Raw genomic sequence first — 224,831 nt, 5'->3', positions numbered from 1 at the left:
TGTCGATCCGCCGTGCCGCGCGGGCCTCGCCGAGCTCCGCCCGCAGCTGTTCGCCGTACGGCATCCTCACAAGGCGCACCGAACGGCCTCCGCGATGAGGTGAAAGGGGGCGGGGCGGCCGGATTCGAACCGGCGTCCTCGTCCATGCTGTGTACGCGCACTACCTCTGTGCTACGACCCCGCCTTGATCGCGATGCTATGCGAACGGCCCTGCAACACCAAACGATTTGCCGACCGGCCGGCGGGCGGTTGTCGGACCCCCTCGCTACGTTGGCGGCATGAGAGCCTCCGGAACGTTCAAGGTCGTCAGCTTCGTCCCGACGGACACCACGCCGGAACCGGCGGTCGAAACCGCCCTGTCCGTCGGGGTGTCGAGGATGGAGAAGCACTTCGAGGGCGAGGTCGAGGGGCGGTCGGCCACGCTGTTCACCGCCGCGTACGACCACGCGTCCGGCACCGGCACGTACGTCGCGCTGGAGTCCTTTGAGGGCGAACTCCGGGGCCGCGCGGGCACGTTCAACTTCGCCCACTCGGCCACCACCCGCGGCGGCGGCCGCGAGGCGGAGTTCTTCACGATCGTCCCCGGCAGCGGCACGGCCGCCCTGACGGGCATCACCGGAGGCGGCGGCATGACGGTCGAGGCAGACGGCACCCACCGCGTGTGGTTCGACTACGAGCTGTCCTGACCCGCCGGCCCCCGTCTCATCCGGCCGGACGCCCCGGCCAGACCGCGAAAGCCACCCAAGCCGTCTTGCCGACAGGTTCGTCGAGCACCCCGAACTCTTCGGCCACCTCCCTCACCAGCCACAAACCGCGCCCCGCCGGGGCGTCGGGCGACGCGCACTGGATGACCGGCAGCCCGGGTCCACTGTCGCGCACTTCGATGAGCAGGCGTGCCCGCTCACGTACGAGGCGCACGTTGAAGTCCCGACCCGGCGGAGCGCCGTGCAGGACGGCGTTCGCAGCGAGTTCGGACGCGCAGAGCCGCATCTCGTCCCAGCGCTCGCGCACCCCCCCATCCGGCAAGCGTGTCTCCGACGAACTGACGAGCCGCGCAGACGGATACGCGGGCTCGCGGGAAGGGTGGCCGGAGATGTGGCCGCAGCGCTCGCCATCTCGGCCGGCAGCAGCGCCATGCTCCGGCGACAACTGATCAGCGTCGACGGCGAACCCGCGGAACTGGTGAATTCCTACTACCCCATGGAAGTCGCCGACGGCACGCCGCTCGCCGAGGCCCGGAGGATTCGCGGCGGCACCCCCACCCTGCTCACCGAGCTCGGTCACCCGCCGCGGCTCAGCGTGGACCGCGTCTCGGCACGGATCGCCACCCAGGAGCAGTACACGGCGCTCCGCCTGTCCGGCGACCTGCCGGTCCTGCGCACGCTCCGGACCGTCTACGACGCCGACGACCGCCCCGTCGAGGTCACGGTGATGGTCAAGGCCGGCCACCTGTACGAGCTCCAGTACGCGTTCGTGCCCGAGTGAGGCCGGGAACGCCACGGCGCCCGCGAGTCCGGTCGGGGACGGGCGGGCGCCGTGTCGGTGTGCCGTACCTCGTCGTACGGACCGTATGAGGGGTCGCCCCGGGGGGGCGGGTACTGCGGGTCCTGCGGGCCACGCCGGGCGCTGCGCGCCCGGCGTGCAGGATCAGACCGCCAGCGAGCGGTCCGTGGGCTTGACCGGGTACGGCAGGGTGCTGGAGCCCGTCAGGTAGCGGTCCACCCCGCGGGCCGCAGAGCGGCCCTCGGCGATGGCCCACACGATCAGGGACTGGCCGCGCCCGGCGTCGCCGGCGACGAAGACGCCGTCGACGTTGGTGGCGTACGCGGCGTCGCGGGCCACGTTGCCCCGCTCGTCCAGCTCCAGGCCGAACTGCTGCACCAGGCCGTTGGCCTGGTCGGTGCCGGTGAAGCCCATGGCCAGGGTGACGAGCTGGGCCGGGATCCGGCGCTCGGTGCCCGCGCGCTGGACCAGCTTGCCGTCCACGAAGTCGACCTCGACCAGGTGCAGGGCCTGGACGTTGCCGTCCTCGTCGCCCTCGAAGTGGGTGGTGGAAACGGAGTAGATCCGCTCGCCGCCCTCCTCGTGGGCCGAGGTGACCTTGTACAGCATCGGGAAGGTCGGCCAGGGCTGGGAGACCGCGTTCCGCTCCTCGTTGGGGCGCGGCATGATCTCCAGCTGGGTGACGGACAGGGCGCCCTGGCGGTGGGCGGTGCCCACGCAGTCGGCACCCGTGTCGCCGCCGCCGATCACGACCACGTGCTTGCCCTCGGCGGTGATGGGGGGCGCCATGAAGTCGCCCTCCTGCACCTTGTTCGCCAGCGGCAGGTACTCCATCGCGAAGTGGACGCCGTTCAGCTCGCGGCCCGGGACCGGGAGGTCGCGGGAGACGGTGGCGCCCGCCGCGACGACCACCGCGTCGAACCGCTTGCGCAGGTCGGTGGCCGTGATGTCGCGGCCGACCTCGATGCCGGTGCGGAACTTGGTGCCCTCCGCGCGCATCTGCTCGATGCGGCGGTTGATGTGCACCTTCTCCATCTTGAACTCGGGGATGCCGTAGCGGAGCAGGCCGCCGATGCGGTCCGCGCGCTCGTACACGACCACGGTGTGGCCGGCCCGGGTCAGCTGCTGGGCGGCGGCCAGACCGGCCGGGCCCGAGCCGATGACGGCGACGGTCTTGCCCGACAGGCGCTCGGGGGCCTGCGGGGTGACGTCCCCGTTGTCCCACGCCTTGTCGATGATCGAGACCTCGACGTTCTTGATGGTCACGGCCGGCTGGTTGATGCCGAGCACGCACGCCGACTCACACGGGGCCGGGCACAGGCGGCCCGTGAACTCCGGGAAGTTGTTCGTCGCGTGCAGCCGCTCCGACGCCGCCGACCAGTCCTCGCGGTAGGCGAAGTCGTTCCACTCGGGGATCAGGTTCCCCAGCGGACAGCCGTTGTGGCAGAACGGGATGCCGCAGTCCATGCAGCGGCCGGCCTGCTTGCTGATGATCGGCAGCAGGGAACCGGGGACGTAGACCTCGTTCCAGTCCTTGAGCCGCTCCTCGACCGGGCGGGAGCAGGCGGTCTGGCGCGTGGTGGTGAGGAAGCCCTTCGGGTCAGCCATGGGTCGCCGCCTCCATCATCTTCTCGGTGGTCTCGGACTCGGAGAGTCCGGCCCGCTCAGCGGCGTCCTTGGCGGCGAGCACTGCCTTGTACGTGGTCGGGATGATCTTGCTGAAGCGGTCCACCGCGACGGACCACTCGTCGAGGAGCCTGGCGGCCACGGTCGAGCCGGTCTCCTCGTGGTGGCGGCGCACCACGTCGTGCAGCCACTGCTTGTCGTCGTCGCCGAGGGCCTCGACGGCCTCCAGGTTGCCGACGTTGACGTTGTCGCGGTCCAGGTCGATGACGTACGCGACGCCGCCGGACATGCCGGCCGCGAAGTTGCGGCCCGTCTCGCCGAGGACCACCGCGCGGCCGCCGGTCATGTACTCGCAGCCGTGGTCGCCCACGCCCTCGGAGACCACCAGCGCGCCGGAGTTGCGGACGCAGAAGCGCTCGCCGGTGCGGCCGCGCAGGAACATCTCGCCGCCGGTCGCGCCGTAGCCGATGGTGTTGCCGGCGATGACGCTGTACTCGGCCAGGTGGTCGGCACCGCGGTCCGGGCGGACCACCACGCGGCCGCCGGAGAGGCCCTTGCCGACGTAGTCGTTGGCGTCGCCCTCCAGGCGGAGGGTGATGCCGCTCGGCAGGAAGGCGCCGAAGGACTGGCCGGCCGAACCCGTGAAGGTGAGGTCGATGGTGTCCTCGGGCAGGCCCGCGCCGCCGAACTTCTTGGTGACCTCGTGGCCGAGCATCGTGCCGACGGTGCGGTTGATGTTGCGGATCGCGACCTGGGCGCGGACCGGCTGGGCCTCCTCGGCGCTCGCCGCGTTCAGCGCGTCGGCCGCGAGCCTGATCAGCTCGTTGTCGAGGGCCTTCTCCAGGCCGTGGTCCTGCTCGACCAGGGCGTGGCGCACCGCGCCCTCGGGCAGCTCGGGCACGTGGAAGAGGGGTTCGAGGTCGAGGCCCTGCGCCTTCCAGTGGTGTACGGCGCGCGAGGTGTCCAGCAGCTCGGCGTGGCCGACGGCCTCCTCCAGCGTGCGGAAGCCCAGCTCGGCGAGCAGCTCCCGGACCTCCTCCGCGATGAACTCGAAGAAGTTCACGACGAACTCGGCCTTGCCGGAGAAGCGGTCGCGCAGCACCGGGTTCTGCGTGGCGATGCCGACCGGGCAGGTGTCCAGGTGGCAGACGCGCATCATGACGCAGCCGGAGACGACGAGCGGCGCGGTCGCGAAACCGAACTCCTCGGCGCCGAGCAGCGCGGCGATGACGACGTCGCGGCCGGTCTTGAGCTGGCCGTCGGTCTGGACGACGATCCGGTCGCGCAGACCGTTGAGCAGCAGGGTCTGCTGGGTCTCGGCGAGGCCGAGCTCCCAGGGGCCGCCCGCGTGCTTCAGCGAGGTCAGCGGGGAGGCGCCCGTACCGCCGTCGTGGCCGGAGATCAGGACCACGTCCGCGTGCGCCTTGGAGACGCCCGCGGCGACCGTGCCGACGCCGACCTCGGAGACGAGCTTCACGTGGATGCGCGCGGCCGGGTTGGCGTTCTTGAGGTCGTGGATCAGCTGCGCCAGGTCCTCGATGGAGTAGATGTCGTGGTGCGGCGGCGGGGAGATCAGGCCGACTCCCGGGGTCGAGTGCCGGGTCTTGGCCACCCACGGGTAGACCTTGTGGCCGGGCAGCTGGCCGCCCTCGCCGGGCTTGGCGCCCTGCGCCATCTTGATCTGGATGTCGTCCGCGTTGACCAGGTACTCGCTGGTGACGCCGAAGCGGCCGGAGGCGACCTGCTTGATCGACGAGCGGCGCGCCGGGTCGTACAGGCGCTCCGGGTCCTCGCCGCCCTCACCGGTGTTGGACTTGCCGCCCAGCTGGTTCATGGCGATGGCGAGGGTCTCGTGCGCCTCCTTGGAGATGGAGCCGTACGACATGGCTCCGGTGGAGAAGCGCTTGACGATCTCGGAGACCGGCTCGACCTCGTCGACGGAGATCGACGGGCGGTCGGACTTGAAGCCGAACAGGCCGCGGAGCGTCATCAGGCGCTCGGACTGCTCGTTCACCCGGTCCGTGTACTTCTTGAAGATGTCGTACCGGCGGTTGCGGGTGGCGTGCTGGAGGCGGAAGACCGTCTCCGGGTCGAACAGGTGCGGCTCGCCCTCGCGGCGCCACTGGTACTCGCCGCCGATCTCCAGCGCGCGGTGCGCCGGGGCGATGCCGGAGGCGGGGTACGCCTTGGCGTGGCGCGCGGCCACCTCCTTGGCGACGACCTCCAGGCCCGCGCCGCCGATCTTGGTGGCGGTGCCGTTGAAGTACTGCTCGACGAAGGCCTCGTCCAGGCCGACGGCCTCGAAGACCTGGGCGCCGCGGTAGGAGGCGACGGTCGAGATGCCCATCTTGGACATGACCTTCAGGACGCCCTTGCCGAGGGCGTAGATCAGGTTCTTGATGGCCTGCTCGGGCTCGATGCCCTCGATGAACGTGCCGGCGCGCAGCAGGTCCTCGACCGACTCCATGGCCAGGTACGGGTTGACCGCGGCGGCGCCGTAGCCGATGAGCAGCGCGACGTGGTGCACCTCGCGGACGTCGCCGGCCTCGATCAGCAGGCCCACCTGCGTGCGCTGCTTGGTGCGGATGAGGTGGTGGTGCACGGCCGAGGTGAGCAGCAGCGACGGGATCGGCGCGTGCTCGGCGTCCGAGTGGCGGTCGGAGAGGACGATCAGGCGGGCGCCGCCCTCGATGGCCGCGTCGGCCTCGGCGCAGATGGCCTCCAGGCGGGCGGCCAGCGCGTCGCCGCCGCCGCCGACCCGGTACAGGCCGGAGAGCGTGACGGCCTTCAGGCCCGGCAGGTCGCCGTCGGCGTTGATGTGGATGAGCTTGGCCAGCTCGTCGTTGTCGATCACCGGGAACGGCAGGAGCACGTTCCGGCAGGTCGCCGCGGTCGGCTCCAGCAGGTTGGACTGCGGGCCGATGTGGGAGCGCAGCGAGGTGACGAGCTCCTCGCGGATCGCGTCCAGCGGCGGGTTGGTGACCTGCGCGAAGAGCTGGGTGAAGTAGTCGAAGAGCAGGCGCGGGCGCTCGGAGAGGGCCGCGATCGGGGAGTCCGTGCCCATGGAGCCGATCGGCTCGGCGCCGGTGCGGGCCATCGGCGCGAGCAGGACGCGGAGCTCCTCCTCGGTGTAGCCGAAGGTCTGCTGGCGGCGGGTGACCGAGGCGTGGGTGTGGACGATGTGCTCGCGCTCGGGGAGGTCCTCAAGCTCGATCTCGCCGGCCTCCAGCCACTCGGCGTACGGGGCCTCGGCCGCGAGGGCGGACTTGATCTCGTCGTCCTCGATGATCCGCTTGGCGGCGGTGTCGACGAGGAACATCTTGCCGGGCTGCAGGCGGCCCTTGCGGACGACCTTGGCCGGGTCGATGTCGAGGACGCCGACCTCGGAGGAGAGGACGACGAAGTCGTCGTCGGTGACCCAGTAGCGGCCGGGGCGCAGACCATTGCGGTCCAGGACCGCGCCGACCTGGGTGCCGTCGGTGAAGGTGACGCAGGCGGGGCCGTCCCAGGGCTCCATCATCGTGGAGTGGTACTGGTAGAAGGCCTTGCGGGCCGGGTCCATCGAGGTGTGGTTCTCCCACGCCTCGGGGATCATCATCAGCACCGCGTGGGGCAGCGAGCGGCCGCCGAGGTGGAGCAGCTCCAGCACCTCGTCGAAGGAGGCCGAGTCGGAGGCGTCCGGGGTGCAGACCGGGAAGATCCGCTCCAGGTTCGCGGAGCCGAAGAGGTCCGAGGCCAGCTGGGACTCGCGGGCGCGCATCCAGTTGCGGTTGCCCTTGACCGTGTTGATCTCGCCGTTGTGGGCGACGAAGCGGTACGGGTGGGCAAGCGGCCAGCTCGGGAAGGTGTTCGTCGAGAACCGCGAGTGCACCAGGGCGATCGCGGAGGCGAAGCGGCGGTCCGAGAGGTCCGGGAAGAAGGGCTCCAGCTGGCCGGTGGTCAGCATGCCCTTGTAGACGATGGTGCGGGCGGAGAGCGACGGGAAGTACGTGGCCGCCTCGCGCTCGGCGCGCTTGCGCAGCACGAACGCCTTGCGGTCCAGCTCCAGGCCGGCGGAAACACCGTCGGTGACGAAGAGCTGCGAGAACGCCGGCATGGTGGCGCGCGCCCCGTTGCCCAGCAGGTCGGGGGTGACCGGAACCTCGCGCCAGCCGAGGACCGTCAGGCCCTCCTCGGCGGCGATGGCCTCGATCTGCTCCACGGCGACGGCCTGTGCGGTGCCGTCGGCGGGGAGGAAGGCGATGCCGACGGCGTACCCGCCGGCCTCGGGGAGCTCGAATCCGGCGACCTCACGCAGGAAGGCGTCCGGCACCTGGGACAGGATGCCCGCGCCGTCACCGGAGTCCGGCTCGGAGCCGGTGGCGCCACGGTGCTCGAGGTTCCGCAGGACGGTCAGGGCCTGCTCGACGAGGGTGTGGCTGGCCTCTCCGGTGAGGTTCGCCACGAAACCGACGCCACAGGCGTCCTTCTCGTTGCGCGGGTCGTACATGCCCTGGGGGGCGGGGCGACCGTCCATCGGCGACCAGGCGGTGCTGCTGGGGCCGGTCGCGGAGTGCGTGGATGCGGAACGCATCGGCTCTCCCGTCGTCGTCGTGGCATTGGAACGTGCCGAGGGACGACGTTGGCCCTCTGCGAAATTTCGTGCAGGTTACATGATGACTGCAATCCCGCGAACCGGATATCGCATTCCAGCATGCGGACACTGCGCGAGGCAGAAAGGAGGGACCTCCGCGGACGGATTGAGGGTTCAAAGGCCCGGCGACGAGGTCCTGGGGACGCGAGGCGGGCACCCTTGCCCGCGCGCCTTCGTCTCATGCCCGGCGGTCACACCGATGAAACCGCCGCTACACAAACACGAGAGACTACTTATGTTGCGTACCGCATAGTGTCTCACTTCCGTACCGGGGAACCTAGAGCGGCCGGGGCCGCCCGGGCGGGGCGTGCGTCACACTGTGCCTCCGTTTCCCGCCGTCGGCCACAGCGGTACGGAGTCTTTTGCCCCGATTTTCCCAGTAGCGGGGGCACGCGGCGCGGGGAGCGGCGGGAGGCGGTCGGGGCGAGTCCTAGCCGACCGCGCCGCCGATCCAGGAGCCGAGCAGGAAGGTGAGGCCGGCGGCCGCGCCGCCCAGCAGCAGCTGCCGCAGACCGCTGTACCACCACGAGCGGGCGGTGACCCGGGAGACGACGGCGCCGCAGACGAACAGGCCGAGCAGCGCCAGCAGCACCGCGGGCCACAGAGCCGTCGCGCCGAGCAGGTAGGGAAGTACGGGGATCAGCGCGCCCAGCGCGAACGAGCCGAAGGACGACACCGCGGCGACCAGCGGCGAGGGCAGCTCGCCCGGGTCGATGCCCAGTTCCTCGCGGGCGTGGATCTCCAGCGCCTGCTCCGGGTCCCTGGAGAGCTGCATCGCGACCTCGCGGGCGAGGGCGGGCTCCACGCCGCGCGAGACGTACAGCGCGGCCAGCTCCTCCATCTCGTCGACGGGGTTCTTGCGCAACTCGCGCCGCTCGACGTCCAGTTCCGCCTGGACGAGCTCACGCTGCGAGGCGACCGAGGTGTACTCTCCGGCGGCCATCGAGAACGCGCCCGCTGCGAGGCCGGCCAGGCCGGTGATGACGATGGTGCCCGGGGCGACCGCGCCGCCGGCCACACCGGTCATCAGGGCGAGGTTGGAGACCAGGCCGTCCATCGCGCCGAAGACCGCGGGCCGCAGCCAGCCGCCGTTCACATCGCGGTGCGTGTGGTTGTCGCGGTGGGCCGTGTGAAGCGGTGCCTCGATGTCGATGATGGACATGTCCCCAGAAATCCCCTCGTGCGCGGCACGCGTGCCGGGCATGCGTGCATGACGTACAAGCGAAGGCCCGTAGGCGCTCCGCTTCCCCTGAACACCCTCGAAACTACGCACGATTCTTGGCGCCCGCCAGCAAGGAAGGCCGTACTTACCAGGGGTTTTGGGCCTCTGCCCGCCTTCGGGCAGGGGGTCGGCGACCGGGTGACGGTGGTGTTTCGCGACGCTCGGCGAACCCCCCGGCATGGCACAAATCCCCCAAGGGCACATCACAGTGCCCCACCAAGTGGAGAGGCGCGCCATGACGCAGATTGCATGCAATCCGCAGGTCCTCCTGGAACGGGCCAGGGGCGCTCTGATGGGCCTGGCGGTCGGCGACGCGCTCGGCGCCCCCGCGGAGAACATGAAGCCGTCGGAGATCCGGGCGCGTTGGGGCCGGATCGAGGGCTTCGTCTCGGACGACCCGGCGGGCACGGACGACACCGAGTACGCCATCTTCTCGGGGCTGTTGCTCGCCCGGCACGGGTCCGCGCTGACCGTCTCGCACGTCGAACGCGCCTGGCACCACTGGATCGCGGACCTGGACGAGGGGCCGTTCCGGGGGGCGGGCTTCTCGGAGCGCGGCACGCTGGAGAACCTCCGCAGGGGGCTGGCCGCGCCGATCTCGGCGCAGCACCGGCACGCCTGGTCGGACGGGCTGGCGATGCGGGCGGCGCCCTTCGGGGTGTTCGCGGCCGGCCGGCCCGCCGAGGCGGCCCGGCTGGTGGCCATCGACGGCACCGTCAGCCACGACGGGGAGGGCATCTACGGCGGCCAGGCGGTGGCCGCGGGGGTCGCGGCGGCGATGGCCGGCGGCAGCCCCGGCTCGATCGTGTCGGCGGCGCTGTCGGTGATCCCGTCCGACTCCTGGACGGCCCGCTCGCTGCGCCGGGCCGTGACCGCCGCGCCGCGCGGGGAGCGGGCGGTGCGGTCGGCCGTGGTGATCGGCGGCTACCCCTGGACGGACCTGGCGCCGGAGGCGGTGGGGCTGGCGTTCGGGGCCTTCGCCTCGGCCTCGGGGGACTTCACGGGGTCGGTGCTGACCGCCGTGAACATGGGCCGGGACGCCGACACCACGGCCGCGGTGGCGGGCGCGCTCGCGGGTGCCCTGTCGGGCGTCGGAGCCATCCCCGAGGCCTGGTCGTCGGCCATCGGCCCCGTACGCGGCAGCTGCCTCCCCTCGATGCGGGGCTACCACGTCCTGGACATCGCGGACCTCCTCACCCCCGAATGCGAGCCCCCCCGATGACCCCGCCGTACTCCCCCGACCCCCAGGGCCCCCACGACCCCGCCCCCGCGCTGCCGGGCGCGCCGGAGCGGGAGGACGCCGTGCCGGAGCGGCCCGTACCGGACGGCGCACCACCGGACGGCGCACGGCCTCACGGCGCGCCCTCGCCCGGCCACGACCTACCGTCTGCAGACTCCCCGGGTCCTCAGGGCCGCCGCGACCCGGCCCCCACCCCGGCGGACGACACCCCGCCCGCCGGTGGCGCAGGTGCCGGCACGGACACGGCGGCCGAGGCCGGTACCTGTCCGGACGCTCCGCCCGAGGGCGGCCGAGGCGCCCGGGCGAACACGGGCACGGCCCGGGGCCACACAGATGCCGGCACGGACACGACCACGTCCCCCGGCACCACCGGCGGGGAAACCCTCACCGCGGCCGGCACCGGTACCGGCACCCGCACGGTCGCGCGTCCCGGGAGCCCTCCCGGTACCGGTCCGGCAGCCGCGTCCGGCGCGGGGACGCGTGGGCTCGGCGGGTGGTCGGGGGGCCCCGGCCACCCGGGTGGGGCGGCGCCTTCGGGCGAGGCGGCGGGACGGCTCCGCTCCGCCGTGCGGATCCGCGCGCTCGGGTCGGCGGTCGATGCCCGGCCGGGTACGCCGGTCACAGCGGCCGCCCTTCACCCCGGCGCGGGAGCCCACGCCGGCAGCGAGGCGCCCGACCGGGCGGAAGGCGCGGAGGACGGCACGGTTCCGGCGGGCGCCCCCGGTGTGCGGACCGGCACGGCCCGGGCCCACCCGGCCGCCCCGGCCCCCCACCGTCCGGACGGGGAACGCGGTACGACCGGCACCCCCGCCCAAGTCCCCGCCCGGACGGAGCCCGGCATGCCCCGGGCCGGCACCCCCACCGGAACCCCCGCCCGCCCGGCGCCCGGTGCGGCCCGGACCGGCGCCCCCGTCCAAGCTCACCCCCGGTCGGGGGCCGCCACGGCCCGTACCGGCCATTCCGCCGAAGCACCCGCCCGGACGGCGGCCGGTACGGCCCCTGGCGGCACCGGCACCGGCACCGGCATCGACACCGGCACCCGCGCACCCGGCGGAGCCGGGTGGCGGATCGAGGGGTTGCTGCTCGGGCTCGCCGCCGGAGATGCCGCCGGGTGGCCCGCGGCCCGGCACCGGGCCAGCCGGATGCCCGAGTGGACCCGCCGCCTCACCCGCGAGCTCGACACGTTCGCCGAGCAGAACGCCACGACCACCCTCCCCGTCCCCATCGCCCTCAACCAGCCCCCCGAGCCGCTCCGCCTCGGCCCCTCCGACGACGCCGAATGGGCCGCGTTCGCCGCCGAGTCGGTGCTCACCGCGGCCGGCGTGCTGCTCAGCGACCTCAGCCGGTCGCGCCGGATGCGCGCCGCCATCGACCTCGCCTGGAACGCCCTCGCCTCCGAGGTCGCCGCCGCGGCGGAACGCGCCCCCGAGGTGGAGTCCGCCGTGCTCCCGCTGCGCGCGCGGATCTCCGTACGGGCCGGCCTCGGCAACCTCGCCACCGGCCTGCGGCCCCCCGCCACCGGCCACGACAACCCGCACTACTTCGACGACGCGGCCTGCGTACGGGCCGCCGTGCTGGCCGTCGTCCACCCCGGCGACCCCGAAGCGGCCGCGGACCTCGCCGAGTTCGACGCCCGCTACACCCAGGACGGCGACGGCGTGCACGGCGCCCGCGCGATGGCCGCCGCCATCGCCACCGCCCTCGCGGGCGAGGACGTCGACGCGGCCGTCGACGCCGCGCTCGCCCAGCTCCCCGCGGCCACCGAGATCGGCCGCAACGCCCGTCACGCCGTCAGGCTGGCCCGTACCTCCGAGGCCGGCAGCGGTGCGTTCGGGCTGGTCCCGACCCTGGAACACGAGATCGTCGACCACGTCTACAGCTACGGAATCGCCGCGGCCGAGACCGTGCCCGTGGCCCTCGCCCTCGCGACCGCCGCCCGCGGCCGGGTGACGGAGGCGGTGCCGGCCGCCGCCTGCCTCTCCCGCGTGGCCGACTCCGCGCCCGCCCTCGCGGGCGCCCTGACCGGCGCGCTCGGCGGTGGCGCGAGCCTGCCCGGCCCCTGGCGGGAGGCCTGCCGGACACTGTCCGGCTGCGCCCTGCCCCGGCTCGCCGGCACCGACCTGGTGGAACTCGCCGGGCTGCTCAGTCGCACGGAACTGACCTCACCCAAGGGATGATTCGGGACATGACGCTCACTTTGGAAGACCGAGCAGCGGGGTGTCTCGTCGGGGCCGCCGTCGGCGACGCGCTCGGCGGCCCGGTGGAGGGCTGGACCCCCGAGCAGATCAGCGAACGGCACGGCGGCCGGATCCACGGCATCGTCGGCCCCTGGTACGAGGACTGGCGCACCGCCCGCCCCATCGCGCCCTACCACAAGGGCGACGGGCACGTCACCGACGACACCCTGATGACCCACGCGCTGGTACGGGTCTACGGGACGGTACGCGACCACCTGGACGCGTACGCGGTGGCCGACCACCTCGTCCCGGACCTCGTCTCGACGCCCCGCTGGATCCCGGAGCTTGAGGCGGAGGCGCTGCCGCTCCAGCGGATCTTCCTGGCGGAGAAGTGGCTGGTCGCGCGGCTGCACTACGGGCACGTGGACCCGCGGGAGGCCGGCAGCGGCAACATCGTCAACTGCGGTGCGGCGATGTACATGGCGCCGGTCGGCGTGGTCAACGCCGGGAACCCGGCCGGGGCGTACGCCGAGGCGCTGGACATCGCGGGTGCGCACCAGTCCTCGTACGGGCGGGAGGCGGCCGGGGTGTTCGCGGCGGCCGTGGCCGCCGCGTTCGTGCCGGGTGCGACGGTGGACTCGGTGGTCGGCGCGGCCCTCGGCCTCGCGAAGGACGGGACGCGGGCGGCGATCGAGGCGGTGACCGAAGTCGCGGGCCGGTACCGGGACTTCGAGTCGGCGCTCGCTCCGTTGCGGGCGGCGGTGGCGCCGTACGACTCGGTGGGCCCCGACTACCGCTCCCCCTCCCTCGCGGCGCGTCGGCCCTCGCGGCTGCACGCGATCGAGGAACTGCCGGTGGCGCTGGGGATGCTGGTCGTGGCGGACGGCGCGTACGAGCCGGCGGTGCTGGGGGCGGTCAACTACGGCCGGGACTGCGACTCGATCGCCACGATGGCGGGAGCCCTGGCGGGGGCGCTGCACGGGGAGGCGGGGGTACCGGAGGTGTGGGCGAAGCGGGTGGCGGAGGCCAGCCGGCTCGACCTGCACGGGCCGGCGGCGGTCATGGCGGCCGTGACGCGGGAGGTCTTCGCCCGCGACCGCGCCCGCCGCCGCGCCCACGAGTCCGCCTTCGCGACGCTGACGGCCCCCGCATGACGGGCCCCACCCCGCCCCCGGCCTCCCGGCACGCCCCGCCCCACCGGGAACCCCCGGCACGGCCGCCCACCGTGGACGCCGGAGCCGCACCGGACTCGGGGCGCGTCGCCGCCGCACCGTCCCGTCCGGTACGACCGGAGCCACCGGCACGCCCCACCGCCCCCGACCGGGCCGCTCCGGCGCCTCACGGGGCGGCTCGCGCTGCGGCGCCGGATGCGCCCGTACGATCCACCGGTCCCGGGGCCGGTGCGGACTCCGGGGCGTTGCTGCGGCTGACGTGGGCGCAGCCCGAGGATCTGGTCGGGCACGAGCTGCGGCTGGCGGAGGAGGACGGGCGGGACGCGGCCGCGGTGCGGGCGACGTGGCTCGCGGCGGGCGGGCACCTGGCACCGGAGCGGGCCGGGGCCTCGTCCGTACCGGCCCCCGCGCACCTGCGGGACCTCGCCGTCCGGCTGCTGGACGAGCTGGCCGCCCTCCCCTCCCCGCTCGCCGCGCACGAACCGGCGGTGTGGGACTGGCCCGCCCCCGAACCCGGCCCCGCGGCCCCCGGCACTCCGGCCCTCCCCTCCGCCCCTCCCTGGGCCGCGGCCGCCCGCCACCGGCACCACGCCGCACCGCCCGGGCCCTCCCCCTGCCAGGCCCCCGCCCCCGCGTCCCCGGCTCCCACGCCGCCCGGCCCGGCGTCCGGCACCCGGGCCCCCGCCCCACCGGCCGACGCCGCCCCCGGCGCCCTCGCCACCGCACCCCACGAGCCGACGTCGGGCACCCGGGCCCCGGTCCCGCCGGGGGCGCCCCTCAGCGCCGGAACCCAGACACGGCCGGCCCCGACCCCATACCGGCACGGCCACGGCCACGACCACCACGGCGTGGGCAGAGCCACCATGCGACCGGCACCGGACGCCGCGCCGGACGCGAGCTCCCGCGCCGGTACCGTCCGCGGCCACCCGCATACGGCCGGCCACCCCGCAGCACCGGCCCCGCCCGGCAGCCCCCGGCCCCCCGACGACGCCGGACCCACGTCCCCGAACGCGCCCCAGCGCCACGACCGCCCCGCCGCCCTTTCGCCGCAGCAGCACCCCACCCCGGGCGCCGGAACCCCGTACGACGGTCGCAGGGGCGAGCACGAGCGGCCCGGGAGGGCCGCGCCCCCAGCGGCCGCACCATCCCCGCCCGGGCAGCACGAGCCCCGGACGCCGGCGACCCCGCACGACCACCCCCGCGACCCGCACGAGCAGCCCCGGACGGCGGCCGAGCCGACGGCAGCCGGACCATCCCCGGCCGGAGCAGATCCGGCCGGAGCAACCCCCACCTCGGCAACTCCCCCCGGTGCACCCGGAGCACCCGGAGCACCCCCCGCCGGGCTGACCCTGCCCCCGCTCCAAGCCCGTCTGGAAGCGGCCTGGTTGGGGCGGGCCGTCGGGTGTCTGCTCGGGAAGCCCGTCGAGAAGCTGCCGCTCGACGGGATCCGCGCCCTGGCCCGCGCCGCAGGCAACTGGCCGCTGCGCGGCTGGTTCACCGCCGTCGGCGTGCCCCGGGAGCTGCTCGCGGCGCACCCGTGGAACCGCCGGTCCGCCGGCACTTCCCTCGCCGAGAACATCGACGGCATGCCCGAGGACGACGACCTCAACTACCCGCTCCTCAACCTCCTGCTCCTCCAGCGCCACGGCAAGGACTTCCGCACCGCCGACGTGGCCCGCGTCTGGCTCGACGAGCTGCCCGCCGGCCGGGCCTTCACCGCCGAGCGCGTCGCGTACCGCAACCTCCTCCTCGGCCTGGAACCACCGCTCACCGCCACCCGCCACAACCCGTTCCGCGAGTGGATCGGCGCCCTCATCCGTGCCGACGTGCACGGCTGGACCAACCCCGGCGACCCGGCCCGCGCCGCCTCGCAGGCGTACCGGGACGCGTGCCTCACGCACACCGCGAACGGCGTCTACGCTGCGGTGTTCGCCGCCGCCGCGCTGGCCGAGGCGGCCTCCGGCACCGCGACCGCGCACACCGCGCTCCGCACCGGGCTCGCCCACGTGCCGCCCCGCTCGCGGCTCGCCGCAGCCGTCCGCCTCGGGATCGACACCGCGGAACGGCACGACGCGTTCGACGACGTGGTGGACGTGCTGCACCGCCGGTTCGGGCACTACCACTGGGTGCACGCCATCCCGAACACCGCGCTGCTCGCCGCCGCCCTCACCCACTCCGACGGCGAGTTCTCCGGCGCCGTCTGCCGCGCGGTGTCCGGTGGCTGGGACACGGACTCGACCGGCGCCACCGCCGGTTCGCTGGCCGGACTGCTGGCCGGCGCCCCCGACCGCATCCCCGGCCACTGGACCGCACCCTTGAAGAACCGGCTCGCGACCAGCGTCACCGGTTTCGACGGCATCGGCTTCGACGCCCTCGCCGCCCTCACCGCCCAGGAGGCGACCCGCCCGTGAACCCCACCTCCCCGCCGCGCCCCCGCATCGCCGTGCTCGGCAGTACGAACATGGACCTGGTCGCCTACGTCGCCAAGGCCCCCCGCCTCGGGGAGACGGTGACCGGCCGTGAGTTCCGCACCGTGCCCGGCGGCAAGGGCGCCAACCAGGCCGTGGCCGCGGCGCGGGCCGGCGGCGCCGTGACGATGGTCGGGGCGGTCGGCGCCGACGGGTTCGGCGTACGGCTGCGGGCCACCCTGGCCGAGGCCGGCATCGACACGGCGGGGCTGCGCACGGTGGAGGGCCCCAGCGGCACGGCGCACATCACGGTGGACGACGAGGGCGGCAACGCCATCGTCGTGGTCCCCGGCGCCAACGGCACGGTCACCGGCCTGGAACCGGGCGACGAGGCCCGGATCGCGGGCGCGGGCGCCCTGCTGCTCCAGCTGGAACTGCCGCTGTCCGGGGTGCTGGCGGGGGCCCTCGCCGCCCGGGCGCACGGCGTCCGTACGGTGCTCACGCCCGCACCCGCCCAGCCGTTGCCGCCCGAACTCCTCGCCGCCACGGACCTGCTGGTGCCGAACGAGCACGAGGCGGCGGCACTCACCGGGCTCACCGACCCCCGGCAGGCGGCGGAGGCGCTGCTGCACGACGTGCCGGAGGTGGTGGTCACCCTGGGGGCGGCCGGATGCCTGTACGCGGCGCGGGGCGCGGAACCGTACGCGGTGCCGGCGCCGCGGGTGCGGGCCGTGGACACCACGGCGGCCGGCGACACGTTCGTCGGCGCGCTGGCGGTGGCGCTGGGCGAGGGGCGGACGGTACGCGAGGCCCTCGGCTGGGCCTCGGCGGCGGCGGCCCTCTCGGTGCAGCGGCCCGGCGCCTCCGCCTCGATGCCCCACCGCTCCGAGATCACCGCTCTCGCCGAAGAGCACCAGCCGCACACCTGATCACCGCGCACCACCGCAACCACCGCTCACGCCCCGGAGCACCACCCATGACGCAGAGCACCGCTCACTCCTCCGTCCCGGCCGACGAATCCGCCGCGGCCGACTCCCCCGCCGACGCCACGCTCACCGACTCCCCCTCCCCCGGCCCTCTCGCCGGCCTCCGCGTCCTCGACCTCGCGACCCTCTTCGCCGGCCCCCTCGCGGCCACCCTCCTCGGCGACTTCGGCGCCGAGGTCGTCAAGGTCGAGCACCCCACCCGCCCCGACCCCTCCCGCGGCCACGGCCCGGCCAAGGACGGCATCGGCCTCTGGTGGAAGCTGCTGGGCCGCAACAAGCGCACCATGACCCTCGACCTCTCCACCCACGGCGGCCGGGAGGTGCTGCTCCGCCTCGCCGCCACCTCCGACGTCCTGATCGAGAACTTCCGCCCCGGCACCCTGGAGAAGTGGGGCCTGGGCTGGCCGGAGCTGAGCGCCGTCAACCCCCGCCTGGTGCTGGCCCGGGTCACCGGCTTCGGCCAGTCCGGCCCGTACGCCCACCGCCCCGGCTTCGGCACCCTCGCCGAGGCGATGAGCGGCTTCGCCGCCATCACCGGCGAGCCCGACGGCCCGCCCACCCTGCCGCCCTTCGGTCTCGCCGACTCCATCGCCGCGCTGACCACCGCGTACGCCGTCATGACCGCGCTCGCCGCCCGCTCCTCCACCGGGCGCGGCCAAGTGGTCGACCTCGCGATCATCGAGCCGATCCTGACCGTCCTCGGCCCGCACCCGCTCTGGTACGACCAGCTCGGCTACGTCCAGCCCCGCACCGGCAACCGCTCCACCAACAACGCGCCGCGCAACACCTACCGCACCGCCGACGGCCGCTGGCTCGCGGTCTCCACCTCGGCCCAGTCCGTCGCCGAGCGCGTGATGCGCCTGGTGGGCCGCCCCGACCTGATCGCCATGCCCTGGTTCGCCACCGGTACCGGCCGGGCCCGGCACGCCGACGAACTCGACGAGGCGGTGGGCGGCTGGATCTCACGCCACAAGGCGGACGAGGTGGTGGCCGCCTTCGAGGAGGCCCAGGCGGCGGTGGCGCCCGTGTACGACGTACGGGACGTGATGGCCGACCCCCAGTACGCCGCCCTCGACACCGTCACCGAGGTCGAGGACCCGGAACTGGGCCCGATCCGGATGCAGAACGTGCTGTTCCGGCTCTCCGAGACCCCCGGCGGCATCCGCTGGGCCGGCCGCCCGCACGGCGCCGACACCGACGAGGTGCTGGCGGGCCTCGGCCTCCCGGCGGCCGAGATCGCCCGGCTGCGCGCGGCGGGGGCATTGTGACCCTGCCGCTGACCTGGCTCTACGTACCCGGCGACCGGCCCGAGGTGGTCGGCAAGGCGCTCGTCTCCGGAGCGGACGTGGTGATCGTGGACCTGGAGGACGCGGTGGCCCCCGACCGCAAGCAGTACGCCCGCGACGCGACCGCGGATCTGCTCGCCGGCCGCCCGCCCGTCCCCGTACACGTCCGCGTGAACGTCCTCGGGTCCCCCTGGCTCGACGCGGACCTGCGCGCGCTGGCGCAGGTCCGGGGCCTGTCCGCGCTCCGCCTGCCCAAGATCACCGACCCGGCCCAGGTCACCGCGGTGGCGGAGCGCACCGGCGGCACGGCGCTGTACGCGCTGCTGGAGTCGGCACTCGGGGTCGAGCAGGCGTACGCGATCGCCCGAGCGCACCCGGCCCTGCGCGGGCTGGCGCTGGGCGAGGCGGACCTGCGGGCCGACCTGAACGTCACGGCGGAGGAGGGCCTGGACTGGCCGCGCTCCCGGGTGGTCGTGGCCTCCCGGGCGGCCGGCCTGCCCCCGCCGCCGCAGTCGGTGTACCCGGACGTGCGGGACCTCGACGGTCTGGCCGCGTCCTGCGCCCGGGGCCGCGCCCTGGGCTTCCTGGGGCGTACGGCGATCCACCCGCGCCAGCTGCCGGTGATCGTGCGGGCCTACCTGCCGACCCCGGAGGAGGTCGACGCCGCCCGCGCCGTGATCGGCGCGGCGGACACCGCCCCGGGGGCGACCGCCCTCCCGGACGGCCGCTTCGTGGACCCGGCGGTGGTGGCGGGCGCCCGCCGCGTCCTGGCCCTGGCGGACCGCGCCCCGGGCTGACCCCGCCCCAGGCCGACCCCGCCCCGCCCTGGCCCTCCCCCGCCCTGACCGGACGGCGTCCGACCCGACACCGGGCAGCGAACCCGCGGCACCTCGGCTCCGCACCGGGCGGCCGGGCGGCGGACCCGGCCACGGGACCCGGCCGCCCGCCGCCCGCCGCCCGCCGCCCGCCGCCCGCCGCCCGCCGCCGCAAAATCGGATGCCCGGCACCCGGCCCCGGTGGCACGCTGGGCGGATGCCTGGACAGCGCAAGCGAAAACGGTCCCGTGAGCGGGAGTTCCGGCGGGCGGAGGCGGCCCGTGCCACCGGCCGCTGGGAGCGGGTGTTCCACGCCGCCAGCGCCGCCGAGTGCAGGCAGTACGCGATCCGGCTGGTCGAGGAGCGCCCCGAGCTGGCCGACCCCGCCCTGCTGCGCTACGACATGTTCTGCGGCCGTCTGGAACACCCCACGACCTACGCCCTGAGCGTCTTCGTCCCCGACTCGCCGGCCGTCCCGGACAGCCCGGCCAGCCCGGAGAGCCCGGCCGGGCTGGCCGGCCCGGCCTCCTGATCCGGCCCGGAACGCCGCAGGCCCGCCACGGGGGCGGGCCTGCGGGGTGAGCCGGGAGGGCTCAGAGCTTCTTGGTGTCCGGAACGGTCGCCCCGGCCGGAGTCTTGCCGTCGTCCGCCGCGTCGGACGCGTCGTCCGCACCGGCACCGGCACCGGCCGCCGCGTCCTCCGGCGTGGTGTCCGCCGGGCCGTCGCCGTCGGCGTCCGCCGCCGGGGACGAGTCCCCGGCGTCGCCGTCCGGGGCAGCCTCCGCGGCCGCACCGTCCCCGGCCGCTCCGGCAGCGTCCTTGCCGTCGCCGTCCTCGCCGGCACGGTCACCGTCACCGTCCGCACCGGCCCCTGCGGCAGCCGCCGCCTTGCGGGCCCTGCCCGGGCGGATCTCCGGCTCCACGACCTCTTCGCGCCCCGGACGCAGCCGCGCCGAGACCACGAAGTAGACGACGGCCAGCAGGCCCACGACGATCGCGGTCCACACGTTCAGGCGCAGGCCCAGCACGTGGTGCGCCTCGTCGACGCGCATGTACTCGATCCAGCCCCGGCCCGCGCAGTAGGCGGCGACGTACAGGGCGAAGGCCCGGCCGTGGCCCAGCGTGAAGCGCCGGTCGGCCCAGATCACCAGCAGCGCGACGCCGACGCACCACAGCGACTCGTACAGGAAGGTCGGGTGGTAGGTGCCCGCGACGCGGTTGGGGCCCTCGCTGATCTCCAGCGCCCAGGGCAGGTCGGTGGCCCGGCCGTACAGCTCCTGGTTGAACCAGTTGCCCCACCGGCCGATGGCCTGCGCCAGCGCGATGCCGGGCGCGAGGGCGTCCGCCCAGGCCGGCAGCGGGATGCCGCGGCGGCGGCAGCCGATCCAGGCACCGACCGCGCCGAGCGCGATGGCGCCCCAGATGCCGAGACCGCCTTCCCAGATCTTGAAGGCGTCGACCCAGTTCTCACCCTCGCCGAAGTACAGCTGGTAGTCGGTGATCACGTGGTACAGACGTCCGCCGACCAGGCCGAACGGCACGGCCCAGACGGCGATGTCCGCGACCGTGCCCGGCTTGCCGCCGCGCGCGATCCAGCGCCTGTTGCCGAGCCAGACGGCGACGAAGACGCCGAGGATGATGCAGAACGCGTAGCCGCGCAGCGGGACCGGTCCGAGATGGATCACGCCGGTCGACGGGCTGGGGATGAAGGCAAGAGTCATGGCAGGTCCGACGCTACCTTGCCGGGCGGTACCCAAGGCAACCGCCCGGCAGGGTCAGACGCAAAACCGTCACACACTCGCCGCCCAAACCGGGCGGGATCATCCCTGGGGGTTCGCCTCGACCGCCTTCTGGAGCTTCTGCGGGGTCAGCGGGTTGGACTGGTCGGCGAAGATGTCCTTGCCGTTCAGCTGGATGGTGGGGGTGCCGCGGAAGTTCCCCGCCTTGAAGGCGGCGTACGACTTGTCGACCCAGCTGTTGTGGGTGCCGTCCGCCACGCACTTCCGGAACTCCGGCGTGTCCAGTCCCGGCACCTTGGCCGCCAGCTCCAGCAGCTTCTCGTCCTTGCCGTACGCGTCGTCCGGCTCCGGCGGCTGGTTGACGAAGAGCACGTCGTGGTACGCGGAGAACTTGCCCGCGTCCTGCGCGCAGGCCGCCGCGTTGGCCGCCTTGAGCGAGCCGCTGCCCCCCATGTTGGAGTCGATCAGCGTCACCAGGCGGTACTCGACCTTGAGCTTGCCCTTGGCCTCCAGCTCGTGGATGGTCGCGCGGTAGTTGTCCTCGAAGGACTTGCACGCGGGGCAGCGGAAGTCCTCCCACACGACGAGGGTGGACTTGGCGCCGTCCTTGCCGGTCTGGATGGCCAGGGCGTCCTTGCCGACCGCGCCCGAGGGGGCGACCACCGGGCCCGCGGTGTCCTTGCCGCCCTTGCCGGCGTTGGCGGCGATCACGCCGATCACCGCCGCCAGGCCGAGCACGCCGAGGACGGCTCCGGCCACCACGAGGGTGCGCCTGCGCTTGTCCTTCGCCTTCTGCCGCTCGCGCTCCTGCGCCAGTCGCTCCCTGGCAGATCGTTTCGCTTCCGAGTTCTCGCTCACGCCCAGCGAAACGAACCGGGGAGGCACACGCGTGCCTCCCCGGTCCGGATTCCACCCGTACGGACTACAGCACCCCGCGGGGTGCCGCCTCGGTTCCGAGGACTAGCCCCGGCGGACGCCCTCGGCCAGCTCGCCGGCCAGCGCGCGCACCGACGCCAGGCCCGCGGCCAGGTCGGGGGCGTCGAGCAGCCGCTGCACGAAGGCCGATCCGACGATCACGCCGTCCGCGAAGGCCGCGACCTCCTTGGCCTGCGCGGCGTTGGAGACGCCCAGGCCCACGCAGACCGGGGTGTCCGTGGTCGCGCGGGTACGGCGCACCAGGTCCTGGGCCTCGGCGCCGACGGACTCGCGGGTGCCGGTGACGCCCATCAGCGAGGCGGCGTACACGAAGCCGGTGCCGGCGGCCGTGATGGTGGCCAGGCGCTCGTCCTTGCTGCTCGGCGCGACGACGAAGACGGTCGCGAGACCGTGCTTCTCCGCGTGCTCGCGCCACAGGGCGGACTCCTGGACCGGCAGGTCGGGCAGGATGCAGCCGGCGCCGCCCGCGGCGGCCAGCTCGGCGGTGAAGCGCTCCACGCCGTAGCGGTCGATGGGGTTCCAGTACGTCATGACCAGGACGGGCGCCCCGGTGGCCTCGTGGGCCTCCTTGACCGTCCGGAACACGTCGGCGATCTTGACGCCGCCGCGCAGCGCGATGTCGTCTGCGGTCTGGATCACCGGGCCGTCGAGGACCGGGTCGGAGTGGGGCAGGCCGACCTCGACGACGTCCGCGCCGCCCGCGATCGCGGCCTTGACGGCCTCGATGCCGCCGTCCACGGTCGGGAAGCCGGCCGGGAGGTAGGCGATGAGGGCGGCCCGGTTCTCGGACTTGGCCTTGGCGAGCGTGTCGCTCAGCAGCTCGATACGCCCGGTCTTCTCGGTGGCGCTCACTTGGTCTCCCCCTCGGCGTTCGCGTCGTCGTACAGGCCGAAGTAGCGGGCGGCCGTGTCCATGTCCTTGTCACCGCGGCCGGACAGGTTGACCACGATCAGGCCGTCCTTGCCCAGCTCCCTGCCCAGCTCCAGGGCTCCGGCGAGGGCGTGCGCGCTCTCGATGGCCGGGATGATGCCCTCGGTGCGCGACAGCAGGCGCAGGGCCTGCATGGCGGCGTCGTCGGTGACGGCGCGGTACTCGCCGCGGCCGATGTCCTTGAGGTAGGCGTGCTCGGGGCCGATGCCGGGGTAGTCCAGGCCGGCGGAGATCGAGTAGGGCTCGGTGATCTGGCCCTCCTCGTCCTGGAGCACGTACGAGCGGGAGCCGTGCAGGATGCCGGGCTCGCCGGCGGTGAGGGTGGCCGCGTGCTCGCCGGTCTCGACGCCGTGGCCGGCGGGCTCGAAGCCGACCAGCCGGACGTCCGCGTCCGGGACGAAGGCGTGGAAGAGGCCGATGGCGTTGGAGCCGCCGCCGACGCAGGCCGCGACGGCGTCGGGCAGGCGTCCGGCGCGCTCCAGGATCTGGCGGCGGGCCTCGACGCCGATGACCCGGTGGAAGTCGCGGACCATGGCGGGGAAGGGGTGCGGGCCGGCGACCGTGCCGAAGAGGTAGTGGGTGCGGTCGACGTTGGCGACCCAGTCGCGGAACGCCTCGTTGATCGCGTCCTTGAGGGTGCGCGAGCCGGACTTCACGGCGATGACCTCGGCGCCGAGCATGCGCATGCGGGCGACGTTCAGCGCCTGGCGCCGGGTGTCGACCTCGCCCATGTAGATGACGCATTCGAGGCCGAAGAGGGCGCAGGCGGTGGCGGTGGCGACGCCGTGCTGGCCGGCGCCGGTCTCCGCGATGACGCGGGTCTTGCCCATGCGCTTGGTGAGGAGGGCCTGGCCCAGCACGTTGTTGATCTTGTGTGAGCCGGTGTGGTTGAGGTCCTCGCGCTTGAGGAAGATGCGGGCGCCGCCCGCGTGCTCGGCGAACCGGGGCACCTCGGTGAGGGCGCTCGGACGACCGGTGTAGTTGACCATCAGGTCGTTGAGTTCGGCGGCGAAGGCGGGGTCGTTCTTGGCCTTCTCGTACTCGACCGCGACCTCGTCGACGGCGGCGACCAGGGCCTCGGGGATGAACTTGCCGCCGAAGTCTCCGAAGTAGCCCTCGGAGTTGGGGACTTGACCCTGGTGGTCGGGGATGAAGAACTCGCTGGACATGCCAGTACCTCTCGGGAGCGACGGGTGTCTGTCACCGTATGCGCCGTACGCCGCGGGGCGGCGGTGCCGCGAGGAGGCGGGCGGTGGCCCGGCGGCCGTCCGGGTGGCGGGGCTCCGCCGGTTCCGGGCCGTGGGGCACGTACGCCGGTTTTCCGGAACGCCGGTACGGGCCGCTTCGGGCGGACCGCCGGTTCCGGGACGCAGGTGTACGGGCCCGCGGGAGCCGACCGGGTGGCGGACGCCTCCCGGCGCACCGGAACGCCGCCGGCCCGGGACGCCCACGGCGGTGGCCGGTCCCGGCGGCGGTGCGCGGCGTCAGCGGCCCCGGCAGGGGCCGCGGGACGCTGCCCGGTGCCTTCCTCTGTGGCTACAGCGCGGCGCCGGCACGCCATCGCATGCCGTTGACCTGCCCGGGCTCCGAACCGAGGATGTAGCGGACCCGGCGGCCGAGCACGCGGCGGGCCGGCGCCCGGCAGCCGCGCGGCTTGCAGCCGCGGGCCAGCGGCGCGTGCGGGTCACGCGCCACGCCCTCCGCGCGCAGCCCCGCCAGCCCCGAGCCGAGACGGCTGGGGCGCGGGCGCGGGGCGCGGCGGGCGGTGGTCATGGCGGGGCCGTCAGCTCCGGCCGTGCCGCAGGGCGGGGTGCGCGCCGGCGGCGACGAGGTCGGCGACGGCGGCGCGGGGGTCGCGGCCGGTGACGAGGGACTCGCCCACGAGCACGGCGTCGGCGCCCTCGTTGGCGTACGCGATGAGGTCGTGGGGGCCGCGGATGCCCGACTCGGCCACCTTCACGATGCCGGCGGGGATCTCGGGCACGACGCGCTCGAAGGTGGAGCGGTCGACCTCCAGGGTCTTCAGGTTGCGCGCGTTGACGCCGATGATCTTGGCGCCGGCGGCCACCGCCCGCTCGACCTCCTCCTCGTCGTGGACCTCGACGAGCGGGGTGAGCCCGATGGACTCGGCACGCTCGATGAGGGAGACGAGGGCCTCCTGCTCCAGGGCCGCGACGATCAGCAGGGCCAGGTCGGCGCCGTAGGCGCGGGCCTCCCACAGCTGGTACGCGGTGACGATGAAGTCCTTGCGGAGGATCGGGATGTCCACGCGGGCGCGGACGGCCTCAAGGTCGGCCAGGGAGCCGCCGAAGCGCCGCTGCTCGGTGAGCACGGAGATGACGGCCGCACCGCCCGCCTCGTAGTCGGCCGCCAGACCCGCCGGGTCGGCGATCGCGGCCAGGGCGCCCTTGGACGGGCTGGACCGCTTGACCTCGCAGATCACCTTGACGCCTTCGCCCCGCAGGGCCGCGACGCCGTCCTTGGCCTGGGGCGCCTTGGCGGCACGCTCCTTGAGCTCGTCGAGGCTCACGCGGGCCTGCCGTTCGGCAAGGTCTTCGCGGACCCCTTCGATGATCTCGTCGAGCACACTCACGCGAGCGGCCCCCTTCCGGGTCGGTGACGATCGATGGTCGGTCTGTTCAAGGTCAGCAATGCCATGCTAGCCCGCCGGGGGCCACACCTCCGCACGCCGTCCGGCCAGTCCCACCACCTGGACATCCGGAGGCAAGGGTTCATGGGGCGAGCGCGGATCCGACGGGCAGGTTCCGGACAACCGAGAAGGCCAGCGCCGCGGCCCCCAGCAGCCACCACCAGGCCGGTTTCAGGGCGATGCGCGGGGCCGGCCGGCCCTGACCGGCGCGAACCAGCCACACGGCCGTGAAGGCCGCGAAGGCCAGGTAGCCGAGAACGGCCATGGCGTTCGCCCCGAATGCGGTCACCAGATCGCCGTGAGCGAACGCGTGGGCGCTGCGCAGTCCGCCGCATCCGGGGCACAGCACGCCGGTCAGCCGCAGCAGCGGGCAGAGCGGGTAGTGGCCGGGTTCGTTCGGGTCGACGGAGCCGACGTACGCGAAGGCGCCGACGACCCCCGCGAGGGTGACGAGGGGTACCGCCAGCCGGCGGGCGCGGGAGTCCCGTACGGCGGTCCGGGCATCCCCCCGCAGGTCCTGCCGGTCGGCGGGCGGGGCCGGGGCCGCGGCGTCGGCGGCGGGCAGGGGCGGGGTGCGAGAGGCGTCCACCCGGTGATTCTCGCCTCTCACGCCGGAAGGCGCAGCCCGAGGGGGCCGCGCCTTCAGGAAGTGCCGGAGTGTCCCGGGGAGGGCCGCCCGGACGGGCGGGGCCCCGGACCCGCTCAGACCTCGGAGCGGGCCTGCGCGAGGGACGCGGCGGGCTTCTTCATGCCCATGCCCGCGGCCTTCATCGCCATGCCGACGACACCGCCCAGCACGACGACGGCCATGCCGGCCCAGAACCCGACCGGGTTGGCCAGCACCATGAAGGCTCCCGCGATGCAGAAACCGATGAAGGCGATGGTGACACCGGTCCAGGCGGCCGGGGTGTGTCCGTGGCTGCTGCCCGCCATGAGTTTGCTCCTCGTTGCTCTGTCGAACGTGCTGAGTCGAACGCTCGGATGCCATTGTCCCGCACGGCCCGGGCGGCGTTGCGCCGGGGTGGCCGGGGGGATCGCGGGGTTGACCCGGCGGGTCAGTTGCCGCCGGTGGGGTCCTCGCCGCGGTCCAGGGCCTTCCACAGGTCCTCCGGCCGGTCCGGGTCCACCGCGGCCGGGGCCTTGCGCGGCCGGGGCGATCCGTCGCGCTCGTAGCGGCCGGACATGGCGGGCCAGCTCTTCCCGTACCGCAGGGCCAGCAGCCCGGCGACGAGGATGAGGGCGGCGCCCGCGGCCGTGACGTAGGGCCAGGCGGTGTGGGTCAGCCCGGCGACGGTGGCCGCGGTGTCGGCGGTGGTACGGGCGGCCTGGTCGTCCAGCGCCGCCCGGTCGGAGGCGCCGAGCACGGCCGCGACGGCGGCACCGGCGCCGGACAGCGCGAGGAGGCCCGCCACCAGGACCCGGCCGGCGCCCCGTACCGCGAACACGGCGACGAGGGCGGCGAGGCCGACGATGGCGAGGGCCGCGGGGACGCCGGTGACCGCGCGGCCGTCCGCCGTCAGAGGAAGCGTTCCTCCTCCGATGGCGGCGGTGCCACGCGCCCAGGTCCTGCCGGAGGCGAGGAGGACGACGGTCGCGCCGAGCGCGCCGAGCAGCAGGGCCGCGGCGACGCTGCGGCGGCCGGCCGGGGCGGCACTGCGGGGGGCGGTTCGGGGGTGGGGTACGGCACTCACGTACTCCACTATCCCCTACCGCCCCCGGAGCATCCCTACCGGCTCTTGAGACGTACGGCACGCTTTGCCACCGGCGCGGCTCCGGTACGGGCCGCGGGCGCGCCCTACTCCAGGTAGAGGCGGTTGGCGGCGCCGACCGCGCGCAGCACGGCGGCGGCCTTGTTGCGGCACTCGGTGTCCTCGGCGACCGGGTTCGAGTCGGCCACCACGCCCGCGCCCGCCTGGACGTACGCGGTGCCGTCGCGCAGCAGGGCGGTGCGGATGGCGATGGCGGTGTCGGAGTCGCCGGCGAAGTCGAGGTAGCCGACGCAGCCGCCGTACAGCCCGCGGCGGCTGGGCTCCAGCTCCTCGATGATCTGCATGGCGCGGGGCTTGGGCGCCCCCGAGAGGGTGCCGGCCGGGAAGCAGGCGGTGAGCACGTCGAAGGCCGTCCTGCCGGCGGCGACCCGGCCGGTGACGGTCGAGACGATGTGCATCACGTGCGAGTAGCGCTCGATCGACATGAAGTCGACCACCTCGACGGAGCCCGGCTCGCAGACCCGGCCCAGGTCGTTGCGGCCGAGGTCGACGAGCATCAGGTGCTCGGCGCGCTCCTTGGGGTCGGCGAGCAGCTCCTCGGCGAGGGCCTGGTCCTCCTGCGGGGTGGCGCCGCGGTGCCGGGTGCCGGCGATGGGGTGCACCATCGCCTGCCCGTCCTCGACCTTCACCAGCGCCTCGGGGCTGGAGCCGACGACGTCGAAGCCGTCGAACCGGAAGAGGTACATGTACGGGGACGGGTTCGTGGCCCGGAGCACGCGGTAGACGTCGAGCGCGGAGGCGTGGCAGGGGGTCTCGAACCGCTGGGAGGGCACCACCTGGAAGGCCTCGCCGGCCCGGATGCGCTCCTTGATGTCCTCGACGGCGTCCTGGTAGGCCTCGCCGCCCCAGAGGGCGTCGAAGGGCGGCAGCTGGGACTCCGGGAGGGCGGCCGGGGTGTACGGGGCGGGGCGGGCGAGGTCCGCCTCCATGGCATCGAGGCGGGCGACGGCGTCGGCGTAGGCCTCGTCGACGCCGGTGTCGAGGTCGTTGTGGTTGATCGCGTTGGCGATCAGCAGGACCGTGCCGTCCCAGTGGTCGAGGACCGCGAGGTCGGAGGTGAGCAGCATGGTGAGCTCGGGCAGCCGGAGGTCGTCCTGCCCGTGGTCGCCGATGCGCTCCAGGCGCCGGACGATGTCGTAGCCGAGGTACCCGACCATGCCGCCGGTGAAGGGCGGCAGCCCCTGCGCGAGGTCGCGGGGGGTGTGCAGGGTCTCGATGGTCTTGCGCAGGGCTTCCAGCGGGTCGCCCGAGGTGGGGACGCCGACGGGGGCGGTGCCGGTCCAGTGGGCCTGGCCGTCGCGGGCGCTGAGGGTCGCGGAGCTGCGGACGCCGATGAAGGAGTACCGGGACCAGGAGCGGCCGTTCTCGGCGGACTCCAGGAGGAAGGTGCCGGTGCGTTCGGCGGCGAGCTTTCGGTACAGCGCGACGGGGGTGTCGCCGTCGACGAGCAGCTTGCGGGTGACGGGCAGGACACGGCGGTCGCCCGCCAGCTTGCGGAACGTCTCAAGATCCATGGCGGCTGACCCTATCTACTCGGCGGGGGTGCCGGACTCGGCCAGCGGCAGCACGTCGGCGTCGAAGCACGTGCGGGCCCCGGTGTGGCAGGCGGCGCCGACCTGGTCGACCTTCACCAGGACGGTGTCGGCGTCGCAGTCCAGGGCGACGGACTTCACGTGCTGGAAGTGGCCGGAGGTGTCTCCCTTGACCCAGTACTCGCTGCGGCTGCGGGACCAGTACGTGCACCGGCCGGTGGTGAGGGTGCGGTGCAGGGCCTCGTCGTCCATCCAGCCGAGCATGAGCACCTCTCCGGTGTCGTACTGCTGGGCGATGGCGGGGACCAGGCCGTCGGGGGACCGCTTCAGGCGGGCGGCGATGGCCGGGTCGAGGCTGCTGGACCGGGGGGTTGCGCTCATGGGGCCATTGTGCCGCCTGCGACCTCGCCGACTTCCATACTGTCCGCCTGCTGGGCAGCCGGGAGTGCCGCGCCGCAGGCCCCTTGTGAGGCTTTGGCCGTAGGCTGGCGGCATGTCTACCCATGCGAAGCGTGAACGACTGCTGCTGGCCGATCTGTTGGAGCAGGCGGGGCCGGACGCGCCGACCCTGTGCGAGGGCTGGCGGACGCGGGAGCTGGCCGCGCACGTGGTCGTGCGGGAGCGGCGGCCCGACGCGGCGGGCGGTCTGCTGCTGAACGTGCTCAAGACGCGGCTGGACCAGGCGATGGCGGAGTACACGGCCAAGCCGTACGAGGAGCTCATCCGGCTGATCAGGACGGGTCCGCCGAAGATGTCGGTCTACGCGCTGAAGCAGATCGACGAGGCGGCGAACGCGGTCGAGTTCTACGTGCACGCGGAGGACGTGCGGCGGGCGCAGCCGGACTGGAGCCCGCGGGAGCTGGACCCGGTGTTCGCGGACTCGCTGTGGGCCCGGCTGGAGAAGCTGGCCCGGCTGACCGGCCGGAAGTCGCCGGTGGGCCTGGTGCTGCGGCGGCCGGACGGCCGGACGGCGGTGGCGCACAAGGGCACGCCGGTGGTGACGGTGACCGGCGAGCCGGGCGAGCTGACGCTGTTCTGCTTCGGCCGCCAGGACGCGGCCCGCATCGAGCTGGACGGCGAGAAGACCGCGGTGGCCGAGCTGACCACGGCGAAGCTCGGCATCTGATCCGGGGCAGGTACGCGGCCCCGCCGCGAGCAGCCGGTACGCCGCCACCGCCGCCACCGCTGGTCCGCCGGCCCGTGGTACGCGGCCCCGCCGCGGCACCCTCCCCGAACCGGGGCGGGCTCCCTCTCCTCGAAGCTGCCGGGAGCCGGCCCGTGGTGTGTGGGGGAGGTGCTTGACGCGTCGTGGCAGGCTGGACCGGAGGCAGGCCCGGGCCTGGGGTGGCCGAAGGCCAGGGCGAAGCCCCTTGCCCCAGGGGTGGGCCTGCCGCTGGGCCTGCAGGCCACGACGGGTCAAGCACCGAGGGGACCCACACACCACGGGCCGGCGGACCGACAACGGGCCGGCTTCCGGCACCGCGTGGGCGGTAGGCGGGCCCGACGGACCGAAACCGGCCCGACCACGGCCCGACCACGGCCCGACCACGGCCCGACCGCGGCCCGACGGACCGAAACCGGCCCGACCACGGCCCGGCTCCCGGCACCGCGTGGGCAGTACGCCGCCCCTCCGCGCGCAGACCCTCAGGCGAAGGCCAGCTCCGCGCGGCGGACGGCGGGTGCCGAGGTGCCGACGATCGCACCGGCCATGCTGAGCAGCCCGCCCGCGAGGAAGACCGGCACGGTGCCGAAGAGTCCGGCGGCGAACCCGAAGACCGGGTAGGTCATCGGGGCCATGCCGACAGCGGTGAAGGCCATCACGGAACTGACCCGGCCCAGGTAGCGGGGGTCGGTCGCGCTCTGGATCAGGGCGACGGCCAGGCCGCCGCAGACCCCGCAGACCTGGCCGGTGACCAGGGCCAGCACCACGGCGGCGGGCAAGCTGGGGGTCAGCGCGAGCGCGCCTATGCCGGCCGAGCCGACGATGAGGGTGGCGTTCTGCACGGCCCCGGCCTTCGGCACCCGGGGGACGAGCGTGAGGATCAGGGCGCTGGAGGCCGCGCCCACGCCGAAGGCGCCGACGATCCAGCCGACTCCGGAGGGGCCCCAGTGGCGTTCCCCGGCGAGGAGGATCAGGCCGAGGGTGAGGGGCGCGGAGGTGCCGAGCTGGCTGAGCGCCCCGGAGACGACGAGCGGGCCTATCACCGGGTGCCGCCTGATGTAGGCCAGGCCCCGGCGCAGCTGCTGCCAGGGGGACTCAGCGGTCCCCCCGGCGCCGCCGCCACCCGCCCCCGCGTCCGGCAGCGGGCTGATGCGTACGGCCAGCAGCAGGACCAGTGAGACGGCGAACAGCGCGCCCGCCACCGCGAAGGCCGCGCCCGGTCCGGCCACGCCCAGGGCGAGGCCCGCCAGGGGCGGCCCCGCGGTGTGGCCGACGCGTTCCACGAGGTTGCGCATCCCCTGGACGCGGACCAGCTGGCCGGGGCCGGCGATGCGGGGCGGGAGGGCACCGACCGCCGGCATGAAGAGCGCGTCGACGGCGCCGAAGAGCAGGGCGACCAGGATGAGGGCCCCCGGGCCCGGGGTGCTCGTCCAGACGGCCGCGGCCACCGCCAGCACGACCGCGCAGCGCACGGCGTCGGAGGAGACCACGACCAGGCGGGGCCCGAAGCGGTCGGCGACCACTCCCCCGCCCAGCATCAGCAGGGCCCTCGGCACGGCTCCGGCGGCCATCACCACACCGGCCTCGGCGGGGCCGGCCGCGCGGGCCGCCGCCCAGCCCAGCGCGAGGAAGTACACCCCGTCGCCGATCAGCGAGGCGGCGTAAGCGAACAGCCAGCGCAGTACGTTCCCGTCGCGGTACGCGGCCTTCGGGCCCACCCGACCTCACCCCCCATTCGGTCTGGACCATATGAGGGGTGGTGGGGTGGTGCGGGCGGGCCCGGAAGCGAATTGCCGCGGCGCGGGGCGGCCGGTCAGCGGACCGGGTGGCCCGCCTCGCGGAGGCTGTCCTTGACCTGCGAGATCCGCAGGTCGCCGAAGTGGAACACCGAGGCGGCCAGCACCGCGTCGGCACCCGCCTCGATGGCCGGCGGGAAGTCCGCCAGCCGGCCGGCGCCGCCGGAGGCGATCACCGGGACGGTCACGTGCTTGCGCACGGCCGCGATCATCTCGATGTCGTAGCCGTCCTTGGTGCCGTCGGCGTCCATCGAGTTGAGCAGGATCTCGCCCGCGCCCAGCTCGGCGGCCCGGTGGGCCCACTCGACCGCGTCGATACCGGTGCCCTGGCGGCCGCCGTGGGTGGTGACCTCGAAGGACCCGGAAGGGGTACGGCGGGCGTCGACCGACAGGACGAGCACCTGCCGTCCGAAGCGCTCGGCGATCTCCTGGATCAGCTCCGGCCGGGCGATGGCCGCCGTGTTGACGCCCACCTTGTCCGCGCCGGCCCGCAGCAGCTTGTCCACGTCCTCCGCGGTGCGCACGCCGCCGCCCACGGTGAGCGGGATGAAGACCTGCTCGGCGGTGCGGCGCACCACGTCGTAGGTGGTCTCGCGGTTGCCGGAGGAGGCGGTGATGTCGAGGAAGGTCAGCTCGTCGGCGCCTTCGGCGTCGTAGAGCTTGGCCATCTCGACGGGGTCGCCCGCGTCGCGCAGGTTCTGGAAGTTGACGCCCTTCACGACCCGGCCGTTGTCGACGTCCAGGCAGGGGATGACGCGCACGGCCAGGGTCATGCCGCACCTCCTCGGTAGGCCTCGACCTCGACCTCGACGACCAGGTTGGGGTCGACGAGACCGGCGACGATCACCATCGTGCTGGCGGGGCGGGCGGCGTCGAAGAGCTCCTTGTGGGCGCGGCCCACCTCGTCGACGTCCCTCGCGTGGGTCAGGTACATGCGGGTCCTGACCACGTGCTCGGCGCCCAGCCCGACCTGGGCCAGGGCCTTCAGGGCCACGTTGAAGGAGTTGACCGTCTGCTCGTACGGGTTGCCGTAGCTGGCCGCACCGTCGACCACCGAGGTGCAGCCGGACACCAGCACCATGCCGTTGGGCAGCTCGACCGCACGGGAGTACGCGATCACGTCCTCCCAGGGGCCGCCGGAGGAGATGCGCTTGACCTCGGTCACCGGGACACCGCCTCCAGGGCCTCTTCCAGGGTGAACGCCTTGGCGTACAGGGCCTTGCCCACGATGGAGCCCTCGACGCCCAGCGGCACCAGCTCGGCGATGGCGCGCAGGTCGGCCAGCGAGGAGACGCCGCCGGAGGCGACGACGGGCCGGTCGGTGGCGGCGCAGACGTTCTTCAGCAGCTCCAGGTTGGGGCCGGTGAGCGTGCCGTCCTTGGCGATGTCGGTGACGACGTAGCGGGCGCAGCCCTCGGAGTCGAGGCGGGCGAGCGTCTCGTACAGGTCGCCGCCGTCGCTGGTCCAGCCGCGGCCCTTGAGGGTGGTGCCGCGCACGTCGAGGCCGATGGCGATCCGGTCGCCGTGCTCGGCGATGGCCTTGGCTGCCCACTCGGGGGTCTCCAGCGCGGCGGTGCCGAGGTTGACGCGGGTGCAGCCGGTGGCCAGGGCCTTGGCGAGCGAGGCGTCGTCGCGGATGCCGCCGGACAGCTCGACCTTGATGTCCATGGCGCGGGTGATCTCCGCGACCAGGTCGCGGTTGTCGCCGGTGCCGAAGGCGGCGTCGAGGTCGACCAGGTGGAGCCACTCGGCGCCCGCGGCCTGCCAGGCGAGGGCCGCCTGGAGCGGGGAGCCGTAGGAGGTCTCCGTGCCGGACTCGCCGTGGACGAGGCGGACGGCCTGGCCGTCGCGCACGTCGACGGCGGGGAGGAGTTCGAGCTTCTTCTCGGCCATCAGAGGGTGCCAATCCAGTTGGTGAGGAGCTGTGCTCCGGCGTCGCCCGACTTCTCGGGGTGGAACTGCGTGGCCCACAGGGCGCCGTTCTCCACGGCGGCGACGAAGGGCTCGCCGTGGGTGGCCCAGGTGACCTTGGGGGCGGTGATCCGCGGGTTGGTGACCTCCAGCGTCCACTCGCGCACCGCGTAGGAGTGCACGAAGTAGAAGCGGGCGTCGGCGTCGAGGCCGGCGAACAGCTCGCTGTCCGCGGGCGCGTCGACGGTGTTCCAGCCCATGTGCGGGACGACGGGGGCCTTGAGGGGCTCGACCGTGCCGGGCCACTCGTCGAGGCCCTCGGTCTCCACGCCGTGCTCGATGCCCCGCTCGAAGAGGATCTGCATGCCGACGCAGATGCCCATCACGGGGCGGCCGCCGGACAGCCGGCGGCCGACGATCCAGTCGCCGCGGGCGTCCTTGAGGCCCTGCATGCAGGCGGAGAAGGCGCCGACGCCGGGGACCAGGAGTCCGTCGGCGTCCATCGCCTTGTCGTAGTCGCGGGTGATCTCCACGTCGGCGCCGACGTGGGCCAGGGCCCGCTCGGCGGACCGGACGTTGCCGAAGCCGTAGTCGAAGACCACGACCTTCTTGCCGCTCTTCGCGCTCATTCCCAGATTCCTTGGATCCGCAGGACTCCGGCGAGCAGACACATCGCGGAGCCGATGGCCAGCAGCACGACGATGCCCCTGGGCATCTGCTGCTTCTGGAAGGAGTAGACGCCGCCGGCCAGGAAGAGGCCGACGACGATCAGGATGGTGGACAGGCCGGTCACGGTCAGAGGGCGCCCTTCGTGGAGGGCAGGATGCCGGCGGCGCGCGGGTCGCGCTCGGACGCGTAGCGCAGGGCCCGGGCCAGCGCCTTGAACTGGCACTCCACGATGTGGTGGGCGTTGCGGCCGTACGGGACGTGCACGTGCAGGGCGATCTGCGCCTGGGCCACGAAGGACTCCAGGATGTGCCGGGTCATCGTGGTGTCGTACTCGCCGATCATCGGCGCCATGTTCTCGGGCTCGGTGTGCACGAGGTACGGGCGGCCGGAGAGGTCGACGGTGACCTGGGCGAGGGACTCGTCCAGCGGCACGGTGCAGTTGCCGAAGCGGTAGATGCCGACCTTGTCGCCCAGTGCCTGCTTGAAGGCGGCGCCGAGGGCGAGGGCGGTGTCCTCGATGGTGTGGTGCGAGTCGATGTGCAGGTCGCCGTCGGTCTTGACCGTGAGGTCGAAGAGTCCGTGGCGGCCGAGCTGGTCGAGCATGTGGTCGTAGAAGCCCACGCCGGTGGAGACGTCGACCCTGCCGGTGCCGTCGAGGTCTATCTCGACGAGGACCGAGGTTTCCTTTGTGGTCCGTTCGACCCGTCCGATGCGGCTCATGCCTGCTGCTCCTTCTTCAGTGCGCGAACCGCTTCCAGGAACGCGTCGTTCTCCGCCGGGGTGCCCGCGGTCACCCGCAGCCACCCGGGTACTCCGTTGTCCCGGACCAGGACGCCCCGGTCGAGGATCCGCTGCCAGGCGGTGTGGGAGTCCTCGAACCTGCCGAACTGCACGAAGTTCGCGTCGGACTCGGTGACCTCGTAGCCGATCGCGCGCAGTTCGGCGACCAGCCGGTCCCGCTCGGCCTTGAGCTGCTCGACGTATCCGAGCAGGGTGTCGGTGTGCTCCAGGGCGGCCAGGGCCGTGGCCTGGGTGACGGCCGACAGGTGGTACGGCAGTCTCACCAGCTGGACGGCGTCGACCACGGCCGGGTGCGCGGCGAGGTAGCCCAGGCGCAGTCCGGCCGCGCCGAAGGCCTTGGACATGGTCCGGGAGACCACCAGGTTCGGCCGGCCCTCGATGAGGGGCAGCAGCGAGTCCCGGTGGCTGAACTCCACGTACGCCTCGTCCACGACCACCAGGGAGGGCTTGGCCGCCTGGGCCGCCTCGTAGAGGGCGAGGACCGTCTCGGCCTCGACCGCCGTGCCGGTGGGGTTGTTGGGCGAGGTGATGAAGACGACGTCCGGGGCGTGCTCGGCGATGGCCGCCACGGCCGCGTCGACGTCGATGGTGAAGTCGTCGCGGCGGGGGCCGGAGATCCAGCCGGTGCCGGTGCCGCGGGCGATCAGGCCGTGCATCGAGTACGAGGGCTCGAAGCCGATCGCGGTGCGGCCGGGGCCGCCGAAGGTCTGCAGCAGCTGCTGGATCACCTCGTTGGAGCCGTTGGCGGCCCAGACGTTCTCCTTGGCGACCGAGTGCTTCCCCGTGCGGGTGAGGTACTTCGCCAGCTCGGTGCGCAGCTCGACCGCGTCCCGGTCGGGGTAGCGGTTGAGGGTGCGGGCCGCCTCGGCGACGCGCTCGGCGATCCGGCGTACGAGCGGCTCGGGCAGCTCGTAGGGGTTCTCGTTGGTGTTCAGCTGGACGGGCACGTCGAGCTGCGGGGCGCCGTACGGGGACTTGCCGCGCAGTTCGTCCCTGATGGGGAGGTCGTCGATGCCGACGCCGTCGTACGAGGTCACTGGCCGGGCACCTTCCAGCCGCTGTGCTCGTTCGGTTCGGCTCCGCCGAAACGCGCCTTGAGGGCGGCGCCGTGCGCGGGGAGGTCCTCGGCCTCGGCCAGCGTCACCACGTGGTGGGTGACCTCGGCGAGGGCGTCGCGCGTGTAGTCGACGATGTGGATGCCGCGCAGGAAGGACTGCACGGACAGGCCGGAGGAGTGGCAGGCGCAGCCGCCGGTGGGCAGCACGTGGTTGGAGCCCGCGCAGTAGTCGCCCAGGGAGACCGGGGCCCACGGGCCGACGAAGATCGCGCCGGCGTTGCGGACCCGGGCGGCCCGGGCGGCGGCGTCGGCGGTCTGGATCTCCAGGTGCTCGGCGCCGTACGCGTCGACGACCTTCAGGCCGTCCTCCAGGTCGCGGACCAGCACGATGGCGGACTGCCTGCCGGCCAGCGCGGGCCTGATCCGGTCCTCGACGTGCCGGGTGGCTGCGACCTGCGGCTCCAGCTCCTTCTCGACGGCGGCCGCGAGCTCCTCGGAGTCCGTGACGAGCACGGCGGCGGCCAGCGGGTCGTGCTCGGCCTGGCTGATCAGGTCGGCGGCGACGTGCACCGGGTCGGCCGTCGCGTCGGCGAGGATCGCGATCTCGGTCGGGCCGGCCTCGGTGTCGATGCCGATGCGGCCGGTGAAGTAGCGCTTGGCGGCCGCGACCCAGATGTTGCCGGGGCCGGTGACCATGTTCGCGGGGGCGCACTCGTCCGTGCCGTACGCGAACATGGCGACGGCCTGGGCGCCGCCGGCGGCGTACACCTCGTCGACGCCGAGCAGCGCGCAGGCGGCCAGGATCGTCGGGTGCGGCAGGCCGTCGAACTCGGCCTGCGGCGGGGACGCGAGCGCGATGGACTCGACGCCCGCCTCCTGGGCCGGGACGACGTTCATCACGACGGACGACGGGTACACCGAGCGGCCGCCGGGCGCGTAGAGGCCCACGCGCTCGACGGGCACCCACTTCTCGGTGACGGTGCCGCCGGGGACGACCTGGGTGGTGTGCTCGGTGCGGCGCTGGTTGGCGTGGACGATGCGGGCGCGCCGGATGGACTCCTCCAGGGCGGCGCGTACGGCGGGGTCGAGCTCGGCCAGGGCCTTGGCGAGGGCCTCCGCGGGCACCCGGATGCGCTCCAGGGTGACTCCGTCGAACTTCTGCGCGTACTCGATCAGCGCCGCGGTGCCGCGATGATGCACGTCCTCGCAGATGGGCCGCACCTTGTCCAGGGCGGCTTCCACGTCGAACTCGGCACGGGGCAGCAGATCGCGCAGGGCTCCACCCTCGGGGAGGGCGTCGCCGCGCAGGTCGATACGAGAGATCACCCTCCGATTCTCTCAGACCGTCCACCTGCACCGGTCGTCCGTATCACTGGCTGATACACGCCCCGGACGTCACACCCTGCGGCTACCTTGCGGGAAAGGGGCCGACGGGGAACGGGGGGGCCGTGGTGGAGGAGACCCGCGCCGAGGGGGCGCCGGAGGATCTGACCGAGCCGGAGCTGCGGATGTGGCGGGCGTTCCGGACGGGCAGCGTGTGCGACCTCTCCGCGCACGCCGAGGACCTGGACGACCCGTTCGCCGACCGTGTGTGGGGACCGGAGCGGAGCGTGCGCGCCGAGGTCGTGGCGCTGCTGCTGCTCAGCGGGCCGCCGCCGGTGCCGGGCCGGGTGCACTCGTTCAAGCTGCGCGGCGCGCGGATCATGGGGCGGCTGGACCTGTCGGGCGGCTCGGTGGAGCCGTACGTGGAGCTCCAGTCCTGCCGGTTCGACAACGAGCTGCTGCTGCCGGAGGCGAAGTTCACCACGCTGCGGCTGGTGCGCTGCGCGGTGCCCCGGATCGAGGCGGCCCGGCTGCACACCGAGGGCGACCTGCACCTGCCGCGCTGCCGGGTGGCGCGCGGGATCCGGCTCACGGACGCGCAGATCGGCACGGACCTGCTGATCAGCCAGCTCGTGGTGCAGCGGGACCGGCGCGGCCGGGCGATCGCCGCGGACGGCATGTCGGTGGCGCAGGACTTCCAGGCCGAGATGCTGGAGGCGTACGGGGAGATCAGCCTGCGCGGTGCGAAGGTCGGCGTGTCGATGAGCCTGCGCGGGGCGAAGCTGCGCAACCCGTACGGCAGGCGCGCGCTGAACGCCCCGCAGCTGACCGTGGAGCGGACCCTGTACCTCACGTCGGTGGCGGTGGACTCGGAGTCCGGCTCCACTCCCCCGTACGGCATCAGCAACACGCCGGTGCGCGGGGCGCGGGTGCAGCGCTTCGACTGCCGGGGCGGGCTGCGGCTGGACGACGGCCGGTTCGGCGACGCGGTGGACTTCTACGGGGCGCGCTTCCTGCTGGCCTCCGACCAGGAGCTGTCGCTGCGCCGGATCCAGACGCCGGAGCTGCGGTTCGTCGGGGAGCGCCCGGAGCACGGGCGGGTGGTGCTGTCGGGGGCCAAGGTGGTGAAGCTGGTGGACACCTCGCTGAGCTGGCCCGGCCCCGGCGGCTTCGCGATGGACGGCTTCTCGTACGAGCACCTGGCGCCCCGCGGGCACTTCCCGCTGGTGCGGCGGCTGGAGTGGGTGGAGGCGGCGACGCCGGAGTACTCGCCGGAGCCGTACGAGCGGCTGGCGGCGGTGCTGCGCAACAGCGGGGAGGACGCGGACGCCCGGGAGGTGCTGCTGGCCAAGCAGCGCAGGCGGCGCGAGACGCTGCCGCTGGCGGCCAAGCTGTGGGGCTTCGTGCAGGACTGGACGGTGGCCTACGGCTACCGTCCGGGCCGGGCGGCGCTGTGGATGGCGGTGTTGTGGGCGGCGGGCGCGGTGGCGTTTTCGCGCCATGATCCGCCGGCCATCAAGCCCGACGAGCACCCGGAGTGGAACCCGGTGCTCTACGCCCTGGACCTCCTGCTGCCGGTGATCAACCTCGGGCAGGACGGGTACTGGCGGCTGGCGGGGACCTGGCAGTGGGTGGCGGCCGCGCTGGTGCTGTTGGGGTGGATCCTGGCGACCACCGTGGCGGCCGGGGCCTCGCGGCTGCTCAGGCGGGGGTGACGCGTGGGCCGTCCGGGCCATTACCCTGACGCTCGTGACCACCGTTCGCCTGCCGCTCTTCCCGCTGAACTCGGTGCTGTTCCCGGGGCTCGTCCTGCCCCTGAACGTGTTCGAGGAGCGCTATCGCGCCATGATGCGGGACCTGCTGAAGTCCGGTGACGACGAGCCGCGCCGGTTCGCCGTCGTCGCGATCCGCGACGGCCGCGAGGTGGCGCCGACGGCCCCCGGCCTGCCGGACCAGACCACGCTTCCGGAGAAGGGCCCGGCGGCCGGCTTCGGCGCCGACCCGCTCCAGGCCTTCCACCGGGTCGGCTGCATCGCTGACGCGGCCACCATCCGCGAGCGCGAGGACGGCAGCTTCGAGGTGCTGGCCACCGGCACCACCAGGGTGCGGCTGGTGTCCGTCGACGCGAGCGGCGCGTACCTGGTCGCCGAGCTGGAGGAGCTGCCGGAGGACCCGGGTGACGGGGCGGGCGCGCTCGCGGAGGGTGTGCTCCGCGCCTTCCGTACGTACCAGAAGCGGCTGGCGGGGGCCCGGGAGCGGTCCCTGGCGACGGCGGCGGAGCTGCCGGACGAGCCCTCGGTGGTGTCGTACCTGGTCGCGGCGGCCGCCGTGCTCGACATCCCGTCGAAGCAGCGGCTGCTCCAGGCGCCGGACACGGCGACCCGGCTGGCGGAGGAGCTGAAGCTGCTCCGGTCGGAGACGGCCGTGATCCGCCACCTGCCGTCGCTGCCGGCGGTGGACCTGACGCGGGCGCCGACGAGCCCGAACTGAGCGGGGACGGTCATACGGTCATGGCGAAGAAGACGAAGCAGGCGGCCGGTACCCCGGCCACGGTGGCGCTGGCGGCCGCCGGGACGGAGTTCACCGTGCACGCGTACGAGCACGACCCCGCGGTGGCCTCGTACGGCGACGAGGCCGCGGCCGCGATGGGCGTCTCCCCCGACCGGGTGTTCAAGACCCTGATCGCCGAGGTCGACGGCGCGCTCGCGGTGGCGGTCGTGCCGGTGGCGGGCTCCCTGGACCTGAAGGCCCTGGCCTCGGCGCTGGGCGCGAAGAAGGCCGTGATGGCGGACCCGGCCGCGGCCGAGCGGTCCTCGGGCTACGTGCGCGGGGGCATCTCGCCGCTGGGCCAGCGCCGGAAGCTGCCCACGGTGCTGGACTCGTCCGCCTCGGGGCACAGCACGATCTGCGTGTCGGCGGGGCGGCGCGGCCTGGAGGTCGAACTCGCGCCGGCCGACCTGGCGGCGCTCACGGGCGCGGTGCTGGCGCCGATCGGGCGCGGGTAGTCCCGGCCCCCTGCCCTGACGTACGGGTGAGCCCCCGACCGGCACTCCGGTCGGGGGCTCACCCGTACGGCGGTACGGCCGGCCTCGTCAGGACGAGGCCGGGGTGTCGCGCGGCGTGTCCCGCGGGCCGTGCACGTGGGGCGGCGGGTACTCGCCCGGCCAGGTGAGCTCGGGGGCGGGGTCGCGCGGGCCCCACATCGCCACGCACGCCAGGTGTACGGCCACCGCCGTCATCGGCCAGACCAGCAGCACCCCGTGGGCCAGCAGCTGGAGCGGTGCGTCGAACGGCACGCCCTTCCCGGCGGCCTTCGCGGCGGCGACCAGGTCCCGCGACGGGCCGAGCTGGATGCCCAGGCGCCAGCCCAGCAGCGCGGCCAGCACGGACCCGACGGCCAGGCCCACCACGACGGCCACCCCGCCGCGCCTGAGCAGCAGAAAGGCGAGCAGGCCGCTGAGCAGCCCGAAGCCGAGGGAGAGCAGGAAGAAGGTGCCGTCGGCGCCGATCCGGCCCTCGTTCTCGGTGTCGGCGAGGAAGACCGCCTCGCCGTTGGAGACGTACTGCACCCGGGGGGCCAGCCACGCCCACAGCAGCGCCAGCAGCGCTCCGGCGACGAAGACGGCCAGCGTGACCGCCGCGCCGTCCTTGAGGGACTGGGCCAGGGAGGGCGAGGTGGGCTGGTCCGGCTCCGGTTCGGCCGGATGGGCGGGCACGGTGTTCGCTTCGGTCACTCCGACATCGTGCCAGGTGACCGCCGTCCCCGCGTCAGCGGACCGCTGCCCGCCGGTACGCCCAGGTGGCGAGGGCCAGGGACACGACGCCCACGGCCCCGCACACGGCCAGGTCCAGCAGCACCACGGGCCAGTCGGGGTGCGGCGCGAAGGTACGGGCGAAGGCCTCCACCCCGTACGTGGAGGGCAGCAGGTCCCGCGCCCACACGATCACGGCGGGCATCCGCTCCGGCGGCAGCACGCCCAGCAGCAGCGCGGCCGACATGCCGAGCTGACCGGCCAGCGTGGCCAGCTCCTGGCGCGGTGCCAGCAGTCCGAGGGCGGCGCCGAGCCCGGCGAGGGCGGCGCCGGCCAGCGGCACGACGGCCGCCAGCACCCACAGCCCGCCCATCGGCAGCCCGAACAGCAGACAGCCGAACACGGCCGTCACCAGCGTCCCCGGCACGGTGAAGGAGGCGTACGCGGCGGCGGCGCCCAGCACCACGGAGGCCGGCGGCACCGGCAGCGTGGCGTAGTGGTCGAGCCCGCCGCCGGCCCGCAGCTGGCCGAAGTACTGGGCCAGCAGGTTCAGCGCGACGAAGGCCACGACCAGCACCGAGGAGCCGGCCACCACGGCGCGGGCCTCCGAGCCGCCGTCCACCACGCCCCGCATGAGGATCATGATCCCGACGGACTGGAAGGTCGCCACGAACAGCAGCGGGATCCGCGCCACCCGGGCCCGGGAGAGCTGCGCCCGGTACACGGCGGCGAGGGCGGGCAGCAGCCGGGCCCGCGGGGCGAGCAGTGCGGGTTCGGTCATGCCGGCGGGCGACGGTCCGGCCGCGTCGGTGGGCGCCGGCCCGGCGGCACCGCCGGGCACGGGCCCGGCAGCGCCGGTGGGTGCCGGTTCGGCGACACCGGTGGGTGCCGGTTCGGCAGCGCCCGTGCTCCTCGCGTCGAGAGCGGCCTCGGTCATGCCTTCACCAGCCCCTTCGTCCGCCCGCCAAGCGCGAGGTACACGTCCTCCAGGCTCGGCGTGGCGAGGGTGAAATCGTCCAGGGCCGCGAAGGCCGGTCCGCCGGTCACGGCGGCGACGGCCGCCCGTGCCTCGTCCGGACCCATCCGAAGCACCCACTTGCGCCCCGCCTCGGAGGCCAGCGGGCGCAGGGCGGCCACCTCCGGCACGTCCAGCGGCGGCACGGAGCGCCACACCAGTTCCAGCCGCACCTCGTCCGCGACGCGCGCCTTGAGGCCGGCCGGGGTGTCGCAGGCGATGACCCGGCCCCGGTCGACGACGGCGACCCGGTCCAGGACGGTCTCGGCCTCGATCACGTTGTGGGTGACCAGCAGCACCGTCGTGCCGCGCTCGGCACGCCGCCGGTCGACGGCGGACCACACGGCCCGCCGGGCCACCGGGTCCATGCCGGTCGTGGGCTCGTCCAGCACCAGCACCGGCCGCTCCCCGACGAGGGCGGTCGCGAAGCAGGCCAGCCGCCGCTGCCCGCCGGACAGCTTCTTCAGGGGCCGGCCGGCGATCTCGGTCAGGGCCAGTTCGGTGAGGACGGCGTCCCGCTCGGCCCGCGCCTCGCGGGCGCCGAGCCCGCGCAGCCGGGCGGTGGTCTCCACCGCCAGCGACACGGTCAGCTCGTCCAGGGCCGTGGACTCCTGGCCCAGGTAGGCCAGCAGCCGGGAGGCCCGCTCGGGGTGGCGCACGAGGTCGTGGCCCAGCAGTTCGACACTGCCGGAATCGGGGCGCAGCAGGCCGGTCAGCTGGCGTACGAGCGTGGACTTGCCGGCGCCGTTGGGGCCGAGCAGCCCGAAGACCTCGCCGCCGCGCACCTCCAGCGAGATGCCGTCGGTGGCCCGTACCTCGGGCATGGCGGGCGTGCCCCGCCCGCCGCGCAGTGCGGGGTACGTCTTGACCAGGTCGCGCACCACGCAGACGGTCCCCGAGCCCCCCGGTGTCCCCGTGGAGGGGGTCCGATCGCCCTGTTCCGCCTGTGCCGTGCCCGTGCTCACGAGGGAGCAGCCTACGGGGTTGCCCCGCTCCCCACGCCGTCGGGGCGCGCCTTGGGGTGCTCCGGTGGCACGCACGCGGTCGTCCGGACGTCGCCGATGTTGTCGAGGAACGTGTACCAGGCGCCCGGCGGCTGGGCCGCTTCCCCGCCGGGGCGGGTGCCGGACGGACCGGCCGGGGGTAACGCCGCCGGGGTGCGGTCGCCGGAGGCAGTGCCGCCGGCGTGTCCGCCGCGCTCGCCGCTGGGTCGGCTTCGGATCCCTCAGTCATGTGGAAGCCCCGCGAGGCCGTAGCGCGTGCCGGACTGGCTCCGCATGCTGGCAGCCGCGCGGGCGGCGGGCCAGGGGCCGGCGGGAGCTGCCGGCGGAGCCTCCCGGTTACTCCGCGACCGGGGCCGGCGGGGCCGTGGCCGTGGCCGTCATGTGCTCCGCGGCAGCGCGCACGTCGATCTCGCGCCAGAAGCCGGCCCTGATCGCGTAGCGGTCGTGCTCGTCGATCTGGTCGTCCTTGTGGGCGAGGAGGCCGAAACGGGCGGCGTAGCGCAGCAGTTCGCCGTCGATCCGGTGCGGGATGCGCGGGTAGAGGGTCGCGAGCTTCTGGAGGTGGACGCTCTCGGGGAGGCGTTCCATCCAGCGCCGGGCGAAGACCTGGCCCACCTCGAACGGGTCGCCGCCGACCGTGGTGATGTCCTCCTCCCGGTCGGCCCACCGCTGCTCGGCGGAGGTGAGCTGGGCGAGGGTGGGCAGGGAGGCGGTCTCGGCGGGCTCGCCGAGGGGGCCGCCGCGCTCGATCCACCCCTTGTCGGAGGACCAGCGCAGGGTGGCCGTGCCGCCGGCGGGCGCGGGCTGCTGCCCTCCGGGCCCCGGGGCCGGCGCCCGCAGGCCGGCGAGGTCCTTGGGGGTGGGTACGGGCCGCCCGCCGGCCGGGGCGGGTACGGGCGCCCCTGCGCCGTCGTGGCCGCCGTCGGCGGGGGCTCCGGCGCCCGGCCCGGCGGGGCCGGGGACGCCCGTACCGGACAGGCCGGGGACGCCGGGGCCGGGGACTCCCGTACCGGACAGGCCGGCCCCCGGGACGCCCGCACCCGGGACGCCCGCACCCGGCAGGCCGGAGCCGAGGCCCGGGCCGGGGAGGCCGGTTGCGCCCGTGAGGACCGGCGGGCCGCCCAGACCGGTCTCCGGGCGGCCGACGGCCACCGCGTTCCTGGCGGCCTCGGCGAGGGCCGCCTCCGGGAGCGGGGCGGAGAGGATGGCGGCGATCTCGGGACCCGGCGCCGGTGCGGGAGCGCAGATGCCGGTGGTCTCCTTGGCCCGGACGGCCCGGGTGATCCACGCCCGGTCCAGGACGCGCCGCTCGTCGGCCTCGGCGACCAGGTCCTCCGACTGGTTGTAGTCGCCGTCGGCCGCCTGCACCGCCCAGAGGTGGACGGCCACGCCGTGTTCCTTGGCGGACATCAGCCCCGGCAGCAGGTCGCCGTCGCCGGTCACCAGCACCACGTCCGAGCAGGCGCGGTTTCTGGCCAGCTCGGTGAGCTCGGCGTGCATGGCGGCGTCGACGCCCTTCTGGGCCCAGCGGCCGTCGCTCCGGGTCAGGGCGCCCAGCCGGACGGTGACCCGGGGCATCACGCGCAGTCGCCGGTGCTCGGGCTGCGGCACCCGGTCGGGCGCGCCGTCGAACCAGTAGATGCGGAGCAGGGGGCGTTCGGTGTCGGCCTCGGCCCGCTCCCGCAGGCCCTGGATCAGGGCGGCGTGGTCGACGGTGATCCGGGAGCGCGAGGGCTCCCCTGCGAGGAGACTCGCGGCGGCGCCCAGCAGGTAGCCGGCGTCCACCAGGACGACGCAGCGGTCCACGCGTTCCACCCTCTTCCATGAGAGCACTGCTTCCCGGAGTTTTCCCCGAGTCTGCCCGAGAGCAAGGGGGTTGACGGCCGGAACTCGATCATCGGCGTGGCGGATCCCACGGTTCCACCGACTACGCACAGTAAAGATCCAAAATGCGTGGGTTATGGGGGTGTGTGAGTGTGAAGGCGGCCCTGGCCCCTAGACCCCCACAGGAGGCTTCACCATGGCCAAGAACAAGAACCGCCAGCAGCCCTCCAAGCAGCAGGCCCGGTCGTCCCAGCAGGAGCAGAGCAGGGGCGCCCAGGAGTCCGTCTCCGAGCCCGCGTCCTCGGCCCCGAGCCCGATGGACATGGCCCGGAAGGGCAGGCAGAAGCGGTTCGGCCACAACTGACGCCCCCGCTGAAGTGACGCGAAGGGCGCGCCCGGAGGCCCCGGGCGCGCCCTTCGGCGTGTGCGCCCGGGCGTACGCGAATTCGGCGTGTACACAACCGCCGAATGGTCGTACCGGATGACTAACGGACCGCCGGTGCGTGGAACGGATGGCCGCGGCCGCATCTCCCGGCCCCCTCCCCCTCCCGACACCGAGGTGAACGATGAGCCCCACCCCCACCGGTCCCGCCCGCCGTACCAGGAAGGTCGCCGCGGCCAAGAGCGCCGACGCCGCCGCGAAGACCACCCCGAAGACCCCCGCGAAGACCTCCGCCAGGGCGGGGACGAAGTCCGCCCCGCGCCGCGGGGCCGCCGCCGCGGCCAACGCCGTCGTCGGGGCCGGCGAGTACCGGTCGGGACCGGTCGCCGGCATCGCGCTGGTCTCCGGCCGGACCTTCGAGGACAAGGGCGTCCCGTACGCCGATGTCGACGGGATGGCGGTGTTCGAGGGCGACATCGTCCTCGGCACCGTGCAGGAGCTGGAGAACCCGGCCTCCTCGGACACCGGGATGGTGCTCCACTCGTTGGGGATCACCGGTGAACGGTTCCGATGGCCCGACGCCACCGTCCCGTACGAGATCGACCGCACCCTCCCGAACCCCCAGCGCGTCACCGACGCCATCGCGCACTGGGAGAACCACACCCGGATCCGGTTCGTCCCGCGTACGCCGGCCCACCAGGACTACGTACGCTTCGTCCCGGGCGACGGCTGCACCTCGAACGTGGGACGCCAGGGCGGCAGGCAGCACATCACCCTGGGCAGCGGCTGCAGCACGGGCAACGCCATCCACGAGATCGGCCACGCGGTGGGCCTCTGGCACGAGCAGAGCCGCGAGGACCGCGACCAGTTCGTCAAGATCGTGTTCGCGAACATCGACCCGGCGATGCAGTTCAACTTCCTGAAGCAGATCTCCGACGGGGACGACCTCGGGCCCTACGACTACGGCTCGATCATGCACTACCGGCCCACGGCCTTCGCGATCGACGAGTCCCAGCCGACCATCATCGCCAAGCAGCCGCTGCCCCCGGGCGTGGTCATGGGCCAGCGCAACGGCCTGTCCCAGGGCGACATCGACGGCGTGCACGCGATGTACCCGGAGCCGGCCAACGCCGTCAAGACCCCCCTGGCGGACCCCGCGGGCCCGACGCTCCCGACCGGCAAGTCCCTCTACAAGGACCCCATCGTGGACCTGAAGGGCTCCGGCAAGGACCCGATCAAGGACCCCGTCCACGACGTCAAGATCCCCGTGCTGGAGGGCATGGCCCCGCTCGGCGTCCCCTTCGTCCTCGCCACCCCGCACCAGGCGCCCACCGTGAACGGCGGGCAGGGCGACGGGCTGGCGGAGCAGGTGCGCCAGCTCACCCAGGTCGTGGCGCTGCTGCAGCAGAACCTGGCGACCGCCGTGAACAGCCAGCAGGCCCTCGCGGCGCAGCTGGGCTCGCTGCTGGTCGGCGCCGGACCGGCCCGATGATCCTGGTCGTCGCCTACGACGAGGACCACGCCCTCGGGGTCATCCGCCGGCTGGAGGCGGCCGGCCGCGAGGTGGTCCGCATCGACCTGGCCGACTTCCCCGCCCGCGGCGCGATCACCATCGACTACGCCGCGGGCGGGGAGCCCGCCCACCTGCTGACGCCGCCCACGGGACACGTCCGGCTCGACCGGTGCCGGGTCGCGTGGTGGCGGCGGGTGCGGCCGTTCACCGTCGACCGGGCCGTGGGGGCGCCGCGGGACCAGTTGTTCGCGGCCGGTGAGACGGGCCAGGCGCTGCACGGCCTGCTGCACTCGCTCGACTGCACCTGGGTCAACCCGCCCGCGCTGGACTCCATGGCGCACCACAAGCCGTACCAGTGGGCGGTGGCCCGCCGGGTCGGGCTGACGCTGCCCCGCACCCTGGTCACCAACGAGCCGGAGCGGGCGCGCCGGTTCATCGGGGAGGTGGGAGTCGGACGGACCGTCTTCAAGGCCTTCGTCGCCGCGACGGAGGACGCGTGGCGGGAGACCCGGCTGGTGAAGGCGGAGTACCTGGACCGGCTGGACGCCGTGCGCCTCGCTCCGGTGATCTTCCAGGAGTTCGTGCCCGGGGCCGACCTGCGGGTGACCGTGGTCGGCGACCGCGTCTTCGCCGCGGAGATCGACGCCTCGGCCACCAGCTACCCCGTCGACATGCGGATGGTGGTCGGCGAGGCCACGGTGAAGCCGGTGGCACTGCCCGCCTCCGTCACCCGAGCGCTGCTGCGTCTGATGCGGGCCCTCGGCCTGGTGTACGGGGCCGTGGACCTGCGCCGGCGCCCCGACGGGCAGTACGTGTTCTTCGAGGTGAACCCGGCGGGACAGTGGCTGTTCGTGGAGGAGCGGACGGGCCTGCCCATCACGGCAGAGGTGGCGTCCCTGCTGTCCCGGCTCGACGACCGGGGTGAGCCGGCGGAGGCCGCACGGCCGGCGGCGGGGCGTGCGGCATGAGCGAGACCGTACGGGGCTTCGTGGCCCTCCCGCCGGACGCGCCGTCGGTGGTGGCGGCCCGGGTGCTGGTGGAGGTGCGGGACGTCTCCCTGGCCGACGCGCCCTCCACGGTGGTCGGCGCCCAGGTCCAGACGGACGTCCCGCTGTCGCCGGACGGCCGCATCGCCTTCGGCGTGGACGTCGCCGCGCTGGACCCCGCGGCCTCCTACGGGCTGCGGGTCCACGTCGACCTCTCGGGCACCGGCCTCCTGGAGGCCGGTGATCTGATCAACACCGAGGCGGTCCCGGTCGTCGCCGGGTCCGGGCAGGAGCTGGTCGCTCCGGTGGACGGGATCTGAGCCTCCCGGCCCCCGTGGGCGGGGGCCGGGACGGCCGGCCGGCCGCCGCTAGCCGGCCAGGCAGGACGGGCCGAGCAGGACCTTCAGGTCGCCGAAGAGGGCGGGGTCGGGCTGGACCCGGTGCCGGTCGAGCCGGAGCACCGTGGTCGTGCGGGGGCCCTGGAGCTTGATCCGCACCTCGGTGTTGCCCTTGTGGTGGCGGAGGATCTCGCCCAGGCGGGTCACCATCGGCGGGGTGACCTTGAGCGCCGGGATGGTCAGCACCACGGGTGCGTTGGTGCCGGCGGACGAGAGGTCCGGGACCATCAGCTCCATGGCGACCAGCCGGGGCACGTCCTCGCGCTTGTCGAGGCGGCCCTTGACGAAGACCACGGCGTCCTCGACCAGCTGGGTGGACACCAGCTGGTAGGTGGCCGGGAAGAACATGCACTCGATGGAGCCGGCCAGGTCCTCGACGGTGGCGATGGCCCAGGCGTTGCCCTGCTTGGTCATCTTGCGCTGGAGGCCGGAGATGATGCCGCCGATGGTGACGACCGCGCCGTCCGCGTGCTCGCCGCCGGTGAGCTGGGAGATGCCGGCGTCCGTCTTGTCGGAGAGGACGTGCTCCAGGCCGAACAGCGGGTGGTCGGAGACGTACAGGCCGAGCATCTCGCGCTCCTGGGCGAGCAGGTAGGACTTCTCCCACTCCACGTCCGAGAACTCGACGTCCAGGCCGAAGCCCGGCTCGCTGCTGTCCTCGTCGCCCATGCCGCCGAAGAGGTCGAACTGCCCCTCGGCCTCCTTGCGCTTGACCGCCACCACGTTGTCGATCATCGGCTCGTGGTGGGCGACCAGGCCCTTGCGGGTGTGGCCCATCTCGTCGAAGGCACCGGCCTTGATCAGCGACTCGACGGTGCGCTTGTTGCAGACCACGGCCTCGACCTTGTCGAGGAAGTCCGGGAAGGAGACGTACTTCCCCTTGGACTTGCGGGTCTTGATGATCGAGTCCACGACGTTCTGGCCGACGTTCCGGACGGCGGTGAGGCCGAAGAGGATCACGTCGTCGCCCTGGGCGGCGAAATTCGACTCCGACTCGTTCACGTTCGGCGGGAGCACCTTGATGCCCATGCGGCGGCACTCGTTCAGGTAGATCGCGGACTTGTCCTTGTCGTCCTTGACCGAGGTGAGCAGGCCGGCCATGTACTCGGCCGGGTGGTTGGCCTTGAGGTACGCGGTCCAGTAGGAGACCAGTCCGTACGCGGCCGAGTGGGCCTTGTTGAACGCGTAGCCGGCGAAGGGGACCAGCACGTCCCAGAGGGCCTGGATGGCCTCGTCGCTGTAGCCGTTCTTCCGGGCGCCGGCCTGGAAGATCGTGAAGTTCTTCGCCAGCTCCTCGGGCTTCTTCTTGCCCATGACGCGGCGGAGGATGTCGGCCTCGCCGAGCGAGTACCCGGCGATGATCTGGGCGGCCTTCTGCACCTGCTCCTGGTAGACGATCAGGCCGTAGGTGACCGCGAGCACCTCTTCGAGCGGCTTCTCCAGCTCGGGGTGGATCGGGGTGATCTCCTGCTGCTTGTTCTTGCGCAGCGCGTAGTTCGTGTGCGAGTTCATGCCCATCGGGCCCGGCCGGTACAGGGCGGACACGGCGGAGATGTCTTCGAAGTTGTCGGGCTTCATCAGCCGCAGCAGGGACCGCATGGGCCCGCCGTCGAACTGGAAGACGCCGAGGGTGTCACCGCGCTGGAGCAGCTCGAAGGTCTTGGGGTCGTCGAGCGGGAGGGCCAGGAGGTCGATGTCGATCCCCTTGTTGGCCTTCACCATCTTGACGGCGTCGTCCATGATCGTGAGGTTGCGCAGGCCGAGGAAGTCCATCTTCAGCAGGCCGAGCGACTCGCAGCTCGGGTAGTCCCACTGGGTGATGGTGACGCCGTCGGTGTGCCGCACCCAGACGGGTACGTGGTCTGTGATCGTCTCGCTGGACATGATCACGCCGGCCGCGTGCACACCCATCTGGCGGACCAGGCCCTCGACGCCCATGGCGGTGTCGATGACCTTCTTCACGTCCGGCTCGTTCTCGTACATCCCGCGGATCTCGCCGGCCTCGCCGTAGCGGGGGTGCTTGGGGTCGAGGATGCCGGAGAGCGGGATGCCCTTGCCGAGGACGTCGGCGGGCATGGCCTTGGTGAGGCGGTCGCCCATGGCGTACGGGTAGCCGAGGACGCGGGCGGAGTCCTTGATCGCGTTCTTGGCCTTGATGGTGCCGTACGTGCCGATCATGGCGACCTTGTCGGCGCCGTACTTCTCCGTCACGTACCTGATCACCTCGACGCGCCTGCGCTCGTCGAAGTCGATGTCGACATCGGGCATCGAGATGCGCTCGGGGTTGAGGAAGCGCTCGAAGATCAGGCCGTGCGGGATGGGGTCGAGGTCGGTGATGCCCATGGCGTACGCGACGATCGAGCCGGCGGCGGAGCCTCGGCCGGGGCCCACCGCGATGCCCTGGTTCTTGGCCCACATGATGAAGTCGGCGACCACGAGGAAGTAGCCCGGGAAGCCCATCGAGATGATCGTGTCCATCTCGTACTCGACCTGCTTCATGCGGTCCTCGGGGATGCCGTTCGGGAACCGGCGGTGCATGCCCCGCATGGTCTCCTCGCGGAACCAGGTGACCTCGGTGTAGCCCTCCGGGATGTCGAACTTCGGCATCAGGTTCCGGAACTTGAACATGCCCTCGGTGTCGATCTGGTCCGCGACCAGCCGGGTGTTGGCGCACCCCTCCTGCCAGGCGTCCGAGGAGTCGATGGCGTACATCTCCTCCGTGGACTTCAGGTAGTAGCCGGAGCCGTCGAAGCGGAAGCGGTCCGGGTCGGAGAGGTTCTTGCCGGTCTGGATGCAGAGCAGGGCGTCGTGGGCGGCCGCCTCGCTGGCGTAGGTGTAGTGCGAGTCGTTGGTGACCAGCGGGGGGATGCCGAGCTTCTTGCCGATCTCCAGCAGGCCGTCGCGGACCCGGCGCTCGATCTCGATGCCGTGGTCCATCAGCTCCAGGAAGTACCGGTCCTTGCCGAAGATGTCCTGGTACTCGGAGGCCGACTTCAGGGCCTCGTCGAACTGGCCGAGGCGGAGGCGGGTCTGCAGCTCGCCGGAGGGGCAGCCGGTGGAGGCGATCAGGCCCTCCGACCACTGGCTGATGGTCTCCTTGTCCATCCGCGGCCACTTGGTCAGCCAGCCCTCGGCGTACGCGTCGGAGGACAGCCGGAAGAGGTTGTGCAGGCCGGTGGCGTTCGCCGCCCAGATCGTCTTGTGCGTGTAACCGCCGGAGCCGGAGACGTCGTCCCGCTTCTGGTGCGGCTGGCCCCACTGGATCCTGCGCTTGTTGCGCCGGGACTCGGGGGCGACGTACGCCTCGATGCCGATGATCGGGGTGATTTCGGCCTTCTGGGCGGTGTGGAAGAAGTCGTAGGCGCCATGGAGGTTGCCGTGGTCGGACATGGCGATGTGTGTCATGCCCATGTCCTTGCAGGCGGCGAACATGTCCTTGAGCCGCGCGGCACCGTCCAGCAGCGAGTACTGAGTGTGTACGTGCAGGTGCGTGAACGGCGTCTTGGCCACGGCGCTGGACCTCCGGAGAACGTTCGCCGACGGGATGGGGGGACAGCGTTGAAGTCTACGTCGAGCGGGTGACACAACCCGGGCACTCGCCGGTACGGTCGGGCGTTGCAGAACCAGGAACACGCGTCCGAGCGTCTGGCGGACCGAGCCTGTAACACCCCGTGCACCAGGAGGAACCCCATGGTGGCCCCCGAGACGACGTCCGAGCAGCGCGCCGAGCAGATCCTCGACGTCTTCGACACCGCCTTCGGCGAGCTCCTCGCCGCCGACCCCACGGCCTTCGAGGTGAAGTTCCGCAAGATGGCGGCCTCGGCCTTCGCCTTCTACCGGGGCACGGCATGCCTGTTCTACGCGGACCTGGAGCGGGAGCGGCACGGCGGCCCGTACCTGGACGAGCGCACCGGCCGGGTGTGGATCCACGGCGATCTGCACGCCGAGAACTTCGGCACGTACATGGACGCCCACGGCCGCCTGGTCTTCAACGTGAACGACTTCGACGAGGCCTACGTCGGCCCCTTCACCTGGGACCTCAAGCGCTTCGCCGCCTCCGTGGCCCTGATCGGCTACACCAAGGCGCTCAGCGACGGGCAGATCGGCGAGCTGGTGCGGATCTACGCGGGCGCCTACCGCGAGCGGATCCACCGGCTGGCCACCGGCGCCAAGCACGAGGAGGTGCCCTCCTTCACCCTGGACACCGCCGAGGGCCCGCTGCTCGGCGCCCTGCGCGACGCCCGCTCCCGGACCCGCTTCGCGCTGCTGGACTCGATGACCGAGATCCGGGAGTACGAGCGGCGCTTCTCCTCCGGCGGCGGTTCGATCGAGCTGGACGCGGCCACCCGCTACAAGGTCCTCGCCGCCTTCGACGGCTACCTGGAGACCCTGCCCGAGTCCAGCCTGGTGCGGCCGGACTCGTACCGGGTCAAGGACGTGGTGGGCCGCCGCGGCGTCGGGATCGGCTCCGCCGGCCTGCCGTCGTACAACATCCTCCTGGAGGGGCACAGCGACGCCCTGGAGAACGACGTCGTGATCTACCTCAAGCAGGCGCAGACCCCGGCGGTCTCCCGGCACATCACGGACCGGGCGGTCCGCGACTACTTCCACCACGAGGGCCACCGCACGGTGATCTCCCAGCGCGCCCTCCAGGCGCACGCGGACCCGTGGCTGGGCTGGACGGAGCTGGACGGCTCCGGGCAGCTGGTGGCCGAGGTCTCCCCGTACGCCGTCGACCTGGACTGGTCGGACATAGACGACCCGGAGGAGATCGCGGCCGTCGTGGCCGACCTCGGCCGGGCCACTGCCACGATGCACGCATCGGCGGACGAGGACGAGAGCGGTCAGTCGCTGGTGCCGTTCTCCACCGAGCGGGCCATCGACGCGGCGATCGCGGCGGACGAGGAGGGCTTCGCCGAGCTGCTCGTGGACTTCGCCCACGCGTACGGCGCCCGGGCGCGCGCCGACCACCAGCTCTTCGTGGACCTCTTCCGCAACGGCCGCCTCACCCGCTAGGCCTGTCGTCCCGGGCACCCCACGCCGCCGCGCAGCGCAGACCGCCGGGTGCGTGAGGCTGCCGTTGTGCCCGCCGGGGAACCCGGCCGGTTCCGCACCCGGCAGCGCGGCCAGGCCGCCGGCTCCCGCTCGCGCCGCTGCCGCTGCTCCGCAGGCAGCAGGCGCGGGGACACCGGCTCGTGGGCGACGAGCGTGTCGGCCGGTGACCGCCTCCCCCGACCGCCGGCCCGCCACCTGCCGCCCGAGACGGTGGCCGGCCGTCGTCCCTGAGACGGCCGGAACTCCGCGGGCCGGGGGTCTTTAGGCCCGGCTCACAGGGACTCGTGGCACACTTCGGCCCGATGGACATCTCAGGGGTACGGCTCAGGGCACTGCGGGCGGCGCTGTTCAGCGCGCTCGTCGTCATGCTCTCCAGCGCCACCCACGTCCTGATGTCACGGGTGCCGCTGCCACCCGCGCTGGTGGGCGGGATGTACGCGGCCGTGTTCGTCCTCGCCTTCGCGCTCGCCGGCCGGGAGCGCGGCTTCTGGCACATCGCCGGGCTGATGGTGCCGCTCGAACTGGCCGCCGACACCGTCTTCACCGCCGGGCAGGACGTCTGTTACGGACCCTCCGGCGGGCCGGTCTCCGGCCCGCTGCGGGCCATGGGCCTGGACGTGCTCTGCGGCGGCCCGCCGGTGGGCGCCCCGCTGGCGGGGGTCGCCGGCCACCCTGCCGACCCGGTCTCGCTGCTCGCCTCGCCCGACCCCGCCACGCCCTGGCTGCTGCTGGCGGCGCACGTCTCGGTGGCGCTGCTGGCCTCGGCCTGGCTCCGGCGCGGCGAGCAGGCGCTGGTCCGGCTGGTGGGCGCGGTGGCCGCGGCCGCCTTCCGGCCGCTGCTGGTCGCGGTGGCCGTGGTGGCCGCCGGTGCCGCCCCGGCCCGGCGTGCGGTGGGGACCGCGCTCGCGCGCGTCCCGGCCCGTACGCGCTTCCCGGCGCACTCCGTGGGACGGCGGGGACCGCCCCGCTCGGCGCTCCTCGGCGCCTGAGCACGGCAGCACCCACCATCGACACCTTTCACTTCCACGGAGATCCACCATGAGCAACCGCAACAGCAAGGCGAACAAGGACGCGGCCCGCGAGCGGATCCGCGCAGAGCGCGAGCGCCAGGCGAAGAAGGACAAGGCCCGCCGCCAGGTCATCGTCGCCGGCTCGGTCGTCGCGGTCCTCGCCCTGGCCGGCGGCATCGGCTTCGCGGTCATGCAGGCCAACAAGCCCGGCGTCTGGGAGGACGCCGAGAACGCGCCCCTGACCGCCCCGAAGAACACCGAGGGCGCCGACGGCACCTCGGTCGTCATCGGCAAGAAGGACGCGAAGAAGACGCTGGAGCTGTACGAGGACTCCCGCTGCCCCGTCTGCGCCACCTTCGAGCAGGCCGTCGGCGAGCAGGTGAAGAAGGACGTGGCGGCCGGCAAGTACAAGCTGAAGTACATCGGTGCCACCTTCATCGACAACTCCGACAACGGCAGCGGCTCGAAGGAGGCCCTCGCCGCCCTCGGCGCGGCGCTGAACGTCAGCCCCGAGGCCTTCCTGGAGTACAAGGCCGCCCTGTACGCGCCGGCGAACCACCCGGAGGAGTCGCAGGACAAGTTCGCCAAGAGCGACTACCTGCTGAAGATCGCCGACGGCGTCCCGGCGCTGAAGAACAACGAGGGGTTCAAGAAGGCCGTGAACGACGGCACCTACCGCAAGTGGGCCCTGGAGATGTCGAAGGCCTTCGACAAGAGCGGCGTCACGGGCACCCCGACGCTGAAGATGGACGGCAAGAAGATCGAGACCCCGCAGACGCCCGAGGCGTTCACCGCGGCGATCGACAAGGCCCTCAAGGGCTGACACCCGGACACACTCCGGCAACGGGCGGGCGAACTCTAGGAGTTGGCCCGTCCGCTGTCTATACGAGCGCGGATACCGGTCAGTAATATGATCATCCGTGACCAGTCTTCTCCCTTCTTCTGCCGCAGCGCCGCGCCGCCGCACGGTCGTCCTGGCCGCCGCCGCCACCGCCGCGCTCGCCCCGATCACCGCGCAGGCCGCCCTGGGGACGTCGGCCGCGTACGCGGCCGAGGGCACCGCTGCCTTCCTGCACGGCGTCGCCTCGGGCGACCCGCTGCCCGACGGGGTCCTGCTGTGGACCCGCGTCACCCCCTCCCCCGAGGCCGTGCCCGGCTCCGGCCTCGGCCCGGACACGGACGTGACCTGGGAGGTGGCCGAGGACCGCGGCTTCGCCCGGATCGTCGCCTCCGGCACCACCACGGCCACGGCCGCCGCCGACCACACGGTCAAGGCCGACGTCCGCGGACTCCGCCCGGAGACCTCCTACTTCTTCCGCTTCGCGACCGGCGGCGCCACCTCCGCCGTGGGCCGCACCCGCACCACGGCCGCGCACGACGCGACCACCCCCGGCGTCCGGTTCGGCGTGGTGTCCTGCGCCAACTGGGAGTCCGGCTACTTCTCCGCGTACCGCCACCTGGCCGCCCGTACCGACCTCGACGCGGTGCTGCACCTCGGCGACTACATCTACGAATACGGCTCCGGCGGCTACCCCGAGCCCAAGTACGTGGTGCGGCAGCACGAGCCGAAGCACGAGATCGTCTCGCTCTCCGACTACCGCACCCGGCACGGCAAGTACAAGACGGACCCCGACCTCCAGGCCCTGCACGCCGCGCACCCGCTCGTCGCGATATGGGACGACCACGAGATCGCCAACGACGCCTGGTCCGGCGGCGCCGAGAACCACACCCCCGGCACCGAGGGCGACTGGGCGGCCCGCGCCGCGGCCGCCAAGCAGGCCTACTTCGAGTGGATGCCGGTACGCACCTCCACCGCCGGCACCGTCTACCGCCGCCTGCGCTTCGGCTCCCTGGCCGACCTGCACCTGCTCGACCTTCGCTCGTTCCGCTCGCAGCAGGCCAAGACCGGCAGCGGCACGGTCGACGACCCGGAGCGCACCATCACCGGGCGGGCCCAGCTGGACTGGCTGAAGTCCGGCCTCGCCTCCTCCACCGCGGCCTGGAAGCTCGTGGGCACCTCGGTGATGATCTCGCCGGTGGCCTTCGGCTCGCTGCCGTCCCACCTGCTGGGCCCGCTGGCCGAGTTGCTGGGGCTGCCGCAGGGCGGCCTGGCCGTCAACGTCGACCAGTGGGACGGCTACACGGACGACCGGAAGGAGCTCCTGGCACACCTGACCCAGAAGAACATCCGGAACACCGTCTTCCTGACCGGTGACATCCACATGGCCTGGGCCAACGACGTGCCGGTGACGGCCGCGACGTACCCGTTCTCGAAGTCGGCCGCCACGGAGTTCGTCGTGACGTCGGTGACCTCGGACAACATCGACGACATGCTGCACGTCGCCCCGCAGACGGTCTCGCTGGCCGCCGCGACGGCCATCAAGGCCGCCAACCGCCACGTGAAGTGGGTGGACATGGACTCCCACGGCTTCGGGGTGCTGGACGTGACCGCCGAGCGCTCGCAGATGGACTACTACGTGCTGTCCGACCGCACCCGCCAGGACGCGACCGCCACCTGGGCGCGCTCCTACCGCACGCTGAACGGCACACAGAAGGTCGAGCGGGTGAGCACCCCGGTGCGCTGACCGCCCCGCCGATGAACCCGACGGACCGTCGAGCCTCCCCCAGGGGAAGCTGACGGTCCGTCGAACATTTCCGGCCAGAGGGGCGTCCTGACGTTAAGCGGGCCTCTCAAGCGTGTTTCGGCAAGAAATCCTTGACGGATCACTGACATGGACACGTAAGCTTCACGCCATCGTGAGGAGATCCCTCCGTTAACTTTGTTCGCGAGGAGCACACGTGCGCGCTTCTGCCCGCATATCCCCCACTCTGCGCCGACGCATCATGGGTACCGCCGTACTCGCTGGAGCCTTGGCCCTCTCCCCGCTTTCCGCCCCCACCGTCATCGCCGCCGCCCCGAAGACCGGCGCCGAGAAGTGTGTGGAGGACGCCACTTCGGCCAACGCCCGCGTGGCGCGCCCGAAGGACAGCCACGCCGCCGAGCCCAACGCGGTGACCGACGCCCAGGCCAAGGCCATGGACGCCGACCTCAAGGCGAAGCTGAGCAAGATTGCGAAGTCGCGCCCGCAGCAGCTGGCCGCCGCCGGCACCAGCATCCCGGTCTACTTCCACGTCATCCACTCCGGGACCACCGGCAAGCTGACGTCGACGCAGATCAACAACCAGATGGCCGTCCTGAACGCCGCGTACGCCGGCCAGGGCACGGGCAACGTCGACTCCGGCTTCCAGTTCACCCTGGCGAGCACGGACTACACCGACAACGCCTCCTGGTACAACCTGACCTCCGGCTCCCAGGCCGAGAAGGACATGAAGAACACCCTGCGCAAGGGCGGCGCCGGCGCGCTGAACTTCTACACGGCCAACCTGGGCGGCGGCCTGCTCGGCTGGGCGACCTTCCCCAGCTCGTACGCCTCCAACCCGAAGATGGACGGTGTCGTCGTCCTCGACGCCTCCCTGCCGGGCGGCACGTCCACCAACTACGACGAGGGTGACACCGCCACCCACGAGGTCGGCCACTGGATGGGCCTCTACCACACCTTCCAGGGCGGTTGTAACGGCAACGGCGACTACGTCTCCGACACCCCCGCCGAGAAGAGCGCCGCGTACCAGTGCCCGACGGGCCGTGACACCTGCGCCAGCAAGCCCGGTGCGGACCCGATCCACAACTTCATGGACTACACGTACGACGCGTGCATGTACCAGTTCACCGCCGGTCAGGTGAGCCGCATGCAGAGCAGCTGGAGCGCTTACCGCGCAGGCTGACCGGTCACTGCTCTACCCTGGGCGCCATGAGCGCGCCGGGGGACGTGATCGACGAACGGTTCGAGCTGCTGGAGCGGCTCGGCAGCGGGGGCATGGGCACGGTCTGGCGAGCGCTGGACCGTGCCCTGCACCGCGAGGTCGCCCTCAAGGAGGTGCGGCCCGTCCACGGCCCGGGCCCCGAAGAGGGGTCCGGGCTGCTGCGCGAGCGGGTGCTGCGCGAGGCCCGCGCCCTGGCCCGGATCAACCACCCCCACGTGGTGACGATCCATCACATCGTGGACCGGGGGCCGCACCCCTGGCTGGTGATGGAGCTGCTGCCCGGCGACACCCTCCAGAGCCGGGCCGAGCGCGGGCCGCTGACGCCGGCCGAGGCCGCGCGGACCGGCCGCGAGGTCCTGGCCGGGCTCCGCGCCGCGCACGCCGCCGGCATCCACCACCGGGACGTGAAGCCCGCCAACGTCCTGCTGCGGGCGGACGGTTCCGCGGTGCTCACCGACTTCGGCATCGCCGCCCTCCAGGACGCCTCCTCGCTCACGGTCACCGGGGAGATCATCGGCACCCCCGAGTACCTCGCCCCCGAGCGGATCCGCGGCGCCGACCTGCCGGCCTGCGACCTCTGGTCCCTGGCGATCACCCTGTACGTGTGCGTCGAGGGCGTCAGCCCCATGCGCCGCACCACCACCCTGGCCACGCTGGCCGCCGTCCTGGACGAGCCGGTGCCGGCGCCGCGCCGCGCGGGCGCGCTGGCCCCCGTACTGGCGGCCGTGCTCGTACGCGACCCGGACGCGCGGCCCGACGCCGAGGCGCTCGACGCGCTGCTGGCCGCGGTCGCGGCACCCGGACCCGGCGGGCCGCCCGCTTCTCCGCCACCGGCGCCGCCGACCCAGGTCGACACCCCGGTCCCGGTGCACGAGCCGCCCGGCCCCCGGGTCGCCGCGCCTCTCCCCCCGCCTCCGGCACCCCGGACCCCCGCACCGCGGCCCGGTCCCGGTCCGGCACACGGAGGCGGCACCCCCGGCCCGGCCGGGGACCCCGACCAGGAGCTGACGCTGGGTCCGGGCCACCCCGGCACCACCCGGCGCGAGGAGCCCGGCCGCCCGGCCCGGAGCGGGGCGCGCACCCCGCTGGCCGCGGCCGCAGCCGTGGTCGCCCTCGCGCTGCTGGGCCTCGGCGCCTACGCGCTGGCCGACCGCGGCGGCCGGGATGCCGGCGGCGCCGCCAAGGGCGGCACCCGGTCGGGCACGTCCTCGCCCGCCACCACCGCCGGCCCCTCCACCGCCCCTCCCACGGCCCCCGCGAGCAGCCCGGCCACACCGCCCGGAGCCGCACCCGCCGCGTCCCCCGCCGGCGCCCCCTCGTACGGCGGCGGGACGGGCGGCGGCAGCGCGGGCACCGGGACGGACGGCGGCCCGGACGGCGGGGGCTCGGGCTCGGGCTCGGGCGACGGCAGCCTCGCCGGCCGCTGGATCGCCCAGCTGTACTCCGAGCCGGTCGCCTCGGGCACCGCCGCCCGCGACCGACGCCTGACGGCCGTCCGGACCGCCGTACCGGAGGCCGAACTGCTGCTCAGCTCCGACTACGCGTCCCTGCGCGCCGGTTACTGGGTGGTCTACGCCGCCGGACCCTTCGAGGACGGCCGGGCCGCACTCGCCTTCTGCGCCGAGCGGGGCCGTACGAGCGCCGACGCCTGCATCGGGCGCTGGCTCAGCGCCGACCCGGCCGACGGCGTCTACAAGTGCACCCCGCCCGCGAGTTCCCCGGGCGGCCGCTGCCGGCGGGACTGAGCCGACGGCAGCGAGCCGGGGAGGAAGGTAGCGACGGGACTCGGGCCCGGCACGCCCCGAGAGACCCGGCTCAGATGCTCTCCAGGAACGCCAGCACCGTCGCCCACATGCGCTCCGCGGCCTCCGCGTCGTAGTCCGGCAGCTCGGGGTCGGTGAACAGGTGCCCCGCGCCGGGGTAGCTGTGCACCTCCACGTCGGCGCCGGCCCGCCGCATCCGCAGGTACCAGGCGTTCAGCCAGTCCGTCGTCTCGAACGGGTCGGGGTCGGCGATGTGCAGCTGCACCGGCAGGTCGTCCACCGCGGCGTCGTCCGCGATGTCCGCGGTGCCGTGCAGGAGCAGCAGCCCGCGCGCCTTCTCGTCTGCCAGGGCCAGTTGCTGGGCCACGGAACCGCCGAAGGAGAAGCCCGCGTACACCAGGCCCTTCTCCGAGTGGGGGGCGACCGCCAGGACGGCGCGCTTGAGGAGCTCGTCCCGGCCGGTCTCGTCGCGGAACGCCATGCCCTCCTCGGCCGTGTCGAAGACCCGGCCCTCGAAGAGGTCGGGCACGTGGACCTCGTGGCCGGCCGCACGCAGCCGGTCGGCCGCGGCATGGACCGCGGGCCGCAGTCCGTACGTCGAGTGGAAGAGCACGATGTTCATGCGTCCATCGTGCCAGCTCCGGTGCGCGGCGGTCCGCTACGGTCGGGGCATGGAGAACGTGCTGCGCCCGTTGACCGTGATCGGCGGCTCGGTCGTCCTCACCCTGCTCGCCGGGTGGCTGCTGGACCTCCTGCTGCGCCGCGCCGACGCCCGCCACTACGAGACCCCGCTGTGGGGGCTGCTGCGTCGCTGCCGCCGCCCCTTCCAACTCGTCCTGCTGGCCGCCCTGCTGAGGGGCTTCCACCGCCGGGCCGGGCTGCTGGAGGACCATTCCGTCGGCGTGGCCCGCGCGCTCACGCTGGTGCTGATCGGGGCGGCGGCCTGGCTGCTGGTGCGGATCGCCACCGCCGTCGTGGACTCGGCGTACGCGCGCTACGCCGCCGGCGCGGAGGAGTCCGCCCGGATGCGGCGGATCCGTACGCAGGTCACGCTCATCCACCGGGTGGTGACCGCGGTGATCGTGGTGGTGGCGGTCGCCGCGATGCTGCTGACCTTCCCGGCGATGCGGACCGTCGGCGCCTCCGTACTGGCCTCCGCCGGCATCATCGGCATCGTGGCGGGCATCGCCGCGCAGTCCACGCTGGGCAACCTGTTCGCCGGGCTGCAGATCGCCTTCGGCGACACCGTCAGGATCGGCGACACCGTGGTGGTGGACGGCGAGTGGGGCAGGGTCGAGGAGATCACGCTGACCTTCCTGGTCGTGCGGACCTGGGACGAGCGCCGGCTGACCATGCCCGTCTCGTACTTCACCGGCAAGCCGTTCGAGAACTGGTCGCGCGGCGGCGCCGAGGTCACCGGCACGGTGTTCCTGCACGTGGACCACACGGCGCCGGTGGGCCTGATGCGGGCCCGGCTGCAGGAGATCCTGGCCGCCTGCCCGGCCTGGGACGGCCGGTCGTCGAGCCTGGTCGTCACGGACTCCACGCCCACCACGATGCAGGTCAGGGCGGTGGTCACGGCCAAGGACGGCGACGACCTGTGGACGGTGCGCTGCGAGGTGCGGGAGCGGCTGATCGCCTGGCTGTGTGCGGAGCACCCGTACGCGCTGCCGCGGGTCAGCACCGGCCCCGCGGCGCTGCCCCCGGCCGGCGGCACGGGCAGCACGCCGGTCGCGGGTGACGGGGGCGCCCCCGTCACGGGCGCAGGCTCCTGACGTCGAGGTGCCGCAGCACCCGGTCCACGACCTCCGGGTCGGCGCCGGGCTCGCTGCGCGCGGCGAGCACCTCGTGGCGGGCGGCGGACATCATCTCGCGCTGGATGCGCTGGACCGTACGGAGCCGGGCGACGCGCTGCGCGTAGGCCTCGCGGCGTTCCTCCTCCACCATGTCGGGGCTGATGCGGGCGCCCATGTCGTAGGCGCGGCGCAGGAGTTGCTCGCTGATCTCCTCGGGGATCTCCTCGGCGTCCTCGATCTCGCGCAGCCGGCGCTTGGCGGCCCTGGCGGCGCGGACGGCGAGGCGGCGCTCGAACTCCCGCGCCGCGTCGGTGTCGGCCCGGACGCCGAGGAACCGGACGAGCCGGGGCAGGGTGAGCCCCTGGACGACGAGGGTCGCCATGATGACGGCGAAGGCGATGTAGACGATCTCGTCGCGCATCGGGAAGGGCGCGCCGGAGTCGGTCCTGAGCGGGATGGCGAGGGCGAGGGCCACGGAGGCGACCCCGCGCATCCCGGCCCACCACATGACCACGCTCTCCCGCCAGTCGACCGGGATGTCGTCGTCCTCGCCGTGCAGCCGCTGGTGCAGGCGGCGGGCGGCCCAGGCCGCGGGGAGCAGCCAGAGGAGCCGTACGAGGACCACGGTCCCGACGACGGCCGCCGCCCACCCGGCCATCTCCCGGGCGCGGCCCTCGGTGACCCCGAAGACCTGGTGCAGCTCCAGTCCGATGAGGCCGAACGCGACGCCGGTGACCAGCATGTCGACGACCTCCCAGAAGGTGTGCCCGGCCAGCCGGCCCAGCACGTCGTCGGCGTCGGTGGCGTACTCGGCCAGGAACAGGGCGCAGGTGAGCACGGCCAGGACGCCCGAGCCGCGGAGCTCCTCGGCCAGCACGTAGGCGACGAAGGGGACGAGGAGGGTGAGGCCGATCTGGAGGGTCGCGTCGCCGAGGCGGCCCATCAGCCGGTTCGCGGCCCAGCCGAGGGCCAGGCCGACGGCGACCGCGACGGCTGCCGAGAGCACGAACTCGCCGACGGCGCCGGACACGGAGAACTCGCCGCCGACCGCGGCCGCGATGGCCACGTGGTAGAGCACGATGGCGGTGACGTCGTTGAACAGCCCCTCGCCCTCCAGGATCGACACCATGCGCCGGGGCAGGCCCAGGGAGCCGGCGACGGCGGTGGCGGCGACCGGGTCGGGCGGGGCGACCAGCGCGCCGAGGGCCAGTGCGGCGGCGACCGGCAGTCCGGGCACGACGACGCTCGCGACCCATCCCACGGCGGCGGTGGTGACGAAGACCAGGGCCACGGCGAGCAGCAGGATCGGGCGGACGTTGGCGGCGAACTGGCGCCAGGAGGTGCGCTGCACGGAGGCGTAGAGCAGGGGCGGCAGGACCAGCGGGAGGATGTACTCGGGCGGGACCTCGACGTCCGGTACGAAGGGCAGCAGGGCGAGCACGATGCCGCCGAGGGTCATCAGCACCGGGGCGGGCAGCCCGAGCCGGTCGCCGAGGGGCACGGTGACGACGGCCCCGAGCAGCAGCAGGAAGAGGAGGGCGAGCTGATCCACACCGCCCAGCCTCGCAGCCGGGCGGGGCGATCCGGGGCATTGCGGCGGGCAGCGCGCCCGTCGCACGCGGCGGGGTGTGCGGCCCGGCACCCGCGGCGCGGGCGGACGGTCGGCCCGGCACGCCGGGGGCGCGGCGGCCGGTTCAGCCCAGCGTCCGCCGCATGGCGCGGTGGGGCATGCCCGCGTCGTCGAACTCGGGCCCGTACGGCGCGTAGCCCAGCCGCTCGTAGAAGCCGAGGGCATGGGTCTGGGCGTGCAGGTCGACGGCGGTGAGGCCGCGCCGGGCCGCCTCGGCCTCGATGGCCCGGACCAGTGCCGCGCCCACGCCCAGGCCGCGGGCGGCCCGGGTCACGGCGAGCCGGCCCAGGGAGCCGACGCCGGGTTCCGCGAGGCCGGTCAGCAGGCGCCCGGTGCCAAGGGGGTACCCCCTTCCCGAGCGGAGCCGAGAGCTTGGGGGAGGGCCGTCCGCGCCGGTCGCCAGCACGTGCACCGCGTCCGCGTCGTGGGCGTCGTACTCGATCTCCCGGGGCACGCGCTGCTCGACGACGAAGACGGCTGCGCGGACCGCGAAGCAGGCCTCGCGGTCGGCGTCCGTCGCCGCGACGCGGACGTCGTAGATCACTCGCTCTCCGCCCGGATGACGTCCAGCGCGTGCTGGAGGTCGGCGGGGTAGGCGCTCTCGAACTCGACCCAGCCGCCGTCGGAGGGGTGCTCGAAGCCCAGGCGCATGGCGTGCAGCCACTGGCGGGTCAGGTTCAGCCGCTTGGCGATCGTCGGGTCGGCGCCGTAGGTGAGGTCGCCGACGCAGGGGTGCCGGTGGGCGGACATGTGCACGCGGATCTGGTGCGTGCGGCCGGTCTCCAGCTTGATGTCGAGCAGGGAGGCGGCGCGGAAGGCCTCGATGAGGTCGTAGTGCGTGACGGACGGCTTGCCTTCGGAGGTCACGGCCCACTTGTAGTCGGCGCTGGGGTGCCGGCCGATGGGGGCGTCGATGGTGCCGCTCATCGGGTCCGGGTGGCCCTGGACCAGCGCGTGGTAGCGCTTGTCGACGACGCGCTCGCGGAACTGGTTCTTCAGCGAGGTGTAGGCGCGCTCGGACTTGGCGACGACCATCAGGCCCGAGGTGCCGACGTCGAGGCGGTGCACGATGCCCTGGCGCTCGGCGGCGCCGGAGGTGGAGATGCGGTACCCGGCGGCGGCGAGACCGCCGATGACGGTGGTGCCGGTCCAGCCGGGGCTGGGGTGTGCCGCGACGCCCACGGGCTTCATGATCACGACGATGTCGTCGTCGTCGTGCACGATCTCCATGCCCTCGACGGGCTCGGCCACGACCTCGACCGGCCGGGGCGCGCCCGGCATCTCGACCTCCAGCCAGGCACCGCCGTGCACGCGCTCCGACTTCCCGACGACGCTGCCGTCGACCGAGACCTTCCCCGCCGCGGCCAGCTCGGCCGCCTTGGTCCGGGAAAAACCGAACATACGGGCGATGGCGGCGTCGACGCGCTCGCCTTCGAGGCCATCGGGGACGGGCAGGGTGCGGATCTCGGGAATCGTACTCACCCGTCGAGTATGCCGGACTCCGCCGACACACCCGGACGCGTTCAGTCCTTGTGGATCGTTCCGTCCGGGTCCAGACCCTTGAAGGAGAGCAGGACGATCAGGATTCCACCGCAGACGATGGCGGAGTCCGCGAGGTTGAAGACGGCGAAGTGGGCCGGTGCGATGAAGTCCACCACAGCGCCGCGGAAGACGCCCGGCGAGCGGAAGATCCGGTCGGTGAGGTTGCCGAGCGCGCCGCCGAGCAGCCCGCCGAGCGCGATGGCCCACGGCAGGCTGTAGAGCTTGCGCGAGATCCGCACGATGACGACGATCACGGTCGCCGCGATCAGCGTGAAGATGATCGTGAAGGCCTCGCCGAAGCCGAAGGCGGCGCCGGGGTTGCGGACCGCCTCGAACTTCAGCAGGTCGCCGATGATCTCGATCGGCGCCTGGTGCTCCAGCTTCGCGACCACCAGCATCTTGCTGCCGAGGTCGAGCAGGTACACGACCAGTGCGACCACCAGCAGCGCAGCGATCCGGCGCCGCCCCTTGGGCCGGTCCGCCTCAGGCTGGGCTTCCCCGATGTCCGGCGTACCGATGACGCCCTCCGCCTCTGCCACGTGAATCCCTCGAATTCAGGTCCTCGGGGCCGCCAGAAGGTGCCCGATCAGAACACGAGGGTACGTCACGGCCGCCACGGGGTGGCGGGACCGCGGGGCGGCGTGGACGTGACCCGGACGACACCGCAGCGGCCGGCCTCAGTGCCGCCGTTCCTGCTTCTGCTTGCACTCCACGCACAGGGTGGCGCGCGGGAAGGCCTGCATGCGGGCCTTGCCGATGGGGTTGCCGCAGTTCTCGCAGACGCCGTACGTACCCGCGTCCAGGCGCTCCAGGGCGCGCTCGGTCTGCTCCAGCATCTCGCGGGCGTTCGAGGCCAGGGCCAGCTCGTGCTCCCGCGTGATGTTCTTCGTACCGGTGTCGGCCTGGTCGTCGCCCGCGCCGTCGCCGGAGTCGCGCATCAGGCCGGTGATCGCCTCCTCGGAGTGGTGCAGCTCCTCGCGCAGCCGCAGGATCTCGCTCATCAGCTCGGCCCTGGCCTCGGCGACCTCGGCGGGGGTCCACGGGTCCTCGCCCGGCCGGACCGCCAGCTCACCGGGGGCCACCGCGGTGGCCCCGGCCTTCGGAAGGCCGCTGGTGGCGGCCACGGCCGTCTTCCTGGCCGTAGCGGCCCTGCCCGTGCCGCTGCTCTTCTTGGCAACCACTGTCCCGGCTCCCGTCTCTTCGGCGGTCGGTGCCGCCCCCGAGGCCGCGGCCGTCCTGGCCGGGGCCTTCTTCACGGCCGCCCTGCCGGCGGCCTCCCTGGTGGCGCCGTTCTTCGCCGCGGCCCTCCTGCCGGCGGCCGCCGAGGCCTTCTTCCCGCTGCTCTTCGCGGCAGTGCTGCCCACCGCCGCGCCCTTGGTGGTCCCGGCGGCCGTCGCCTTCTTCGCCGAGCCGGTCTTCACGGCCGCGCCGGCGGCCGGAGGGTCCGCGGCCGGGTCCCCGGCCGGCTCCTCCACGGCTGCCGACGCCCGGGCCGGCAGCGTCTTCCTGGCCGCCCTCGCCCCCGTCACCGCCCGGTCGGTCACCTCCGGCAGGTCGGCGGCCCTGTCCGTCGGCGCCCGGGCCGCGGACTTCGCCGCATGCGCGCTCCCGGAGACGGCCTCCGAAGGGCCGGCCTTCCCCTTGGCTGCCTTCTTCGGCGCCGCCTTCGCCCTGCCCTTCGGCGCGGTGCTCGCCGAGGTGCTCTTCACCGCGGTCCCGGACGTGCCCGCCTTGCCCCGCGCCGGCTCCACGGCCTTGGCCATGCTCTTCTTCGGTGCCGCCTCCGGCACGGGAGTCCCGGCCGGCAGCGTCTTCCTGGCCGCCCTCGCGCCCGTCACCGCCCGGTCGGTCACCTCCGGGAGATCGGCGGCCCTGTCCGTCGGCGCCCGGGCCGCGGACTTCGCCGCGTGCGCGCTCCCGGAGACGGCCTCCGAAGGTGCCGCCTTCGTGGCCGTGGACTTCTTCCCAGCGGACGCCGTCTTCTTCGCGGCGGTCTTCTTCGCCACCATGGCCGCGGCCCCTTCACATATTGTGATCTGCACGCGAATCGTGCTGGGACGATAAATCGGCTCATACCCCGCGGCAACGGGGCGCACGTCCTCCGAGGCCGACCTGCATCCGTTGTGCCCAGCTCAGGGCCGGGTAATCCGGTGCCGGGACCCCGAGGGGCGCGGCAGGGGCGCGTCGGCCGTTCGGGTCAACCCGGCCGCCGCCCCCGCGCCCCGGCCGAACCGCACCCGAGCGCCCCGCCCGACGCCGCACAAACCGGTCTGCCGACCCGCCCCCCGGCCCTTACACTGGGCCGAGCGGAAGGCATGGATGGGGACGAGTAGCGTCGTACGCAGCCAGGAGCGACCCGGGGACGGTGTGAGCCCGGGGGCGAGCGCGACGTGAAGGATCACCCCGGAGCCGCCGGAAGAACGCCCAGGACGCCCGCAGGGCCCCGGGTCAGTAGAACCGGCCCGCGCCCCTAATGAGGGGGCCACCGGCGCGCCAGGGCGCTCCGGGGGCCAAGGAGGGTGGTACCGCGGGAGCCGAGGCTCTCGTCCCTCCGACGGAGATGGACCCGCCGTTGGAGGAAGAGCACACCCGATGAGTACGCAGAGCCAGCAGCCCACACCGTCGCAGTACCGCCCGGTGCCCGCCCAGGTCGACCTGCCCGCCCTGGAGCACGCCGTCCTCGACTTCTGGCGCGAGAACAAGACCTTCGCCAAGACGCTGGAGCAGTCCGAGGGCCGCCCCGAGTGGGTCTTCTACGAGGGCCCGCCCACCGCGAACGGCATGCCCGGCGCGCACCACATCGAGGCCCGCGTCTTCAAGGACGTCTTCCCCCGCTTCCGGACCATGCGCGGCTACCACGTGGCCCGCAAGGCCGGCTGGGACTGCCACGGCCTGCCGGTCGAGCTCGCCGTGGAGAAGGAGCTGGGCTTCAACGGCAAGCAGGACATCGAGGCGTACGGCATCGCCGAGTTCAACGCCAAGTGCCGCGAGTCGGTGACCCGCCACACGGACGCCTTCGCCGACCTCACCACCCGCATGGGCTACTGGGTGGACCTGGACGACGCGTACCGCACGATGGACCCCGAGTACGTCGAGTCCGTCTGGTGGTCGCTCAAGGAGATCTTCAACAAGGGCCTGCTGGTCCAGGACCACCGCGTGGCCCCCTGGTGCCCCCGCTGCGGCACCGGCCTCTCCGACCACGAGCTGGCCCAGGGCTACGAGACCGTGGTCGACCCCTCGGTCTACGTCCGCTTCCCGCTGACCTCGGGCCCGCTCGCGGGCCAGGCCTCGCTGGTCGTCTGGACCACCACCCCCTGGACCCTCGTCTCCAACACCGCCGTGGCGGCCCACCCCGACGTCACCTACGTCGTGGCCACGAACGGCGAGGAACGGCTGGTCGTCGCCCAGCCGCTGCTGGAGAAGGCCCTCGGCGAGGGCTGGGAGGCCACCGGCCAGACCTTCACCGGCAAGGAGATGGAGCGCTGGAACTACCGGCGCCCCTTCGAGCTGGTGCCCTTCGACGCGCCGGCCCACTTCGTGGTCAACGCCGAGTACGTCACCACCGAGGACGGCACCGGTCTGGTCCACCAGGCCCCGGCCTTCGGCGCCGACGACCTCGCGGTCTGCCGCGCGTACGGCCTGCCCGTCGTCAACCCGGTCCGCCCCGACGGCACCTTCGGCGAGGAGGTCCCGCTGGTCGGCGGCGTCTTCTTCAAGAAGGCCGACGAGCAGCTGACCGCCGACCTGGACGCCCGCGGCCTGCTCTTCAAGCACATCGCCTACGAGCACAGCTACCCGCACTGCTGGCGCTGCCACACCGCGCTGCTCTACTACGCGCAGCCCTCGTGGTACATCCGCACCACCGCCGTCAAGGACGCGATGCTGCGGGAGAACGAGAAGACCAACTGGTTCCCCGAGTCGGTCAAGCAGGGCCGCTTCGGCGACTGGCTGAACAACAACATCGACTGGGCGCTCTCCCGGAACCGCTACTGGGGCACCCCGCTGCCGATCTGGCGCTGCGAGGAGAACCACCTCACCTGCGTCGGCTCGCGCGCCGAGCTGAGCGAGCTGTCCGGGCAGGACCACTCCGCGCTGGACCCGCACCGCCCGTACATCGACGACGTCACCTTCCCCTGCTCGGCCGAGGGCTGCTCCCTGACCGCCGTCCGCGTCCCGGAGGTCATCGACGCCTGGTACGACTCGGGCTCGATGCCGTTCGCGCAGTGGGGCTACCCGTACAAGAACAAGGAGATCTTCGAGAAGCGCTACCCGGCGCAGTTCATCTCGGAGGCGATCGACCAGACCCGCGGCTGGTTCTACACGCTGATGGCGGTCGGCACCCTGGTCTTCGACAAGTCCTCGTACGAGAACGTGGTCTGCCTGGGCCACATCCTCGCCGAGGACGGCCGCAAGATGTCCAAGCACCTGGGCAACATCCTCCAGCCCATCCCGCTCATGGACCAGCACGGCGCCGACGCGGTCCGCTGGTTCATGGCGGCCGGCGGCTCCCCCTGGGCGGCCCGCCGCGTCGGCCACGGCACCATCCAGGAAGTGGTCCGCAAGACCCTCCTCACGTACTGGAACACGGTGGCCTTCCAGGCCCTGTACGCCCGTACGTCGGACTGGGCGCCCTCCGCCGCGGACCCGGCCCCGGCCGACCGCACCGTCCTCGACCGCTGGCTGCTCTCCGAGCTGCACCAGCTGACCGGCCAGGTCACCGAGGCCATGGAGGCGTACGACACCCAGCGGGCCGGCAAGCTGCTGTCCGCCTTCGTCGACGACCTGTCGAACTGGTACGTGCGCCGGTCGCGGCGCCGGTTCTGGCAGGGCGACAAGGCGGCGCTGCGCACCCTGCACGACGTGGTGGAGACCGTCACGCGCCTGATGGCCCCGCTGACGCCGTTCATCACCGAGCGGGTGTGGCAGGACATGATCGTCCCCGTCACGCCGGGCGCCCCGGAGTCGGTGCACCTGTCCTCCTGGCCGGAGGCGGACGCCTCGGCCGTGGACACCACCCTGTCGCAGCAGATGGTGCTCGTGCGCCGGCTCGTCGAGCTGGGCCGCGCCACCCGCGCCGAGTCCGGCGTCAAGACCCGCCAGCCGCTCTCGCGGGCGCTGGTCGCGGCGGCCGGCTTCGAGGCCCTCTCGACCGAGCTCCACGCGCAGATCACCGAGGAGCTGAACGTCTCCTCGCTGGCCTCGCTGTCCGAGGTGGGCGGCTCGCTGGTGGACACCACCGCCAAGGCGAACTTCCGGGCCCTCGGCAAGCGCTTCGGCAAGGGCGTGCAGGACGTGGCCAAGGCGGTCGCGGCCGCCGACGCCGCCGCGCTGTCGCTGGCGCTGCGCTCGGGCGAGGCCACGGTCGAGGTCAACGGCGAGACCGTGACCCTCTCCCCCGAGGAGGTCATCATCACCGAGACCCCGCGCGAGGGCTGGTCGGTCGCGTCGGACTCCGGCGCGACGGTGGCGCTGGACCTGGAGATCACGCCCGAGCTCAAGCTGGCGGGCCTGGCGCGTGACGCGATCCGGCTGATCCAGGAGGCCCGGAAGAACTCCGGCCTGGACGTGGCCGACCGCATCGCGCTCCGCTGGTCCACGTCCGACGCCGAGCTGACCACGGCCCTCACGGACCACGCCGCTCTGATCGCGGACGAGGTCCTGGCCACGGACTTCGCGTCCGGCGCGGCCGACGACTCGTACGGCGCCGCCTTCGAGGACGAGGCCCTCGGCCTCACCTTCCGCCTCCGCAAGGCGTAACTCCCCGCCCCTGTGGCCCGGCCCCCACCCCGGGGTCCGGGCCACAGCCATGTCCCCTCCCCCGAAAACGGAGACCCCACCTCACGAAGCCCCTGGCAGCCGGCCCGGCACCAGCCCCCCCACCCGCACCGCACCCCCACCCCACCCCCAACGCAAACGGGCCGGGCCCGGACTCCCCAAAGGGGTCCGGGCCCGGCCCGTAAAGACTGCCGACGATTACGTCAGTGTCGTCCTCAGTTGTCGTCCTCGTCGATCAGGAAGCCCCGCATCGGAGACGGAGCCTGCTGCATCGGCTGCGGCGCAGCCGGCCGCACCGGCGCCATCGGCTGCGTCATGGCCGGGGACATCTGCTGCTGACCGCCGTAGGACGGGGCACCCATCGGCGACGGACCGCCACCCATGGTGTGACCCATCGCACCGGCCGGAGCCATCGACGGCGCCGGCGACGGCGGCAGCGAGGCGGTGGCCGGGGTGCGCGGCGGGGCGAGGGAGTCGTCCGCCTGGGTCTCCAGCTGGCGCAGCTGCGACTCCAGGTACGACTTCAGACGCGTGCGGTACTCGCGCTCGAAGCCCCGCAGGTCCTCGACCTTGCGCTCCAGCGTGGCGCGGGCGGACTCCAGGGACCCCATCGCGACGCGGTGCTTCTCCTGCGCGTCCCGCTCCAGGGCGTCGGCCTTGGCGCGGGCGTCGCGCTCCAGGCCCTCGGCGCGCGAACGGGCCTCGCCGACGATCTTGTTGGCCTCGGAGCGGGCCTCCGCGATCGCCTGGTCGGCGGTCTGCTGCGCCAGGGAGAGGACGCGGGCGGCGCTGTCGCCACCGGGGCCCTGGCCGGGCTGCGGCAGCTGGGGCGGCTGGTGGCCCATCGGCTGGCCCATGGGCGGCTGGCCCATCGGCTGGCCCATCGGGTTCTGGCCACCCATGGTGTGCGGGGGCTGCATCGGGCCGCCCATGGGGCCTTGCTGCATCGGACCGGGACCCTGCTGCATCGGGCCGGGGCCCTGCTGCATCGCGCCCGGGCCCGGCGGGAGCTGCGGAGCGCCACCCGGCAGCTGGGGCGGACCCATCTGCGGGGGGCCCTGCTGGACCGGCGGGCCGGATATGGCGGCGGGCACGGGCGCGCCGGGGCCGCGCTGGTCCTGGGGTTCCGGCTTGCGCATGTTCTGCTGCTGCTGGTTCTGCGCGGCGGCACGCGTGGCGGCGGCCAGCTTCGCGCGGAGGTCCTCGTTCTCGCGCAGCAGGCGCGTCAGTTCGGCCTCGACCTCGTCGAGGAAGGCATCGACCTCGTCCTCGTCATAGCCTTCTCGGAGGCGGACGGTCGTGAACTGCTTGTTCCGCACGTCCTCGGGGGTCAGCGGCATCTCTTCTTCACCTCTACGTAGTCGTCGGCAGTCGGCAAGACCGGATCGTTCACACGCTTCTCGCAACGTTGCTCACGATGCTGATCAGGATGTAAACGATGATCATCAGCACGAAGAAGGACAGGTCGAGTGCCACGCCCCCGAGACGCAGCGGCGGAATGAACCGCCGCAGAAGCTTGAGCGGTGGATCGGTGACAGTGTAGGTGGCCTCCAGGACCACCACCATCGCCTTGCCAGGTTCCCAGGAGCGGGCGAACTGGAAGACGTAGTCCATGACCAACCGGAAGATCAGCACGATGAGGAAGCACATCAGCGCGATGTAGATCACCTGCAGTGCCACGCCCATCCCGTACTTCCCTCTCCCCTTGCTCCCACTGTCCGGCCGATCGGCCGGGCCCCGTATCCCGGTGTCGTGTTACTCAATCGGTCTAGCTTTGGTTGAAGAACCCGCCCTCTGCGATGCGGGCCTTGTCCTCCGCCGTGACATCGACGTTAGCAGGCGAGAGCAGAAACACCTTCTGTGTCACGCGTTCAATGCTGCCGTGCAGACCGAACACCAGACCGGCTGCGAAGTCCACGAGACGCTTCGCGTCTGTGTCGTCCATCTCCGTGAGGTTCATGATCACCGGGGTGCCCTCGCGGAAGTGTTCCCCGATGGTACGGGCCTCGTTGTAGGTCCGGGGGTGGAGCGTCGTGATGCGGTACGGCTCCCGCTCGGACACGACCTTGGGCATGATCACCGGTGCGTTCTTCTCCTGGCTCGGGCGTTCAGGTGTGATGGATGCCACGGGGGCGATTCGCGCCGGACGTCCGCTTTCGACGGGCAGCGGAGCGGGCTCACGCTGCGCGGGAGGCTGTACGGCTCGTACCGGTTCGTCCCGAACCGGGGCCTGGTGCGGAGGCTCGTGCCGCCGACGGTCCCGCTCCGGCTCGGGCTCGGGCTCGAACTCGTCGTCGGGGTCGAACCCCGGGCCGTCGTACCCATCGTCCTCCACGAGGCCGAGGTAGACCGCCATCTTGCGCATCGCGCCGGCCATTCTCTGAGTCCTCCGCTCTGTGGTGGATCGCCCTCGTCACCGATGGCGCTGGGCTCCAACCGCCCGCGATCCACGTGGCCTGTCCGCCCATCGGCGGGAATGACCATATTTTCTGCTGTGGTCCGACTTGCTTCGCGACGTTACCCGAGCCGGGGTCGGCTTCCGAGTACCGCGGTGCCGACGCGCACGTGTGTCGCTCCCGCCGCCACGGCCTCTTCCAGGTCCCCGCTCATACCGGCCGAGACCATCGTGGCAGCCGGATGGTCGGCGCGCAGGCGGGATGACAATTCCATCAGCCGCTCGAACGCCGCGCGTTCGCGTCCCGCGTACGGGCCGGTGAGCGGAGCGACGGTCATCAGTCCGCCGATCCGCAGTCCGGGGGCCGCCGCGACCAGTTCCGCCAGCTCGGTCACGCCGTCGGGGGCCACTCCCCCGCGCTCGCCGCGGCCGCCCTCCTCGGCGTCGAGCGCCACCTGCACCAGGCAGCCGAGCTCACGGCCGGCCTTCTCCGCCGCCGCCGAGAGGGCGGTGACGAGCCGGGGGCGGTCGACCGACTGCACGACGTGCGCGTAACCGGCCACCGAACGGACTTTGTTCGTCTGCAACTGGCCGACGAAGTGCCACGTGAGGGGCAGATCCGCACAGGCCGCGGCCTTCGGGGCGGCGTCCTGGTCGCGGTTCTCCGCCACGTGACGGACGCCGAGCTCCGCCAGCAGCCGTACGTCGCTCGCGGGGTACGTCTTGGTGACCACGATGAGGGTCACCTCTTCCCTCTTGCGCCCCGCGCCCGCGCAGGCCGTGGAGATGCGTTCCTCCACCCTCGCGAGGTTGGCGGCGAGCTCCGCCTTACGGTCCGTCATCGATCAGTCCAACCAGACATATCCGGCAAGCCGCCCGGTGATCCGGTCACGGCGGTACGAGAAGTGGTCGAGGGATTCCAGGGTGCAGACCGGAGACCGCTTGAGGTCGGTCACCCCGAGCGCCGCCAGCTGCGCGTGCACCCCGGCCACCACGTCGACGGCCGGGGTGCCCCAGCTGGTGGTGGCGTGGGCCTCGGGCACCACGGCGGCGACGTCCTCGCGCATCGCCGCGGGCACCTCGTAGCAGCGCCCGCAGACCGCCGGGCCCGTGCGGGCCGTGATCCGGGAGGGTTCCGCGCCGAGCCGCACCATCGCCTCGACCGCGGCGGGCACCACCCCGGCGACCAGGCCGGGCCTGCCCGCGTGGGCCGCGGCCGCGACCCCGGCGACGGGGTCGGCCAGCAGGACCGGGGTGCAGTCGGCGGTCAGCACGGCGAGGGCGAGCCCGCGCCGGGAGGTGACCACCGCGTCGACGGCCGGCGGTGGCGTGTCGCCCCAGGGGGCGTCGACCACCGCCACGTCGCGGCCGTGCACCTGGTTCATCCAGACCACCCGGTCCGGCGCGATGCCCAGGGCCCCGGCGGCGAGCGCCCGGTTCGACCCGACGGCCGCCGGGTCGTCGCCGACCGCGCCGCCGAGGTTGAGCTCCTCGTACGGAACGGCGCTCACCCCGCCCCACCTGTCGGTGAAGGCGAAGTGCGCGCCGCTCGCGTGGTGCCGCTCGCTTATCACTTCAAGAAGTCCGGGACATCCAGCTCTTCGGCGGGGCTGTCCTGGTAGGGGCGGGCCGTCGGGACCTGGGGCGCGGTGACGGCCGGGGCGACCGGGACCTCGGCGACCGGAGCCGCCTCGACCGGGGCCGGGGGCTCCTCACGCGGGGTCACCGAGCCGAGGCCGCCGAAGGCGGGGCGGACCGGCTCGGCCGGGCGGACCGGGGCCGGGGGCTCCTCGCGCTTGGTGGACGCGGCGCCGATCACGTTGTCCCGGCGGGCCGGGGGCTGGCCCCCGTCGAAGCCGGCCGCGATCACGGTGACCCGTACTTCGTCTCCCAGGGCGTCGTCGATGACGGCGCCGAAGATGATGTTCGCCTCCGGGTGGGCAGCCTCGCTGACCAGCTGGGCCGCCTCGTTGATCTCGAAGAGACCGAGGTCGGAGCCGCCGGAGATGGAGAGCAGCACACCGCGGGCGCCGTCGATGGACGCCTCCAGCAGCGGCGAGGAGATCGCCATCTCGGCCGCGGCCACGGCGCGGTCGTCGCCGCGGGCGGAGCCGATGCCCATGAGGGCCGAGCCGGCCTCCGACATCACGGACTTCACGTCGGCGAAGTCGAGGTTGATCAGACCCGGGGTGGTGATCAGGTCGGTGATGCCCTGGACGCCGGAGAGCAGCACCTGGTCCGCGGACTTGAACGCGTCGAGCACGCTGACCTGGCGGTCCGAGATGGACAGCAGCCGGTCGTTCGGGATGACGATGAGGGTGTCGACCTCTTCGCGGAGCTCGGCGATGCCGTCCTCCGCCTGGTTCGCGCGGCGGCGGCCCTCGAAGGTGAACGGGCGGGTGACCACGCCGATCGTGAGGGCGCCCAGCGAGCGCGCGATGTTGGCGACGACCGGGGCGCCGCCGGTGCCGGTGCCACCGCCCTCTCCGGCGGTGACGAAGACCATGTCGGCCCCCTTGAGGACCTCCTCGATCTCCTCGCGGTGGTCCTCTGCCGCCTTGCGGCCGACTGCCGGGTTGGCGCCGGCGCCGAGGCCGCGGGTCAGTTCGCGGCCGACGTCGAGCTTGACGTCGGCGTCGCTCATCAACAGCGCCTGGGCGTCGGTGTTGATGGCGATGAACTCGACGCCCTTGAGGCCGACCTCGATCATTCGGTTGATGGCATTGACACCACCGCCGCCGACACCGATGACCTTGATGACTGCGAGGTAGTTCTGCGGTGCTGCCACGTCGAAGGCCTCTCGCCTCGAGTTACGTGTCGCCGCCTCGCGGGCCTGCGGTGCGACGACTGATGCCGAAAAATGGGACGGCCCGACCAGCCTGACTCGCCGACCCGAACCCTAACCCTGAAGTTTAGGGTTAACAGTGTGTCTGTCCCTTGGACTCTTCCGGACAGGACACTAAGTCGACAAGTGGCGCGCGTTCAACGAACACGCCGAACCTCCCGTTTTTCTTTTCACCCTATGTGATCACCCATATCCCTGGCCAACCAGGGTGCTTCCCTGTTCGACCCCGCGTCAACTCCCGGAGGCCGCCGGGGCCGTGGGGGCGCTCACGTCGAAGTGCCGTGCGGAGCCCGCGGCTTTCATCAGGGCGGTGAGCGCACGGCCTTTCGCGGCCCCCTGCTCGGGACTCCCCCACATGACGGTCCGGCCGCCGGTCAACTCCAGTACGACGGCGTCGTACGAGCGCACGCGAACCACCCTGGTGTCCCTGGCCACGGCCGCCGGGAGGTCGTCGGCGACGCCCACCGCCTCGTGCAGCAGCCGCTCCTCGTCGAAGCGGCGCAGACTCGGTGACCGTTTCGCCGTCAATTCCAGTACGGGTACGCCCTCGGGGGCTTTCGGCACCGTGGCGAACCGGACGCCCGAAGCGTCCACTTCCACGAACTTGGCGCCCTTTTCAATGAGCAGGACGGGTTTGCGCTCGGTCACTTTGAGACCGATTCCGTGCGGCCAGGCGCGCACCACGTCGACCGAATCGATCCGCGGTAGCCGGCCGCGCAGCCGGGCCTCGATCTCGTCGGTGTCCACCGCGGCCATCGGCGCGCCGAGCGGCACGGCAGCCGCCACCCGGACCTGTTCGGGAGTGAGCACCTCGGTGCCGGTGATGCCGACCTTCTCGACGCGCAGCCAGGAGGAGCCGTACAGGGCCCAGGTGCCGCCGCCGGCGAGGAGCACGGCGGCGGCCAGGCCGAGCAGCACGGGCCTCCGGCGGAACCAGAGGCCGCGGGAGGTGCCGGAGGGGCCGGACGCGGACGGCTTCGAGGACTTCGCCGCCCCTGCGGGCTTCGACGCCTTCGGTCCACCGCGTTCCGCGGTCGTCGGTCCGGCCACTCCTGCTCGCCTCCTGCGTCAGCGGTTCCTGTGGGCTGCGATCGCCTCGTACACCATGCCGACCAGCAGCTCGTCGGCGTCCCGGCGGCCGAACTCGGCGGCGGAGCGGGACATCTCGTACAGCCGGTGCGGATCGGCGAGCACGGGCAGGACCTGGCTCTGGATCCACTCCGGGGTCAGGTCCGCGTCGTCGACGAGCAGGCCGCCGCCGGCCTTGACCACCGGCTGGGCGTTGAGCCGCTGCTCGCCGTTGCCGATCGGCAGCGGGACGTACGCGGCGGGGAGCCCGACGGCGGAGAGTTCGGCGACGGTCATCGCGCCCGCGCGGCACAGCATCATGTCGGCGGCGGCGTACGCGAGGTCCATCCGGTCCACGTACGGTACCGGCACATAGGGCGGCATCCCGGGCATGTTGTCCACGCGCGGCAGTTCGTTCTTCGGGCCGACCGCGTGGAGGATCTGGATGCCGGAGCGCTGGAGGGTCGGCGCGATGCCCTGGACGACCTCGTTGAGGCGCCGGGCTCCCTGCGAGCCGCCGGAGACCAGCAGGGTCGGCAGGTTCGGGTCCAGGCCGAACGCGGCGCGGGCCTCGGGGCGGGCCGCGGCGCGGTCGAGGGTGGCGATGGAGCGGCGCAGCGGGATGCCGATGTAGCGGGCGTTGCGGAGCTTGCTGTCGGGCGTGGAGACCGCGACGGCGTCCGCGTACCGGGAGCCGATCTTGTTGGCCAGGCCGGGCCGGGCGTTGGCCTCGTGGACCACGATCGGCACGCCGAGCCGCTTGGCGGCCAGGTAGCCCGGCAGGGCCACGTACCCGCCGAAGCCGACGACGCAGTCGGCCTTGGTCCGCTCCAGGATCTGCTCGGCGGCCTTGATCGTGCCGCGCAGCCGACCCGGGACGGTGATCAGCTCGGGTGTGGGCTTGCGGGGCAGCGGCACGGCGGGGATGAGCCCCAGCTCGTAACCGCGCTCGGGCACCAGACGGGTCTCGAGTCCGCGCTCCGTGCCGAGGGCAGTGATGCCCACGCTCGGGTCCTGCCTGCGCAGGGCGTCCGCGAGGGCGAGCGCCGGCTCGATGTGGCCGGCGGTCCCCCCACCGGCGAGTACGACATGCACCGAAATTCACCGCTCTCCGGACGGACGCTTCTTGACGCGCCGTCTCATCGACTTCCATCTCAGCCCGGCCCGCTTCCAGCCGAACCTCGGCTGGCGCATGGCGAGCGCCGCGCGTGCCGCCGGCTCCTCACGCGCGAACGCGATGAGCAGCCCGATGGCGAACATGGTCGGCAGCAGGGCCGACCCCCCGTAGGAGAACAGCGGGAGCGGGACCCCGGCGATCGGCAGCAGACCGAGCACCGCACCGATGTTGATCACGGCCTGGGCCGTGATCCAGGTGGTCACGCCTCCCGCGGCATACCTGACGAAGGAGTCCTCCGTGCGTCCGGCCACGCGGATACCCGCATAGCCTAGAGCCGCGAACAGGGCCAGCACCGACAGCGTCCCCGCCAGCCCCAGTTCCTCCCCGGTGACGGCGAAGATGAAGTCGGTGTGGGCTTCGGGCAGTTGTCCCCATTTTTCCACACTGGCGCCAAGGCCGGAACCGAACCATCCGCCCGAGGCCAGAGCATAGATCCCGTGCACGGCCTGCCAGCACAGGTCCCCCTTGCCGGGGTCGGTGGCGCCGAGGCAGGCGAGCCGGTCCATGCGGTGCGGGCTGGTCTTGATGAGGACCGCGACGATCAGGCCGGCGAGCGCGAGTACGCCGACGAACAGGCGGGTGGGGGCGCCCGCCAGCCAGAGCAGGCCGAAGAGGATCGCGGTGAGGATCATCGCGGTGCCCATGTCGCCGCCGAGCATGATGAGTCCCAGCAGCAGGAAGGCCACCGGGATCAGCGGCACCAGGAGGTGCTTCCACTGGGTCAGCAGGCCTCGGTCGCCCTTGCGGGCGAGCAGGTCGGCGCCCCAGAGGATCAGCGCCAGCTTGCCGAACTCGCTGGGCTGGAGCATGAAGGGGCCGCCGAGGGAGATCCAGTTCTGGTTGCCGCCGACCGAGACCCCTATCCCGGGCACCTGGACGAGCACCATGAGGAACACGGTTCCGGCCAGCACCGGGTAGGACAGCGCCCGGTGCAGCTTCACCGGCATCCGGGAGGCGGCCAGCAGCAGTCCGGTGCCGAGCAGGGCGGCGAAGAGCTGCTTCTGGAAGAAGTACGAGGCGGACAGGCCCTTCTGGAGGGCCGTGATCATCGAGGCCGAGTAGACCATCACCAGGCCGAGGACGGTGATCAGCAGCGCGCTGCCGAAGATCAGGTAATAGGCCGTGAGCGGCCGGTCCCAGGTGCGGCGCAGTTGCCGGTAGGTCCGCCGCGCCCGCTCGAACGGGCCGCGCCCGGACGGCTTCTGCGGCCGTCCGGACCGCTTGCGGCCCAGCGTTCTGGGAGCCCTGGGCACCGACGGGCGCCTGCCCGCGCCCACCGCCACGCGCTGCATCTGTCTGTTCCCCTCCACTCTGGACGAGCAGCCGGCCGGAGGGACCCGCCCCCGGACCTACGCGCTCTCCGCGGCCAGTTCGCGCACGGCGTCGGCGAAGGCGTCGCCGCGCTTGCCGTAGTTCACGAACATGTCCATGGAGGCGCAGGCGGGGGCCAGCAGGACCGTGTCGCCGGGCTGCGCGAGCCGGGCCGCTTCCCGGACCGCCGCAAGCATCGCCCCAGTGTCGGTCCGGTCGAGGTCGACGACCGGGACCTCGGGGGCGTGTCGCGCGAGCGCTTCGCGGATCAGCTCCCGGTCGGCGCCGATCAGCACGGCGCCGCGGAGCCGCTTGGCGGAGGTGGCCACCAGCTCGTCGAAGGTCGCACCCTTGGCCAGCCCGCCGGCGATCCACACGATGGACTCGTAGGCGGCCAGGGAGGCCTCGGCGGCGTGGGTGTTGGTGGCCTTGGAGTCGTCGATGTACGTGACCCCGCCGACCTCGGCCACGTGCGCGATCCGGTGCGCGTCGGGGCGGAAGTTCCGCAGTCCGTCGCGCACGGCGCGCGGCTCGACGCCGAAGGCGCGGGCCAGGGCCGCCGCCGCGAGGGCGTTGGCGATGTTGTGCGGGGCGGGCGGGTTGACGTCCGAGACCTCGGCCAGCTCCTGCGCGTTCTTCTGCCGGTTCTCGACGAAGGCGCGGTCGACGAGGATGCCGTCGACGACGCCGAGCATCGAGGGGGCCGGGGCGCCGAGGGTGAAGCCGATGGCCCGGCAGCCCTCCTCCACGTCCGCCTCGACGACCAGGTCCTCGGTGGCCTTGTCGGCCACGTTGTAGACGCAGGCCACCGTGTTGCCCTCGTAGATCCGGCCCTTGTCGGCGGCGTACGCCTCCATGGAGCCGTGCCAGTCGAGGTGGTCGGGGGCGAGGTTGAGGACAGCCGCGGAGTGGGCGCGCACGCTGGGCGCCCAGTGCAGCTGGTAGCTGGAGAGTTCGACGGCGAGCACGTCGTACTCCTGCTCACCGAGGACCACGTCGACGATCGGGGTGCCGATGTTGCCGACCGCTGCGGTGCGCAGGCCGGCGGCCTTCAGGATCGAGGCCAGCATCTGGGTGGTCGTGGTCTTGCCGTTGGTGCCGGTGATGGCCAGCCAGGGCGCCGCCCCGGGGCCTCGCAGCCGCCAGGCGACCTCCACGTCCCCGATGACCTCGACCCCGGCCGCCGCGGCGGCCTCGAAGAGCGGGCTGGACGGCTTCCAGCCGGGCGAGGTGACGACCAGGTCGGTGCCCTCGGGGAGGGTTTCGGCGTCGCCGAGGCGTACGGCGATCCCCTGGCCCTCGACCTCGGCGGCCCGGAGGCGGTGCGCCTCGCTGTCGCCGCCGTCGACGACCGTCACGTGCGCGCCGAAGCCGGCCAGGGCGCGGGCGGCGCTGATGCCGCTCACGCCGAGACCGGCGACGGTGATGTTCATGCCCTGCCAGGACGTCACTTGTCGGCTGCCCATCCCGCGTAGAAGAGACCGAGGCCCACGATCACGCACATGCCCTGGATGATCCAGAAGCGGACCACGACCAGCACTTCCGACCAGCCCTTGAGCTCGAAGTGGTGCTGGAGCGGTGCCATCCGGAAGACCCGCTTGCCGGTGAGGCGGAAGGAGCCGACCTGGATCACCACGGACATGGTGATGAGCACGAACAGGCCGCCCAGGAGCGCCAGCAGCAGCTCGGTGCGCGAGCAGATGGCGAGGCCGGCGAGGGCGCCGCCGAGGGCCAGCGAGCCGGTGTCGCCCATGAAGATCTTGGCCGGGGAGGTGTTCCACCACAGGAAGCCGAAGCAGGCTCCCATGAGGGCGGAGGCCACGATCGCGAGGTCCAGCGGGTCGCGCACCTCGAAGCAGGCGGCCGGGTTGGTCAGGGTCTCCGCGTTGGCGCAGGACTCCTGGTACTGCCAGACGCCGATGAAGGTGTAGGCGCCGAAGACCATGACGGACGCGCCGGTGGCCAGGCCGTCCAGACCGTCCGTCAGGTTCACGCCGTTGGACATGGCCAGGATCATGAACAGCGCCCAGACCACGAACAGCACCGGGCCGATCGACCAGCCGAAGTCCGAGACCCAGGACAGCTTGGTGGAGGCCGGGGCCAGGCCGCGGGAGTCGGAGAACTGGAGCGCCAGCACCGCGAAGGCGATGCCGACGATCAGCTGACCGGCCATCTTGGCCTTGGCCCGGAGGCCCAGCGACCGCTGCTTGACGATCTTGATGTAGTCGTCCAGGAAGCCGACCAGGCCCATGCCCGCCATCAGGAAGAGCACCAGCAGGCCGGAGAACGTCGGCTGGCTGGACGTGATCACCTTCGTCAGGGCGTACGCGGCGAGCGTCGCCAGGATGAAGGAGATGCCGCCCATGGTGGGCGTGCCCTTCTTGCCGAGGTGGCCGCGCGGGCCGTCGTCCCGGATGAACTGGCCGTAGCCCTTGCGGGCCAGCAGCTTGATCAGCAGCGGGGTGCCGATGATCGTGAGGAACATACCGATGACACCGGCGAACAGGATCTGCCTCATCGGCCGGCACCCTCGCCCTCAAGCAGTGCCTGTGCGATCCGCTCCAGACCGATCGACCTGGAAGCCTTCACCAGCACGACGTCCCCCGGCCGCAGTTCCCTGCGCAACAGGTCGACCGCCGCCTGCGCGTCGGACACGAGCACCGACTCCTCACCCCACGAACCCTCGTTATATGCGCCCAGTTGCAGCCAGGAGGCTTCCCTGCCCCCGACCGCCACGAGCCTGCTCACGTTGAGCCGGACGGCGAGCCGCCCGACCGCGTCGTGCTCGGCGAGCGACTCGTCTCCGAGCTCGGCCATCGGACCGAGCACCGCCCACGTGCGGCCCCCCGCCGCCTTGGCGGCGTCGCCCATCGCGGCAAGCGCGCGGAGCGCGGCCCGCATGGACTCGGGGTTCGCGTTGTAGGCGTCGTTGACGACCGTCACGCCGTCGGCGCGCTCGGTGACCTCCATCCGCCAACGGGAGAGCGTGCCCGCGCCGGAGAGCGCGGTGGCGATCTCGTCGACGGACATGCCCAGCACGTGGGCGACGGCGGCCGCGGCGAGCGCGTTCGACACGTGGTGCTCACCGTACAGCCGCAAGGTCACGTCGCTGCACCCGGTGGGTGTGTGCAGTGTGAAGGAAGGCTGTCCCCGGTCCGTCATGCGGACCTCGCTCGCGCGTACGTCGGCGTCCTCGGCCTCGCCGAAGAAGACGGTGCGCGCCTTGGTACGGGCGGCCATGGCCCGTACCAGCGGGTCGTCGGCGTTGAGCACGGCCACGCCGCCCTCGCTCTCGGCCGGCAGGGCCTCGACCAGCTCGCCCTTGGCCTGGGCGATCTGCTCGCGGCCGCCGAACTCGCCGATGTGGGCGGTGCCCACGTTCAGGACGAGGCCGATGCGGGGCGGGGTCAGTCCGGTGAGGTAGCGGATGTGGCCGATGCCGCGGGCACCCATCTCCAGGACGAGGTGCTGGGTTTCGGCGGTCGCCTTGAGGGCGGTCAGCGGCAGCCCGATCTCGTTGTTGAGCGAGCCCGGGGTCCACACGGTGGGTGCGTGCTGCTGGAGGACCTGGGCGATCAGGTCCTTCGTGGACGTCTTGCCCGCGGAGCCCGTCAGGGCCACCACGTCGGTGCCGAGACGGCCGACGACGGCGCGCGCGAGGGCGCCGAGCGCCGTCTCGACGTCGTCCACCACGATGGCGGGTACGCCGACGGGCCGGGCGGCCAGCACGGCCACGGCGCCCGCGGCGACGGCCCGCTCGGCGTAGTCGTGTCCGTCGACGTGCTCGCCGGCGAACGCGGCGAACAGCCCGCCGGGTTCGACCTGGCGGGAGTCGATGACGACGGAGCCGGTGACCGCGCGGGAGGCGTCCGGTATGTCGTGCGTCCGCCCGCCGGTGATGTCGGCGATCTCGGCGAGGGAGAGGGCGATCACTGTTTCACCTCGGCCTGTCGGGCCTGCTGTTGCTGGGACTGCTCGATCGCGGCGCGGAGCACCTGGCGGTCGTCGAAGGGCCGTACGACTCCGGCGGTCTCCTGGCCCTGCTCGTGGCCCTTGCCCGCGACGAGCACGGTGTCGCCGGGCCGGGCCCGGGCGACGGCCGCGGCGATGGCGGCGGCGCGGTCGGCGTCGACGAGCACCTCGCCGCGTTCGGCGGCGGGCACGGAGACGGCGCCCCCGAACATCGCGGCCAGGATGGCGAGGGGGTCCTCGGAGCGCGGGTTGTCGGAGGTCAGCACGGCGGTGTCGGCCAGCCGCGCGGCGGCGGCTCCCATGGGGGCGCGCTTGGTCTGGTCGCGGTCGCCGCCACAGCCGAGGACGAGGTGCAGCCTGCCCTCCGTGACCTTGCGCAGCGCGCGCAGGACCGATTCGACGGCGTCCGTCTTGTGCGCGTAGTCGACCACGGCGAGGTACGGCTGGCCCGCGTCCACCTTCTCCAGGCGGCCCGGCACACCGGGGACGGCGGCCACGCCGTCGGCGGCGGTCTGCGGGTCGATCCCGGCGGCGGCCAGGGTGACCACGGCGGCCAGGGTGTTGGCGACGTTGAACGGGCCGGGCAGCGGGGCGGCGGCGCGGACGCGCACGCCGTCGGGCCCGACGATCGTCAGGGTGCTGCCGACGGGGCCGGAGACCACGTCCTCGGCGCGCCAGTCGGCGCCGGCGTCCCCCTCGGCGGAGAAGGTCACCACCGGGATGGCGGCCTCCTTGGCCAGGCGGCGGCCGTACTCGTCGTCGACGTTGACCACTCCGAGGCGGGCGCGGCGCTCGGTGAAGAGCTGCGCCTTGGCCTGGAAGTAGTCCTCCATGCCGGAGTGGAACTCCATGTGCTCGGGGCTGAGGTTGTTGAAGACGGCGACGTCGAAGACGCAGCCGTCGACCCGGCCGAGCACGAGGGCGTGGCTGGAGACCTCCATGGCGACGGACTCGACGCCGCGTTCGCGCATCACCGCGAACAGCGCCTGGAGGTCGGTCGCCTCGGGGGTGGTGCGCTCGGACTTGATGCGTTCGTCGCCGATGCGCATCTCCACCGTGCCGATCAGGCCGGTGTGGTGGCCGGCGCCGCGCAGGCCGCCCTCGACGAGGTACGCCGTGGTGGTCTTGCCGGACGTGCCGGTGATGCCGATCTGCAGCAGACCGGTGCCGGGGTGTCCGTAGATCGCGGCGGCCAGTTCGCCCATCCGGCCGCGCGGGTCCTCGACGGCGAGGACCGGCAGGCCGGTCGCGGCTGCGCGCTCGGCACCGGCGGGATCGGTCAGGACGGCGGCGGCGCCCAGCGAGGCGGCCTGGGCGGCGAAGTCCGCACCGTGCAGGCGGGCGCCCGGCAGGGCCGCGTAGACGTCGCCCGGGCGCACGGCGCGGGAGTCGTGGGTGATGCCCGTGATCGGCGCGTCGGCCGGTGCGGGGGCTCCGATGCCCAGCAGCGCGGCGAGCTCGCCCAGGGGGGTCGGGCGGGCGTACGCGGGCCGGGGCGCTCCCGGCGGCGCTGCCGGGGCGTCTTTCTGGGTGGTTCTGGGCTGATCAGCGTGGGGCACGGCGGTGAGCGTACCGGGCGCACCGGGCCCGCCGGGAATTGAGGGGCCTCCGGCGCTCTGGTTCCCGGGGTCCTGGGTGATGGTCGTCACTGGTGGTGCCTCGCGCTTCTCTCCTCGGGCCCGGGCGCCGCCGCCCGGGCCGGCCGGCCGGTTCTCACCGGCCGGGTCCGAAGGTGACCGGCAGTCCGGCGGGAGCCGTGCCGGTGGGGGCGATCTGGAGGGTCTTGAGGGCGAACTCCATGACCTTCTTGTAGATGGGGCCGCAGATCTGGCCGCCGAAGTAGCTGCCGCGCGTGGGGTTCTGGATGGCGCAGTAGACCGTGATGCGGGGCTTGTCCGCGGGGGCGAACCCGGCGAAGGAGGCCGTGTAGCCCTTGTAGCGCCCGGTGGCCGGATCCACCCGGTTGGAGGTGCCGGTCTTGCCGCCGACCCGGTAGCCGGGGATGCGGGCCTTGGTGCCGGTGCCCTCCTGGTCGTCGACCACGGACTCCAGCATCTGGGCGAGCGTCTTGGCGGTCGCCTCGCTGATCACGCGGCGCGTCTCGGGCGCGGGGGCGGGTGTGAACCGGCCGTCGGGGCCCTTGGTGCCGCGGACCAGGGTGGGCTCGATGCGGACGCCGCCGTTGGCGACCGTCGAGTAGACGGAGGCGGCCTGCATGGCGTTGAGGGAGAGTCCCTGGCCGAAAGGGATCGTGTACTGCTGGGAGGTGGACCACTCCGAGGGGCGGGCCAGGAGACCGCGGGACTCGCCGGGGTAGTCGAGGCCGGTGGGCTGGCCGATGCCGAACTTCGTGAGGTAGCCGTAGAGGGTCTCGTTCACGTCGGCCTGGGTCTTGCCGAGCCGGCCGGTGGCCAGGATGGTCCCGATGTTGCTGGACTTGGCCAGGACGCCGTTGAGCGTGAGGTACCAGGTGGGGTGGTCGATGTCGTCCTTGAACAGCCGGTCGCCGCGGTGCAGCCGGTTGGGGACGATGACGTGCGTGAGGGGGCCGGCGACCTTCTCCTCCAGCACGGCGGCCATCGAGATGACCTTGGCGGTGGAGCCGGGCTCGTACACGTCCTGGAGGGCCGCGTTGCCCATGGCGGCGGAGCGGGCCTTGCTGAGGTCGTTGGGGTCGAAGCCGGGGGCGTTGGCCATCGCCAGCACCTCGCCGGTCCGGGTGTCCTGGACGACGACGTAGCCGCGGTCGGCCGCGGAGGCCCGCACCTGTTCGGTGATGGCGTTCTGGGCGGCCCACTGGATGTCGCGGTCGATGGTCAGCTCGATGTCCGAGCCGGGCACGGCGGGCTTCTCGCGCGAGCCGGCGGTGGGCACGCGGCGGCCGCCGGACTGGGCGTAGCGCAGCTCGCCGTCCTTGCCCGCCAGCTTCTCGTCGAGGGCGGACTCCAGGCCCCCGGCGCCCTTGCCCTCGGCGTTGACGTATCCGATTATCCCGGCGGCCAGGTTCCCGTTGGGGTACACGCGCTTGCTGCTGGGCTCCTGGAAGACGCCGGCCAGGACGTTGGCGCCGGGGCCGTTGCGGCGCTTGTCGGCCTGGGCCTTCTCGGCGAAGACGCGCTTGAGGTCCTTGATCTGGTTCCAGACCTGCGGGGTCTGCCGGCGGGCGAGGACCACGTACCGGGTGTTGGGGGTCTTCAGACGGGCGATGAGGTCCTCGGCGTCCTTGCCGAGGATGGGCGCGAGGAGCGCGGCGGCCTGCTGGGGGGCGTCGGGGGCCTTGCTCTCCTCGGGCGTGAACATCTTGGGGTCGGCCGTGATGTCGTACGCGTCGACGCTGGTGGCCAGGGCGATGCCCTTGCGGTCGGTGATCCGGCCGCGCTCCGCGGCGAGGGTGTGGCTGGCGTACCGGTTCTTCTGCGCCTGCGCGGAGTACTCGGCGGCGTCGACGGCCTGGACCTGGAGCAGCCGGACCACGAAGGCGACCATGACCAGGGTGAGGCCGAGGCTCACCAGGCGCAGCCGGGGCCGCGGGCTGCCGAGCCGGATGGTGTGCGGGGCGCGGGAGGCGGCGGGGCGGGGGCGGCGGGCGGACGGGCGGGCCGCGGGGCGTCCCGGGCCGCGCTCCCCCGGCCTGGGCCGGCCGGGTCCCGGCACGCGGCGGCGCGGAGGCTCCTTGGGGCTCATCGGTGCGCTCCTCGGGCCGCGGACGGGCGGGGGCTGGCATGAGCGGTCACGACGTCACCTAACGGGGGTCAGTGAGGGCTTCGCGGACGGGGCGCCCTGGCCGGGCGCGGCGGACGTGACGGCGGGGGCGGGCGAGCCGGCGGGCGCGCCCGGGCTCGCGGCGGGCGCCCGCGGGGCGGGCGCGGCCGCGGTGGGGCCGGGCGGGGGCGGCGCGGAGGCGGTGCTGGGCACGCCGTTGACCTTGCCGTCGGCGCCGAGGAAGACGGGGCTGCCGCCGGGGACCATGCCGAGGCGGCGGGCGCGGCGCTCCAGGGCGTCGGGCGCGGAATAGGCGTCGACGTCGCGCTGGAGGGCCTGCTGCTCGTCGGTGAGCGCGGTGGTGTCCCGCTTGAGCTTGCTGAGCTGGAACGAGCCCTGGTTGAGGGCCGAGTTGAGCAGCAGCAGAGTGATCAGGCCGCCGCCCAGCAGGGCGACGACCAGGAGCACGAACGGGGTGCGCGCGGCCCCCGTGCCGGGGGACCCCTTGAGCCTCCCGAGCCTGCCGGTCCGGCCGGCCTGCCCGCCCCGCGCGCTCACGCGCTCCTCCGCTCCCCGCTCCGGGCCGCGGAGGGCGCGGCGGGTGCGGACGGGGCGCTCCGGGACCGGGCCACGGATGCTGCGACGGTCAAAGCTCCTCCTCGCGGATGCGCTGCGCGCCGCGGAGCCGGGCCGGGGCGGCGCGCCGGTTCTCGGCGACCTCCTCCTCGGTCGGCAGCTCCGCGCCGCGCGTCAGCAGCTTCAGCTTGGGCTGGTACTTCTCCGGCACGACGGGCAGACCGGGCGGGGCCGTGCTGGCGGCTCCGGCCGCGAAGACCGTCTTGACCAGGCGGTCCTCCAGCGAGTGGTACGACAGGACGGCGATCCGGCCGCCCACGGCGAGGGCCTTGACCGCGGCGGGGACGGCCCGCTCCAGCACGGTGAGCTCGCCGTTCACCTCGATGCGCAGGGCCTGGAAGGTGCGCTTGGCGGGGTTGCCGCCGGTGCGCTTCGCGGCCTGCGGCAGCGCGTCGCGGATCAGCTCGACCAGGCGGGCGCTGTTGCTGAAGGGCTCCTTCTCGCGCTCGCGGACGATGGCCGAGACGATGCGCTTGGCCTGCTTCTCCTCGCCGTACGCCCGCAGGATCCGGACCAGCTCGCCGGCCGGGTAGGTGTTGAGGACCTCGGCGGCGCTGATGCCCGTCGTCTGGTCCATGCGCATGTCGAGCGGGGCGTCCTGGGCGTAGGCGAAGCCGCGGTCGGCCTCGTCGAGCTGCATGGAGGAGACGCCGAGGTCGAAGAGGACGCCGTCGACCTTGGGGATGCCGAGCCGGGCCAGTACGTCGGGCAGCTCGTCGTAGACGGCGTGGACCAGGGTGGCGCGCTCGCCGTAGGGGGCCAGCCGCTCGCCGGAGAGCCTCAGGGCCTCCTTGTCCCGGTCGAGGGCGACCAGCCGCACCTCGGGGAACCGCTTCAGGAGGGCCTCGCTGTGGCCGCCGAGGCCGAGGGTGCAGTCGACGACCACTGCCCCGGGCCTCTCCAGTGCGGGGGCCAACATGTCCAGGCACCGCTGGAGCATCACCGGGACGTGTCGGGTCTCGCTCATGCGCCCTCTCAGGTAACGGCGCGACCTGCGGGTACATGGACGTACGCGCCGCGCACGCGGGGGGATCATCGGGGCCGGGGCGGCGAAATCACACCGGGGCCCGGCCGGTTCGCGTCACTTTAGTCCACGGGTCGCCCCGGTCAACGAACCGGCCCGCGTGCCGTGCGGCGGGCTCCGGCCAACCCGGCGAAACCGGCGGACCACCCGGTCGGGCGCGTCCACCGGCCCCTGTGGGTTAGCTCACAACGAGGAGCAATGGCGCCCTTTGTCCACCCTCACACCTGCTGGGCTCAAGCGTGAGCACTAACGTCGTACCCATGACGACTTCCGCATCGCTGCCCACGTCCGCACCCTCGGAGGCCGGCACCGTCATCGACCGCCTCGTCCGGGCGAACCGGCAGTACGCCCGGGACTTCACCGACCCGGGCATGGACGCCAGGCCCGTTCTGCAGGTCGCCGTCGTGGCGTGCATGGACGCGCGCATAGACCTCCACGCCGCCCTGGGCCTCCAGCTCGGCGACTGCCACACCATCCGCAACGCCGGCGGCGTGGTCACGGACGACACGATCCGGTCGCTCACGATCAGCCAGCGGGCGCTCGGCACCCGTTCCGTGATCCTGATCCACCACACCGGCTGCGGTCTGGAGAGCCTCACCGAGGACTTCCGCCACGAGCTGGAGGACGAGGTCGGGCAGCGTCCCTCCTGGGCCGTCGAGGCCTTCCGGGACGTGGACCAGGACGTCCGCCAGTCGATGCAGCGGGTGCGGACCTCCCCGTTCCTGCGCCACACCGACGACGTCCGGGGCTTCGTCTTCGACGTCACCACGGGCCTCCTGCGGGAGATCGACCCGGCTTCGTGAGTGACATAACGGTGTGACGCCGTCAAGAATGCTCGGGTGACGCCCGCCCGGGAACCGCTTCCGGTCGACGTCCGTGTGTTTGGGGTGGGCCGGGATTACGCAATGGGCGTCGGCCCGTGAAAGGGCCGAGGAGGGCCGGGTGACGACCTATGACGATCGAGCGAGCCTCGCTGATCTGACCACCACCGCGGATCGTGTGCGGCGGTCGGTCGAGAGCGTGATCGAGGGCAAGCCCGAGGTCGTACGGCTTTCGCTGGTGGTGCTGCTCGCCGAGGGACATCTCCTGATCGAGGATGTCCCCGGCGTCGGCAAGACGATGCTGGCCAAGACGCTTGCGAAGTCCATCGCCTGCTCCGTGCAGCGCATCCAGTTCACGCCCGACCTGCTGCCGTCGGACATCACCGGCGTGAGCATCTACGACCAGCAGCGGCGCGAGTTCGAGTTCAAGCCGGGCGCGATCTTCGCGCAGATCGTCATCGGCGACGAGATCAACCGCGCCTCGCCGAAGACGCAGTCGGCGCTGCTGGAGTCGATGGAGGAGCGCCAGGTCACCATCGACGGCACCCGGCACGAGCTGCCGAGCCCCTTCATGGTGGTCGCCACGCAGAACCCGGTGGAGATGGAGGGCACGTACCCGCTCCCCGAGGCGCAGCGCGACCGCTTCATGGCCCGGGTGTCCGTCGGGTACCCGAGCCCCGAGGCCGAGCTCCAGATGCTCGACGTGCACGGCGGCGTCTCCCCGCTGGACGACTTCCAGCCGGTCGCGCACGCGCACGAGATCGTCAAGCTCATCGAGGCCGTGCGCGAGGTGTACGTCGCCGAGCCGGTCCGCCGGTACGTCGTCGACCTCGTCGCCGCCACCCGCAGCCACCCCGACCTGCGCCTGGGCGCCTCCCCGCGGGCCACCCTGCACCTGCTGCGCGCCGTGAAGGCCTCCGCGGCCCTGTCCGGCCGCGACTACGTCCTCCCGGACGACGTGCAGGCCCTGGCCGCGCCGGTGCTCGCGCACCGCCTGCTGCCGACCGCGCAGGCCCAGCTGAACCGCAGGACCGCCGAGCAGGTGGTGGCGGACATCCTCCAGCGCACCCCCGTGCCCACCGCCTCCGTACGCGGCGGCGCCCCGCACGGGTACGGGGAGCAGCCCCCGGGCCAGCGGAGCTTCTGATGGCCGCCGCGACGCGCCCGTCCGCCGAGTCCGGGCGGGACGGGCTGCGCGCCGCGTTCTCCGGGCTGACCACGCGCGGCCGCTCCTTCCTGGCGGCCGGCATCGCCGCGGCCGTCTGCGCGTACGTGCTGGGCCAGGGCGACCTGCTGCGGGTCGGGCTGCTGCTCGCGGTGCTGCCGCTGATCTGCGCCGTGGCCCTGCACCGCACCCAGGACCGGGTCACCGGCAGCCGCCGGCTCAGCCCGGTGCGGGTGCCGGCGGGGGCCGAGGCCCGGGTGCAGCTGCGCATGAACAACGTCTCCCGGCTGCCCACGGGGCTGCTGATGCTGCAGGACCGGGTGCCGTACGTGCTGGGGCCCCGGCCGCGGTTCGTGCTGGACCGGGTCGAGCCGGGCGGGCGCCGCGAGGTCTCGTACCGGGTGCGGTCGGACCTGCGCGGCCGCTACCCGCTGGGCCCGCTCCAGCTGCGGCTGACGGACCCGTTCGGGCTGGTGGAGCTGACCCGGTCGTTCCGGGACTTCGACACGCTGACCGTGATCCCGCGCACCGAGCCGCTGCCGCCGGTCCGGCTGACCGGCGAGTCCTCCGGGTACGGGGACGGGCGGCAGCGCTCGCTGGCGCTGGCCGGGGACGACGACGTGATCCCGCGCGGCTACCGGCACGGCGACGACCTGCGTCGGGTGCACTGGCGCTCCACCGCCCGGTACGGCGAGCTGATGGTGCGGCGCGAGGAGCAGCCGCAGCGCTCCCGGGCCACGGTGCTGCTGGACACGCGGCGGGTGGCCTTCCGCGGGGCGGGGCCGGACTCCGCCTTCGAGTGGGCGGTCTCGGCGGCCGCCTCGACCCTGGTGCACCTGCTGGAACGCGGCTTCTCGGTCCGGCTGCTGACGGACACCGGCGACACGGTGGGCGGCGAGGGGTCGGGCGGCTACTCGTCCGGCGGCTCGGAGTCCGCCGAGGCGGCCGGGCTGATGATGGACACGCTCGCCGTGGTCGGGCACTCCGACGGCGCCGGGCTCTCCCGGGCCTGCGACGCGGTCCGCGGGGGCAACGAGGGGCTGCTGATCGCCTTCTTCGGTGATCTGGACGACGCCCAGGCGGACCTGGCGGCGAAGATGCGGCAGCGCTCCGGCGCGGCCGTGGCCTTCGTACTGGACTCCGCGCAGTGGGCCGGCGAGGGCCGGGCCCGCTCCGGCGGCCCGGACGAGGACCGGCTGCGCAGGCTGCGCGAGACGGGCTGGACGGCGGTGGCCGCGTCCCCGGGCGTGTCCTTCGCCGAGCTGTGGCGGCACGCGGGGAACGCTCCCGCGGACCGGGGTACTTCGGGGGGTTGGGGATGAGCGGCCGGGCGAGACTGACGCTGTGCGCGCTGCTGGCCACGCTGCTGACGGCGTGCGCGATGCTGCCGCTGGTGCATCCGGCGACCTGGCTGCCGCAGGCCGCGGTGCTGCTCGCGCTCCAGAGCGCCACGGGCGCGGGTGCGCGGCGGGTGCCGCTGGCGCGCTGGCTGACCGTGCTGGCCCAGCTGGTCGTGTCGGTGGTGCTGCTGACCCTGCTGTTCGTCGGGGAGCGGGCGCTGGGCGGGGTGCTGCCCGGCCCGGGTGCCCTCCGGGACTTCGGGGCGCTGTTCTCGCAGGGCGTGCAGGACGTGGGGCACTACGCGATGCCCGCGCCGCTGACGGACGGGATCCGGCTGCTGCTGCTCAGCGGGGTGCTGCTGATCGGGCTGATGGTGGACGCCCTCGCGGTGACCTTCCGTACCGCCGCGGCCGCCGGGCTGCCGCTGCTGGCGCTGTACTCGGTGGCGGCGGGGCTGTCCCAGGGCGGCTCCGACTGGCTGTGGTTCCTGCTGGCCGGCTGCGGCTACCTCCTGCTGCTGCTCGCCGAGGGCCGTGACCGGCTGTCCCAGTGGGGCCGGGTCTTCGGCGGCGCGCCGCGCAAGGGCCGCGGGGGTACGGCCGCCGGGCTCACCGGCGGGGGCGGCGCGGTGGCGCCCGTACGGACCGGCCGCCGGCTGGGCGCGCTGGCGCTCGGCGTCGCGCTGGTGGTGCCGCTGGGGCTGCCGGCCCTGGAGGGCGGGATGCTCGGGGGTACGGGCAGCGGCGACGGCGAGGGCCTGGGCGGCACGATCTCGGCGGTCAACCCGCTGGTGTCGCTGCAGAACAGCCTGAACGTCACCGAGGACCGGGAGGTGCTGCGCTACCGCACCGACCACCGCAACCCCTCGGACCAGTACCTGCGCATCGTGGCGCTCGACGAGTTCGACGGCCAGTCCTGGAAGACGGCGGAGCGCCACATCACCGACGTCCCCGAGCGGCTGCCGGACCCGCCGGGCCTCAGCCCCGCCGTGCGCACCACGGAGGTGCGCACCAGCGTCTCGGCGGCCGGCTGGTACGCCCAGACCTACCTGCCGATGCCGTACCCGGCCACGCAGGTGGACATCGGCGGCAAGTGGCGGTTCGAGCCCGTCGGGCGCACCCTCGTGGGCGACCGGGGCCAGAACACCCGGGGCGTCCAGTACACGGTGCGCGGCCTGCGCCTGCAGCCCACGGCGGAGCAGCTGACGAAGGCCCCGCAGCCGGCGCCGGCGCTGGTGGCCGAGTACACGCGCGTGCCGGCGGGCCTGCCGCCCGCCGTGGAGGAGACGGCGCTGCGGGTCACCCGGAAGGCGAAGAGCGACTACGAGCGGGCGGTGCTGCTCCAGGACTGGTTCGCCGGCGCGGGCGGCTTCACGTACGACACGCACGTCAACTCGGGCACGGGCACGGCGGGCATCGCCAAGTTCCTGGAGGCCAAGCGGGGCTTCTGCGTCCACTTCTCCTTCACGATGGCGGCGATGGCGCGCACGCTGCGGATTCCGGCCCGGGTGGCGGTGGGCTTCACCGCCGGTTCCGCGAAGTCGGACGGCAGCTGGTCGGTGACCCTGCGGGACGCGCACGCGTGGCCCGAGCTGTACTTCGAGGGCGTCGGCTGGACGCGCTTCGAGCCCACGCCCTCGCGGGGCAGCACGCCGGACTACACCCGGCCGGAGACGCCCACGGGCCGGCCGTCGAACCCGGCGCCCGAGGTGCCGGGCCGCACGGCCGCGCCCGCTCCCGCGCCGTCGTCCTCGGCCTCGGACGCCTGCCCGCCGGAGATGCGGCGGCTGGGCGAGTGCGGGCAGGCCCAGGCGGGTGCCGGTGCGGGCGGCGACGGTCCCACCCCGGGCCAGGTGGCCCTGGTGTCCGGGGCGGCGCTGCTGGTGCTGGCGCTTCCGGTGCTGCCGATGCTGTGGCGGTCCCGGGTGCGCAGGCGCCGGCTGGCCTCGGGCGACCCGCTGGAGGCCTGGCGCGAGCTGGGCGACGCGGCGTGGGACGTGGGCGTCGAGCCCGACGGGGCGCTCTCCCCGCGGGGGGCCGCGCGGCGGATCGTCGCGCTGGGCCGGCTGGACGGGGAGGCCGAGCAGGGGGTGCTCCGGCTCGCCGGAGCGGTGGAGCGCTCGCTCTACGCTCCCCCGGCCGCCGGGCCCGGGGCCGCCGGGGCGGCGGATGCCGCCGAGGACGTGCTGCGGGCGCGGGCCGCGCTGCTGGCCGGGGTCGGCCGGTGGTCCCGGCTGCGGGCGCTGGTCGCGCCGCGGTCGGCCGTACGCGTGCGGTGGGCGTTGTCGGACCGCTGGGCGCGGGTGCGCGGTGCGGCGGCCGGGCGGCTGCGGACGGTCCGGATCCCGCTGCGCGGGCGCGGCTAGGGGTGTTGAGGGGCGGCCGGTCCTCGCGGGCGGGCCGTCCTGCCGCCGGGTGACTGTGACACGGGCCGTGCCCGTGGGGCGGGCGGGTCCTCGCAGAACAGGAAAACCCGTGCGGCGGGGCTCGTTCCTCCAGAGCCCCGCCGCACGGGTTTCGTGTACGGGTCCCCCGGACCCGTACCCCCGTTCCCACGGGCCGGTCCCCCCGGACCGGCCACGCCGTCGGACGGGGGGCCCGTCCCGCTCCGCCGCCCCGTGTCGGCGGTGCGGGACGGGCTCCCCTTCCGTCGGGTCCACTCTCCCGTCTGCGCAGGTGAGGGCCCATCCGCGTACCTACTCATCTCTGTGTCTAGGTACGGATACTCAGTTCTACGTGGAACCGCCCGCCCGGTGCGACCGCCGACCGGGTCTGTCCCACGTCCCCCGAAGGGGTGGTGGCCGGGTGTCAGCCGGCGTGGCCGGAGACCCGCCCGCGCAGCAGCAGCGACAGGGCCGAGTGGACGTCGTCGATGGACCGCTCGCTCTGGAACGACTGCCAGTCCAGCGCCGCCACGAGCACCATGCCGACCAGCGCGGCGGCCGTGAGCGGCACGTCGATCTCGCCGCTCAGCTCGCCGCGTTCGACGCCCTCCCTAAGGACCGACTCGACGACGGCCACCGCCTCGCCCCTGACCACCATGAGGGTGGACTGCCAGGCCCGGTTGGTGCGCCACAGCTCGGCGACGTACAGCTGGGTGAAGGCGGGGTAGGCGTCGATGAAGACGAGGCCCGCGCGGATCATCGCGTCGAGCGCCTCGACGCTCGTGCCCCCGCGGCTCCTGACCCCGTCCGCCGCCTCGCGGAGCGAGGCGGTCAGCAGGCCGACGCCGTGCCGGAGCAGCTCCTCGAAGAGGACCGTCTTGCTCGCGAAGTTGTAGTAGACGGTGCCCTTGGCCACTCCGGCGCGTTCGGCGATCTCGTCCACGGTGGTGGCGGAGAAGCCCTGTTCTGCGATCAGGGTGACGGCCGCCTCGTAGAGCTTCTGCCGGGTGGCCTGCCGTCTGGTGCTGCTGCTGTCCATGGCGCTGATTGTCACAGGCTCAACTCCGGGTGCAGGCGGTCCATGGTCCACACCTGCTTGCGGCGGGCGGCCAGGGCGGTGAGCGCGAGGGCTCCCGCCGTGAAGGCCGCCAGGACCGCGCAGCCCTGCCACACGGGGTCGAGCGGCCCGCCGGTGATGAGGCGGCGCAGGCTCTCGACCACGTACGACATCGGCAGGTACGGGTGGATCGCGTTGAAGAAGCCGGGGCTGGTCTGTACGGGGTACGTGCCGCCGGCCGAGGTCAGCTGGAGCATCAGGACCGCGAGGACGAGGATGCGTCCGGCGGCCCCGAAGCGGGCGTTGAGCCACTGGACGATGGCCGCGAAGCAGGCGGTGACCAGGACCAGGAACCCGATGGTGCCGGCCGCGCGCTCCATCTCCAGGCCGAGGCCCCAGTGCAGTACGGACATCAGCGCGGCCACCTGGAGGACGCCGAGGGCGGCCACCGGGAGCCAGCCGGCGAACGCGACGCGCCAGGCGGAGGCGCCCGCGGCGAGGGCCCGCCGGTTCATCGGCTGGATCAGCATGTAGGCGACCATCGCGCCGACCCAGAGGGAGAGCGGGATGAAGTACGGGGCGAAGCCGGTGCCGTAATTGGGCGCCTTGTGCAGGGACTTGGCGGCGAGCTGGACCGGGTCGGCCATGACCTCGGTGCGCCGGTCGCGCTGCTGCTCGTCGTAGTCCGGGATCTGGTCGGCGCCCTCGTGGAGGCCGCCGGCGAGCTGGCCGGAGCCGTCGACGAGCTTGTACATGCCGCCGTCGAGGCTGTGGGCGCCCTTCTTGAGCTTGCCGACGCCCGCGTCGAGGTCGTCGGAGCCGGTGTGGGCGGCGGTGATGCCGGCGTGCAGCTTGTCCATGCCGGTGGCGACCTTGTGGGCGCCGTCGTTCAGGGCGTTGATGCGGCCGACCGCGGCGTCCAGGTCGGTCGCGAGGGTCGGGGCGGCGTCGACGACCTTGCGGGCCTTCTGCTCCAGGTCCTTGAGCTGGGCGCGCAGCTTGTCCAGGTCGCCGCCGGAGTTCTTGACCAGGTTGTCGACGTCACGGGCGAGTTCGGCCGCCTCGGCGGCATCGTCCTTCGCCCGCTTCAGCTTGGGGCACTTGGGGCTGGGGGTCTCGGCACCGGTGCACAGCTCGCCGTACACGTCGTCCAGGGCGTCCGAGGCGGCGTTGGCGGCGCGGGCTGCGCCGGGGGCCGCCTTGGCGAAGGTGTCGAGGTGGTTGCGGACCACCTTGGCGCTGTCGGCGGCCAGTTCGGCGGCGTCGGCGATGGTCTTGACGTTGTTGCGCAGGAACGGGCGGGCCTTGTCGGCCGCCGTGTTGACCTTGTCGGCCAGGGTCTGGGTGCCGTTGGCGACCTGGCGGCTGCCGGTCTCCAGCCGGCCCGCGGCCGTGTCGAGCTTGCCGAGGCCGCCGGCGAGGTCGCTGCTGCCGTTCTTGGCGCTGGTCAGGCCGTTGGCGAGGTCGTTGGCGCCCTTCTTGGCGCGGCCGATGCCGTCCTTGAGGTCGTCGGCGCCCTCGGCTGCCTCCAGGGTCTTGTCGTGCAGGTCCGAGAAGGAGATGAAGATCTTGTCGAGGAAGCCGCGGGAGGTGCTGCTGGAAGCGGAGGCGCGGACCTCGGAGAACACCGTCTTGGAGATGGAGCCGACGATGTAGTTGTTGGCGTCGTTCGTACGGACCTGGAGCGCGCCGGTCTCGGGGGCGTCGCCGGAGCTGGAGGCGAGCCGGGTGCTGAAGTCCTCCGGCATGGTGAGGGAGAGGTAGTACGTGCCGTCCTCGACGCCCTCGGCCGCCTCGGCGGCGCTCACGTCACGCCAGTCGAAGATCCTGCTGTCGTGCAGCTTGCGGGCGATCTCGTCGCCGGCGGCGATCTCCTTGCCGTCGACCGTGGCGCCCTTGTCCTCGTTGACCAGGGCCACCGGGAGCTTGTCGAGGCGGCTGTACGGGTCCCAGAAGGAGCACAGGTACAGGGCTCCGTAGAGCAGGGGCAGGAGGAGCAGCGCGACGAGCGCGGCGCGCGGGAGCTTCCCCCTGCCGAAGCGCTTGAGCTCAAGCGCGGCCAGCTTCGGCGAGCGCATCGGCCGCCCCCTTCTGTGCGGTGGTGTCGGTGGTCTGGGTGGTCTGGGCGGAGCCGGTGGCCTCGGCGCCGGTGCGGGCTCCGGTGCCCTCGGCGTCCGTGTCCGGTCCGGTGGTGCCGGTACCGGCGGGCTCGGCGTCCTCGCCGGCGTCCGGCGGGAGGGTCCCCTGCGAACCGTCACCAACTTCCGCCGGCCCGGCCTCGCCGGCCGGCATGGTGGACCCGGTGGTCCCGGTCGCCTTCCCCTCCTCGGCTGCCTGGCTCGCTGCGGTCGCCCCGGGCTCCCTGGCGGCGGACGACTCGGCGTTCTCGGTCGTCCCGGCGGTCGGGGCCTGCTGCGCCGTCGGGGTCGTCCCGGCGTGCCCCGCCCGCCCCGCCTGCCCGGCCTGCCCGGCCTGCCCGGCCCGGGTCTGGGCCGCCCCGGCGGACTCCTCGGCTGCGGCGGGGGCTGCGGGCGCGGCGGCCGTACCGGTGGCCGCGCGGCGCTTGCGCTTCGGGAGCGTGCGCGGGGTGGCCGCCGCGGCGGTACCGGGCCGGCGGGCCGTGTCCTGCGGGGCCGGGTCGTCGCCTTCTCCGGGCGTGCCGGCGGCATTCGTGCGGATGACCAGCGCGTCGGCGGGGGCCTCGCTGCAGACCGCGAGGACCGTGGTGCCGCGGGCGGCGAGGGAGCGCAGCAGCGCCCAGGCCTCGACCCGTTCGGCGTCGGAGAGCTTGAGGTCGGTGTCGTCCACCGCCAGCAGGCCCGGGCCGGAGATCAGGGCCAGCGCCAGGGAGAGCCGCAGCTCCTCCAGCCGTTCCAGCTCCCGCACCGAGGTGCGGGCGCCCTTCGGCAGGGCCGCCACGTCCAGGCCCACGGCGTCCAGGGCCGCGTCGATCCGGCCGGCGGTGAGCGCGGCGCGCTCGGACCGGGGGCGGAACAGGGCCCGTACGGGTCCGTCGTAGCGGCGCTGGAGCAGCGCCCGCTCGCGCAGCTGCTCGGCCACGGTCAGCGCCGGGTCGAGGTCGGTGACCCCCGGGACCGGGCCCAGGCCGCTGATCCGGCGGACCGCCGCCATCTTCTTCGGCAGTCGCAGACCGCCGACCTCCGCGTGGCCCGCGGTCGGCTTCATCCGGCCGGTCAGGGCGAGGAGCAGGCAGGTACGGCCCGTGCCGGACGGTCCCTCGACAGCGATCAGGGAACCGGGCGCCGCGTCGACGTCCACCCCCTGGAAGACCCACCCGCGCGGGCCCTGCAGTCCGAAGCCCTGGGCCTTGACGGCCGCGCCTGTCGGGCTGTCCACCCCGTCCCCCCTCTTTTGAACTGACTGGTCAGTTCAAAAACTAGCACGCCCCTGCGAACTCCCGTGCCGCCTCCCCCGATTCGCCCGGAATCCGACGGAAAACCGCAGGTCAGGCTGATTGTCAGTGGGTGGCTTCACGATGGGTCCATGCGGAGCGCCCCGCGTGGGGCCTCCCCGTCCGTGAAGACAGGAGGTTCGTCATGGCGACCCGAGTCACCGCACCAGCCGCCGATGTCCACCCCGTCCTCCGCCGCGCCCCGGCACCGCCCGCGGCCCTCGACCTGCTCGCCAAGGCGCGCAGCGGCCTCGAAGAGGCCGCCGGGCTCGCCGTGCCGAACGAGCGGTACGCCACCGCCCACCTCGCCGCCCTGCGCACGGCGGCCGCCGTCCTGGCGGCCCGGGCCCGTCCCGAACCTCCCGGTTCCCGCCGTCGGCAGCGCATCCGCAGCGCGTGGGAACTGCTCCCCGAGATCGCTCCGGAACTGACGGAGTGGAGCGCCCTGTTCGCCTCGGGGGCGGCCAGGCGCGCCCGTGCCGAGGCGGGCATACGCGACGCGGCGACCGGCCGCGACGCGGACGACCTCCTGCGCGAAGCGTCCATGTTCCTGCGCATCGTCGAGCGGCTGCTGGCCCTGTCGCCGGCCCTGCCCGAGCCACGGCGGGAGCGCGCGGACGCGGTATGACCGGCGGGGCTCCCGGAGGCAATAGGGTGGATCACGCACTTCACCGATCCCAGCCCGCCGCACGCGGCGGTACCGCGCCGAGGAGTCATCAGCCGTGTCGGACACATCCCGCCCCCGCGCCTCCCTTCGTACCGCTGTGGTGTGGGAGCTCCTCAAGGAGGTCCTGGACCACCGGGCCAAGGCCACCGGGCGGGATGTCCTGGACGTGCTCGACACCGGCGGCGGCACCGGCAAGTTCGCGGTGCCGGTCGCCCGGCTCGGCCACCGCGTCACGGTCGTCGACCCCAGCCCGAACGCGCTGTTCGGACTGGAGCGCCGCGTGGCCGAGGAAGGCGTGGCCGACCTGGTGACCGGTGTGCAGGGCGACGCCCAGGGCCTGCTGGACGTGGTGGAGCGCGGCGCCTACGACGTCGTGCTCTGCCACGGGGTGCTGGAGTACGTGGACGACGCCGCCGAGGGCGTGGCCAACGCGGTCGCCGCACTGCGCCCCGGCGGCACCCTCAGCCTGCTCGCCGCCGGTCTGGGAGGTGCCGTGCTGGCCCGCGCCCTGGCCGGGCACTTCACCGAGGCCCGCACCGCCCTCACCGACCCGGCCGGGCGCTGGGGCGCGGGCGACCCGGTGCCGCGGCGCTTCACGGCCGAGCAGCTGTCCGAGCTGGTCGGCGGCGCGGGCCTGGAGGTGGGCGCGGTGCACGGCGTACGCGTCTTCGCGGACCTGGTCCCGGGCGTCCTCGTCGACACCGAGCCCGGCGCGGTGGAGGCCCTCCTCAGGCTGGAGGAGGCCGCCGCCGAGCTGCCCGCCTTCCACGCGGTGGCCACCCAGCTGCACGTACTGGGCACCAAGCCGGAGACCGCCGCCTGAAGACGCCCTGATCTGCGGTGCAGGAGCCGATGGAGTACGCCACAGACCCTCCGCTCCGGCGCCCTTGACCGTATGATCGGGAGACACGGTCCCGTGTGGCAGGGCAGCCGTTGGGGAATAAGCGCCTCAGCGACCGCCCGGGCGACGGTACGGTCTGTGCGCAGGTGCAGTTTTCGAAGTGCTGAAAAAGGTGGCGTAGAGGGCGGGTTTCACGGGGGCGATTCCCTGCCTATCCTGAAGGGGACCCCCGGTCGCTACCCCCCGCGACCGACGGATGAGGAGGACTCCCGTGCCGCTCTCGGAGCACGAGCAGCGCATGCTCGAGCAGATGGAGCGAGCGCTGTACGCCGAAGATCCCAAGTTCGCGACAGCGCTTGAGGGAAGCGGGCTGCGTACGTACACCCGACGACGGGTCTACCAGGCAGTCGCAGGCTTTCTGGTGGGTATCGCGCTCCTCATGACCGGAATGGTCGCGCCGAACCTCCTCTGGGTCAGCGTGGTGGGATTCCTCGTCATGCTGGGTTGCGCGGTGCTCGCGGTCACCGGTTGGCGCAAGGCCCCCAAACCCGGAGAGCAGCCCATCCCCGGCGCGGCCGGGTCCCATGGGCGCGGCCACAACCGGCAGCGGCGGTCGATGATGGACCGCATCGAGCAGCGGTGGCAGAAGCGCCGCGACGAGCAGGGGCACTGAGCCCCTTCGACACACACGTGCGCGTGAGGGCGCCCGCCCGAATGGCGGGCGCCCTCACGTGCGTCACGGCATGATGTCCGGATGAGTGTGCTCCCCCTGGTCTTCACCAGCGGCTGGGCCAGTGGGATCAACGCCTACGCCGTGGTCCTCCTGCTCGGCCTGTTCGGCGCGACCGGACTCACCGACGAGGTGCCCGAGTCCCTCCAGCGGACCGACGTCCTCGTGGTGGCGGGGGTGCTGTTCCTGTGCGAGGCGGTGGCCGACAAGATCCCCTACGTGGACTCGGCGTGGGACGCCGTCCACACGGTGATCCGCCCGGTCGCCGGCGCCGTGGTGGGCGCCCTGCTGGCCGGACAGAGCGGCTCGCTGCCCGACCTGGCGGCCGGCGCACTGGGCGGCTCGACCGCCCTGGCCAGCCATTTCGTCAAGGCCGGCACCCGGATGGCGATCAACACCTCGCCCGAGCCCTTCAGCAACGTCATCGCCAGCACCGCCGAGGACCTCGGCGTGGCCGGCGTGATCACCTTCGCGATGTTCCAGCCGGTGGCCGCCGCGGTGATCGCCGGCGTGCTGCTGCTCGCCGGCCTGGTCGTGCTGGTCTTCGTCTGGAGCCGGATCCGCAGGTTCCTGCGCCGGCGGGCCCAGCGCCGTGAGGAGAAGCGGCTGGCCGCACTGGACCGGGCCGGGCTCCCACCCTCCTGACCAGGCTCGATAAGGTCGACCGCATGGCACGAATTGCGGTGATCGGCGCCGGGATGGGCGCGATGGCGGCGGCCGCCCGGCTGGCGGTGGCGGGGCACCGGGTGACGGTGTACGAGCGGTCGGCGACGTACGGCGGCTCCGTGGGCCGGTACGAGCGCGACGGTTTCGGCTTCGACACCGGTCCGGGGCTGCTGCACCTGCCCGCCGTCTACCGCGACCTGTTCGTGAAGACCGGCAGGCAGCCCCTGGAGGACTGCGTCGAGATGGTCCGGGTGGACCCGGCCGTCCGGCACCTGCTGCCGGAGGGGCGCGAGGTCACGCTGCCGGCCGTCTCCCGCGGCGGGGTGGCCGCCGCCCTCGACGAGACTTTCGGCGCGGGCACCGGCGAGCGCTGGGCCGCCCTGCTCAACCGGGCCCGCGACGCCTGGGACGCCACCCGGCGGCCACTCCTGGAGGAGCCCCTGCGGGCCGACTGGCAGGTGCTGGGCCGCGACCCCTACCCCGCGCTGCGCAGGAGCGGCCTGCTCCGCCGCCGCCCGCCCACGCTGGCCGAGGTGGCCGAGCGCGAGCTGGGCGGCGGGGCCGCGGGGCTGTTGCGGGGCCTGGTGGGCACGTACGGCCTGGACCCCGGCACCGCCCCGGCCGCCGCGGCGGTGCTGCCGTACATGGAGCAGACCTTCGGCAGCTGGTACGTGGGCGGCGGCATGCGGGCCCTGGCCACGGCCGTGTACGAGCGCTGCCTGGAGCGGAAGGCCGAGTTCGTGTTCGGCGCCGAGGTCACCGCCGTCCGCGAGCGGGACGGCCGGGCCGCCGGCCTGACGCTGGCCGACGGGACCGCGGTCGAGGCGGACACGGTGGTCTGCGGGATCGACCCGCGCCGCCTGGCCGGCCTGCTGCCGGGCACCGGCCTGTGGCCCGGAGGCGCCAAGCCCCCGCACGGTCCCGCCCCGAGCCGGGCCACCCTGTTCCTCGCCCTGCGCGGCCCGCGCCCCGAGGGCACCGTGCACCGCACCCTGGTCCACTCCCCCGGGGGCTCCGCCGCGGTGACGGTGCTGCGGCCGGACGACGAGCGGAGCCGGCCCGACGCGGAGCACGAGGCGGTGACCGTCACGGCGGTCACCGGCGCCGGGGAGGGCGCCGGGCCCGAGTGGGCCGCCCGTACCGCGGAGGAGCTGCTCGACGCGGCCGCGCGGGCCGTCCCGGAGCTGCGCGAGCGGCTGCTCTGGCAGGAGCTGCGCACCCCGGAACACGTGGCGGAGGACACCGGCGCCCTGGGCGGCGCGGTGCCCGCGCCCGCCCTCGCGGGGGCCACGGAGCTGCTGTACCCGGCCAACACCACCGCGCTGCCCGGTCTGTACCTCGCGGGCGGCTGGGCGCACCCTGGCGGCGGGCTGGCCCACGCCGGGATGACGGGGGCCCTGGTGTCCGGGCTGATCGTGGAGGGCGCGGACTTCCGCGGCTCGCAGTGAGCGGCCGCGGCCCGCGGTGAGCGGGGCCGGCAGGGATCGGCGGCCTGCAAGGACCGGCGGTCCGCAGGCACCGGCGGCCGTCCGCGGCGGCGGCTCCCGGCGGGCGGCCGCCCCTCGGCTCAGTAGCGGTACTGCTCGTACTCGCCGGGCGCGCCCTGGTAGGGGTAGGTCCCGGGCTGGTCGGCCGGGTACGGCTGCTCGACGTCGCGCTGCTGCGGGACCCAGACGCCCCCGGGCGGGGTGTCCGTCGCGTACTGGTGCTGGCCGGTGTACGGGTCCGGGTAGGCGGGGTACATCTGCTCGCCCGTCCCGTATCCGTAGTCGTAGGCCGCGTAGGCGCTCGGGTCGGGCTGGGGCGTGACGGCCCCGGTGCCGATGTACGGGTCGGAGTACGCGGCGTACGTCTGCTGCTCGCCGGCGCCGTAGTCGCCGCCGTAGCCGTCCTGGACCGGGAAGGATGCGGCGGCGTAGCCCGTCCCGGCGCCCGCGTACGGGTCCTGGGCGGCCTGCTGCGGGTCGTAGTAGCCGGAGTAGTCCGCGCCGGCCGCCGCGTATCCGCCGGCGCCCGCGTAGTCGGTGCCGGCGCCGTCGGTGCCCGTGCCCGCGTACGGGTAGCCCCCCTCGGCCGGCACGGGCTCGTAGACGGCCGTCGCGTCCTGGGGGGCGGCGTAGGAGCCGTCGTACGGGTTCTCGTCGGAGGCCCCGGTGAAGCCGGGCGCGTCGGGGGACCCGTGCGGGTGCTCCGAGGGGTCGGCGTCGCCCTCGGGCCCGTACTCCAGGTCCGAGACCCGCAGCGCGGGCTCCTCGCGGCGGCCCGCGTCGCTGCCGCCGCGCCGTCTGCCGCGCCGGCCGGGCTCGGGCTCGGCCGCATCGCGTTTGGCGTTCAGGGCCCAGCCGGCCACGAAGCCACGCCGGAAGGAGAGGGTGACCAGGGCCTGGCCGACGGCGAACGCGGTCGCGCCCACGCCGATGACCAGCACCGAGTTGATCAGTACGCCTGCGACCACACCGAGGAACCCGGCGAACGCGAGCACGCGCCAGCGCAGCCGAGCCTTGTACTGCAGCAGCACCTCGGCCAGCAGCCACAACGCGACGACGCCGAACGCGATGTAGAGGACCGTCCAGCCCATGCATGGCCCCTCTCGGTACGGCCGCGCGGGTACGGCCGGTCAGGGCCGCTGGTGCAGGCCCAGATTCTCGTAGATCTCGAGAGTCGCCGTGGAGTTGTTGAGCGTGATGAAGTGCAGTCCGGGGACTCCCTCGGACAGCAGCCGCGCGCAGAACTCCGTGGCGAACTCGATGCCAATGGAGCGTACAGCGGCCGGATCGTCCTTGACGGCGAGCATGCGCTCTTTCACGTCCTCCGGGAAGAGTGCGTTGCTCAGCTGGGGCAGCCGGTCGAGCTGCCTGATGCCGACAACTGGCATGACCTCGGGGATGATCGGGGTCTCGCAGCCGGCCGCCTCGACGCGGTCCCGCAGCCTCAGGTAGTTCTCCGGATCGAAGAACATCTGGGTGATCGCGTAATCCGCACCAGCGCGGCACTTGTCCACGAAGTGCCGGATGTCCGAATCCCAGTCGGAGGACCGGGGGTGCATGTCGGGGAAGGCCGCGACGCCGACGCAGAAGTCGCCGGACTCCTTGAGCAGCCGGACCAGGTCCGCCGCGTAGTGCACGCCCTCCGGGTGCGGCACCCACTCGCCCATCGGGTCGCCCGGCGGGTCGCCGCGCAGCGCCAGCATGTTGCGGATTCCCGCGTCCGCGAACTGGCCGATGACGTTCCGGAGCTCCGCCACCGAGTGGTCGACCGCCGTGAGGTGCGCGACCGGGGTCAGGGTGGTGTCGGCGGCGATCTCCTGGGTGGCCTTGACCGTGCCGCCCCGGGTGGAGCCGCCCGCGCCGTAGGTCACGGACACGAAGCTGGGTGCCACCGCCTCGACCCGGCGGAGGGCGTTCCAGAGGTTCCGGTTGCCCTTCTCCGTCTTGGGCGCCCAGAACTCGAACGAGTACGACGTACCGGACGCGAGCATGTCGCGGACCGTGCGCGCACGGTCGGTTCTGGTGGAAGCGGTGCCAAGGGCCATACGGGCAGGCTAGACAAACTCCATGATCACCCCAAGGTGTGTCCACCCCTCGGACACGTTTTTGGACACTTCGATGGACCGGAGGCCCCTTGAGCACCGCCCGAACCGGAGGAACCGACGGTTCCGGTCGCTCAGAGGAGTCGGGCCCGCACACGCTTGGCCAGGTCGGCGGCGGCCGCACCCGGGTCGTCGGCCTCGGTGATCGCACGGACCACGACCACCCGGGTGGCGCCGGCGTCCAGCACCTCGTCCAGGTTGCCGGCGTCGATGCCTCCGATGGCGAACCACGGCCGGTCCTGGCCGAGCGAGGCCGCGTACCGGACCAGGTCCAGGCCCGGGGCGTGGCGGCCGGGCTTGGTGGGGGTGGGCCAGCAGGGGCCCGTGCAGAAGTAGTCGACGCCCGGCTCGGCGGCGGCCGCGGCGACCTCGGACTCCGCGTGGCACGAGCGGCCGATCAGCACCCCTTCGCCCAGGATCGCGCGGGCGGCCGGGACGGGGATGTCCCCCTGCCCGAGGTGCAGCACGTCGGAGCCGATGGCATGGGCGACGTCGGCGCGGTCGTTGACCGCGAGCAGCCGGCCGTGGCGGCGGGCGGCCTCGGCGAAGACCTGGAGGTGCTCCAGCTCCTCGGCGGCCTCCATGCCCTTGTCGCGCAGCTGCACGACGTCGACCCCGCCCGCGAGGACGGCGTCGAGGAACTCGGGGAGGTCTCCCTGGCGCTTGCGCGCGTCCGTGCACAGGTAGAGCCGGGCGTCGGACAGGGCGGCGCGGGCGTCGACGGACATGGAGGTACCCCCCGGGTGGGGCGGTGCACGGGCCGCTCGGGCCCGTACACCGCGTGGTGGTTCGGTTCGGATCAGACTGCGAGCGCCTGGGCGCGGCGCTTCACTTCCGTGCCGCGATTCTCACTCAGGGCCTGTGCCGGGGTGCCGGGCAGGGTCGGGTCCGCCGTGAAGAGCCACTCCAGCATCTCCTCGTCGGTGAAGCCGTCGTCCCGCAGCAGCGTGAGGGTTCCGGAGAGGCCCTTGACCACCTTGTCGCCGTCGATGAAGGCGGCCGGCACCTGGAGGGCGCGGTTCTCACCGCGGCGCACCGCGATCAGCTGGCCCTCCTTCACCAGCTGGCGGATACGCGTCACCTCAACGTCCAGCATTTCGGCGATGTCGGGGAGGTAGAGCCACTCGGGGACGAGAGCATCGATCTTTGCGTCAATCTCGGTCACGGGACAAGCCTGCCATCCCCGGCCGACAGCCGGTACCCGGGCGGTGCCGGAGGGGGTACGGCGAGCCGCACCCCCGCGCGTCAGCGGGCGGCGGACTTCAGCGGGGCCGCGGCGTCGGCCACCCGGGCCGGGTCCACCGGGACCCCGCTCTCGATGAGCTTGCGGCCCTGCGCCAGGTCACGGGGCCGGCCCACGGCCAGCACCGCCACCAGGGCCTCGCCGCGCAGCCAGCAGGCGGACCAGGCGGCCTCGGCCGGGTCCCCGCGCCGGACCAGCGTGTCGCCCTCGGCGTGGTGGCCCGCGTACTGCACGAAGCGCCCGAACTGCTCCGACCAGAAGTACGGGACCGGGTCGTAGGCCTGCGCCTCGCCGCCGGGCCCGGCCAGGATGTTCGCGGCCACCACCCGGGGGCCCTGAAGGGCGTTGTCCCAGTGGTGGACGACGAGCCGCTCGCCGTAGCGCGCCGAGGGGAAGGAGGCGCAGTCGCCGACCGCGTACACGTCGGGCAACGAGGTGGCCAGGTGGTCGTCTGCGGTGACGGACCCGTCCGCGCCGCGGTCGATGCCCGAGCCGTCGAGCCAGCCGGTGGCGGGCCGGGCGCCGATGCCCACGACCACGGCGCCCGCGGGCAGCTCGGTGCCGTCGGCGAGCACCACGGCGCCGGGGGCCACCTCGGCCACCCGGGCGCCGGTCAGCAGGCGGGCGCCGGCCTCGGCGTACCAGCCGGCCATCGCTTCGGCGACCTCGGCCGGCAGGGCCCCGGCCAGCGGGCGGGGGGCCGCCTCGACCACGGTGACGGCGCAGCCGGCCTCGCGGGCGGCGGTGGCGAACTCCGCGCCGATCCAGCCGGCGCCGACCACGACGATGTCGTGCCGCTCGGCGATCACGGGCTTGAGCCGCTCGGCGTCGTCGAGGGTGCGCAGCAGGTGGACGCCCGGCACGCCCTCGGTGCCGGGAAGGGTGAGGGGCTCGGCCCCGGTGGCGAGGACCAGGGTGGCGTACGGGACCGGGCCCGCGGAGGTGTCCACCTCGTGGTCGGCGGCGCGCAGCCCGGTGACCTCGACGCCGAGGCGCAGTTCGATGCCGAGCCCCTGGAAGTCGACGTCGAAGGCGGAGTCCTCGGCCTTGCCGAGCAGCACCGCCTTGGAGAGCGGCGGCCGGTCGTACGGCTGGTGGGGTTCGGCGCCGAGCAGGGTCACCGGTCCCGTCCAGCCCTGTTCGCGCAGGGCCACGGCGGTCTGCACGCCCGCCATGCCCGCGCCGACGATGACGACGCCGTGCGCCGTGTCCTGGGTCTGACTCAGCTGATCGCTCACGCCGCACACCCTAACCACCTGACGGATCGTCAGGAAAGTCGGTGTCCGTCCGGGGCGGAGCGCCGCTCGCGGCGTGCTCGCGGGCGGCCTTACCCGCGCTCGGGGCCGGGGGATAGTCTGGCCACCGTACCTATCGCGGGAGCCCGGGCGGACCGGGCTGAGAGGGAGGCTGGCCGGCCTCCGACCGTACGAACCTGATCCGGGTCATGCCGGCGAAGGGAGGGGCTGGACGCCCATGCACTCATCTCGTAAGGGATCCGACGTCCTCGTCATCGGGGGCGGGATCATCGGCCTGGTCACGGCCTGGCGGGCCGCGCGGCGCGGCCTGCGCACCGCGCTCGCCGACCCCCGGCCGGGCGGCGGCGCCGCCCAGGTGGCGGCCGGGATGCTCGCCGCCGTGACCGAACTCCACTACGGCGAGGAGACCCTGCTCGGCCTCAACCTCGCCTCCGCCGCCCGCTACCCCGAGTTCGAGGCGGAGTTGACCGAGGCGAGCGGCGGCCTGGACATCGGCTACCGCGCCTGCGGCACGCTGGCCGTGGCGCTGGACGCGGACGACCGTACGCACCTGCGCGAGCTGCATGCGCTGCAGCGGCGCTGCGGGCTGGAGTCGGAGTGGCTGACCGGCCGCGAGTGCCGCCGCCTGGAGCCGATGCTGGCACCCGGGGTGCGCGGCGGGCTGCGCGTCGACGGCGACCACCAGGTGGACCCGCGGCGGCTGGCCGCCGCTCTGGTCGCGGCCTGCGAGCGGGCCGGCGTGCTCTTCCACCAGACCTCCGCGGAGCGGCTGACCGTCACCGGCGACCGCGCCGCGGGCGCCGTGCTCGACACCGGCGAGGAACTCTCCGCCGACCAGGTGGTACTGGCCGCGGGCAGCCACAGCGGACGGCTGGCCGGCCTGCCGCCGGAGGTCGTGCCGCCGGTCCGGCCCGTCAAGGGGCAGGTGCTGCGGCTGACGGTGCCGGGAGCGTACGCGCCGTTCCTCACCCGCACGGTCCGCGCGGTGGTCCGCGGCAGCCACGTCTACCTCGTGCCCCGGGAGAACGGCGAGCTGGTCGTCGGGGCGACCAGCGAGGAACTGGGCTGGGACACCACCGTCACCGCGGGCGGGGTGTACGAACTCCTCCGCGACGCCCACGAGCTGGTGCCCGGCCTGACCGAACTCCCGCTCACCGAGACCCGGGCCGGCCTGCGCCCCGCCTCCCCCGACAACGCCCCGCTGCTGGGCCCCACGGAGCTGCCCGGCCTGCACCTCGCCACCGGGCACTACCGCAACGGCGTGCTGCTGACCCCCCTCACCGGCGAGGTGATGGCGGAGCTGCTGGCCACCGGTGAACTCCCGGAGGTGGCACGCGCGTTCACGCCGCGCCGCTTCTCCCCCGCAGCAGTACGTGAGGAGTCGCTCGTATGACCGTGTCCGTGAACGGCGAACCCCGCGAGGTCGCCCCCGGGACCACGCTGGACGCGCTGGTCGCCACCCTGACCTCGGCCCCCTCCGGGGTGGCCGCCGCCGTCAACGAGACCGTGGTGCCGCGCGGCCAGTGGCCGGCGACGGCCCTGGGCGAGGGCGACCGGGTCGAGGTGCTGACCGCGGTGCAGGGAGGCTGACCATGTCGGACCTCCTCACCCTCGGCGGCCGGACCTTCTCCTCCCGCCTGATCATGGGCACCGGAGGCGCGCCCAGCCTGGACGTCCTGGAACGCGCCCTGGTCGCCTCCGGCACCGAGCTGACCACGGTGGCGATGCGCCGCCTGGACCCCACGGTGCAGGGCTCGGTGCTCTCGGTGCTGTCCAGGCTGGGGATCCAGGTGCTGCCGAACACCGCCGGGTGCTTCACGGCCGGTGAAGCGGTGCTGACCGCGCGGCTGGCCCGGGAGGCGCTGGGCACCGACTGGATCAAGCTGGAGGTGGTCGCCGACGAGCGGACCCTGCTGCCGGATCCGGTCGAGCTGCTGGACGCCGCCGAGGTGCTGGTGGACGACGGGTTCACCGTCCTGCCGTACACGAACGACGACCCGGTGCTCGCGCGGAAGCTGGAGGACGCCGGGTGCGCGGCGATCATGCCACTGGGGTCGCCGATCGGCTCCGGGCTCGGCATCCGCAACCCGCACAACTTCCAGCTGATCACCGAGCGGGCGGGCGTGCCGGTGATCCTGGACGCGGGGGCGGGCACCGCCTCGGACGCGGCGCTGGCGATGGAGCTGGGCTGCTCCGCGGTGATGCTGGCCTCGGCCGTGACGCGGGCGCAGGAGCCGGTGCTGATGGCCGGGGCGATGCGGGATGCGGTGTCCGCCGGGCGGCTGGCGTACCGGGCGGGGCGGATTCCGCGGCGGCACTTCGCCGAGGCGTCGTCCCCCGTGGAGGGCCGTGCCGCCCTCGACCCGGAACGCCCGGCCTTCTGACCGCCCGTGCCGGGTGCCGATCCCGTCCCGGGTGCCGGGCCCGTGCCGGGCGCGGGGTCCCGCGCGCCCGGCAAGCATCTGCACCCGGCACGGGACCGGCACGTCACAGGTGTGCCGCAAGCCACGGGGACCCGGGCCGGGGGGCGAGGGGCCACTCGTAGAATTCCCTGGTGGATACGACCCTGGAAGACCCGCTCGTCGGGCGCGTGATCGACGGCCGCTACCGCGTCGATGCCCGCATCGCCGTCGGCGGCATGGCCACCGTCTACCGGGCCGTCGACACCCGGCTCGACCGCGTCCTCGCGCTCAAGGTGATGCACCCGGCGCTCGCCGCCGACGGCGCCTTCGTCGAGCGGTTCATCCGCGAGGCGAAGTCCGTGGCCCGGCTGGCGCACCCGAACGTGGTGGCCGTCTTCGACCAGGGCACCGACGGGCCCTACGTCTACCTCGCCATGGAGTACGTCAGCGGCTGCACCCTGCGCGACCTGCTGCGCGAGCGCGGCGCCCTCCAGCCGCGCGCCGCGCTGGACGTCCTGGAGCCGGTGCTCGCCGCGCTCGGCGCCGCCCACCGGGCGGGGTTCGTCCACCGGGACATGAAGCCCGAGAACGTCCTCATCGGCGACGACGGCCGGGTCAAGGTCGCCGACTTCGGCCTGGTCAGGGCGGTGGGCTCGGTCACCGACACCACCGGCGCGGTGCTCGGCACCGTCTCCTACCTCGCGCCCGAGCAGATCGAGAACGGCACCACAGACACCCGCGTGGACGTCTACGCCTGCGGCGTCGTGCTGTACGAGATGCTCACCGGCGGCAAGCCGCACTCCGGCGACACCCCGGCCCAGGTGCTCTACCGCCACCTGAACGAGGACGTGCCGCCGCCCTCGGCCGCCGTGGCCGGCCTGCCGGTGGTGCTGGACGAGCTGGTCGCCGCCGCCACCGCGCGCAACCCCGACCTGCGCCCGTACGACGCCGTGATGCTCCTCTCGCAGGTGCGCGAGGCCCGCGCCGCCCTCAGCGACGCGCAGCTCGACGCGGTGCCGCCGCAGTCGCGCGCCGACGCCCACAGCGCCTCCGAGGACCGCACCAGCGTCGTCCCCCGGCCGGTCGCCACGTCCGCCGCCGCGGACGACGTGAGCCACACCACCCGCTTCGAACACCCGCCGGTGCCGCCCCGGCCGTCCGGGGTGCCGTCCGGCCCGTCCCCGCGGCGGCCCGCCCGCGGCACGCTGATCGCCCTGGTGGGGGCACTGCTCGTGCTCGCGCTGGGCGCCGGCGTCTGGTACATCGGCGCCGGTCAGTTCACCCGCGTACCCAGCCTGCTCGGCAAGACCGAGGCGGAGGCCCGGGACCGGCTCGCCGAGGCGGGGCTCGACGTGGGCGACGTACGCCGGCAGTTCAGCGAGACCGTCGAGCGGGGCAAGGTGATCGGCACCGACCCCACGCCCGGCGCGCAGATCCGGGGCAACGGCTCGGTGGCCCTCGTGCTGTCCCGCGGACCGGAGATCGTCACCGTGCCCAAGGTGAAGGGCCTCCCGCTGGAGCGGGCCAAGGCGGAGCTGACCAAGGCGGGGCTGGCCCCCGGCATGGTCAGCCAGGCGTTCAGCGGGGCGATCCCGCGCGGTTCGGTCATCGGCACCGACCCGGAGGCCGGCGAGAAGCGGGCCCCGGACACGGCCGTCGCGATCGTCGTCAGCAAGGGCGCCCCGGTGGACGTGCCCGGCGTGGTCGGCTCGCCGCTGGACGACGCCCGCTCCGCGCTGGAGGGCCTGGGCCTCAAGGTGCAGGTCGCCACGGAGCAGATCAACTCCCCGCAGCCGCAGGGCACGGTGGCCAACCAGTCGGTGGCCGCGGGCGCCAAGGCCGCCACCGGCGACACCGTGGTGCTGACCGTCTCGAAGGGGCCGCGGATGGTCCCGGTGCCGGACGTCACGGGCCGGAACGTGGAGGACGCCAAGCGGGCCCTGAAGGAGGCCGGCTTCGAGGTGAAGGTGGAGAAGCCGTTCATCTCCTTCAGCGACGACGTGGCGAGCCAGTCGGTCAAGGGCGGCACGACAGCCCCCGAGGGCAGCACGATCACCATCAGGATCAAGGGACTGTGACGACAGCACTGCGCAACCCGGTGGGCGGGCACGTGCCCGTCGCCGGCGGGCTCGACCGGGTCGGGCTGACCTACGCGCGGGAGATGAGGGCCGAGACCGTACAGGTCTTCGTCGCCAACCCCCGCGGCTGGGCCACCCCCACGGGCAACCCCGCCCAGGACGAGGCGTTCCGCGCCGCCTGCGCCGACGAGGGCATCCCGGCGTACGTGCACGCCCCGTACCTGATCAACTTCGGCTCGCACACCCCGGCGACGGTCGAGCGGTCCGTGGAGTCGCTGCGCCACTCGCTGCGGCGCGGCCGGGAGATCGGCGCGCTCGGCGTGGTCGTGCACACCGGTTCAGCGACCGGAGGACGGCCGCGGGAGGAGGCGTTCGCGCAGGTCAGGGAGCACATGCTGCCGCTGCTCGACGAGCTGACCCACGACGACGACCCCTTCCTGCTGCTGGAGTCCACGGCCGGGCAGGGCTTCTCGCTGTGCTCGCGGACCTGGGACTTCGGCGCGTACTTCGAGGCGCTGGACGCCCATCCGAAGCTGGGCGTCTGCTTGGACACCTGCCACATCTTCGCGGCCGGGCACGACCTGGCGGCGCCGGGCGGGACGAAGGAGACCCTGGACCTGCTGGTGGACACGGTCGGCGAGGGCCGCCTGAAGCTGATCCACGCCAACGACTCCAAGGAGGGCGTGGGCGCGCATCGGGACCGGCACGCGAACATCGGCGCCGGCCACATCGGGGAGGACGCGTTCCGGGAGCTGTTCTCGCACCCCGCGACGGAGGGCGTGCCGCTGGTCATCGAGACGCCGGGCGGCAAGGAGGGGCACGCGGCGGACGTCGCCCGCCTGAAGGAGCTCCGCGAGATCCAATGAACGGTTGAGGAATACCCCTGGGGGGTATACGGTTCTGCATATCGGCAGGACCGTATACCTGGCTTTGGGGGTTTCCGATGGAGCACGCGCACCACGACACCCGGCAGATGGGCCACGCTGGACGCATGGACCACACCGGCCACGCAGACCAGGAAGGCCACGCGGCACACACCGAACAGCACGCCGACCACGCCCACCACGGCGGTCACGGTCACCCGGACCACGCCGGTCACGGCAAGGTCAGCTGGGCCATGGCTGCGAAGGCCACCCTGCACTGCCTCACCGGCTGCGCCATCGGCGAGGTACTCGGCATGGTCATCGGCACCGCGCTGGGCTGGGGAAACGTTCCGACGATGATCCTGGCGATCGTCCTGGCCTTCTTCTTCGGGTACGCGCTCACCCTGCGCGGCATCCTCAGGGCCGGCGTCGGCTTCCGCGCCGCGGTCCGGGTGGCCCTGGCCGCCGACACCCTCTCGATTGCCGTGATGGAGCTGATCGACAACAGCGTGATCGCCCTGTGGCCCGGCGCGATGGACGCGCACCTGGCCGACCCGCTGTTCTGGTTCGTCCTGGCGATGTCGCTGCTGATCGCCTTCGTCGTCACCACTCCGGTCAACAAGTGGATGATCGGCCGCGGCAAGGGCCATGCGGTGGTGCACCAGTACCACCACTGACGCACCGCCACGCCGGAGGGCGGCACGCACCGCCCGGGAAGCGGCCGGCCCGGAGCTACAGCTCCGGGCCGTCCCCTGGTTCCTCCTGGTACGAGTACCGCTGCTCACGCCAGGGATCGCCGATGTTGTGGTAGCCGCGCTCCTCCCAGAAGCCGCGGCGGTCGGCCGTCATGTACTCCACGCCGCGCACCCACTTGGGGCCCTTCCAGGCGTAGAGGTGCGGGACCACGAGCCGCAGCGGGAAGCCGTGCTCGGCGGTGAGGGGCTCACCGCCCTGATGCGTGGCGAAGACCGTGCGCTCCGAAGCGAAGTCCGAGAGACGCATGTTGGAGCTGAAGCCGTACTCGGCCCACACCATCACGTGCGTGACGTTGGGCGCGGGCGGGGCGAGTTCCAGGACGGTGCGCGCGAGCACCCCACCCCATTCGGCCCCCTGCATGCTGAACTTCGTGACGCAGTGCAGGTCCGCGACGACCGAGGCGAACGGCAGGGCCGAGAACTCGTCGTGGTTCCAGCAGTGCTTCTCGCCGTCCGCGGTGGCCCCGAAGACCCTGAATTCCCAGCGGTCCGGCTTGAACTTGGGCACGGGACCGTAGTGGGTGACCGGCCAGCCACGCTGCAAGCGCTGCCCCGGAGGAAGCTCCAGGTGCTCTGCTCCCGGAGATTCCCGGCGTTCCGGCTGACCCATAACTCCATGGTGACAGACGGGACGGGGTGGTCATGACCAGCGAAGGCCTATTCGGGCAACTCCTACTAAGGAGGCACTTACTGGACGGCCCCCGGTGGCGGTGCAAGGATGCGGCCAACTCCCCCAGGCGATCCTGGGCGGGGCCCGAGCCCAGCCACACGCGTTGGAAGGAGCCTCTGCGATGCAGGGCGACCCCGAGGTCCTCGAATTTCTCAACGAGCAGCTGACCGGCGAGCTGACCGCCATCAACCAGTACTGGCTGCACTATCGCATCCAGGACAACAAGGGCTGGACGAAGCTCGCCAAGTACACGCGTGAAGAGTCCATCGATGAGATGAAGCACGCGGACAAGCTGACCGAGCGCATCCTGATGCTGGACGGCCTGCCGAACTACCAGCGGCTCTTCCACGTGCGCGTGGGCCAGACGGTCACGGAGATGTTCCAGGCCGACCGCCAGGTCGAGGTCGAGGCGATCGACCGGCTCAAGCGGGGCATCGAGGTCATGCGCGGGAAGGGCGACATCACCTCTGCGCGGCTCTTCGAGGACATCCTGGCGGACGAGGAGCACCACATCGACTACCTCGACACCCAGCTGGAGCTGATCGAGTCCCTCGGCGAGCCGCTGTACATCGCCCAGCTGATCGAGCAGCCGGAGAGCTGACGGGCCGGTCAGGCCGCCTCGGCCAGCTCGGGCTCGGGCGCGCCCTCGGGCAGCGGGGCCACGGAGGGCATCGGGCGGGACTCGGCGAGGGCGGGGCGGGACCCGGCGAGCGCCGGGTCGGCCGCCAGCACGGCCTTCCCCTCACCCTTCTCCACGAGCTCGCGGCGCGGGCAGGCGCCACGGCCGAGGAGGCCCTGGATGGTGCGGACGCAGGAGCCGCAGTCGGTGCCGGCCTTGGTCACCGAGGCGATCTGCCGGGGGGTGCAGGCGCCGTTCGCCGCGTGCTCCTTCACCTGCTGGTCGGTGATGCCGAAGCAAGAGCAGACGTACACGCGGTTCACCTCCCGGCAGGATGTTCGGTGCGCCTTCCCGATCTTCGTTTCGGTGAGGCTAACCTAACTTTACCCGGGGGCCCCGAGACGTAAAAGCCCCGCCTACGAGAGTGGGGCGCGGATCACATCGATCCGCGCCCCACTCTCGTAGGTCTCCACCTACTGATCGTTCCTACTGGTCGCGGTACATCTCCGCCACCAGGAAGGCCAGGTCCAGCGACTGGCTGCGGTTGAGCCGCGGGTCGCAGGCCGTCTCGTAGCGCTGGTGCAGGTCGTCGACGAAGATCTCGTCGCCGCCGCCCACGCACTCGGTGACGTCGTCACCGGTGAGCTCGACGTGGATGCCGCCCGGGTGGGTGCCCAGCGCCTTGTGGACCTCGAAGAATCCCTTGACCTCGTCGAGCACGTCGTCGAAGCGGCGGGTCTTGTGGCCGGAGGCCGCCTCGAAGGTGTTGCCGTGCATCGGGTCGGTGACCCAGGCGACGACCGCGCCGGAGGCGGTGACCTTCTCGACCAGCTCCGGGAGCTTGTCGCGGACCTTGTCGGCGCCCATGCGGACGATGAAGGTCAGGCGGCCGGGCTCACGGTCCGGGTCGAGGCGGTCGATGTAGGTGAGCGCCTCGTCGACCGAGGTGGTCGGGCCGAGCTTGATGCCGATCGGGTTGGCGATCTGCGAGGCGAACTCGATGTGCGCGTGGTCCAGCTGCCGGGTGCGCTCACCGATCCAGACCATGTGGCCGGAGGTGTCGTACAGCTTGCCGGTGCGCGAGTCGGTCCGGGTCAGGGCGCCCTCGTAGTCGAGCAGCAGGGCCTCGTGGGAGGCGTAGAACTCGACGGCCTTGAACTCGGCCGGGTCGGTGCCGCAGGCCTTCATGAAGTTCAGGGCGTTGTCGATCTCCCGGGCGAGCGCCTCGTAGCGCTGGCCGGAGGGGGACGACTTCACGAAGTCCTGGTTCCAGGCGTGCACCTGGCGCAGGTCGGCGTAGCCGCCGGTGGTGAAGGCGCGCACCAGGTTGAGCGTGGAGGCGGAGGCGTTGTACATCCGCTTCAGGCGCTCGGGGTCCGGGATCCGGGCCTCCTCGGTGAAGGCGAAGCCGTTCACCGAGTCGCCGCGGTAGGTCGGCAGGGTCACGCCGTCGCGGGTCTCGGTGTCCTTGGAACGCGGCTTGGAGTACTGGCCCGCGATGCGGCCGAGCTTGACGACGGGCACGGAGGCCGCGTACGTCAGGACGGCGCTCATCTGGAGCAGGGTCTTGAGCTTCGCGCGGATGTGGTCGGCCGACACGGCGTCGAAGGCCTCGGCGCAGTCGCCGCCCTGGAGGAGGAACGCCTCACCCCGGGCGACGGCTCCCAGACGGGCGCGCAGCTGGTCACATTCGCCCGCGAAGACGAGCGGCGGATACGAGGCGAGGTCCGCGACGACTTCGCGCAGAGCCTCGGCATCGGGGTACTCAGGCTGCTGCGCCGCGGGCAGGTCTCGCCAGGTCGCCTTGGCGGCGACGGCTTGGGTTTCAGCGTTCACGGTCACCCCCCAAACATTACGTCGTGTGCCGCCGCGTCCGGCCCACCGACCATCTGGTGAGACGGACCGGTACAGATCCGACTCTTCCAGGGGGTAGGGTGCACGGCATGTTCGCGCACTCGAACCAGAACTGGTGGTGGACCGCTCATCCGGCGGCCCACTGACTGCGCGTACCCGTAGAACCGACGCGAAGGCCGCCCGAGGGGCGGCCTTCTCGCATGTCGGGGGCCGTTCCTCTCCACCCACGCCGGAAGGAACCCACCGATGCCGATCACGAGGCTGCTGGCCGACGACTGCCCGCCCTTCGCCCTGCTCCGCCGCCGCACCCCGGGCCGCGACCACGACACCGTCGAGGTGCTGCTCGGTCCGGTCCACGCGGCCGAACGCCTGGCCGACCTGCCGGTACGGGAGCTGCCCACGCTCGCCCTGGTGCCCTTCCGGCAGATCCGGGAGCGCGGCTTCGACGTCCGCGACGACGGCACACCGCTGAGCGTACTGGCCGCCGAGGAGGCGTACGAGCTGCCGCTCGACGAGGTGATGGCCGCACTGCCGGCGCACGACGTACGGGTCGAGGGCGGCTGCTTCGACGTCTCCGACGAGGAGTACGGCTCGATCGTGCGGCGGGTGATCGACGAGGAGATCGGCCGGGGCGAGGGCGCCAACTTCGTCATCCGCCGCACGTACACCGGCACGATCCCGGGCTTCTCGCGGGCCGACGCTCTGGCGCTGTTCCGGCGGCTGCTGGCGGGCGAGCGGGGCGCGTACTGGACGTACGTCGTGCACACCGGGGACCGGACGCTGGTCGGGGCCAGTCCCGAGGTCCACGTCCGGATGTCCGGGGGCACGGTCGTCATGAACCCGATCAGCGGGACGTACCGCTACCCGGCCGGGGGCCCGACCGCCGATTCGCTGCTCGCCTTCCTCGGGGACCGCAAGGAGACCGAGGAGCTGTCGATGGTGGTCGACGAGGAGCTCAAGATGATGTGCACCGTCGGCGACATGGGCGGCGTCGTCGTGGGGCCCCGGCTGAAGGAGATGGCGCACCTCGCGCACACCGAGTACGAGCTCCGCGGGCGGTCCTCGCTGGACGTGCGGGAGGTGCTGCGGGAGACGATGTTCGCGGCGACCGTGACCGGCTCCCCGGTGCAGAACGCGTGCCGGGTGATCGAGCGGTACGAGGTGGGCGGGCGGCGCTACTACGCGGGCGCCCTGGCCCTGCTGGGCCTGGACGCGAACGGCGCGCAGACCCTGGACTCCCCCATCCTGATCCGCACGGCCGAGATCTCGCCGGAGGGCGCGCTGCGGGTGCCCGTCGGGGCGACGCTGGTGCGGCACTCCGACCCGGCCGGCGAGGTGGCCGAGACGCACGCCAAGGCGGCCGGGGTGCTGGCGGCGCTGGGCGTGCGGCCGGCGGCCCCCGCGCCGGGCGGCGGCGGTACGGGGCGGCTCGCCGACGATCCCCGGGTGCAGGAGGCGCTGGCGGCCCGGCGGGCGGACCTGGCGCCGTTCTGGCTGCGGATGCAGGAGCAGGCGGCTCCGGTGGCCGGGCACGCACTGGTGGTGGACGCGGAGGACACGTTCACGGCGATGCTGGCGCACGTGCTGCGGGCTGCGGGCCTGGAGGTGACCGTACGGCGGTACGACGAGCCGGGGCTGCGGGAGGCCGCGCTGGCGCACCGGGGGCCGGTGGTGCTGGGCCCGGGCCCGGGGGACCCGGCGGACGCCGGGGACCCGAAGATGCGGCTGCTGCGGGGGCTGGCGCGGGAGCTGCTGCGGTCGCACCGGGACGGGCTGCTGGGCGTGTGCCTGGGGCACGAGCTGATCGCGGCGGAGCTGGGGCTGCCGCTGGTGCGGAAGGCGGAGCCGGCGCAGGGGGCGCAGACGCGGATCGACTTCTTCGGGTCGCCGGAGACCGTGGGCTTCTACAACACGTACACGGCCGCGTGCGACGCGGAGGCCGCGGCGGAGCTGCGGGCGCACGGCGTGGAGGTGTCCCGGGACGCCGCTTCCGGTGAGGTCCACGCCCTGCGCTGCGCGGCGCGTGGCTTCGCGGGCGTCCAGTTCCACCCGGAGTCCGTCCTGACCCTCCGCGGCGCGACCCTGCTGGCGTCCCTGGTCCGCACCCTGATCCCCGCATAGGGGCCCCGCGCCGGTTCCCTGCTGGTGCGGGTCCCGTGCCGGGCGCCCGGAGCGCCCGGCACGGGCCCGGTCAGGTGAGGGTGTTCTCCGAGCGGCGGCCTGCCAGGTAGTCCGCCACGTTGCGGACCGTCGCCTCGATGATCTGTCCCACCGCGTCGTGCGTGTAGTACGCCTGGTGCGACGTGACCACGACGTTCGGGAACGTGATCAGCCGGGCCAGCGTGTCGTCCGGGACCGCCTCCAGGGACTTGTCCAGGAAGAAGACGCCCGCCTCGGCCTCGTACACGTCCAGGCCCACGCCGGTGAAGCGCCCGGCCCGCAGCTCCGCGACCAGCGCCTCGGTGTCCACCAGGCCGCCCCGGCTGGAGTTCACCAGGATCGCGTCGTCCTTCATGGACTTCAGCGCCGCGGAGTCGATGATGTGGTGCGTCGCGTCCAGCAGCGGCACGTGCAGGCTGACCAGGTCGGCGGAGGCGAGCAGCACGTCCTTGTCCACGTACTTCATGCCCAGCTCCAGGCACCGCGGGTTCTCCACCACGTCCCAGCCGAGCAGGTTCATCCCGAAGCCGTGCGCGATCCTGGTGAACGCCTCGCCGATCTTGCCGGTGCCGAGCACGCCCACGGTGCGGCCGTGCATGTCCCGGCCCAGCAGGCCGTTCAGCCGGAAGTCGAAGTCCCGGGTGCGGTTCGAGGCGCGGACGATCCGCCGGTTGACCGCCATGGCCAGGGTCCAGGCGAACTCGGCCACCGCGTACGGCGAGTAGTACGAGACCCGGCCGACCGTCATGCCGAGGGACTTCGCGACGTCGAGGTCGATGTTGTTGAAGCCGGTGGACCGCTGGGCGATCATCTTCGTCCCGCCGGCCGCGAGGGTCCGCAGCACCCGCCCGCTGAGGTCGGCGTTGACGCTGGAGCTGACCACCTCGTAGCCCGCCGCGATCGGCGCGGTGTCCTCGCTGAGGAAGACGCCGAGGCAGCGCACCTCGTGTTGTCCTGCGAAGGCCCGCTCCAGGAGGGGCTCCTCGTCGGCGGTCACACCGAATGCCAGGATTTCCACGGTCTGCTCCCCTTTTGTAGCCCTGGGCCGCATATGGCGATCTTCACCGGATAGGTGATCATTGCCGAATATACGGCCCGGGCCTCCGCCCTGCCCCCGGGAGCGGGCGCCTCAGCCGAAGAAGACCCCCGCCTCCCGGTACAGCTCCGGGTCCACCGTCTTCAGCTTGGCCGTGGCCTCGGCGATCGGCACCCGCACCACGTCCGTGCCACGCAGCGCGACCATCTTCCCGAAGTCGCGGTCCCGCACCGCGTCGATCGCGTGCAGTCCGAAGCGGGTGGCCAGCCAGCGGTCGTACGCGCTGGGGGTGCCGCCGCGCTGCACGTGCCCGAGGACGGTCGTGCGGGCCTCCTTGCCCGTACGGGACTCGATCTCCTTGGCCAGCCACTCGCCCACGCCCGACAGCCGGACGTGCCCGAAGGAGTCGAGGGTGCCGTCCTTGAGCACCATGTCGCCGTCCTTGGGCATGGCCCCCTCGGCGACCACCACGATCGGCGCGTAGCTGGCCTTGAAGCGGGAGGTCACCCAGGCGCAGACCTGGTCCACGTCGAAGCGCTGCTCGGGGATGAGGATCACGTTCGCGCCGCCCGCGAGTCCGGAGTGCAGGGCGATCCAGCCCGCGTGGCGGCCCATCACCTCGACGACCAGCACGCGCATGTGCGACTCGGCGGTGGTGTGCAGCCGGTCGATGGCCTCGGTGGCGATGCCGACGGCGGTGTCGAAGCCGAAGGTGTAGTCGGTGGCCGAGAGGTCGTTGTCGATGGTCTTCGGCACCCCGACGCACGGGATGCCGAACTCCTCGTACAGCCGGGCCGCGACGCCGAGCGTGTCCTCGCCGCCGATGGCGACCAGGGCCTCGACCTCGTGCTTGGCCAGGTTGTCCTTGATCCGGCGGACGCCGTCGTCCGCCTTGAAGGGGTTGGTGCGCGAGGAGCCGAGGATGGTGCCGCCGCGCGGCAGGATGCCGCGGACGGCGGGGATGCCGAGCGGGACGGTGTCGCCGTCGAGCGGGCCGCGCCAGCCGTCCCGGAAACCGATGAAGTCGTACGCGTACTCCTGGACGCCCTTGCGGACGACGCCCCGGATCACCGCGTTCAGCCCGGGGCAGTCGCCACCGCCGGTCAGCACTCCGACCTTCATGGAATCCTCCCTTTCGCCATAAAGGGCCCCAAGGGCCCGCATGGCGGCCACGCTAATGGTGACGCAGGTCACGCCGAGCGCGCCTGAAGGGTCAATTCCGGTGAGATTGCGGGTACTTGCGTGGACGCTTTCACCCGTAAGGGGAGCTACTCGTCGTCGAGGCCACGCTCGATCGCGTACCGCACCAGCTCCACCCGGTTGTGCAGCTGGAGCTTGCCCAGGGTGTTCTGCACGTGGTTCTGGACGGTCCGGTGCGAGATCACCAGCCGCTCCGCGATCTGCTTGTACGACAGGCCCTTGGCGACGAGGCGCAGCACCTCGGTCTCGCGCTCGGTCAGCTGCGGGGCCTTGGGCAGGTCCGGGGCGGCCGGGGCCGGGTCGGAGGCCAGCCGGCGGTACTCGCCCAGCACCAGGCCGGCCAGGCCCGGGGTGAAGACCGGGTCGCCGACGGCGGTACGGCGCACCGCGTCGATCAGCTCGTCGGCACCGGCGGACTTCAGCAGGTATCCGGTCGCGCCGGACTTCACCGCCTCCAGCACGTCCGCGTGCTCGCCGCTGGCGGAGAGCACCAGCACCCGGAGCGCCGGATTGGCGCCGACCAGCTCCTTGCAGACCTGCACGCCGGGCATGCCGGGCAGGTTCAGGTCCAGCACCAGCACCTCGGGGTCGGCGGCCTTGGCACGGCGGACCGCCCCCGGCCCGTCCCCGGCGGTGGCCACGATGTCGTAGCCGGCCGCGGCGAGGTCGCGGGCGACCGCGTCCCGCCACATCGGGTGGTCGTCCACGACCATCACCCTGATCGCGCGCTCTTCGCTCATCGTCCCGTTCCCGCCCCGTTCCGTGGAACCTTCAGCTCTACTTCCGTGCCCTGCCCCGGTACGGAGACCAGGTCGGCCGTGCCGCCCAGGTCCCGCAGCCTGCCGCGGATGGACAGGGCCACGCCCATCCGCCCCTCCCCCTCGGCCTGCGCCAGGCGGCCCTCGGGGATGCCGGGACCGTCGTCCCGGACCGTCACGATCACCTCGTCCGTCCAGTCCTCGACCAGGATCCAGGCCCGGGCCGTCTCCCCGGCGTGCCGGCGGACGTTGTCGAGGGCGGCGCTGACGGCCGCGGCCAGCTCGCGAGCCGCCGGGGCCGGCAGCATGACCGGGGCACCGGGCTCGGCGAAGCTGACACGGGACCCGGCGTGCGGGGCCAGCAGGGCCCGCAGGTCCAGGTCGGCGGCCTCGTCCGCGCCGGGCTCCTCCACCTCCTCGGCGCTGACCAGCGCCCCCTGGGCCGCGTCCCGCGAGACCCGGGAGGCCGGCAGCAGCCCGCTGGAGACCAGGGTGCGCAGCGCCACCTCCTGCTCGCCGGCCATCCGGCCCAGCTCGGCGGCCTCACCGCCCAGGGCGGTGCCGCGCCGCTGGACCATGGCCAGCACCTGGAGCACGCCGTCGTGGATGTCCCGGGCCAGCCGCTCCCGCTCGCGGGTGGCCGCCTCGATCTCCAGGGCCCGCGCGAGGGTGTTCTCACTGGCGCGGGCGACCTCGACGACGTACCCGATGGCGATCGAGGCGACCCACACCAGCAGCACGTTGTGCACCGTGTCGCGGGTGGGTTCGCCGCGCTGGACGACGTTGGCCACCGCCACGAAGGTGGAGGCGAAGCAGGCCCACCGCCAGCCGCCCTTGAGCGCGAACGCGAGGACCGAGCCCGCCGTCCAGATGGACGGCAGGGTGGGCCCGCCCTCGGCGATCCGCCGGGCCGAGTCCGCGACCGGGGTCAGCAGGATGCCCACCATGGCGACCGTGAGGTCGGCGCCCAGGAAGCGCTTGGTGCAGGCGGCGGCGCCGGCGACCTTGGGCAGGGTGGCCAGCGTCCACACCACGAGGACCGCGAGGTAGGCCACGGCCACCCAGGGCCGGACGAACTGCCGGTATGCGGAGGCGAACAGCAGCACCGCGTAGCCCGCGGTCAGCAGCCGGTACGCGGTCAGCGCCCGCCACAGCGGCTGCTCCACGGACATGCGCACGACGCGCTCGCGCTTGGCCATCCCCACCCCCGGGCGGTGCCTGCGACCGCCTGTCCGTACCTGCTGCCGGCGCCGGCCGCCCGGTCCCACCGGTGCGACCGGCGTCCGGTCTACTGCTCCTGCTGTCCGGCCTCTGCGGCCTTCTGCGCCTTCTCGGCCTGCGCGGCTTCCTTGGCGGCTTCCTTCGCCGCGTCCCTGGCGGCCTTCTCGGCATCGGCGATCTGCCGCTTGGCGGCGGTCGCGTAGATGTCCACGTACTCCTGGCCGGAGAGCTTCATGATCTCGTACATGACCTCGTCGGTCACCGAGCGGAGGATGAAGCGGTCGCCGTCCATGCCCTGGTAGCGGCTGAAGTCGAGGGGCTTGCCGATCCGGATGCCCGGACGCATCAGCTTGGGGATCACCTTGCCGGGCGGCTGGATCTTCTCGGTGTCGATCATGGCCACGGGGATCACGGGGGCGCCGGTGGCCAGCGCCACGCGGGCCAGGCCGCCGGGCTTGCCGCGGTAGAGACGGCCGTCGGGCGACCGGGTGCCCTCGGGGTAGATACCGAAGAGCTCGCCGCGCTCGATGACCTCGATGCCGCTCTTGATGGCGGCCTCGCCGGCGCCGCGGGCGCCGGAGCGGTCCACGGGGAGCTGGCCCACGCCCTTGAAGAAGGCCGCGGTCAGCTTGCCCTTGACGCCCGGGGAGGTGAAGTACTCCGCCTTCGCGATGAAGGTCACCTTGCGGTCGAGAACCGCGGGCAGGAAGAACGAGTCCGAGAAGGAGAGGTGGTTGCTCGCGAGGATCGCCGGGCCTTCGGCGGGGATGTTCTCGAGGCCCTCCACCCAGGGCCTGAAGGCGAGCTTCAGAGAGCCCCCGATGGAGAACTTCATTGCGCCGTAGATCAACTCGAAAGCCTTCCTGTGTCCGTCGATCAGACCTTAACCCCTGGCGGGCCCGCCATCCCTCCCGCGGCACCCCTCCAAGCCCTGGTGGGCGGCGGGGCGCCGACCCTGGCCCGTGTCACCCCGGTCGCGTACCGTGAAGTACACACAGCGCGCCCCCTCGTTACATCCCTCTGTGCCCCCTCGTTTCGCGCATGAGCCCCCCGCGGGCCCCCGTGACCCGCACCTGCCGCGCCCTCATGAACAGGAGACCCTCGTGCCCGTCCTCCCTGGAGCCGAGCCGTTCCGCCACGAGGGCGGAGAGGTCGGCGTACTCCTCTGCCACGGCTTCACCGGCTCCCCGCAGTCCCTGCGCCCCTGGGCGGAGTACCTCGCGGACCGCGGTCTGAGCGTCTCGCTGCCGCTGCTGCCGGGCCACGGCACGCGGTGGCAGGACATGCAGCTCACCGGGTGGCAGGACTGGTACGCCGAGGTGGACCGGGCCCTGCGGGAGCTGCTGGACCGCTGCGAGAAGGTCTTCGTCTTCGGCCTGTCGATGGGCGGCGCCCTGACGCTGCGCCTGGCGGCCAGGCACGGGGACGCCGTCACCGGCATCGTCGTGGTCAACCCGGCGAACAAGGTCCACGACCCGCTCGCCGTGGCCCTGCCGGTGGCCAAGCACTTCATCCGCTCCACCCCGGGCATCGCCAGCGACATCGCGAAGCCGGGCTCGCTGGAGGTCGGGTACGACCGCGTGCCGACCCGCGCCGCGCACTCGCTGCGCCAGTTCCTGCGCATGGTGGACGGCGAGCTGCCGCAGGTCACGCAGCCGATGCTGCTGCTGCACAGCCCCCAGGACCACGTGGTGCCGCCGGTGGACTCGGCCCGGATCCTGAGCCGGGTGTCCTCCACGGACGTGACGGAGACCCTGCTGGAACAGAGCTACCACGTCGCGACGTTGGACCATGATGCGGAACGCATCTTCGAGGACTCGTACGCATTCATCGCCCGACTCGCTCCGCAGGTCGGAGCACTCGGCATGGAGGGGACGGCCACCGGTGGCTGAGCAGGACGGCAAGATCTCCAACGGCGGCGGCGAGCCGCTGGACGAGGAAGCGGCCTGGGCCGCGATCGTCGCGGGGTACGGCGAGGAGCCGGCGGACCCGCCGGGTTCGCGCCCGTTCAAGCCGATCGAGGACCTGCTGCTGCCGGAGCCCGAGGAGCCGGAGGCGCCCGCCACGCCGAAGGGTGCCGGGGAGACCGACGAGCCCGCCCCGAAGCCGGCGCTCGGCAGCTCGGTGGTGTTCGCCCCGGGCGTGGGCGCGGGCCCGCGCGACCACACCCTGGCGGAGCCGGACGAGGACGACCCGGACGAGGGCCACTTCGTCCAGCCGGACCCGGAGCTCCCGGAGGCCGACACCACGTCGAAGTTCGCGTGGCTGGCGGTGGTGGGCGGCCCGGTGCTGCTGCTGCTCGCGGTGCTGCTCCAGTGGGAGATGACCTGGTGGCTCACCACGCTGGGCGTGGGCGGCTTCCTGGGCGGCTTCGCCACCCTGGTCGCCCGCATGCACCAGGGCGACGACGAGGACGACGACCCGGGCCGCGGCGCGGTCGTGTGACCCTACGAGCCGGGGGAAGGGCGGGCCGCCGTGCGGCCCGCCCTTCCGCCTTTCCGGGCTCTCCTGCCGGATCCGGGAGACGGCTCAGGCGGGCAGGCGGAGGGCCGCCAGCACCGGGAGGTGGTCCGTGGCGCCGGCGAGGTCCGCGGCGGAGACGCCCGGCAGCCCGACGGGGACCCCGCAGCCCAGCACCTCCACCCCCTTCGACGCGAAGACGGCGTCGATACGGCGCTCAGGGCGCCCGGCGGGGAACGTCGCCTCCGCACCCCACGGCCGTACCGCCCGGCAGTCCTGGAGCTCGGCCGCCAGCAGCCCGAACGCGCTCCCCTCGGGCCCCTCGTTCAGGTCGCCCGCGGCGACGGCGTACGGGACGTCCAGCTCCCGCAGCCGGTCCAGCAGCAGCCCGGCCTGGGCCTGCCGCTCCTCGCGGTGCAGCGAGAGGTGGGCGGAGACCACTCCCACCCGGGCCCCGCCGAAGCGGACGACGGCCGTCGCGAAGCCCCGCCGGTGCGTGCCCGGCGTCAGGGGCAGGAGCATGTCCTCGGTGCGCTCCACGAAGGCCCGCAGCGAGCACAGCAGCAGCGGCCCGGCCGCCGTGGCGCCGCCGCCGAGCACCACGAGGTCGGTCTTCGCGGCCAGCCGGGCGGCGTGCTTGCGCCAGCGGAAGAACCTGGGGGCCTCCTGGACGAAGACCAGGTCGGGGGCGCAGGCGCGGATCACGCGGGCCAGCGCGTCCTCGTCGTCGCGCATCGAGCGGACGTTGTAGCTGAGCACCCGGATCACCGCGGAACCGTCCGCATCGGTACGGGAGTTGGGGAGGTCGGGAATCGCCATGGGCCCCAACATAGGCAGTTGCCCGCCGCGCCCCCAGAGGGCACGACGGGCAACCGGCGTGGAATCGGGTGGCCGTGGCCGCCGGGGCTAGCCCTGGCGGGCCAGGTCCGCGGCGCCGACCAGGCCGGCCTCGCCGCCGAGCTGCGCGGCCAGCACCTGCGCGTGCGGGCGGAACTGGCCGCCGATCAGCCAGCGGCGGAAGGACTTGCGGATCGGCTCCAGCACCAGCTCGCCCTCGTCGGAGACGCCGCCGCCGACGATGAAGGCGGAGGGGTCGAAGAGCGAGGCCAGGTCGGCCAGGCCCGCGCCGGCCCAGCGGGCCAGCTCGCGGAACGAGTCGACGGCCACCGGGCAGCCCTGGCGGGCGGCCTCGCTGATGTGCTTGCCCTCGATGCCCTCGACGGTGCCGTCGCCCAGGGCGAACAGGATCTGCGCGTTCTCGGGGGTGGCGTTGGCCCGCTGCTTGGCGTACCTGACCAGGGCGCGGCCGGAGGCGTACTGCTCCCAGCAGCCCTGGCTGCCGCAGCCGCAGAGCAGGCCGTCGGGGACGACCCGGATGTGGCCGAACTCGGCGGCCACGCCGAAGCGGCCGCGGCGCAGCTTGTTGCCGATGATGATGCCGCCGCCGAGGCCGGTGCCGAGGGTGATGCAGATGACGTCGTCGTGGCCCTGGCCGGCGCCGAAGCGGTACTCGCCCCAGGCGGCGCAGTTCGCGTCGTTCTCGACGACGACGGGGAGGCCGATGCGCTGCTCGACCTTGTCCTTGAGCGGTTCGTGGCGCCAGTTGATGTTCGGCGCGAAGAGCACGGTGGCACGCTTGTCGTCCACGTAGCCGGCCGCGCCGATGCCGACGGCCTCGATGTTGTGGCCGCTGCTGACCACGGCGACGGCGGAGCAGATCGCGTCCGTCACGCCGTCCGCGGTGGGCGGGGTGGGCACCTTGTACGTCTCAAGGATGGTGCCCTCTTCGTCGACCACTCCGGCCGCGATCTTCGTGCCGCCGATGTCGACGCCGATGGTGAGTCCCATTAGTCCCTCGGTTTCCGGTCAAACCCCGCCACGGCCAACCGTACCCGAGCGCGGCGGTGCCTCAGTCGAGGTCGATGCGCTCCGTCGGCCCGGGGCCCTCGTCGTCGGGGCCCTGCGACTTCAGGTCCTCCCAGGGCCGCCGCCCGGAGTCCCCGCCCGGGGTGCCGCGGGTCCAGCGGGTCTCGTGGCCCGACACGGCGGAGCGGTAGGCGGCGAGCAGCTCGCCGCCGGCGGCCGCGAGGTGGTCGAAGACCTCCGGGTTGCGCTCGATGACGGGTTCGACCGCGGACTTCGCCTGGTTGACGAACTGGCGTACAGCGCCCTGAGCGGCCGCGCCGAACAGGGGGTTGTTCATGCCCGCGACCTTGTCTGCCACGGCCTCGACCAGCTTGAGCAGCTCTTCGGCGGCGGTCCCGGGCGCCCCTGCGGCGCCGTCCTGCTCGGCCCGGCGGCGCGCCCGCTCTGCGGCGAGGTCCTCGGCACAGGCGGAGGCCCAGGCGTCGTCGTCGGAGGGGCGGTCGGTGGCCTCGCTCATGGCGGACTCCTGCGGCTGCTGCGGACTGACACTTCCGACGTTACCCGAACGGCGGCACGGCGTTGACGGGTCCGGGACCGGGGGCCGGAAACACGGGCCCGGCCGCGGCCCCGGCACCGGCTGGTGCCGGGACCGGGCCGGGCGTCAGGGGCTGGTCAGCGGCTGGGCCAGAGGGCCGGGTCCGGGGTGAAGCGGATGGCCAGCTCACCGTCGCGCAGGGCCGCGCCGGCGACCGTGCAGCGGCGCGGGGCGGAGGGCAGGGGAACGATCCTGCGGAACGGCCCGGCCGTCAGCAGCAGCTCGTCCCCGCGCCGGACGAGGTCCAGGCCGTCCTTGCGGGCCCCGGGCAGCGGGATGCGCCAGAGCAGCACCCCGTCGTCCGCGAGGCGGTCCTCCACGGGCCAGGGGGCCCGCGGGCCGGGCACAGGGGCCGGGGCCTCACCCGTGCGGGCGGGTCCGCCCGGCACGCCGTCCCCCGGCGCCAGCAGCGCCAGGTCCTCGGCGCCGCGCGGGTCGCGGCCCAGGTGCGGGAGCAGGTCGGCGTCCGGCCACTCGGCCAGGCACTTGTCCTGCTGGGCGGCCAGGGTGGCCAGCCAGGTGTCGGCGGACTCACGCGGCAGGACCCGGTTGGCGACCACGCGGTCGACCGGGATCTGGTGCAGGGCGAGGCCGAGGAGTCCGGTGCGTACGGCGTCGGCCCCGGCCGGTCCCGGCTCGGCGACGATCCGTACGGCCGTGCCCGGGTCCTCGACGACGCGCTGGACGGCGGCCAGCTCGGTGTCCCACCGGGCAGCGGTCTCGTAGAGCCACTGGGCGGGCATGGGCACGCCGGCGAGCTGGGCCAGTACGGGGCGCAGGGCGCGGGCGGCCTGCCGCTCGGCGGGCAGCAGGCGGCGCAGGTAGTGCCGGAGCTGCTCGGGGAGGGCGAGGAGGTCGATGGCCTGGCGCAGCGGGGGGAGGTCCACGACGACGAGGTCGTACGCGGCACCCTCCGCGGCCCGGCGCAAGGCCCTGAGCAGGGCGAACTGCTCCGCGCCCGGCAGGGTGGTCATCTCCTCGGCCTGGAGCGGGCGGGCGCCGAGCATGGAGAGGACGGCGGTGCCGCGGGTCTGGAGGGCGGCCAGCTCCTCGCGGAAGGTGGTGTCGGGGTCGACGTGGCACACGTCGACCCCGTGGGCCGTGCCGAGGACGGCGTCGATCCGCTGCCGGTCCTCACCGGTGACGAGCAGGGTGCGGCTGCCGTTCCGGGCTCCGTCCAGGGCCGTGGCCGCCGCCACGGTGGTCCGTCCGGCCCCGCCGGGGCCCGTGACGAGAAGGGTGCGCATGCGTGTGCCGTGCTCTCTGCTGGTGGTGCGGGACCCGTGCCGGGTGCGGCCCGCATCTCCCGGCCCGCACCCGTCGCCGGACCGGTGGGGTCAGGAGGACTCGACGCGCTTCTTCAGACCCGCCAGGGCGCGGTCGATGATGACCTTCTCGGCCTTGCGCTTGATCATGCCGAGCATCGGGATCTTGACGTCCACGGTCAGCTGGTAGGTGACCTCGGTGCGGTCCCCCGCGCCCAGCGGGGCGAGCCGGTACGAGCCGTCCAGCACCCGCAGCATCTGCGACTTGACCAGCGTCCAGCTGACCTCGTCGGTGCCCTTCCAGGTGTACGCCAGCGTGTGGTCGTCCTTGATCGCGCCCGCGTCCAGCAGCAGCCGGACCTGCTCGGCGCGCCCCTCGGCGTCGGTGGCGAGCACCTCCGCCTCCTTCACCTCGCCCGTCCACTCCGGGTAGCGGGCGAAGTCGGCGATCACGGCCATGACGTCGGCCGGGGACGCCTCGATCGTGATGCTGGAGCTGGTGTGTTCCGCCATCGGTGCGGCTCCTCCAGAGGCTCGTTACAGGGGTCGGACGCCTTGCGGCGTCGCGTGAAGGCTACCGCGCGTGTGCGGGGTCACCACTCCAGGGCCCAGGGCCGGCCGGTGGAGGCGAAGTGCCCGACGTTCACGCACTCGGTGGCCCCGATGCGCATGCGCGGGGCGAGGGGCTGGTGGACGTGGCCGAAGAGCGCGTACCGGGGGCGGGTGCGCCGGATCGCGTCCAGCAGCGCCCCGCTGCCGCGCTCGAACCGGCGCGCGACGGTGTCGTAGCAGAGCTCCGGGACGTCCGGCGGGATGTGCGAGCAGAGCACGTCGACCTCGCCGAGGGCCTCGACCTTGGCCGCGTACTCCTCGACGTCGATCTCGTACGGGCTGCGCATGGGCGAGGGCAGTCCGCCGCCGACGAAGCCGAAGACCAGGCCGCCGATCTCGGTGCGCTCGCCGTCGAGGACGGTGGTGCCCTCCCGGGCGTACTCCGGCCACAGGGCAGGGATGTCGACGTTGCCGTAGGTGGCGTACGTCGGGGTGGAGAAGGCCGCGAACATCTCCTCGTACTGGCGGCGGACGGCGCCCTCGATGGCCGCCTCGCGGTCGATGCCCGCCCACAGCCGCCGGCCGAGGGCGCGGGCCTCCTCGAAGCGGCGCTCGGTGCGCAGCTCCACGATGAGGTCGGCGTTCTCGACGCCGAAGAGGTCGGGGAAGATGCCGCGCGAGTGGTCGGCGTAGTCGAGGAACAGCACCAGGTCGCCGAGGCAGATCAGGGCGTCCGCGCCCTCGCCGGCCCGCGCCAGGGCCTCCGTGTTGCCGTGGACGTCGCTGACCACGTGCACCCGGTTCCGCTTGCGGCCGCCGTCCTGGCTGGTGCCGGAGCCTTCGGAACGGCCGGTTCCGGCCCCGTACTTGCCACTGATCGCACCCATGCGGATCACCCTAGGTCGGGCCGCCTGCGCCTGGGTAGAGGGGGCCGGACCTGCGGTTACTTCTCAGTCGCAAAACGGGTGGACTACTGTCGGCAACGTAAGGCCGCGTCATGTGACGCACGGAACATCTGGCCGGGACCCCCTATCGGGAACCCACTACCGGTGGGTAACGTCCGGTCGGTCCACATCGTGGCGATGGCGCCCCAGAGGAGCAGCAGTCTTGCGCGAGTTCAGCCTTCCGGCCCTGTACGAGGTCCCGTCGGACGGGAATCTCACGGATCTCATCCGCCGCAATGCCGCTCAGCATCCCGACACCGCCGTGATGAGCCGCAAGGTCGGCGGCGCGTGGGCGGACGTCACGGCCACCGAGTTCCTGGCCGAGGTGCGGGCCACCGCCAAGGGCCTGATCGCGGCCGGCGTGCAGCCCGGCGACCGGGTCGCCCTGATCTCGCGCACCCGTTACGAGTGGGTGCTCACCGACTTCGCGATCTGGACCGCGGGCGCCGTGACGGTGCCGGTGTACGAGACCAGCTCGCCCGAGCAGATCCAGTGGATCCTCGGCGACTCCGGCGCCACCGCCGCCATCGTCGAGAGCCCCGCGCACCGCGAGGCGCTCGCCGGCATCCGCGACGGCCTGCCCGAGCTGAAGCACGTCTGGGAGATCGAGGCGGGCGGCATCGAGGAGCTGCGCGCCGCCGGCGCGGAGGTCTCCGAGGAGCTGGTCGACGAGCGCACTTCGCTGGCCAACGCCGACGACATCGCGACCATCGTCTACACCTCCGGCACCACCGGCCGCCCGAAGGGCTGCGTGCTGACGCACCGCAACTTCTTCGCGGAGTGCGGCAACGTGGTGGAGCGCCTGAAGCCGCTCTTCCGCACCGGCGAGTGCTCGGTGCTCCTCTTCCTCCCGGCCGCGCACGTCTTCGGCCGGCTGGTGGAGGTGGCGTCCGTCCTGGCGCCGATCCGCCTGGGCTGCGTACCGGACATCAAGAACCTCACGGACGAGCTGGCGAGCTTCCGTCCGACGCTGATCCTCGGCGTGCCGCGGGTCTTCGAGAAGGTCTACAACTCGGCGCGCGCCAAGGCGCAGGCCGACGGCAAGGGCAGGATCTTCGACGCGGCGGCCGAGACGGCGATCGCGTACAGCCGGGCGCTCGACGTGCCGGGCGGCCCGTCCTTCGGGCTGAAGCTCAAGCACAGGATCTTCTCGAAGCTGGTCTACAGCAAGCTGCACACGGTGCTCGGCGGGCGCGGCGAGTACGCGATCTCGGGCGGCGCGCCGCTGGGCGAGCGGCTCGGCCACTTCTTCCGCGGCATCGGCTTCACCGTCCTGGAGGGCTACGGCCTGACGGAGTCCTGTGCGGCCACGGCCTTCAACCCGTGGGACCGGCAGAAGATCGGTACGGTCGGCCAGCCGCTGCCGGGGTCCGTGGTGCGGATCGCGGACGACGGCGAGGTGCTGCTGCACGGCGAGCACGTGTTCCGGGAGTACTGGAAGAACGAGGCGGCCACTGCCGAGGCGCTGACCGACGGCTGGTTCCACACCGGTGACGTCGGCACCCTCGACGAGGACGGCTACCTCGCGATCACCGGCCGCAAGAAGGAACTGATCGTCACGGCGGGCGGCAAGAACGTGGCCCCCGCGGTGATCGAGGACCGGATCCGGGCGCACGCGCTGGTCGCGGAGTGCATGGTGGTCGGCGACGGCCGCCCGTTCGTGGGCGCGCTCGTCACCATCGACGAGGAGTTCCTGGGCCGTTGGGCGCAGGACAACGACAAGCCCGCCGGGTCCACGGCCGCCTCGCTGCTTGAGGACGCCGACCTGATCGCCGCGGTGCAGAAGGCCGTGGACGACGGCAACGCCGCTGTCTCCAAGGCGGAATCGGTGCGGAAATTCCGCATTCTGCCCTCCCAGTTCACCGAGGAGTCGGGGCACATCACGCCGTCGCTGAAGCTGAAGCGCAACGTCGTGGCGAAGGACTTCGCCGACGAGATCGAGGCGATCTACCGCGGCTGAGCCGCTGTCCGCCGGGGGCCCGTCAGCGCGGGTCCTCGGCGAGGACGCGGGCCATGTTCCGCTCGGCCAGCGCGGTGATGGTGACGAACGGGTTGACGCCCAGCGAGCCCGGGATCAGGGAGCCGTCCACCACGTACAGGCCCGGACACCCCCGGGCCCGGCCGTAGCCGTCGGTGGCCTCGCCGAGCACGCAGCCGCCGAGCGGGTGGTACGTGAAGGTGTCGGCGAAGGCCTTGTTGTCGCCGAAGAGGTCGTACCGGTACATCGTCACGTTGGTGCGGTTGATCCGGTCGAAGAGGCACTTGGCGGCGTTCACCGAGGGCGTGTTCTGGCCGCGTGACCAGTGCAGCCGTGCCGAGTCGGTGGCCGGGTCGTAGCTGAAGGTGCCGCGCTCGGGGTTCTTCGTGATGGCCAGGTACATGCTGATCCAGTGCTCCAGGCCCATCGGGAGCGGGGCGATCTCGGCGAACACCGGGTTGGCGGCGTTGTCCCAGTCGTCGATGCCCAGGGCCGGCATGGTGGCCTGGTTGACGCCCACGGTGTCCCACAGGTGGTTGGCCCGGGCCGTCATGATGTTGCCGTTGCCGCCCCAGTTGGTGCCGACCCGGGGGCTGAGGCCGGGCAGGGCGCCGGTCTCGCGGGCGCGCAGCAGGATCTCGGTGGTGCCGAGGCTGCCCGCGCCGAGGAAGAGCTGCCGGCAGCCGATCTCCTTCCGCTCGACGACCGCTCCCGTGAGGTCGATGCGGTGCACGGTGAGGACGTACGTGCCGTCGGGCTCGCGGCGTACCGCGACCACCTTCTGGAGCGTCTCGATGGTGACGTTGCCGGTGCCGAGGGCGGCGGCGAGGTAGGTCTTGTCGAGGCTCTTCTTGCCGTGGTTGTTGCCGTAGATGACCTCTCCCGCCAGGGCGGACTTCGGGACCTGGCCCGCGGCCTCGCGCTGCATGTAGCCGAAGTCGTAGACGTTGGGCACGAACACGGTCTTCAGGCCGGTGTTGCGGGCGTGCTTGCGGGAGACCCGGGCGAAGCGGTACCACTCCGTGGACTCGAACCAGCCGGGGTCGATGTCGTTGACGCCGAGCATCTGCCGGGCCCGCGGGAAGTACGTCCCGTACATCTCGTCGGCGTCGACGGACGGCAGCACCTCGGAGAAGTACGAGCGGCGGGGCGTGGGCGCCATGCCGCCGTTGACCAGAGAGCCGCCGCCCACGCCGCGGCCCACGAAGACGGACATGTCGCCGTAGCCCACCCGGTCGAGGACGCCGGGATAGGGGGTGATGTTCTTGTTGACCAGGTCCAGCCACAGGAAGGTGGCCAGCGGGGCCTCGGTGCGGTTGCGGAACCACATGGAGCGGTGGTCGGGAGCCGTGGTGGTGTTGAAGATCCTGCCGTCGGAGCCGGGGGTGTCCCAGAGACGGCCCATTTCGAGGACCACGGTCCGTACGCCTGCCTGGCCCAGGCGGAGGGCGGCCACGGCGGCGCCGTACCCGGAGCCCACGACGACGGCCGGGGCGTACGAGGCCGCGGCGGGCTCGGCCGCGGCCTCCGAGGACAGGCCGATTCTGGTGAAGCCCAGGGCCGCCGCGGTCTGGAGGGCGCCGAGACCCAGGAGGTGACGGCGCGTCAGTTGAGGTGTCATGGCCGCATCATGGGCGGAATCCAGCCTTCCGCCCATATGCGGTGTTGACACAGATCTGAGTGACAGTCAGATCCGGGCGCGGATCACGACCGGCGCCCGGCGACTTCGGAGAAGGGACTCAGAGCAGCTCCCGGAGGCGGTCCGCCAGGAGGTCCCAGCGCCACTTCTCCTCGACCCAGGCCCGGCCGCGCTCGCCCATCCGGGCCCGCAGCTCCGGGTCGAGCAGCAGCGTCGCGATCCGGTCGGCCGACTCCTCCGCGTCACCGCCCCGGACCACCCAGCCGGTCTGCCCGTCCAGCACCGCGTCCGGGGCACCGCCCGAATCTCCGGCCACCACCGGCAGCCCGGTGGCCGAGGCCTCCAGGTAGACGATGCCCAGGCCCTCCACGTCGAGCCCGCCGCGCCGGGTCCGGCACGGCATCGCGAAGACGTCGCCCGCGCCGTAGTGCGCCGGCAGCTCCGCCCAGGGCACCGCCCCGGTGAACCGCACCGAGTCCGCCACGCCCGTACGGGCCGCCAGCTCGCGCAGGTCCTTCTCGTACGGACCACCGCCCACGACCAGCAGCACCGCGTCCGGCACCCGCGCCAGGATCCGGGGCATCGCCTCGATCAGCGTGTCCTGGCCCTTGCGCGGCACCAGCCGCGAGACGCACACCACGACCGGCCGGTCCGCCAGGCCCAGCCGCTCCCGGACCTCGTCCCCGCCCGAGCCCGGGTGGAAGGTCTTCTCGTCCACGCCCGGCGGCAGCTGCACCATCCGCGCCGCGGCAGCCGGCGTCAGCGCGGACGCGATCCGCGACCGCGTGTACTCGCCGAGGTAGGTGAGGGTGTCGGTACCCTCGCCGATGCGCCGCAGCAGCTGCCGCGCGGCGGGCAGCTGCGCCCAGCCGGCCTCGTGGCCGTGCGTGGTGGCCACGAGGCGCTTCGCCCCCGCGCGGCGCAGCGCCGGGCCCATCAGCCCGAGCGGTGCGGCCGCGCCGAACCACACCGACTCGCAGCCGTGCTCGCGCAGCAGCGCGACGGCCCTGCGGGTCACCCGGGGCGTGGGCAGCAGCATCGTCGTACGGTCCCGGACCACCTGGAAGGGCTGCTCGGCGTCGAAGGCCGCGGTGGCCTCCCGGCCCTCCGCACCGTGCTTCCAGGTGGAGGCGTAGACGACGATCCGGTCCGGGTCCAGGCGCAGCGCCATGTTGTGCAGGAACGCCTGGATGCCGCCCGGGCGCGGCGGGAAGTCATTGGTCACGATCAGCGTCTTGTGCATCGCCTGCGACAGTACCGAACGGCCGCGCCGAATCGCTCCCGGCCCCGGCCACACGGCAAAATGGCTCGATGCTCTTGACCGTCTGGTCGGCCACCCGGGCCCTGCTGATGCTCTTCGTCCTGAAGGTCCTCACCCTCCCGGGACCCGACGTGACGACCGACGTGTCCGTGATCTACCAGGGCTGGTACGAGGTGCTGCGCACCGGCTCGTTCCCCCTGGACGACGTCACCTGGCAGTACCCGCCGGGTGCGGCGGTCCCCGTCCTGGCGCCGGGGATGCTGCCGTTCCTCCCGTACCCCACGGCCTTCTTCGTGCTGGCGCTGCTCACCGACGCGGTGGTGACGCTGCTGCTGGTACGGGCCGGGCGCCGGCCGGGGCGGCGGCGGGCCGGGGCCTGGACGTGGGTGGTGGGACTGCCGCTCCTCGGGCCCACCGCGTACGCCCGCTACGACCTGATGGTCACCGCGCTGGCCGTGGCCGCGCTGCTGGTCCCCCGGCTGCGCGGGCCGCTGATCGGGCTGGGGGCGCTGGTGAAGGTCTGGCCCGTACTGCTGCTCACGGGGGTGCGGGCGCGGAGCGTCTGGGTGTCGGCGGGGGTGACGGCCGCGGCGGTGCTGGCGGCCTTCACGCTGCTGATGCCCGGGGCGCTGGCCTTCCTGGCCTTCCAGCGCGACCGGGGCACCGAGGTGGAGTCCCTGGGCGCCCTCGTCTTCCACGTGGCCCGGCACTTCGGGTGGGAGGGCGAGGTGATGATGAACTACGGGTCGGTGGAGTTCCTCGGCCCGTACGTGCCGCTGGTCAGCCGGGCCTCCATGGCCCTGACCCTGCTGTCCTTCGCGTGGCTGCTCTGGTGGCGCTTCCGGGCGCGCGCCTTCGGCCCGCACACCATGGCTGACGCCGCCTTCGCCGCGGTGCTGCTGTTCACGGTCACCAGCCGGGTGATCAGCCCCCAGTACCTGCTGTGGCTGGTGGGCCTGGCCGCCGTCTGCCTCACGATGCGGTCCTCCCGCATGGAACCCGCGGCCCGGGTCGTGCTGGCCGCCGCCCTGGCCACCCTGCTGGAATTCCCCCTGGGCTTCTCGCACGTGGTCCACAGCGACGCCCTGGGCATCACCGTCCTCCTGATCCGCAACGCCCTCCTGGTCACGGCCACGGCCCTCGCCTGCCGGGCCCTCTGGCGCGACACGGTCCCCTCCGGCTCCTGCCCGGCCCGGACCCACGCCTGAGGCCCGCTGGGGCTGGTGGTGCTGGCCGTGGCTGGATGGGTGCGGGCCGTTCCCGGCCCTGCGGCCGGGGGCGGCCCGCACCCCCTCAGCCCCGCCCTGCCCAGCCCAGCGCAGTCCCTCAGTCGTTCTCCTCGTCGCCCTCGCCGTCACCACTGCCGCCCCCGCCCAGCTGCTCCTGCATGTACTCCCGCCAGTCCGCCGTGAAGGCCTGTTCGTCCGTGCCCAGGACGTTCGCGAAGGCGGACTGCGGGGAAGTGGCGGCGGCCTCGTAGAAGGCGATCAGTTTGTCGCGGCCCCAGTGCTGCTCGATCATGCGGTTGGCCAGCCACGCCGACTCGTACGCCCTCGCCAGGCGCTCGCTGTCGCCCGCGAAGGAGAACTCCCCCGCCGCCGGCAGCCGGGTCGGGGCGGTGCCCGCCCGGACCGCGCGGGCCAGGGCGGGGGCCACCTGGGCCGGTGTGCGGCCCGTGTCGCGGTACGCCACCCAGTCGGCGAAGCCCTCGGAGAGCCACAGCGGGGTGTGGGAGGTCGTGGCCCCCCGCGTCGCGACGTGCGCGGTCTCGTGGGTGAGGACCACCTGGCGGCCCAGCGCGCCCAGCTGTCCGTAAGCACCGGGGTTCACCGTCACCCGGTCTCCCGGACTGGTGGTGACCGCGGCCATCCCCCCGTACGACCCCGCCGGCGAGCCCAGCAGCGCGGCCATCGCGTCGAGCGAGGACGGCACCTGGACGACCACCCGCTCCGGCCACTTCCCCGGCCAGGCGGAGGTCACCTCGGGCACCGCGCGGTCGGCCGTCTCCGCGACCCCCTCCAGGGTCCCCCGCCCCTGCCCCACGCCCAGCACCAGCGACCGCGCTCCCCGCACGGCGGTGACCGGGCCCTGGTCCCACAGCTGCGGATGGGCGCCCGCGCCGGGCCGGTCGGAGACGACGTACCAGCGCCCGTCCCGCTTCGCCAGTTCCAGCTCGCGCGGCGAGGTCACCGCGACGCCGTCGTACCCGGCGAGCCGGTAGCGCAGCTCGGCGGCGACGAACGCCCGGTTGCCCTCCCTCTTCACCCCGAGCACCCCGTACTCCCAGGCGGCGAGCGGCACCTGCGCGAGGTTGCCGTAGGCGGTCCGCGCCTCCGGGCGCCGGTCCAGGGACAGGTACCGCGCCTCGTCGCGGGCCAGCTGCGCCGCCGACCAGTCGGCCACCACCCGGCGGACGGACCGGCCGTCGTCGGTGCCGGCGGGAGCGGTGCCGCCCGCGGTGCATCCGGCGACCAGCCCGAGCAGCAGGAGCAGCCCCACCAGCGCGCGCAGACCCGTACGTACCACGTGCCCGATCGTACGTCCGTACGGGCTCAGACTCGTGTCACCCCGGACACCGGCATCATCCCGACGGGGTCGTAGCGCACCGGCGCCCCCGGGTAGGGCGCGTGGACGACCTGGCCGTTGCCGACGTACATGCCGACGTGGCTGGCGTCCGAGCGGTAGGTGATCAGGTCGCCGGGGCGCGCCTCGGACAGCGGGACCTGGCGGCCGGCGTGCCGCTGGGCCTGTGAGGTGCGCGGCAGCGCGACCCCCGCCTGCCGGTACGACCAGACCATCAGCCCCGAGCAGTCGAAGCCGGAGGGGCCGGTGGCGCCCCAGACGTACGGGCGGCCGACGGCGGCGCGGGCGGCCATCACGGCGGCGGCGGCCCGGCCGGAGGGGGCGCTGCCGCCGGAGATCTCGGGCAGCGCGCCGGCCCGCCCGGAGGAGCGGTTGGCACGCTCGAAGGCGGCCCGCTCCTCGGAGGGCATCTCGTTCAGCAGCCGCCGGGCGGCGGCGAGTTTGCCGGTGACGGAGCGCTTGTGCCGGGCGACGTCCGAGCGCAGCCGCTCCAGTTCGGCGAGCTTGCGGGAGCCCTCGGCCCGCTGCTGGGCCAGCTTGCGCTGCGCTTCGCGCAGTTCGTCCAGCCTGTCGGCCTGGCGGCTGGTCAGCCGGTCGAGCGCTGCGGCCTTCTCCAGGTAGCCGTCGGGGTCTTCGGAGAGCATCAGCTCGACGGACGGGTCGACGCCGCCGGCCCGGTACTGGGCTCCGGCGTAGCTGCCGAGGACGCCCCGCATGGTGTTGACGCGCTGCTGGCCGCGGGCGACGGCCTCCTGGACCTGGCGGACCTCGGCGCGCAGCCGGCCGGCCCGCTCGCCGGCCTTGTTGAACCGCTCGGTGGCCTGCTCGGCCTCCTCGAACAGCCGGTCCACGCGGGCCCGGGCGCTGTCGGCCGGCTCCGCCGGCGCGGCGCTCGCGGGAGCCCCCGACATCGCTGCCGCGGCGGTCGCGGCAGCGGCGGCGGACAGGACGGTGACCCTGGTACCGCGGTCCAGGCCCGAGGATACGGACCGACGATGGGACGCCACAGGAAGCCGCACTCCCTTCCGCTGGCGCGGGGACCGGGTCCGTCCCCCGTGGACGGCCGTGTGCCGGGTCTCCGCGCGGGGCGACCCTAGCCGCGGGCGCGCGCCCCGGCCAACGACCGGTTTCGGCACGCACAGTGACGCCCCGCCGGAGAACACAGGTCACCGGCGGGGCGTGGGGTCAGCTTCGGGTGTCGCAATTCGCCCGGATGGGCGGGTGCCGGCGGGTCGCCGTCCGTTCAGCGGAGCGGGATCAGATCCGGACGCCGAACTGCGGGCTCATGTAGCTGATCTTCTCGTACTTGACGCCGCCGCGCGGGTTGGAGGCGTGCAGCGTCATGCCGTTGCCCGCGTACAGGCCGACGTGGTGCAGGTCGGAGTAGAAGAAGACCAGGTCGCCCGGCTGGAGCTGGCTGATCGGGATGCGGGTGCCCTCGTTGGCCTGGGTCCAGGTGGTGCGGGTGATGCCCACGCCGGCCTGCTTGTAGGCCCACTGCGTCAGACCGGAGCAGTCGAAGGCGTTGGGGCCCTCGGCGCCCGAGATGTACGCCGAGCCGAGCTTGGTCTGGGCGGCGGCCAGGGCGGCGCCCGCGCGGCCCGAGGGCTTCACGTTGCCGAGGTCGGGGCGGCTGGCGCCGCTGCGGTTGGCGCGGCCCTCTTCCTGGTCGAGCTTCGCCCGCTCCGCGGCCGTCAGGGTGTTGAGGAGCTTCTGCGCCTCGGCCAGCTTGGCCTGGACGGCGGCCTTCTTCTCGCTGAGCTCCTTGCGGGTGTCGGCGAGGTCCTTGAGCTTGCCGGCGGCCTGGGCGCGCTGCTGGGCGAGGGCGCGCTGCTTGGCCTGGATCTTCTGGACCGACTCGACCTGCTTGGCGCTCAACTGGTCGAGCACGGCCGCCTTGTCGAGGTACTCGTCCGGGTCGGCCGAGAGCAGCAGCTGTATGGAGGTGTCGACCCCGCCGGACCGGTACTGGGCGCTGGCGAGCGAACCGAGCGCGTTGCGCATCTCGTTGAGCTCGCCCTGGCCGCGGGCCACCTTGTCCTGGAGCTCGCCGATCTGCTTCTGGAGCTTGTCCTGCTGCTCCTTGGCGCCGTTGGCCTTCTCGGTCGCCTTCTCCGCCTCTTCGTAGAGGGCGTCGACCTTTGCCTTCACCTCGTCCTTGCTCGGCTTGGCCGGGGCGGCCTGAGCGGACTGGGAGGCGAGGGCGACGGCCGCGGCGGCGGTTGCGGTGAGCACGGTCACACGAGCGCGGGTCGGCTGCTTGGGTCGACGGTGGGACGCCACGGGGGCGAGCTCCTTCTTCCTAGAGCCGCCGAACAACGCAGTCTCGGCGGTACCTCCGCCCGCCACCCCGAATGGGTGATCAACCGCACGAAGGTTTGATGCCAGACCCTAGTGACCTTCCTGTGATCACTTCAAATCCTGATGAGCAAAATCTCGCGCGCCGACCAGCTTCTTTACCTACAGCGCACGCTCCGTGGCGGCCACTTGACGGTCCGTCCCAGACACGTCCAGCCAAATCGGGCATTAGCCCCAGTAGTTACGAGAGGCGCGAAAGCCTCTTCAGCAACAAGGCGGACGCAACGGGCCGCGCCCCCGCCTTGGCCACTCCGTCGGCCACCTCGCGGTCGGTGGAGACCACGACCACCGGGCGCCCCGGCGGCTCGGCGCGCACCAGCTGACGGATCAACTCGTCAGCCGTCACACCGGGCTTGGAGAACAGCACCCGCACCCCGCGCGGCGGCGCGAGCAGCACCGGCGCCGCCAGTTCCGCGCCGTCGAAGACACAGGTCATCTCCGCGCCGGTCTGCGCGGCCAGCACCGAGAGCCCGCCCAGCAGCCGCAGCCGCTGCTTCTCCAGCGGCATCGTCGGGTACCCGGTCTTCGTCACGTTGTAGCCGTCGACCACCAGGTGCGCCTGGGGCAGCGCCAACAGCTGGTCCAGCAGCGCCGGATCGGTCTCCGACAGCGCCCGCGCCGCGATGTCCTTCGGCGTCATGCGCCCGGGCTCCACCGCGTCCACGGTGTCGGCCGGCCGTACCGAGGCCGGCGGCAGCGCCAGCTCCCGGCGCAGCCCCTGGGCCGACTCCAGCACGGTGTCCAGCAGCAGCCGCAGCCGCATGTCCTCGATGCTGCGGCCCTCGCGCGCCGAGCGCCGGCTCGCCTCCAACGCCGCTTCGACCTCGGCCAGCCGGGACTTCAGCCGACGGGTCTCGCTCTCGGCCGCGGCCACCTGCGCCGCCGCCTCCGACCGGATTCCGTCGATCTCCGCGGTGACCTTGCGCAGCGCGGCCTCGCCGCGCTTGACGTCGTTCTGGGCGCTGCGCAGCTTGCGCTGAAGCGATTCCGCTTCCTTGCGGGCGGCCTCCAGCTCCTGCCGCTGCTGCTCGCCGCCGGTGCGCTGGTGCTCGCGCAGGGCGGCCAGTTCCTCCCGCAGCCGCTCCAGCTCCCGCTGCGTCTCCTCGCCCGCCCGCTCGGCGTCGACCCGCTGGGCCTCCTCGCCCGCGGCGGCGACCAGCTTGACCCACCCGGCCGGGCGCAGCACGTACGCCACCGCCGCCACGTCCAGCGGGTCGGCGGCGGCCGGCGGCGCCCCGGACTCCAGCGCACCGGCCAGCTCGGCCTGCGTCTCCTTGAGCCGCTCCCCGATCCTGCCCCGGAACACCGGGTCGCTCTCCAGCGCCGCGGCCATCGCGTTGCCCGCGAACCTGGCCCGCCGCGAGGGCGTGAAGCGGGCGTACTGGCGCAGCTGAGCCGGGAGGTCCGCGACCGTCAGTCCGCCGAAGGCGTCCGAGACGAACGCGACCACCCGACGCCGCACGCCTTCCGGCAGAGGCCGGTCGAGCGCCTCGGCACCGCCGCCGGCCGCACCGGCCGGCTCAGCGCCGCTCGCAGGCTCCACCATCCGTCACCCCTACCGTCAAAACCGTCGTAAAGGGCGGCCGCTCCCTCAGGAGTCGGCGCCCGGCCTGTCCACGAGCTCGATCTGGTCCACCGCGTTGCACCAGCGGCAGCGGACCGACTCGATGGTCTCACTCACCACCTCGCGCTCCTCGACCTTGGGCTCACCCGCGAGGTCGAGGTGGACGTACTCGACCACCTTGGACGAGCGGGTCACGTCGAACCGGGTGAGGTTGCCGCACAGGGTGCAGCGCCAGCGGGTCGTGGCGGTCGGCAGGGGAACCGTCATCGGGCCGTCTCTCTCCTTCTGGGACTTCGGTGCGTGTTGCTTGCGTGCTCTCTTCCGTACCGCTCGTAACCCTACGGCCTGTCGCGACCACCGGGTGGAGCCCCGTCCTCCATGCGAGACACGGCGAGGCAAGCTGTCCCGGTCCGTCCCATACGAGATGCTCTGGTCATGATCGTAAGGTGGGGAACCGTCCGGGGCTCGCTGGTCACGCACACCCTGATCGCCGCCTGCACCGTGCTCTTCCTGCTCGGTCCGCTGTCGGGCTTCGACCCCCTGTACGGCACCGGCGACGAGCTGCTGGCCGCGCAGACGGAGTACCTGCACCGCTGGGGGGTGGTGCCGGACGAGCTGTTCGCCGGCTCGGGCCGGGCCGCCCTGACCCCGCTCACCGCGCTCTTCGTGCACGGCAACTGGCTGCACCTGCTGGGCAACATGCTCTTCCTCTATGTCTTCGGCGTGATGACCGAGGAGCGCATGGGCCGCCTGGAGTTCGCCTTCTTCTACCTGGTGTCCGGATACCTGGCGCTGCTGGCGTACGCGGCGGCCAACGCCGACTCCCCGCAGACCCTCATCGGCGCCTCGGGGGCCATCTCGGCGGTGCTCGGGGCCTTCCTGTGCCTGTTCCCGCGGGCCCGGGTGACCAGCCTGGTCCCCGTACTCCTCTTCCTGCCGCTGCGCTTCCCGGCCTGGATCGTGCTGGTGTTCTGGTTCGCCCTCCAGTGGGTGGCCGCGAACCGGGCCGGAAGCGGGCCGGGAGTCGCCTACCTGGCCCACCTCGTGGGCTTCTCGATCGGCTTCCTCTACGCCTGGGGGCGCTACCGCCGTACGACTAGAGTGAAGGACCCAGCCACGGCCACCGAGGGAGACAGCCAGCCGTGATCACCGCCCTTGTGCTCATCAAGACCAGCGTGGACCGCATCCCCGAGATCGCCGAGTCGATCGCCGCGTTGGACAACGTCAGCGAGGTCTACTCCGTGACGGGCACCTACGACCTGATCGCGATGGTCCGCGTCGGGCGCCACGAGGACCTGGCGGACATCATCCCCGGCAAGATCAGCAAGATCCCCGGTGTCGAGGCCACGGACACGCACGTCGCCTTCCGCACCTACTCCCAGCACGACCTGGAGGCCGCCTTCGCGATCGGCCTCGACGCCTGACCGCTCGGGACGCCCCCTCCCGGGCATGCCGGTGGCGGGCCACCAGGGCCCGCCACATCGTGCACGAGGATCGGGAACGGACCGTCGGGTCCGTGAACGACGGTCAGACCGCCGGGACGCAGCGGCCCTCCTCCGTGCGGTACTGCCACTTGGCGCCGTCGGTGACCAGTTCGCGGACGGCGCCGACGAAGCGCTCCACGTGCTCGTCGGGGGTGCCGGCGCCGAAGCTGACGCGGATCGCGTTCAAGCTGCGCTCGCCCGGGGCCGCCTCAGGCGCCCCGCACTCGCCCGGCTCCTGCGGCCCGCTGCCCAGCAGCGTGCGCACCAGCGGGTGGGCGCAGAACAGGCCGTCGCGGACGCCGATGCCGTACTCGGCCGACAGTGCGGCGGCGAAGTGGGAGCTGTTCCAGCCGTCCACGACGAAGGAGATCACGCCCACGCGGGGCGCGTCGTCGCCGAACAGCGACAGGATCCGCACCTCGGGCACGTCGGCCAGGCCCTCGCGGACCCGCCGGACCAGCTCCTGCTCCCGCGCCACCAGCCGGTCGAAGCCGGCCTCGGTCAGCGCCCGGCAGGCCGAGGCGATCGAGTAGACGCCGATCACGTTCGGCGAACCGGCCTCGTGACGGGCGGCGGTGGTGTGCCACTCGACGTCCACGCCCCCGGCGCCCTCCCCGCCGACGCGCCGGGTCACCTTCCGGGAGGCACCCCCGCCGGCCAGGTACGGCTCCGCCTCCTGGAGCCAGTCCGCGCGGCCGGCCAGCACGCCCGAGCCGAAGGGCGCGTACAGCTTGTGGCCGGAGAAGGCCACCCAGTCCACGTCCAGCTCCGTGACGGAGACCGGGTGGTGGGGCGCCAGCTGGGCGGCGTCCAGCACGATCCGCGCGCCGTGCGCGTGGGCCGCGGCGGCCAGTTCCCTGACCGGCCACAGCTCGCCGGTGACGTTGGAGGCGCCGGTCACGCAGACCAGGGCGGGGCCGTGGGGGTCACGGTCGGCCAGCGCGCGCTCCAGGGTCTCCACGGCCTGCTCCGGGGTCCGCGGGGCATCGAGGCAGGTCACCCGCGCGTCCCGCCAGGGCAGCAGCGAGGCGTGGTGCTCGGTCTCGAAGACGAACACCTGGCAGCCGGCCGGGAGCACCTGCGCCAGCAGGTTGAGCGAGTCGGTGGTGGACCGGGTGAAGATGACCTGATCGGACGGCCGGCAGCCGAGGAACTCGTGCACCGTGGCCCGGCTCTGCTCGAACAGGTCGGTCGACAGCTGCGACAGATACCCGGCGCCCCGGTGCACGCTGCCGTAGTACGGGGCGTACGCGGCCACGTCGTCCCACACCCGCTGGAGCGCGGGGGCGCTGGCCGCGTAGTCCAGGGCCGCGTAGGTGACCTCGCCGCCGGTCACCAGCGGCACGGTCACGTCGCGGCCGAGCACGGGCAGCGGCCCGTCACAGCAGGCGTCGGCCCCGGTCGGGGCGGCGTCGGTGGAGGTGGCGGAGGCGGTGACGGAGGCGGTGACGGCGGTGGCAACGGCGGCGTTCGGGTACGCGGACATGACGGTGTCTCCCGGTGGAGGAAGGGCGGATGGCTTCGTTCGGCCCGTACGCGGGTACGCCGCAGCGGCACGTGGAGTACGGGAGTTGCCTCGACGCACGGGGACGCGGAAGTGCCGCGGGACCGTACGGAGGGGTGAAGAAAGGGCGCTGGGCGCCTATCGCATTCGCTTGCTCACGGAAGAAGCTCCTCGAGAGACCAGGACCCCTGGTGTCGAGGGGTCCGCGCTTGCCGAGGGCCTTGCTGCCCACGGCCTGGTCATCACCCGGGGCACCCCGCCACGGACGGAGGGTTGCCGGACAGCAAGCCGGGGCCAAAACGCTGTCACTCGTGACCTGGTGAGCATCCTGCCACAGGATCCGCTCCGCGCAAGCGGCTGTCCGCATCCCGGACCCGCCGCACGCGCGAGGGGGCCGGGACGCAGCCGTCCCGGCCCCCTCGGACTCAGGCCCCACCACGGCCCGAGCAGGCGTTACGCGTTGCTGGCGGCCACCCAGCGCTCCAGGGCGGCACGCGCCGCGCCGGAGTCGATCGACTCGGCCGCACGGGCGATACCGGCCGCGATCTCCTCCTCCAGGGAGCCGCCGCCGGGCTCCACGGCCACCAGGGCCGCCGCAGAGTTCAGCAGCACGGCGTCCCGCACCGGGCCGGTCTCGCCGGCCAGCAGACGACGCGCCACGTCGGCGTTGTACGAGGCGTCCGCGCCGCGCAGCTCCGCGACGTCCACCAGCGGGATACCGACGTCGCGCGGGTCGAAGGACTGCTCGACCGCCTTGCCGTCGCGCACCCACCAGACCCGGGAGGTGGCGGTGGTGGTCAGCTCGTCCAGACCGTCGTCCCCGCGGAACACCAGCGCGGACGAGCCCCGCTCGGCGAGCACGCCGGCGACGATGGGCGCCATCCGGGCGTCGGCGACGCCGGTGGCCTGGGAGCGCACCCGGGCGGGGTTGGTGAGCGGGCCGAGGAAGTTGAAGGTGGTCCTGATGCCCAGCTCCTTGCGGGCGGCGGCCACGTGCCGCAGCGCCGGGTGGAACTTGACGGCGAAGCAGAAGGTGATGCCGGCCTCCTCGGCGACCTCCGCGACGCGGCGCGGGGTGAGGTCGAGGTTGACACCGAGCTTCTCCAGGACGTCCGAGGCGCCGCTCGCGGAGGACGCGGCCCGGTTGCCGTGCTTGACGACCTTGGCGCCCGTACCGGCGACCACGACGGCCGACATGGTGGAGATGTTGACGGTCTTGGCGCCGTCGCCGCCGGTGCCCACGATGTCCACCGTGCGGCCGGGCACCTCGATGAGGTTGGCGTGCGCGTACATCGTCCGCACGAGGCCGTTGATCTCGGCGACGGTCTCGCCCTTGGCCCGCAGCGCGACCGCGAAGCCGGCGATCTGGGCGTTGGTCGCCTCGCCGCGCATGATCCGGTCCATGGCCCACGCGGTGTCGTCCGCGGAGAGGTCCTGTCCGGTGAGGAGGGCGTCCAGGACGCCCGGCCAGGACCGGTCCGCCACGCTGTCGCCGCCTGCCGGGGTCACAACGTTCATGGTCCACTCCTGGGTCCACAGCCGAAAAAGGGGTCACCCTCAGCCTATCGACCCCCACGGACGGCGAAGAGCCGCGTCCGGGGAGTGGACCCCCGGACTATGGACGGATATGGACGGGCCGGCGTCCCGCGGGCCCATCCGGCCCCGGACGGCGAAGAGCCCCGTCCGGGCACTGGACGGGGCTCTTGCCGTGGCGACTGCTTCAGGAGTCACGCGCGGGGCGCGTCACTCCGGAGATCATCCGGAGGTCAGTGGTGGCCGTGGCCGCTCTGGATCTCCTTGTACTCCTCCACCGAGGGCTTCGGAATCTGGTTGTTCTCGCCGTAGTAGCCCTTGCTGAGCTTCACGCGCAGCTTCTCGCTGCCCTTGACCTTGCGCTCGACGCCGTTCTCGTCGACCTTCGGGCCCAGCTCGGCCGGCGCGTACTGCTCGTGCGCGGTGAGCGTGTGCAGCTTGGCCTGGTTGAGCGGCTCGTGGACCTCGACGAACTCACCGTGCGGCAGGCGCTTGATGATGCCGGTCTCGCGACCGTGCAGCACCTTGTCCCTGTCCCGGCGCTGGAGGCCGAGGCAGATCCGCTTGGTGATGATGAAGGCGATGACCGGGCCGACGAAGAAGCCGACGCGGGCGAACCAGGTGATCGAGTTGATCGACAGGTGGAAGTACTGCGCGAACATGTCGTTGCCACCCGCGATGAGCAGGATGACGTACCAGGTCAGCCACGCCACACCGAAGCCGGTACGGGTCGGGGCGTTGCGCGGGCGGTCCAGGATGTGGTGCTCGCGCTTGTCGCCGGTGACCCAGGACTCGATGAACGGGTAGACCGCGATGGCCGCGAGGACCAGCGGGAAGATCACCAGCGGGATGAACACGCCCAGGACGAGCGTGTGGCCCCAGAGATTGATCTCCCAGCCCGGCATGGCACGGATCAGGCCTTCGGAGAAGCCCATGTACCAGTCGGGCTGCGCACCCGTGGACACGTGGTCCGGGACGTACGGGCCGAGCGCCCAGATCGGGTTGATCGAGGCGATCGCCGCGACGGCCGCGATGACACCGAAGACCAGGAAGAAGAAGCCTCCGGCCTTGGCCATGTAGACCGGCATCAGCGGCAGGCCGACGACGTTCTTCTCGGTGCGGCCCGGGCCCGCGAACTGCGTGTGCTTGTGGTACACGACGAGGATCAGGTGGGCGACCAGCAGGCCGAGCATGATGCCCGGGAGCAGCAGGATGTGGATCGAGTAGAACCGGGCCACGAAGTCGTGGCCGGGGAACTCGCCGCCGAAGAGGAAGAACGACAGGTACGTGCCGACGATCGGCACGGACAGGATCGCGCCCTCCATGAAGCGGACACCGGTGCCCGAGAGCAGGTCGTCCGGCAGGGAGTAACCGGTGAAGCCGGTGAACATGCCGAGGACCAGCAGCAGGAAGCCGAAGACCCAGTTGATCTCGCGCGGCTTGCGGAAGGCGCCCGTGAAGAAGACGCGCATCATGTGCACGAGCATCGCCGCGACGAAGATCAGCGCCGCCCAGTGGTGGATCTGCCGGATGAGCAGACCGCCGCGGACGTCGAAGCTGATGTCCAGGGTCGAGGCGAAGGCCTCGGACATCCGCACACCCTGCATGGGCACGTACGAGCCGTGGTACACGACCTCGTTCATGCTCGGGTGGAAGAACAGCGTCAGGTACACACCCGTGAGGATGATGATGATGAAGCTGTAGAGGCAGATCTCACCCAGCATGAAGGACCAGTGGTCCGGGAAGATCTTGCGCATGTTGGACTTGGCCAGGGCGTAGATGCCCAGACGGCCGTCGGCCCAGTCGGCTACGCGCTCGCCCGCGGGCGCTTTGCGCGTCTCGGTGGCAGTGCTCATCCGCGCTCCCAGAATGCAGGACCGACGGGCTCTTCGAAGTCGCCGAGCGCCTCGAGGAAGCCTTCGTCATTCACACCGATCCGCAGCTGCGGAAGGGCGTGACCGGCCGGGCCGAAGATGACGCGGGCGCCGTCGGAGAGGTCGAAAGTGGACTGGTGGCACGGGCAGAGCACGTGGTGCGTCTGCTGCTCGTACAGGCTGATCGGGCAGCCGACGTGGGTGCAGATCTTGGAGTAGGCCACGATGCCGTCGTGGGACCACTCCAGCTCCTGCTTGTCCTTGATGTCCTCCGGCTGGATGCGGACGATCATCAGGGCCGCCTTGGCGATCTCCTGCATGTAGTCGTGCTGGTCCTCCTCCAGGCCCTCGGGCTGGGCGAAGGTCAGCGAACCGACGGCGACGTCCTCGGGACGAAGCGGCTCCATCGTGTTCTGGTTGATGAGCAGCTTGCCCTTGGCCCACGAGGTGGTGCGGAGCTTCTTCTCCGGCAGCGGGCCGAGGTCGCGCAGCAGCACGACACCGGACAGCGGGACCATGGCCAGCGCGCCGAGCATGGTGTTGCGGATCAGCTTGCGGCGCGGCAGGTCGGAGTCCTTGACGCCGTCAGCGAAGTCCTGCATGACCGCGGCCTTGACCTCCGGCGACGCCGCGATCTCGTGGCGGTCGTCGGCGATCTCCACGTCGGACATCAGGGTGCGGGCCCAGTGGACCGCGCCCGCGCCGATGCAGAAGAGCGCGGTGCCCAGGGTCAGACCCAGCGCGAAGTTGAGCGCGCTCACGTGGCCGATCGGCCAGATGAACACGATCTTGTCGACGGGGATGGCCACGTAGGAGGCGATGAAGCCGATCGTGGCCAGCATCGACACCGTGAACAGGAGGGCGACGGTGCGCTCCGAGTGCCTCGCGGCGCGCTCGTCGATGTCCTGGATACGCGGCTTGTGGGCCGGCAGGCCCGGGTCGGCGAACGGGTCGTCCGCGACCGCTACACCACCGTGGTGCGCGTCCTGCTCGCTCGGCAGGTTCTCTTCGGGAATGTCTTGGCTACTCATGACTTCTTGGCCTTAGCGGTGTGGGCCGCGACCCAGACGGCGACAGCGATGAGCGCACCCAGACCGAACACCCAGCCGAACAGGCCTTCGCTGACGGGGCCGAGGCCGCCGAGCTTGAGGCCACCGGGGCTCGCGGTCTCGTCTCCGTTGACGGTCTTCAGGTACGCGATGATGTCCTTCTTCTCCTTCTCCGGCATGGTGCTGTCCGGGAAGGAGGGCATGTTCTGCGGGCCGGTGAGCATGGCCTCGTAGATGTGCTTCGGCTCCACGCCCTCGAGGTTCGGCGCGTACTTGCCGTAGGTCAGCGCACCGCCCTCACCGGTGAAGTTGTGGCACTGCGCGCAGTTGTTGCGGAAGAGCACGCCACCCTTGGCGACGTCGGCTCCGGCCGGGTCGTACTGCTTCTCGCTCGGCACGGCGGGGCCGGCGCCGAGGGAGGCGATGTACGCGGCGAGCTGGTCGATCTGCGCCTGGGTGTAGATGTTCTTCTTGCGCGGGACCTGGGCGCCCGGCTGCTGGGCGGGCATGCGGCCCGTGCTCACCTGGAAGTCGACGGCGGCGGCGCCCACGCCGACCAGGCTCGGGCCGTCGGAGGAACCCTGACCGCCGGTGCCGTGACAGGTGGCACAGCCGACGGCGTAGAGCTTCTTGCCCTCCTCGATGGCGAGGGACTGGGCGGTTTCATCGGCCTGCGCCTTGCCCGCGGGGGCGAAGGCGGCGTACAGCCCCCCAGTGGCCGCCAGCGCGAGGAGTAGAACGACGACCGCCGCCAGCGGATGGCGTCGTCGTGCGGAGAGCTTTTTCACGGATTACCCCGGTGTCAGGATCTTCTGCGTCGGTGCTTGCTGGATGAGTGTCGGGCCGGGCCCGATTACTTGATCAGGTAGATCGTGGCGAAGAGGCCGATCCAGACAACATCGACGAAGTGCCAGTAGTAGGACACGACGATGGCCGAAGTGGCCTGTTCGTGGGTGAACCTCTTGGCCGCGTACGTCCGGCCCAGGACCAGCAGGAAGGCGATGAGACCGCCCGTCACGTGCAGACCGTGGAATCCGGTGGTCAGGTAGAAGACCGAGCCGTAGGGGCCGGACGAGAGCGACATGCCCTCGTGCTTGACCAGCTCGGTGTACTCGAACACCTGGCCGCCAATGAAGATCGCACCCATCACGAAGGTGATCACGAACCAGGTGCGGAGCTTCTTCACGTCACCGCGCTCGGCGGCGAAGACGCCGAGCTGGCAGGTGAGGGAGGAGAGCACCAGGATCGTGGTGTTCGTCGCCGAGAAGGGAAGGTTCAGGGCCTCTGCCTGTTCCGACCAGTACTCGGTGCCCGTCACCGATCGCAGGGTGAAGTACATCGCGAAAAGGGCCGCGAAGAACATCAGCTCGGAACTCAACCAGATGATGGTTCCGACGCTGACGAGGTTCGGCCGATTGACCGTCGGGTGCGCGTGCCCGGTATCTACTGTCGTTGCTGTCGCCACGACCGACATTATGTCGGTCGCTTATCCCGCCCTCACCCCGGGGGGTGCCGTTCGGAGTGTCCGGGGGGTGTGCACTGCCCGAACGGCCCATCAGACGGCTGTCCGAACCGATGTTGAGGGGGCGTTGGACGGAGTAGCATCCGCGCATCATCAACGTGATTCATGTGACACGTGGAGGAACGATGCGGGCGACTGCGAGGGTCCTGGTCTACAGCGACGACGCCAATACCCGGGAGCAGGTGCGGCTTGCGGCCGGGCGCCGGCCCGCGTCGGACGTGCCGCCGCTGGAGTTCCTTGAGTGCGCGACACTGCCCGCCGTGCTGAAGGCGCTGGACGACGGCGGGATCGACCTGTGCGTCCTGGACGGCGAGGCGGTGCCGGCGGGCGGCATGGGCGTGTGCCGGCAGATCAAGGACGAGGTCTTCAACTGCCCACCCGTGCTGCTGCTGATCGGGCGCCCGCAGGACGCCTGGCTGGCCACCTGGAGCCGGGCCGACGCCGCGGTCACCCTGCCGGTGGACCCGGTCGAGTTCCCGGACACGCTGGCGTCGCTGCTGCGCAAGCGGCTGTCCCGCGCGGCCTGACGGACCACTCGACGCCCGGGAGGCGCCGTACGGGCCGTACGGCGCCTCCTGCGGGCCCGCACGCCCCTCCTGGGGCGCGTCGCGTCCCTTCCGCCCCCGCGGTCACACCTGGGGGCGCAGCCGTGCCGTGTCCGCCGGGGTCCGGTCGGGGGTGCCGGCGAGCAGGGCGCTGCCCTGGCGCCACTTGTCCCAGGCCAGGTTCCAGTCGCCGAAGCCGTTGCCGAAGGGGTCCATCTCGTTGCCGATGCTGTTGACGACCTTCACGATGTCGCCGGCGCGGATGTTCTCGTAGAACCAGGCGGCGTTTCCGGTGCTCATGCCGGTGCAGCCGTGGCTGACGTTCTCGTAGCCCTGGGAGCCCACCGACCAGGGTGCAGCGTGCACGTATTCACCGCTCCAGGTGACCCTGGTGGCGTAGTAGACGGGCAGGTCGTACGACTCCGAGCTGCCCTCGGCGATGCCGATGCTGGTGCCGCGCATCCGTACGAAGTACTCCTTGCCCAGCACGACCTTGACCCCGTTGCGGGTGGAGAAGCCGGGCTTGCCGGTGGTCACCGGAATGGTGTTGATCACTTCCCCGTTGCGCTTGAAGGTGAGCTGGTGCGCGGAGGCGTCGGTGATGGCCTCGACCCGGTCGCCGATGGTGAGCTTGAGGGGCGTGGCGGCGGCGCCGTAGAGGTGGTCGCCGACCCGGACTCCCTCCAGGTTGCTGCGTACGGAGACGGTGGAGTTGGCGGGCCAGTACTCCTTGGGGCGGAAGTGCAGCTTCTTGTCGTCCACCCAGTACCAGGAGCCGTCGACGCGGGGGCTGGACTCCACGACCAGGGCGCGTTCGACGACGGCTCGGGCGGCCTTGTCCTTGACGGGTTCGCTCAGTTCGGCCGTGATGGGCTGGCCGACGCCGTAGGTGCCCGCTTCCGGGCCGAACTCGGCCTTGAGGAGCTTCTTGGCCGGGGTGGTCTCGAAGCTCAGGGTGCGGCGTCCGGGGGCGCCGTCCTCGTCCTCCGTGCTGACGGTGAGGGCGTAGCGGACGCCGGCGGCGAGCGACGCGGTGCTGTGCCAGCGGTCGCCGTCCGCGGAGAGTTCGCCCGCCAGGCGGCGGCCGTGGGTGTCGGTGACGGTGACGTCGGTGATGCGGCCCTCCTCGCCCTTGAGGGTGACCTCCAGGGGGCGGTCGGGGTCGATCGGCCGGCTGCCGGCCTTCTGGTTGAAGGCGACCTGGTCGGCCGCGTCGTACGGGGAGGCGGAGAGCGGGTGGTCCCCGGTCCCGCACGCGGTGGCCCCGGCCCCGAGGGACGCGACCAGCAGGGAGCAGCTGAGTACCGTCCAAAGACGCGGTGTGTGACTCATGCCATAACGCTATGAACAGATGGCAACCACGGCGCGCCGGGTGCCTGCAAACGAGGGATCGGGTGCCACCCGTCCGCAGGCAACGCGAAGGCCCGGGCGCCCCCTTGAGGGGTGCCCGGGCCTCCGTCGTCGGTTCAGCCGCGAGTGCTACTGGTTCGCGTTCTCACCGCGGTAGTACTCGTAGACCCATCCCCACAGGCCGACCAGGATGATCGGGGTGGAGAAGTACAGCAGCCACCAGCCGAAGATGACGCCGCAGAACGCGAGCGCGCCACCGATGGCCAGGGAGAGCGGCTGCCAGCTGTGCGGGGAGAAGAAGCCGAGCTCGCCGGCCTCGTCCGCGACGTCCGCCTCCTTGTTGTCCTGCGCCATGGCGTCGACCCGCTTGGCCGTGAAGGCCAGGTAGTAGCCGATCATCACGGACAGGCCGAAGGCCAGGAACAGCGCGGTGGTGCCCGCCGGCTCCTTCGACCACACGCCGTACACGACGGCCATGATCAGGATGAAGGCGGAGAGCCAGAGGAACATCTTGCCCTGGATCTTCACTTGCCGGCCTCCTTGCCACCAGCGACGGCCTTGGTGGAGCCGTGGTCCTCAAGGTGGTCGAGGGCCGCGATCTCAGGGTGGTGCAGGTCGAACGCCGGCGATTCCGAGCGGATGCGCGGCAGCGTGAGGAAGTTGTGCCGCGGCGGCGGGCAGGACGTCGCCCACTCCAGCGAGCGGCCGTAGCCCCACGGGTCGTCGACCTCGATCTTCTTGCCGTACTTGGCGGTCTTCCACACGTTGTACATGAAGGGAAGCATCGACAGGCCGAGCAGGAACGAGCTGATCGTGGAGACGGTGTTCAGCGCGGTGAAGCCGTCGGCGGCGAGGTAGTCCGCGTAACGACGCGGCATGCCCTCGGCACCCAGCCAGTGCTGCACCAGGAACGTGCCGTGGAAGCCCACGAACAGCGTCCAGAAGGTGATCTTGCCCAGGCGCTCGTCCAGCATCTTGCCCGTGAACTTCGGCCACCAGAAGTGGAAGCCGGAGAACATCGCGAAGACCACGGTGCCGAAGATGACGTAGTGGAAGTGCGCGACGACGAAGTACGAGTCGGAGACGTGGAAGTCCATCGGGGGCGAGGCCAGGATGACGCCGGTCAGACCACCGAAGGTGAAGGTGATCAGGAAGCCGACGGCCCAGAGCATCGGGGTCTCGAAGGACAGCGAGCCCTTCCACATGGTGCCGATCCAGTTGAAGAACTTCACACCGGTCGGGACCGCGATCAGGAAGGTCATGAAGGAGAAGAACGGCAGCAGCACACCGCCGGTGACGTACATGTGGTGCGCCCACACGGTCACGGAGAGGCCGGCGATCGCGATCGTCGCGCCGATCAGGCCGATGTAACCGAACATCGGCTTGCGGGAGAAGACCGGGATGACCTCGGAGATGATGCCGAAGAACGGCAGCGCGATGATGTACACCTCTGGGTGTCCGAAGAACCAGAAGAGGTGTTGCCAGAGCAGTGCTCCACCGTTCGACGCGTCGAACACGTGGGCGCCGAACTTGCGGTCGGCCTCCAGCGCGAAGAGCGCGGCCGCGAGGACCGGGAAGGCGAGCAGGACCAGGACACCGGTCAGCAGCACGTTCCAGGTGAAGATCGGCATGCGGAACATCGTCATGCCGGGCGCGCGCATGCAGATGATCGTGGTGATGAAGTTGACCGAGCCGAGGATCGTGCCGAAGCCGGAGAAGGCCAGACCCATGATCCACATGTCGGCACCGACGCCCGGCGAGCGGACCGCGTCCGACAGCGGGGAGTAGGCGAACCAGCCGAAGTCGGCCGCACCCTGCGGGGTGAGGAAGCCGGCCACCGCGATGGTCGAGCCGAAGAGGTACAGCCAGTACGCGAACATGTTCAGCCGCGGGAACGCCACGTCGGGCGCACCGATCTGGAGCGGCATGATCCAGTTCGCGAATCCGGCGAACAGCGGCGTCGCGAACATCAGCAGCATGATCGTGCCGTGCATCGTGAACGCCTGGTTGAACTGCTCGTTCGACATGATCTGCGTGCCCGGACGGGCAAGCTCGGCGCGCATGGCCAGGGCCATGATGCCGCCGATGATGAAGAACACGAACGAGGTGACCAGGTAGAGCGTGCCGATCGTCTTGTGGTCGGTGGTGGTCAGCCACTTGACGACGACGTTGCCCGGCTGCTTGCGCCGCACCGGCAGCTCGTTCTCATACGAGTCGGCTGCGGCGGCACCCTGAGGTTCGTTGAGGATGCTCACAGTTTGTTCGTCTCCGAGTTCCTGGCCGGGTCGGTCTGCTTGATGCCCGCCGGGAGGTAGCCGGTCTGACCCTTCTCAGCCAGCTCCTTCAGGTGCGCCTGGTAGCGCTCCGGGGAGACGACCTTGACGTTGAAGAGCATCCGGGAGTGGTCGACGCCGCAGAGCTCGGCGCACTTGCCCATGAAGGTGCCCTCCTGGGAGGGGGTCACCTCGAAGACATTGGTGTGGCCCGGGATGACGTCCTGCTTGAAGAGGAACGGCACCACCCAGAAGGAGTGGATGACGTCGTTCGACGACAGGATGAAGCGGACCTTCTCGCCCTTGGGGAGCCAGAGGGTCGGACCCGGGTTGCCGGTCTGCGGGTTGCGGTCAGCCGGGACACCCTTGGTGTAGACGCCCTCGGCGCCCGCGGGGAAGTCCTTGGTGAACTTGTCCGGGATCGAGGCGAGCTCCTTCGGAACCTCGCCCGCGGACGGGGTGGCCGCGTCGCCGTCGACGTCCTCGATGTAGTTGAAGCCCCAGCTCCACTGGTAGCCGACCACGTTGATCGTGTGGGCCGGCTTGTCGAGGGCGAGCAGCTTCGACTCGTCACGTGCGGTGAAGTAGAACAGCACCGACACGATGATGAGCGGGACCACGGTGTACAGCGCCTCGATGGGCATGTTGTACCGGGTCTGCGGCGGGACCTCCACCTTGGTGCGGCTGCGCCGGTGGAAGATGACGCTCCACAGGATCAGGCCCCAGACCAGAACACCGGTGGCCAGGGCGGCCGCCCACGATCCCTGCCACAGGGAGAGGATGCGCGGCGCCTCCTCGGTGACCGGGGTGGGCATTCCGAGGCGGGGGAAGTCTTTCCAGGTATACGAGCAACCAGTGGCGGTCGCCAGGACCATACCCGCAGTCAGCGCCTGCAGCAGCTTCCGCCGCATCGGGCGCCGCGGCGAGCGGTCGGAGCCGTAGGGACTCACGTAGCGCCTTCCCGAGAGTCTCGGCCCGCGCGACCGGCTGCGGCCGTCTCGCGGGTCGGTCGCCGGCCCTGACGCGGGCAGGGGTTTGGATGTTTATGCGGACCAAACCCTACTGGACGCTATTTGGGGTCGCGCGGGGAGGGTGCCCAACGCGCCGCTACAGCCCCCGAAGGGGTGGCTCCGCCTTCCGGGGGACGGTCCAACTGCCCCCGATCGGCGGGGTTCGGGCGCTATCTGACGCCCCCTGACCTCGATCGGCGCAGCCCGCGGCTAGCGTGGGCGGGTGCCGTACTTCGACTCCGCTTCCTCCGCACCGCTCCACCCCGTCGCCCGGCAGGCGCTGCTGGCCGCGATCGACGAGGGCTGGGCCGACCCCGCCCGGCTCTACCGCGAGGGCCGGCGGGCCCGGCTGCTGCTGGACGCGGCGCGCGAGACGGCGGCGGAGGCCGTCGGGTGCCGTCCCGACGAGCTGGTGTTCACTCCTTCGGGGACGCGCGCGGTTCACCTGGGCATCGAGGGGGCGCTCGCGGGCCGTCGCCGGGTCGGCGGTCACCTGGTCGTATCAGCGGTCGAACACAGTTCTGTCCTTCATTCGGCGGCGGCACACGGGGCACGGGGCGGCACCACCACCGAGGTGCCCGTGGACCGGTCGGGCGCCGTCTCCCCCGAGGAGTACGCCGCGGCCCTGCGGCCGGACACCGCGCTGGCCTGTCTCCAGTCCGCCAACCACGAGGTGGGCACCGAGCAGCCGGTCACCGAGGTCGCACAGATGTGCCGGGAGGCGGGTGTGCCGCTGTTGGTGGACGCGGCCCAGTCGCTGGCCTGGGGAGCGGTGCCGGGCGACTGGTCGCTGCTGGCCGGCAGCGCGCACAAGTGGGGCGGTCCGGCCGGCGTCGGCCTGCTGGCGGTGCGCAAGGGGGTGCGGTTCGCGCCGCAAGGCCCGACGGACGAGCGGGAGTCGGGCCGGTCCGCGGGGTTCGAGAACATCCCGGCGGTCGTGGCGGCCGCGGCCTCCCTGCGGGCGGTGCGGGCCGAGGCCGAGGAGGAGGCGCGGCGGCTGCGGGTGCTGGTGGACCGGATCCGGCGGCGGGTGGCGCGGCTGGTGCCGGACGTGGAGGTGGTGGGCGCGGCGGACCGGAGGCTGCCGCACGTGGTCACGTTCTCCTGTCTGTACGTCGACGGGGAGGCGCTGCTGCACGAGCTGGACCGGGCCGGATTCTCCGTCTCGTCCGGTTCGTCCTGTACGAGTTCGACCCTGACGCCCAGCCACGTGCTGAAGGCGATGGGCGTGCTGTCCGAGGGGAACGTCCGGGTGTCGCTGCCGATGGGCACGACCGCGGAGGAGGTGAACCGTTTCCTGGAGGTGCTGCCGGGGGCGGTGGCCGGCGTGCGGGAGCAGCTGGGCGTCGTACCGGCGGCGGCGGACGTGACGCCGGACGTCGAGTCGCTGGAGCTGGACACGCTCGGGCTGCGCTGCCCCCAGCCGGTGATCGAGCTGGGGAAGGCGATCGGGCGGGTGCCGGTCGGGGGGACGGTGACCGTCCTGTCCGACGACGAGGTGGCGCGGCTGGACATTCCGGCGTGGTGCGCGATGCGGGGCCAGGAGTACCTGGGCGAGTCGCCGGCGGCCGCCGGCACCGCGTACCGCGTCCGCCGGCTGGTGTAGTCGGGTGGTCCGGTTCCGTGCCTCGGGGCTCCGCCCCGGACCCCGCTCCCCGAACGCCGGAGGGACCTGGTCCTCCGCCGTTCGAGGCGTGCGGGGCGGGCGCGGAGCCCCGGAGAACGTCAGACGTTCAGGTGGGCCTTGATCTCGGCGGCGGCCTCGTCGCCGTAGGCCTTGGTGAAGCGCTCCATGAAATGGGCGCGGGCCAGGGTGTACTCCTGGGTGCCCAGGGTCTCGATGACCAGGGTGGCCAGCATGCAGCCGAGCTGGGCGGCGCGCTCCAGGCTGACGCCCCAGGAGAGGCCGGTCAGGAAACCGGCGCGGAAGGCGTCGCCGACACCGGTGGGCTCGACCTTGCGCTCCTCCGGCGGGCACGGCACGGTGATCGGCTCGTGGCCGACGCGGTCGATGCGCACGCCGCGCGAGCCGAGGGTGGTGACGCGGGTGCCGACCTTGGCCAGGATCTCCTCGTCGGTCCAGCCGGACTTCGACTCGATGAGGCCCTTCTCGTACTCGTTGGAGAAGAGGAAGGTCGCACCCTCCATGAGGGTGCGGATGTTGTCGCCGTCCATGCGGGCGATCTGCTGCGAGAAGTCCGCCGCGAAGGGGATGCCGCGGGTACGGCACTCCTCGGTGTGGCGCAGCATCGCCTCGGGGTCGTCGGCGCCGATCAGGACCAGGTCCAGGCCGCCGACCCGGTCGGCCACGGACTTGAGCTCGATGAGGCGGGCCTCGCTCATGGCGCCGGTGTAGAAGGAGCCGATCTGGTTGTGGTCGGCGTCCGTGGTGCACACGAAGCGGGCGGTGTGCAGGACCTCCGAGATCCGCACGAAGCGGGTGTCGACGCCGTGCCGGTCGAGCCAGGCGCGGTACTCGTCGAAGTCGGAGCCGGCCGCGCCGACCAGGATCGGGTTGGCCCCGAGCTGGCCCATGCCGAAGCAGATGTTCGGGCCCACGCCACCCCGCCGCACGTCGAGGTTGTCGACGAGGAAGGAGAGGGAGACCGTGTGCAGCTGGTCCGCGACCAGCTGGTCGGCGAAGCGGCCGGGGAAGGTCATGAGGTGGTCGGTGGCGATGGAGCCGGTGACTGCGATACGCACGGCGTGGATGCTCCTGCAGGGGGCGAAGGGTGACAGTCAACGCTACCCGGTCTTGACCCCCCGGGGAGACCGGCCAAAACTACCCGATAGTAGGGCTTTCTTCGCGTAGATCATCGTGCGTACGGTGCCGGTACCCCTCACAGAATCGGGAGCAGCGCATGAGGCAGTACAGCGTGAACGACTCCGCCCGGGAAGGGGCCGAGCCGGGTCTGGCCGAGCTGCTCGGCGACTGTGCGCGGATGGCGCCGCACTGGACGGTGCCGGCGGAGCCCCGCCCGGACCGCGTGGCCCCCTCGCAGATCCACGGCGTGCGCGTGCCGAGCTCCTCCGTCCGGCTGATCGCGGGCACCGCGCAGTACGGGGACTGACCTCCGGGGAACCGCTTGCTCCAGTCTTTCGTCCCATACGCACCACGGTCCCGTGGACGGGCGAAGGAGCGATGCGGTGAGCAGCGAAGACGAGCGGGCGGGCGAGCACACCGGCCGGGTACGCCGTCGGCCGGGGCCGGTCCTGGTCGCGGCGGCGGCGACGGTGCTGCTGGCGGGCGGCGGCGCCTGGTGGGCGGCGACCTCGGCGGGCGGCGACCCCCGGGCCGCGCTCGGCGACACGGCCACGGCCGCCCGGCAGGGCGCGGCGGACACTCCCCCGCCGGGCATCGCGCCGGGCGAGCCCGACCCGTCGGGCGGCGGTGTGGTGTACGTGGCGGAGGGCACGCTGCCCGAGGGTCCGGGCAGGGCTCCGGCGTACGACGTCACCGGCGAGGTGACCAAGGAGGAGGTGGCCCGGCTCGCGGCGGCCCTCGGCATCGAGGGCGAGCCCCGGCTGTCGGGCGGGCAGTGGCAGGCCGGGGTGGTGCGCGACCCCGACGGCCCGCGCCTCACGGTGACCCGCGAGGCCCCCGGGACGTGGACGTACACGGCGTACCGGTCGGGGGGCGGCGACAGCTGCCGGAAGGGGAAGGACACCTGCGGCCCGGTGACGCCCCCGGAGGGCGACGGGCGGTCCCCGGTGGGTGAGGCGGCGGCCAGGGCGGCGGCGGTGCCGGTGCTGAAGGCCGCCGGCCAGGACGGAGCGAAGCTCGACGCGCGGCAGGTCCAGGGCTCGCTGCGGGTGGTGAACGCCGATCCGGTGATCGGCGGGCTGCCCACCTCGGGCTGGCGGACCACGGTGCTGGTCGGCCCGGACGGCGCGGTGGCCAAGGCCGACGGGAACCTGAAGGCGCCGGTGCGCAACGGCGAGAAGCCGGTGGTGGGTGCGCAGCAGGCCCTGGACCGGCTGAACGCGGCGCGGTCCGGTGCGGAGGTCGCCGGCTGCGCGACCCCGGTGCCGGACACCGGCGCGGAGCCGGGCGCGGACTCCGGGACGGACGGGGCGGCTCCGTCGGTGCCCGATCCGTGCGAGCCGGGCACCGCCCTGCCGAAGCAGCCGCGCCGCGAGACGGTCGAGCGGGCCGTGCTGGGGCTGGCCCCCCGCTCCGGCCCCGGGCCGCGGCAGCTGGTGCCGGCCTGGCTGTTCGAGGTGGCCGGCCGGGACGGCGGGCCGGGGCACACGGTGGCGCAGGTCGCGCTGGAGGGTGAGGACGAGGTGCGGCCGGGTCCGGTGGGGACGGTGCCGGGGTTCTCGTACCAGGAGGACGGCCGGAAGCTGACGGTGCACTTCTGGGGCGGGGTGTGCAGCACGTACGCGGCCCAGGTGCGGGAGCACCCCAAGACGGTGACGGTCAAGATCACCGACACGCCCCGCGAGCCGGGCCGGGCCTGCATCCTGATCGCCCAGGAGACGTCGCTGACGGTGACGCTGGATCGGCCGCTGGGCGGCCGCGAGGTGGTGGACGCCACCACGGGCAAGGAACTGCCGCGCAGCAGGTAGGGGCGTCTCCGAGAAGGACCGAAGGACACGCGCCGAGGGCGGCGGTACCGGTGCCGGTACCGCCGCCCTCGGCGCGTGCTGGGGGTTCTCTCCAGGCTTAGCTGAAGGAGTCGCCGCAGGCGCAGGAGCCCGTGGCGTTCGGGTTGTCGATCGTGAAGCCCTGCTTCTCGATGGTGTCGACGAAGTCGATCGAGGCGCCGCCCAGGTACGGGGCGCTCATGCGGTCGGTGACGACCTTGACGCCGTCGAAGTCCTTGACGACGTCACCGTCGAGGGAGCGCTCGTCGAAGAAGAGCTGGTAGCGCAGGCCCGAGCAGCCACCGGGCTGGACGGCGACGCGCAGCGCCAGGTCGTCGCGGCCTTCCTGCTCCAGCAGGGCCTTGACCTTGGCCGCGGCGGCGTCGGACAGGAGGATGCCGTCGCTCACAGTGGTCTTGTCGTCCTGAACGGACATCTGCATTCACTCCCGAAGTGGGCGGCTCCCCGCCGGGGCAGGGAAACGTCGGACTCTTGCCGTCGATAGGAACCGACGGGGCCGCGGATTCATTCCGGGCCTGACGCTTGTTTCAGATATTCATGCTCGCACACACTCGCGCGCCCGTGGAGCCGCCTGACCGGGCGGGCGAATTCGTCACATCGACACAATCATCCATCGTCAAACTGACGTGAAGCGGTTATGATAGATAACGTCAAGTAGACGAGAAGTGAGCTCAGCGGAGCGCAACGCATCCGCAGAACAGAAAGGGTGCGTGTCTCGTGACCACCGCCCAGACCCGGCAGGACCTCGACGTCCAGCCCACACCTCTCGCCCTGCTCCTGCTCGGCCGCGAGGCCGATCCGAAGAGCGAGCGCGGCGTGGAGTGCCCCGGTGACCTGCCGTCGCCGTCCGACCCGGACCTGGTGGAGCGGGCCCGCGCGGCCAAGGAGAAGCTCGGGGACAAGGTCTTCATCCTCGGCCACCACTACCAGCGCGACGAGGTCATCGAGTTCGCCGACGTGACCGGCGACTCCTTCAAGCTGGCCCGCGACGCCGCGGCCAGGCCGGAGGCCGAGTACATCGTCTTCTGCGGCGTGCACTTCATGGCCGAGTCCGCGGACATCCTGACGGGCGACGCCCAGAAGGTGGTCCTCCCCGACCTCGCCGCGGGCTGCTCGATGGCCGACATGGCCACCGCCGAGCAGGTCGCCGAGTGCTGGGACGTGCTGACCGAGGCCGGCGTCGCCGAGCAGGTCGTGCCCGTCTCGTACATGAACTCCTCCGCCGACATCAAGGCCTTCACCGGCAAGCACGGCGGCACCATCTGTACGTCCTCGAACGCGAAGAAGGCCCTGGAGTGGGCCTTCGAGCAGGGCGAGAAGGTGCTCTTCCTGCCGGACCAGCACCTGGGCCGCAACACGGCCGTCCGCGACATGGGCATGTCGCTGGAGGACTGCGTGGTCTACAACCCGCACAAGCCCAACGGCGGCCTGACCGCCGAGGAGCTGCGCGGCGCGAAGATGATCCTGTGGCGCGGGCACTGCTCGGTGCACGGCCGGTTCAGCCTGGACTCGGTCAACGACGTGCGCGAGCGCATCCCGGGCGTCAACGTCCTGGTGCACCCCGAGTGCAAGCACGAGGTCGTCGCCGCGGCCGACTACGTCGGCTCGACCGAGTACATCATCAAGGCGCTGGAGGCGGCCCCGGCCGGCTCCAAGTGGGCCATCGGCACCGAGCTGAACCTGGTCAAGCGGCTGGCGAATCGATTCGCCGCCGAGGACAAGGAAGTCGTCTTCCTCGACCGCACGGTCTGCTTCTGCTCGACGATGAACCGCATCGACCTCCCCCACCTGGTGTGGACCCTGGAGTCCCTGGCCGAGGGCAACCTCGTCAACCAGATCCAGGTCGACAAGGAGACCGAGAGCTTCGCCAAGCTGGCGCTGGAGCGGATGCTGGCGCTGCCGTAGCGGCCGCGCGCGCCGTGACGCGACCGGCCGCACCCGTTGGTGAAAGGGGCACCCCCAGGGGTGCCCCTTTCCCATAACCTCCCCCCATACGAGGGGAGTTCACGATGACGACGACGCAGTCCATCGAGGTCCTGGTCGACGCGGGCGAGGACGCCGACGCGCGCGGACAGGAGGAGGCCCGCGCGGAGGTCCAGGCCCTGCTGGAAGAGCTGGGCGTGGACGAGGTGGCGCCCAGGGCCGCCGAGGCCGCCCCCGGCTCCAAGTCGGAGGGCCTGGCCTCGCTCACCGAACTGGCCGTCACGGTCGGCCCCACCCTCTTCCCCGCCCTCCTGACGGCGTTCGAGGGCTGGGTGCAGTGGGCGGCCTCCCGCCGGGTGTGGGTCAAGATCGGCGGGAACGAGTACGCCGCCTCCGGGCTGACCAGGGCGCAGCGCCAGCAGCTGCTGGACCACTTCATCGCCCAGTCCGCGGCGCCGGCCGCGGAGCGGCTCCCCGAGCAGGGCCGGGGGGCGATCGATGGCGGTGCGTGACGCACTGGTCATCGCGACGTCGACGTACGAGGACGCCCGCCTCAAGCCGCTCACCGCCCCCGGCCGGGACGCCGACGCGCTCGCCGGGGTGCTGGCCGACCCCTCGATCGGCAACTACGCGGTCCAGACCGTCCTGGACGAGCCGGCCCACGTGGTCGGCGGCGCCATCGAGAAGTTCTTCGCCGCGCGGAAGGCGGACGACCAGCTGCTGCTGTACCTGTCCTGCCACGGCATCAAGAACTCGAAGCTGGAGCTGTACTTCGCGGCCCGCAACACGGACAAGGACCTGCTGAAGACCAGCTCGCTGCCGGCGACGGTCCTCAACGACCTGCTGAACGGCTGCCGCGCCCGCAGGATCCTCGTACTGCTCGACTGCTGCTACAGCGGGGCCTTCCGGCCCGGCGCCAAGGGCGACACCACCGTGCACCTGCGGGAGCAGTTCCGGGCGCCGGACGGACCGCTGGTGCCGAGGGAGTCCGACGGCACCGGCATCGTGGTGATCACCGCCACGGACGAACTCCAGCAGGCCTGGGAGGAGGACGCGGAGCAGGCCACCCAGACCGGCCGCGGGCAGCTGTCGGTCTTCACCCGGGCCGTGGTCGAGGGCCTGGCCTCCGGCCGGGCCGACCAGGACGGCGACGGCGAGGTCTCCGCCGAGGACCTCTACAACCACGTCCTGGACGAGATGCTGGAGGCCGAGGCCCCCCAGACCCCGCTGCGCTGGGTACTGGGCGGCAAGGGCACCCTCAAGATCGCCCGGCGCGCCGACGGCACCGCCCCCACCGCCTCCCGGTCGCCGCGCCCGATGGGCGGCACGGTGGGCGCGGAGCTGTACGCCGGGATCGAGCGGACGGCGCTGGCGCTGCACCGCACCTACGGCCCCAACGGCCGGCCCTTCGTCCTGCCGGGCGAGGACGGGCCGGCGTTCCGCAGCCAGGTCACCGCCGAGGTGGTGGCGCGGCTGGCACCCCCGAGCGGCTACCAGGCACTGGGCCACGGGCTGGTGACCTCGCTGGTGGAGCGGATGGAGCGGGAGGTCGGAGACGGCACGGCCGGCGCCATACTGGTCTTCGACGCCTTCGTACGGGCCCTCCTCGCCGACCTCGCGGAAGGCGCCCACCCGGTCCGGCTGGCCCGGGCGCTGGACGCGGTCTTCGAGATGGCGGATCGGGAACTCGTCGGGCTGACGATGCTGCGGCGCCCCGACGGCGGCGAGGACCTGACCGTCGTCCACCGCGCGCTGCGCACGGTCGTGGGCGACGACCAGGCCACGATGACGGTGGCCAAGGCAGTGCACGGGCTGGGCGACGGCGGGATCGTGTCCGTCCACCCGGGCCCACGGGCACCGGGCGAGGCTCCCGGAGCGGTGAGCCTGGGATTCAGCGGCGGCTACGTGCTGGACGGCGGGTACCTCTCGGACCGGGGGGCCATCGACCCCCACCAGCCACCGCGGAGTCTGGTCAAGCCGCGCGTCGCGCTGGTCGCGGGCCCCGTGACGCATCTGGACCAGCTGCCCCCGGCCAGCATCCTGGAGAGGGACTTCTCGCTCCTCCTCGTCGCCCCGGAGATCAGCCCCGAGGTGGCCGGGCGGCTCGCGCAGTGGCGCAGCCTCGGAGTCCGGGTGCCCCACCAGGGGCAGCGGTTGCGGCAGCAGCTGCGGGATCTCACCTTGATCACCGGAGGCCGGGTGCTCGACTCGGGAGATGCTCTGCGGACCGCGGGACGGCAGTCACTGGGCTGGCTCGACGGAGAGGTGCGGTCGGACGGCGCGGTGACCGTGCTTCAGGGAGAGCCCGCCAGCCCTCAGCGGGTGACCGACCTGGTCGAACGGCTCTACGGCGATCTGCCTTTCGAGACGGACCCGGTCCGCCAGGCGTGGCTGAGGGAGCGCGCGGCCCGGCTGACCCACCAGGTGGTCCTGCTCCGTGTCGCCGGGACCGCCGAGGCCGCCTGGAGCGCGACCGCCGCCAGGGTGGACAAGGCCGTCAGGATCGGCCACCTTGTCGTGCGCGAGGGCGTCGTGGCCGGGGCCGCGCACGCGTTGGCCGTGCTCGGCGAGCGCAAGCTGTCTCTGCCCGGGCAGGCCGAGGAGCGGGTGGTGACCAGGGCGCTGGGGAAGGCTCTGACGGCGCCGGTTCGGGTGATCGCGGCGAACAGCGGCGGCGACGCGGAGAGGATCGTGCGCGACTGCTGCGAGAACTGGCCGCGGCGCTCGTACGACGCCCGGTCGGGTTCCTTCGTGGGCGCGGGCCGGATCCTCGACCCGGTGGCCGTGCAGCGCAGCCTGCTGTTCGCGGTGCGGGACGCCGCACGGGAGTTCCTGGAGCTGGTCTGACCCGCCCCGGGCGTACGAAGAGGCCCCCGCCCCCTCTCGCCTCTCGGTGAGGGGGCGGGGGCTTCGTACGGGGGTCAGACCGTGACCGACTCCGGCGCGTCGTCCGCCGCGGCGGCGGGGGCCGGGACCGTGCCGGCCTTCTTGGCGCGCTTCGCCGCGCGCCTGTCCCGGCGGCGCTCCTTGCGGAGCTCGACCATCGCGTAGAGGGTCGGCACGAGCAGCAGGGTCAGCAGCGTCGACGTGATCAGGCCGCCGATGACGACCACGGCGAGCGGCTGCGAGATGAACCCGCCCTCGCCGGTGACGCCGAGCGCCATCGGGAGCAGCGCGAAGATCGTCGCCAGGGCGGTCATCAGGATCGGGCGCAGCCGGTGCCGGCCGCCCTCGACGACGGCCTCGACCACGCCCAGGCCCTGGGCCCGGTACTGGTTGATCAGGTCGATCAGCACGATCGCGTTGGTGACCACGATGCCGATCAGCATCAGCATGCCGATCATCGCCGGGACGCCCATCGGGGTGCCGGTGGCGATCAGCAGGCCGATCGCGCCGGTGGCGGCGAACGGGATGGAGACCAGCAGGATCAGCGGCTGGACGAGCGACCGGAAGGTCGCGACCAGCAGCATGAAGACGATCGCGATGGCCGCGAGCATCGCCAGGCCGAGGGAGGCGAAGGCGTCGTCCTGGTCCTCCGAGACGCCGCCGATGGCGGCGGTGGCGCCCTCGGGGAGGTCCAGCTTCTTCAGCTCGGTCTGGAGGGCGGCGCTGACCGCGCCGGTGTTGTCGCCGTCCGGGCGGGCGGTGATGGTGGCGGCGCGGGCGCCGTCGATGCGGGTCATCGAGACCGGTCCGGGGACCAGTTCGACGGTGGCGACGTCGCCGAGCTTCAGCGGGCCGACGGGCAGCGCCCTGAGCTCGGCCAGGGTGGTGGCCGGGCGGGCCGAGCGGACCACGATGTCGCGCTCGGTGTCGTCCAGGACGGCCTTGCCGACCGGGTTGCCGCGGACGGACTGGGCGACGAGCTGGCCCAGGGCGGCCTGGTTCAGGCCGAGTTCGGCGGCCTTCGGGGTGGCGCTGACGGAGATGCGGGGCACGGACTGCGAGAGGTCGCTCTGGACGTCGCTGACGTTCTTCAGGTTGGCGACGGCCTTGCGCACCTGCTCGGTGGCCTGCTTGAGGACGGCGGCGTCGCCGGCCTTCACCACGACCTTGAGGTTCTGGTTGCCGAAGCCGTCGCCGGCGGCGATGTTCGTCTCGCCGATGCCGTCGAGCCTGTCCAGCTCCGCCTGGAGGCGGTCGCGGGTGTCCTCGAACGCCGCGGAGTCCTCCAGGGTGATCTGGTACTGGGCCTGGTTGGACCCCGTACCGCCGCCGAAGGCCGCGAGGAAGCCGGAGGAGCCGACGGTGACCTGGAAGTCCTTGACGCCCTTGACGGAGTCGAGGACCTTCTCGACCTTGCGCGCGGCCTCGTCGGAGGCGGCGAGGGAGGTGCCGGGCGGCAGCTCCTGCTTGACCGACATGACCTCCTGCTCGCCCTGGTCGAAGAAGTTGGTCTTCAGCAGGGGCGCCATGCCGAAGGTGCCGAAGAGCACCACGAGGGCGATGACCACGGAGGTGATGCGGCGACGGGTCGCGAACCGCAGCACGGGAACGTACGAGCGCTGCAGGAGGCTGCGGGCCTCCTTCTCCTCGGCGGCGGCCCGGGCGGCCGCGGCGCTCGCGGCGTCGGCCGGGTCGGTGCCCTTCGGGGCGCGCAGGAACCAGTACGACAGGACGGGGACGACCGTCAGCGAGACCAGCAGCGAGGCCAGCAGCGCGGCGGTGACGGTGAGGGAGAACGAGCCGAACAGCTCGCCGACCATGCCGCCGACCAGGCCGATGGGCAGGAAGACCGCGACGGTGGTCAGCGTGGAGGAGGTGACCGCACCGGCGACCTCCTTCACGGCGGTGATGATGGCGCTCTCGCGCTCCTCGCCGTAGCCGAGGTGGCGCTTGATGTTCTCCAGGACCACGATCGAGTCGTCGACGACGCGGCCGATGGCGATGGTGAGGGCGCCCAGCGTCAGCATGTTGAGCGACAGGTCGCGGGTCCACAGGACGATCAGCGCGAGGACGACCGAGAGCGGGATGGAGACCGCGGTGACCAGGGTCGAGCGGAGCGAGGCCAGGAAGACCAGGATCACGATCACCGCGAAGAGCAGGCCGAGCATGCCCTCGGTGGTGAGGCTGGAGATGGACTTCGAGACGGCCGGGCCCTGGTCGCTGACGACGGTCAGCTCGGCGCCGGAGCCGAGGTCGGCGCGCAGGCCGGGCAGCTTGTCCTTGACGGCGTCGGAGATGGCGACGGCGCTGCCGTCCTTGTCCATGGTGACGACGACGGCGAGGCTGGGCTTGCCGTTGGTGCGGGTGATGGAGACGGCTGCGGACGGCTCCTGCTTCACCGCGGCGACGTCGCCGAGGCGGGTGACCGGCTTGCCGGGACCTGCCGACAGGCGCAGGTCCTCCAGCTGCTTCAGCGAGGTGTAGCCGGTGCCGACGCGGACGGTGCGGTTCTGGCCCTCCTCGTCGAAGGAGCCGGCCGGGAAGGTCGCGCCGCCGGCCTGGAGGGCCTGGGCGAGCGCGCCCGAGTCGAGTCCCCTGGCGGCGAGCTTCGCCGGGTCCGGGGAGACGGTGACCTGGAGGTCCTGGACGCCGTCGACGCTGACCTGGCCGACGCCCTCGATGTCCTGGAGGACGGGGACGACGGTGCGCTCCAGCTGGTCGGCGAGGGCCTGCTGGTCCTTGCCGGAGGTGACGGCGAGGACGACGGTCGGGATGTCGTCGGTGGAGCCGGCGACGACCTGCGGGTCGACCTCCTGGGGCAGCCGGGCGCGGGCCCGGTTGACCGCCTGCTGGACGTCGGCGACGAGCTGCTTGGTGCCGCTGTCGCCGTAGTCGAAGGTCGCCATGATGAGGGCGTTGCCCTCGCTGGCGGTGGAGGTCACGCCGGTGATGCCGTCGACGGCCTTGATGGTGCTTTCGAGGGGCTCGACGACCTGCTTCTCCACCACGTCGGGGGACGCGCCCTGGTAGGGGGCGAGCACCGAGACCATGGGCAGTTCTATGGAGGGCAGCAGTTGCTGCTTGAGCTGCGGGATGGCGATGGCGCCGAAGACGAGCGCGACGATCGAGACGAGTCCGATCAGGGCCCGTTGCGCGAGGCTGAAGCGGGACAGCCAGGACATGGGTGGAGGTCTCTCTTCCGTGGCGGATCAGGCAGGGCGTCGGGCGTACGGAGCCGCCCAGACTCCACCTTCGGCCATCCACCGGGGCCGGATCCTCGCCCCCAGGTCCCTTTCCTTATCTCCCGCATACCGCGGTTGGAGTACGGGGGTGTACTCCCCACCCGTGGGGCGGGGTTCACCGCTCGTCCGGCTTGCCCCGGAACGGGCGGACTAGTCCACGCGGGGGCGGACAAGTCCCGATTCGTAGGCGATGACCACCAGTTGGGCCCGGTCTCGGGCGCCGAGCTTGGCCATGGCCCGGTTCACGTGGGTCTTGACCGTGAGGGGGCTGACCTCCAGCCGCCCGCCGATCTCGTCGTTGGACAGGCCTGCCGCGACGTGGACGAGGACCTCGCGCTCCCGGCCGGTCAGCGCGGCCATCCGCTCGGCGTGCTGGCCCTGGGCGGGTCCGGAGACCGAACCGCCGCCCTGGGCCAGGAACTTCGCGATCAGGCCCTTGGTGGCGGCCGGTGAGAGCAGGGCCTCGCCGGCGGCCGCGATCCGGATGGCGCCGAGGAGGTCCTCGGGTTCCGCGCCCTTGCCGAGGAAGCCGGAGGCACCCGCGCGCAGTGACTGGACGACGTACTCGTCCACCTCGAAGGTGGTCAGCATCACGACCCGTACGCCCGCCAGCTCGGGGTCGGCGCTGATCATGCGGGTGGCGGTGAGCCCGTCGGTGCCGGGCATGCGGATGTCCATCAGCACCACGTCGGCGGCCTGTTCCTTGGCCAGCCGGACGGCCTCGGCGCCGTCGGAGGCCTCCCCGACGACCTGCATGTCGGCCTCGGAGTTCACCAGCACCTTGAACGCGCTGCGCAGCAGGGCCTGGTCGTCGGCCAGCAGCACCCGGATCGTCATCGTTCCTCCCCCGCGGTCTCCAGGGGCAGGATCGCATGGACGCGCCAGCCGCCGCCGAAGCGGGGGCCCGCGGTGCAGGTGCCGCCGAGCGCGGTGGCGCGTTCGCGCATGCCGAGCAGGCCGTGGCCGCCGCCGGGTTCGGGGGCGGGGCCGGGAACGGGGGCGGGGGCGGCGGTGTCGGCGGCGCCGGCGCCGGCGTCGAGGACGGTGATCTCCACCGTGCGGCCCACGCGGACCACGCTGACCTCGGCCCGGGCGTCGGGGCCGGCGTGCTTGCGTACGTTGGTCAGCGCCTCCTGGATGACGCGGTACGCGGCCAGGTCGACCGAGGCGGGGAGCGGGGCGTCCGTACGGTCCCTGGCCACCTCGACCGGCAGCCCGGCGTGGCGGAAGGTGTCGACCAGCTCGTCGAGCACGCCGAGGCCGGGAGCGGGCTCCGTGGGCGCCTCCGGGTCCCCGGACTGGCGGAGCAGGCCGACGGTGGCCCGCAGCTCGTTGAGCGCCGAGCGGCTCGCCTCGCGGACGTGGGCCAGGGCCTCCTTGGCCTGGTCGGGGCGCTTGTCCATGACGTGCGCGGCGACCCCGGCCTGGACGTTCACCAGGGCGATGTGGTGGGCGACCACGTCGTGCAGGTCGCGGGCGATGCGCAGGCGCTCCTCGGCGACCCGTCGGCGGGCCTCCTCCTCGCGGGTGCGTTCGGCGCGTTCGGCGCGCTCGCGGATGGCGTCGACGAAGGCGCGCCGGCTGCGGACGGCGTCGCCCGCGGCGGCGGCCATGCCGGTCCAGGCGAAGATGCCGAGGTTCTCCTGGGCGTACCAGGGCAGCGGTCCGACGAGCATGGCCACGGCGGTGAGGCCGGTCATCGTGAGCAGGCCGACCCGCCAGGTGGTGGGCCGGTCGGTGCTGGCGGCCACCGTGTAGAGCGCGACGACGGCGCACATGGGGACGGGTGCGCGGGGCGGTCCTGCGAACAGCTCGATGAGGGACACCGCGCAGGTGGCGGCGAGCACGGCCTTGGGCCGGCGGCGACGGAAGACCAGTGCGGTGGCCCCGATGAGCATCAGGGTCAGGCTGGGGAGGTCGGGGGTGCGGGTGCCGAAGGTGGGGCGGCCGTGGATGCCGGAGGGTTCCACGAAGGAGCCGAGCACCATGGCGACGAGCACGCCGAGGGCCAGGACTGCGTCCATCGCCAGGGGATGGCGGCGCATCCAGTGGCGGGTGGGGGCGAGGCCGGGGGCCAGTGGGGTGCTCACCGGGAGAGGGTACGGGTTCCGGCCGGCCCCCCGCGGCAGCTCCCCCACCGCCCCCGACCGGGACCGGCACCCGGCACGGGACCGGTGCCGGGTGGCGCACTCGGTACCGCGCCGGGGCGGGGGACGTCGCCGCGGCTGCGGAGGGGGGCGGGACCCGGCGGGGCTACGGGAGGGACGCGCGGGCGGCCGCCACGGCCGGCGGCACCGGGGGCGGGCCCCAGATCGCGACGCGGACGGCGATCAGGACCAGGACCGCCGTGATGGCGGCCAGATGCTCCTTGCCCGCCAGGTTGTTCTTGACCAGGATCTCGCCCACCATCAGCAGGATCACCAGGCCGCCCGTCACGTACGCCCGGTAGCGCCAGCAGACGAAGACCGCCAGGCCGACCACCGCCGCCGACGGGCCGGTGTCGTTGACCAGCTTGTCGGACGCCGGCAGGCCGAGCGGGTGGTCGGGGCCCAGGGCGATGCCGATCCGCGCGTACGTGGTGCCGGCGAGCGTGGCGACGTACCCGACCAGCAGCGTCCGCCACCAGCCGATGCAGATCTCCGCGATGCCGAAGACCAGCAGTATCTGCGCGAGCGCACCCCAGACCGGCAGGTCCAGGGCCGGCACGAAGAGCGAGAGCGGCGTCCGCAGCAGGGCGAGCCACAGCGGGTCGGTGGCGTGCACCGAGCCGAGGTTCTGGACGGGGCGGAAGCCCCACGGCTGGTTCTGGACGATCTGGAACACCGAGGTGAGGGCCACCGCGCCCAGGGTCATCGGAACGGCGCGCCACCCGCGGGTGACGAGGGCCTCCCGGACCGTCCGGTAGAGCGGCCCCCACTCGCGGCGGGCGAACTCCCTCAACGCTTGCTCTCCAGATGTCTGCGGTGAACCCACTTCGGAAGGCCCGGAGCTTCGAGGAAGCCCTCCGCACGGCCCGCCGCGATCCCGATCCGCAGCAGGTCGGAGCTCTTCTCGAAGAGCATGAACCGCGGTTCCCAGATGGGCCGGTACTTGGCGTTGGCCCGGTAGAGGGACTCGATCTGCCACCAGCGCGAGAAGAAGGAGAGCAGCGAGCGCCACAGGCGCAGCACCGGGCCCGCGCCCAGGCGTGAGCCGCGCTCGAAGACGGAGCGGAACATGGCGAAGTTGAGGGAGACCTGGGTGGTGCCGATCTCCCGGGAGCGCTGGAGGAGTTCGATGACCATGAACTCCATCAGGCCGTTCTCGGAGTCGCGGTCACGGCGCATCAGGTCGAGCGAGAGGCCCTTGGGGCCCCAGGGGACGAAGGACAGCAGGGCCCGCAGCTCGCCCTCGGCGTCGGTGCACTCCAGCATCACGCACTGGCCGTCGGCGGGGTCGCCCAGCCGGCCCAGCGCCATGGAGAAACCGCGCTCGGTCGCACCGTCGCGCCAGTCGTCGGCGCGGCGCAGCAGCTCGTCCATCTCGTCGGCCGGGATGTCGGCGTGCCGGCGGATGCGGACCTCGTAGCCGGCCCGCTTGACCCGGTTGTAGGCCTGCCGGACGGTGCGCATGGCGCGGCCTTCGAGGGTGAACTCGTCGGTCTCGACGATGGCCTCGTCGCCGAGTTCGAGGGCGTCCAGGCCGTGGCGCGCGTAGACCGTGCCGGCTTCCTCGCTCGCGCCCATGACGGCCGGCACCCAGCCGTGTTCGCGGGCCTCGGCCAGCCAGGGCTCGATGGCGCCCGGCCAGGCCTCGGGGTCGCCGATGGGGTCGCCGGAGGCGAGGGACACGCCGCCCACGACGCGGTAGGTGACGGCGGCCTTGCCGGTGGGCGACCAGATGACGCTCTTCTCGCGGCGCAGCGCGAAGTAGCCGAGGGAATCGCGGTCGCCCTGCCGGGCCAGCAGCGCGCGCAGCCGCTCCTCGTCGTCCTCGGTGAGGGGGTCGACCGCCCTGCGGGAGCGGAAGGCCGCGTACAGGACGGCCAGGAGCAGCAGGGTGGACATCACGTTGATGGCGACGTCGACCCAGCCGGGGGTGTTGATGCCGGGGTACGCGGAGTCGTCGGTGGCCAGCGTGACCAGGCGCATCACGCCGTACCGCCAGCGGTGCATGAACGAGGCCTCGGCGTGCTCGGGCGTCGCGTTGGTGGCGCCCACGAGCAGGGCGGCGGCCAGCGAGGTGACCAGCAGGCCCAGCACGGCGACGGCGGCGGCGAGCCTCGGGTTGGAGCGGTCGCCCTTGGCGTAGAACTCGCGGCGGCCCAGCAGCAGCGCGGCGACGAAGGCGGCGGTCAGGACGAGGGAGACCCAGTTCTGCGGGTGCGCCCGGAACTCCGGGAAGACGGCGCAGACGTACGCGAAGAGGGCCAGCAGCAGTCCGCTGAGCACCAGGTTGAGGATCCACGCCGCGCGCTTGCGGCGGCGCATGGTCACCGCGAGGAAGAGGGTGAACAGGCCGGAGGCGAAGCCCGCCGTCAGCATGTACGGGGTGAAGTAGTCCTCGGAGTTGTGCCGGCGGAGGTCGGCCCCGAGGGACACCCAGACCGCGCTGAGGAAGTTGACGAACGCGACGGTGCGGAGGTACCAGACGGCGAACGACGCGCTGCGGCGCGCCCGCTCACTGCTCGCGCCGGTGCCCGGGCCGGTGCTCCGGCCGGTGTCCCGGCTCTCCCCCCGGACCGAGTCCCCACCGGCGGTCTTCCGGTCGGTCATATCGGTAGCCAAACGGACTTCTCCCATGAAAAGCGATGATATGGGGCATCATCCTTCACATGAGAGCACGGGAACCGGCGTGGTCAGCGCCGGTTCCCCGCAGCTCAGTGCGTCTCCTCCACCTCACGCACGGGCAGCTCCGCAGCGAGTGCGGCGGCCGCCTGGACGAGGGGGAGCGCGAGCAACGCCCCGGTTCCTTCTCCTACTGTGACGCCGTGGTCGAGCAACGGGTTGAGTGCCATGCGGTCCAATGCCTTGCCCTGTCCCGGTTCGCCGCTCGCCTGGCCCGCCAGCCACCAGTCCGGGGCGCGGAACGCGGCCCGCTGGGCCACCAGGGCGCAGGCCGCGGAGACCACGCCGTCGAGGATCACCGGCGTACGGCGGACCGCGCACTGGAGCAGGAAGCCGGTCATGGCCGCGACGTCGGCGCCGCCGACCGCCGCGAGCAGCTCGATCTGGTCGCCCAGCACGGGCCGGGCCCGCCGCAGCGCGTCGCGGATCGCGGCGCACTTGCGCATCCAGGCCAGGTCGTCGATGGTCGCGCCACCGCGGCCGGTGACCACGGAGGCGTCCGTGCCGCACAGGGCCGCGATCAGGGTGGCGGCGACGGTGGTGCCGCCGACGCTCAGGTCGCCGAGGACCACGAGGTCGGTGCCGGCGTCGGCCTCCTCGTCGGCCAGGGCGATGCCCATGCGGAGCGCGGCCTCCGCCTCTTCGGCGGTGAGGGCGTTCTCCACGTCGATCCGTCCGCTGCCCCGGCGGACCCGGTGGCGCACGACCTCCTCGGGCAGCAGCTCCGGCTCGCAGTCCAGGCCCGCGTCGACGACCCGGACTCCGGCGCCGAGGCGGCGGGCGAGCACCGAGACGGGGCTCTCGCCGTCCAGCACCCTGCGGACCAGCTCGTGGGCCGAGCCGGCCGGGCGCGCGGAGACGCCGAGCGAGGCCACCCCGTGGTCGGCCGCGAAGAGCACGACCCGCGGGTGCTCGACCGGCTTGACCGGTACGGCGGCCTGCGCGGCGGCGAGCCACTCGGCGAGTTCGTCGAGCCGCCCCAGGGAGCCGGGCGGCACGGCCAGCCGTTCACGGCGTTCTTCGGCGTCACGCCGCACGCCCGCGTCGGGGCGCTCGATCAGATCGGAGAAGTCGTCGAGGTTCAGCCTGCTCATCTGCCGAACAGTACAGGCGGCCGGGCCCGCTCAGCGCCCCGCCCGGCGCCCTGTCGCGGCCGTCACCCGCGCAGGACCAGCGCCTGGCCCGCGACCACCAGCAGCACCTGCTCGCACTCGGCCGCCACCGCCGCGTTCAGGCGCCCCAGTTCGTCCCGGAACCGGCGGCCCGAGGCGGTGGCCGGGACGACGCCCGAGCCCACCTCGTTGCTGACCAGCACCACCTGACGGCCCGTCGCCCGGACCGCGGCGACCAGCTCCGCCACCCGCTCGCCGAGCGCCGCGCGGCCGCTCTCCGCCCAGGTGCCGTCGTCCCACGCGCCGACCCGGTCCATCGCGTCGGTGAGCCACAGGGCCAGGCAGTCGATCAGCAGCGGCGGGCCGTCGGCGGCCAGCAGCGGTGCGAGTTCGCAGGTCTCGGAGGTGCGCCAGGAGCCGGGGCGGCGGTCGCGGTGCAGGGTGATCCGGGCCGCCCAGTCGGGGTCGCCCTCGCGGGTGCCGCCGGTGGCGACGTACTCGATCGTCGGGAAGGACTCCAGGCGCCGCTCGGCCTCCACGGACTTGCCCGAGCGCGCCCCGCCCAGCACCAGCGTCCGGCGCGGCACGTCGGGGACCGCGTGGTACTCCCCCACCACGAGGGTCGTGCCGTCCGGCACCGCCCGGGCCCCGGCCGCCGCCAGCCGCCGGTCCAGCTCCGCGCCCGGCGGCACCTCGTGGCCGACGTGGACGGCGACGACGTCGGTGGCCGGCCCCACCGCACCCGCGGCCCGCAGCCGGGCCAGCGCGTCGGGGCGCCCCACCACGTCCATGGCGACCAGGTCGTACGCCCGGTCCCCGCGCCCGCCCGCTCCGCCGGCCCCGGCCGGGGATCCGCCGGGCGGCAGGTACAGCAGCCGCTCCCCGTCCGGGCCGGCCACCTCGTACCCCGTACCCGGCGAGTCCATCGGCACGGCCCGCACCCGGTGCCCGCTGATCACCGCCAGCTCGCGCCCGTCCGGCACCCGGACCGCGGTCGGCAGCCCGGGCGGCAGCTCCACGGCAGGCCCGTCGTGCGGATGGGTCAGCAGCACCTGCCGCACCCCGGAGAGCGAGTGCCCGGCACGGGCGGCGGCCAGCGCCGCCCCGGGGGTGAGGTCGAGCAGCAGCGCACCGTCCACGAGCAGCGCGGTGGCGGCCCGGGCCAGCGGGCCGACGGCGGCGGCGCAGGCGGCGCAGGGGCAGCCGGGGCGGGGCAGCCCGTCGGGCGCCCCGGTACCGAGGAGAGTCAGTTCCACGTGGATGATCCTCCCGCGTCCCCGCAACCCGTGCGCACCCGGCTACGCTGCGGGCAGGCTGGACTGCGTACAGCCGACGCGTACGGACGAGCATCGGAGGCGGGCATGGCGTGGACGTGGCGGTTCGAGGACGCGCAGGGCACGGAGACGGCCCCGGCGGTGGAGCCCGAGGAGTTCACCACGCAGGGGGACGCCGAGTCGTGGATCGGCGAGGTCTGGGAGAAACTGCTGGAGGGCGGGGCCGAGAAGGTCGCGCTCAGCGATGACAACGGGACCGAGCTGTACGTGATGTCCCTGCGCGAGGCGGCGGAAGCGTCGTAACGCCCGCACCGGCTGGGTGTGGCCCCACCGGGGGCGGCACCCAGCCGTCGGGTCACTGACCGCGGACCCCGCAGAGGTGCAGCAGCGCCGCCACCCCGCGGTAGGGGTCCACGCGTCCGGCGCGGTCCTCGGCGGCCAGCAGCCGCTCCAGCTCCTCCGCGGCCGGGAGTTCCACCTCGTTGCCGACCGTGTCCGTGAAGACCCGCACCCCGTACCAGGCGTGCAGCGGCGCGCCGATGCCGGACAGGGTGGAGGTGAGGGCGTCCAGCCGGTCGGCCCGTACGGGCAGGCCCAGCCGGTTCGTGTACGCGTCGGTGTCGAAGGCCGCCAGGGCTCCCGCCCAGTCGCCGCTCAGCCCCGGCCGCATGGCCAGCGCGTCGGCGTTGCGGACCAGCAGCGAGAGCAGGCCGCCGGGGGCCAGCATCCGGGCCAGTGCCGCCAGCATGGCGTCGGGCTCGGGGACGTACATCAGCACCCCGTGGCAGAGCACCACGTCGAAGCTGCCCGGCAGGAAGTGCGCGCCGGTCTCGCGGCCGTCGCCCTCCATGAAGCGGACCCGCTCCCGGATGCCGGCGGGCTCGCCGGCGAGGGCGTCTTTGGCCACCTGGAGCATGCCGGGGTCGGACTCGAGTCCGGTGACCTTGTGGCCGGCCCGGGCGAGCCGCAGGGCCTGGGTGCCCTGGCCCATGCCGACGTCGAGGATCCGCAGCCGCTGCCCGACCGGGTAGCGGGCGGTGATCTGCTCCTCGACCTGGCGCGCGACCAGCTCCTGGCGGACGGTGTTGCGCAGACCCTTGAGCCCGGCCAGCCAGGCGTCGGCGCCACCGCTGAAACCGGACGGGCGGACGGGCGGACGCGGAGCCGTGCCGACGGTCGCCGGAACCGTCGCCGGAGCCGCGGCCGGGGGGCCCGGCTGGGCCGGGACCGTGGTCCCGGCCGGTGCGGCTACCGCCTCGTCGGCCGTACTCAGGGCCGCTCTCCGCGCTTGACCTGCGGCTTCGGCAGGCGCAGGCGACGCATCTGGAGGGTGCGCATCAGGCCGTACGGGACCGCCCCGCGCTTCGGCTCGTCGGGGAAGCGCTGGTTCAGGGCCTTGCGGAGGCGGAAGACCAGGCCGATCGAGTCGACGATGATCAGCGCGATGACCGCGAGCCACAGCAGCAGCGCGACGTTCTGGATGGCCGGCTGACGGATCATGCTCAGCACCAGGATGATCACCGCCAGCGGCAGGAACATCTCGGCGACCGAGTAGCGGGAGTCCACGTAGTCGCGGACGAAGCGCCGCACGGGGCCCTTGTCGCGTGCGGGGAGGTAACGCTCGTCGCCGGAGGCGAGGGCTTCGCGCTGGCGCGACAGCTCCGCACGGCGACGCTCGCGTGCCCGCTTCGCGTCCTCCTTGCGGTTTCCGGTCGAGGCCACGACCGCCTTGCGCTGCGACTGGGCCACGGCGCGCTTGGGCGTCGGGCGGCCCTTGGGCGCCTGCGGGTCACGGGGCTGCTTGGAGAGGTCGTCGCTCACCTTGTCGGTGGCGGACGCCTTCTCATCCTTGGAGGAACGGCTACCAAACACAGAACCCAAGGGTACGGGGTGTGCGGCATGGACCCCACCTCGCCGGGGAACGATCCGGCAACGACGGGCGTCTACCCCGGTGCCGGGTCCTGGTGTCACCTACTCCTCAGGCCGGACGTCCGCCGAGCGCAGTCGTCCTGGAGGAGGAGCGCATCCGGGCTCGAACAGTGCGGTAATGGAGGCAGGGCCCGTACTGTGGGTGATGTCGGAGTCCTGGACCTGAAGTCGTCAGAAGGGGGCGCGCGAAGCCCATGAGCGGTGTCATGAAGCGTATGGGGATGATCTTCCGCGCGAAGGCGAACAAAGCCCTTGACCGGGCCGAGGACCCGCGCGAAACCCTCGACTACTCGTACCAGAAGCAGCTGGAGCTGCTCCAGAAGGTGCGCCGGGGCGTCGCGGACGTCGCGACCTCCCGCAAGCGCCTCGAACTCCAGCTCAACCAGCTCCAGGGGCAGTCCGCCAAGCTGGAGGACCAGGGCCGCAAGGCCCTCGCCCTGGGCCGCGAGGACCTGGCGCGCGAGGCGCTGTCCCGCCGCGCCTCCCTCCAGCAGCAGGTCTCCGACCTGGAAGTGCAGCACCAGACCCTGCAGGGCGAGGAGGAGAAGCTGACGCTTGCGGCGCAGCGCCTCCAGGCCAAGGTGGACGCCTTCCGCACGAAGAAGGAGACCATCAAGGCCACCTACACCGCGGCCCAGGCGCAGACCCGGATCGCGGAGTCCTTCTCCGGCATCTCCGAGGAGATGAGCGACGTCGGCCTGGCGATCCAGCGCGCCGAGGACCGCACCGCGCAGCTCCAGGCCCGCGCCGGCGCGATCGACGAGCTGCTGGCCTCGGGCGCGCTCGACGACCAGAGCGGACTGGGCGGCAAGGACGACATCCAGGCCGAACTCGACCGCCTCTCCGGCGGTACGGACGTGGAGCTCGAACTCCAGCGGATGAAGGCCGAGCTGGCGGGCGGCTCCGCGCCGAAGCCCGCCATCGAGGGCGGCGCCGCCGACCCGTCGCAGCAGTCGCACTCCCAGCACCGGTTCGACAAGCAGTAGGACAGGGGCCCGTCATGATTGTCCGCATCATGGGGGAAGGCCAGGTCAGGCTGGACGACAGCCATGTCGCCGAGCTGAACGGGCTGGACGACGAGCTGCTCGAAGAGATGGAGGGCGGCGACGAGGCAGGCTTCCGCCGGACCCTGTGCGCCCTGCTGGACAAGGTGCGGGAGCTGGGAACCCCGCTGCCGGACGACGCCCTGGAGCCGTCGGAGCTGATCCTGCCGTCGCCGGACTCGTCGCTGGACGAGGTGCGGCAGATGCTGAGCGACGACGGGCTGATCCCGGGCTGACGCCGCGGGGAGAGTACGTACGACGGCCCGGCCGGGCCCTCAGCCCGGCCGGGCCGTCTCCTTCTCCGGGGTGGGCGCCCCGCCGATCCAGTCCTGGACCTTGCGCCGGGGCACGGTCCAGCGCTTGTCGTGGCGGTACGCCCGCAGGCCCGCCCTCGCCCGCGCCTTCGGGCGCCTCGCGTAGAACTTCTTGGCGTACGGGGAGCCGGGCCGGGCCAGCCGGATCGCGCCGATCAGTGCCACGAACGGGATGAGGACGCCCAGCAGCGCGGTGCGCGGCTTGCCCTTCCAGAGGGCGACCAGGGCGAGGAAGAAGTTGGTCGCGGTGTTGATGACGACCACGCCCCGGTTCTGCCGCTCGTCGGCCGTCAGCTCGTTCACGCCGAACGGCAGGAAGCCGCCGAGGACCAGGGCCACGAGGGCGGCGGTCAGGACCACGATCTCCACGCTCTTGCGGCCCTGCTCGCTCCAGTAGACGTCGTCGAGGTGGAGGATCAGCGCGAACTCGTCGAGCACGAGCCCCGCGCCGAGGCCGAAGAGGACGGCGGAGAGCAGCGCCCCGAAGCTGTGGTGTGCGCTGCCGATGGCACCGAACCCGCCGATGATCACGAGGACCACGCCGGGCACGACGTGGTGGACGTGCATCCCGCCCGGGGTGACGTTGCGGAAGGGGCCCTTGCCGGCCCGGATCAACCGCGTGATCATCCGGGTCACCAGGAAGGACATCACGAAGGAAACCAGCGCGAGCAGCATGGGGAGCTTCCCCGGCTCGATGATGTTCCGGTACCACCAGTGACCCATACCACCAGCTCCCGATTCGGCCCTTATGAGGCAATTTACCTGTCGGGCCACCGGGTAGCGTTCGCGCGATGAGCCCTACACCGCCCGCCGGGCCCGCCACACTCGCCGACGGCGTGCGCTTCGCCTTCGGCACCCTCACCGTGCTGCCCGCCCGGCTCACCCGCTGGGACCGCCCGGCCGCCCGCGCCGGCATGCTCTGCGCACCGCTGGCGGGACTGGCGGTGGGGCTGCTCGCGGCGGCGCTGGGCTCGGGGCTGCTGCTCGCCGGGGCCGGGCCGCTGCTCGCCGCGGTGGCCACGGCCGCCGTGCCGGCGGCCCTGACGCGCGGACTGCACCTGGACGGGCTGGCCGACACCGCGGACGGGCTGGGCAGCGGGAAGCCGGCCGAGGACGCCCTGCGGATCATGAAGCAGTCCGACATCGGGCCGTTCGGCGTGATCACCCTGGTGCTGGTGCTGTTCGCGCAGGTCGCGGCGCTCGCGGAGCTGTACGGGCAGGGCTGGGCGCACGGTGCGCTCGCCGCCGTGGCGGCCGCCGCGGCCGCCCGGCTCGCCCTCACCCTCGCGTCACGGGCGGGGGTGCCGCCGGCCCGGCCGGAGGGGCTGGGCGCCGCCGTCGCCGGGGTGGTCCCGCGGGGGGCTGCCCTGGCCGTGGTGGCCGTCGTCGCGCCGGCCTGTGCCGCCGCGGCGCTGCCGCTCGGTCCGGCCGCGGCGGTACGGCAGCTCGTCGCGGTCCTGGCCGCGCTGGCCGCGTCCGAACTGCTGCTGCGCCGCTGTGTCTCCCGCTTCGGCGGGGTCACCGGTGACGTGTTCGGCGCCCTGGCCGAAGCCGCCGCCACCACCGCTCTCGTGGTCCTGACCCTGGGCTGACCGGCGCGTCGCCGTCTTCCGCGGCCGCCGCGGCGGGCACCCCGGCTTCGGGAGCCGGAACGGCAGGGGCCGCGGCCGCCGGAGCCGGAGCGGCGGGAACCCCGTCCCCCGGAGCCAAACCGGCAGGCGCCCCCGGCCGGGACCGGGTCCTCCCAGTAGTCCCGGCCGCCGAAGCGCAGTACCTCGTCCACCCGGTCGCGCTCCGGCGAGCCCTTCGGCACGACCTTCGCGATCCGGCACTCCAGGGCGGTCGCCCGCGCGGCCCGCCCGGGGTGGTCCACGGGGTCTGCCCGCAGGCAGAGCCGCAGGTACGAGACCAGCAGGCCGGGATCGTCCGCGGCGAGTTCGAGCCCCTTGCGGTACGCCAGCTCCGCCTCGGCGTCGTGGCCGCCCTCGCGTTCGTCCTCGGCCGCGTGGGCCAGGCCCAGCCAGCGGTAGAGCACGGGGTCGGGCCCCCGCTCGGCGAGTCCCGAGCCGGCCGTGCGCCGTACGTCCTCGAAGGCGCCCGCCGCGAAGAGGACGGCGCAGCGCGCGGCGTGGTCGTGGTCCTGTTCCTGCACCTGCACCTGCTGCACCTGTCGTGTCACGTTTCCCACCGGGTGGCCGAGCGTGCGAACACTGTCCGGTCGGCCGTCCGGCCAGTCAACGCCGTACAGGTCACGATTCAGCAGGTCCGGCGCCAGGCGTCGAGCTCGTAGCGCTTCAGCAGGGAGCTGAGGCCGAGGGCGCGGGAGCGGGCGCAGAAGCGGTCCACGGGGAGTTCGTACTCGGCGTGGAAGACGGCCTTGCCGGCCTTCACGAAGGGGGTCAGGCGCTCGCACTCGGAGTATTCGGCGCACTGCTCGTTCACCGCGAAGTCGAAGTCGCCGACCAGCTCGGGGATCTGGTCCAGGTCGTTCTTCAGGCCCACGGCCAGGCCCCGCTCGTGGGCGAGCCGGGCGATCAGGCGGTTGAAGCGGAGCTGGTCGGCGGCGGTCAGGGGGAAGCCCGTGCGGTTGCGGTAGCCGTCGGTGTTGTCGGGCTCCACGGCGTCGAAGCCCTTGTCGCGGCACATGTCGAGCCGCTCGGCCAGCAGCGGTTCCAGCCGGGCGGTGGCCCGGATGTCGAGCCACCGCTCGCCCTCCCAGCCGTTGCCCTCGCCGAGCAGCTCCTTCGGGAAGTCGCCGGCGTCGGGCCGGAACTCCTCCCAGGCGCCGGCCGACAGGTAGCAGACCGCCTTGCGGCCCTTCCGGTGCAGGGCCGCCACCTCGGCGGCCGTGGTCGTGAAGCCGTCCACGTCGTAGACCTCCGCGTCGACGGAGAGGTCGAGGCGGCCGCTGAGCTGCCACTGCCAGGTGAGCCCGGGGCGGGGCCGCCACCGTTCTCCGGTCGCCTCCGCGGAACCGCCGCGCGCGGCGGGCGGCGGGGACGGGGTGCAGGCGACGGCCAGCAGCAGCGGCACGACGGCCCAGAGGAGGCGCCTCATCCGGCCGCTCCGAGCCCCTGCGGCAGCCCGGCCCAGGGGTGGGCTCCCGCACCCGGCACCGCGCAGTGCACGGCCGCCCCGCGGCGGCGGGCCAGTTCGGCGGCCGGGGCGCCCGGCGGCACCCCGTACACCAGGTGGCAGAACCGCTCGGGCGGGTGCGCGCCGGTCCACTCCGGCACCTCGACGGCCTGGTAGGCGTCCCAGGGTCCCTCGAACGTCACCAGTACGTCGGCGAGTTCGGCGTACCCGGGGTGCGGGTGGGCGCCGTGGTTGAGGACCAGGGTGTGCGCGCCGGCGGCCCGGGCGGCGACCGACAGCCGCCGGTAGTGGGGCAGGAACTCCCCCTCGGCGGCGGCCTGGTCGAGGAAGGCGCCGTCGGCCCCGTACCAGTCGCGGTAGCGCAGCAGGTCCTGGACGACGGCCCCGTGGCGGCGCCTGCCGTAGTCGGTGTCGACGTAGCCGAGGACCGGCACGCCCGCGTCCTTGAGCCGGTGGCAGACGGCCAGGAACCTTTCGTCGGCGCCCGTGCCCGGCCCGCTGGCCGGGTTGAGCACGACGGCGCGCAGCAGGTCGGCGGCGCGGATCAGGGCCTCCCAGTCCTCGGGCCGGTCGGCGGGGTGCTCGTAGAGCGGCACCAGCAGCATGTCGTCCTTCCGGATCTTCTATCGGTGGGCGGTGGCCCGGCTCAGCAGTACGCAGACCAGCACGGCCAGCACCGCCGCCGCGGCCCCCGCCACCGCGAGCTGCACCAGCCGGGGCTGCCCCGCGCCGGTCAGCAGGGCCACGCTCTGGGCGGCGGCCGCCGCCCCGCACACCCCGGCAGCCGCCCGCACCGCGCCGAAGGACTGCAGCAGCAGCCCGGTCCACATCACGGCGCCGAGCAGCAGCAGGGTGGCCAGCCGGGGCACGTCGAGACCCGGCGCCCCGGGCCACAGCAGCGTCCCCGCGACCCCCAGCACGAGCAGCACGGCGAGGTAGGCGGAGAGGCACTCGGCCAGGGTCACGAGCATCGCCCGCCAGAAGGCGCCCGGCGTCCCCGCCGCCCGCAGCCCGGCCAGGCTCCCGCTGCGGAACCGGTGCAGCAGCCACTCGGCCGGGCCCATGCTGAGGGTGAGCGCCACCGCGGAGGGCGCGGCGACCGCTTCGGCCGGGCCTCCGGCCAGCACCTCGCCCAGCGCCGCGTACAGCACCAGCAGCCCGGTGCCCAGGCCGAACACCCCGAAGGGCACCGAGTCCGCGAGCCGCGGCCCCCGGGGCACCCGGTCCTCCTCCGCGCCCCGCAGCATCCGCCAGTGCACGGGATCGCGCTCGGCCCGGGCGGCCGCCCACCCCCGGATCCGGGACCGGAGCGCCCGTACCCCCTCCGCGACCGGCAGTTCCCGGACGGCCAGCGCACAGGCGGCGGCCAGCGACGCGGCCAGCAGCCCGACCCGGACGGGGGCCGGCATGCCCACGGCCAGGGCCACCACCGAGCCGGCGGCCATCGGGAGCAGGGCGTAGAGCAGCACCCGCTCCCGGCCGAGCACCAGCAGCACGGTCGCGGCGCCGACGTACACGGCCTGGCCGGCGGCGAAGGCCACGCAGAAGGCGGGCCCGGGCACGGCGACCGCGGCGGCGGTGCCCAGCAGCGCCCCGACGGGTGCGCCCACCAGCAGCGTGCGCCCGGCGGCGGCGCGGTCGCCCAGGCCGAGCCAGGAGTACGCGCGGTGCGACAGGGTCTGGTCCCACACCCAGCCGATCAGCGCCCCGGCGAGCAGCGTGAGGGTGCCGGCGGGCAGTCCGAGCCGGTCCGGCGGGCCTTCGAGCAGCGGGGCGCCCAGCAGGTAGGCGAGGCCGGGCAGGGCGAAGACGATGCCCCGGAGCAGGCAGGCCGTCAGGGAGACCCGCCAGGGGTCGGGGGCCGTGCCGTCCGGCTCGTCGAACTTCCGCGGCACCCGCGCGTACAGGTCCTCGGCGAGGGCGAAGGAGTCCTGCCGCCCGTAGGAGAGCCGGATGTGTTCGTCCGTCATCCCGTCCGACTCCAGCAGGGCGGCGATCTCGTCCGGGTGGACGGCGGCGGCGATGTGCGCGGACAGCCGCTCGGCCAGTTCGTCCATGGGGTCGTCCGCTGCCGGTCCCGAACGGCGCGGGCGGGGGATCGTCAGCGCCAGGGTGTCGTCGCCCGCGCGGGCTCCCGGCGTCAGCCACAGCGGTCCGCTCACCACAGGCTCCCGTCCGCCGCGAGCTCGCGGTACCAGGGGTCGGCGGCGCGGGGCGACCAGTCGCCGGCCAGGTCGGCGTGCAGGTGCGGCACGGGCGGTGCGGCCAGTTCGCGGTAGATGTGGCGGAAGCCGTCCACCGACTGGTGCAGGGTGAACTTCTCGACGACGCGGCGGCGGGAGGCGCGGCCGAGTTCGGCGCGGCGGGCGTCGTCGCGCAGCAGGGCCAGGGTCGCCCGGGCCATCAGCTCCGGTTCGCGGGGCGGCACGACCAGGCCCGTGTCTCCGACGGCCTCGCGGACCCCGCCGACGTCGGTGGAGACGGTGGTCCGGCCGCAGGACATGGCCTCGATGATGCTGAAGGGGAAACCCTCGCTGATGCTGGAGAGCATCACGACGCTGCCGGCCGCGTAGGCCTTGGCGACCTCGCTGATCCGGCCCTCGTAGCTGATGCCGTCGCTGACGCCGAGCTGGGCGGCGACCTTCTCCAGGTGCAGCTGGTAGTCCTCGCCGCCGGCCGGGACCGGGCCGAAGAGGCGCAGGCGGAGCGCGGGGAGTTCGGCGCGCATCAGGGCGTAGGCGCGGATCAGGGTCTCCAGGTCCTTGATGGGGTCGATCCGGCCGCACCAGCTGAGGGTGGGGACCTCGGGCTCCGGTCCGGCCTCGGGGAAGCGGTGCGGGTCGACGCCGTTGTAGACGGTGCGGATGCGGTCGGCGGGGGCGCCGCCGCGCTCCTCCCAGCGGCGGTTGTACTGGTTGCACGGGGTGATCAGGTCGGCCTGGCGGTAGCCCTCGGAGTTCAGCTCGCGGTAGAAGCCGAGCATCAGGGCCTTGACCGGGTAGCGCTGGGCCTGGCTGCGGTAGCCGAGGTAGCGCTCGCGCAGGTAGATGCCGTGTTCGGTGAGGAGGAAGGGGACGCCGTCCAGCCGCTGGGCGGCGAGGGCGGGGAGGGTGGCCAGGCCGCTGCTGACGGCGTGCGCGACGCAGTCGTCCGGGATGCGCACGGCCAGCGGGCGCAGGGCGTGTTCCAGCAGGTCGTTGGCCGTGAGGGCGTCGTGGAGGGTGGGGCGGGAGCCGGACACGGGCAGGTCGGGGCGGGTCCAGACGGCCATCAGGGTGCGCAGGACGGATTCCGAGCGCAGCGCGGTGGAGAGGCGTCCGGTGCGGGCGAGCGCGGCGAGTTCGTAGAGGGCGGCGGAGAACTCGTCCGGGGCGGGCGGGCCCAGGAGGGAGAGGACGAAACGTTCGTACGTCTCGGCGAAGCGGCGGTGGACGCGGCCGCGCAGGACGGTGCGCGCCGAGCGGCCGGGCGCGGGTCCCCAGAGGGGGACGGCCGTGTGCCGGTAGACGTTGCGCGGCAGTTCCCAGGTGACGGGTTCGCGGCCGGTGCCGGTGAGGGCGACGACGTTGAAGTCGACCTCCGGCATGCCGCGGACCAGCTGGTCACACCAGGTGCTGACGCCGCCGTGGACGTGCGGGTACGTGCCTTCGGTGAGCATGGTGACGTGGCGCCCATGGCTCATGCGGTTGGTCCCCCCAGGACTCGAAGGCGCCGGCGCCCCGGATGCGGGTGCGCCGGCGAGGTGGTGCGGTGGGTGGTGGTGCGGTCGGTGGTGGTGCGTCGTACGGCGGCCGGTCTTGCCGGCGGGCCTCAGCTGGGCAGTTTGAGCGTGACCGTGGACTGCAGGAGCTCCGGCGCGGTCCACGCGGACCGGTTGCCGGCGTAGGCGGTTCCCCAGGCGCCCGTGCCGAGCAGCAGCTGCTTGCGGGTGCCCTCGGGAGCGGTGACCGGGGCGCTGACGCCGGAGGGCGCCTTGACGGTGACGGTGGTGCCGACGCGGTAGGCGGTGACCTTGCCGTCCGCGAGGGCCTTGTCCCAGGCGGCGCGGCGGCTGAACTCGGTGCCGGTGTCGCGCTGGCGCGGGTTGACCAGCGGGGTGTTGGCGGCGAACAGCCCCCGGTAGGTGGTCAGGATCTCGTCCAGCACGGGGTAGAGGATGCGGTCCTCGGCCAGGTTGGACTGGTGGACGTAGTGCGGCCGCGGGTCGTTGGCCAGGACGTGCCGCAGGGCGGTGCGGGCCTCCTGCGGGACGATGTGGTCGGCGTACCCGGTGGCGGTGTCCAGGGGCTCGGGCAGGCAGGTGGAGGCCGGGTTGGACTCGCAGATGCCGCTGCCGCCGTCGGCGGCGCTGGTGTAGATCCAGTTGTACTCGTCGGCCATCTCGGCGGCCGTGCCCGTGTTGTAGTACACGTTCATCGGGTGGCGCGGGACGGTCAGCGCGTTGCCGACGGCGCGCTGCTGTGGCTCGCGGGAGTTGTCGCTGGCGATCCAGCGGACCCCGTTGTCGGCGAGGGCGCCGGCCAGGTTGGGGTTGTCGACGGGCTGCTGCGGGAGCGTCTTCAGGCCCGAGTGCTCGCCGGTGACCAGCTCGGTGCGGTCGACGGAGATGCCCTTGCCCACCGCCCAGTTGTGGTTGTCCCGGATCTGCGCGGAGATCTCGGCGCGGCTCATCCACTGGGTGGTGCCGTCGGCGGCGGTGGCGCACTTCCACGGCACCACGGAGACGTCCTGGACGCAGCCGAGGAAGGGGTGCGTGAACGTGTGGTTGATCCAGCGGTACTTGGCCCGGTCGGCGACCAGCTGCGCGGCCATGGCGTCGGTGCCGCCGTTCTCCGCCTTCCACTCCTCCCCCGCACCGGCGTTGTAGACCATGTCGAGGGTGAAGCCGCGGGCCTGCTGCCACTGCGCCGCGTACAGGGCGTCGGCGGCCGTCATCCGGATCGTCGAGCCCTCGCTCTCGCCGCCCGCGCAGTCGTAGTCGCCGGGCGTGCAGTCGAGCTCCGTGTTCCACCGGGCGTCCGGCGCGAAGACGTCGTCGACGTGCACGGAGAGGTAGTTGCGGGACTGGCCGAGGTGCACGCCCTGGGTGAGCCAGTCGACGATGCCCCGGGCGAGCAGCCGGTACTGCCGCTGGTACTGGTTGTAGCCGAAGGTGACGACCAGTTCGCTGCGGCCGTCGTGGGTGTACTCGCCGACCAGCGAGGCCCGGCCGCCGCCGGCCACCGGCATGTCGACGTAACTGGTGTAGCCCGGGCGGGGCTTGCCGGCGAAACCGTAGCTCTCCGGAATGAGGCCGGAGTTGTCCTCGAAGGTCACCTGACCCGCGAGGTAGCCGAACGGGCCCGCGCGCCCGGCGTCGGTGAGCGCCGCCTGGACCCCGTCGAGCTGGCCGGAGTAGCCCCCGTTGTCGGTGTACTCCAGGCCCACGCCCGGGTGGGCCCAGGTGTACGCGTCGACCTGGCGGATGCCGTACGCCGCCTCGTAGGCGGTCAGCGCGGCCATCTCGGCGGAGCCCGCGCCGAACGGGTCCTCGTTCGGCAGGACGACGCCCTGGTACTTGGCGCGCGGCCGCCCGTCGACGGTGTCGGCGAGGAAGGCGGCGTCGATCACCGGGCGGCCGGGGCTGCCCAGCTCGACGGTCGTGTACGGCACCCCCGTGTCCCGCAGCTCGCTGGTCACGGCGTCGACCGCGCTGCCCCCGTCGTCCACCACCAGCACTTTCAGGTCGATCCGCGGTGTCACGGCGGCCGTGGCCGTGACCGCGGGCACTGCCATCGACACCAGGGCCGCCGCCACGCACACGGCAGCCGCCCGGTTCATCCGGTTCCTGTGGACCATCGTGGCCTTTCCCCCCGCAGCAGCCCCACCACCGGCCCTGACGGAGGCCGTACGGGTGAGGCTCTGTGGAAATCATGCAAAGGAACCTCGCGTCCCCTTGCGAGAGTGGGTCGAGTCTCGCGGACCTCATCAGTCCCGAGCGGCAAACCCGGAGCAGTGACCACAGATGGGTGAACCCGGCGACCTTCCGGTCGAACAACCTGACCAACGGCGGAGTGGCGTGCGGACGAGTGCGTACGCGTAGGCTCATTTCTGGCGGCGGACGGCCCGGAATACGATCGCCGAGCATGGCCGACCACCCCCTCGGCCCATACGACAAAAACGGAAGCGAGACCTCACCACCGTGACTGCTCTGACTCTCAGCACTGCCGGCGCGGCGACGCTGCGCGCCGACGCCCTCGTCATCGGCGTCGCGAAGGGCGCCAAGGGCCCCGTCGTCGCCCCGGGCGCCGAGGCCGTGGACAAGGCGTTCGACGGCAAGCTCGCCGCCGTTCTCGACGCCCTGGGCGCCGGCGGCGCCGAGGGCGAGGTCACCAAGCTCCCGGCTCCCGCCGGGCTCAAGGTCCCGGTCGTGATCGCCGTCGGCCTCGGCTCGGAGCCGGAGAAGAACGAGTCCTTCGACGAGGAGGCCCTGCGCCGCGCCGCCGGCGCCGCGGCCCGCGCGCTGCACGGTGCCAAGAAGGCCGCCTTCGCGCTGCCGCTGGAGGACGCCTCGGCCGTCACCGCCGTGGCGGAGGGCGCGCTGCTGGGTGCTTACGCCTTCACCGCGTACCAGGGCGGCGACAAGAAGGACGGCAAGAACGGCAAGCAGCCGCTCGCCGAGGTCGCCCTGCTCGGCGCCAAGCCGCGTGACAAGGAGCACAAGGCCGCGGTCGAGCGCGCCAAGATCGTCGCGACCGAGGTGAACATCGCCCGCGACCTGATCAACACCCCGCCGAACGACCTCACCCCCGAGGCCTTCGCCGCCGTCGCCCAGGCCACCGCCAAGGAGATCGGCCTGAAGGTCCAGGTGCTCGACGAGAAGGCCCTGACCAAGGGCGGCTACGGCGGCATCATGGGCGTCGGCAAGGGCTCCGAGAACCCGCCGCGCCTGGTGAAGATCTCCTACACCCACCCGAAGGCGGAGAAGTCCCTGGCCTTCGTCGGCAAGGGCATCACCTACGACTCGGGCGGCATCTCCCTGAAGCCGGCCGGCCACAACGAGACGATGAAGTGCGACATGTCCGGCGCCGCCGCCGTGTTCGCCGCCGTGGTCGCCGCCGCCAAGCTGGGCCTCCAGGTCAACGTGACCGGCTGGCTGGCGCTCGCCGAGAACATGCCCTCCGGCTCCGCCACCCGCCCCGGTGACGTCCTGCGCATGTACAGCGGCAAGACCGTCGAGGTCCTCAACACCGACGCCGAGGGCCGCCTGGTCCTGGGCGACGCGCTGACCCGCGCCTCCGAGGAGAACCCGGACGCGATCGTCGACGTGGCGACCCTGACCGGCGCCATGGTGCTGGCGCTGGGCGACCGCACCTTCGGCATCATGTCGAACGACGACGCCTTCCGTACCTCGATCCACGAGATCGCCGAGGAGGTCGGCGAGGCCTCCTGGCCGATGCCGCTCCCCGCCGACCTGCGCAAGACCATGGACTCCCCCACCGCGGACATCGCCAACATGGGCGTCCGCATGGGCGGCGGCCTGGTGGCCGGCCTCTTCCTCCAGGAGTTCGTGGGCGAGGGCATCACCTGGGCGCACCTCGACATCGCGGGCCCCGCCTTCCACGAGGGCGCCCCGTACGGCTACACCCCCAAGGGCGGCACCGGATCCGCGGTCCGCACCCTGGTCCGGCTGGCCGAGCGCACCGCCACCGGCGACCTGGGCTGACCGGGCCGTCCGGTTTGATCCGGTCCGTACGGCCCCCGACCGCCCTCGGTCCGGGGCCGTACGGCTGTGTTCACTCTCAACGAAATCCGCAGCCGCCTACGGGACGGTAACCCCCGCGGGCTGCATCACGGACTTGCCACACCCCGGGCCCGGCGTCCCGCGTTCCCTCGACAAATGCGAAGATGGGTTCTCGGCAGGACAGGGCCCCACCACAGGGGCCGAAGAAAAGCGGCCGAACACCAGCCGCCGCCCGGTCACAGGAGACCGGCGCCCGGCGCACATGCATGGAGGACGTGACGTGGCGAACGACGCCAGCACCGTTTTCGACCTAGTGATCCTCGGCGGTGGCAGTGGCGGTTACGCCGCGGCCCTGCGCGCCTCGCAGCTGGGTCTGGACGTTGCCCTGATCGAGAAGAACAAGCTCGGCGGCACCTGCCTGCACAACGGCTGCATCCCCACCAAGGCTCTGCTGCACGCGGGCGAGGTCGCGGACCAGGCCCGCGAGGCCGGCCAGTTCGGTGTCAAGACCTCCTTCGAGGGCATCGACATCGCCGGTGTCCACAAGTACAAGGACGAGGTCATCTCGGGCCTGTACAAGGGCCTGCAGGGTCTGGTCGCCTCCCGCAAGGTGACGTACATCGAGGGCGAGGGCCGCCTGTCCTCCCCGACGTCCGTCGACGTCAACGGCCAGCGCATCCAGGGCCGCCACGTCCTCCTGGCGACCGGCTCCGTGCCGCGCTCGCTGCCGGGCCTGGAGATCGACGGCAACCGCATCATTTCCTCGGACCACGCGCTCGTGCTGGACCGCGTCCCCGAGTCCGCGATCATCCTGGGCGGCGGCGTCATCGGCGTCGAGTTCGCCTCGGCGTGGAAGTCCTTCGGCACCGACGTCACCGTCATCGAGGGCCTGAAGCACCTCGTCCCGGTCGAGGACGAGAACAGCTCCAAGCTGCTGGAGCGCGCGTTCCGCAAGCGCGGCATCAAGTTCAACCTCGGCACCTTCTTCGAGAAGGCCGAGTACACCGAGAACGGCGTGCGCGTCACGCTGGCCGACGGCAAGACCTTCGAGGCCGAGGTGCTGCTGGTCGCCATCGGCCGCGGCCCGGTCTCCCAGGGCCTGGGCTACGAGGAGCAGGGCGTCGCGATGGACCGCGGCTACGTCCTGGTCGACGAGTACATGCAGACCAACGTGCCGACCATCTCGGCCGTCGGCGACCTCGTCCCGACCCTGCAGCTCGCGCACGTCGGCTTCGCCGAGGGCATCCTGGTCGCGGAGCGGCTGGCCGGCCTGAAGACCGTACCGATCGACTACGACGGCGTGCCGCGCGTCACGTACTGCCACCCCGAGGTCGCTTCCGTCGGCATCACCGAGGCCAAGGCCAAGGAGATCTACGGTGCGGACAAGGTCGTCGCCCTCAAGTACAACCTGGCGGGCAACGGCAAGAGCAAGATCCTGAAGACCGCGGGCGAGATCAAGCTCGTCCAGGTCAAGGACGGTGCCGTGGTCGGCGTCCACATGGTCGGTGACCGGATGGGCGAGCAGGTCGGCGAGGCCCAGCTGATCTACAACTGGGAGGCTCTGCCGGCCGAGGTCGCGCAGCTCATCCACGCGCACCCCACGCAGAACGAGGCTCTCGGCGAGGCCCACCTGGCGCTCGCGGGCAAGCCCCTGCACTCCCACGACTAATCACAGTCACCGGGCGCGACGACCACTTCCGCACATCCGTTAGGAGCAACTGAAACCATGGCGGTTTCCGTAACCCTTCCGGCGCTCGGCGAGAGCGTCACAGAGGGCACTGTCACCCGCTGGCTGAAGGCCGAGGGCGAGCGCGTCGAGGCCGACGAGCCGCTGCTCGAGGTGTCGACCGACAAGGTCGACACCGAGATCCCGGCCCCGGCTTCGGGCATCCTGGCCTCCATCAAGGTCGCCGAGGACGAGACCGTCGAGGTCGGCGCCGAGCTGGCCATCATCGACGACGGCACCGGCGCCCCTGCCGCTGCCCCGGCCCCGGCCGCCGCCGAGGCACCCGCCGAGGCGCCCGCCGCCGCTCCGGCCCCCGTGGCCGAGGCGCCGGCCGCCCCGGCCCCGGCCGCCGAGGCCCCTGCCGCGGCTCCCGCGGCGGGCGGTGCCACCGGCACCGACGTCGTGCTGCCCGCCCTGGGCGAGTCCGTCACCGAGGGCACCGTCACCCGCTGGCTGAAGCAGGTCGGCGAGTCCGTCGAGGCCGACGAGCCGCTGCTGGAGGTGTCGACCGACAAGGTCGACACCGAGATCCCGGCGCCGGTCTCCGGCACCCTGCTGGAGATCGTGGTCGGCGAGGACGAGACCGCCGAGGTCGGCGCCCGTCTCGCCGTCATCGGTGCCGCGGGTGCGGCTCCGGCCGCCGCCCCGGCCCCGGCCGCTCCGGCACCGGCCGCCGCCCCGGCCCCGGCTGCTCCGGCTCCGGCCGCGCCGGCCGCCCCCGTGGCCGCTCCGGCTCCGGTCCAGGCCGCCGCTCCGGTCGCGGCTCCGGCTCCGGCCGCTCCGGTCGCCGCCCCGGCTCCGGTCACCCCGGCCCCGGCCGCCGCTCCCTCCGGCGCAAGCACCGGCTCCACTGGAGCGGCTGCCGCCGCGCCCTCTGTTGCCGGCGACGAGGGCGCGTACGTGACCCCGCTGGTCCGCAAGCTGGCGTCGGAGTCCGGCGTCAACCTGTCGACCGTCACGGGCACCGGTGTCGGTGGCCGTATCCGCAAGCAGGACGTCATCGCCGCCGCGGAGGCCGCCAAGGCCGCCGCTCCGGCTCCGGCGGCTGCCGCCGCCCCGGCCGCCGCCGCCAAGGCCCCGGCCCTGGAGACGTCCCCGCTGCGCGGTCAGACGGTCAAGATGACCCGCATGCGCAAGGTCATCGGCGACAACATGATGAAGGCCCTGCACTCGCAGGCGCAGCTGACCTCCGTGGTCGAGGTGGACATCACCAAGATCATGAAGCTGCGCGGCAAGGCCAAGGACTCGTTCCTGGCCCGTGAGGGCGTCAAGCTCTCTCCGATGCCGTTCTTCGTCAAGGCCGCTGCCCAGGCGCTGAAGGCCCACCCGGTCATCAACGCCCGGATCAACGAGGACGAGGGCACGATCACCTACTTCGACTCGGAGAACATCGGCATCGCCGTCGACTCCGAGAAGGGCCTGATGACCCCGGTCATCAAGGGTGCGGGCGACCTCAACCTGGCCGGCATCTCGAAGGCGACCGCCGACCTGGCCGGCAAGGTCCGCGGCAACAAGATCACCCCGGACGAGCTGTCCGGCGCCACCTTCACGATCAGCAACACCGGCTCGCGCGGTGCGCTGTTCGACACGGTCATCGTGCCGCCGAACCAGGTCGCGATCCTGGGCATCGGCGCCACCGTCAAGCGTCCCGTGGTCATCAACCACCCGGACCTGGGCGAGACCATCGCCGTGCGCGACATGACCTACCTGTCGCTCTCCTACGACCACCGTCTGGTGGACGGCGCGGACGCCGCCCGCTACCTGACGGCCGTCAAGGCGATCCTGGAGGCCGGCGAGTTCGAGGTCGAGCTCGGCCTGTAACAGGGGACTTGTAACGAGCCTCACCGTCGGCGCCCCCGCCCGGAGCACATCCGGGCGGGGGCGCCGCCGTATTGTCTACGCACGAAGGCCCTGTCGACCCACAGGAGATGAATCCCAGATGATCACCCCACCCGTGGTGCACTCGCTGCGCGAGCAGATCCGCGAGCACATCGTGGAGGGGATCGTCAGCGGCCGCTGGAAGCCCGGCGAGCGCATCGTGGAGCGCCGGATCGCGGTCGAGCTGGAGGTCAGCCAGACCCCGGTGCGCGAGGCACTGCGCGAGCTGGAGACGCTGCGACTGATCGAGTCGGCGCCCAACAAGGGCGTCCGGGTGCGGAACCTCTCGGCAGCCGACCTGGAGGAGATCTACCCCGTCCGGGCCGGCCTGGAGCAGATCGCCGCGGAGCTGGCGGCCCCCACCCTGGCGACCGACACCTCGGCCCTGGAGCCGCACGTGGCCGCCCTGCGGGAGGCCGACCGGCTCTCGGACGGCACGGCCCAGGTGCGGCACACGGTGGCCTTCCACCGCGAGATGGTGCGGGCGGCCGGGAACAGCGTCCTGCTGCACACCTGGGAGAGCCTGGGCATCGAGGTGTTCACCGCGCTGTCGATCCGCTGGCTCGGCACCGTGCAGAAGTCGTACGCCGAGGAGCACGAGGCACTGGTCGAGGCCTTCCGCAGGAGGGACCCGGAGATCGGCGTACTGGTGAAGCACCACGTGCTCGGATGTGCACCCAGCGCCTGACTTGCCCCATTTTGAGTTGGCATTCCGTGCCCAAATTTACGGCACGGAGTGCCAACTTTTATGTAATGACCATTTTTTCGTCAGATTCCTTTGATCGATCATCGATCAGGGACTTACAGTCTTCGGCGGGCCACAACCAGGCCCGCGGCCCTGTCCTGCCAGTCAGGGAACAGTTCTTCACCCCCTCCCACGTACCGGAAGGCGGCGCACACCGATGTCCGACCCCGTAGGAAAGCTTCCGAGCGAGCTCGACCAGCTCCCGGACCGCGACACCGAAGAGACCGCCGAATGGGCGGCCTCCCTGGATGCCGTCGCCAAGGCCGCCGGTACGCACCGCGCCGAATACCTGATGCGCCGTACGCTCCAGCACGCCGAGGCCGCCGGGCTCGCCCTGCCGAAGCTCCTGGAGACGGACTACGTCAACACCATCCCCACCGCCGCGGAGCCCGACTTCCCCGGTGACCTGGAGATGGAGTCCCGCATCACCGCCTGGAACCGCTGGAACGCGGCCGCCATGGTGACCCGCGGCTCGAAGTACGGCGTCGGCGGCCACATCGCCACCTTCGCCTCCGCCGCCTGGCTCTACGAGACCGGCTTCCAGCACTTCTTCCGGGGCAAGGAGGCCGACGGCTCGGGCGACCAGCTGTACGTCCAGGGCCACGCCTCCCCCGGCGTCTACGCCCGCGCCTTCCTCGACGGGCGCATCAGCGAGCAGCAGCTCGACAACTTCCGGCAGGAGTCCAGCGGCAACGGCCTGCCCTCCTACCCGCACCCGCGCCGGCTCCCCTGGCTGTGGGAGTTCCCCACGGTCTCCATGGGCCTCGGCCCCCTCTCCGCGATCTACCAGGCGCGCTTCAACCGCTACCTGGAGAACCGGAAGATCAAGGACACCTCCAACTCGCACGTCTGGGCCTTCCTGGGCGACGGCGAGATGGACGAGCCCGAGTCGACCGCGGCCCTCGCGCTCGCGGCCCGCGAGGGCCTCGACAACCTGACCTTCGTCGTCAACTGCAACCTGCAGCGCCTCGACGGCCCGGTCCGCGCCAACTTCCGCGTGGTCCAGGAGCTGGAGGGTGCCTTCCGCGGTGCCGGCTGGAACGTCATCAAGACGCTCTGGGGCTCCGCCTGGGACGAGCTGTTCCAGCTCGACACCACGGGCGCGCTGGTCCGCCGCCTCCGCGAGGTGCCGGACGCGCAGTTCCAGACGTACGCGACCCGCGACGTGGCCTATATCCGCGAGCACTTCTTCGGCGTCAACCCGGCGCTGGTCCAGCTCGCCGCGGTGCTGACCGACGCGAAGATCGCCGAGTGCTTCCACACCTCGCGCGGCGGCCACGAGCCCCGCAAGGTCTACGCCGCGTACAAGGCCGCCCTGGAGTTCAAGGGCGCCCCGACCGTGATCCTGGCGCAGACGGTCAAGGGCTACACCCTGGGCCCCGGGTTCGAGTCGAAGAACGCGAACCACCAGATGAAGAAGCTGACCATCGACGAGTTCAAGGGCATGCGCGACCTGCTCGGACTCCCGATCCCGGACAGCGCCTTCGCCGACGGCCAGGTCCCCTACGGCCACCCGGGCGCCGACTCCCCCGAGGTCCGCTACCTCCAGGAGCGCCGCGCGGCGCTCGGCGGTCCGGCCCCGGCCCGCCGCGTGCACCAGGTGCCGCTGCCGCAGCCCGCGGACAAGTCGTACGCGCCGCTGCTCAAGGGCTCCGGCAAGCAGGAGATGGCCACCACCATGGCCTTCGTCCGCCTGGTCAAGGACCTGATGCGGGACAAGGAGACCGGCCGCCGCTGGGTGCCGATCGTCCCCGACGAGGCCCGCACCTTCGGCATGGAGTCCCTCTTCCCGTCCGCGGGCATCTACTCGCCGCTGGGCCAGACGTACGAGCCGGTCGACCGCGACCAGCTGATGTACTACAAGGAGGCCAAGGACGGCCAGATCCTCAACGAGGGGATCACCGAGGCCGGCGCCATGGCCGACTTCATCGCCGCCGCCACGTCGTACGCGACGCACGGCGAGACGATGATCCCGTTCTACATCTTCTACTCGATGTTCGGCTGGCAGCGGACCGGCGACCAGATGTGGCAGCTCGCCGACCAGCTCGGCAAGGGCTTCATCGTGGGCGCCACGGCCGGCCGTACGACGCTGACCGGCGAGGGCCTCCAGCACGCCGACGGCCACTCGCACCTGATCGCGGCCACCAACCCGGCCTCGCTCAACTACGACCCGGCCTTCGCGTACGAGATCGCGGTGATCGTCAAGGACGGTCTGGAGCGGATGTACGGGGAGAACCCCGAGGACGTCTTCTACTACCTGACGGTCTACAACGAGCCGAAGCCCCAGCCCGCGATGCCCGAGGGCGTCGAGGAGGGCATCGTCAAGGGCCTCTACCGCTTCAACACGGCGGCGGACCTCGGCGAGGCGGCCCCGGCCGCGGACGCCCCGAAGATCCAGCTGATGGCCTCGGGTACGGCCATCCACTGGATCCTGGAGGCCCAGAAGCTGCTGGCCGCCGACTGGAACGTGGCCGCCGACGTGTGGTCCGCCACCTCCTGGGGCGAGCTGCGCCGCGACGCGCTGGAGTGCGACGAGGCGCTGCTGCGCGGCGAGGAGCGCACCCCGTACGTGACCCGTGCGCTGGAAGGCGCCACCGGCCCGGTGCTGGCGGTCTCCGACTGGATGCGCCAGGTGCCGGACCAGATCAGCCAGTGGGTCCCGCAGGACTACACCTCGCTGGGCACGGACGGCTTCGGCCTCTCCGACACCCGTGAGGGCGCCCGCCGCCACTTCGGCGTCGACCCGCAGTCGATCGTGGTCGCCGCCCTGGCCCAGCTCGCCCGCCGCGGCGAGGTCCCGGCCTCGGCGGTCAAGGAGGCGCGGGAGCGCTACGGCCTGTAGGACGGCCCGCCCGTGAACGTGAGCGGTCGCACCCCTGGGGGAGGGGTGCGGCCGCTCGCCCCGTTTTCCGCCCGGTCAGCGGTAGTCGTCCGGCGTGCGGTCGGCGCCGCCGATCTCCACTTCCTCGATGTACGCCCAGGCGTCCGGACGGCTGCCGTCCGCATCGGTGAACCCGTACTCCCGGGCGAGCTGCCCGCTGGAGAGGGACTGCCCGTTCCAGCGGTGCACGTCCGGGTCCGCGGCCAGGGCCGCCACGGCGCGGGCGACGTAGAGGGGGGACTCCGAGACGCCGAAGCCGGGCACCTTGGCGGTGGCGTCGCGCCAGTTCGCCTCCGTCACCCCGAACGCCTCCAGCATCTGCTCGGAGCGCAGCCAGCCGGGGGTCACCGAGACGGCCGTGCAGCCGGTGTCCCTGAGGTCGTGGGCGAGGGTGGCGGCCATCCGGATGGGTCCGTTCTTGGCCAGGTCGTAGAAGAAGTTCTCGCGGAAGCGCTCGTTGGTGCGCGCAGTGCCGTCGGTGATCTCCACGACGAGTCCGCCCGGGTTCCGGATGAGCAGCGGCAGGGCGTGCCAGCTGGTGATGATGTGGCTCTTCACGCCCAGTTCCAGCATCCGCAGGCCGCGGTCGAGTTCGGTCTCCCACATCCGCTTGCCGAAGACCACCAGGTGCTCGCCGCCCCAGAGGTCGTTGACCAGGACGTCGAGGCGGCCCCGCTCGGTGTCGATGCGCTCGACGAGGGCCCGTACCTGCTCCGGATCGAGGTGGTCGGCGACGACGGCGACGCCCTCTCCGCCCGCCGCCGTCACCAGCTCGGCGGTCTCCTCGATGGTCTCCGTCGTCCGTCCCACCTCGCTGGCCTGCTGACGGCTGGTGCGCCCGGTGACGTACACGGTGGCGCCCGCCGCCCCCAGTTGGACGGCGATGGCCCGGCCCGCGCCGCGGGTGGCTCCGGCCACGAGGGCGGTTTTTCCGCTGAGGTCTCCCATGCGACGGATTCTCGCGGTGGCGGGGGCCCCGCGCACCCGTGATGCTGGATCCCGTGATGGACGAGACGGAGTTCTGGGAGATCGTCGACAGCACCCGCGAGGCCGCCGACGGCGACCCCGAGAAGCATGCCGACCTGCTGGTGGAACGGCTGACGACGCTCGACCCGGAGTCCGTGCTGGACTTCGCCCGGCACTTCGAGGCGCGCTACAACCGCGCGTACACCTGGGAGCTGTGGGGGGCTGCCTGGGTGCTCCTGGACGGTGCCAGCGACGACGCCTTCGACTACTTCCGCTGCTGGCTGATCGGGCAGGGCCGGGAGGTCTTCGAGGGCGGGGTGCACGACCCGGACCATCTGGCGGAGCTGCTCGGTGAGTTCGACGAGGAGATCGACGGGGACGGCGAGGAGCTGGGGTACGCCGCCGACGACGCGTACGAGCAGCTGACCGGCGTGGTGGCGCCGGACCTGGGCATCCCGGTGCAGGCGGCCGAGCCGGCGGGGACTCCGCTGGAGTTCGAGGACGAGGCGGTGCTGCGGGTGCGGTACCCGAGGCTCTGGGAGCGGTTCCGGGGCTGAGGGCGTCCCCTCCCCCAGCCCCGGGGCGGCCTGCTAGTAGTGGGTGCCGCCGTCGATGCGGATCTCGGTGCCGGTGATGAAGGCGCCGTCCTCGGAGCCGAGCATGGCGACCACGCCGGCCACCGTGTCGGGGCCCGCGAAGCCCTGGCCGATGGCGGGGGCGAGCTTGGCGAAGAGCGACCAGTCGGTGTCCTCGGGCAGGCCGGGGCCGGTGCCGGTGGTCATGCCGCTCTCGATGGAGCCGGGGGCGACGGAGACCGCGCGCAGGCCCTGCTTGCTGTACTCGGCGGCCAGGGAGTGGGTCATGGCCTGGATGCCGCCCTTGGTGGCCGCGTACGCCGCCATGTAGGGGTGCGCGAAGGAGGCCGAGGTCGAGCTGAAGTTCACGATGACCGGCTTGTCGCCTTCGAGAAGCGCCGGAAGGGCCTCGCGGACCATCAGGAACGTGCCGGTCAGGTTGACCGAGACGATCGTGTTCCAGAGGTCCAGCGAGGTCTTGTGGGTGTGCTCGGAGCGCAGGATGCCGGCCGCGTTGACCAGGACGTCCAGTCCGCCGAGGGTCTCGACCGCGGCGGCGACGCCGGCACGGACCGCGGCCTCGTCCGAGATGTCGAGCAGGGCGGTGGTGAGGCGGGCGGCGGTGCCGTCGGCGGCGGCGCGGTCGGCGGTCGCCTTCAGGCCGGCCTCGCTGACGTCCACGGCGACGACCCGGCCGCCCTCGGCCAGGATCCGGTGGACGGTGGCCCGGCCGATGCCGGAACCGCCGCCGGTGACGAGGACGCGCCTGCCTTCGTAACGCTGCATGTGTCTTCTCCGAGTACGTAGGTGTCAGTCACTGACCCTACGAGTAAGTGACATGCTTTGCCATCCTGTCAATCCATGCAATGCGCCTCCCGTCTGACGTAGTCTGCGGGGGTGAGATCGCCTCGTCCCTACTCCCCCGCCACCGGCCCCGGCCAGTCCCTCACGGAGCGCCGCAAGGCGGCCACGCAGCTGGACATCGCGCGGGCCGCCTGCGCGCTGTTCGCCGAGCACGGGCCCGACGGCACGACCGCCGAGGACATCGCCCGGCGGGCGGGGGTCGCGCTGCGCACCTTCTACCGCTACTTCCGCAGCAAGCAGGACGCGGTGGCGCCGCTGCTGGCGGGGGGCGGCGACGCGTGGCGGGCGCTGCTGGAGGCGGAGGAGCCGGGGGTGGCGCTGGGTCCGGCCATAGAGCGCGCGATCACCTCGTCGCTGACCCTCCCCGACGGCGAGGAGGGCCTGGAGTGGACCCGCGGGCTGCTGCGCGCCTCGGCGGACGATCCCGCCCTGCGCGCGGTGTGGTTCCGGGTCAACCAGGACTCCGAGGAGCGGCTGGTCCCCGTGCTGGCGCGGCTGGCCGGCGACTCGGCGGACCCGCTGGAGATCCGGCTGCTGGCGGCGGCGGCCACCGACGCCATCCGCGTCTCGCTGGAGGTCTGGTCCGCGGGCGACGCCCCGCAGCGGGGCCCGGGCTCGCCGGCCGAGCTCGCCGTACGGTGCCTCAGGGAACTGACGGGCGGGATGGCGGTACTGGGGCGTCGCTAGGCCGTATCCGGCGGATCGGGTTCGCAGCGGGCGACGCACCACCGCCGCCCGGGGCCGACGGGTGCCTGGGCCGGCGGCACCGGAGTGTGCCCCCGGCCCGGTACCGCGGGCGCCGGGCGGTGCGTGGCTCCCGGGGGGGCGGTGCATGCCCTCCGGCCCGGTCCGGGTCGGCCTGCGACGTCCGCGCGTACAGGGCGGGGCCGAGGACGGCGCCGACGCGGCGGGGGCGCCTCCCGGCGTCGACGGGCGAGCGCCTCCGGTCCGCCTCGGTCCGGTCCGGCCTCCTCCCGGTGGTGCCGGGCGGGCTCCGGCGGTCCGGCCCGATACGACCTCCCCGGCGGAGCCGGGCGGGCACCGCCAGTCCGTGCCGATCCGGAAGACGCGCCTCGGGCGGTTCAGGCCGGGCCCAGGCGGCCCGGGGCGTGGTCCGAGGCGTGGTCGGGGACGTCGCCCGGGGCCCGGCCCGGGTCGTCGCCCGGAGCTCCGTCGGGGGCCAGGAGCAGCAGGGCCACGTCGTCCTCCGGCCCGCGGGTGTACGCGTACAGGTCGCGCCAGACCGTGTCGACCACCCCCTCCGGCGGGGCGGCACCGGCGCCCGCCTCGGCGACCAGCGCCGGGAGCCGCTCCAGCAGCGGGTAGAAGACCCCGGCCCCGTCCCTGGCCTCGGTGACGCCGTCCGTGTGGGCCAGCACCCGGTCCCCCGGCGCCAGCCGGACCTCCCCCACCACCGGCTGCGCCAGCCCCGCGAGGCCCAGACCCAGAGGCGGCCCCGGATCCACGACGAGCGGGGTCACCGCCGTGCCGCGCAGCCGCAGCACCGGCGGGTGCCCGCAGGACAGGATCCGCACGGCTCCGCTGTTCGGCGGGAACTCCAGCAGGACGGCGGTGGCGAACAGCTCGTCGTGTTCCACCGCGGCCGAGTCCGCCAGCAGCCTGCGGTCCAGCCGGGCCGCCACCGCGTCCAGGCCGGCGTCGTCGAGCGCCCCCTCGCGGAACGCGCCCAGCAGCCCCGCCACGGTCCCCACCGCGGCCAGCCCGTGCCCCTGCACGTCCGCCACGATGGCCCGTACGCCGTAGGGCCCGGCCCTTACGTCGTAGAGGTCGCCGCCCACCAGCGTGCCCCGCTGGGCGGCCCGGTAGAGCCCGGCGCAGCGCACGTCCCCCACCCGCTCCGGCACCGGCGGCAGCACCGCGAGCTGCGCCGCCTCGGCCACCGTGCGCACGCTCACCAGCTGCGCGTCCCGGCGCTTGCGCACCCAGGCGATCACCACGCTGAGCAGGCCCACCAGGGCGACGTTCACCAGGTCGACGCCCTGCGCGTGGCCCACGTCCAGCGACGGCACCCCGAGCAGCACCAGGACGACGATCCCGAAGACGGCGGTGCCCAGCGCCCCGTACGAGAAGGCGGCGACCGGCGGCAGCGCGGCGAGGAAGAAGCCCAGCTCCACGTTCTCCGGCGTCAGGAACTGGGCGAGCGAGAGCACCACCAGCGCCACGGCCGGGGCGAGCCGGGCCCAGACGGGGGGCGGCGCGCCCCGCAGCCAGCCGGGCTCCGCGTCCCCTCGTCGACGCCTGCTCACCCCTTCACCCTCGTACGCCCCGGGCGCCCCCGCATTCCGGGTGGCCCCGGACGGACGAGCGCACCAGAGTGTTGGCGTGACCGAAGAGCAGCGGGCGGGCGGCGCGCCCGTGACCCCGGAGCCCGAAGCGTCCCCGGAGCAGCCGGAGGGCCGGTCGGCCGCCATGAGCACCCGGTTGAACTGGCTGCGGGCGGGCGTCCTGGGCGCGAACGACGGCATCATCTCCACCGCCGGCCTGGTGGTCGGCGTGGCCGGCGCCACCACGTCCCGGACCGCGCTCCTCGCGGCCGGCGTCGCCGGCCTGCTGGCGGGCTCCCTGTCCATGGCGGCCGGGGAGTACGTGTCCGTCAGCTCCCAGCGCGACTCGGAGCGGGCCGCCCTGGAGACCGAGCGGCAGGAGCTGGCCGAGGACCCGGAGGCGGAGCTCGAAGAGCTGACCGGGCTGCTGGCGGCGCGCGGCCTGAGCCGGGACGTGGCCCGCGAGGCGGCCGTACAGCTCAGCGAGCGGGACGCGCTGCGCGCGCACGCCCGGGTCGAGCTGGGCATCGAGCCGGACGAACTGGCCAACCCCTGGCACGCGGCGCTGGCCAGCTTCGTGTCCTTCACCGTGGGCGCCCTGCTGCCGCTGCTCGCCATCCTGCTGCCGGCCCCCTCGCAGCGGGTGCCGGTGACGGTGGTCGCGGTGCTGCTGGCGCTGGCCCTGTGCGGCCGGGTGAGCGCCGGTTTGGGCGGTGCCCCGCCGCTGCGGGCCGTGGTCCGCAACATGGCGGGCGGCGGCCTCGCGATGGCGGTCACCTACGCGGCCGGCCACCTGCTGAGCGCGAGCGGGGCGTAGGGGCTTCCCGATCGCGCCGGACCGCTCGCCCGAGGCCCGGCGCGGCGACCGGCACCGGCACCGGCACCGGGGCGCCGGTGTCCGGGCAGGCTCCCGGTCCGGAGCCGGCGAGTTGGCCGCGCGGGCGGCCCGGCACGGGGCGGGCCCACTAGGGTCGGGGCATGCGGATCGCGGTCACCGGCTCGGCCGGACTCATCGGCACGGCGCTGGTGCGCTCCCTGCGTGCGGACGGGCACGAGGTGTGCCGTCTGGTGCGGCGGCCGCCGCGCGGGCCCGACGAGGCGACCTGGGACCCGAAGCGGGGGTACGTCGAGGAGTCCGGCCTGACCGGGTGCGCGGCCGTGGTCAACCTGGCCGGCGCGGGCCTGGGCGACCACCGCTGGACCGCGGCGTACAAGAAGGAGATCCGCGACAGCCGGGTGCTCGGCACCCGCACGCTCGCGACCGCCCTCGCCGCGCTGCCCGAGCCTCCGCGGGTGCTGGTGAACGCCTCGGGCGTGGGCGTCTACGGCGACACGGGCGACCGCACGGTGGACGAGGACTCCCCCGTGGCCGGCGGGTTCCTGCCGTCCCTGTGCGTGGAGTGGGAGGCGGCCACCGCCCCGGCGCGCGAGGCGGGGGTCCGTACGGTCTTCACGCGCACCGGGCCCGTGGTGGCCGGCCGGGGCGGTGCCTGGGGCCGGCGGCTGATTCCGCTCTTCCGGGCGGGGCTCGGCGGGCGGCTGGGCACCGGCCGCCAGTACATGAGCTGGATGTCGCTGCGCGACCACGTGGCGGCGCTGCGGTTCCTGATCGACGAGGACGGGCTGTCCGGTCCGGTGAACCTGACCGGCCCCGCTCCGGTGACGAACCGTGAGATGACGGCCGTGCTGGGCCGGTTGCTGCACCGGCCCGCGGTCTTCGCCGTGCCGGCGCCCGCGATCCGGCTGGTGCTGGGCGAGTTCGCGGAGGACGTGCTGACGGGTCAGCGGGCGGTGCCGCGGCGGCTGCTGGACGCGGGGTTCCGGTTCGAGGACCCGACCATCGAGGACGCGCTGCGGTGGGCGCTCACCGCGGATCGCCGGGGCGACTGAATACGACCGTTGTGCGACCGGCGTGCGACCGCATGCGACCGGACTTGCGCCCACTCCTTAGGCCGACTCGGGTTCTGGTGGAGCGTGTTGGGGGAAGGAGGTTCCCCACACCAGACACCAGCGCCGACCGACCTCGGGGAGGGGCACGTGCTCAGCAGCGCGCATCACGCGGACGTCGTCATCGTGGGAGCGGGAGTCGCGGGACTCGCGGCCGCTCACCATCTGGTCGGCGCCGGTATCAACGTCACCGTCCTGGAGGCGGCGCAGCAGCCCGGCGGCCGGATGGCCACCGAGACCGTCGACGGGTTCCGGCTGGACCGGATCGGCCAGCTCCTCAACACCTCGTACCCGGAACTGGCCCGCACCCCGGGGCTGGCCGACCTCGCCCTGCGGACCTTCGCACCGGGCGCACTGGTCTGCGGGGACGGCCGGCAGCAGCGGGTGGGCGGCACCAGGACCGCCGCCCGGGCGCTGGCCGGGGGTTCCCTGCTGAACGCGGCGCTGGCCCGGCTCGCCGCCGTGCCGGTGGACCGGCTGGCGGCCCGGCCGGAGCGGCCGGCGCTCGCGGCGCTGCCGCGGCCCTTCGCCGGGGTGCTGCGGCCGCTGCTGGCCACCCTGCTGTCCGATGCCGGTCTCGGCACCTCCAGCCGGGTCGCGGACCTGGCCCTGCGGGGCTTCGCGCGCGGGCGGCTCGCGGTGCCGGAAGGCGGTGCGGAGGCCCTGCCCGCGCTGCTGGCGGCCGGCCTGCCGCCGGGCGCGCTGCACACCGGGGTCCGGGTGCGGTCGGTGTCGACCAGCCTGGTGCGGACCGAGGGGCACGGGGAGTTCCGGTGCCGGGCGGTGCTGCTGGCGACCGGGGCCCGGGAGGCGGCGGAGCTGCTGCCGGGGCTGCGGGTGCCGGGCTTCCATCCGGTGACGGTCTTCCACCACGCGGTGGCGGGCCGGGTGCCGGGGGACGCCTCGCTGCTGCTGGAGGCGGAGGGGCGCGGCCCGGTGGCGCACACCGCCGTGATGTCCGCGGTGGATCCGCGCCGTGCGCCGCTCGGGACGTCCCTGGTCTCCTCCACGGTGCTGGGTCCGCCCCCGGCCGAGCGGGACGTACGGGGTCACCTGGCGGCGCTGTACGGGCCCGGGGCCGGGGTGGCCGACTGGGATCTGCTGGCCGTGCACCACACGGCGGAGGCGGTGCCGGCCATGCCGCCGCCGTACGACCTGCGGCGGCCGGTGCGGGTGCTGGCGGGGCTGTACGTGTGCGGGGACCACCGGGACACGAACACGGTGCAGGGTGCGCTGTACTCCGCCCGTCGTGCGGCGCACTCGCTGGTCGCGGACTTCGGCATCCCGGCCCCGGAACCGCGGGTCCCGCTCCCGGCCGCCGCCTGACCCCTCCCGGGAGGGCGCCCCTGACCGTGGGGGCCGGTGCCGATGCCGGTGCCGGTGCCGGTGCCGGGTGCGGGCCGTTGCCTCCCCCAGCTACCGCTGGGAGGTGCCCCCAGCGGGGCTTTCTCCCCGCCCCGCCCTTTCTCCGTTTCCCGGGCTTCGCCCGGACCCGTTGCGGGGGCTCCGCCCCCGTACCCTCCCCCAGCTACCGCTGGGGGTGCCCCCAGCTCCTCAAACGCCGGAGGGGCTGGATCCTGCCGCTCAGGGCATCCCCAGCCTCGCCGGCGTTTGAGGCGCGGGGGTCTGGGGGCGGAGCCCACGGTTCGGGATGGGGGTCCCCCCGGACGAAGTCTGGGGGAGGGCGGGCTGGGGAACCGGCTACGCGCAGCGGCAACGACCCGCACCACAACGGCACCGCACCCGGCACGGCACCGCACCCGGCACGAGACCGGCACCCACACCGCGCCGCACCCGGCACGGGACCGGCACGGGCCGGCGGCTACGGGAGGGCCGCCACCCGGTCGCGGTACGTGCGGACGGCGGCGGCGTCACGGTACGGCTCCAGGCGCCGCTCGAAGTCCCGTACGTACTCCACCGCCCGCACCGACCGCATCTCCATCGCCTGCTGCGCCGCCTCCGCCCCCAGGGAGCAGGCCTGGTCCAGCTCGCCGAGCCCCAGCCGGGCGGTGGCCAGGACCACCCGGCAGAAGAGGCGGGACCGCGCGTAGCCGGGGGCCCGCAGCTGCAGCGACCGCTCCGCGTGCTGCGCGGCGGCCCGGTACTGCTGGAGGTCCCGGTGCGCGTGCCCGAACTCGTCCGCGAGCTGCGCCTCGTCGAAGAAGCGCGCCCAGTGCGGCACGTCGTCTCCCGGCCGGGCGGCGCCGAGCGACCGCTCCGCCCGCACCAGGGAGGCCGTGCAGGCCCGCACCTCGCCCAGCACCCCGTGCCCGCGGGCCTCCGCGGCGTGCAGCAGGGCCTGCACCACCGGCGGGGCGCCGGTGCCCACGCCCTGCTGGGCGACCCGGGCCAGCTGGACGGCCTCCCTGCCGTGCCCGAGGTACACCGCCTGCCGGCTCATGGTGACCAGCACGTACGACCCGTACGCCCGGTCGCCCGCGGCCTGGGCGAGCCGCAGGGCCTGGACGAAGTACCGCTGGGCCAGCCCGTGGGCGGCGATGTCGTACGAGGTCCAGCCCGCCAGCCTGGTCAGGTCGGCCGCGGCCGCGAACAGCCGCCGTCCGGTGGTCTCGCCGTACGTGCCGCGCAGCATCGGCTCGGCCTCGTGCTCCAGGTACCGCACCAGTGCCTGCCGCGCGTGGCCGCCGCCGTACGCGTGGTCCAGCGCCCGGAACAGCTCGGACACCGAGCGGAGCGCCGCGATGTCGCCGCCGGTCACCCGCTGCCCGAGGCCCCGGTCGATCTGGCGCTGCCGGGGCACCGTGGTCCGCCCCTGGCCCGGCACCCGGGGGCCGGCCGCGAGCTCGCCGCGGCCGACCCGCTCGTCGGGCCGCCCGATCAGCCAGTCCCGGCTGGGCACCACCAGGCCCGCCGGCGTGAAGGCGATCTTGCGGAGTTCGGCGTGGCTGCCGGAGTCCTTGCGCCACAGGCCGCTGGCGATGTCGACGGCCTCCTCGGGCGTGGCCGCGAACTCCAGCCCCGCATAGACCGGGGCGCACGCGTCGAGGCCCAGGTCCTGCGCGGAGAGGCGCCTGCCGAGGCGGCGTGTGAAGACCTCGGCGATCAGTGCGGGGGTGGTGCCGCGCGGTTGCTGCCCGCGCAGCCACCGGGTCACGGACGTCTTGTCGTACCGCAGGTCCAGACCGTGCTCCAGGCCGAGCTGGTCGACCCGGCGGGCCAGTCCGGCGTTCGAGAAGCCCGCTTCGGCGATCAGCGCCGCGAGCTGCCGGTTGGGGACGCGCTGCGGGGGTCGTTCCGTCATCGGCTCCACGGTCTCCTGACTTCCGGACCGTCGACCCGGCCCTGTGAACGGCGTGAATGTAGCGGCCAACTCCGGCCTCGCCGCCTGCTCTGCCCCACATTCATCCGATCGTGCGAAGAACCGGGATGGCCCTTTACGGATCACCCCCTGATCCCCGCGTACGCTGCCCGGCATGAACCCGCACGTCCCCGCCGAGCCTCCGCACGACTCCGCACCGGAGCACCTCCGGGCCCCGGAGATCACCGAGGCCGAGTGCCGACGCTGCGGGACGCTGATCGCGGGACTCGACGGGCGGTACGCGTGCGGGGTCTGCGGCTGGGTGAACGACCACTCCGAGGGGCACCGCAGGCTGCCCCGTGCCGAGGAGGACCCGGACTTCCCGCGCGGCCGGCGCCGCAGGCCGCTGCCGCCCAGCCCGTACGGGCCGTCCGGGCCGGCGGCTCCGGCCGCGGCCGCGCAAACCCCGGCGCCCCAGGCCCCAGGGCCCCACAACCCGGCACCCCCGGCCGCAGGACTCCAGGGCCCGGCACCCCGGGCCCCGATCCCGCAGGACCCGGCCCCGTACGCCCCTCCCGGACCGGCCGGAACGGCGGCTGCGTACCCTGGCTGAGTGCGATACGTGCACACAGCAGTTTCAACGAGGAGGCGCTGCGGTGGCTGAGCTGCGGTTTGTCCGTCTGGGCTTCGGGCCGGATTCCGTCGAGTACACCGAGGCGTGGGACGAGCAGCGACGCGTCCACGCCGCCCGCTTCGCTGACGAGATCGGCGACACCTGCCTGCTGCTGGAGCACCCCCCGGTCTACACCGCCGGGCGCCGCACCGCCGACAGCGAGCGCCCGCTCGACGGCACCCCCGTCATCGACGTGGACCGCGGCGGGAAGATCACCTGGCACGGTCCCGGCCAGCTGGTCGGCTACCCGATCATGAAGCTGCCCCGCCCGGTGGACGTGGTCGCCCACGTGCGCCGCCTGGAGGACGCCCTGATCCGCACGGCGGCCGAGTTCGGCCTGGAGACCACCCGCATCGAGGGCCGCTCGGGCGTCTGGGTGCTGGGCGACCCGGTCGAGCAGCGCCCCGCCGTCGGCGGGCTGACGCTGGAGTTCGACCCGCGACTGACGGACGAAGAGTTCGACCCGCGACTGAACGGCCCCGAGTACGCGCCCTCGAACGCCGGCCAGCGCCGCGAGGACCGCAAGCTCGCCGCCATCGGCATCCGCGTCGCCAAGGGCGTCACGATGCACGGCTTCTCGTTCAACGTGAACCCGGACAGCACCTGGTTCGACCGGATCATCCCGTGCGGCATCCGCGACGCGGGTGTGACCTCGCTCTCGGAGGAACTGGGCCGGGAGATCACCATCGCCGAGGTGCTGCCCGTCGTGGAGCGGCAGCTGGCCGACGTGATGGCCGACGCGACGCTGCTGCCCCGCGAGATACAGCCGGAGGCGACCGCTCAGGCGGCCTCCTGACGGGTCCGGCCGCGCCCCCTTCCCGGGGCCCGCGACCTGACACCCTCCGGGGCCGTGGGAATGCCTCCGGGCAGTCTCAGGTTGGCCGGACGTAAGAGCGTACGAATAACGGGCGTACCCTGGTGGGCGCCGAGGAATCAAAAGTCACAGGGAGCCGGTCGTGTCCGCAGTCGCACCCGACGGACGCAAGATGCTGCGCCTGGAGGTCCGTAACGCCCAGACCCCCATCGAGCGCAAGCCCGAGTGGATCAAGACCCGGGCGAAGATGGGTCCCGAGTACAAGGCGATGCAGAGCCTCGTGAAGAGCGAGGGCCTGCACACCGTGTGCCAGGAGGCCGGTTGTCCGAACATCTACGAGTGCTGGGAGGACCGCGAGGCCACCTTCCTCATCGGCGGTGACCAGTGCACCCGGCGCTGCGACTTCTGCCAGATCGACACCGGCAAGCCGCAGGCCCTGGACCGCGACGAGCCCCGCCGCGTGGGCGAGTCCGTCGTCACGATGGACCTGAACTACGCCACCATCACCGGCGTCGCCCGCGACGACCTGGCCGACGGCGGCGCCTGGCTGTACGCCGAGACCGTGCGCCAGATCCACCAGCAGACCGCCGGCCGCGAGGGCGGCCACACCAAGGTGGAACTGCTGGCCCCCGACTTCAACGCGGTGCCGAAGCTGCTGGAGGAGGTCTTCGCCTCCCGCCCCGAGGTCTTCGCGCACAACATCGAGACCGTGCCGCGGATCTTCAAGCGGATCCGCCCCGGCTTCCGCTACGAGCGCTCGCTCGACGTGATCACCCAGGCCCGCGCCTACGGCCTGGTGACCAAGTCGAACCTGATCCTCGGCATGGGCGAGGAGCGCGAGGAGATCAGCCAGGCGCTGCGCGACCTGCACGAGGCGGGTTGCGAACTCATCACGATCACCCAGTACCTGCGGCCCTCGCCGCGGCACCACCCCGTGGAGCGCTGGGTGAAGCCGGACGAGTTCGTGGAGCTCGCCAAGGAGGCCGAGGAGATCGGCTTCTCGGGCGTGATGTCCGGCCCGCTGGTCAGGTCCTCGTACCGCGCCGGCCGCCTCTACCAGCAGGCGATGGACAAGCGCGCGACGGTGTGACGAACAGAGCGGCCCGTGGAAACACGGGCCGCTCTGCTGTTCCGGTGTCGCTCCGTCCCCACGCGCCCCCGTCAAGGTTTCATCACTGTTTGACCGACCGGTCACGCACTGGTAACACCAGTCAGTGACGATTGCCGCACGCACCGCACACGGCAGCACCCCGCCCCCGAGCCGAGCGCACCACGAAGGGATCGACACCATGCAGGCCGCGCCCCTACGCGCCACCGCCATCCCGACCGTCTCCGACGCGCTCCGCGCCGTCGAATCCCTGCTCATGCGCACCGCGCGCCGCAACGCCTGGACGGCCGTCCTGGAGGACCGCCGCCGCGCCAGCGACCGGGTCGAAACCGAGCACGCGCTCGAGGCCGTGGCTACCCGTCTGCCGTAAGACACGTAAACTTCGGTACATGGCGAGGAAGGCAAACGCAGCCGCTGCTGCGACACCCGGGCGATTCAAGCAGATCGCAATGACGTACAAGATGACCCGCAAGGCCGACCCGAAGGTCGGGCTGATCGTGGCGGGCGTGGGCATCGTCACGTTCGGCGTCTTCCTTGCGATCGGCTTCCTGATCGACCACCCGGTCTACCTCGGGATCCTGGCCTTCATCGTCGCCTTCCTGGCGATGGCGATCGTCTTCGGCCGCCGGGCCGAGCGCGCCGCCTTCGGGCAGATGGAGGGCCAGCCGGGCGCCGCCGCGGCGGTGCTGGAGAACGTGGGCCGCGGCTGGACGACGACCCCGGCCGTGGCGATGAACCGCCAGCAGGACATCGTCCACCGCGCCGTCGGCAAGGCCGGCATCGTGCTGGTGGCCGAGGGCAACCCGAACCGCGTGAAGTCCCTGCTCGCGGCCGAGAAGAAGAAGATGTCGCGCGTCATGCCGGACATCCCGGTGCACGACATCATCGTCGGCACGGGCGAGGGCGAGGTGCCCCTCAAGAAGGTCCGCACGACGCTGCTGAAGCTGCCGCGCGTCCTGGCCGGCCCTCAGGTCACCACGGTCAACGACCGGCTGCGGGCCATGGGCGACCTGATGAGCAACATGCCGCTGCCGAAGGGCCCCGTCCCCGGCCGTGGCGGCGCGCGGATGCCGCGCGGCAACAAGATGCGCTGACCCGCCACTCCTACGCGTACGGGGAAGGGCCCCGGGAACCTGGTTCCCGGGGCCCTTCCCCGTACGCGGTCCGCTCGCGGCGGACGCGCGGTGTTCTCAGATGCGCACCTGGACGGCGCGGGAGAGGCGGTCGTGCAGGCCGCGGCCGTCGCGGTCCCAGACGAGCGCCGGGATGACGAGCACGAGCAGGACGCTGCGCAGCGCCACCCGGCCGATGCCCAGCCGACCGCCGTTCTCCGCCACCACGCGCAGGCCGACCAGGCGCTTGCCGGGGGTGAAGCCCACGGTGCCGACGGTCAGCACGCTCAGCACGAGCAGGACCACCACGGGCCAGTTGCCCATCGCCTGCCAGTCACGGCCGGCGAGCAGCCCGTATGCGATCAGCAGGCACAGGGCCCAGTCGATGGACAGGGCGGCGAACCGCCGTCCCATCCGCGCCACCGAGCCGGGCCCCTCCTGCGGGAGGCCCAGTCGCTCGCCGCGGTACCCGAAGTCGACGCCCATGTCCTCGGCCGCCGCGCGGGGTCCCGAGAGCCACGATCCGATTGCTTGCCTGTTGTCCACCCCACCACGGTACCCGGACCCGGAAAACGGCCTTGGGGGCCTCCGGGAGGGTGCCCTGGGGCGCTGCGCTAGGCCCGACGGCTGGGACCCCGGTTAACTTGTGCGAAACAAATGGGTCATGCTTGAGAAATCCCGTCTGCTTATGGTCGGGTCAGCGTGCGCCACCGCACTGACGCACCACGAGCTATGCGACCCGCCCCTCCCCCGGGGTCGGGGGTAGGAGGAGTTGGATGTTCCAGAACGCCGACGACGCGAAGAAGTACATCGCGGACAACGACATCAAGTTCGTTGATGTCCGGTTCTGTGACCTGCCCGGTGTGATGCAGCACTTCAGCATCCCGGCGGCGGCGTTCGACCCGAACGAGGAGCTCGCCTTCGACGGCTCCTCGATCCGCGGCTTCCAGGCGATCCACGAGTCGGACATGGCGCTCCGCGCCGACCTGTCGACCGCGCGTCTGGACCCGTTCCGCAAGGACAAGACGCTCAACATCAACTTCTTCATCCACGACCCGATCACGGGCGAGGCCTACAGCCGCGACCCGCGCAACATCGCGAAGAAGGCCGAGGCGTACCTCGCCTCCACCGGCATCGCCGACACCGCGTACTTCGGCCCCGAGGCCGAGTTCTACGTGTTCGACAGCGTGCGCTTCGCCACCAGCGCGAACGAGGGCTTCTACCACATCGACTCCGAGGCCGGCGCCTGGAACACCGGTGCCGAGGAGAACAACCGCGGCTACAAGGTCCGCTACAAGGGCGGTTACTTCCCGGTCGCCCCGGTCGACCACTTCGCCGACCTGCGCGCCGAGATCTCCCTGGAGCTCGACGCCCAGGGTCTCCAGGTCGAGCGCCAGCACCACGAGGTGGGCACCGCCGGCCAGGCCGAGATCAATTACAAGTTCAACACGCTGCTGGCCGCGGCCGACGACCTGATGCTCTTCAAGTACATCGTGAAGAACGTCGCCTGGCGCAACGGCAAGACCGCGACCTTCATGCCGAAGCCGATCTTCGGTGACAACGGCTCGGGCATGCACGTCCACCAGTCGCTGTGGCAGGGCGGCGAGCCGCTCTTCTACGACGAGACGGGCTACGCGGGTCTCTCGGACACCGCCCGCTACTACATCGGCGGCATCCTGAAGCACGCCCCGTCGCTGCTGGCGTTCACCAACCCGACGGTGAACTCCTACCACCGCCTGGTGCCCGGCTTCGAGGCCCCGGTCAACATGGTCTACTCGCAGCGCAACCGCTCCGCGGCCATGCGCATCCCGATCACGGGCTCGAACCCGAAGGCCAAGCGCGTCGAGTTCCGCGCGCCGGACCCGTCCTCCAACCCGTACCTGGCCTTCTCGGCGCTGCTCCTCGCGGGCCTCGACGGTGTGAAGAACAAGATCGAGCCGATGGAGCCGATCGACAAGGACCTCTACGAGCTCGCCCCCGAGGAGCACGCGGCCGTCCCGCAGGTCCCGACCAGCCTGGAGGCCGTGCTGAAGGCCCTGGAGGAGGACCACGAGTACCTCCTGGCCGGTGGCGTCTTCACCCCCGACCTGATCGAGACCTGGATCGACTACAAGCGCACCAACGAGATCGCCCCGATCCAGCTGCGCCCGCACCCGCACGAGTTCGAGCTCTACTTCGACCTGTAAGAACTCGCCGGTACACCCGGTCTGAGCTCGCGGAACGGCCCCCGGCCCCGCTCTTCGGAGCGCGGCCGGGGGCCGTCGCGCTTTGACAGGGCCCCGGCGGCGGGTGACGGTGGAAGAGGGCCCCGAAACCGAATACCCGATCGATGTGCGGAGGTGCATGAAGATGCGCCGCAGGATCGTCACAGCAGTCGTCACCGGTGCCGCAGGCCTGACCCTTGGCCTGATGCCGATGGCCGGCGCGTCGGCCACGGGCAGCGGGAACTGGCGGTGCGACGACCGTCCGCTGACCGAGCGCCAGTGGCGGGAGTGCTGCAACAGGGTCTGGAACACCACCGACGACTGGTGGTGGGAGCAGTGCTGCAACCGCGACTGGGACCACCGGCCCAGCTGGTGCTGGGACGACGTGGACGCCGTCCGCCACGACCACCGCTGGAACGACGACCACCGGAACGACAACCGTCACAACAACCGTAACGACAACCGTAACGACAACCGCCACGACAGCGACGGCCGCCACGACAACCGGAACGACGACCGCAGGCACGACGACCGCAACGGGCCGAACCCCGACAGCCCGGTCCCCGGGAGCACGGACACCGTTCCCGCCGACCAGTGACACCGGTGCACACGGGCCCGGACTCCTCAGCCGGGGGTTCGGTTCCGCGCCCGGCTGAGGAGAGTCGGGTCAGTTGGTGAAACCGGAGCCGAAATAGGCGCCACCGGCCGGACCGCCGAGGTCCGTCAGGTTGAACGAGGTCGACCCCGTGCCCGTGACGCCGGATGCGGTGGCGGGGAGCTTCCACACCCGGCCCTTGAAGGAGTCCTCGCCGTCGCCGCCCACGTACACCTCGCCGTAGCCGTCCCTGTTGCCGTCGACCACGCTGACAGCGGTGCCGAAGTGGTCCAGCCGCTCGTTGCTGCTGGGGACGCCCGCGGTGTACTGGGTGATGGTCTTGGCGCCGGTGCCGGTCAGGCCTGAGGCGCTGCCCCGCAGCACCGTGACGGAGCCGGGGCGGAGGATCTCGTTGCCCGCGGAGTCGGTGGCGTCCTTCCAGGGCGCCCCGACGACCAGGTCTGCGTACCCGTCCTTGTTGGTGTCACCGGCCGCCAGCGCCTCGCCCCAGCGGTCCACGTGGTCCCGGGAACCGGGAACGCCGGGGGTGTCCTCGTTGATGACGCTGGGCTTCAGGGTGGTGCTCAGACCCGTGGGGCCGCCGTACGCGATGTAGACCTGGCCGTACGGGTTCGTGTACGACCACGTGGGGGCGCCCGCCACGTCCGTGTATCCGTCGCCGTTGAAGTCTCCGGCGGCGGTAAAGACCACGAACCCCGGCTTGGTCGGCAGCTCCTGCATGCCGGGGGTGAGGGTGAAGCCGGTGCCGGTGTTCTTGTACACGCGGTAGACGCGCTTCCCCGTCGGCAGGGCGGCGACGGTCAGGATGTCCGGAAGGCCGTCGCCGGTCATGTCCGCCAGCGCGTCCAGGTTGGCCAGCTTGTCCGTGACCGAGGTCTCGCGGTATCGGACCCCGGCCGCCTTGCCGTCGCGGGTGAAGGGTCCCGTGAGCGTGCCGAAGCCCCACGTCCGCTTCGTGGGGTCGACGCCCAGGTAGGCACTGCCGATGATGTCGTCCCTGCCGTCGCCGTCGACGTCCGCGATGCGGATGCTGCGGAGCACGGGGACGGTGTCGGAGGGCTTGCCGAGGTCCAGCTCCGTGCCGCCGGTCAGGCCATTCGCCGCTCCCCACAGGATGACGGCCCGGTCGGAGTTCGCCAGGCTCTGGGAGCTGACGACCAGGTCGTCGTACCCGTCGTGGTCGAGGTCGCCGTGGCCCTGGATCCTCCCCCACTTGTCGTTGCCGACCGGGTCACCCGGGACGCCCTCGCTCGCGGCCGTGATGACCGATGCCTTGTCCTTGCCGATTCCGGCCACGGAGCCGTACGTCACGGCGACGGCGCCGGCGCGGGCGACCCCGCCCGCGGTGGCGGTGTACGCGGCGATGGCGAGGTCGGTGTAGCCGTCGCCGTTGAAGTCCGGGCCCTTGGGCGCGACCGCCGCCCCGGCGGCCGCGGGAGCCGTCGCGGGCGCGGCGCTCGCCGGGGCCAGGCCGACGGCCGCGAGGACCGTGGCGGTGCAGAGGGCTGTCGCACTGACGGTGCGAAGGCGCATGTGGAATCCCCCAGGGTTCACGTACACGTGTGCGTTTCGCCGGGTCAGACTCCTCGGACGGGCAAAGGGATGCCCCCGGGGAAGAAGTTCTTTCCCGGGGGCAGCGGCGCACGTGCGGTCGGGACTACTGCGGCGGCATCAGGGAGCGGACCAGGCGGCAGGTGGTGTTGGACGGGCGGTGGATGCCCGTGCGCGCGGCCATGGTGCGGATCTTGCGGTTGGTGGCGCGCTTGGGGTCGTACGTGCCCGAGTCGAGCAGGGATATGGCCAGCCGCATGGCCTTCAGGCGGCGGTTGTGGTTCTCGTACCACTCGCGCGGCAGACCGGCGGGCAAGGCCTTCTTCTTGACGGGAACGAACGTGGTGGTCGCCATCGGCATCCTCCCCCAGGACGGGTGTCTGACCATCTCTCTTCTGCTTCGATTTTACTGCCGGGCACTGACAATCGCCCCTGGTCGGAGCCCACTTCAGTGCCTCGCGGGGGTACCGTTTCCGGCATGGAGATCTGGATCAACCCCGCCTGTTCCAAGTGCCGCAGCGCCCTCACCCAGCTGGACGCCGAGGGCGCCGAGTACACGGTGCGCCGCTACCTGGAGGACGTACCGACCGAGGACGAGATCCGGGCCGTGCTGGACCGGCTCGGGCTGGAGCCGTGGGACGTCACGCGCACCGGCGAGGCCGTCGCGAAGGAGCTGGGCCTGAAGGAGTGGGACCGCGACGAGGCGGGCCGGGAGCGGTGGATCGCCGCGCTCGCCGCCCACCCGAAGCTGATCCAGCGTCCGATCATCACCGCGGACGACGGTACGGCGCTGGTCGCGCGCACCCCGGAGGCGGTGGAGGAGGCGCTGGCCCGGCGCGCGTCTTGACACCCGCCTCATCCCGGTTTGCGTAAGTTTGCCGCGACCGGAGGATGGCAGCGGAAGGAACGACGTGGACGAGTACCAGACCCCCGGCACCGGCCCGGGCGGCGACTCCGCCGACCGCGGGCACCCCGGCCCGCCGGGGCCGTCGGTTCGCCCAGGTCCCTCCGGTCCGTCCGGTCCGTCCGGTCCGTCCGGTATCTCCAGTTCCCCCGGTCCCTCCGTGCACGGCGGCCACCGCGGTCCCGGGGGCCGCAGCCGTCACCGCGGCACCTCGTGGGCCTTCGGCGGCGTGTACGGGACGATCCTGGCCAGCGCGCTGCTCGCAGCGCTCCAGAACGAGGCCGCGGGCGCCCCGTACACCCCCTTCTACGACGCGGCCTGGGTGCTGGTGACGGTGGCCGCGGCCGGCCTGGTGCACGGGTACGCCCACCACATGTCCTCGCACGCGGCCGAGCAGCCCGGCGCGCCCGGCGGCCGCCGCTGGCGCCAGCTCGGCCAGGCCCTCGTCGACGAGTGGCCGATGGTCGTGGCCGCACTGCCGACCGTGCTGCTGCTCTGCCTGGCCGGGATCTGGGACTGGGACCCGGCGCCCACCACGGCGACCGGGCTCGGCCTGAACGCCGGGCTGCTGTTCGCCTGGGGCGCCTTCGCCGCGCTGCGCACCGGCTACCGGCTGGCGTCCGCGCTGGTCATCGGGGTCGCGGACGCCGCGATCGGGCTGGCCATCGTGGTGGCCAACGCCCTCATCAAGTAGCCGGCCACCGGCCGGCACCACGGCGGCGTGCCGCCCGGCTGCCGCGGTCGCTACTCCGCCGCCGCCAGCTGCGCCTCCGCCTCCACCAGCAGTTCCGTCAGCCGCAGCCCGAAGCCGGTGTCGCACGGGTGGGGCACGCCCGTGCGGGCGGACTCCAGGAGGGCGTCGAGGGCCCGCCCGTACGCGCCGGGTACGTCGCTCCAGTCCGGCAGCGAGGCGATGCCCGGGGTGCCGCGCAGCTCGACGCCCACGCCGGACGCCTCCCTGGGGGCGCTGAGGGTGAGGGCGGCGGTGCTGGAGGCGCCCGAGGCGTGCCGGAGCACCAGGTGCACCAGGTCGGCGGGGCCCCGGGCGGCAGAGAGGGAGGTGACCTCGCCGAGCACCGGGATCAGGACGGAGAGGGCGTGCGGGCCGACGTCCCAGAGGCCGCCCTTCTCCTGCCGCCACGGCGAGGCGGCGTACGGGCTCCGGGTGCCGTCGGGCGGGAACACGGCGCCGAACCAGTGGGCGCGGGCGGTGAACCAGCCATCGATCGCGGCCTGCTCGGCCACCCAGCCCGCGGTGGGCTCGGCGAACCGCAGGGTCAGGAAGACGACGCCGGCGACCCCGTGGCGGACGGTGGCCTCGTGGAGTTCGCGGGCGGCCGCGACACCGGTGGCGACGGGCTTGTCGAGGAGCAGGTGACAGCCCGCGGCGGCGGCCCGGACGGCCAGCGGGGCCTGTACGTCCGGCGGCAGCGCGAAGGCGACGGCGTCACAGTCCGCGAACAGCGCGTCCGGCGAGTCGTACACCTTCACGTCGTGGGTGCGGGCCAGCTCGGCCGCGGCTTCGGGGCGGCGGCCCCACACGCCCGCGAACTCGGATCCGGCGTGCGCGGCGAGGGCGGGCGCGTGGGTACGGGCCGCCCAGGGGCCCGTACCCAGCAGTCCGACGCGGGGCGGTCTGCCGCCCGAGTTCAAATCGTACGAAATGGTCACGCGCACAGTCTGCCGCAAACCTGGCGGGACGCCCGCCCGCGCCCTGAAACCCCGGTAACACGGGGTTCACACCTGGGCAACGGCCGGGAAATCGCGCCTTGGCACGCTGCGGTCATCACCGCAGCGTGCGCAGCGCCGCGCAGCGCGCAACCCGCAGCACCGCCAGCCGAAGGATGAGGGCCCGTGACGTACAAGGCCGAGTACATCTGGATCGACGGCACCGAGCCGACGGCCAAGCTCCGCTCCAAGACGAAGATCCTCCCCGGCGAGCCCGGCGCCGAGCTGCCGGTCTGGGGCTTCGACGGCTCCAGCACCAACCAGGCCGAGGGCCACGCGTCCGACCGTGTGCTCCAGCCGGTGTTCACCTGCCCGGACCCGATCCGCGGCGGCAACAACGTGCTGGTGCTCTGCGAGGTCCTGAACATCGACATGACCCCGCACGAGTCCAACACGCGTGCGCTGCTGCGTCCGGTCGCGGAGAAGTTCGCCGCGCAGGAGTCGATCTTCGGCATCGAGCAGGAGTACACCTTCTTCGACGGCCACCGTCCGCTCGGCTTCCCGGTCGGCGGCTTCCCGGCCGCGCAGGGCGGCTACTACTGCGGTGTCGGTTCGGACGAGATCTTCGGCCGCGAGATCGTCGAGAAGCACCTGGACCACTGCCTCACCGCGGGCCTGGCCATCTCCGGCATCAACGCCGAGGTCATGCCCGGCCAGTGGGAGTTCCAGGTCGGCCCGGTCGGCCCGCTGGAGGTCTCCGACCAGCTGTGGGTCGCGCGCTGGCTGCTGTACCGCACGGCCGAGGAGTTCAACGTCTCCGCGACGCTGAACCCGAAGCCGGTGAAGGGCGACTGGAACGGCGCGGGCGCGCACACCAACTTCTCGACGAAGGCGATGCGCGAGGACTACCGCGCGATCATCGTGGCGTGTGAGGCGCTGGGCGAGGGCTCGAAGCCGCTGGACCACGTCAAGAACTACGGCGCGGGCATCGACGAGCGTCTGACCGGCCTGCACGAGACCGCCCCGTGGAACGAGTTCAGCTACGGCGTCTCGGACCGCGGCGCGTCGGTCCGCATCCCGTGGCAGGTGGAGAAGGACGGCAGGGGCTACATCGAGGACCGCCGTCCGAACGCGAACGTGGACCCGTACGTGGTGACCCGCCTGATCGTGGACACCTGCTGCTCGGGCCTGGAGAAGGAGGGCCTGGTCTGAGACGGCCGTCTCGGCAGGGTCTGAAGTGACGTGGAGGAGCGCCCGCCGCGCCGACGGCGGGCGCTCCTCCGTGCGTTCCGGGAGCCCCACACCGGGCGGAATTTGAACTTCCGGATCTACCTGGTGAGACGGGACTACGACGGGAGCGTTGCATCTGCTTCAATGAGCCCATGGCCAGCAATTCGCACACCTCGACCGGTCGCAGCGACCTCGAGCCGTTCTGGCCCTCCCGTCAGCATCACGACTTCGACCGGGTGTGTTGCCGCGCGATGAACGCGCCGGCCCTCTAAAGCCTCCTTCAACAGGCCTTCGGTCTGCGCGGTACGACGCACGTCTCCTGCCGACGACTCTCCGCGTGAAAGAGCTGACCACTCATGACCCACACCCGTTCCTTCCCGTCCGCTGCCACCTCCGCTGCGACCGCCACCGCCACGCTCCCCTTCCCTCCCGGCCGGCATCGGCTGCGCGCCGTCGACCGTGACGAGGTGGCGCGCGTGGTCGACCTGCTGCCGCCGGGCGCCACCTGGCTGCCCGCGCCGCAGCACACCGTGCCGGCCCTGCCGGGCCGGCCCCCGATGGTCGGCTACCTGGTCCTCGTACCCGCCGACCAGCAGCCGCCGGTCCCGCTCGCCGCCGTCCCGGCACCGGCCGCGCCCGTCGCCGCCCCGGCCACCGTCACCGGGGACGACCTGGTGCGGATCGACACGGCCCAGCGCACCGCCGAGGTCGACGGCGAGGAACTCGACCTGACGTACCTGGAGTTCGAGCTGCTCGCCCACCTGGTCGCCAACCCGCACCGGGTGCACAGCCGCGACCAGCTGGTCACCACCGTGTGGGGCTACGGCCACGTCGGTGACGGCCGTACGGTCGACGTCCACATCGCCCGTCTCCGCCGCAAGCTGGGCGCGGCGCACCGCGGGGCGATCCAGACGGTCCGGCGCGTGGGGTACAAGTACGCGCCGTGACATGCGGAAGGGGCCCGCACTCCGAGGAGGGAGTGCGGGCCCCTTCGCATGCGGCCCCGTCCTACGGGACCCTTCGCCTGTCCGTGGTTACGCGCCGGCCCGTGCCGCCGCGACCCGGCCCAGCACCACGTCGAGCACCAGGAAGGCCACCAGGCTGATCCCGAGCAGCGGGACGAACCAGCCCACCACGGCGGTGACGGCCACGAGCGGCAGCAGCACCGGCAGCGGCACCTTGCGCCAGGTACCGCGCGCGACCGGCCGGCCGAAGCCCAGCGCCCGGTCCTGCGTCGGGCGGCGCAGCCACCACATCCGGTAGCCCCAGAAGACCAGGAACATCAGGGAGACGCCGAGGGCGGCCAGCGCGAGCTGGTTGACCAGGCCGAAGAGCATGCCCATGTGGACGTCGATGCCCCACCGGGTGAGCTTGGCCAGCAGGGGGTAGTCCGCGAACCGGAGCGTGTCCATGACCCTGCCGTCGGCCGGGTCGACGGCCACCGAGTCGAGGTGCGTCGGGAACTGCTTGTCGCGCTCCTTGACCACGTAGCCGTTGCCCTCGGCGGGCAGGGTGATCTGGAGGGTGCTGTCCACGCCCTGGGCGCGGGCCGCCTCGACCACCTTGTCGATGCCGACGTCAGGACCGCCGGGCTTCGGCGCGGTGGCGCCGCCCATGTGGTGGCCGGCGTGCTCGCCGCCGGCCGCCGCACCGCCGTCGAGGGTGGCGCTCACGCTGGGCGTGGAGCCGCCGAGCTTCGTCTGCAGCTCGTCGATGTTGGCACCCGCGTACGTCGACCAGGTCAGGCCGGTCGCGGAGAGGACCACCAGACCGGTGACGGCCCACAGGCCGACCGAGCCGTGCCAGGAGAGCGTGCGGCGGCGGCCGGTGGCCTTGCGGTTGGGCCGGGTCAGGGGCAGGGCCTTGCGGGCCGCGCGGCGGCGGCCGACCCAGAGCGCGAGGCCGCCGAGCGCGACGACCCACATCCAGGACGCGGCCAGCTCGCTGTAGATCCGGCCGGTCTCGCCGAGCTGGAGGTTCGCGTGGAAGGAGGAGAGCCAGGCGCGCAGCGGGAGCGCGTCGCCCGACGTCTCCAGCGCCCCGCGGACCTGCGCGGTGTACGGGTCGACGAAGACGGTGAGGGTGCGGTCCTCGGCGACCTCCGGGCTGTCCATCAGGACGCGGGTGGTCGCGTCGTCCTCGGGGGCGGGCCAGACCGCGGTCACCTCGCCGTCGGGGTGCGCGGCCTTGGCGGCGGCGACCTGCCGGCTCAGCGGCTGGGCCGTGTCACCGGCGGGGACGGTGAGCTCGTGGGAGTACATGAGCCTCTCGGCCGGGTACGAGAGGGCGTACAGCGTGCCGGTGAGCGCGGCGAGGAAGAGCACGGGCGCGATGAGCACGCCCGCGTAGAAGTGCACGCGGCGGACGAGGGGGCGCAGGGCGCGCCAGGTCGTGGGGTTCTCGCCGTCGGCCGGGGCCTCGGGGGCTTCCGGGACTTCGGCGCGGGGCTGCACGGGATCGTCAATGGCCATGGTGGTCCTAGGTGTTGGCGAAGACATGGGGAACCGGCCCCAGGTCACGCCATCACGCCGGCGCGCCGTCTTCGTCAGGCGCAGGCAGGACGGCCGGGGGCCGTGGTGCTCGGTGCTCGGAAGACGGGCGGCCCGCGCCGGACCAGGGCGTGGGCGTGCACCGCCCCGCGCAGCCGGCGCGGGCGGTGGTGCGGGCGGGGGCGGTGCGCGGGCGGCTCGGGCGCGTGGGCGCGTACGAGGGCCAGGGCGCGCCGGACCGGGGCGGCGGCCAGCAGGGCCACGACCCGGAGGAGGCGGTACAGCGCCGCCTCGCCGCGGGCCAGCCAGGCGGCACAGAGCAGGCCGGCGAGCGCGTGCGCGGCGACCATGCCGATGCCGCTGTGCGCACCCATGCCGGCCATGGCGGCCCCGCCGGCGGCCATGTCCGTCCCCGCGCCCATGTCCATCCCCATGTCCATGTCCATGTGGTGGTGCAGGTGGGCGGCGGGGTGGGGGCGCTCGGTACGGACGAAGAGCAGGTGCAGGGCGCCCTGGACGGCCAGCAGCGAGGCACCGATGGCAATCCCGCCGCGCCGCCGCCGGGCACCGGCCCAGGCGAGCCCCGCGACACCCGCGGAAGCCCCCAGAAGCACCCCGAACGGGATCTCTCCGTCAGACATGGACGAATGCCCCACTGCGGCCAATGCCACGCACACCGCCGCGAACACCGCGGCCCGTACGGCGCGAACCGGCGAGGGCATCTTCGTCATGTCCGGGCCATGCTCGCACCCGTCCCGCACCCTGGACAGACCGGGTACCGGATGTCCGCTACAGGAACCCATGAAGGATCATGGCCGGATGACTCCCTTACTCCTGGCCCCCGTGTACACCGGGGTCGTGCAGGCCGGGGCCCTCGTGCTCGCGCGGGTGGACGGCGGGGTGCGGCGGCGGGTGCAGCTGGGCTGTTCCACCAACGTCGACAACCTTGCCGCCGGGCGCTGGGACACCCTGGTCAGCAGTGCGTTCGTGGTCGAGGAGCCGATGCCCCTCCCCTACGCGCTGCTGCTGCTCGCCGTGCTCGGGTACGCCGAGTACGCGTACGGGGCCTGGTGGGCCGCCGGGGTGTTCGCACTGGGGCACGCGGGTGCCACGGCGCTCGTGTACGGGGCGCTGCGCGCGCGGCGGGCCGGGCCCGAGGTGCGGGGTGCGGTCGACGTGGGGACGAGCTACGGGTTCCACGCGGTGCTGGGCGCACTGACCTCCGTACTGCCGCGGGGACCCGTACGGACCGGTGCGCGGGCGGGGCTGCTGGCCCTGGGGGTGCGGCCGCTGCTGCGGCGGGAGCGCACCTTCACGGACGCCGGGCACCTGGTGGCGCTGGCACTCGGGCTCGGGCTGGCGGTCGCCGGAGACCGCCGACCTCCCGTACGTTCATTGATGAAAGCCCGCATAACGGGATGAAAGCCTCGCCGATCGTGGCGTGTGCCCTGCCCTACGAGTGACCTGGAGCCCCTCCGATGACCGCCATACCGTCCACCACCGTCGCCAACGTCCGCGACCTCGGCGGCACGCCGCTGCCCGGCGGGCGCAGCGTGCGCCCGGGCCTCGTCCTGCGTTCGGGGCAGCTCGACCGGCTGGACCCGGCGGCCGACGCGACGTTCGCCGGCCTGGGCGTGCGCACGGTGCTGGACTTCCGTACGGCCGCCGAGCGCGCCGACCACCCCGACCGGGTGCCGGAGGGCGTCCGGATGCTCGTGGGCGACGTGCTGGCCGACAAGGTGACCTCCGGCGAGATGCCGGCCGCGGCGCAGCTCAAGCACCTGCTGGCCGACCCGGTCGTGGCGGAGCGGGAGCTGGGCGGCGGGCGCGCGGAGCGGCTGTTCGAGCAGACGTATCGTTCCTTCGTCAGCTCCGGCTCGGGCCAGGCCGCGTACCGCACGCTGCTGACGGAGCTGGCGGACCCGGAGGCCGGACCGCTGCTCTTCCACTGCACGGCCGGCAAGGACCGTACGGGCTGGGCGGCGACCGTGATCCTGGCGCTGCTCGGCGCGGACGACGAGACCCTGATGGCCGAGTACCTGTCCGTGAACCCGGCGGTGCGGCAGGCCTTCGCCCCGATGATCGAGGGCTTCACCGCGTCCGGTGGCAACCCCGAGATCGCGCTGGCGCTGATCGGCGTGGTGCCGTCGTACCTGGGGGCGGCGCTGGACGAGGTCGCGACGCGGTACGGGTCGATGGAGAAGTACGTACGGGAGGGCCTGGGCGTCTCCGACGAGGCGGTGGAGGCCATCCGGGCGCGGCTGATCGGCTGACGGGGGCGGCCCTTCCGCCGGTGACCATCCGACGATTCGCTCGTTCTGCTGAACGTGCCCAATCCGGATACCGCCACCCGCCCCGCGTCCCCCGCAGCCGCCGTCGAGGTCGACCTCGACCGGGCCGAGGCCGCCATCGTCGAGCACTACCCGCGGCTGGTGCGCATCGCCTACCTGGTGCTGCCGCCCGGCCTCGGCCGCAACCGCCGGGTCCTCACGGCGCACGCCCTCGCGCAGCGGGCCCTGCCCCGGGCCCGTACCGGGGCGCTGCCCGCGCAGCGCAGGGGGGCGGCCGGCGGCGATCCGGGGTACGCGTACGTCCGGCTGCGGGTGCTGCGGGCCGCGCTG

204 protein-coding genes, 1 tRNA gene, 1 pseudogene and 2 riboswitches (2 of these 208 running past the window's edge) are annotated in these 224,831 nt (G+C 73.0%); of the genes and pseudogenes, 87 read left to right on the top strand and 119 right to left on the bottom strand.

All coding sequences use genetic code 11. The features are described from left to right. Positions 1-64 carry the 5' end (the start) of a phosphotransferase gene (locus ACIF6F_RS02290; RefSeq protein ID WP_399940545.1) on the bottom strand. The gene continues 938 nt to the left of window position 1, outside the view, so only the first 64 of its 1,002 coding nucleotides appear in the window; the start codon lies at positions 62-64; its stop codon lies beyond the left edge, outside the window. 44 nt (positions 65-108) lie between these two features. After that, positions 109-183 (bottom strand) — tRNA-Ala (locus ACIF6F_RS02285). A gap of 95 nt (positions 184-278) precedes the next feature. Here ACIF6F_RS02285 and ACIF6F_RS02280 point away from each other — a divergent pair. Beyond that, positions 279-686, top strand: a complete 408-nt coding sequence (locus tag ACIF6F_RS02280) for a DUF3224 domain-containing protein (RefSeq protein ID WP_399939959.1) — start codon at positions 279-281, stop codon at positions 684-686. A gap of 16 nt (positions 687-702) precedes the next feature. On the opposite strand, the gene ACIF6F_RS02275 is transcribed toward ACIF6F_RS02280, so the two are convergent. Next, the gene (locus tag ACIF6F_RS02275) at positions 703-1,011 is read right to left on the bottom strand and encodes an ATP-binding protein (protein ID WP_399939957.1); all 309 of its coding nucleotides are present in this window, start codon (positions 1,009-1,011) and stop codon (positions 703-705) included. Between the two features lie 81 nt (positions 1,012-1,092). Here ACIF6F_RS02275 and ACIF6F_RS02270 point away from each other — a divergent pair. Continuing rightward, a pseudogene (locus ACIF6F_RS02270) lies at positions 1,093-1,485 on the top strand (UTRA domain-containing protein); the annotation flags it as partial. A gap of 162 nt (positions 1,486-1,647) precedes the next feature. Here ACIF6F_RS02270 and ACIF6F_RS02265 read toward each other — a convergent pair. From ACIF6F_RS02265 to ACIF6F_RS02255, 3 genes are all read right to left on the bottom strand, one after another. Next, positions 1,648-3,111, bottom strand: coding sequence for a glutamate synthase subunit beta (locus ACIF6F_RS02265; protein WP_399939954.1), 1,464 nt, complete (start codon positions 3,109-3,111; stop codon positions 1,648-1,650). After that, positions 3,104-7,645 (bottom strand): glutamate synthase large subunit, encoded by a 4,542-nt coding sequence (gltB, locus tag ACIF6F_RS02260; RefSeq protein ID WP_399940542.1) that lies wholly within the window; start codon positions 7,643-7,645, stop codon positions 3,104-3,106. The genes ACIF6F_RS02265 and gltB overlap by 8 nt, the downstream gene beginning before the upstream one ends. Positions 7,646-8,192: 547 nt before the next feature. After that, positions 8,193-8,924, bottom strand: coding sequence for a VIT1/CCC1 transporter family protein (locus tag ACIF6F_RS02255; RefSeq protein ID WP_399939952.1), 732 nt, complete (start codon positions 8,922-8,924; stop codon positions 8,193-8,195). A 295-nt stretch (positions 8,925-9,219) separates the two neighbouring features. Between ACIF6F_RS02255 and ACIF6F_RS02250 the strand changes: the two genes are divergently transcribed. The 8 genes from ACIF6F_RS02250 (at position 9,220) to ACIF6F_RS02215 (ending at position 19,600) form a co-directional block, all read left to right on the top strand. Next, positions 9,220-10,206, top strand: coding sequence for an ADP-ribosylglycohydrolase family protein (locus ACIF6F_RS02250; RefSeq protein ID WP_399939949.1), 987 nt, complete (start codon positions 9,220-9,222; stop codon positions 10,204-10,206). Between the two features lie 857 nt (positions 10,207-11,063). Continuing rightward, complete coding sequence (locus tag ACIF6F_RS02245) at positions 11,064-12,401, top strand: ADP-ribosylglycohydrolase family protein (RefSeq protein WP_399939946.1); 1,338 nt, start codon at positions 11,064-11,066, stop codon at positions 12,399-12,401. Positions 12,402-12,409: 8 nt separating this feature from the next. Further along, the gene (locus ACIF6F_RS02240) at positions 12,410-13,555 is read left to right on the top strand and encodes an ADP-ribosylglycohydrolase family protein (RefSeq protein WP_399939944.1); all 1,146 of its coding nucleotides are present in this window, start codon (positions 12,410-12,412) and stop codon (positions 13,553-13,555) included. Positions 13,556-14,436: 881 nt separating this feature from the next. Beyond that, a complete protein-coding gene (locus ACIF6F_RS02235; protein ID WP_399940539.1) occupies positions 14,437-15,984 on the top strand; it encodes an ADP-ribosylglycohydrolase family protein in 1,548 nt (515 codons plus the stop codon). Between the two features lie 50 nt (positions 15,985-16,034). Beyond that, a complete protein-coding gene (locus ACIF6F_RS02230; RefSeq protein ID WP_399940537.1) occupies positions 16,035-16,910 on the top strand; it encodes a ribokinase in 876 nt (291 codons plus the stop codon). Positions 16,911-16,957: 47 nt separating this feature from the next. Beyond that, positions 16,958-18,235: a CaiB/BaiF CoA transferase family protein gene (locus ACIF6F_RS02225; protein ID WP_399939941.1), complete on the top strand. Its 1,278-nt coding sequence runs from the start codon at positions 16,958-16,960 to the stop codon at positions 18,233-18,235. Further along, on the top strand, positions 18,229-19,050 hold the full coding sequence (locus tag ACIF6F_RS02220; RefSeq protein ID WP_399940534.1) for an HpcH/HpaI aldolase/citrate lyase family protein: 822 nt from the start codon (positions 18,229-18,231) through the stop codon (positions 19,048-19,050). Before ACIF6F_RS02225 ends, ACIF6F_RS02220 begins: the two co-directional genes overlap by 7 nt. Positions 19,051-19,285: 235 nt before the next feature. Continuing rightward, on the top strand, positions 19,286-19,600 hold the full coding sequence (locus tag ACIF6F_RS02215) for a hypothetical protein (RefSeq protein WP_399939940.1): 315 nt from the start codon (positions 19,286-19,288) through the stop codon (positions 19,598-19,600). Between the two features lie 61 nt (positions 19,601-19,661). On the opposite strand, the gene lgt is transcribed toward ACIF6F_RS02215, so the two are convergent. From lgt to hisI, 11 genes are all read right to left on the bottom strand, one after another. Further along, positions 19,662-20,789, bottom strand: a complete 1,128-nt coding sequence (gene lgt / locus ACIF6F_RS02210; RefSeq protein WP_399939937.1) for a prolipoprotein diacylglyceryl transferase — start codon at positions 20,787-20,789, stop codon at positions 19,662-19,664. Positions 20,790-20,888: 99 nt separating this feature from the next. Beyond that, the gene (locus tag ACIF6F_RS02205) at positions 20,889-21,665 is read right to left on the bottom strand and encodes a DsbA family protein (protein ID WP_399939934.1); all 777 of its coding nucleotides are present in this window, start codon (positions 21,663-21,665) and stop codon (positions 20,889-20,891) included. Positions 21,666-21,767: 102 nt separating this feature from the next. Then, positions 21,768-22,595, bottom strand: a complete 828-nt coding sequence (trpA, locus tag ACIF6F_RS02200) for a tryptophan synthase subunit alpha (RefSeq protein ID WP_399939931.1) — start codon at positions 22,593-22,595, stop codon at positions 21,768-21,770. Beyond that, complete coding sequence (trpB, locus tag ACIF6F_RS02195) at positions 22,592-23,842, bottom strand: tryptophan synthase subunit beta (RefSeq protein WP_399939928.1); 1,251 nt, start codon at positions 23,840-23,842, stop codon at positions 22,592-22,594. The genes trpA and trpB overlap by 4 nt, the downstream gene beginning before the upstream one ends. Before the next feature lie 367 nt (positions 23,843-24,209). Then, positions 24,210-24,446: a tryptophan biosynthesis modulator TrpM gene (gene trpM, locus ACIF6F_RS02190; protein WP_399939925.1), complete on the bottom strand. Its 237-nt coding sequence runs from the start codon at positions 24,444-24,446 to the stop codon at positions 24,210-24,212. A gap of 10 nt (positions 24,447-24,456) precedes the next feature. Next, positions 24,457-25,266: an indole-3-glycerol phosphate synthase TrpC gene (gene trpC, locus ACIF6F_RS02185; protein ID WP_399939923.1), complete on the bottom strand. Its 810-nt coding sequence runs from the start codon at positions 25,264-25,266 to the stop codon at positions 24,457-24,459. Between the two features lie 139 nt (positions 25,267-25,405). Further along, the gene (locus tag ACIF6F_RS02180) at positions 25,406-25,912 is read right to left on the bottom strand and encodes a DUF2752 domain-containing protein (protein WP_399939920.1); all 507 of its coding nucleotides are present in this window, start codon (positions 25,910-25,912) and stop codon (positions 25,406-25,408) included. Between the two features lie 113 nt (positions 25,913-26,025). Further along, positions 26,026-26,256, bottom strand: a complete 231-nt coding sequence (locus ACIF6F_RS02175) for an HGxxPAAW family protein (RefSeq protein WP_399939917.1) — start codon at positions 26,254-26,256, stop codon at positions 26,026-26,028. 122 nt (positions 26,257-26,378) lie between these two features. Then, a complete protein-coding gene (locus tag ACIF6F_RS02170) occupies positions 26,379-27,023 on the bottom strand; it encodes a TIGR02234 family membrane protein (RefSeq protein ID WP_399939914.1) in 645 nt (214 codons plus the stop codon). A gap of 95 nt (positions 27,024-27,118) precedes the next feature. Then, complete coding sequence (locus ACIF6F_RS02165; protein ID WP_399939911.1) at positions 27,119-28,606, bottom strand: anthranilate synthase component I; 1,488 nt, start codon at positions 28,604-28,606, stop codon at positions 27,119-27,121. 15 nt (positions 28,607-28,621) lie between these two features. Then, positions 28,622-29,005, bottom strand: coding sequence for a phosphoribosyl-AMP cyclohydrolase (hisI, locus tag ACIF6F_RS02160; protein ID WP_399939908.1), 384 nt, complete (start codon positions 29,003-29,005; stop codon positions 28,622-28,624). 112 nt (positions 29,006-29,117) lie between these two features. Here hisI and ACIF6F_RS02155 point away from each other — a divergent pair, with 112 nt between their 5' ends. Further along, positions 29,118-29,750: a TIGR03085 family metal-binding protein gene (locus ACIF6F_RS02155; RefSeq protein WP_399939906.1), complete on the top strand. Its 633-nt coding sequence runs from the start codon at positions 29,118-29,120 to the stop codon at positions 29,748-29,750. A 518-nt stretch (positions 29,751-30,268) separates the two neighbouring features. Here ACIF6F_RS02155 and ACIF6F_RS02150 read toward each other — a convergent pair. From ACIF6F_RS02150 to hisD, 9 genes are all read right to left on the bottom strand, one after another. Then, complete coding sequence (locus ACIF6F_RS02150; protein ID WP_399939903.1) at positions 30,269-31,504, bottom strand: MFS transporter; 1,236 nt, start codon at positions 31,502-31,504, stop codon at positions 30,269-30,271. Positions 31,505-31,599: 95 nt separating this feature from the next. After that, positions 31,600-32,355: an imidazole glycerol phosphate synthase subunit HisF gene (gene hisF, locus ACIF6F_RS02145; RefSeq protein ID WP_399939901.1), complete on the bottom strand. Its 756-nt coding sequence runs from the start codon at positions 32,353-32,355 to the stop codon at positions 31,600-31,602. Further along, a complete protein-coding gene (locus ACIF6F_RS02140; RefSeq protein WP_399939898.1) occupies positions 32,352-32,747 on the bottom strand; it encodes a RidA family protein in 396 nt (131 codons plus the stop codon). Before ACIF6F_RS02140 ends, hisF begins: the two co-directional genes overlap by 4 nt. Continuing rightward, on the bottom strand, positions 32,744-33,475 hold the full coding sequence (gene priA / locus ACIF6F_RS02135; RefSeq protein WP_399939895.1) for a bifunctional 1-(5-phosphoribosyl)-5-((5-phosphoribosylamino)methylideneamino)imidazole-4-carboxamide isomerase/phosphoribosylanthranilate isomerase PriA: 732 nt from the start codon (positions 33,473-33,475) through the stop codon (positions 32,744-32,746). The genes ACIF6F_RS02140 and priA overlap by 4 nt, the downstream gene beginning before the upstream one ends. Further along, positions 33,475-34,122, bottom strand: coding sequence for an imidazole glycerol phosphate synthase subunit HisH (gene hisH / locus ACIF6F_RS02130; RefSeq protein ID WP_399939892.1), 648 nt, complete (start codon positions 34,120-34,122; stop codon positions 33,475-33,477). Before hisH ends, priA begins: the two co-directional genes overlap by 1 nt. Next, complete coding sequence (locus ACIF6F_RS02125; RefSeq protein WP_399939889.1) at positions 34,119-34,286, bottom strand: hypothetical protein; 168 nt, start codon at positions 34,284-34,286, stop codon at positions 34,119-34,121. The genes hisH and ACIF6F_RS02125 overlap by 4 nt, the downstream gene beginning before the upstream one ends. A gap of 2 nt (positions 34,287-34,288) precedes the next feature. Next, positions 34,289-34,882 carry an imidazoleglycerol-phosphate dehydratase HisB gene (gene hisB / locus ACIF6F_RS02120; RefSeq protein WP_399939886.1) on the bottom strand — a complete coding sequence of 198 codons (594 nt, stop codon included), beginning with the start codon at positions 34,880-34,882 and terminating at the stop codon, positions 34,289-34,291. Beyond that, a complete protein-coding gene (locus ACIF6F_RS02115) occupies positions 34,879-36,000 on the bottom strand; it encodes a histidinol-phosphate transaminase (protein WP_399939884.1) in 1,122 nt (373 codons plus the stop codon). Before ACIF6F_RS02115 ends, hisB begins: the two co-directional genes overlap by 4 nt. Beyond that, on the bottom strand, positions 35,997-37,346 hold the full coding sequence (gene hisD / locus ACIF6F_RS02110) for a histidinol dehydrogenase (protein WP_399939881.1): 1,350 nt from the start codon (positions 37,344-37,346) through the stop codon (positions 35,997-35,999). Before hisD ends, ACIF6F_RS02115 begins: the two co-directional genes overlap by 4 nt. A 182-nt stretch (positions 37,347-37,528) precedes the next feature. Here hisD and ACIF6F_RS02105 point away from each other — a divergent pair, with 182 nt between their 5' ends. The 3 genes from ACIF6F_RS02105 to ybaK are packed head-to-tail and all read left to right on the top strand — an operon-like array spanning position 37,529 to position 40,348. Next, entirely contained in the window at positions 37,529-39,058 is a 1,530-nt protein-coding gene (locus ACIF6F_RS02105; protein ID WP_399940531.1) for an oxidoreductase, read from the top strand. Positions 39,059-39,092: 34 nt separating this feature from the next. Continuing rightward, the gene (locus ACIF6F_RS02100) at positions 39,093-39,833 is read left to right on the top strand and encodes an LON peptidase substrate-binding domain-containing protein (protein ID WP_399939878.1); all 741 of its coding nucleotides are present in this window, start codon (positions 39,093-39,095) and stop codon (positions 39,831-39,833) included. Positions 39,834-39,853: 20 nt separating this feature from the next. After that, positions 39,854-40,348, top strand: a complete 495-nt coding sequence (gene ybaK / locus ACIF6F_RS02095; protein ID WP_399939876.1) for a Cys-tRNA(Pro) deacylase — start codon at positions 39,854-39,856, stop codon at positions 40,346-40,348. 87 nt (positions 40,349-40,435) lie between these two features. Here the strand turns inward: ybaK and ACIF6F_RS02090 are convergent, their stop codons facing one another. From ACIF6F_RS02090 to ACIF6F_RS02075, 4 genes are all read right to left on the bottom strand, one after another. Continuing rightward, the gene (locus ACIF6F_RS02090) at positions 40,436-41,077 is read right to left on the bottom strand and encodes a hypothetical protein (protein ID WP_399939873.1); all 642 of its coding nucleotides are present in this window, start codon (positions 41,075-41,077) and stop codon (positions 40,436-40,438) included. 34 nt (positions 41,078-41,111) lie between these two features. Next, positions 41,112-41,876 (bottom strand): ABC transporter permease, encoded by a 765-nt coding sequence (locus ACIF6F_RS02085; protein ID WP_399940529.1) that lies wholly within the window; start codon positions 41,874-41,876, stop codon positions 41,112-41,114. A 152-nt stretch (positions 41,877-42,028) separates the two neighbouring features. Continuing rightward, positions 42,029-43,075: an ABC transporter ATP-binding protein gene (locus ACIF6F_RS02080; protein WP_399939870.1), complete on the bottom strand. Its 1,047-nt coding sequence runs from the start codon at positions 43,073-43,075 to the stop codon at positions 42,029-42,031. 375 nt (positions 43,076-43,450) lie between these two features. After that, positions 43,451-44,920 (bottom strand): NYN domain-containing protein, encoded by a 1,470-nt coding sequence (locus tag ACIF6F_RS02075; RefSeq protein WP_399939867.1) that lies wholly within the window; start codon positions 44,918-44,920, stop codon positions 43,451-43,453. A gap of 214 nt (positions 44,921-45,134) precedes the next feature. Between ACIF6F_RS02075 and ACIF6F_RS02070 the strand changes: the two genes are divergently transcribed. The 4 genes from ACIF6F_RS02070 to ACIF6F_RS02055 all read left to right on the top strand — a co-directional run bounded on the left by ACIF6F_RS02070 (position 45,135) and on the right by ACIF6F_RS02055 (position 48,139). Further along, positions 45,135-45,302: a hypothetical protein gene (locus ACIF6F_RS02070; RefSeq protein WP_399939864.1), complete on the top strand. Its 168-nt coding sequence runs from the start codon at positions 45,135-45,137 to the stop codon at positions 45,300-45,302. Between the two features lie 202 nt (positions 45,303-45,504). After that, positions 45,505-46,812: a M12 family metallopeptidase gene (locus tag ACIF6F_RS02065; RefSeq protein WP_399939862.1), complete on the top strand. Its 1,308-nt coding sequence runs from the start codon at positions 45,505-45,507 to the stop codon at positions 46,810-46,812. Continuing rightward, entirely contained in the window at positions 46,809-47,801 is a 993-nt protein-coding gene (locus ACIF6F_RS02060) for an MvdC/MvdD family ATP grasp protein (RefSeq protein WP_399939859.1), read from the top strand. Before ACIF6F_RS02065 ends, ACIF6F_RS02060 begins: the two co-directional genes overlap by 4 nt. After that, the gene (locus ACIF6F_RS02055) at positions 47,798-48,139 is read left to right on the top strand and encodes a YbaY family lipoprotein (RefSeq protein ID WP_399939857.1); all 342 of its coding nucleotides are present in this window, start codon (positions 47,798-47,800) and stop codon (positions 48,137-48,139) included. The genes ACIF6F_RS02060 and ACIF6F_RS02055 overlap by 4 nt, the downstream gene beginning before the upstream one ends. Positions 48,140-48,187: 48 nt before the next feature. Here ACIF6F_RS02055 and dnaE read toward each other — a convergent pair whose 3' ends face one another. Next, positions 48,188-51,727: a DNA polymerase III subunit alpha gene (dnaE, locus tag ACIF6F_RS02050; RefSeq protein WP_399939855.1), complete on the bottom strand. Its 3,540-nt coding sequence runs from the start codon at positions 51,725-51,727 to the stop codon at positions 48,188-48,190. Positions 51,728-51,907: 180 nt separating this feature from the next. Here dnaE and ACIF6F_RS02045 point away from each other — a divergent pair, with 180 nt between their 5' ends. The 6 genes from ACIF6F_RS02045 to ACIF6F_RS02020 all read left to right on the top strand — a co-directional run bounded on the left by ACIF6F_RS02045 (position 51,908) and on the right by ACIF6F_RS02020 (position 59,849). Continuing rightward, on the top strand, positions 51,908-53,233 hold the full coding sequence (locus tag ACIF6F_RS02045; RefSeq protein ID WP_399939852.1) for a DUF2252 domain-containing protein: 1,326 nt from the start codon (positions 51,908-51,910) through the stop codon (positions 53,231-53,233). A gap of 341 nt (positions 53,234-53,574) precedes the next feature. Then, on the top strand, positions 53,575-54,261 hold the full coding sequence (locus ACIF6F_RS02040; protein ID WP_399939849.1) for a hypothetical protein: 687 nt from the start codon (positions 53,575-53,577) through the stop codon (positions 54,259-54,261). A gap of 49 nt (positions 54,262-54,310) precedes the next feature. After that, positions 54,311-55,105, top strand: coding sequence for a thioredoxin domain-containing protein (locus tag ACIF6F_RS02035; RefSeq protein WP_399939846.1), 795 nt, complete (start codon positions 54,311-54,313; stop codon positions 55,103-55,105). Between the two features lie 97 nt (positions 55,106-55,202). Further along, positions 55,203-56,867, top strand: a complete 1,665-nt coding sequence (locus ACIF6F_RS02030; RefSeq protein ID WP_399939843.1) for an alkaline phosphatase D family protein — start codon at positions 55,203-55,205, stop codon at positions 56,865-56,867. A 259-nt stretch (positions 56,868-57,126) separates the two neighbouring features. Continuing rightward, positions 57,127-58,065 (top strand): zinc metalloprotease, encoded by a 939-nt coding sequence (locus ACIF6F_RS02025; protein WP_399939840.1) that lies wholly within the window; start codon positions 57,127-57,129, stop codon positions 58,063-58,065. A 26-nt stretch (positions 58,066-58,091) separates the two neighbouring features. Further along, the gene (locus tag ACIF6F_RS02020; protein ID WP_399939839.1) at positions 58,092-59,849 is read left to right on the top strand and encodes a serine/threonine-protein kinase; all 1,758 of its coding nucleotides are present in this window, start codon (positions 58,092-58,094) and stop codon (positions 59,847-59,849) included. 70 nt (positions 59,850-59,919) lie between these two features. Here the strand turns inward: ACIF6F_RS02020 and ACIF6F_RS02015 are convergent, their stop codons facing one another. Further along, entirely contained in the window at positions 59,920-60,489 is a 570-nt protein-coding gene (locus ACIF6F_RS02015; protein WP_399939836.1) for a dienelactone hydrolase family protein, read from the bottom strand. A 49-nt stretch (positions 60,490-60,538) separates the two neighbouring features. On the opposite strand from ACIF6F_RS02015, the gene ACIF6F_RS02010 reads away from it, so the two are divergent. Beyond that, a complete protein-coding gene (locus ACIF6F_RS02010) occupies positions 60,539-61,642 on the top strand; it encodes a mechanosensitive ion channel family protein (RefSeq protein WP_399939833.1) in 1,104 nt (367 codons plus the stop codon). Here ACIF6F_RS02010 and ACIF6F_RS02005 read toward each other — a convergent pair. From ACIF6F_RS02005 to ACIF6F_RS01985, 5 genes are all read right to left on the bottom strand, one after another. Further along, the gene (locus tag ACIF6F_RS02005) at positions 61,623-63,215 is read right to left on the bottom strand and encodes a Na+/H+ antiporter (protein ID WP_399939830.1); all 1,593 of its coding nucleotides are present in this window, start codon (positions 63,213-63,215) and stop codon (positions 61,623-61,625) included. The two genes, ACIF6F_RS02010 and ACIF6F_RS02005, sit on opposite strands and share 20 nt — an antisense overlap. 142 nt (positions 63,216-63,357) lie before the next feature. Continuing rightward, a complete protein-coding gene (locus ACIF6F_RS02000) occupies positions 63,358-63,837 on the bottom strand; it encodes a GNAT family N-acetyltransferase (RefSeq protein ID WP_399939828.1) in 480 nt (159 codons plus the stop codon). Continuing rightward, the gene (locus tag ACIF6F_RS01995; protein ID WP_399939825.1) at positions 63,834-64,775 is read right to left on the bottom strand and encodes an RluA family pseudouridine synthase; all 942 of its coding nucleotides are present in this window, start codon (positions 64,773-64,775) and stop codon (positions 63,834-63,836) included. The genes ACIF6F_RS02000 and ACIF6F_RS01995 overlap by 4 nt, the downstream gene beginning before the upstream one ends. A 41-nt stretch (positions 64,776-64,816) precedes the next feature. Continuing rightward, positions 64,817-65,374, bottom strand: coding sequence for a signal peptidase II (gene lspA, locus ACIF6F_RS01990; RefSeq protein WP_399939823.1), 558 nt, complete (start codon positions 65,372-65,374; stop codon positions 64,817-64,819). A gap of 138 nt (positions 65,375-65,512) precedes the next feature. Continuing rightward, positions 65,513-65,959 carry a TraR/DksA family transcriptional regulator gene (locus ACIF6F_RS01985; protein ID WP_399939820.1) on the bottom strand — a complete coding sequence of 149 codons (447 nt, stop codon included), beginning with the start codon at positions 65,957-65,959 and terminating at the stop codon, positions 65,513-65,515. On the opposite strand from ACIF6F_RS01985, the gene ACIF6F_RS01980 reads away from it, so the two are divergent. Next, positions 65,949-66,899: a hypothetical protein gene (locus ACIF6F_RS01980; RefSeq protein ID WP_399939818.1), complete on the top strand. Its 951-nt coding sequence runs from the start codon at positions 65,949-65,951 to the stop codon at positions 66,897-66,899. The genes ACIF6F_RS01985 and ACIF6F_RS01980 overlap by 11 nt on opposite strands. A 528-nt stretch (positions 66,900-67,427) precedes the next feature. Further along, positions 67,428-70,592, top strand: a complete 3,165-nt coding sequence (gene ileS / locus ACIF6F_RS01975) for an isoleucine--tRNA ligase (protein ID WP_399939816.1) — start codon at positions 67,428-67,430, stop codon at positions 70,590-70,592. 233 nt (positions 70,593-70,825) lie between these two features. On the opposite strand, the gene ACIF6F_RS01970 is transcribed toward ileS, so the two are convergent. The 16 genes from ACIF6F_RS01970 to rsmH all read right to left on the bottom strand — a co-directional run bounded on the left by ACIF6F_RS01970 (position 70,826) and on the right by rsmH (position 88,683). Further along, positions 70,826-71,950, bottom strand: coding sequence for a DivIVA domain-containing protein (locus ACIF6F_RS01970; protein WP_399939813.1), 1,125 nt, complete (start codon positions 71,948-71,950; stop codon positions 70,826-70,828). Between the two features lie 49 nt (positions 71,951-71,999). Then, positions 72,000-72,296, bottom strand: coding sequence for a YggT family protein (locus ACIF6F_RS01965; protein WP_399939810.1), 297 nt, complete (start codon positions 72,294-72,296; stop codon positions 72,000-72,002). A gap of 82 nt (positions 72,297-72,378) precedes the next feature. Beyond that, positions 72,379-72,987, bottom strand: coding sequence for a cell division protein SepF (locus ACIF6F_RS01960; protein ID WP_399939808.1), 609 nt, complete (start codon positions 72,985-72,987; stop codon positions 72,379-72,381). Positions 72,988-73,127: 140 nt separating this feature from the next. Beyond that, positions 73,128-73,847 (bottom strand): YggS family pyridoxal phosphate-dependent enzyme, encoded by a 720-nt coding sequence (locus ACIF6F_RS01955; protein WP_399939806.1) that lies wholly within the window; start codon positions 73,845-73,847, stop codon positions 73,128-73,130. A 3-nt stretch (positions 73,848-73,850) separates the two neighbouring features. After that, positions 73,851-74,579, bottom strand: a complete 729-nt coding sequence (pgeF, locus tag ACIF6F_RS01950; RefSeq protein WP_399939803.1) for a peptidoglycan editing factor PgeF — start codon at positions 74,577-74,579, stop codon at positions 73,851-73,853. Continuing rightward, positions 74,576-75,793 carry a cell division protein FtsZ gene (gene ftsZ / locus ACIF6F_RS01945; protein ID WP_399939801.1) on the bottom strand — a complete coding sequence of 406 codons (1,218 nt, stop codon included), beginning with the start codon at positions 75,791-75,793 and terminating at the stop codon, positions 74,576-74,578. The genes pgeF and ftsZ overlap by 4 nt, the downstream gene beginning before the upstream one ends. A gap of 288 nt (positions 75,794-76,081) precedes the next feature. Further along, entirely contained in the window at positions 76,082-76,900 is an 819-nt protein-coding gene (locus ACIF6F_RS01940; protein ID WP_399939798.1) for a cell division protein FtsQ/DivIB, read from the bottom strand. An 18-nt stretch (positions 76,901-76,918) separates the two neighbouring features. Continuing rightward, a complete protein-coding gene (gene murG / locus ACIF6F_RS01935; RefSeq protein ID WP_399939796.1) occupies positions 76,919-78,013 on the bottom strand; it encodes an undecaprenyldiphospho-muramoylpentapeptide beta-N-acetylglucosaminyltransferase in 1,095 nt (364 codons plus the stop codon). 6 nt (positions 78,014-78,019) lie between these two features. Continuing rightward, on the bottom strand, positions 78,020-79,387 hold the full coding sequence (gene ftsW, locus ACIF6F_RS01930; protein ID WP_399939794.1) for a putative lipid II flippase FtsW: 1,368 nt from the start codon (positions 79,385-79,387) through the stop codon (positions 78,020-78,022). 57 nt (positions 79,388-79,444) lie between these two features. Next, entirely contained in the window at positions 79,445-80,872 is a 1,428-nt protein-coding gene (gene murD / locus ACIF6F_RS01925) for a UDP-N-acetylmuramoyl-L-alanine--D-glutamate ligase (RefSeq protein WP_399939792.1), read from the bottom strand. Next, complete coding sequence (gene mraY / locus ACIF6F_RS01920) at positions 80,854-81,924, bottom strand: phospho-N-acetylmuramoyl-pentapeptide-transferase (protein WP_399939789.1); 1,071 nt, start codon at positions 81,922-81,924, stop codon at positions 80,854-80,856. The genes murD and mraY overlap by 19 nt, the downstream gene beginning before the upstream one ends. After that, positions 81,921-83,339 carry a UDP-N-acetylmuramoyl-tripeptide--D-alanyl-D-alanine ligase gene (gene murF / locus ACIF6F_RS01915; RefSeq protein ID WP_399939786.1) on the bottom strand — a complete coding sequence of 473 codons (1,419 nt, stop codon included), beginning with the start codon at positions 83,337-83,339 and terminating at the stop codon, positions 81,921-81,923. The genes mraY and murF overlap by 4 nt, the downstream gene beginning before the upstream one ends. After that, entirely contained in the window at positions 83,336-85,027 is a 1,692-nt protein-coding gene (locus ACIF6F_RS01910) for a UDP-N-acetylmuramoyl-L-alanyl-D-glutamate--2,6-diaminopimelate ligase (RefSeq protein ID WP_399939784.1), read from the bottom strand. Before ACIF6F_RS01910 ends, murF begins: the two co-directional genes overlap by 4 nt. A 64-nt stretch (positions 85,028-85,091) precedes the next feature. After that, positions 85,092-87,062, bottom strand: a complete 1,971-nt coding sequence (locus ACIF6F_RS01905) for a peptidoglycan D,D-transpeptidase FtsI family protein (RefSeq protein WP_399939782.1) — start codon at positions 87,060-87,062, stop codon at positions 85,092-85,094. A 54-nt stretch (positions 87,063-87,116) separates the two neighbouring features. Then, the gene (locus ACIF6F_RS01900; protein WP_399939779.1) at positions 87,117-87,638 is read right to left on the bottom strand and encodes a septum formation initiator family protein; all 522 of its coding nucleotides are present in this window, start codon (positions 87,636-87,638) and stop codon (positions 87,117-87,119) included. A gap of 88 nt (positions 87,639-87,726) precedes the next feature. Next, positions 87,727-88,683, bottom strand: coding sequence for a 16S rRNA (cytosine(1402)-N(4))-methyltransferase RsmH (rsmH, locus tag ACIF6F_RS01895; protein ID WP_399939777.1), 957 nt, complete (start codon positions 88,681-88,683; stop codon positions 87,727-87,729). A gap of 317 nt (positions 88,684-89,000) precedes the next feature. Here rsmH and ACIF6F_RS01890 point away from each other — a divergent pair, with 317 nt between their 5' ends. The 4 genes from ACIF6F_RS01890 to ACIF6F_RS01875 all read left to right on the top strand — a co-directional run bounded on the left by ACIF6F_RS01890 (position 89,001) and on the right by ACIF6F_RS01875 (position 94,432). Then, positions 89,001-89,543, top strand: coding sequence for a beta-class carbonic anhydrase (locus tag ACIF6F_RS01890; protein ID WP_399939775.1), 543 nt, complete (start codon positions 89,001-89,003; stop codon positions 89,541-89,543). Positions 89,544-89,682: 139 nt separating this feature from the next. After that, entirely contained in the window at positions 89,683-90,708 is a 1,026-nt protein-coding gene (locus ACIF6F_RS01885) for an AAA family ATPase (RefSeq protein WP_399939773.1), read from the top strand. Next, positions 90,708-92,048: a DUF58 domain-containing protein gene (locus ACIF6F_RS01880; protein ID WP_399939770.1), complete on the top strand. Its 1,341-nt coding sequence runs from the start codon at positions 90,708-90,710 to the stop codon at positions 92,046-92,048. The genes ACIF6F_RS01885 and ACIF6F_RS01880 overlap by 1 nt, the downstream gene beginning before the upstream one ends. Continuing rightward, a complete protein-coding gene (locus tag ACIF6F_RS01875; protein WP_399939767.1) occupies positions 92,045-94,432 on the top strand; it encodes a transglutaminaseTgpA domain-containing protein in 2,388 nt (795 codons plus the stop codon). The genes ACIF6F_RS01880 and ACIF6F_RS01875 overlap by 4 nt, the downstream gene beginning before the upstream one ends. Before the next feature lie 442 nt (positions 94,433-94,874). On the opposite strand, the gene ACIF6F_RS01870 is transcribed toward ACIF6F_RS01875, so the two are convergent. From ACIF6F_RS01870 to ACIF6F_RS01860, 3 genes are read right to left on the bottom strand one after another with little or no spacing between them, the layout of a single operon-like run. Continuing rightward, on the bottom strand, positions 94,875-95,489 hold the full coding sequence (locus ACIF6F_RS01870) for a TetR/AcrR family transcriptional regulator (protein ID WP_399939765.1): 615 nt from the start codon (positions 95,487-95,489) through the stop codon (positions 94,875-94,877). A gap of 11 nt (positions 95,490-95,500) precedes the next feature. Continuing rightward, positions 95,501-97,585, bottom strand: coding sequence for a YhgE/Pip family protein (locus ACIF6F_RS01865; RefSeq protein ID WP_399939763.1), 2,085 nt, complete (start codon positions 97,583-97,585; stop codon positions 95,501-95,503). Continuing rightward, a complete protein-coding gene (locus ACIF6F_RS01860; protein ID WP_399939760.1) occupies positions 97,557-98,864 on the bottom strand; it encodes an ATP-binding cassette domain-containing protein in 1,308 nt (435 codons plus the stop codon). The genes ACIF6F_RS01865 and ACIF6F_RS01860 overlap by 29 nt, the downstream gene beginning before the upstream one ends. Before the next feature lie 200 nt (positions 98,865-99,064). Here ACIF6F_RS01860 and ACIF6F_RS01855 point away from each other — a divergent pair, with 200 nt between their 5' ends. From ACIF6F_RS01855 to ACIF6F_RS01835, 5 genes are all read left to right on the top strand, one after another. Then, a complete protein-coding gene (locus tag ACIF6F_RS01855; RefSeq protein WP_399939758.1) occupies positions 99,065-99,547 on the top strand; it encodes an SAV_6107 family HEPN domain-containing protein in 483 nt (160 codons plus the stop codon). 94 nt (positions 99,548-99,641) lie between these two features. Continuing rightward, positions 99,642-100,409 carry a methyltransferase gene (locus tag ACIF6F_RS01850; protein WP_399939756.1) on the top strand — a complete coding sequence of 256 codons (768 nt, stop codon included), beginning with the start codon at positions 99,642-99,644 and terminating at the stop codon, positions 100,407-100,409. 289 nt (positions 100,410-100,698) lie between these two features. Continuing rightward, entirely contained in the window at positions 100,699-101,100 is a 402-nt protein-coding gene (locus ACIF6F_RS01845; protein ID WP_399939755.1) for a DUF3040 domain-containing protein, read from the top strand. Positions 101,101-101,181: 81 nt separating this feature from the next. After that, positions 101,182-101,802 (top strand): DUF4126 domain-containing protein, encoded by a 621-nt coding sequence (locus tag ACIF6F_RS01840; protein ID WP_399939753.1) that lies wholly within the window; start codon positions 101,182-101,184, stop codon positions 101,800-101,802. 23 nt (positions 101,803-101,825) lie between these two features. Further along, complete coding sequence (locus ACIF6F_RS01835; protein ID WP_399939751.1) at positions 101,826-103,271, top strand: phytoene desaturase family protein; 1,446 nt, start codon at positions 101,826-101,828, stop codon at positions 103,269-103,271. A gap of 119 nt (positions 103,272-103,390) precedes the next feature. Here ACIF6F_RS01835 and ACIF6F_RS01830 read toward each other — a convergent pair whose 3' ends face one another. From ACIF6F_RS01830 to ACIF6F_RS01810, 5 genes are all read right to left on the bottom strand, one after another. Then, on the bottom strand, positions 103,391-104,401 hold the full coding sequence (locus ACIF6F_RS01830; protein ID WP_399939749.1) for a hypothetical protein: 1,011 nt from the start codon (positions 104,399-104,401) through the stop codon (positions 103,391-103,393). A 39-nt stretch (positions 104,402-104,440) separates the two neighbouring features. After that, positions 104,441-105,355, bottom strand: coding sequence for a methylenetetrahydrofolate reductase [NAD(P)H] (metF, locus tag ACIF6F_RS01825; protein WP_399939746.1), 915 nt, complete (start codon positions 105,353-105,355; stop codon positions 104,441-104,443). A gap of 131 nt (positions 105,356-105,486) precedes the next feature. Next, positions 105,487-106,140: a thiamine phosphate synthase gene (gene thiE, locus ACIF6F_RS01820; RefSeq protein ID WP_399939743.1), complete on the bottom strand. Its 654-nt coding sequence runs from the start codon at positions 106,138-106,140 to the stop codon at positions 105,487-105,489. Between the two features lie 71 nt (positions 106,141-106,211). Further along, positions 106,212-106,577 (bottom strand): Rv2175c family DNA-binding protein, encoded by a 366-nt coding sequence (locus ACIF6F_RS01815; RefSeq protein WP_399939741.1) that lies wholly within the window; start codon positions 106,575-106,577, stop codon positions 106,212-106,214. Positions 106,578-106,657: 80 nt separating this feature from the next. Then, the gene (locus ACIF6F_RS01810; RefSeq protein WP_399940526.1) at positions 106,658-107,830 is read right to left on the bottom strand and encodes an NAD(P)/FAD-dependent oxidoreductase; all 1,173 of its coding nucleotides are present in this window, start codon (positions 107,828-107,830) and stop codon (positions 106,658-106,660) included. A 188-nt stretch (positions 107,831-108,018) separates the two neighbouring features. Next, a riboswitch (TPP riboswitch) is annotated at positions 108,019-108,131 on the top strand. Here ACIF6F_RS01810 and thiO point away from each other — a divergent pair. The 6 genes from thiO to ACIF6F_RS01780 all read left to right on the top strand — a co-directional run bounded on the left by thiO (position 108,129) and on the right by ACIF6F_RS01780 (position 113,931). Continuing rightward, positions 108,129-109,304, top strand: a complete 1,176-nt coding sequence (thiO, locus tag ACIF6F_RS01805) for a glycine oxidase ThiO (protein ID WP_399939739.1) — start codon at positions 108,129-108,131, stop codon at positions 109,302-109,304. (Overlaps the previous riboswitch by 3 nt.) Next, complete coding sequence (gene thiS / locus ACIF6F_RS01800; RefSeq protein WP_399939737.1) at positions 109,301-109,501, top strand: sulfur carrier protein ThiS; 201 nt, start codon at positions 109,301-109,303, stop codon at positions 109,499-109,501. Before thiO ends, thiS begins: the two co-directional genes overlap by 4 nt. A 2-nt stretch (positions 109,502-109,503) precedes the next feature. Continuing rightward, a complete protein-coding gene (locus tag ACIF6F_RS01795; RefSeq protein WP_399939734.1) occupies positions 109,504-110,295 on the top strand; it encodes a thiazole synthase in 792 nt (263 codons plus the stop codon). 170 nt (positions 110,296-110,465) lie between these two features. After that, a complete protein-coding gene (pknB, locus tag ACIF6F_RS01790; protein ID WP_399939731.1) occupies positions 110,466-112,391 on the top strand; it encodes a Stk1 family PASTA domain-containing Ser/Thr kinase in 1,926 nt (641 codons plus the stop codon). Positions 112,392-112,399: 8 nt separating this feature from the next. Beyond that, positions 112,400-113,257: a deoxyribonuclease IV gene (locus ACIF6F_RS01785; RefSeq protein WP_399940524.1), complete on the top strand. Its 858-nt coding sequence runs from the start codon at positions 112,400-112,402 to the stop codon at positions 113,255-113,257. Between the two features lie 125 nt (positions 113,258-113,382). Then, positions 113,383-113,931, top strand: a complete 549-nt coding sequence (locus ACIF6F_RS01780; RefSeq protein WP_399939729.1) for a DUF4396 domain-containing protein — start codon at positions 113,383-113,385, stop codon at positions 113,929-113,931. 55 nt (positions 113,932-113,986) lie between these two features. Here the strand turns inward: ACIF6F_RS01780 and ACIF6F_RS01775 are convergent, their stop codons facing one another. Beyond that, entirely contained in the window at positions 113,987-114,619 is a 633-nt protein-coding gene (locus tag ACIF6F_RS01775) for a sulfite oxidase-like oxidoreductase (protein WP_399939727.1), read from the bottom strand. A 181-nt stretch (positions 114,620-114,800) separates the two neighbouring features. On the opposite strand from ACIF6F_RS01775, the gene bfr reads away from it, so the two are divergent. Next, positions 114,801-115,280 carry a bacterioferritin gene (bfr, locus tag ACIF6F_RS01770; protein ID WP_399939725.1) on the top strand — a complete coding sequence of 160 codons (480 nt, stop codon included), beginning with the start codon at positions 114,801-114,803 and terminating at the stop codon, positions 115,278-115,280. An 8-nt stretch (positions 115,281-115,288) separates the two neighbouring features. On the opposite strand, the gene ACIF6F_RS01765 is transcribed toward bfr, so the two are convergent. Beyond that, complete coding sequence (locus ACIF6F_RS01765) at positions 115,289-115,621, bottom strand: bacterioferritin-associated ferredoxin (protein WP_399939723.1); 333 nt, start codon at positions 115,619-115,621, stop codon at positions 115,289-115,291. A gap of 163 nt (positions 115,622-115,784) precedes the next feature. Next, positions 115,785-117,140 (bottom strand): class II 3-deoxy-7-phosphoheptulonate synthase, encoded by a 1,356-nt coding sequence (locus ACIF6F_RS01760; RefSeq protein WP_399939720.1) that lies wholly within the window; start codon positions 117,138-117,140, stop codon positions 115,785-115,787. A gap of 101 nt (positions 117,141-117,241) precedes the next feature. Here ACIF6F_RS01760 and ACIF6F_RS01755 point away from each other — a divergent pair, with 101 nt between their 5' ends. Together ACIF6F_RS01755 and ACIF6F_RS01750 are read left to right on the top strand one after the other, a co-directional pair. Continuing rightward, positions 117,242-117,298 carry a trp operon leader peptide gene (locus ACIF6F_RS01755; protein WP_101392327.1) on the top strand — a complete coding sequence of 19 codons (57 nt, stop codon included), beginning with the start codon at positions 117,242-117,244 and terminating at the stop codon, positions 117,296-117,298. 100 nt (positions 117,299-117,398) lie between these two features. After that, the gene (locus tag ACIF6F_RS01750; RefSeq protein ID WP_399939717.1) at positions 117,399-119,273 is read left to right on the top strand and encodes an anthranilate synthase family protein; all 1,875 of its coding nucleotides are present in this window, start codon (positions 117,399-117,401) and stop codon (positions 119,271-119,273) included. A gap of 70 nt (positions 119,274-119,343) precedes the next feature. On the opposite strand, the gene ACIF6F_RS01745 is transcribed toward ACIF6F_RS01750, so the two are convergent. The 5 genes from ACIF6F_RS01745 to ACIF6F_RS01725 form a co-directional block, all read right to left on the bottom strand. Beyond that, on the bottom strand, positions 119,344-120,330 hold the full coding sequence (locus ACIF6F_RS01745) for a 2-hydroxyacid dehydrogenase (protein ID WP_399939714.1): 987 nt from the start codon (positions 120,328-120,330) through the stop codon (positions 119,344-119,346). A 111-nt stretch (positions 120,331-120,441) separates the two neighbouring features. Then, complete coding sequence (locus ACIF6F_RS01740) at positions 120,442-121,470, bottom strand: 6-phosphofructokinase (protein WP_399939712.1); 1,029 nt, start codon at positions 121,468-121,470, stop codon at positions 120,442-120,444. A 146-nt stretch (positions 121,471-121,616) separates the two neighbouring features. Further along, positions 121,617-122,288 carry a response regulator gene (locus ACIF6F_RS01735; RefSeq protein ID WP_399939709.1) on the bottom strand — a complete coding sequence of 224 codons (672 nt, stop codon included), beginning with the start codon at positions 122,286-122,288 and terminating at the stop codon, positions 121,617-121,619. Then, positions 122,285-123,505 (bottom strand): MacS family sensor histidine kinase, encoded by a 1,221-nt coding sequence (macS, locus tag ACIF6F_RS01730; RefSeq protein WP_399939706.1) that lies wholly within the window; start codon positions 123,503-123,505, stop codon positions 122,285-122,287. Before macS ends, ACIF6F_RS01735 begins: the two co-directional genes overlap by 4 nt. Positions 123,506-123,594: 89 nt before the next feature. Further along, positions 123,595-124,377, bottom strand: coding sequence for a lysophospholipid acyltransferase family protein (locus ACIF6F_RS01725; RefSeq protein WP_399939704.1), 783 nt, complete (start codon positions 124,375-124,377; stop codon positions 123,595-123,597). Between the two features lie 253 nt (positions 124,378-124,630). Between ACIF6F_RS01725 and ACIF6F_RS01720 the strand changes: the two genes are divergently transcribed. Together ACIF6F_RS01720 and ACIF6F_RS01715 are read left to right on the top strand one after the other, a co-directional pair. Further along, entirely contained in the window at positions 124,631-125,419 is a 789-nt protein-coding gene (locus tag ACIF6F_RS01720; RefSeq protein WP_399939702.1) for an alpha/beta hydrolase, read from the top strand. Then, the gene (locus tag ACIF6F_RS01715) at positions 125,412-125,972 is read left to right on the top strand and encodes a hypothetical protein (protein ID WP_399939699.1); all 561 of its coding nucleotides are present in this window, start codon (positions 125,412-125,414) and stop codon (positions 125,970-125,972) included. The genes ACIF6F_RS01720 and ACIF6F_RS01715 overlap by 8 nt, the downstream gene beginning before the upstream one ends. 84 nt (positions 125,973-126,056) lie before the next feature. Here ACIF6F_RS01715 and ACIF6F_RS01710 read toward each other — a convergent pair whose 3' ends face one another. The 6 genes from ACIF6F_RS01710 to ACIF6F_RS01685 all read right to left on the bottom strand — a co-directional run bounded on the left by ACIF6F_RS01710 (position 126,057) and on the right by ACIF6F_RS01685 (position 131,056). After that, positions 126,057-126,806 carry an endonuclease/exonuclease/phosphatase family protein gene (locus ACIF6F_RS01710; RefSeq protein WP_399939696.1) on the bottom strand — a complete coding sequence of 250 codons (750 nt, stop codon included), beginning with the start codon at positions 126,804-126,806 and terminating at the stop codon, positions 126,057-126,059. An 87-nt stretch (positions 126,807-126,893) separates the two neighbouring features. Next, positions 126,894-127,835: an ROK family glucokinase gene (locus tag ACIF6F_RS01705; protein WP_399939693.1), complete on the bottom strand. Its 942-nt coding sequence runs from the start codon at positions 127,833-127,835 to the stop codon at positions 126,894-126,896. Positions 127,836-127,896: 61 nt separating this feature from the next. After that, a complete protein-coding gene (locus tag ACIF6F_RS01700) occupies positions 127,897-128,370 on the bottom strand; it encodes a DUF5304 domain-containing protein (RefSeq protein WP_399939690.1) in 474 nt (157 codons plus the stop codon). 155 nt (positions 128,371-128,525) lie between these two features. After that, the gene (locus ACIF6F_RS01695; protein WP_399939687.1) at positions 128,526-129,695 is read right to left on the bottom strand and encodes an ArsA family ATPase; all 1,170 of its coding nucleotides are present in this window, start codon (positions 129,693-129,695) and stop codon (positions 128,526-128,528) included. A 90-nt stretch (positions 129,696-129,785) separates the two neighbouring features. After that, entirely contained in the window at positions 129,786-130,226 is a 441-nt protein-coding gene (locus ACIF6F_RS01690) for an SRPBCC family protein (RefSeq protein WP_399939685.1), read from the bottom strand. Between the two features lie 80 nt (positions 130,227-130,306). Further along, positions 130,307-131,056 carry a metallophosphoesterase gene (locus tag ACIF6F_RS01685; RefSeq protein ID WP_399940521.1) on the bottom strand — a complete coding sequence of 250 codons (750 nt, stop codon included), beginning with the start codon at positions 131,054-131,056 and terminating at the stop codon, positions 130,307-130,309. 316 nt (positions 131,057-131,372) lie between these two features. On the opposite strand from ACIF6F_RS01685, the gene ACIF6F_RS01680 reads away from it, so the two are divergent. Beyond that, on the top strand, positions 131,373-133,169 hold the full coding sequence (locus ACIF6F_RS01680; protein ID WP_399939682.1) for an AMP-dependent synthetase/ligase: 1,797 nt from the start codon (positions 131,373-131,375) through the stop codon (positions 133,167-133,169). Between the two features lie 22 nt (positions 133,170-133,191). Here ACIF6F_RS01680 and ACIF6F_RS01675 read toward each other — a convergent pair whose 3' ends face one another. Both ACIF6F_RS01675 and ACIF6F_RS01670 read right to left on the bottom strand, forming a co-directional pair. Continuing rightward, the gene (locus tag ACIF6F_RS01675; RefSeq protein ID WP_399939679.1) at positions 133,192-134,808 is read right to left on the bottom strand and encodes a GMC oxidoreductase; all 1,617 of its coding nucleotides are present in this window, start codon (positions 134,806-134,808) and stop codon (positions 133,192-133,194) included. 118 nt (positions 134,809-134,926) lie between these two features. Continuing rightward, positions 134,927-136,069: a glycosyltransferase family 4 protein gene (locus ACIF6F_RS01670; protein WP_399939676.1), complete on the bottom strand. Its 1,143-nt coding sequence runs from the start codon at positions 136,067-136,069 to the stop codon at positions 134,927-134,929. Between the two features lie 68 nt (positions 136,070-136,137). On the opposite strand from ACIF6F_RS01670, the gene ACIF6F_RS01665 reads away from it, so the two are divergent. Continuing rightward, entirely contained in the window at positions 136,138-137,295 is a 1,158-nt protein-coding gene (locus tag ACIF6F_RS01665; protein WP_399939673.1) for a glycosyltransferase 87 family protein, read from the top strand. Between the two features lie 118 nt (positions 137,296-137,413). On the opposite strand, the gene ACIF6F_RS01660 is transcribed toward ACIF6F_RS01665, so the two are convergent. From ACIF6F_RS01660 to ACIF6F_RS01640, 5 genes are all read right to left on the bottom strand, one after another. Continuing rightward, positions 137,414-138,613 carry a hypothetical protein gene (locus tag ACIF6F_RS01660; RefSeq protein WP_399939670.1) on the bottom strand — a complete coding sequence of 400 codons (1,200 nt, stop codon included), beginning with the start codon at positions 138,611-138,613 and terminating at the stop codon, positions 137,414-137,416. 26 nt (positions 138,614-138,639) lie between these two features. Then, a complete protein-coding gene (locus ACIF6F_RS01655) occupies positions 138,640-139,677 on the bottom strand; it encodes an NlpC/P60 family protein (RefSeq protein WP_399939667.1) in 1,038 nt (345 codons plus the stop codon). Positions 139,678-139,927: 250 nt separating this feature from the next. Beyond that, positions 139,928-140,953, bottom strand: a complete 1,026-nt coding sequence (locus ACIF6F_RS01650) for an NlpC/P60 family protein (protein WP_399939664.1) — start codon at positions 140,951-140,953, stop codon at positions 139,928-139,930. A gap of 256 nt (positions 140,954-141,209) precedes the next feature. After that, complete coding sequence (locus ACIF6F_RS01645) at positions 141,210-142,574, bottom strand: NYN domain-containing protein (protein ID WP_399939661.1); 1,365 nt, start codon at positions 142,572-142,574, stop codon at positions 141,210-141,212. Between the two features lie 45 nt (positions 142,575-142,619). Further along, a complete protein-coding gene (locus ACIF6F_RS01640; RefSeq protein ID WP_114057246.1) occupies positions 142,620-142,859 on the bottom strand; it encodes a hypothetical protein in 240 nt (79 codons plus the stop codon). A gap of 168 nt (positions 142,860-143,027) precedes the next feature. Here ACIF6F_RS01640 and ACIF6F_RS01635 point away from each other — a divergent pair, with 168 nt between their 5' ends. Both ACIF6F_RS01635 and ACIF6F_RS01630 read left to right on the top strand, forming a co-directional pair. Continuing rightward, on the top strand, positions 143,028-143,738 hold the full coding sequence (locus tag ACIF6F_RS01635; protein ID WP_399939658.1) for a rhomboid family intramembrane serine protease: 711 nt from the start codon (positions 143,028-143,030) through the stop codon (positions 143,736-143,738). Next, positions 143,735-144,016 (top strand): Lrp/AsnC family transcriptional regulator, encoded by a 282-nt coding sequence (locus ACIF6F_RS01630; RefSeq protein ID WP_399939655.1) that lies wholly within the window; start codon positions 143,735-143,737, stop codon positions 144,014-144,016. Before ACIF6F_RS01635 ends, ACIF6F_RS01630 begins: the two co-directional genes overlap by 4 nt. A gap of 103 nt (positions 144,017-144,119) precedes the next feature. Here ACIF6F_RS01630 and ACIF6F_RS01625 read toward each other — a convergent pair whose 3' ends face one another. The 6 genes from ACIF6F_RS01625 to ACIF6F_RS01600 all read right to left on the bottom strand — a co-directional run bounded on the left by ACIF6F_RS01625 (position 144,120) and on the right by ACIF6F_RS01600 (position 151,510). Continuing rightward, positions 144,120-145,562, bottom strand: a complete 1,443-nt coding sequence (locus ACIF6F_RS01625) for an aminotransferase class V-fold PLP-dependent enzyme (RefSeq protein WP_399939653.1) — start codon at positions 145,560-145,562, stop codon at positions 144,120-144,122. A 218-nt stretch (positions 145,563-145,780) separates the two neighbouring features. Then, positions 145,781-145,897: riboswitch (SAM riboswitch) on the bottom strand. 136 nt (positions 145,898-146,033) lie between these two features. Beyond that, positions 146,034-147,098 carry an anthranilate phosphoribosyltransferase gene (trpD, locus tag ACIF6F_RS01620; RefSeq protein ID WP_399939650.1) on the bottom strand — a complete coding sequence of 355 codons (1,065 nt, stop codon included), beginning with the start codon at positions 147,096-147,098 and terminating at the stop codon, positions 146,034-146,036. Positions 147,099-147,346: 248 nt separating this feature from the next. Continuing rightward, complete coding sequence (locus ACIF6F_RS01615; protein WP_399939647.1) at positions 147,347-148,969, bottom strand: cytochrome bc complex cytochrome b subunit; 1,623 nt, start codon at positions 148,967-148,969, stop codon at positions 147,347-147,349. Further along, positions 148,966-150,018, bottom strand: coding sequence for a Rieske 2Fe-2S domain-containing protein (locus ACIF6F_RS01610; RefSeq protein ID WP_399939644.1), 1,053 nt, complete (start codon positions 150,016-150,018; stop codon positions 148,966-148,968). The genes ACIF6F_RS01615 and ACIF6F_RS01610 overlap by 4 nt, the downstream gene beginning before the upstream one ends. Then, a complete protein-coding gene (locus tag ACIF6F_RS01605) occupies positions 150,015-150,824 on the bottom strand; it encodes a c-type cytochrome (protein WP_399939642.1) in 810 nt (269 codons plus the stop codon). The genes ACIF6F_RS01610 and ACIF6F_RS01605 overlap by 4 nt, the downstream gene beginning before the upstream one ends. A 65-nt stretch (positions 150,825-150,889) precedes the next feature. Then, positions 150,890-151,510, bottom strand: a complete 621-nt coding sequence (locus ACIF6F_RS01600; protein ID WP_399939640.1) for a heme-copper oxidase subunit III — start codon at positions 151,508-151,510, stop codon at positions 150,890-150,892. A gap of 173 nt (positions 151,511-151,683) precedes the next feature. On the opposite strand from ACIF6F_RS01600, the gene ACIF6F_RS01595 reads away from it, so the two are divergent. Further along, the gene (locus tag ACIF6F_RS01595) at positions 151,684-152,085 is read left to right on the top strand and encodes a hypothetical protein (protein ID WP_399939638.1); all 402 of its coding nucleotides are present in this window, start codon (positions 151,684-151,686) and stop codon (positions 152,083-152,085) included. Between the two features lie 102 nt (positions 152,086-152,187). On the opposite strand, the gene ACIF6F_RS01590 is transcribed toward ACIF6F_RS01595, so the two are convergent. From ACIF6F_RS01590 to coxB, 4 genes are all read right to left on the bottom strand, one after another. After that, positions 152,188-153,435 carry an Ig-like domain-containing protein gene (locus ACIF6F_RS01590; RefSeq protein ID WP_399939635.1) on the bottom strand — a complete coding sequence of 416 codons (1,248 nt, stop codon included), beginning with the start codon at positions 153,433-153,435 and terminating at the stop codon, positions 152,188-152,190. Between the two features lie 147 nt (positions 153,436-153,582). Then, positions 153,583-153,981, bottom strand: coding sequence for a cytochrome c oxidase subunit 4 (locus ACIF6F_RS01585; RefSeq protein ID WP_399939632.1), 399 nt, complete (start codon positions 153,979-153,981; stop codon positions 153,583-153,585). After that, the gene (gene ctaD, locus ACIF6F_RS01580) at positions 153,978-155,708 is read right to left on the bottom strand and encodes a cytochrome c oxidase subunit I (protein WP_399939630.1); all 1,731 of its coding nucleotides are present in this window, start codon (positions 155,706-155,708) and stop codon (positions 153,978-153,980) included. The genes ACIF6F_RS01585 and ctaD overlap by 4 nt, the downstream gene beginning before the upstream one ends. After that, positions 155,705-156,676, bottom strand: a complete 972-nt coding sequence (coxB, locus tag ACIF6F_RS01575; RefSeq protein ID WP_399939627.1) for a cytochrome c oxidase subunit II — start codon at positions 156,674-156,676, stop codon at positions 155,705-155,707. The genes ctaD and coxB overlap by 4 nt, the downstream gene beginning before the upstream one ends. A 283-nt stretch (positions 156,677-156,959) precedes the next feature. Here coxB and ACIF6F_RS01570 point away from each other — a divergent pair, with 283 nt between their 5' ends. Next, positions 156,960-158,342, top strand: a complete 1,383-nt coding sequence (locus tag ACIF6F_RS01570; protein ID WP_399939625.1) for a cysteine desulfurase/sulfurtransferase TusA family protein — start codon at positions 156,960-156,962, stop codon at positions 158,340-158,342. Positions 158,343-158,461: 119 nt separating this feature from the next. Here ACIF6F_RS01570 and ACIF6F_RS01565 read toward each other — a convergent pair whose 3' ends face one another. Next, the gene (locus ACIF6F_RS01565; RefSeq protein ID WP_399939622.1) at positions 158,462-159,439 is read right to left on the bottom strand and encodes a carbohydrate kinase family protein; all 978 of its coding nucleotides are present in this window, start codon (positions 159,437-159,439) and stop codon (positions 158,462-158,464) included. A gap of 158 nt (positions 159,440-159,597) precedes the next feature. Here ACIF6F_RS01565 and ACIF6F_RS01560 point away from each other — a divergent pair, with 158 nt between their 5' ends. Both ACIF6F_RS01560 and ACIF6F_RS01555 read left to right on the top strand, forming a co-directional pair. Then, entirely contained in the window at positions 159,598-159,807 is a 210-nt protein-coding gene (locus ACIF6F_RS01560; RefSeq protein ID WP_399939619.1) for a hypothetical protein, read from the top strand. 76 nt (positions 159,808-159,883) lie between these two features. Beyond that, a complete protein-coding gene (locus ACIF6F_RS01555; RefSeq protein WP_399939617.1) occupies positions 159,884-161,308 on the top strand; it encodes a hypothetical protein in 1,425 nt (474 codons plus the stop codon). Between the two features lie 97 nt (positions 161,309-161,405). Here the strand turns inward: ACIF6F_RS01555 and ACIF6F_RS01550 are convergent, their stop codons facing one another. After that, on the bottom strand, positions 161,406-161,762 hold the full coding sequence (locus tag ACIF6F_RS01550; RefSeq protein ID WP_125640545.1) for an iron-sulfur cluster assembly accessory protein: 357 nt from the start codon (positions 161,760-161,762) through the stop codon (positions 161,406-161,408). A gap of 302 nt (positions 161,763-162,064) precedes the next feature. Here ACIF6F_RS01550 and nadA point away from each other — a divergent pair, with 302 nt between their 5' ends. The 3 genes from nadA to ACIF6F_RS01535 all read left to right on the top strand — a co-directional run bounded on the left by nadA (position 162,065) and on the right by ACIF6F_RS01535 (position 166,117). Beyond that, positions 162,065-163,252 (top strand): quinolinate synthase NadA, encoded by a 1,188-nt coding sequence (gene nadA / locus ACIF6F_RS01545; protein WP_399939616.1) that lies wholly within the window; start codon positions 162,065-162,067, stop codon positions 163,250-163,252. Positions 163,253-163,356: 104 nt separating this feature from the next. Beyond that, positions 163,357-163,782, top strand: a complete 426-nt coding sequence (locus tag ACIF6F_RS01540; protein ID WP_399939613.1) for a hypothetical protein — start codon at positions 163,357-163,359, stop codon at positions 163,780-163,782. Continuing rightward, entirely contained in the window at positions 163,769-166,117 is a 2,349-nt protein-coding gene (locus ACIF6F_RS01535; RefSeq protein WP_399939610.1) for a TCP-1/cpn60 chaperonin family protein, read from the top strand. The genes ACIF6F_RS01540 and ACIF6F_RS01535 overlap by 14 nt, the downstream gene beginning before the upstream one ends. 74 nt (positions 166,118-166,191) lie before the next feature. Here ACIF6F_RS01535 and ACIF6F_RS01530 read toward each other — a convergent pair whose 3' ends face one another. The 7 genes from ACIF6F_RS01530 to ACIF6F_RS01500 all read right to left on the bottom strand — a co-directional run bounded on the left by ACIF6F_RS01530 (position 166,192) and on the right by ACIF6F_RS01500 (position 176,592). Next, positions 166,192-169,338 carry an efflux RND transporter permease subunit gene (locus ACIF6F_RS01530; RefSeq protein WP_399939608.1) on the bottom strand — a complete coding sequence of 1,049 codons (3,147 nt, stop codon included), beginning with the start codon at positions 169,336-169,338 and terminating at the stop codon, positions 166,192-166,194. Between the two features lie 210 nt (positions 169,339-169,548). Next, positions 169,549-170,235 carry a response regulator gene (locus ACIF6F_RS01525; protein ID WP_399939606.1) on the bottom strand — a complete coding sequence of 229 codons (687 nt, stop codon included), beginning with the start codon at positions 170,233-170,235 and terminating at the stop codon, positions 169,549-169,551. Beyond that, the gene (locus tag ACIF6F_RS01520) at positions 170,232-171,443 is read right to left on the bottom strand and encodes a sensor histidine kinase (RefSeq protein ID WP_399940518.1); all 1,212 of its coding nucleotides are present in this window, start codon (positions 171,441-171,443) and stop codon (positions 170,232-170,234) included. The genes ACIF6F_RS01525 and ACIF6F_RS01520 overlap by 4 nt, the downstream gene beginning before the upstream one ends. A gap of 208 nt (positions 171,444-171,651) precedes the next feature. Then, positions 171,652-172,338, bottom strand: a complete 687-nt coding sequence (locus ACIF6F_RS01515; protein ID WP_399939604.1) for a hypothetical protein — start codon at positions 172,336-172,338, stop codon at positions 171,652-171,654. Then, positions 172,335-174,152 carry a phosphatidylglycerol lysyltransferase domain-containing protein gene (locus ACIF6F_RS01510; RefSeq protein WP_399939601.1) on the bottom strand — a complete coding sequence of 606 codons (1,818 nt, stop codon included), beginning with the start codon at positions 174,150-174,152 and terminating at the stop codon, positions 172,335-172,337. The genes ACIF6F_RS01515 and ACIF6F_RS01510 overlap by 4 nt, the downstream gene beginning before the upstream one ends. 104 nt (positions 174,153-174,256) lie before the next feature. Beyond that, positions 174,257-175,318, bottom strand: coding sequence for a nicotinate-nucleotide--dimethylbenzimidazole phosphoribosyltransferase (gene cobT / locus ACIF6F_RS01505; protein WP_399939598.1), 1,062 nt, complete (start codon positions 175,316-175,318; stop codon positions 174,257-174,259). Between the two features lie 62 nt (positions 175,319-175,380). Next, positions 175,381-176,592, bottom strand: a complete 1,212-nt coding sequence (locus ACIF6F_RS01500) for a bifunctional adenosylcobinamide kinase/adenosylcobinamide-phosphate guanylyltransferase (protein WP_399939596.1) — start codon at positions 176,590-176,592, stop codon at positions 175,381-175,383. 105 nt (positions 176,593-176,697) lie between these two features. Between ACIF6F_RS01500 and ACIF6F_RS01495 the strand changes: the two genes are divergently transcribed. Further along, entirely contained in the window at positions 176,698-176,913 is a 216-nt protein-coding gene (locus tag ACIF6F_RS01495; RefSeq protein ID WP_399939593.1) for a hypothetical protein, read from the top strand. 52 nt (positions 176,914-176,965) lie between these two features. Here ACIF6F_RS01495 and ACIF6F_RS01490 read toward each other — a convergent pair whose 3' ends face one another. After that, a complete protein-coding gene (locus ACIF6F_RS01490; protein WP_399940515.1) occupies positions 176,966-177,721 on the bottom strand; it encodes a class I SAM-dependent methyltransferase in 756 nt (251 codons plus the stop codon). 158 nt (positions 177,722-177,879) lie between these two features. Beyond that, positions 177,880-178,491: a DUF3043 domain-containing protein gene (locus tag ACIF6F_RS01485; RefSeq protein ID WP_399939590.1), complete on the bottom strand. Its 612-nt coding sequence runs from the start codon at positions 178,489-178,491 to the stop codon at positions 177,880-177,882. A gap of 242 nt (positions 178,492-178,733) precedes the next feature. Here ACIF6F_RS01485 and ACIF6F_RS01480 point away from each other — a divergent pair, with 242 nt between their 5' ends. Both ACIF6F_RS01480 and ACIF6F_RS01475 read left to right on the top strand, forming a co-directional pair. Next, positions 178,734-179,525, top strand: a complete 792-nt coding sequence (locus ACIF6F_RS01480; protein WP_399939587.1) for a PspA/IM30 family protein — start codon at positions 178,734-178,736, stop codon at positions 179,523-179,525. 14 nt (positions 179,526-179,539) lie between these two features. Then, positions 179,540-179,818, top strand: a complete 279-nt coding sequence (locus ACIF6F_RS01475) for a hypothetical protein (protein WP_399939585.1) — start codon at positions 179,540-179,542, stop codon at positions 179,816-179,818. Between the two features lie 39 nt (positions 179,819-179,857). Here ACIF6F_RS01475 and ACIF6F_RS01470 read toward each other — a convergent pair whose 3' ends face one another. Then, on the bottom strand, positions 179,858-180,619 hold the full coding sequence (locus ACIF6F_RS01470; RefSeq protein ID WP_399939583.1) for a hypothetical protein: 762 nt from the start codon (positions 180,617-180,619) through the stop codon (positions 179,858-179,860). 68 nt (positions 180,620-180,687) lie between these two features. On the opposite strand from ACIF6F_RS01470, the gene ACIF6F_RS01465 reads away from it, so the two are divergent. Together ACIF6F_RS01465 and ACIF6F_RS01460 are read left to right on the top strand one after the other, a co-directional pair. Next, on the top strand, positions 180,688-181,488 hold the full coding sequence (locus ACIF6F_RS01465) for an adenosylcobinamide-GDP ribazoletransferase (RefSeq protein ID WP_399939581.1): 801 nt from the start codon (positions 180,688-180,690) through the stop codon (positions 181,486-181,488). A gap of 272 nt (positions 181,489-181,760) precedes the next feature. Next, the gene (locus tag ACIF6F_RS01460) at positions 181,761-182,186 is read left to right on the top strand and encodes a hypothetical protein (protein WP_399939579.1); all 426 of its coding nucleotides are present in this window, start codon (positions 181,761-181,763) and stop codon (positions 182,184-182,186) included. On the opposite strand, the gene ACIF6F_RS01455 is transcribed toward ACIF6F_RS01460, so the two are convergent. The 5 genes from ACIF6F_RS01455 to ACIF6F_RS01435 form a co-directional block, all read right to left on the bottom strand. Further along, positions 182,153-182,953, bottom strand: coding sequence for an endo alpha-1,4 polygalactosaminidase (locus ACIF6F_RS01455; protein ID WP_399939576.1), 801 nt, complete (start codon positions 182,951-182,953; stop codon positions 182,153-182,155). The genes ACIF6F_RS01460 and ACIF6F_RS01455 overlap by 34 nt on opposite strands. Continuing rightward, positions 182,950-183,597: a spherulation-specific family 4 protein gene (locus tag ACIF6F_RS01450; RefSeq protein WP_399939573.1), complete on the bottom strand. Its 648-nt coding sequence runs from the start codon at positions 183,595-183,597 to the stop codon at positions 182,950-182,952. Before ACIF6F_RS01450 ends, ACIF6F_RS01455 begins: the two co-directional genes overlap by 4 nt. A gap of 18 nt (positions 183,598-183,615) precedes the next feature. After that, positions 183,616-185,154, bottom strand: a complete 1,539-nt coding sequence (locus tag ACIF6F_RS01445) for a hypothetical protein (RefSeq protein ID WP_399939571.1) — start codon at positions 185,152-185,154, stop codon at positions 183,616-183,618. Beyond that, the gene (pelF, locus tag ACIF6F_RS01440) at positions 185,151-186,674 is read right to left on the bottom strand and encodes a GT4 family glycosyltransferase PelF (protein ID WP_399939569.1); all 1,524 of its coding nucleotides are present in this window, start codon (positions 186,672-186,674) and stop codon (positions 185,151-185,153) included. The genes ACIF6F_RS01445 and pelF overlap by 4 nt, the downstream gene beginning before the upstream one ends. A 128-nt stretch (positions 186,675-186,802) precedes the next feature. Next, entirely contained in the window at positions 186,803-188,830 is a 2,028-nt protein-coding gene (locus tag ACIF6F_RS01435) for a hypothetical protein (RefSeq protein ID WP_399939566.1), read from the bottom strand. A gap of 343 nt (positions 188,831-189,173) precedes the next feature. On the opposite strand from ACIF6F_RS01435, the gene ACIF6F_RS01430 reads away from it, so the two are divergent. The 5 genes from ACIF6F_RS01430 (at position 189,174) to aceE (ending at position 197,906) form a co-directional block, all read left to right on the top strand. Continuing rightward, complete coding sequence (locus tag ACIF6F_RS01430) at positions 189,174-190,697, top strand: leucyl aminopeptidase (RefSeq protein WP_399939563.1); 1,524 nt, start codon at positions 189,174-189,176, stop codon at positions 190,695-190,697. A 298-nt stretch (positions 190,698-190,995) separates the two neighbouring features. Continuing rightward, positions 190,996-192,384: a dihydrolipoyl dehydrogenase gene (lpdA, locus tag ACIF6F_RS01425; RefSeq protein WP_399939560.1), complete on the top strand. Its 1,389-nt coding sequence runs from the start codon at positions 190,996-190,998 to the stop codon at positions 192,382-192,384. Positions 192,385-192,441: 57 nt separating this feature from the next. Further along, positions 192,442-194,262, top strand: coding sequence for a 2-oxoglutarate dehydrogenase, E2 component, dihydrolipoamide succinyltransferase (sucB, locus tag ACIF6F_RS01420; protein ID WP_399939559.1), 1,821 nt, complete (start codon positions 192,442-192,444; stop codon positions 194,260-194,262). 121 nt (positions 194,263-194,383) lie between these two features. Continuing rightward, complete coding sequence (locus ACIF6F_RS01415) at positions 194,384-195,007, top strand: GntR family transcriptional regulator (RefSeq protein ID WP_399940513.1); 624 nt, start codon at positions 194,384-194,386, stop codon at positions 195,005-195,007. Between the two features lie 214 nt (positions 195,008-195,221). Continuing rightward, the gene (gene aceE / locus ACIF6F_RS01410) at positions 195,222-197,906 is read left to right on the top strand and encodes a pyruvate dehydrogenase (acetyl-transferring), homodimeric type (RefSeq protein ID WP_399939557.1); all 2,685 of its coding nucleotides are present in this window, start codon (positions 195,222-195,224) and stop codon (positions 197,904-197,906) included. A gap of 75 nt (positions 197,907-197,981) precedes the next feature. Here aceE and ACIF6F_RS01405 read toward each other — a convergent pair whose 3' ends face one another. Further along, the gene (locus ACIF6F_RS01405) at positions 197,982-198,893 is read right to left on the bottom strand and encodes an SDR family oxidoreductase (protein ID WP_399939555.1); all 912 of its coding nucleotides are present in this window, start codon (positions 198,891-198,893) and stop codon (positions 197,982-197,984) included. A 56-nt stretch (positions 198,894-198,949) separates the two neighbouring features. Here ACIF6F_RS01405 and ACIF6F_RS01400 point away from each other — a divergent pair, with 56 nt between their 5' ends. After that, positions 198,950-199,468: a DUF4240 domain-containing protein gene (locus tag ACIF6F_RS01400; RefSeq protein ID WP_399940510.1), complete on the top strand. Its 519-nt coding sequence runs from the start codon at positions 198,950-198,952 to the stop codon at positions 199,466-199,468. Positions 199,469-199,501: 33 nt separating this feature from the next. Here ACIF6F_RS01400 and ACIF6F_RS01395 read toward each other — a convergent pair whose 3' ends face one another. Next, positions 199,502-200,272, bottom strand: coding sequence for an SDR family NAD(P)-dependent oxidoreductase (locus tag ACIF6F_RS01395; RefSeq protein ID WP_399939552.1), 771 nt, complete (start codon positions 200,270-200,272; stop codon positions 199,502-199,504). A gap of 111 nt (positions 200,273-200,383) precedes the next feature. Between ACIF6F_RS01395 and ACIF6F_RS01390 the strand changes: the two genes are divergently transcribed. Then, positions 200,384-201,037: a TetR family transcriptional regulator gene (locus ACIF6F_RS01390; RefSeq protein WP_399939550.1), complete on the top strand. Its 654-nt coding sequence runs from the start codon at positions 200,384-200,386 to the stop codon at positions 201,035-201,037. Positions 201,038-201,432: 395 nt separating this feature from the next. Here ACIF6F_RS01390 and ACIF6F_RS01385 read toward each other — a convergent pair whose 3' ends face one another. Further along, on the bottom strand, positions 201,433-202,578 hold the full coding sequence (locus ACIF6F_RS01385; RefSeq protein ID WP_399940508.1) for a PP2C family protein-serine/threonine phosphatase: 1,146 nt from the start codon (positions 202,576-202,578) through the stop codon (positions 201,433-201,435). Between the two features lie 202 nt (positions 202,579-202,780). Here ACIF6F_RS01385 and ACIF6F_RS01380 point away from each other — a divergent pair, with 202 nt between their 5' ends. From ACIF6F_RS01380 to ACIF6F_RS01370, 3 genes are all read left to right on the top strand, one after another. Next, the gene (locus tag ACIF6F_RS01380; protein ID WP_399940505.1) at positions 202,781-203,452 is read left to right on the top strand and encodes a VIT family protein; all 672 of its coding nucleotides are present in this window, start codon (positions 202,781-202,783) and stop codon (positions 203,450-203,452) included. Between the two features lie 161 nt (positions 203,453-203,613). Then, the gene (locus ACIF6F_RS01375) at positions 203,614-204,525 is read left to right on the top strand and encodes a TIGR01777 family oxidoreductase (protein WP_399939548.1); all 912 of its coding nucleotides are present in this window, start codon (positions 203,614-203,616) and stop codon (positions 204,523-204,525) included. Positions 204,526-204,672: 147 nt separating this feature from the next. Continuing rightward, positions 204,673-205,908, top strand: coding sequence for an FAD-dependent oxidoreductase (locus ACIF6F_RS01370; RefSeq protein WP_399939546.1), 1,236 nt, complete (start codon positions 204,673-204,675; stop codon positions 205,906-205,908). A 496-nt stretch (positions 205,909-206,404) separates the two neighbouring features. Here the strand turns inward: ACIF6F_RS01370 and ACIF6F_RS01365 are convergent, their stop codons facing one another. Next, positions 206,405-207,844, bottom strand: coding sequence for a regulator (locus ACIF6F_RS01365; protein WP_399939544.1), 1,440 nt, complete (start codon positions 207,842-207,844; stop codon positions 206,405-206,407). A gap of 172 nt (positions 207,845-208,016) precedes the next feature. Between ACIF6F_RS01365 and ACIF6F_RS01360 the strand changes: the two genes are divergently transcribed. The 5 genes from ACIF6F_RS01360 (at position 208,017) to ACIF6F_RS01340 (ending at position 211,530) form a co-directional block, all read left to right on the top strand. Beyond that, entirely contained in the window at positions 208,017-208,454 is a 438-nt protein-coding gene (locus ACIF6F_RS01360) for a hypothetical protein (RefSeq protein ID WP_399939542.1), read from the top strand. Between the two features lie 43 nt (positions 208,455-208,497). Next, entirely contained in the window at positions 208,498-209,310 is an 813-nt protein-coding gene (gene lipB / locus ACIF6F_RS01355; protein ID WP_399939539.1) for a lipoyl(octanoyl) transferase LipB, read from the top strand. 160 nt (positions 209,311-209,470) lie between these two features. Next, positions 209,471-210,418: a lipoyl synthase gene (gene lipA, locus ACIF6F_RS01350; protein WP_399939537.1), complete on the top strand. Its 948-nt coding sequence runs from the start codon at positions 209,471-209,473 to the stop codon at positions 210,416-210,418. A gap of 199 nt (positions 210,419-210,617) precedes the next feature. Next, positions 210,618-210,806 (top strand): hypothetical protein, encoded by a 189-nt coding sequence (locus ACIF6F_RS01345; RefSeq protein WP_399940503.1) that lies wholly within the window; start codon positions 210,618-210,620, stop codon positions 210,804-210,806. A 19-nt stretch (positions 210,807-210,825) separates the two neighbouring features. Next, on the top strand, positions 210,826-211,530 hold the full coding sequence (locus ACIF6F_RS01340) for a DUF4191 domain-containing protein (protein ID WP_399939534.1): 705 nt from the start codon (positions 210,826-210,828) through the stop codon (positions 211,528-211,530). A 96-nt stretch (positions 211,531-211,626) separates the two neighbouring features. Here the strand turns inward: ACIF6F_RS01340 and ACIF6F_RS01335 are convergent, their stop codons facing one another. After that, positions 211,627-212,094 carry an RDD family protein gene (locus ACIF6F_RS01335; protein ID WP_399939532.1) on the bottom strand — a complete coding sequence of 156 codons (468 nt, stop codon included), beginning with the start codon at positions 212,092-212,094 and terminating at the stop codon, positions 211,627-211,629. Between the two features lie 230 nt (positions 212,095-212,324). Between ACIF6F_RS01335 and glnA the strand changes: the two genes are divergently transcribed. Together glnA and ACIF6F_RS01325 are read left to right on the top strand one after the other, a co-directional pair. Then, positions 212,325-213,734: a type I glutamate--ammonia ligase gene (glnA, locus tag ACIF6F_RS01330; RefSeq protein WP_399939529.1), complete on the top strand. Its 1,410-nt coding sequence runs from the start codon at positions 212,325-212,327 to the stop codon at positions 213,732-213,734. A gap of 163 nt (positions 213,735-213,897) precedes the next feature. Continuing rightward, positions 213,898-214,350, top strand: coding sequence for a hypothetical protein (locus ACIF6F_RS01325; protein WP_399939526.1), 453 nt, complete (start codon positions 213,898-213,900; stop codon positions 214,348-214,350). Between the two features lie 69 nt (positions 214,351-214,419). On the opposite strand, the gene ACIF6F_RS01320 is transcribed toward ACIF6F_RS01325, so the two are convergent. Together ACIF6F_RS01320 and ACIF6F_RS01315 are read right to left on the bottom strand one after the other, a co-directional pair. Continuing rightward, positions 214,420-215,901 (bottom strand): VCBS repeat-containing protein, encoded by a 1,482-nt coding sequence (locus tag ACIF6F_RS01320; RefSeq protein ID WP_399939523.1) that lies wholly within the window; start codon positions 215,899-215,901, stop codon positions 214,420-214,422. A 124-nt stretch (positions 215,902-216,025) separates the two neighbouring features. Further along, positions 216,026-216,274 carry a hypothetical protein gene (locus ACIF6F_RS01315; RefSeq protein WP_399939521.1) on the bottom strand — a complete coding sequence of 83 codons (249 nt, stop codon included), beginning with the start codon at positions 216,272-216,274 and terminating at the stop codon, positions 216,026-216,028. A gap of 123 nt (positions 216,275-216,397) precedes the next feature. Here ACIF6F_RS01315 and ACIF6F_RS01310 point away from each other — a divergent pair, with 123 nt between their 5' ends. Next, positions 216,398-216,766 (top strand): arsenate reductase family protein, encoded by a 369-nt coding sequence (locus ACIF6F_RS01310; RefSeq protein ID WP_399939518.1) that lies wholly within the window; start codon positions 216,398-216,400, stop codon positions 216,764-216,766. Positions 216,767-216,830: 64 nt separating this feature from the next. Continuing rightward, positions 216,831-217,517: a hypothetical protein gene (locus ACIF6F_RS01305; protein WP_399939517.1), complete on the top strand. Its 687-nt coding sequence runs from the start codon at positions 216,831-216,833 to the stop codon at positions 217,515-217,517. A 50-nt stretch (positions 217,518-217,567) separates the two neighbouring features. On the opposite strand, the gene ACIF6F_RS01300 is transcribed toward ACIF6F_RS01305, so the two are convergent. Continuing rightward, positions 217,568-218,494, bottom strand: coding sequence for a Gfo/Idh/MocA family protein (locus ACIF6F_RS01300; protein ID WP_399939514.1), 927 nt, complete (start codon positions 218,492-218,494; stop codon positions 217,568-217,570). 183 nt (positions 218,495-218,677) lie between these two features. On the opposite strand from ACIF6F_RS01300, the gene glnII reads away from it, so the two are divergent. Both glnII and ACIF6F_RS01290 read left to right on the top strand, forming a co-directional pair. Further along, on the top strand, positions 218,678-219,703 hold the full coding sequence (glnII, locus tag ACIF6F_RS01295) for a glutamine synthetase (protein ID WP_399939511.1): 1,026 nt from the start codon (positions 218,678-218,680) through the stop codon (positions 219,701-219,703). 374 nt (positions 219,704-220,077) lie between these two features. Then, entirely contained in the window at positions 220,078-220,668 is a 591-nt protein-coding gene (locus tag ACIF6F_RS01290; RefSeq protein ID WP_399939509.1) for a winged helix-turn-helix domain-containing protein, read from the top strand. Between the two features lie 87 nt (positions 220,669-220,755). Here the strand turns inward: ACIF6F_RS01290 and ACIF6F_RS01285 are convergent, their stop codons facing one another. Beyond that, entirely contained in the window at positions 220,756-222,192 is a 1,437-nt protein-coding gene (locus ACIF6F_RS01285) for a PepSY-associated TM helix domain-containing protein (RefSeq protein ID WP_399939506.1), read from the bottom strand. 74 nt (positions 222,193-222,266) lie between these two features. After that, complete coding sequence (locus ACIF6F_RS01280; RefSeq protein ID WP_399939505.1) at positions 222,267-222,851, bottom strand: hypothetical protein; 585 nt, start codon at positions 222,849-222,851, stop codon at positions 222,267-222,269. A 178-nt stretch (positions 222,852-223,029) separates the two neighbouring features. On the opposite strand from ACIF6F_RS01280, the gene ACIF6F_RS01275 reads away from it, so the two are divergent. The 3 genes in view from ACIF6F_RS01275 to ACIF6F_RS01265 are tightly spaced (at most 56 nt apart) and all read left to right on the top strand, a layout consistent with a single transcriptional unit that may run on beyond the window. Then, positions 223,030-223,632, top strand: a complete 603-nt coding sequence (locus tag ACIF6F_RS01275; RefSeq protein ID WP_399939502.1) for a rhomboid-like protein — start codon at positions 223,030-223,032, stop codon at positions 223,630-223,632. Between the two features lie 56 nt (positions 223,633-223,688). Continuing rightward, complete coding sequence (locus tag ACIF6F_RS01270; RefSeq protein WP_399939499.1) at positions 223,689-224,483, top strand: tyrosine-protein phosphatase; 795 nt, start codon at positions 223,689-223,691, stop codon at positions 224,481-224,483. Positions 224,484-224,537: 54 nt separating this feature from the next. After that, positions 224,538-224,831, top strand: partial view of a hypothetical protein gene (locus ACIF6F_RS01265; RefSeq protein ID WP_399939496.1) — the 5' portion only. The gene runs 1,665 nt beyond the window's last position; the window shows 294 of its 1,959 coding nt (coding positions 1-294); it begins with the start codon at positions 224,538-224,540; its stop codon lies off the right edge, out of view.

It is taken from the genome of Streptomyces sp. NPDC086023, assembly GCF_044540325.1.
Lineage (GTDB): Bacteria > Actinomycetota > Actinomycetes > Streptomycetales > Streptomycetaceae > Streptomyces.
The sequence above is the reverse complement of the archived record's forward strand: the minus strand, read 5'-3'. Positions and strand labels throughout refer to the sequence as shown.

Excerpts from the sequence above, each read along its gene's own strand:
- ACIF6F_RS02215 (WP_399939940.1), top strand. The coding sequence starts at position 19,286 with ATGCCTGGACAGCGCAAGCGAAAACGGTCCCGTGAGCGGGAGTTCCGG.
- aceE (WP_399939557.1), top strand. The coding sequence starts at position 195,222 with ATGTCCGACCCCGTAGGAAAGCTTCCGAGCGAGCTCGACCAGCTCCCG.
- ACIF6F_RS01280 (WP_399939505.1), bottom strand. The coding sequence starts at position 222,851 with ATGTCTGACGGAGAGATCCCGTTCGGGGTGCTTCTGGGGGCTTCCGCG.
- thiS (WP_399939737.1), top strand. The coding sequence starts at position 109,301 with ATGACCGTGTCCGTGAACGGCGAACCCCGCGAGGTCGCCCCCGGGACC.
- ACIF6F_RS01640 (WP_114057246.1), bottom strand. The coding sequence starts at position 142,859 with ATGACGGTTCCCCTGCCGACCGCCACGACCCGCTGGCGCTGCACCCTG.
- mraY (WP_399939789.1), bottom strand. The coding sequence starts at position 81,924 with ATGAGGCAGATCCTGTTCGCCGGTGTCATCGGTATGTTCCTCACGATC.
- ACIF6F_RS01480 (WP_399939587.1), top strand. The coding sequence starts at position 178,734 with ATGAGCGGTGTCATGAAGCGTATGGGGATGATCTTCCGCGCGAAGGCG.
- ACIF6F_RS01795 (WP_399939734.1), top strand. The coding sequence starts at position 109,504 with ATGTCGGACCTCCTCACCCTCGGCGGCCGGACCTTCTCCTCCCGCCTG.
- ACIF6F_RS01405 (WP_399939555.1), bottom strand. The coding sequence starts at position 198,893 with ATGGGAGACCTCAGCGGAAAAACCGCCCTCGTGGCCGGAGCCACCCGC.
- ACIF6F_RS02155 (WP_399939906.1), top strand. The coding sequence starts at position 29,118 with ATGTCTACCCATGCGAAGCGTGAACGACTGCTGCTGGCCGATCTGTTG.
- ACIF6F_RS02010 (WP_399939833.1), top strand. The coding sequence starts at position 60,539 with ATGGAGAACGTGCTGCGCCCGTTGACCGTGATCGGCGGCTCGGTCGTC.
- ACIF6F_RS01470 (WP_399939583.1), bottom strand. The coding sequence starts at position 180,619 with ATGGGTCACTGGTGGTACCGGAACATCATCGAGCCGGGGAAGCTCCCC.
- ACIF6F_RS01360 (WP_399939542.1), top strand. The coding sequence starts at position 208,017 with ATGAACCCGCACGTCCCCGCCGAGCCTCCGCACGACTCCGCACCGGAG.
- trpD (WP_399939650.1), bottom strand. The coding sequence starts at position 147,098 with ATGAACGTTGTGACCCCGGCAGGCGGCGACAGCGTGGCGGACCGGTCC.
- hisB (WP_399939886.1), bottom strand. The coding sequence starts at position 34,882 with ATGAGCCGCATCGGACGGGTCGAACGGACCACAAAGGAAACCTCGGTC.
- ACIF6F_RS01710 (WP_399939696.1), bottom strand. The coding sequence starts at position 126,806 with ATGGCGATTCCCGACCTCCCCAACTCCCGTACCGATGCGGACGGTTCC.
- ACIF6F_RS01970 (WP_399939813.1), bottom strand. The coding sequence starts at position 71,950 with ATGCCGCTGACCCCCGAGGACGTGCGGAACAAGCAGTTCACGACCGTC.
- ACIF6F_RS02020 (WP_399939839.1), top strand. The coding sequence starts at position 58,092 with ATGAGCGCGCCGGGGGACGTGATCGACGAACGGTTCGAGCTGCTGGAG.
- glnA (WP_399939529.1), top strand. The coding sequence starts at position 212,325 with ATGTTCCAGAACGCCGACGACGCGAAGAAGTACATCGCGGACAACGAC.
- sucB (WP_399939559.1), top strand. The coding sequence starts at position 192,442 with ATGGCGGTTTCCGTAACCCTTCCGGCGCTCGGCGAGAGCGTCACAGAG.
- ACIF6F_RS01450 (WP_399939573.1), bottom strand. The coding sequence starts at position 183,597 with ATGCTGCTGGTGCCGCTCTACGAGCACCCCGCCGACCGGCCCGAGGAC.
- rsmH (WP_399939777.1), bottom strand. The coding sequence starts at position 88,683 with ATGAGCGAGACCCGACACGTCCCGGTGATGCTCCAGCGGTGCCTGGAC.
- ACIF6F_RS01315 (WP_399939521.1), bottom strand. The coding sequence starts at position 216,274 with ATGGCGACCACCACGTTCGTTCCCGTCAAGAAGAAGGCCTTGCCCGCC.
- ACIF6F_RS01645 (WP_399939661.1), bottom strand. The coding sequence starts at position 142,574 with ATGGTGGAGCCTGCGAGCGGCGCTGAGCCGGCCGGTGCGGCCGGCGGC.
- ACIF6F_RS01380 (WP_399940505.1), top strand. The coding sequence starts at position 202,781 with ATGAGCACCCGGTTGAACTGGCTGCGGGCGGGCGTCCTGGGCGCGAAC.
- ACIF6F_RS01595 (WP_399939638.1), top strand. The coding sequence starts at position 151,684 with ATGCGGGCGACTGCGAGGGTCCTGGTCTACAGCGACGACGCCAATACC.
- ACIF6F_RS01750 (WP_399939717.1), top strand. The coding sequence starts at position 117,399 with ATGCCGATCACGAGGCTGCTGGCCGACGACTGCCCGCCCTTCGCCCTG.
- ACIF6F_RS01665 (WP_399939673.1), top strand. The coding sequence starts at position 136,138 with ATGCTCTTGACCGTCTGGTCGGCCACCCGGGCCCTGCTGATGCTCTTC.
- ACIF6F_RS02085 (WP_399940529.1), bottom strand. The coding sequence starts at position 41,876 with ATGACCGAACCCGCACTGCTCGCCCCGCGGGCCCGGCTGCTGCCCGCC.
- ACIF6F_RS02070 (WP_399939864.1), top strand. The coding sequence starts at position 45,135 with ATGGCCAAGAACAAGAACCGCCAGCAGCCCTCCAAGCAGCAGGCCCGG.
- ACIF6F_RS01540 (WP_399939613.1), top strand. The coding sequence starts at position 163,357 with ATGACGACGACGCAGTCCATCGAGGTCCTGGTCGACGCGGGCGAGGAC.
- ACIF6F_RS01810 (WP_399940526.1), bottom strand. The coding sequence starts at position 107,830 with ATGGCGGGCGTGCAGACCGCCGTGGCCCTGCGCGAACAGGGCTGGACG.
- ACIF6F_RS01535 (WP_399939610.1), top strand. The coding sequence starts at position 163,769 with ATGGCGGTGCGTGACGCACTGGTCATCGCGACGTCGACGTACGAGGAC.
- ACIF6F_RS01600 (WP_399939640.1), bottom strand. The coding sequence starts at position 151,510 with ATGTCGGTCGTGGCGACAGCAACGACAGTAGATACCGGGCACGCGCAC.
- ACIF6F_RS01310 (WP_399939518.1), top strand. The coding sequence starts at position 216,398 with ATGGAGATCTGGATCAACCCCGCCTGTTCCAAGTGCCGCAGCGCCCTC.
- ACIF6F_RS01960 (WP_399939808.1), bottom strand. The coding sequence starts at position 72,987 with ATGGCCGGCGCGATGCGCAAGATGGCGGTCTACCTCGGCCTCGTGGAG.
- ACIF6F_RS01270 (WP_399939499.1), top strand. The coding sequence starts at position 223,689 with ATGACCGCCATACCGTCCACCACCGTCGCCAACGTCCGCGACCTCGGC.
- ACIF6F_RS01495 (WP_399939593.1), top strand. The coding sequence starts at position 176,698 with ATGGCGTGGACGTGGCGGTTCGAGGACGCGCAGGGCACGGAGACGGCC.
- ACIF6F_RS02280 (WP_399939959.1), top strand. The coding sequence starts at position 279 with ATGAGAGCCTCCGGAACGTTCAAGGTCGTCAGCTTCGTCCCGACGGAC.
- ACIF6F_RS01955 (WP_399939806.1), bottom strand. The coding sequence starts at position 73,847 with ATGACGGACCGTAAGGCGGAGCTCGCCGCCAACCTCGCGAGGGTGGAG.
- ACIF6F_RS01610 (WP_399939644.1), bottom strand. The coding sequence starts at position 150,018 with ATGAGTAGCCAAGACATTCCCGAAGAGAACCTGCCGAGCGAGCAGGAC.
- ACIF6F_RS02165 (WP_399939911.1), bottom strand. The coding sequence starts at position 28,606 with ATGGATCTTGAGACGTTCCGCAAGCTGGCGGGCGACCGCCGTGTCCTG.
- ACIF6F_RS01625 (WP_399939653.1), bottom strand. The coding sequence starts at position 145,562 with ATGTCCGCGTACCCGAACGCCGCCGTTGCCACCGCCGTCACCGCCTCC.
- ACIF6F_RS01290 (WP_399939509.1), top strand. The coding sequence starts at position 220,078 with ATGACCCACACCCGTTCCTTCCCGTCCGCTGCCACCTCCGCTGCGACC.
- ACIF6F_RS01870 (WP_399939765.1), bottom strand. The coding sequence starts at position 95,489 with ATGGACAGCAGCAGCACCAGACGGCAGGCCACCCGGCAGAAGCTCTAC.
- ACIF6F_RS02240 (WP_399939944.1), top strand. The coding sequence starts at position 12,410 with ATGACGCTCACTTTGGAAGACCGAGCAGCGGGGTGTCTCGTCGGGGCC.
- ACIF6F_RS02025 (WP_399939840.1), top strand. The coding sequence starts at position 57,127 with ATGGGTACCGCCGTACTCGCTGGAGCCTTGGCCCTCTCCCCGCTTTCC.
- ACIF6F_RS01670 (WP_399939676.1), bottom strand. The coding sequence starts at position 136,069 with ATGCACAAGACGCTGATCGTGACCAATGACTTCCCGCCGCGCCCGGGC.
- macS (WP_399939706.1), bottom strand. The coding sequence starts at position 123,505 with ATGGCCAAGCGCGAGCGCGTCGTGCGCATGTCCGTGGAGCAGCCGCTG.
- ACIF6F_RS02065 (WP_399939862.1), top strand. The coding sequence starts at position 45,505 with ATGAGCCCCACCCCCACCGGTCCCGCCCGCCGTACCAGGAAGGTCGCC.
- ACIF6F_RS02265 (WP_399939954.1), bottom strand. The coding sequence starts at position 3,111 with ATGGCTGACCCGAAGGGCTTCCTCACCACCACGCGCCAGACCGCCTGC.
- lgt (WP_399939937.1), bottom strand. The coding sequence starts at position 20,789 with ATGACTCTTGCCTTCATCCCCAGCCCGTCGACCGGCGTGATCCATCTC.
- thiO (WP_399939739.1), top strand. The coding sequence starts at position 108,129 with ATGCACTCATCTCGTAAGGGATCCGACGTCCTCGTCATCGGGGGCGGG.
- ybaK (WP_399939876.1), top strand. The coding sequence starts at position 39,854 with ATGGCGAAGAAGACGAAGCAGGCGGCCGGTACCCCGGCCACGGTGGCG.
- ACIF6F_RS02045 (WP_399939852.1), top strand. The coding sequence starts at position 51,908 with ATGGTGGCCCCCGAGACGACGTCCGAGCAGCGCGCCGAGCAGATCCTC.
- thiE (WP_399939743.1), bottom strand. The coding sequence starts at position 106,140 with ATGTCCGTCGACGCCCGCGCCGCCCTGTCCGACGCCCGGCTCTACCTG.
- ACIF6F_RS01855 (WP_399939758.1), top strand. The coding sequence starts at position 99,065 with ATGGCGACCCGAGTCACCGCACCAGCCGCCGATGTCCACCCCGTCCTC.
- ACIF6F_RS01400 (WP_399940510.1), top strand. The coding sequence starts at position 198,950 with ATGGACGAGACGGAGTTCTGGGAGATCGTCGACAGCACCCGCGAGGCC.
- ACIF6F_RS01965 (WP_399939810.1), bottom strand. The coding sequence starts at position 72,296 with ATGGGCGTGGCACTGCAGGTGATCTACATCGCGCTGATGTGCTTCCTC.
- ACIF6F_RS02175 (WP_399939917.1), bottom strand. The coding sequence starts at position 26,256 with ATGGCGGGCAGCAGCCACGGACACACCCCGGCCGCCTGGACCGGTGTC.
- cobT (WP_399939598.1), bottom strand. The coding sequence starts at position 175,318 with ATGAGCAGGCTGAACCTCGACGACTTCTCCGATCTGATCGAGCGCCCC.
- ACIF6F_RS01525 (WP_399939606.1), bottom strand. The coding sequence starts at position 170,235 with ATGACGATCCGGGTGCTGCTGGCCGACGACCAGGCCCTGCTGCGCAGC.
- hisH (WP_399939892.1), bottom strand. The coding sequence starts at position 34,122 with ATGAGCGCGAAGAGCGGCAAGAAGGTCGTGGTCTTCGACTACGGCTTC.
- ACIF6F_RS02015 (WP_399939836.1), bottom strand. The coding sequence starts at position 60,489 with ATGAACATCGTGCTCTTCCACTCGACGTACGGACTGCGGCCCGCGGTC.
- priA (WP_399939895.1), bottom strand. The coding sequence starts at position 33,475 with ATGGCCGAGAAGAAGCTCGAACTCCTCCCCGCCGTCGACGTGCGCGAC.
- ACIF6F_RS02235 (WP_399940539.1), top strand. The coding sequence starts at position 14,437 with ATGCGACCGGCACCGGACGCCGCGCCGGACGCGAGCTCCCGCGCCGGT.
- ACIF6F_RS01695 (WP_399939687.1), bottom strand. The coding sequence starts at position 129,695 with ATGCGCACCCTTCTCGTCACGGGCCCCGGCGGGGCCGGACGGACCACC.
- hisF (WP_399939901.1), bottom strand. The coding sequence starts at position 32,355 with ATGACCCTGGCCGTGCGCGTCATCCCCTGCCTGGACGTCGACAACGGC.
- ftsW (WP_399939794.1), bottom strand. The coding sequence starts at position 79,387 with ATGCAGCGCGTGGCGGTGGGCGCGGGCAGGCGCCCGTCGGTGCCCAGG.
- ACIF6F_RS02225 (WP_399939941.1), top strand. The coding sequence starts at position 16,958 with ATGACGCAGAGCACCGCTCACTCCTCCGTCCCGGCCGACGAATCCGCC.
- ACIF6F_RS01345 (WP_399940503.1), top strand. The coding sequence starts at position 210,618 with ATGCAGGCCGCGCCCCTACGCGCCACCGCCATCCCGACCGTCTCCGAC.
- ACIF6F_RS01560 (WP_399939619.1), top strand. The coding sequence starts at position 159,598 with ATGAGGCAGTACAGCGTGAACGACTCCGCCCGGGAAGGGGCCGAGCCG.
- ACIF6F_RS01275 (WP_399939502.1), top strand. The coding sequence starts at position 223,030 with ATGACTCCCTTACTCCTGGCCCCCGTGTACACCGGGGTCGTGCAGGCC.
- ACIF6F_RS01635 (WP_399939658.1), top strand. The coding sequence starts at position 143,028 with ATGATCGTAAGGTGGGGAACCGTCCGGGGCTCGCTGGTCACGCACACC.
- trpM (WP_399939925.1), bottom strand. The coding sequence starts at position 24,446 with ATGACCACCGCCCGCCGCGCCCCGCGCCCGCGCCCCAGCCGTCTCGGC.
- trpB (WP_399939928.1), bottom strand. The coding sequence starts at position 23,842 with ATGTCCAGCGAGTTCTTCATCCCCGACCACCAGGGTCAAGTCCCCAAC.
- ACIF6F_RS01395 (WP_399939552.1), bottom strand. The coding sequence starts at position 200,272 with ATGCAGCGTTACGAAGGCAGGCGCGTCCTCGTCACCGGCGGCGGTTCC.
- murD (WP_399939792.1), bottom strand. The coding sequence starts at position 80,872 with ATGGGCAGCCGACAAGTGACGTCCTGGCAGGGCATGAACATCACCGTC.
- ACIF6F_RS01835 (WP_399939751.1), top strand. The coding sequence starts at position 101,826 with ATGGCACGAATTGCGGTGATCGGCGCCGGGATGGGCGCGATGGCGGCG.
- ACIF6F_RS01875 (WP_399939767.1), top strand. The coding sequence starts at position 92,045 with ATGAGCGGCCGGGCGAGACTGACGCTGTGCGCGCTGCTGGCCACGCTG.
- ACIF6F_RS01340 (WP_399939534.1), top strand. The coding sequence starts at position 210,826 with ATGGCGAGGAAGGCAAACGCAGCCGCTGCTGCGACACCCGGGCGATTC.
- ACIF6F_RS01740 (WP_399939712.1), bottom strand. The coding sequence starts at position 121,470 with ATGAAGGTCGGAGTGCTGACCGGCGGTGGCGACTGCCCCGGGCTGAAC.
- pelF (WP_399939569.1), bottom strand. The coding sequence starts at position 186,674 with ATGAGCCATGGGCGCCACGTCACCATGCTCACCGAAGGCACGTACCCG.
- ACIF6F_RS01520 (WP_399940518.1), bottom strand. The coding sequence starts at position 171,443 with ATGCGCCGCCATCCCCTGGCGATGGACGCAGTCCTGGCCCTCGGCGTG.
- ACIF6F_RS02105 (WP_399940531.1), top strand. The coding sequence starts at position 37,529 with ATGTGGCGGGCGTTCCGGACGGGCAGCGTGTGCGACCTCTCCGCGCAC.
- ACIF6F_RS01780 (WP_399939729.1), top strand. The coding sequence starts at position 113,383 with ATGGACCACACCGGCCACGCAGACCAGGAAGGCCACGCGGCACACACC.
- ACIF6F_RS01325 (WP_399939526.1), top strand. The coding sequence starts at position 213,898 with ATGCGCCGCAGGATCGTCACAGCAGTCGTCACCGGTGCCGCAGGCCTG.
- ACIF6F_RS01465 (WP_399939581.1), top strand. The coding sequence starts at position 180,688 with ATGAGCCCTACACCGCCCGCCGGGCCCGCCACACTCGCCGACGGCGTG.
- ACIF6F_RS01705 (WP_399939693.1), bottom strand. The coding sequence starts at position 127,835 with ATGGGACTCACCATCGGCGTCGACATCGGCGGCACGAAGATCGCGGCC.
- hisI (WP_399939908.1), bottom strand. The coding sequence starts at position 29,005 with ATGAGCGCAACCCCCCGGTCCAGCAGCCTCGACCCGGCCATCGCCGCC.
- ACIF6F_RS01905 (WP_399939782.1), bottom strand. The coding sequence starts at position 87,062 with ATGAGCCCCAAGGAGCCTCCGCGCCGCCGCGTGCCGGGACCCGGCCGG.
- ACIF6F_RS01365 (WP_399939544.1), bottom strand. The coding sequence starts at position 207,844 with ATGACGGAACGACCCCCGCAGCGCGTCCCCAACCGGCAGCTCGCGGCG.
- ACIF6F_RS02230 (WP_399940537.1), top strand. The coding sequence starts at position 16,035 with ATGGACCTGGTCGCCTACGTCGCCAAGGCCCCCCGCCTCGGGGAGACG.
- bfr (WP_399939725.1), top strand. The coding sequence starts at position 114,801 with ATGCAGGGCGACCCCGAGGTCCTCGAATTTCTCAACGAGCAGCTGACC.
- ACIF6F_RS01775 (WP_399939727.1), bottom strand. The coding sequence starts at position 114,619 with ATGGGTCAGCCGGAACGCCGGGAATCTCCGGGAGCAGAGCACCTGGAG.
- ACIF6F_RS02040 (WP_399939849.1), top strand. The coding sequence starts at position 53,575 with ATGGACATCTCAGGGGTACGGCTCAGGGCACTGCGGGCGGCGCTGTTC.
- ACIF6F_RS01375 (WP_399939548.1), top strand. The coding sequence starts at position 203,614 with ATGCGGATCGCGGTCACCGGCTCGGCCGGACTCATCGGCACGGCGCTG.
- ACIF6F_RS02250 (WP_399939949.1), top strand. The coding sequence starts at position 9,220 with ATGACGCAGATTGCATGCAATCCGCAGGTCCTCCTGGAACGGGCCAGG.
- ACIF6F_RS01475 (WP_399939585.1), top strand. The coding sequence starts at position 179,540 with ATGATTGTCCGCATCATGGGGGAAGGCCAGGTCAGGCTGGACGACAGC.
- ACIF6F_RS01735 (WP_399939709.1), bottom strand. The coding sequence starts at position 122,288 with ATGAGCGAAGAGCGCGCGATCAGGGTGATGGTCGTGGACGACCACCCG.
- ACIF6F_RS01320 (WP_399939523.1), bottom strand. The coding sequence starts at position 215,901 with ATGCGCCTTCGCACCGTCAGTGCGACAGCCCTCTGCACCGCCACGGTC.
- ACIF6F_RS02055 (WP_399939857.1), top strand. The coding sequence starts at position 47,798 with ATGAGCGAGACCGTACGGGGCTTCGTGGCCCTCCCGCCGGACGCGCCG.
- ACIF6F_RS01455 (WP_399939576.1), bottom strand. The coding sequence starts at position 182,953 with ATGAGGCGCCTCCTCTGGGCCGTCGTGCCGCTGCTGCTGGCCGTCGCC.
- ACIF6F_RS01285 (WP_399939506.1), bottom strand. The coding sequence starts at position 222,192 with ATGGCCATTGACGATCCCGTGCAGCCCCGCGCCGAAGTCCCGGAAGCC.
- ACIF6F_RS01530 (WP_399939608.1), bottom strand. The coding sequence starts at position 169,338 with ATGTCCTGGCTGTCCCGCTTCAGCCTCGCGCAACGGGCCCTGATCGGA.
- metF (WP_399939746.1), bottom strand. The coding sequence starts at position 105,355 with ATGGCCCTTGGCACCGCTTCCACCAGAACCGACCGTGCGCGCACGGTC.
- ACIF6F_RS01510 (WP_399939601.1), bottom strand. The coding sequence starts at position 174,152 with ATGACCGACCGGAAGACCGCCGGTGGGGACTCGGTCCGGGGGGAGAGC.
- ACIF6F_RS01435 (WP_399939566.1), bottom strand. The coding sequence starts at position 188,830 with ATGGTCCACAGGAACCGGATGAACCGGGCGGCTGCCGTGTGCGTGGCG.
- ACIF6F_RS02035 (WP_399939846.1), top strand. The coding sequence starts at position 54,311 with ATGAGCAACCGCAACAGCAAGGCGAACAAGGACGCGGCCCGCGAGCGG.
- ACIF6F_RS01840 (WP_399939753.1), top strand. The coding sequence starts at position 101,182 with ATGAGTGTGCTCCCCCTGGTCTTCACCAGCGGCTGGGCCAGTGGGATC.
- ACIF6F_RS01590 (WP_399939635.1), bottom strand. The coding sequence starts at position 153,435 with ATGAGTCACACACCGCGTCTTTGGACGGTACTCAGCTGCTCCCTGCTG.
- ileS (WP_399939816.1), top strand. The coding sequence starts at position 67,428 with ATGAGTACGCAGAGCCAGCAGCCCACACCGTCGCAGTACCGCCCGGTG.
- ACIF6F_RS02060 (WP_399939859.1), top strand. The coding sequence starts at position 46,809 with ATGATCCTGGTCGTCGCCTACGACGAGGACCACGCCCTCGGGGTCATC.
- ACIF6F_RS01865 (WP_399939763.1), bottom strand. The coding sequence starts at position 97,585 with ATGCGCTCGCCGAAGCTGGCCGCGCTTGAGCTCAAGCGCTTCGGCAGG.
- ACIF6F_RS01890 (WP_399939775.1), top strand. The coding sequence starts at position 89,001 with ATGACGACTTCCGCATCGCTGCCCACGTCCGCACCCTCGGAGGCCGGC.
- ACIF6F_RS01690 (WP_399939685.1), bottom strand. The coding sequence starts at position 130,226 with ATGGCGGAACACACCAGCTCCAGCATCACGATCGAGGCGTCCCCGGCC.
- ACIF6F_RS01550 (WP_125640545.1), bottom strand. The coding sequence starts at position 161,762 with ATGTCCGTTCAGGACGACAAGACCACTGTGAGCGACGGCATCCTCCTG.
- ACIF6F_RS01615 (WP_399939647.1), bottom strand. The coding sequence starts at position 148,969 with ATGAGCACTGCCACCGAGACGCGCAAAGCGCCCGCGGGCGAGCGCGTA.
- ACIF6F_RS01880 (WP_399939770.1), top strand. The coding sequence starts at position 90,708 with ATGGCCGCCGCGACGCGCCCGTCCGCCGAGTCCGGGCGGGACGGGCTG.
- ACIF6F_RS01700 (WP_399939690.1), bottom strand. The coding sequence starts at position 128,370 with ATGAGCGAGGCCACCGACCGCCCCTCCGACGACGACGCCTGGGCCTCC.
- ACIF6F_RS02255 (WP_399939952.1), bottom strand. The coding sequence starts at position 8,924 with ATGTCCATCATCGACATCGAGGCACCGCTTCACACGGCCCACCGCGAC.
- ACIF6F_RS02245 (WP_399939946.1), top strand. The coding sequence starts at position 11,064 with ATGCCCCGGGCCGGCACCCCCACCGGAACCCCCGCCCGCCCGGCGCCC.
- ACIF6F_RS01830 (WP_399939749.1), bottom strand. The coding sequence starts at position 104,401 with ATGGGCTGGACGGTCCTCTACATCGCGTTCGGCGTCGTCGCGTTGTGG.
- gltB (WP_399940542.1), bottom strand. The coding sequence starts at position 7,645 with ATGGACGGTCGCCCCGCCCCCCAGGGCATGTACGACCCGCGCAACGAG.
- ACIF6F_RS01675 (WP_399939679.1), bottom strand. The coding sequence starts at position 134,808 with ATGACACCTCAACTGACGCGCCGTCACCTCCTGGGTCTCGGCGCCCTC.